Source organism: Caballeronia zhejiangensis (assembly GCF_000698575.1).
GTDB lineage: Bacteria > Pseudomonadota > Gammaproteobacteria > Burkholderiales > Burkholderiaceae > Caballeronia > Caballeronia zhejiangensis.
Genome location: NZ_JFHD01000015.1, coordinates 1 through 163,271, shown reverse-complemented (window position 1 = coordinate 163,271; position 163,271 = coordinate 1). Strand labels below are relative to the sequence as shown.

Here is a 163,271-nt window from a genome sequence, read left to right as displayed (position 1 = left end):
GATCGAGCGCCTTCGCGGGCCACGCGAGATCGCGCGATGCGAGCGCGATTTCCGCTTCCGCAACGATGCAGCGCGAACGCGCCAGCGCCTCTTTCGCGCCGAACGCGCGCGCCGCGCTTTTGACGAGCGCGCGCGCCCGAACGAAGTCGCCGAGCTGCGCCATTGCGATGCCGCGCAACGCGAGCGCATTCGCATCCTCGCGCAACGCGATGCGATTCAGCGCGCCGAGCGGATCACCCGCCGCGAGCGCGCGCGCCGCCGCCGTGATCAGCGAATCCATGCGAATCCCGACACACTTGTCACTCCTTTGCCGTGCACGGCCGCGACTAATCTAACACCGTACTCGACGCGCCTTGGCAGGAAGGACATCATGAACATCGAACGAGAGAGCAGCCGCTTCGTCGCGATAATCGCGCTCGTCGTCGTGGCGAGCGTGATCGCGTTTCATGCGATGCACATACCGATGTCATCGATGAGCGAGTGGCCGATGCCCGGCGGCTGGATGTCATCGCCCGCCTTCACGCCGATGTGCGGCCGCGCATGGTTGCGCGCGATGGCGGCGTTCATCGGCATGTGGCTCGCGATCGTGAAGGCGACGCTCTTCGTCTTCGATCCGCGGACATTCAACGCGACATGCGACGCGCCAGCACATGCGCGCCCAGCACGCACACGATGCCGATGACTCCGCCCGCGAGCACATGCGTGAGCCGCTCGAACGCATCGGCGGCGGACTGATTCGCCAGCATGATTGCAAGCGCAACGAACATGCAGCGAAAGAAGTATCCGACGATATAGCGCTGAAATGCGACGAGCGTGAGGAACGCGGCGAGCGTCGCGAGCGTGACGGCCATGCCCGAATGCGGCACGACGAAGCGCCCGAGCACGATGCCGATCGGCACGCCCGCGATCACGCCCCACGCGCGGTTCCGCAGCTTCGTGCGCGCCGTATCGACCGAACCGGTGACGATGCTCGCCGCGCCCCAGATCACCCAGTTCGCGTGATCCATGTGCGCGTACACGACCATCATCGCGGCAATGCCGACGCTTGCGAGCATCGCCGCGAGGTCTTCGCCGAAGGGCGCGCGTTCGCCGAAATCATCGAGATTGGACCAGCGTGACGCGGGCTTGCCACGCGAGCGCATATGCGCCGACAACATCGCTGGCACGAGCGCGGCAAGGAGATAAGGCAACCAGGCGGGCGCGGCGTGCAACAACGCATCGACGGTGCGTCCGCCGTGCAGTTCGTTCGCGAGAATGAGCACAGGAATGAAAGTCCAGTTGCCGACCGTGCGAAGTTTCGACCCGCGCGATGCCAGCAGAATCACGCACGCCGCGAGCGTCATGCACGCAACGACGAAGAACGCCGGCACGAGTTCGGCAAGCAGCAGCAGATACGTCCCGGCGATGACCGCGAGTCCGTGCGCGACGACGCCAGGCGGTCTCAACGCGAGCTGGTCTTGCGCGATGGTCGTGGCGATCGCGAGCAGCGACGCCTTCATCCATAGCGCGTTGCCGGTGGCGAGCGCAAGCGCGACGAAAGGCAGCAGCGCGATCGTCGCGTGCGCGAGCGGCCAGAACTTGATCTCGCTGGCGATACGAAGATGCGGTGCATCGGCGGACATGCGCTGTGGCCTCTTCGTGAGTTCGCATGAAGTTTAGTCGTCGATCCGGGCCGATGTGAACAATCGCTTGCAATGCGCCGTCGATTCCCGGTTCGCTCCGGCAAACCCTTGAAACAAGGCTTCTTCGCATGACCGTGCTAAAACATCATTTAAACGTTTTCTAAAGGACTTTGCGCTGCGGTCGTTATACAGATCAGCCGATGCACTCATCGGCGGCGCGGCAGACGAAGCATCGCCGTCACCGCTCGCGCACGCGCCCTTGCGATGCAGCCACCTTGAGAGAGCTATGTTTTCCACAATCAAAGGCCGACTGGCCTTGGCCATGATGCTTCTGAGCGCACTTCTGATCGCGGTCGGCATGGTCGGACTGATCGGCATGACTCAGTCCAACACAGTCACGCACGACCTCTTCACGAATGAAATGCCGAGCGCGGTATCGGTCGGCAATGCGGAAATGTTCGTGGCGCGCGAGCGTCTCTCCTTCGATCGGGCGGCGCTGAACGTGGGCACGCCCGCGGCGGAAGAAGCGATCGGACGCGGCGCGTTGATGCGCAAGTCTTCCGACGAAGCCTGGACGAAGTACTCCGGATTGCCGCAGGGCCCGGAAGAGAAAGTGCTCGCCGAGAAGTTCGGCGCGCAGCGTCTCGCAGTGCAGAAGCTGCTCGACGAAGGCTATGCCGATATACGCGCGCAGGATCAGGCGAAGATCGTCGCCGATGCGAACGCGATGCAGGTCTCGTTCAACGAGCTGGCGAAGACGGGCATCTCGCTGCGCAAGCTGCAATTCGATCAGGCGAAAGCCGCCTATGACAACGGCCAGCAAGTCTTCGGCATGTTCCGCATGGCGTCGATCATCGCGATCCTCGTGGGCATCGCCGCTTCGTTCTATTCGTGGGTGTCGCTGCGCCGTCGCATTTCGCGTCCGCTCGATGTGGCGCTTGCGCAGTTCGATGCGATCGCGAGCGGCGATTTGCGCAGCAACGTGAAAGTGACGTCGAACGACGAAATGGGCCAGTTGTTGCGCGGTCTCGCGACGATGCAATCGAGCCTCATCGATACGGTGCGCACTGTGCGCGGCGGCAGTGAGTCGATTGCGTCCGCAACCAAGCAGATCGCGGCGGGCAATGTGGATCTTTCGTCGCGCACCGAAGAACAGGCGTCGGCGCTTCAGGAAACCGCGTCGAGCATGGATCAGCTGACCGGCACGGTCAAGCAGAACGCCGACAACGCGCGCCAGGCGAGCGTGCTTGCTGCGAATGCGTCGGAGATCGCGGGCAAGGGCAGCCATGTCGTGTCGCAGGTCGTGACGACGATGGGCGAGATCAACCATAGCTCGTCGAAGATCGCGGACATCATCACGATCATCGAAGGCATTGCGTTCCAGACGAACATTCTCGCGTTGAACGCAGCCGTCGAAGCGGCGCGCGCCGGTGAAGAAGGCCGCGGCTTCGCGGTCGTCGCTGGGGAAGTGCGCTCGCTCGCACAGCGTTCGTCGGCGGCGGCGAAAGAGATCAAGGAGCTGATCGACAACTCCGTCGAGCGCGTGCAATCGGGCGCCGCGCTCGTCGATGAAGCCGGCCGCACGATGACGGAGATCAGCACGGCGGTGCAGCGTGTGACCGACATCATGGGCGAGATCGCGGCGGCGTCGGAAGAGCAAAGCAGCGGCATCGAGCAAGTGGCGCGCGCCGTCACGCAGATGGATGAAGTGACGCAACAGAACGCGGCGCTCGTCGAGGAAGCGGCGGCGGCTGCGCAATCGCTGGAAGATCAGGCGGGCGCATTGCGCACGGCGGTGGAGACCTTCCGTCTTCACGATGAAGGCATGCGCGCGACGGTCTGACGCCTTTTCGCGTCTCGATGATGCACGGCTCGCGATCCTTCGGGACGCGAGCCGTTTGTCTTTTGCCGAGCCATAACCGCCGGTAATCACCTCATGAGGCGAATTCAATAGACGGCTATCGCTGTTTTCGCGAGACTGCGGAGCGTCGGATCGACATGCGGTCCGTCCTCGATAAAAGAGCGCGCGCAACGAATCAGCCAGCGCGCAACAAGCCTCGGAGGAGACATAGAAGATGCTGCATCGACCCAGAGTCACCCGCTCCGTGCTCGCGCTGATGTGCGCGATGTCGTTCATCATGTATCTCGATCGCGTGAACCTGTCCGCTGCGGCGGGCCTCATACGCGACGATCTTCATCTCACCAATACCGACGTCGGCCTCGTGTTCGGCGCGTTCGCCTATACGTATGCGATCTGCCAGGTGATCGGCGGATGGTTCAGCGATCGATTCGGCGCGAAGACGACGCTCGTGCTGTGCGCGTCGATCTGGATCGTCGCGACGATCGCGACGGGTTTCGCGGGCGGCGTCGTGTCGCTGTTCTGCGCGCGCATGTTGCTCGGCGTCGGCGAAGGCGCGGCGCTGCCGGCGCAGGCGCGCGCGCTCGTCAACTGGTATCCGGCGAGCAAGCGCGGCTTCGTGAAGGGGTCACGCATTCGTTCTCGCGTCTTGGCAACGCGCTTACGCCGCCGTTGATCGCGTTGCTGGTCGCGTTCGCTTCGTGGCGTGCGTCCTTCGTGCTCGTCGGCGCGCTGACGGCCGTGTGGGTGATCGTTTATGCGTGGTACTTCGCGGACAATCCGCGCAAGCATCGGCATATGACGGCCGAGGAAGAAGCGGAGTTGCCGCCGGAGAACAAGGTCGCCGTCGACAAGACGCGCGAACCGACGCCGTGGGGACGCCTGCTCAAGCGCATCTCGCCGACGATGCTCGTCTACTTCTGCTATGGCTGGACCGGCTGGCTCTTCTTCACGTGGCTGCCGACGTTCTTCATGCATGGACGCGGGCTCGATCTGAAGAGTTCGGCGTTGTTTTCGGCGGGCGTGTTCTTGTCGGGCGTCGTCGGGAATACGGCGGGCGGCGTGATCTCCGATCGCATTCTGAAGCGCACGGGCAGCGTGGTTTCGGCGCGGCGCAACATGATCATCGTCGCGTTTCTCGGGGCGCTCGTGTTTCTCGCGCCGGTGATGTTCGTGAAGTCGCTGCCGGTCATGGCTGCTTCGATGAGCCTGTCGTTCTTCTTTCTCGAGATGACGATTGGACCGATCTGGGCCGTGCCGATGGACATCACGCCGAAACATGTCGGGATTGCCAGCGGGCTGGTGAATGCGGGGTCCGCTATCGCGGGGATTTTCTCGCCGATCGTGTTCGGGTTTGTCGTCGATCGGACCGGGAGTTGGACTTTGCCGTTCGCTGGATCGTTGGGGTTGCTCGCGGTTGGCATCGTGATGACGTTTTTTATGCGGCCGGATATTGCGTTGGATAGCGCTGGTGCGGCGGCTTCTGGGAGGGAGTTGGGGTTTGCGGAGTAGCGGGTTTTTGCGGTCATTCGGCTGTTCGGATTTCTTTCGCTGGATCCCGGTTTCGTCCCCGGTCGTCGCTAAACACAGCGGCCGGGGTGACGTCAAGCATCGCCACCACGTCCGTCGAAGGATGCTATTCCGATGTTGCAATCTCGGACGGCGCTCACCTATCGACTGCAAATTCACCATTGCGCAGTCACGTTGCATTCAAGCATACGCCCGGGTAGATCATCTCTTCTGACACGGCTTGTCCATCGTTTTCGAAAGTATCGTAGCTCGTCAACATAAAGTTACGCCAATCTATTCCGTCGGATACCTAAATCCGCTACGTTCGTTATCTCCGACAAAACAGATTGACGAACATGCAAGAACGCGACGTACTCGATGGCCGGGGCACGAGCAGTGAGCTTTCCATTGCTGGATCCGCCATGCGTAAAGCCGCAATACGAGAGGGCGATCCAACGACAACAGGTGGCTATGTCATCGCTGGTACATCAACAATTCGCGACGGCAAGAGAAAGGTTGCTCTCAGCGACGACCAAGCGACATGCGGGAACTGCGAAGGCACTTACAAAATACATGGGACCGGACAGGGCATAAAGGAGAAGGGCCGTCATGCGGTGGTTGATAACGATATCGTGCTCTGTCCATGCAAACAGAATCGAGTCGTAATCGGGAAGAGACCGGGCATTTTCCTCAAGAGCGGCGCGGGTAGTGGCAACACGCACGGCGCGAGCATGCCAACCATCGCTTCCGTTTTCGACGAACAATACGTCTTTCGCGACAGAACGAACGGTCGCCCCCTCGCTAACGTGTTCTATCGCCTGGTCAGCAGCAACGGCGTGACCGTGGAAGGTGTGACAGACCAAGCAGGACGGACGCAACGCATCAAAACCAGCTTAACCGAAAAAGTCGTGGTCGAGATTGAAGAAGCAGAATAATGGCAAAAGAGATATTTGAAGTTCATTCCTCGATGACTAACGCGGTCAAAGGCTCGTCCGTGGATGTGTATGTCAATACGCAGCGCATCTGCCCGAACATGACCAATGCGCAATTTAGGGAATTGGTCTTCTCTTGCAGAGACGAAGCGGTTCAGATGACTGATGCCCGTCTGAACGACCTTCGCCGATGGAATCAGGCGGACGAAGCGCGTGTCGACATATGGTTCGGGAGATGTGACGAAACGACTCGACAAACTCTGATCAGGGGCCTTTCTGCCATCTCGCGCGTTCTTAAGACTTTGAAGGCCGAAAACTTTGTGCGATGGGACCCCGATCACGCTACACATATTTCGTGCTCACCAAACTTGAGTAACGCCCTTGGCGCAGTGGCGGAAGTATGTGCCCCAGATACGGAGACGCACACCATCGCGATACGCGAGGCCTTCTGCGAAATGCGATCGGTGTCATATGCAAAGGACTCGATGGTTTCCACACTGATCCATGAGGCTAGTCACTTCAACGACACTATGGCGACCAAAGATTGGAGATACTTCATGAGAGAGTGCCTTCCGCTCGGCAAGACCAACCCAGAACAAGCCATCGAGAATGCAGACAGCATTGCCGGTTATGTCATCTACAGTATGTAAAGCAGTATCGAGTCTGCTTCTCGCCGCGTCGACAGGTGTGCTCGCCTGCGTTCCAAGCGAGAACTTCGACATCTACTTCAATCAGGACAGCGCGGAGGTCCCGACCGCGGAAGTGCTTCGGCTCGCAGGGTGGGTAGCAAAACAGCAGTTGGCGTATGCCCAACACGTCACGAAGGAGATAACGCAAATTAGCGGACATGCAGAAACGACTGAGCGCGATCCGCAAAGGCTCGCCGAGGCGCGTTTAGTTGCGGGAAAGCGGTTGCTCACACAACTTGGCTTCGTTAGAGGAGAAGTCGAAACGGATACTCATATCTATGAACATTCTCGCCTGACCAACGGCAAGCGGGTCGAAGTCTCATTCCTTCCCGAGTGCCCCAACGTGTGTTGTCCGACAAGTTCGGGTCTTCCAAGGAATTAGGCAATGTCGCGGTCCGCTGTGGCGCGTCTGCCGGCGCACGAGTACGCGCCGCCCGCTCACTTCTCGATGTTTGTCTTCTCGTCATGTGCAGCATTGTGTGCCAGCAATTGGATGTGAGCTTAGCAAGGACGCAGTAAATGCCGCCAACCCCGACGCACTGTCCCATAGGGCTCGCCGGCCGGCTCCCGCACAGGGGCAACGCCAATAGACCACTAAGAAAACGAGATCCGGCGAGAGCAAAAATAAAACCAAACCCTCAAGCCTTCCGAATAGCCTCAATCACCAACTGCGTGGCAGGACTAATCCGCCTGTTCTTCCTGAGAATCAACCCATAAGGCGCGAGACGCCCCCGCAACGGGGTGGGCAAAGAAGCGATGGTATCGAGCGCAGCATAATAATCCGCGACCGAGCTAGGCAACACAGCCAGCATGTCCGAATCCCGCAACAGCGACAACGTGGTCAGAATCGAAGAAGTCTCCACGGTACTCACCGGCGGCGCCACACGCGACTCACGAAACGTCTGGTCGATGATCTGCCGCATCGGACTCGGATGCGGCTGCACGATCCACGGATACTTCGCGAGATCGGCGAGCTTCGGCTTGCCCGCAATACCAACAGAAGGATGATCCGGCCGCGCAACGATCGCGAGCGCCTCTTCCGACAAGGTCTCGAACGTCAGATCCAGCGCTGAGAAGCCATAAGGAATGCGCCCGACGACAATATCCAACTGATCCTGCTGCAAGGCCTGCACGAGCACATCGCTCGTATCGATCTGCACGCTGATCTGCAAGCGCGGATGCGCTTCCTTCAACTCCACGATCACCTTCGTCAGCAAGTCAGGCGCAGGCGCCATCACCGCGCCGATCCGCACCTTGCCGATATCGCCCGCCTCGATCGCCGCGAGCTCATCGCGCAATTCATCGAGGTCCTCGAACACGACGCGCGCATAGCGCATCACCGCTTCGCCGTAGATCGTCGGCTCCATGCCTCGCGCATGACGCACGAACAGCGACGCGCCGATCGTGTCTTCCAGTTCCTTCAACGCCTTCGTCGCGGCAGGCTGCGTCATCGCGAGTTCGTCGGCGGCGCTTCTGAGCGATTCGGTTTCCGAAAGCGCCATCATCAATTGCAGATGACGTAAGCGCAGACGTTTGCGGATGGTCGAAGCGGGCGCGATCATGCGAGTGATAACTCCAGGAAATAGCCTGATTCAAATTATTCAATGGTCAGTTATCGCGGAGTTTCGCACACTAGCGCTACCCGAAACAGCCGCGCAAACCCTCGCATCATGCAGTGCGCGCGGCATCAATCGAACCACACGGAGACACCGAAGATGAAGATCAAGCATGTCCGCGCGCGCGTTTTCGAATGGAAAGGCAAGGTCGTTCCGCCGCAATCACATTTCTGTACGAACGCCGTCGATATCCTCTACGAGCGCGGCGATGCAATGGGCTCGTTCCGCTTTCACGGCTGGCTCGTCGTCGAGGTCGAATGCGACGACGGCACCGTCGGCATCGGCAATTGCGCGCTCGCGCCGCGCGTCGCGAAGCAGATCGTCGATGAATATCTCGCGCCTATCGCCATCGGCGAAGATCCGTTCGATCACGAATACATCTGGCAGAAGATGTATCGGCGCACGCTCGCCTGGGGCCGCAAGGGCATCGGCATGGCGGCGATCTCGGCGATGGATATCGCGCTGTGGGACATCATGGGCAAGGCCGTGAGGAAGCCCGTCTTCAAGCTGCTCGGCGGCCGAACGAAAGAGAAGATCTGGTGTTATGCATCGAAGCTCTATAACAACGACGATCGCGACGCGTTTCTCGCCGAAGCGCAAGGTTATCTCGATCAAGGTTTCACCGCGATGAAAATGCGCTTCGGCTACGGCCCGAAAGACGGTCCGAAAGGCATGGCGAAGAATCTCGAACAAGTGCGACTGTTGCGCGAGCTTGCGGGCGATGACGTCGACATCATGCTCGAATGCTATATGGGCTGGACGCTGGAATACGCGCGCCGCATGTTGCCGCGCCTTGCCGAATTCAATCCGCGCTGGCTCGAAGAACCGGTGATCGGCGACGACGTCGAAGGCTATCAGGAACTCAAGAAGATGAACATCGTGCCGATCTCCGGCGGCGAGCACGAGTTCACGAGTTATGGCTTCAAGGATCTGCTCGAACGCCGGGCCGTCGATGTCATTCAATACGACACGAATCGCGTCGGCGGCATCACGGCGGCGCGCAAGATCAACGCCATGGCCGAAGCGTGGTCCGTGCCGGTCATTCCGCACGCGGGCCAGATGCACAACTATCACCTGACGATGTCGAGCACCGCGAGCCCGATGTCCGAGTTCTTCCCGGTGTTCGATGTCGAAGTCGGCAACGAGCTTTTCTATTACATCTTCGACGGCGAACCGCAGCCGGAGAACGGCTATCTGCAACTCTCCGATGAAACGCCGGGCCTCGGCATCACGCTGTCCGACAAGCATCTGAGCGACTTCAACATCATCGAATGACGATGCGACCACGGGACCATGCAGCCCGAGGCGACAGGAGACGAACATGGAAAGCAGAATCGAAGCACACACGGCGCACGACGCCGCCTCGTCCACACACGTGACGAGCGTGCGCTGGCGCATCTTCGGCGTGGTGTTCCTCATCACGCTGATCAATCTCGTCGACCGCATCTCGCTTTCCATCGCGATGCCCACCATCGCCAAGGAGTTCGCGCTCTCGCCCGCGATGCAAGGGCTCGTGCTGTCGAGCTTCTTCTGGTCATACGCGCTGTTGCAGATTCCGGGCGGCTGGCTCATCGACAAACTCGGCCCGCGCAAAGTAGTTGCAGGTGCAACTGTCTTGTGGGGTCTCTTCCAGACGCTGATGGGCGCAGCCACCGGCGGCATGTCGATGTTGCTATTGCGCGTGGGTCTCGGCGGCGCGGAAGCACCGCTCTTTCCCGCCGGCAGCAAGCTCAACGCGCTGTGGCTGTCGCGCAAGGAACGCGCGCGCGGCGCGGTGCTGATGGATGCCGGATCGCCGCTCGGCGCCGCGATTGGCGGTCTCGCGATCTCGAACCTGATCCTCATGTTCGGCTCGTGGCGCACCGCGTTCGTCGTCGCGGGGCTTGCGACCATCGCATGCGGATGGCTCGCATGGCGCTATCTGCGCGACGATCCCGCGAAACATCCCGGCGTCAATGGCGCGGAACTGGCGCATATCCACGACGGCGCGCCGCCCGCATCGAAGGCGATGCACGCAAGCCAGGACGATGCGCCGCTGCCGCTGCGCTCGACCATCGCGATGTGCGTCGGCCGCATGAGCTGGGCGATGATCTTCTTCGGCTTGCTCACGTGGGGCCCGAGCTATCTGACGCAGGCGCGCGGTCTGAGCCTTTCGCAGATCGGCGCGGCGACCTTCTTCATCTTCCTCGCGGGCGCGCTCGGTTCGCTTTCCGGTGGCTTCCTGTGCGATGCCTTGTGCGGGATGAATCTGTCGCGCGGTAAAGTCGTGAAGACGATGATCGCGGTCTCGGGCATCGCAACGCTCGCCGTATTCGCCGCGCTCCCGACGATCACTTCGCCCGTCGTCGCGGTCGCCGTGCTGTGCGGCGCATCGTTCCTGCTGATGTGGGGCAGTCTCTACTGGAGCCTGCCTTCGCTGCTCGCAAGCCCGGGACGCGTGGGCCTGCTCGGTGCATGCGTGAACTGCGCGGGCAGCGTCGGCGGCATTTCGATTCCGCTCATCACCGGCTTCATTCTTCAGCGCACCGGCTCTTTCGATGCGGTGCTGCACTTTTACGGCGCGTGCGCGCTGGTGTATATCTTCGGTTCGATCGCAATCGATCTGCGCCGCACGCGTTAATAACCGACAACGGACCATACAGACATGAAACCTCGCATCGCAGTGCTTCTCGGCGATCCCGCCGGCATCGGTCCCGAACTGATCGCGCGTCTCATCGCGAAGCCCGAGAATCGCGCGCGCGCCGATCTGCTCATCATCGGCGACAAGCGTGAACTCGATCAAGGCATGGAGATCGCGCAGCAACGCTTCGAGTATGGAGTCATCGACAACGAAGCGGCCGCCGCGCGCGATACCGGCGTGCCCTCGCTCATCGATTTCCGCCTGCCCGACGATGCGCCTTACGAGCGCGCCGTATCGACGGAACGCGGCGGCCGTTATAGCCTCGAAGCCTTCAAACAAGCGCTTGCGATGACGCGCGCAAACCGCACGCAAGCGATGCTGTTCGCGCCCGTCAACAAGACTTCGCTGCACATGGCCGGCATGGAAACGAACGACGAGATGGAATGGTTCGCGCGTCAGCTCGACTATAGCGGCGCGTTCTGCGAGTTCAACGTGCTCGACGAATTGTGGACCTCGCGCGTGACCTCGCATATCGCGCTGAAGGACGTGAGCGCGAAGCTCACGCCCGAGCGCATCGTCGGCGCGGTGCAACTGATTCACGATGGTCTGAAGCGCGCGGGCGTGGACAAGCCGCGCATCGCGGTGTGCGGCTTCAATCCGCATAACGGCGACAACGGCGCGTTCGGCCGCGAGGAAATCGACGTGATCGCGCCGGCCGTCGAAGAAGCGCGTGCGCGAGGCTATGACGCCCAAGGCCCCTTCCCCGCCGACACCATCTTCGTGCGCGCGCGCGATCAGAAGGTCTTCGATGGCGTGGTCACGATGTATCACGATCAAGGCCAGATCGCGATGAAACTCATGGGCTTCTGGCGCGGTGTCACGGTGCACGGCGGCCTGCCCGTTCCGATCACGACGCCCGCGCACGGCACCGCGTTCGATATCCACGGCCAGGGCCGCGCCGATGCCGGCGCCACGCAAAAGGCCTTCGACATCGCCGTGCGCATGGCGCAAGACCGCGTGAGCTGACGCCATGATGCAAGAACGCATCGAAGCATTGCGCGAACGCTTTCTGCAAAGCGGCGACGACGCCGATCTGCCCATCGTCGACGCGCATCATCACTTCTGGGACGTGTCGCGCAACTATCATCCGTGGCTGCGCGATCTGCCGCGCATCGCGTTTCGTTACGGCGATTACGCGTCGATCTGCAAGAACTTTCTGCCCGACGACTACTTCGCGCAGGCGGGCAATCATCGCATCGTGAAGACGGTGATGATGGAAGGCGAATGGGATCCGCGCGACGTGCTCGGCGAAGCGCGCTGGGCGACGGCGCTGCACGAACGCACCGGCTTGCCGAACGCGATGGCCGCGCAGATCTGGCTCGATCGCGACGATGTCGCCGATGTCATCGACGCCTATCGCGAGATGCCGCTCGTGCGCAGCGTGCGTCATAAACCGAAGACCGTGCCCCGCGCGGAACATCGCGCGGATTTCGCCGCGCCCGGCTCGATGCGTTGCGAACGCTGGCGGCGCGGTTATGCGTTGCTCGCGCAAAGTGGCCTGATGTTCGAACTGCAGGCGCCGTGGTGGCACTTCGAGGAAGCCGCAGAACTCGCGCGCGACTTTCCGCAGATGAAAATCATCGTGAACCATGCCGGCCTGCCCGCCGATCGTAGCGAGGAAGCGCTAACGGCTTGGCGCGCCGCGCTCGATGCGCTCGCGCGATCGCCGAACGTATGGCTCAAGATATCGGGGATCGGCGAACCTGGCGTAAGCTGGCGTGTCGAGCGCAACGGACGCATCGTGCGCAATGCGATCGAAAGCTTCGGCGTCGCGCGATGCCTCTTCGCGAGTAACTTTCCGGTCGATAGCCTCGTCGTCACGCTCGATGATCTTTTTACCGGCTTCAAGACGATCGTCGCAGCGCGCTCGCGCGAAGAACGTCTCGCGCTATTCTTCGACAACGCGTGCGCGCTGTACCGGATCTAGACCAACCAAAGGAGACTTACTTCAATGGCTGCACCTGTTTATCGCGGCGTCTTTCCCGTCGCTCCGACCATCTTCGACGATCAGGGCCGCCTCGATCTCGAGGGCCAGAAGCGCGCGATCGATTTCATGATCGATGCCGGCTCGCACGGCGTATGCATACTCGCGAACTTTTCCGAGCAGTTCGCGCTATCCGATGCGGAACGCGACACCGTTCAGCGCACCGTGCTCGAACATGTGGCGGGCCGCGTGCCGGTGATCGTCACGACGACGCATTTCAGCTCGCGCATCTGTGCGGAGCGCAGCCACGCCGCGCAGGACGCGGGCGCCGCAATGGTCATGATCATGCCGCCTTATCACGGCGCGACGATTCGCGTGGGCGAGCGCGGCATCCACGAGTTCTATCGCGAAGTATCGAACGCGATCGACATTCCGATCATGATTCAGGACGCGCCTGTCGCTGGCACGCCGCTCTCCGCGTCGTTTCTCGCGAAGCTCGCGCGCGACGTCGAGCATGTGTCGTACTTCAAGATCGAAACGGCGCAGGCTGCATCGAAGCTGCGCGAGCTGATCGAACTCGGCGGCGATGCGATCGTCGGTCCGTGGGACGGCGAAGAGGCGATCACGCTGATGCCCGACTTCGACGCGGGCGCGACCGGCGCGATGACGGGCGGCGGCTACCCCGACGGCATCCGCAAGATCGTCGATGCCTACTTCGCGGGCGATTCCGACAAAGCCGCCGAGCTGTATCAGCAATGGCTTCCGCTCATCAACTACGAGAACCGTCAGTGCGGTCTCGCGGCGTGCAAGACGCTGATGAAGGAAGGCGGCGTGATTCGCTCGGATGCAGTGCGTCACCCGCTCGCGCCGATGCATCCTGCCGTGCGCGAAGGCTTGCTGAAAGTCGCGCGCAAGCTCGATCCGCTCGTGCTGCGCTGGGGACATTGACTAGCGCCGACGCTTCTTCTTCGAATCGGCCTTGATTGTGGGAACGCCCACACGTTCCCGCAAATACTCCACGGTCCGCGCGCAACGCGCGGGCAGCGGCCATTCCGCGCGGCGGATGAGCCACAGCGTATCGATCACCGGCGCGCCGCATTCGACCACGCCGATCGCTTCCGGCTGGCCGAACGCGATGCGCGCATAACGCGGTATCACCGTGAAGCCGAGTCCGCGCGCGACGAACTCCAGTATGAGGCTGATCTGATTGCTGAAGCCTTGCCGGCGCAAGCTCGCGACGCCTGGATTGCCCGGGAAGCGGCGGCTCAGCAGACGGCTCGCTGTCATGTGCGCTTCCGGATAGTCGATGAAGCCGAGCCGTTCGAGATCGCTCCATTCGTGTACGTCTTCGTTCGCGGGCACGACGAGTTCGAGCGGCTCCTCGATGAACCTGCTCGCCGCGAGACGCGGATCGTCGGGCTTCAACGCGACGATGCCGAGGTCGTAGCGGCTCTCCAGCACGGCTTCGAGCACTTCCGAATCGGGCGCGAAGCGATGACGCATCTTCCATTCCGGACGCTGCTGCTGCAAATCGAGCAGCAGCGGAAACAGCACGAGCCCGATGCTGCCCGGCGTGATGAGGCCGATTTCGCCAGCTTCGTCTTCGCTATCCGACAGCCGGGACGCGAGACGCTTGCCCGCCAGTTCCATCTCGTTGCAATAGTCGATCAACGCCCTGCCCGCCGGCGTGAGTTCGATGCCGCGCGGACGGCGAACCACGAGCAGGCCCAGTTCGTCTTCCAGATGACGAAGATGCTGGCTCACGGCGGCCTGCGTCAGATCGAGCCGCTCGGCGGCGCGCGTGAAGTTGCCGAGGTCGACGAGCGCGAGAAAGGTGCGCAGCCATTGCGGATTGAGCATCACGAAATTTTATCGAACCGATAATCTGCGGATAGTTTTCATTATGACACTGAACGGTTAATCTGAACGCCTTCATTGATACAGAGAACCACAGATGTCAGCACTCTTCACTCCTTTCAAATTGAAGGACGTTACGCTGCGCAACCGCATCGCCATTCCGCCAATGTGCCAGTACAGCGCCATCGACGGCTTCGTCAACGACTGGCACCTGAGCCATTACGCGAGCCTTGCGCGCGGCGGCGCGGGCCTCGTGATCGTCGAGGCGACGGGTGTATCGCCGGAAGGCCGCATCACGCCGGGATGCACGGGTCTTTGGGACGACGCGCACATTGAAGGCATGAAGAACATCGCGGCGGCGATCAAGGCGGCGGGCGCGGTGCCCGGCATCCAGATCGCGCATGCGGGCCGCAAGGCGAGCGCGAATCGTCCGTGGGAAGGCGACGATCACATCCCGTCCGACGATGCACGCGGCTGGGACACGCTCGCGCCATCGGCGGTCGCATTCGGCGGCGGGCTGCCGAAAGTGCCCAAGGCGATGACGCTCGACGACATCGCGCGCGTGAAGGCCGACTTCGCGGCGGCCGCGCGTCGCGCACGCGAAGCGGGTTTCGAATGGCTGGAACTGCACTTCGCGCACGGCTATCTCGCCCAAAGCTTCTTCTCCGTCGATGCCAACCAGCGCGACGATCAATACGGCGGCGATCTCGCGGGACGCAGCCGCTTCATCGTCGAGACCTTCGACGCGGTGCGCGAAGTGTGGCCCGAGAACCTGCCGCTGACGGCGCGTTTCGGCGTCATCGAATACGACGGCCGCGATGAAGCCACGCTGAACGAATCCATCGAACTGACGAAGACGCTGCGTCGCAAAGGACTCGATCTGATGAGCGTGAGCGTCGGCTTCTCGACGCCCGATGCGCGCATTCCATGGGGACCGGCGTTCCTCGGCCCGATCGCGGAACGCGTGCGCCGAGAAGCGGAGATACCGGTTGCGTCGGCGTGGGGCTTCGATTCGCCGCCGAACGCGGAACACGCGGTCGAATCCGGTCAACTCGATCTCGTGATGATCGGCCGCGCGCATCTGTCGAATCCGCATTGGCCGTATCAGGCAGCCAAGCAGTTGAAGGTCGAGAAGCCGTCGTGGGCATTGCCCGCGCCTTATGCGCATTGGCTCGAACGTTACGCCGTCGCTGAATGACGTCGTGAAATGAAAAAAGCGCGCAATGGTTGCGCGCTTTTTTTAGTTGACCGGCTCCATGCCGTGTTCGATTTTGGTCGCGTCGGTATCGCTCGAACCGAGAAACGCCAGGAACGCGCGAGCATCTTTCGATGCGCTTGCGTTCGCACCGATCGCGCCTTCGAATACCGTCTGCGTTTGAATCGCCGGCGGCAACATACCGAGCACGTCGATGCCTTCGACGCCGATCATCTCGCTCAACTGCTGGAAGCCGAGTTCGACTTCGCCACGCGCGATGAGCGCGCCGACAGCGACACCCGGCGGCGCCTGCACGATGCGCGATGCGATGCGTTGAGCGAGGCCCCAACGCTCGAACAGACGCGTCAGATAGACACCGCTCGGCCCCGTCGAATAACCGATGGTGCGCGCCGCGAGCACGGCTTCGCGCACGGCGGCTTCATCGTCGATGGCAGGACGCCGCGCGCCCGCTTTCACCGCGATCGCAACGCCCGAACGCGCGATCCGCACGCGACTCGCTGCGTCGACGTGTCCTGATGCCGCGAGCCGATCGATCGCATCCGAAGCGAGCACGACAATATCGAACGCTTCGCCCGCTTCGATACGCCTGACCGCCGCGACGCCGCCCACCGATACGATCGCAACGCGCTGGCCCGACTGCGCTTCATACGCGCAAGCGAGATCGTTCAGCACTTGGCGCGTGCCCATCGAAGAGATACCGGTGATGCTCATGCGCGTCAGTCGATATAGCGCAGGCCCGCTTTTTCCAGCGGTCCGCGCATCTTGTACATGTCGAGACCGAGCACGCCGCTTGCGAGCTTCGCGCGTTTTTCTTCCTCGAGCGCCTCGCGCGCAGTGGCTTTATCGAGCACCTGTTGCGCCGATGCGGACGGCACGACCACGACGCCATCGTCATCCGCGACGATCACATCGCCCGGCGTGACCCATGCGCCCGCGCACACGACCGGAATGTTCACCGAGCCGAGCGTCGCCTTCACCGTACCCTTCGAGGAAATCGCGCGGCTCCATACGGGGAAGTTCATCTCCGTCAGCACGCGCACATCGCGCACGCCGCCGTCGATGATGAGCGCACGCGCGCCGCGCGCCTTGAAGCTCGTCGCGAGCAGATCGCCGAAGAAGCCGTCGGTATTGTCCGTCGTGCATGCGGCCACGACGATATCGCCAGGCTGAATCTGCTCGGCCGCGACGTGCATCATCCAGTTGTCGCCCGGTTGCAGCAACACGGTCACGGCCGTGCCGCTCACTTGCGCGCCCGCATAGATCGGCCGCATGTAGGTCTTCATCAGGCCGACACGGCCCATCGCTTCGTGCACGGTCGCCGAGCCGAGTGCGCCGAGCCTGGCGGCCGCATCCGCATTCGCGCGATTGATGTTGCGATACACCACACCCAGTTCGTACATATCAACGTCCCTTTGCTTTGAGCGCCGCATCGAGGCGCGGATACACGCGGCGCGCGTTGCCTTCGTAAATCTTGTAGCGCGCTTCCGGCTCGATCTGCGCGGCTTCGACGTAGCGCTTCGTATCGTCGAAATAGTGTCCCGTTTCAGGATCGATGCCGCGCACCGCGCCGATCATTTCGCTTGCAAACAAAATGTTGTCGACGGGAATCACGCGCGTCAGCAGATCGATGCCCGGCTGATGATAGACGCAGGTATCGAAGAACACGTTGTTGAGCAAATGATCCTTCAACAAAGGCTTTTTCAGCTCCTGCGCGAGTCCGCGGAAACGCCCCCAGTGATACGGCACCGCGCCGCCGCCATGCGGAATCACGAACTTGAGCGTCGGAAAATCGCGGAACAGATCGGACGTGAGGCACTGCATGAACGCGGTCGTGTCGGCGTTCAGGTAATGCGCGCCCGTCGTGTGAAAGCACGCGTTGCAGCTCGTGCTCACATGAATCATCGCAGGGATGTCGTACTCGACCATCTTCTCGTAGATCGGATACCACGAGCGATCCGAAAGCGGCGGGCTCGTCCAGTGCCCGCCCGACGGATCCGGATTCAGGTTGATCGCGACATTGCCGTATTGCTCGACGCACTTCACGAGCTCGGGAATGCACGTCGATACGTCGACGCCCGGGCTCTGCGGCAACATCGCCGCCGGAATAAAGCTATCGGGAAACAGTTCGCTCACGCGATAGCACAGCTCGTTGCAGATCGCGGCCCACGTGCTCGACACTTCGAAGTCGCCGATGTGATGCGCCATGAAACTCGCGCGCGGACTGAACACGGTGAGATCGAGGCCGCGTTCGCGCATCAGGCGCAATTGATTGCTTTCGATCGATTCGCGCAGTTCGTCGTCGCTGATATGCAACTCCGAAGCAGCCGGCATCTCCGATGGATTACTGATGCCGGCGATCTGCCGGTTGCGCCACCCTTCGAGCGCTTTTGGCGCGGTCGTGTAGTGGCCGTGAATGTCGATGATCATCCCTTACTCCAGGTACTAGTGTGCTGCAGTCGTTTGTGCGTGTGCTTCGTCGGCACGCGTGCGTTGTGCGACGAGAATCGATATTGCCGCGAGCGTCGCGGGCACGGCGAGCATCGCGAGGATCGCGCCGAACTCCCAGCCGAGGCCGAGCAACGCGCCGCCGAATGCGGAACCGAAGATGCTGCCGAAGCGGCCCATGCCGAGCATCCAGCTCACGCCGGTTGCACGCGCGACGGTCGGATAACGTCCCGGCGCGAAGGCGTTGAGACCGGTTTGCGCGCCGCTCATGCAAAAGCCCGCTGCGAACACGAGCACCGCGAGCGACGACGACAGCGCGCCGATCCACGCCAGTCCGAGCACGCACACCGCGCCGCCGAGATACGCCGCGCTGATGACGGGCGCCGGACGCGCCTTGTCCATGATCCATCCGACGATGATCGCGCCGATCGTGCCGCCGATCTGGAACATCGCCGTGACGTTCGCCGCTGCGGAAACGGTGAGGCCCGCGTCCTTCATGAGCGTCGGCAGCCAGCCGGTCAGCAGGTAGATCACGAGCAGGCCCATGAAATACGTGACCCACAGCGCTGCCGTCATCAAACCGTAGCCGTGCGAGAACAACACGCCGATCGGCTTCTTCGTCGGCAGCGGAGGCTCGTTCGATACGAACGTTTCGCTACCATCGAAACGCGCGCCGCACACGCGGCCGAGCACCTTGCCGATGCGTTGCGAGGTCGCGCCGCGCACCGCGAGCAGACGCGCGGATTCAGGCAGCAGCCAGATTTGCAGCGGGATCAGCAAGAGCGGCAGCGCGCCGCCGAAGATCAGCACCGAGCGCCAGCCGTGCACCGGAATCAGCCAGCCCGCGACGAAGCCGATCAGCGCGGAGCCGAGATTGAAGCCGGTGAACATGATCGTGATGAGCAGCGCGCGCTTGCGTTGCGGCGCGTATTCGGAGAGCAGCGTCGTCGTGTTGGGCATCGCCGCGCCGAGACCGATGCCGGTCAGTACGCGCAAAAGCGCCATGCTGGAAGGCGAATTCGTGAACGCGGTCGCGATCGTGAAGACGCCGAAGAGGAATACCGAGGTAATCAGAACCCACTTGCGCCCGATGCGATCCGATGCCGGTCCCGCCGCCAGTGCGCCGATCACGAGACCGATGGGCGCCGCGCTCATCACGAGGCCGAACGCGGGCCGCGAGATATGCCAGTCCGCGATGATCGATGGCGCGACGAAGCCCATGATCGCCACGTCCATGCCGTCGGCCGTCACGATGAGAAAGCACAGCGCCACCAGCAGCCACTGGTAGGCGGAAATCGGGCGTTCGTCGATGAAGCCCTTGATGTCGATGGTTTTACCGCTAGTCATGTTTGTCTCCTGTCCCCTGTTGGCCGGAGTCGGTGCTTCTGCGCTTACTCCGGTCCCATGCAACGCGTTCGTGTTTAGCTTCTGGCCTTTTCCGCTTTGTCCCAGTCGAGCTTCTCCGAGCCTTTGCCCGCGACCGAATACAACGCGCCCGGTGCGTTGCGCGTCTTTTGAAACGCTTCGAGCGTTTCGCCGCGCATCGCGGCGTAGATATGCAGATTCGATATGCCCGTCACCGCGCCGAGCTTTTCGAGCATGAAGAAGATCACGCCGTAATGAAGCAGGCCGCGCCAATCGCGCCGGCGAATGAGATCGCGTTCCTGCTCGGAAAGGCCCGCTGCTTCGAAGCTCGCTTCTTCATCGGCCTTGAATGCCTCGCGATGCGCGGGCTCGACCATGCGATGCAGATAATCGTTGATGCGATACGCGCGCACCGCCGTTTCGATCGAGAACGGATACGTGCCTTCGAGCTTCTCGACATCGGTGAGCTGAACGGCCATCTTCTGACGATGACGCTCGACGATCGCGGGCTTGGTCTCGCTGTCCTCGCCTTCGTAGATCGCGGTGGCGATGCCTGCCATCGACGGAAGGTAATAGCTGCGATGCTTGCACACGACGTTCGACGAAAGCGCACCGCGCATCGTCAGCCACATGATGACTTCGGCGCCTTCGTAGCCGCCGAGCGCCGCATATTCCGCGATGGTCATGTTCGCGAGCTGCTCGGGATCGCGCTCGAAGAGATCGAGGAAGCGCGCGTCCCATTCGGTGTTGTTGAAGCCCGAGCGCTCGCCGTGAACCTGATGCGAAAGACCGCCCGTCGCGAGAATCGCGACCTTGATGTCTTCCGGATAACTTTCGATCGCGCGGCGCAGCGCCTGCCCGAGCTTGTAGAAGCGGCGCGCGCTCGGCACGGGCAATTGCAGCACGCCCATCTGCAGCGGCACGAGCTTGACCGGCCATTCGGGCTTGTGCGGGCACAGCATCGAAAGCGGCGAGAAGCAGCCGTGATCGAGCGCCTTGTTCTGGAAGAACGACATGTCGAATTCATCGGTCATCAGCGAAGTGCCGATGTGCGCGGCGAGTGCGGGATGACCTTTGATCGGCGGCAGATCGCGCGCGCCGCCGCCTTCGTCCGCGACGCGCCATTCGGGACCGACGCCCAGCGCGAAGGCCGAATAGTGATCGAAAAAGAACGACGTGACGTGGTCGTTGTAGATCGTGACGATGACGTCGGGCTGCTTTTCCGCGAGCCAGTTCGCGAGCGGCGCGAAGTTCTCGAAGATCGGCGCCCAGACGGGATCGTCGCGCTTGTTCTTGTCGAACGCGAAACCGATGGTCGGCGTGTGCGAGGCGGCGATGCCTCCGATGATCCGTGCCATGTGCGCTACTCCTTCAGAATGCGTGGCCGAGCGGGCTTGCTTTAGGGAAACTGAAGCCGAAGGGTAGCGAGGAAGGAGGCAGGCCGGGTACTACGCGTAAACCAGAACTTTGCCTTTACGCATGGGGTTTTATAGGCGCGGAAGGCCGCTGGGACGCGGCGCGCGGCGAAGCGCGCAAGGGCCGCGTCGCCGATATGCCGATAAACAAAACTGATGGCTCGTGAAAGAGGACGCAATTCCGGCCGAGCGACCGGACGATTGCAAACGTTCCAGCGAATCTACATTCCCCACCTGAGCGATGGCGTATGCACGGGGCTGTCCCAATGCCGCTTCATTTCATCGTCCAGCACGCACAAGGTGATCGACGCACCGGCCATTTCCAGCGACGTCGTGAGCGATCCGACCTGCACGCGCGTGACCGCGAGACCGCGCTGCTGCAGCCACGAGCGTGTGGAATTGAACAGCAGATACAGTTCGCCGAGCGGCGTGCCGCCCAGCCCATTGATCAAGACCAGCAGCTCCGAGCCGTTCCCCGGTTTCAGATCGGCGACGATCGCCGTCAGCAGTTCTGCCGCGATCGCGTCGGCGGCGGCAAAGCGCGTTCGCCGCCGCCCTGGCTCGCCATGAATGCCGACGCCGACCTCCATTTCATCGTCGCCGATCTTGAACGTCAGCGTGCCCGCTGCGGGCACGGTGCAACTCGAAAACGCGACGCCCATCGACGCCGTATGCTTGTTGATCCGGTCGCCGAACGCCTTGCATTGTTCGAGATCGGCGCCGCTCTCGGCGAGACTGCCCACCAGCTTCTCGACGATCACCGCACCCGCCACGCCCCGCCGGCCCGTCGTATAACTGGAGTTTTCGACCGCGACATCGTCGTTGATCAGCACCATCGCATTCGGCAACTCCGACATTTCGGATGCCATTTCGAAGTTCATCAGATCGCCGGAATAGTTCTTCACGATGAAGAGCGTGCCCGCGCCCGTATCGACGGCCTTGGCGGCTGCCATCATCTGATCGGGCGTCGGCGAAGTAAACACCTGGCCAGGGCACGCGGCGTCCAGCATTCCGTACCCGACGAAGCCGCTATGCAAGGGCTCGTGTCCCGATCCGCCGCCCGAGACCAGCGCGACCTTGCCCGGCTTCAACGTCTTGCGCCGCACGAACACAGGTTCGTGATTGAGCACGACGAGATCGTCATGCGCGGCGGCGAATCCGGCAAGGCTCTCAGTCAGAAAGTCGTCGACATGGTTGATGAACTTTTTCATGGCCTGCGCTCCTTTCACTCTCTGTATTGCGCGAGCCGCGCGCATACCGCACCGATCATCAACTGGCTCGACCGTGCGCCGGGATCGATATGCCCGCGCGCGCGCTCGCCGAGAAACGACGCGCGCCCCTTGGTCGCGAGCATGTCGCGCGTCGCGAGCATGCCTTCTTCAGCCGTCCGCGGCAGCGCATCGAGCACGGCTTCGCGCGGCGCACTGCGCTCGGCCAGTTCCATGAAGCGCGACGCGACAGGGATGAGCACGTCCATCATCGTCTTGCTGCCGGTGCCGGCCTTGCCTCGCTGGGCAACGGCATCGACGCCCGCGGCGAAGATCCGCGCCGCGTCCGCCACACTCAAGGTGTCCGCGTTCTGCGCCGCCTTCGCCATGCCATGCAGCAACGAAAAGAACAGCGGCCCCGACGAACCGCCCACCGTCGACAGCAATTTGGAGGCGGCCTGGTCCAGCGCGGGCGCAAACGCCTCGGCCTCGATAGCGGCGCGCATCGCAAACAGCGCATCCATGCCCCGCAACAGGTTGAAGATATGATCGCCGTCGCCAATCTGCTGATCGAGCGCGGCGATCTCGTCCGTATGTTCCTTGAGCGTCGCGTGCGCGGCTTCAATGCACGCCATGACCGTTTTCCCGTTCATGCCGGAATCCTCCTGCCGTCGGAGCGGAAATAGAGAAGACTGCGCAGAGGTAGCGACACGCCGACTGTCTGCCCCGGCGTGAAATTGCGCTCGGTCATGGTTGTCGCGACGATGGCGGTGCCGTCGCGCTCCATGATCAGCAGATGCCGCAGCGGAGAATATTCGAGCACGCGAAGATTGAGCACGTCGCGCGTATCGTGCGCGTGCAGCACGATGTCTTCAGGACGGATCGCGACCGTCGAGGTGCCTGCGGGCATCGTGGCAGGATCGAACAACACGGGCGGCAGCAAGTTGATGGGCGGTGAGCCGAGACGTTGCGCGGCGCCTAGCGAAGCCGGGTTGCCATATACGTCGCGCGGCGCGCCCACCTGCACGATGCGCCCGTGTTCGAGAATGCCGATGCGGTCCGCGAGCGTGGTCGCTTCGACCTGATCGTGCGTCACGTAGATGATCGTGGCGCCGATCGTGCGATGCAGCCGCTTCGGTTCTATCCGCAGTTCCTCGCGCAACTTCGCGTCGAGCGACGACAGCGGCTCGTCCATCAGAAACACCTTGGGCTGACGCACGAGCGCGCGTCCGATGGCCACGCGCTGCATCTCGCCGCCCGACAGACGCGTCGCCAGATTGCCGAGCTTCGACTCGATATGCAACATCTGCACGACCGACTGCACGCGCGCGGCGACTTCCGCCTCGCTCACGCGCCGCCGCGGGGAGCGCAGCGGAAACGCCAGGTTGCCGAACACCGTCAGATGCGGATACAGCGAATACTGCTGAAAGATGAAGGCGACGTCGCGGTCCGCCGGATGCATGTCCGTCGCGGCGGCGCCGTCGATGAATATCTCGCCATCGTCGGGCCGCTCGAGACCTGCGATGAGCCGCAACGTAGTAGTCTTGCCCGCGCCGCTCGGACCGAGCAACACGACGAACTCGCCCTCCTTCACGTCGAGCGACACATCATCTACCGCGACGATATCGCCGAATCGCTTCGTCACGCCACGCAAGCGAATTTCAGACATAAGCGCCTCCGTTGCCGCTTCCGTTGACGGCCATCTGCCGCGCGGCGCCGGGCAGCAGCTTGCCGCTCGATGCGTCGTAGAGGAGCGTGCGCTCCTTGGCGAACGACATCCCGACCTGCGACCCTGCCACCAGTCCTTCGTCCTTGCCGACCCGCACGCGCATCACGCCGAGTGCCGTTTCGACGACGAGAATCTGATGCGAGCCGAGATATTCATCCGCGATCACGCGTCCACGCAACGCACCGCGCTCGTCGATCACGACATGCTCTGGCCGCACGCCGAGCAGCGCTTTCGCCGCGGACGTAGCCGTGCGCGGCACGGACACGGCGACGCCGGAGAGCGAGACCGATTCCGCGCCCGCTTCGACGCCGCCATCCACCGCCAGGAAATTCATCGGCGGGCTGCCGATGAAGCTGCCGACAAACACGGTCGCTGGAAAGTGATAGACCTCATGCGGCGACGCCGATTGCAGCACCTCGCCGCCGCTCATCACGACGATGTCGTCGGCCATCGCCATCGCTTCGCGCTGGTCGTGCGTCACGTAGACCGTCGTCGCGTTGAGCGCGTTATGCAGCTTGCGCAACTCGAGGCACATCAGTTCGCGGAAATCCGCATCGAGCGTGCCGAGCGGCTCGTCCATCAGGAAAGCCTTCGGGTGCCGGACGATCGCGCGGCCCAGGGCGACGCGTTGCCGATCGCCGCCCGACAGCCCCCCCGTCTTTCGGTCGAGCAGGCTTTCGATGCGAAGCATATGCGCGGCCGCATCGACGCGCGCGGCAATCTCGCGGCGCGCAATACCCTCGTTCTTCAGCGGAAAAGCGATGTTGTTACGTACCGTCATATGCGGATACAGCGCGAACATCTGGAACACGAATGCAATATCGCGCTGACGCGCACGCAGCCCCGTGACATCTTCGCCGTCGATCAGAATCTGGCCCGAAGTCGGCAGTTCGAGCCCGGCGATCATGCGCAACGTCGTCGTCTTGCCGCAACCGGAGGGTCCGAGCAGCACCACGAAGCGGCCGTTGCTCACGGTGAGATTCGTATCGTGTACGGCGGTGAAGTCACCGAAGCGCTTATGAAGGTTGGATAGAACGATCGTCGACATGGCTCACTCCGGGAAGTGACTCGTCACGACGAATGCCAGCGCACCCGCCAGAATCACAGGGAACGACCAGGTGTAGAGATCGACCGTGAACGGCTGGACGAGCATCGCAATGCCGAGGCCGATCAGCACGGTCGATGCGCCCTCGCCGTAGCGCCTGCGGAACAGACGGCGGCGCGGCATGACGGGCTGGGCTTTCATTTGCGTACCGCTCCGAAGGTGATCCCGCGCAACAGATGCTTGCGCAGCACAACGGTGAAGATCAGGATGGGCAGCACGAACAGCGTCGTCGCGGCCGCGACCGCTGGCCAGTCCTGCCCGCCCTCGCCGATGATGAACGGAATGAACGGCGGCATCGTCTGCGCGTCGCCGCTCGTCAGCAGCAATGCGAACGCGTACTCGTTCCACGCAAAGATCAGACAGAAGATCGCCGTCGCAGCAATGCCGGTGATCGCCTGCGGCAGCACGACCTTCACGAAGGCCTGCAACCGCGTGTATCCGTCGACAAGCGCCGCTTCCTCATATTCGCGAGGGATTTCGTCGATGAATCCTTTGAGTAGCCACACCGCCAGCGACACGTTCACGGCCGTATAGAGCACGATCATGCCGAGGTAGCTGTCGGCGAGGCCGAGCGTGCGATACATGAGATAGATGGGAATCGCCACCGCGATGGGCGGCATCATTCGCGTGGACAGTATGAAGAACAGCAGATCGTCGGCGAGCGGCACCTTGAAGCGCGAAAACGCATAGGCGGCCAACGTGCCGAGAAACACCGCAAGAAAGGTCGAGCCGAACCCGATCACGAGCGAATTGACGAAGCGCGGCAGGACCTTCGACGGCCCTGCAATCACCATGTTGCGCTTTCGGACATCGCGGTCGTACCAGGTCTCTGCGGGCGGCAAACTCGCGATGAACTCCGGCGTCTGCCGCGAGCGGATCGTGAAAAGATTCACGTAACCTTCCATCGACGGATGAAACACGACGACGGGCGGATACGCGATCGCATCCTCCTGCGTCTTGAAGCTCGTCATGATGATCCAGACGATCGGCAGCGTCGCGATGAGCGCATACGCGATCACGACGACTGCGGCAAACGTCTTGCTGCGCGGCGATGCAGCCACCACCGACTGTTGAAGGGCGAGGTCTGTCATCGCTGTTTCACCCGGTTGAGCGCCTTCACATAGATGTTCGCCGCACCGAACACGACAACGAACAGAATGATCGCGAGCGCGGACGAATAACCCGTCCTCCACTTCTCGAAGGCTGCGCGCTTGAGCGTGATCGACACGGTTTCCGTCACGGAGCCCGGCCCGCCCGATGTCAGCAGATTCACCATGTCGAACATCTTGAAGTTCTCGATCCCGCGAAAAAGGATCGCGAGCATCAGGAACGGCAGCGTCATCGGCAGTGTGATCGACCAGAACTGACGCCATGGCGAAGCGCGATCGACTTCGGCCGCTTCATAGATGTAGTCCGGAATCGAACGCAATCCCGCCAGGCAGATCAGCATCACGTAGGGCGTCCACATCCATGCATCGACCATGACGATCGTCCACGGTGCGAGCGGCACATCGCCGATCATCTGGAACGAGTTCGGCGGAATGCCCGTGAAAAAGCCGACGATGTCGTTGAAAAGACCCGTTTGCGGTTGCAGCAAAAAGGTCCAGAAGTTGCCGACGACAGCGGGCGAAAGCATCATCGGCAGCAGAATCAGCGTGGTCCAGAAACTATGGCCGCGAAACTGCCGGTTGATCAGCAGTGCGAGCCCGAAGCCGAGCAGCACTTCGAGTCCGACCGACCAGAAAACGAAGCGCGCCGTCACCTGCATCGCGTACCAGATGTCTTCGTCGGTGAGTATGTCCGTGTAATTGTCGATGCCGACATTGCGCGCGGGCACGCTCGGCATATTCGACTTGAAGTTCGTGAATGAGAGCCGCAATGCCCAGATCAACGGAAAGATGTTGATGGCGAGCAGCAGCACGATAGTCGGAAGAATGAACAGCCACGCGATGGTTCGGTCAGACAGTCCGCGCAAGCGCGCGGCCGCGCGCGTCTGCGCTTTGGTCTGCAACCCTTCCGGAGGAAAAGGCTTGTTTGCCAACATGCCTGACTCCTTGTTGTCGCGGACCGGCGAGATCGATCGGCTCGCCGGTCCGCGCGTTCATGTGCGGTAACGCTAGTTCTTCCCTTCCGCCTTGAATACTTTGTTCCAGTCCTTGACGAGCAGATCGAGCGCTTCTTTCGCCGTGCCCTTATCCGCAACCACATAGTCGTGCACGCGCTTTTGCATGTCGAGCAACAACTCGGCATAAGTAGGCTCGGCCCAGAAGTCTTTCACTATCGACATCGACTTCAGGAATGCAGGCGCAAATGGCGCGCTCTTCGGAAAGTCCGGCGCGTCCACCACCGACTTCGCCGCCGAGTAGCCGCCGAGTTGCCACCATTTCTTCTGCACATCGGCTTGCGCGAACCACTTGATGTATTCGAGCGCGTCGGCCTTGTGATCCGAGTACGACACGACGGATATGCCTTGACCGCCAAGCTGCGTGAACTGTTTCGTTTCCTTCGGATTGACGAAGAAGCCGATCTTGTCGCCGCCGACATTCGGATCCTTGTACAGGCCGGGGAAGAAGGCGAACCAGTTCATCTGCATCGCGACCTGCCCCGACTTGAACGCATCGAGCCCTTCCTGCATGTAGGCGTTCGTCATGCCGGGCGCCGTGCAGCACTTGTAAAGCGCCTTATAGAATTCGAGTCCCTTTATCGCGCCTGGCGAATTCACGAAGCCCTCCAGGTGATACGGCTTCTTCGGGTCCTGGTATTCGAAGCCGAAGTTATAGAGCATGTTGGTCACGCCCATTGTGATCCCTTCCGAGCCGCGCTCCGTGAAGATATACACGCCATACACGGTTTTGCCGTCGATCTTTCGTCCTTGAAAGAACTCGGCTGTCTGCTTGAGTTCGTCCATCGTCGTGGGCGGCTCGAGTTCGCGCTTGTACTTCTGCTTGAACTCCGCGCGCAGTTCGGGCCTCGCAAACCAGTCTTTGCGGTAGGTCCAGCCCACGGCGTCCGCCATCGCGGGCAGCGCCCAGTAATTCGGCGTGTTCTTCGGCCACTCTGCGTAGCCGACGACGGTCGCCGGCACGAAGTCGTTCATCGAGATTTTGTTCTTGTCGAAGAAATCATTGAGCTTGACGTAGTGTCCATTGACCGCGGCACCGCCAATCCACTGACTATCTCCGATGATGAGATCGCACAGCTTTCCATGCGAATTCAGTTCGTTGAGGAAGCGGTCCGCATAACTCGTCCACGGCACGAACTCGAACTTCATTGCAATGCCGGTTTTCGCCGTGAAGTCTTTCGATAATTCGACGAGCGCATTGGCGGGGTCCCATGCGGCCCAACATAGCGTCAACTGCTTGCCCTGCGCATGCGCCGCCGATCCGAAGCTCAGTCCCAGCGACGCGACGAGCGCCGCTAATACCCTTGATGACGTAAGACGTAACATGTGTCTTCTCCTTGTCTCTGTCGGGTCTCAAACTGATGACAGACAGCGCCCATGCGCCGGACGCTGCATATGAGCTCTGGCGGACCGAAGCGAACTGTCCGCGTGTCGCGAGCTTCAGGCATGCGCATTCTCACGAAGATAGATACGGGTTTCGGGCGTCGGGATGGAAGGCACGCCGCGCACGTCGTTCAGGAAGTTGAGAGCGGCGAGACCGGCCCAATGGACAATGCCGCGCACGTCCTGATCGAGGATCACGTCGATCGCCCGCTCCGACAGCAGCGCCCGCGTATCGGCCGTGCACTCGTGGCCGATCAGTACGACGCGCGCCTTGTCGCCCGATTCCTGCAGCGTCGACGCGATGCCGGAAATGCCGCCGCACGTCACATACACGCCGACCAGATCCGGATGTCCCGCCGTCAGTCCTTGCACGGCGAGTCCGGCGCTGTCGTCGTCTTCGGCGAAATCGGGCTCCGTGAGCCAGCGCAGGTTGCGAAAGTCCTCTTCGAGCACCTGGGAAAAACCCGTCCGGCGCTCGAGCTGATCGTGCAGACGCGACGACGCCGACAGCACGGCGACCGTGCCGATGCGCGAACCGACGAAGCGGCCCATCAGCAGACCCGCCGTTCGTCCGGCCATGCGGTTATCGACACCCACGTACGTGGCGCGCGCACTCGACGGCAAATCTGAAAAGACCGTAACGACGGGCACGTTGGCATCCATCATGTCCTGAATCATCCGCTCGACCCATGGGTAATCGAGCGGCACGAGCACGAGCGCGTCGTAGTCGATCAATTGCTGTGCGAGTGAGATCGCGTCGCGCTGGCTGGACAGGTCGCAACGGTAAAACGACGAGACAAGACGATGCTCGCGAAAGAAGCTGGCGGACAGCGCGATATCGCGTTCGACTTGATCGAGAAAGCGGGAATTGATTTGCGGTAAGACGAAGGCGACCCGGAACGATGTGGTTTTCGCAGGCCTGCCGCGGCTTGCGCGTTCGTCGCGCAGCGTGGCCAACGCGAGATGTACACGTTCGGCCGTTTCGGGGCGCACCCGCTGGTCTTCGCGCAGCACACGATCGACCGTTGCCACGCTCACCCCGGCGCGGCGCGCAATCATCATACGTGTAGCTGGCATGGGTCTCCTCCGGTGCCAGGCGAAGAATCGTTTTATGAACTCAAGATAGTTTTCTGCGCGGAGAATGCAAGCTTTTTTTCACGCGTTAAATGCATCATTGCCAGCATGCACCGTTGGATTTTTTCTCTATGTGCTTAATGTCGGCGCTTGTCTCGGCGTTGGGTTCGCATCTGTGTGCCGATCAGAACGGATCTGTCATTAGTCATCCTTATAACGTCAAGAAAAGGGTGAACCGATGGCTGCCCCCTCCGCTACAAAGGCCGCCGAGCGACACAACTCCGATTGACTTCCATTATCGAACTGGACCCGATGAGGGCGAGGGTCCGGTCGATTTCCTCTTTGATCATCGCGATGACATCGGACACACCGGCCTCGCCTTTCGCGGAGAGTCCGTACAAAGTGGCGCGCCCAAGCATCACGGCCGTCGCGCCCAATGCGACCGCCTTCACCACATCGGCCCCTCTTCGGATACCACTGTCCAGAATGAGATCGGTGGTCGGCGTCGCATCGGAGATGCCCGGCAATGCGTCGATCGGCGCAGGAAGATCCGCGAGCTGTCGTCCGCCATGATTCGAGACTATGACACCGTCGGCGCCGATTTCCACGCATCGCGCGGCATCTTCAGCCGTCACGACGCCCTTGACGAGCAGCTTTCCGGGCCAGTCGTCGCGCAAGCGACGGAGGTCGTCCCAGCTAAAGCTCGCGTCCATTTCCCGCCGCAGCACCGCAGCCTGGGAGGCGGTATCAGAGGCGTCATCGGTCGCGAAGTTCTTCAACTGCGGCATACCATTCGTCAGGTAGGACCACAGCCAACGGGGATGCGAAATGCCATCGAGAGCGCCTCGTGGAGTGACTTTGAATGGCATAGCAAACCCGTTTCGCAGATCGCGCTGCCGGAATCCATTTACCGCGACGTCCGTGGTCAGGATCAACGTCGAATAACGAGCCTCTCGCGCTCTCGTGACCAAGCTCTTCGCCACATTCCGGTGTACTACGTATAACTGGAACCACAAGTCTCCGTCCGCTCCCCTTGCTACCGCCTCGATCGACATGTTCGACGCGGTAGAGAGTGCGAACGGGATTCCAGCCTTGCTTGCAGCGCGTGCAAGCGCAAGATCTCCGTCGGGCCAGAACGCACTATTCAGACCTGTCGGCGCGATCACGAGCGGCGACGAAATTTGTCTCCCCAGAAGCTCGGTAGACTGCACACGCTCGCTCACATCGACAAGACGCCGCGGACGCAATTCCCACTTGTCAAAGGCGGCACGATTGTGCGTCAGGCCGGACTCGTCGTCGGCCCCGCCTTCGAGATAGTCGAATACCATCCTCGGCAACCGACGCCGAGCCGCGGAACGATAGTCACCGACGGAGAAGATATGGGGAAACGCTCTTGCCATGATTGTGTCTTGCTTGACCGAACTGGAAACGTGGGGAAGAAAGCAATTTCTTGGCGTGTGTCACGGGCCGTCGAGCGACGACAGAGGAAGACCAACCGCAGTTGCGACTGGCAGACGGAGCGAGAATGCGCCGCTCATGCCAGTCGCCGACCTCGCGCTACTCAGTGACGACTTGCGTGACCAGCCGCTTCTGACGAAGCGCCGGGATATGGTTTCTGACCTGCGACAGCGAGATCAGTACCAACAGCATGGCGACCCCGAGCATCGCGAGATAAAGGGACGCTCCGCCCACGGTGATGACGACGGCGCCAGCGAATGCGCTGAGGATCGCACCGAGTCGTCCAAACGCGAGCGCCGAAGCGAGGCCGGTTGCTCTCACGCGAGTCGGATAGACATACGCACACAAGGCGTACATCGTCGACTGAACTGCATTGACGAAGAGACCGTGGACGCCCAGACCGATAACCAAGAGGCTCGTGTGACTTGCCACATCAACGCCTCGCAGGAAAAAGGCGCTCGCACATCCTCCGGCGCAGCACACCAGGAGCGGCCAACGCGAACCAAAGCGCGTGATGGCCAAGGCGCAGATGAGTGCCCCGAAGACGCCGCCGAGGTTATATGCGGTCAGGCCCGAACCGGCAAGTGCCACGGGAAGCCCTTCGGATGCGAGCATGGTCGGCAGCCAGCTAAAGGCGGCGTAGACCGCGAGCAGGCACATGAAAAACGCACTCCAGATAGCAATCGTGTTACGTCGCTGAGCCGGCTCGAAGAGCGACCCGAAGCCGTCGCGTTGTTCGAGCCTTTGCTCGGCGGCGTCGACGAAAGTCGTCTGCGCACTAATCGGCCGCGACATTCTCGCAAGGAGCGCACGCAACTCGGTCCAGCGCTGTTCCTTGCGAGCGAGAAAGCGGGGAGACTCCGGGAACACGAAAAACAGCAGAATGCCAAGGGCCAAGGGGATCGTGCCACCGATGAAGAACAAGCCACGCCAACCGAAGGTCGGCAAGACGGCACCGGCGAAGAACCCGGCAAGCATGCCCCCGAGCGGCACGCAAACGATGGTAGACGTGACGGCGAGCGTGCGGCGACGTGCCGGGGTGAACTCTGCGGTCATCGTCGTGGCACTGGGAAGCGCTCCGCCGATGCCCAGGCCCGCGATAAAGCGAAGCGCGGCGATCATCGGTATGTCTTGCGCAAGCCCGATGGCGCAGGTTGCCGCGCCGAACACCACGACGCTACCGATGAGCGCCCAGCGCCGGCCAAACCTGTCGGCGAACAAGCCAGCGCACGCGCTCCCGACGCCCATGCCAACCAGACCCGCCGCCACGGCCGGCGCGAACGCATTGCGCGTTATGCCCCATTCTTTGATGATGGTGGGAATGGCGTAACCGATGAGCTGGCCATCGAAGCCGTCCATGATGATCGACAGTGCGGCCAGGCAAACGACGAACTTCTGAATGAGCGTAAAGGGGCCGTCGTCGAGAAGACTGCCAATGTCAGCAGTGTTCGAAGCGCTGAAGGTCTGCGGATTCATTGCTCGACCTCCGCGCACACATTCGATGGTCTGTCGATTGCAACAAGGTCCGCGACGTCGCGCGGGAGCATGGCAAAACATATCTTCATGGCGATGTCTCCTGGGTACGCTGCGCCGGGTCGATCGGCGCGTCTTTTGATGCATGATCGCGGACGTTTGTTGTTCTCTGTCGACGTGCCCGCGGCTACCTACTTCGCAACGGCTGATGCGTTTCGCGCGTCGATAAGCCTGACGAGCTTTGCCAATGTCTCCGTGTGCGGAACGGACACGTTGATGCTGCGGGCCACTTCAACGACTGCGCCGTTGATGCCTTCGATCTCTGTCTTTCGCCGGGCCAGAACGTCTTGCAGCATCGACGGCTTGTGCCCCTTGTGCTGTTCGATCGCATGAACGATGTTTGTCGAGCACACGCTCAGATCCGCGGAAACGCCGCTGGCGTTCGCCACTGCGATGACCTCGGCGGCCACGGTCAGTGCCAGGCTCTTGCTGTCCTCCAGCAGTCCAAGCTGGTCCACCGTCGTCCCAGTGACCGCACAGATGCTGTTGAGCGCAGCGTTGAACGCCACCTTTTCCCAGATAGCTGCCCAGACGTTGTCGTCGATCTGACAATTCAATCCGGCGGAATTCAGAGCCTCGGCGACGGCATTGACTTGGGAAGTGCGTTCACCGTCGGCGCTCATCATGCGAATTTTCCCTTCGCCGTGACTGCTCACCGAGCCAGGACCGACAAGGTCCGCTGGCCACGTGGTAACGCCAACAAGCACGTTGGAGAGCGGCACGAAGTCTCGAATCGCTTCGACGTTCCCGAGTCCGTTTTGCAGCGTGAGCACGGCGGTTGTCTCGCCGAGCAGATGCTCGATGCCGGACAAGGCCGCGCGCGTGTGCATCGACTTCGTGAAGAGCAACAGCAAGTCAGGCCGTTTATCCGTAGCTTCGGGTCGTATCGCGTTGATGTTCGTGATTGCGCGAGTATCGTCATCCATCTCCAAGCGGAGGCCCTTCGCACCGATAGCGTCCAGATGCGGTTGATTGATGTCGATCAGCGTGACTGAGTGACCGGCTTCCGCCAGGCGGCCGCCGAACAACGACCCCATCGCTCCTGCACCGAGTACGGCGATTTCCATAGTTGACATGTCGACCGCGGCTGCGGTCTTACCTGAGTTGTCGAACGAGTTGACGAGGGTGACAGGGACGTAACTCAGAACGGATAGTGTCGCGGCGACGTTTGCACAGTGACCCAGCGCAAGTCGGTAAAAGCGGCAATGCCTGCCTGTCCGCCGAAGTGGCCAAAGCCACTACCTTTGACGCCTCCAAAGGGCATCTGCGCTTCGTCGTGGACGGTTGGCCCGTTGACGTGGCAAATCCCGGATTGGATGCGGCTGGCCACCCGCATCGCGCGCGCGACATCGCGACTGAACACGGCCGCAGCGAGACCGTATTCGTTATCGTTAGCGCATCGGATCGCTTCTTCTTCGCCGTCGACGCGCACGATTGCCTTGACAGGGCCAAACGTCTCTTCGTTGTAGATCCGCATGTTCGGTCCAACGTTATCGACGAGCGTTGCAGGCATAAGCGTGTTCTCTGCTTTTCCCCCGCAGACCATCGTCGCGCCTTTGTGCAAGGCGTCATCGATCAAGGCGTTGCATCGTTGTACCGTCGCCATATCGACAACGGAGCCCAACACGACCGGCCCCTTTCGAGGGTCGCCGAGCGGCAGCGTCTTAGCCTTTTCACCGAGCTGAAGAACAAACTCGTCGGCGATCGCGCGATCGACGATGATGCGCTCGGTGGACATGCAGATTTGTCCTGAATTCGCGAAGGCGCCGAAAGCGGCAGCATCGACCGCTGCCGCTATGTCGGCGTCGTCGAGCACGATCAGCGGGGCCTTTCCGCCCAGTTCGAGAACAGACGGTTTGAGATGCCGTGCGCAGCTTTCCGCGATGATTTTCCCGACCTTTGTCGAGCCCGTGAAATTGACACGTCGGATAGCCGGATGTGAAATCAGCGCTTCGACAACCGGACCTGCATCGGCAGGCGCGTTCGTGACGAAGTTGACGACGCCTGCGGGCAATCCAGCATCCATGAAGGCTTCCGCAATGAGTGCGTGCGTCGCCGGGCAGATTTCCGAGCCCTTCAGTACCACCGTGTTACCGCAAGCGAGTGGAAGCGCAACCGCACGGACGCCAAGGATGACAGGCGCATTCCACGGCGCAATCCCGAGGCATACGCCGGCGGGTTGCCGAACCGCCATCGCCACGCTGCCGGGGACGTCGGACGGAATGACTTCGCCTGAAATTTGCGTGGTCAGTGACGCTGCCTCCCGCAGGCCGTCAGCGGCCAATCGCACATTGAAGTCGGCCCAGATGCGCGAAGCGCCCGTTTCGGCCGCCATCGCGGAAGCAAACGCCTCCGCCTTCGCTTCGAGCGCTTGCGCCGCGCTAAGGAGATAGGAACGACGCTGGGTCGGGCCCTGCTGAGACCAATGAGCAAACGCGACGGCAGCTGAATCCACTGCATCACGAACGTCGTCCAGCGTACACGCGGGGGCCACGCTTGCGACGTCCTGATCCAAGGGGTTAGAACGTTGGAATGTCGCGCCATTGCTCGCGCCGACATGCGCTCCGTTGATAAGCATCGAAATCGTCTTCATAGTCTCCGCCTTATGTTTCTCTTTTCCTGTAGGCCCTTCAGGCAATCACGACCTCGACAAGACGCGGCTCGCCCGCCTCGAGGGCTTCCTTCAACTTGTCCGCGAGCTCCGCGGCGTTCGCGACACGGAGACCTTTACAACCCATGCCCTGGGCAAGCGACACGAAATCCAAGCCGGGAAGATCAGTGCCCTGAACAGCGTCGTCGGAAGCGAATCCAAACACCGGCGCAAACTCTTGAAGCGCGGCATAGCGCTGGTTGTTCAGAATGACGAACGTGATCGGCAGACGCATCTGCACCGCGCTATAGATCGCCTGGATCGAGTACATGCTCGAGCCATCTCCGATCAATCCAATCACTTTGCGATCGGGGAGAGCGAGCGCGACGCCGACCGCTGCAGGCATGCCGTAGCCCAAGCCGCCGCTAGCCATCGTGAAAAACGTATTGCTCTTTGTGAACGGCAGATACCGTTGCATGACCGGGCGAGAACTCGGTGCCTCTTCAACGACAACGTCGTTCGGATCGCGAACCTCCGCGAGGGTTTGCAGCGCGAAGGCGACCGACATCACGGGCGACGGCTCGGCACGAGGTGCTCTTGGCCGAGGGTCAGGCAAAGGACGCGTGTCTGGCGCCGCACGCGCAAGCAAGTCAAGCAAGCCGAGGCGGACGTTGCCGACCACCGCAGCCCCTCCGGGCGTCCACGCCGCGACGTTGGGGTCGTCGATGAGTTGATAAAGCGCCGCGCCCGCCGGCACGTGCGGACCTGTACCTTCGACGTGATACGAAAAGGCAGGCGCGCCAAGGACGCAAACGACGTCATGCCCATCGAGCAGCGAGACGATCTTTTCACGCATCGCGGGGAGAAATCCCGCGAAAAGTCGATGGTCCTCGGGGAACGAACAACGCGCGCTCATCGGCGCGACAAAGACGCGTGCGTTATGTCTCTCGGCCAGCTGAACGACTTCCTTCCATGCGCCCGCCCGGTCGACTCCCGCACCTACCACGAGAGCCGGCGTTCTCGATGCGTCCAACGCTGCGCCGAGTTTCGCCAATGCCTCCGGGTCGGGACGAACCGAGTTGCTGACAGTCGCGCGCTCATGAAACTCCGCAGGCTGGTCCCAGTCATCCACGGGAATTGAAACGAAGACAGGCCCACGCGGCTCCTGCATTGCGATGTGATACGCGCGCTCCAGCGCGCGCGGCACGTCTTGCGCACGCGCGGGTTCGATCGCCCACTTCACGTATGGCTTGGGCAACTCGACTGCCTGTGCGGCGGAAAGGAACGGGTCGAACGGCAAGATCGAACGGGCTTGTTGACCCGCCGTGATAACGAGCGGCGTCTGATTCTTGAATGCCGTGAAGATATTGCCCATCGCGTTGCCGACGCCGGCCGCAGAATGAAGGTTCACTAACGCTGCGTTTCCAGTTGCTTGCGCATAGCCATCGGCCATCCCGACGACTGCCGCTTCTTGTAAGCCCAGGACGTATCGGAAGTCGGCAGGGAAGTCCCGAAACATTGGAAGCTCCGTCGATCCAGGGTTAGCAAAGATCGACGTCATCCCCAGTTCGCGCACGAGCTTAATGACGACATCCCTGACGGTGGCGTGTGTCGACGGACTGCTTCCTTCGCCTTGTTTGTCGCTGCCTGTCATTGCGATTCCTCTTTGGTTCAAGAGCGTTTCTGCTCTTCGGTGAAACGAGTATGGGTTTCCAAGACATGCTTGAATATTGCTTTTTTTCGCGAAACCCTTTACCTTCAGGTAAAGGCTCGGAGCTTTTGCGAAATGTCATATGCTGAAGTAAGTGGCTGTTTTTGATGCTCTTTTCCAAGCCCAATTTGAGTTGATGGCCAATGCCCTAGGCCAGTGTCCCTAGGGAACACCCCAACGAACTCATGAGCTACAACCTCCATCAATTGCATGCTTTTACGACCATCGTGTCGTCCGGCAGCCTCGGAAGGGCCGCAGCATCGCTCAATGTGACTCAGCCAGCACTCAGTCGAACCATCAAGCGTCTGGAGGAAGATGTGGGCGCGCCGCTCTTTGAGCGGCACGTCAAAGGCATGCAGTTGACGGATATTGGCGCTGCTTTGCTGCCGCATGCTCAACTTCTATTGCGCGAGGCAGAAAATGCGCGCGAAGAGATCGACGCGATGCGCGGACTCGCCAAAGGAACGATCAAGGTGGGAGCGGTTGGCAGTCTCGCTGCCCACTTCCTTCCTTTGGCGGTCGATCGTGTCTTGGAGAAATGGGGCAACTTGCACGTCGAAATCATCGAAGGCGTGTGGGACCGCCTTGCCGAGGGGCTCATCAATTACGAGATCGACCTCGCTCTAAGCACGGCCACTAATGACAGCGACGAGATCGTGGCCGTACCTGACTGCCGATGGGAGGACAACAGCTTCGTCGTAGCAGCTTTCAGCCATCCATTGCGCAAGAAACCGAAGCTCGCTCTCGCCGACACATTGACCGCGCGGTGGGCCATCCCGCCCAAAGGTACAGCCCCTTATGAACACATGCGAGAGACGTTTCTCTCTCGCAACCTCGACATGCCGGATATTGCCGTCCGGACGCGCTCGGTGACCGTGCTTAAAAGTCTGGTAGCCGAATGCTCGTTTCTGAGCTGGATGCCGGAACCGATGTACGACTCCGAAAGCAAGGCAGGGATCATGGGGACTCTGCCTATTCCGGGCGTTCGCGCCGCCAGAACATTGACAGCGTTTCAGCGCCGCGACGGGATACTGCCGCGTCCAGCCGCGCGTCTGCTCGACGAACTCAGAAGCCTGACCGAGGGCGGCATGGCGTTGCGGACCACCCGATAAGCCAAAGATTGCCATCGAGTTCGGAATCTCGGGAACTGCGTTAGGAAATAATCTAAATCCTCCGCCTGATTCGATTTAGTCTGCGCAAGCGCCCAGCGGCCGGGCCAAAATCAGTTTCAAATACCAAGTTAGAAATAGTTCTAAATGCGGCTTTAGAATTATTTCTAACTACTGCTTTAAGGCATTTATTAACGGATAATTATTTAGGATTTCCAGACTTTCTATTTTCATTTGGAACCCTTAATATCCGTTTCCAGCATTTGGCCTGGGATCGCAGGATTCGAGAAGGCACGTTATCCCCAGATACCGTCAAATTAACAAACAACGGAAAGCTCCCGGGGTTGACCAAGGTATGGATCGACCGGGGCGATCCGAACGCGAAGCCCGACAGCATCGAGGTGCCTTTTACCATCATGCCGCCCATCATGCGGATCGATCCGGGTAAATCGCAAACCTTGCGGATCATGAGTACCGGTGAGGAGCTTCCTGCCGACAAGGAATCCCTCTTCTATCTGAATGTGCTCGAAGTGCCGCCGAAGCCAACCGGGGATGAAGCAAGCCCCAATCAACTGCAACTGGCTTTCCGTACGCGCATTAAGTTCTTCTTCCGGCCTAACGGGCTCAAAGGACAAGTCACGGATGCGCCTGCTCAGGTGATCTGGCATTTGAAACACGATGGCGATCAAAACATGATCGAGGCGACTAACCCTACGCCTTATCACATCTCATTCGATCGAATCCAGTTCGGTCGAGGCAGTAATGTGGCCGCCTTCGATCAAGGTGGAATGGTGGGGCCAGGCGAAACAAAGAAGTTTCCCTTGAAAGGGACGTTTCCCAGTCAGGGATCGAAGGTGAACTATACCGCCATCAATGACTATGGCGGGCCGCAAAACGGCGAAGCCGACGTTGCGCCCTGAGCCACTTAAGTTCGTATGGTTCTGCTTCAACAGATCAAGACGCATTCCTAAGTCTTTATACGTTTCATCCCGGAAAGTATCTCCGCGTGCGTAGTGCGATGACGTGTGTGAGACACGCTGTCATACGTTTGGCTGATCGAATCGAAAATGAAAGACCGCCGCAATTTCCCGTCGGTTCACAAGTTGAATCCGATGTACTTCGTCACTCTGCAAGCTCTCGCAGCCATGAGTGCCAGTTCGCATGCGTACGCCGACGCCGCAACGAAGTATTCTGCCGTCGAATTCAACGAACAGTTTCTCGAATCGGGAAGCGGCGAAAAGGTGGATATATCCCGCTTCAACAAAGGGCAGGAAATCCTGCCCGGCACCTATCGTGCCGACACTTATGTGAACAACGAGTGGAAAGGCAAACTCGGCATCGAGATTCGTGGACCCCAAAACGGTGACGGCGTCGTGCACCCCTGCATGACGTCCGATCTTTTGACGCAATTCGGCGTCGACATCCGGAAATTGACTCCCGAAGCATTGGCCGCACTCGATGACGCGGATAAAACGTGTCCGTCGCTCGCTGATCTGATAACCGATGCCACGGCATCATTCGATAGCGGCGAGCAGCGTCTCGAAGTCAGTATTCCGCAAATCGTGTTGAATACGAGAGCGCGCGGTTACGTTGATCCGAAATTCTGGGACGAAGGCGTGCCTGCAGCTTCGCTCCAGTACAACGCGAATACCTACCACAGCTCATCCGGCGGGTTCAATAACGACTCACAGTATCTCGGCCTGATCGGCGGGATCAATGCCGGCCCGTGGCGATTCCGCTACCAAGGCAATCTGACGCATGACAATGTCAGCGGGCAGCATTATCAGACGATTCAAACCTACCTGCAGCGTGACTTCAAGGACATCAAGAGCCAGTTGACGGGTGGCGATACCTTCACCGATGGCGCATTGTTCGACAGTTATGGCGTGCTCGGCGTAACGCTCGGCACCGACGACCGGATGTATCCGGAGTCGCAACGCGGCTATGCTCCTATCGTGCGCGGCATCGCAAACAGCAACGCAAGAGTTCAGATTCGGCAGAACGGAAACATCATCTATGAAACGAATGTTCCGCCGGGGCCGTTCGAAATCAACGACCTTTATCCGACCGGTTACGGCGGCAATCTCGATGTAATCGTGACCGAGGCCGACGGTTCCCAGCGTATTTCCACGGTGCCCTATGCGGCGGCCGTCAATTCGTTGCGCGCCGGCATGACTCGCTACAGTGCCACGATCGGCGAATATCGCGATCCGAACATCGACATTCACCCGTTCGTTTCACAGTTTACGATTCAGCGCGGTCTCAGCAATTTCCTCACGGTCTATGGCGGATTCATTGGCGCGGACATGTATGTCTCCGGCATGTTGGGGGCCGCGCTCAATACGAAAATAGGCGCCGTCGCCCTCGATGTCACGCAGGCGAGCGCCAGTTTCAAAGGCTATGGCTCGCGCAACGGTACCAGTGTACGGTTGAGCTACAGTCGTCTGCTTGAAGCGACGAGCACCAATATTGCCATTGCTGCTTATCGGTATTCGACTAGCGGTTTCTTTTCGCTGCCGGATGCCGTGCAGCAACGTCAGCTCTATCAGGACGGCCACCCCGATGCAATGACGGGAATGCAGAAGTCCCGTCTTCAGTTCGTGCTGAATCAGAGTCTCGGAGAAGGCGGCCGATTCGGTAATCTCTATGCGATGGGTTCGCTCACGAGCTATTGGAATCGCGCAAACCACGATACGCAATACCAGATTGGCTATAGCAATAGCTGGAAGCGCATGACTTATGGCGCATCGGTCGTCCGACAGTACGAGGTCGGAACGAATAAGTGGGACAACCGCATCATGCTGACGCTATCAGTGCCTCTGGGATTGGGCTCGCGCGCGCCTCAATCTAGCACCTATGTCCAGCACGATACGAGTAATAAGAGCACCAGTGTCCAGCAGTCCATTTCGGGCACGCTCGGCAACGACAATGCGTTCAGTTACGGCGTCAACGGTACGTATTCCGACGGTGGCACATACGGTGGCAGCGCGCTCAACGGCGGCGCGAATATGGGCTATTCGTCGCCGTTCGCGCTATTGACGGCCAACGCAAGCACCGGACGCCACTACAACCAGGTTGGAGCAGGTATTTCCGGCGGGATCGTGGCGTGGCGTGGCGGTGTCGCTTTTACACCCAACATGAGCGACACCGTGGCTGTCGTCGAAGCGAAGGATGCGGCAGGCGCGCGCGTCGCGAATGCTGCAGGGCTTCGTATCGATCCCTGGGGGCATGCAATCGTACCTTCGCAAGCATTTTCGTTTTTGGCGCGTTGAGCGAATACGTGCAGAAGTACCTCACCGAATTGATCTTCAATCTGGTCCAAATCAACTCGACGGAAGGACTCATCGGGCATCTTCTGCGCAATCCGATGCCATGGTTCGAGAAGCGGCACGTCGGCGATGTATTCGCGCGCGTGAAGGCGCAGGACGAGATCACCGGCTACGCGACGCGCTCCATCGTCTCGTTGTGCATCGACGTGGCGGTAGGAACGCTCGCGCTCATACTCATGCTTATCCAAAGCCGGCAACTGACGCTCATTGCACTCGTGGTATTCGCCGCGTACGTGGCGCTGGCGTTGAGCATGTATCCCGCGATGCGCGACAATCACGCGCTGGTCACGGAAACGTCGGCCCGTTGCGATGACGCGCTGATCGAGACCATCCGCGCGGCGTCGTTGCTCAAGCTTGCACAGGGCGAGACTCGACGCACGTCGATCTACATGACGATCTTCAAGGCGTATGCCGTGGCAGCGCTCGCGAAGAGCCGATTGAACTGCACGCGCGACAGCCTGCTCAAACTCGTCAACTACGCGGACACCGTGGTTATCACATACATGGCGGCACGGCTCATGCTCGGCGGCGTCGTTTCGGTCGGCGTGTTCTATTCGTTCCTGATCTACAAGTCGTTGATGTCGGAGCGTTTTGCCAACGCCATCAACGCGATGTTTCAGTACTTCATGTTGAGCGTGCCGGTCGCGCGGGTCGACGACATCGTCGAAGCACAGACCGAAACTTACACGCCATTGAGCGCGAGCGAACGGGCGACGGAGATACGCGATTTCTCGAGTATCGAAATGCGTAACGTGACGTTCAGCTACGGCGTATCCGATAAACCCGTGCTGGCCGATCTCAATCTTTCGATTCGCAAAGGCGACAAGATCGTCATCACCGGTCCTTCGGGGAGCGGCAAGTCCACGGTATTCAAGCTCTTATCGGCGGCCGAGCCTCTGCGGGAAGGGCATATCGAACTCAACGGAATCGCGTGGCCGAATCTTGCCGTCGATGAAATTCGGCGCCACATGGCTCATATGCGCCAGGGCGACATCATCCTTCACGGCTCGATTGCCGACAATATCACCTTGTTTGCGGCGAATCCCGACGACGACCGCATACACAGGCTGCTTTCCGACGTGGGCCTTCTCGACGATGTCATGCGTCTGCCGATGCGCACGCGAACCGTCATCAGCGACACGATTGCCAACATCTCTGCGGGGCAGCGTCAACGTCTTTTGCTGGCGCGCGCGCTCTATCAACAACGCGAGATACTGATGCTCGATGAGCCTACTTCGAATCTTGATCCCGCATCTGTGAAGCACATTGCGCAACTGCTTCGCAGTCTGAAGCAAACGGTGGTGGTCATCACCCACGATATGGCTTTGGCATCGGCATTCGACATGCGCTATGCATTCGCCAATGGCGGGCTCGTGCCTGAACACGTCGTGCAAGCATCTGATCCGGTGCTGGTGGACGCATGAAGAAGCCGGGATTCTCAGCAGTCTTGGTTGCGGTCTGCATGACGCTGGCTAATCAGACATGCGCGAGCGATCTGCTCGATATGGTGAATGCGTCGCTCTCACAGGATGCCGATCTCGCGCAGGCACGCGCCGCCTATGAGGCGTCGAAGCAGGCCATTCCCATTGCGCGAGCTGCCTTGCTGCCGCAGATAAGCGGAGGATGGGGCCGTGCGTATAACGAAATCAAAACGGACGGTTTTCCGCGTCAGAGCTATTGGCAAAACGGATGGACTTTTCAGGCCGCGCAGCCCCTCTTCGACTGGGCCAAATGGACGACCTATCAGCAGGCCGATCTGGTCGTCGCTCAAGGCGCGGTGCAATTCGCGGCCGCGCAGCAAGCGGCGATGCTCAAGGCGGTTCGCGCCTATTTCGATGCGCTCGCGGCGGAGGACGAACTCGAACGTACGAGCGAATATCTCGCCGCCATCGATGAACAGCACAGGCAAACGCGCCGTAAGCGCGCCGCCGGCGAAGCGACTGTCATAGACGAGCGCGATATCGATGTCGCTCTCGCCCAGGCGCGGATTCAAAACGCCGACGCGCGTCAGGACATGGAGGTGAAGCGTCGCGTTCTACAGCAGATGAGCGGCAAGCCATTCTCGCCGCTTGCGGGTCTTGCAGCGGGCACGAAGCTGCCGCGTATCGAGCCGGAAGATCCGGATGTCTGGGCCGGTCAGGCGAGTTCGAGCGGCTACGATGTGCAATCGAAACAGCTCGACCTCGAAATCGCGAAGATGGATTCGAAAAAGGCGCGTGCGGCGCACTATCCGGTCGTCTCGCTTACCGGCACCTACACGCCGGCTGGCGCAGCGTCGGGCTATGCGCGCCCGACCACCACGACCACAGCCATGCTCCAAGTGATGATGCCGCTCTTCTCCGGCGGAGAGATACAGGCGCGATTGAAGCAAAGCCTGGCGCAGCAAGACAAAGCGCAGGACGCGATCGAATCCGCGTCCTTCACGGCCGAGAAGGATGCGCGCGAAAACTACGCTGCATATCTAAAGGCGCGCGTTCGGAGTATCTCACTCGAACAGCTATTGCAGACATCAAAGGAAGCATTGGCCGCAACCGAAACGGGCTTCAAGGTCGGCAGCCGGACGCAGGTCGACGTTCTGCGTGCGCTCGACTCGTACTTTACGGTTCGCCGCGATCTCATGCGTTCTCGATACGAGGTTATCGTTTCCTCGTTGCAATTGAAGGCGAACGTTGCGTCCCTGACCATCGACGATATTTCCTACGCAAACACGCTGTTGTGCTGCGCGAAAACATCGGACAACGGACCATCCTTACGCTGACTGTGCAAGAGTGCATTGACGTGCCGAATACCTTGAGTTCGTTCACGTAACCCTTCTGGCTTTGCCAGAGCAGTTCGCTCTAATACGCTTGAAACGCGCATCGGGAATTTCCCATTGCGCGTTTTTTGTTGCCTAAAAGGATCGACATGAGTTATTTGCATGCCGTCTCGCAGGCATCTATCAAATCTCAAAAAAGATTTGCTCCAAAAATAGGATACGTCTTATTATGTTCTTAAGCTGATTATGTTCCCGCAGCGCGCAGATAAGGAATCCCGAGCACAAGAAGTTTCATTACAGGGGCCGAGATGAGAAAAGCGAAGTGGTTGACTATTGCCCGGCACGCGCTGCGCTGCGCCGTCGTGAGTTCCCTTGCCGGGCTTTGCGTGCCGGCTTTCGCGACACTCGTTCCGGGCGGCACGATCACGTTCAGAGGTGCATTGGTTGCGCCGCCGTTTGACATCGTTTCCGGATCTGCTTCCATGCTCGGAACCAGTGGATTCCAGAACGATTCCGCTGATGTGAAAGGCGTACGTTCCTCCGCCGTTGTCACCTATTACGCGCCACCGCACAATGCGCCGAGCGCGGAGGTTTCGTTGGTCGTAGTGGGCGATCGTGCCGCTGCGGTGAGCTCGCATTTCATCGACGGCGCGGGACAGCGCGTCGGGCCGTCCCTGGGCCGCTCATATCACGTAGGCCCGGCAGGCGGCGCGCTTCTGATACGGCGATCCGAAAACGCGCGCGCCGAATCGACGACGCTCGTGACCGTCGTCACCCAATACAACTAGCGCATTCAACGCGATGCATATCGCTGCAATCCCGCGATGCTTTCCCGCAGTTCGTCTTGCAGCCGCGCCATCAATTCGGCGGCGGGCAACTCGCGCGCGAGCGCGGCGGCTTGCCCTGCCCATTGCGCGCCGTAGCCGAATTCGCTCTTTGCTTTCGCCACTGCGTGCAATGCCTTGCCTGCATCGTAGGTAATCGGATACGCGGGAATGGCAGGCGCTCCTTCGGCGCGCCCGAGTTCGGTGAACTTGTTGACGAGGCCGCGCGCCTTGCGCCCCGAAATCGCCGATGTGAACGTCGTGCGTTCGGCCGCATCGGTCAAGATCGCGCGACGGTAGCCCGCATCGATCGACGTCTCCGTGCAAGGCACGAACGCCGTGCCCAATTGCGCGGCCTGTGCGCCCAGCGCAAGCGCCGCCGCAATCCCCGCGCCGTCCATGATGCCGCCCGCCGCGATCACGGGCACATCGAACTTGCTGGCGAGAAGACGCGTCAGCGCGAACGTGCCGAGGTTGTCGTCGTCGGCTTGCGGATCGAAGATGCCGCGATGTCCGCCCGCTTCGATGCCCTGCGCGACGATCGCATCCATGCCCGCCGCGACGACCTGCTCCGCCTCACGCAAATTGGTTGCGGACGCAATCAGTTTGATGCCCGCGTTGCGCAACGCATCGATGTATTCCTTCGACGGCAAGCCGAAGTGAAAACTCACGATCGCGGGCTTCTCTTCGACGAAGACCCGGAGCATGGCATCATCGACGACGAAGCTCGTATAAATCTCGCTCAGCTTCGCGGGCGGCGTCGCGCCGTATTGCGCGAACACCGGCGCGAGCCAGTTCGTCCATGCCTGCTCGATAGCGGCGTCGGCGCGGGCCGGCTCATGACAGAACACGTTGATGTTGAACGGCTTGCTCGTCAGCTCGCGCGTCTCGCGAATCACCTTGCGCGCGCCTTCCGCGTTCATCGCGCCGACGCCGAGCGAGCCGAGCCCGCCCCCATTCGATACGGCCGCCGCGAGCGCGGGCGTGCTGACGCCGGCCATCGGCGCCTGAATGATCGGCACGTCGATGCCGAGTAGCGATGTCAATGCGTTCTTGCTCATGAATGTGCATCCTCTGAACGTTGATTCAACGCGTGCCGAGCTTCTCGACGACGAAGTCGACAAAAGCCCGCACGCGCGACGACAAATGTCTGCCGTGCGGATACAGCAGGATGAACGGCCTGCTGCATCCGCCGTAATCGCGCAGCACCTCGACAAGCGTGCCCGCGCGCAATTCTTCCTCGACGGTGAAGCGATAAATCTGGAACAGACCCGCGCCGTGACGCGCGAGCGGAATGCCCGCGAGCGCATCGCCGGACGTGCCGTAGCCGCCTTGCGTCGTGATTTCCACGAGTTCGCCGTTCTGCATGAAGAGCCACGGCACGGGCCGTCCGGTGCTTGGCATCTCGAACTGGATGCATTCGTGCGCGAGCAGATCTTCGATTGTTTTCGGCACGCCCGCGCGCTTCAGATAAGCCGGCGACGCCACCGTGACCAACTCCGCATCTTCGAGCTTGCGCGCGATCAGACCGGAATCGCGGGGTGCGCGTCCGCGTATCGCGAGGTCGAAACCTTCATCGGCGAAGTCGATGTTGCGGTTGCTCAGATGCGCTTCGACCGTGACATCGGGATAACGCTCTCTGAACTCCGCAAGCAACGGCAGCATGCGGTAATGCCCGTAAGGCGTCGGCATGCTGATGCGCAACACGCCCTTCGGCGTCGTCTGCTGGCCGGTGGCTTCGCGCTCCGCTTCCGCGAGACGATTGAGCGCATCGCGACATTGCTCGAAGTAGCGACGTCCTGCATCGGTCAGTCGAATCTGGCGCGTCGTACGCACGAAAAGCCGCACGGCGAGGCGCTTTTCGAGTCGCGCGACCGAGCGGCTCACGGCCGCCGGCGTGACGCTCGCAGCGGTCGCCGCGAGCGTGAAGCTGCCGAGTTCGGCTGCAAGGCAGAAGAGTTCGATGCTGCCGAGAAGAAGGTCGTCGAATTGCCGCTGCATGTCGATTGGCTTCGCGTCGCTGTCGTTCTTGCTGAATCTTCGCCGCTTGCACATGAACGGTCAACCGACGGCGTTTCATACGGTTCGGCGCGCCGGGGCACAAAAACGAACGCCCGCTTCTTCCACACGGAAAAAGCGGGCGATTAGTTGCACGCGTAACGATCGATTACTTCGCGGTCGGCATCACGAATTCCGCGCCCTTCTCCGTGCTCTCGGGCCAGCGCTGCATGATCGACTTCTGCTTCGTGTAGAAGCGCACGCCTTCTTCGCCATACGCGTGCATGTCGCCGAAAAGGCTGCGCTTCCAGCCGCCGAATCCGTGCCACGCCATCGGCACCGGAATCGGCACGTTGATGCCGACCATGCCCACTTCGATGCGACGGCCGAATTCGCGCGCGATATGACCATCGCTCGTATAGCAGGCGACGCCGTTGCCGAATTCGTGCTCGTTGACGAGATCGACCGCTTCGCTGAAGTCCTTCACGCGCACGCACGCGAGTACCGGGCCGAAGATTTCTTCCTTGTAGATGCGCATGTCCGGCGTGACATGATCGAACAGCGTGCCGCCCGTGAAGAAGCCGTCTTCGTGGCCCGGCACCTTGAAGCCGCGGCCATCGACGACGAGTTTCGCGCCTTCTTCCACGCCCAGCGCGATATAACCTTCGATGCGTTCGAGTGCCTGGCGGGTGACGATCGGACCCATTTCCGCGTCGTCTTCCATGCCGTTCTTGATCTTGAGTTGCTGCGCGCGCTCTGCGAGACGCGGCACGATCTTGTCGGCGACATCGCCCACGAGCACCGCGACCGAGATCGCCATGCAGCGCTCGCCGGCCGAGCCGTAGCCCGCGCCGATCAACGCATCGACGGCCTGATCGATGTTCGCATCGGGCATCACGACCATGTGATTCTTCGCGCCGCCGAGCGCTTGCACGCGCTTGCCGTGCTTCGCGCCGGTCTCGTAGATGTAGTTCGCGATCGGCGTGGAGCCGACGAAGCTGATCGCCTTCACTTGCGGATGCGCGAGCAGCGCATCGACGACGACCTTGTCGCCCTGCACGACGTTGAAGATGCCATCGGGCAAACCGGCTTCCTTGAGCAGATCGGCCATGAACAGCGACGCCGACGGATCGCGCTCGCTCGGCTTCAAAATGAACGCGTTGCCCGCCGCGATCGCGACCGGGAACATCCAGCACGGCACCATGCACGGAAAGTTGAACGGCGTGATGCCCGCGACGATGCCGAGCGGCTGGCGCGTCGTCCAGTTGTCCATGCCCGTCGAGACCTGTTCGGTGTAGTCGCCCTTCAGCAGTTGCGGAATGCCGCATGCGAATTCGATCACGTCGATGCCGCGCGACACTTCACCCTGCGCATCCGAGAACACCTTGCCGTGCTCGGCAGTGATGATCGCGGCGAGTTCGTCGCGATGCTTGTTCATCAGTTCGAGGAACTTCAGCATGACGCGCGCGCGGCGGATCGGCGGCGTGTCGCGCCAGGCCGGGAACGCGGCTTTCGCGCTCGCGACGGCTGCATCGACATCGGCGGCTTCACCGAGCACGAGCTTGCGCGGACGCTCGCCCGTCGCGGGATTGAACACCGGCTGCGTGCGCGTGGCCGAGCCATGCGTGCGCTCGCCGTGAATGTAATGAACGACGTCGGCGGTATCGTTGAACGCTTGCATGCTGTCTCCTCTCACGGGACTGGTTTGGCAATTGACACAGTGTAGGAAGCGATGCGCCCCTTGCAAAGACGCTATGATTGAACTCATTGTTTATATTGGCAAACAATCGGTTGATGGACGAGCAAAAGATCGAAGGTCTGTGGACCCATTTGCACTGGCTCACCGTGCTTGCGGAACAAGGCAGCTACACGGCCGCCGCCGCGCGGCTGAACGTATCGAAAGCGGCGATGAGCCAGCGCATCGCCGAACTGGAGCGCGCGGCGGGCGTGCCGCTCGTCACGCGCACGACGCGCAGCGTGCGTTTCACCGAAGCGGGCCGCAGGCTCGTCGACGATACGCGCGAGCAGTACGAGCGCATCGCATCGAGCTTCATGAGCGTCAAGGAGATGGCGGGCGTCGCGCGCGGGCTCATCCGCGTAACCGCGCCGATGGCCTTTTCGCGGCAGCAGCTCGTGCCGCGCATGGCCGGATTTCTGCACGCGCACCCCGATGTGCGGGTGCAACTGGAGGCATCGGACCGGTTGAGTTCGATCGCGACCGAAGGCTTCGATCTCGCGCTGCGGCACAGCGCGCAGGTGCCGGATACGCACGTCGCGTGGAAGCTGTGCGATACCCGTTCGGTGATCGTCGCGACACGCGCCTATCTGAAGCGGCGCGGCACGCCGGCGACGCCCAACGATCTCGTCACGCACGATTGCCTCGTCTATCCGCGGCCGCAGGCATCGAGCATCTGGTCGTTCGAAAGGAAAGGCGGGCGCAAGACTTCGACCGGGCCTCATACGCTCGCGGTGAGCGGTCCTTTCGCGGCGAACAACAGCGAAGTGCTGCGCGATGCAGCGCTCGACGATCTCGGCATCGCGCTCTTGCCGGATTTCACCGCGCAGGCCGCCGTGCAAGCGGGAAAGCTCGTCGTGCTGTTGCCGGAGTGGCATCCGGTCGGCGCGTTCGCGGATCAGCTATTCGTGGTGCGGCCTTATGCGCCGCATGTGCCACGCGCGGTCGCGCTTTTCATCGGATATTTGCGCGAGACGTTCGCAGGCGGCTTTCCGCTCTAGAACGAAAAAACGCGCCGGTCCGAGACCAGCGCGTTTCGTGATGCGGCTTGCGGCTTGCTGCTTGCTGCTCAGTGATGCGCGAACGTCGGGAAAACGTCGGCTTGAACCGCGTTGACGCGAGCGCCCGATTGCGCTGAACCATCCGCCACACCGCCATATCCGTTTTGCGCGGCGACGCGCGCTTCGGCAGCTTGAACGTCGGCGGGATACTTCGAATCGCTGATGACGTTCGGGTTATAACCGGCCTTTTCCAATTGCACGATTTGCTCGCGGACTTCGGCGCGCGTCAAGGGCTGATTCGACTGCGCGAACGATGCGACCGGCGCGGCAAAAGCAAGAGCGACCGCTGCGATACCGATGAACTTGTTCATGATGCTTTCCTCCATCCATAAGTTTTGAGTTGCCGCTCACGCTGCCTTGTTTGCTTCGTGCGCGACCGTTGAACAGAGTTTAGGTATCGCACGCCCTAGGGTAAATACCTAAACGGCGAAATCACTTTTGGCGAAAACCCGACTAATACGGGCACGCGCGATGAGAACCAACGCCTTGCGAATCGCCTATAACCAAGAACGGAGCGCCGCTCTACGCGACGCATAGCACGAACGATCGTTTAATCAGGGGAATGGCCTTGAAACGAATCCTTGTGATTGGCGCGGGTTTCGCCGGTCTGTGGAGCGCGCTGTCGGCGGCGCGCAAGCTGGACGAACTCGGGCACGCCGACGAAGCGGAAGTCGCCATCGTCAATCCGGTGCCTTTTCATAGCGTGCGGGTGCGCAACTACGAACAGCCGCTCGACCCGACGCTCGTGCAACTCGATACCGTGCTCGGGCCCGCGGGCGTGCAACTGATTCAGGCGAAGGCGACGAGCCTCGACAGCGCGAATCGCCGTGTGACGATCGAACGCGACGGAGCATCGGAGACGCTCGACTACGACCGGATGATCCTCGCGGCAGGCAGCGTGCTCGTGCGTCCGCCGATTCCGGGCCTCGATCGCTATTCATTCGATGTCGACACCTACGCGGGCGCGTGCAAGCTGCAGGCGCATCTGCTGACCTTGCCCGCGCTGCCCGACACGCCCGGCCGCTATACGGCGGTCGTGGTCGGCGCGGGACTGACGGGCATCGAGTTGGCGGCGGAATTGCCCGCGCGCCTGCGCGAGATCGTCGCGGAAAAGGATCGCGGCAAGGTGCGCGTCGTGCTCGCGGATCGTTCGGCGCGGATCGCGCAATCGATGGGCGGCGCGCAGCATGTCATCGAAGGCGCGTTGCAGACGCTCGAAGTCGAGATGCGGCCAGGCGTGACGCTCGAATCGGTCGATGGCCAAGGTCTCACGCTCCACGATGGCGCGGCGAGCGAGCGCATCGAAGCGGCGACGGTCGTCTGGTGCGGCGGCATGCACGCGAACGCGCTCGCGGCACAATTGCCGGTCACGCTGGACCCGCTCGGACGCGTGCCCGTCGATACGTTTCTGCGCGCGGAAGGCGTGCCGGGCGTGTTCGCGGCGGGCGATTGCGCGCGCATATTGATCGACGGCACGCGGCCATCGGTGATGTCGTGCCAGCATGGCCGGCCGATGGGACGTTACGCGGGCAACAACGCCGTCTGCGATCTATTCGGGCTGGAGATGCTGCCGCTGTCGATCGACTGGTACACGACCATCTGCGATCTCGGGCCGTGGGGCGCGGTGTATACGGAAGGATGGGACAGAAAGCTCGTCTCGGAAGGAGAGACGGCGAAGGCGACGAAGCGCACGATCAACGGCGAGCGCATCTATCCGCCGAAAAGCGGCACGCGCGAGGACATTTTTCGGGCGGCGGCGCCCGTCGTGCAAACGCCGCCGCCTACCGAACGCGCCAACAAGTAACGAAGCGTCAGACCTTCTTCACGGACGCTTCGTAGATCTCGTCGATCGACTGCTCGAGCGTCTTGTCGAACTCGCTGTCGCTCATGTCCTTCTTCAGCTCGTTGATGAGCGCGCGCGAGAAGCTCGCGATCATGCCGTGGTTCTGCGCGAGCTTCTTGCACGCGTCGCTGCGCGTATAGCCGCCCGACAGCGCGACGACACGCACGACACGCGGATGCTCGATCAGCGGACGATAGAAATCCGCCTCGTCGGGGATGGTCAGCTTGATCATCACGTTGCTCGATTCCGGCAGCGCGTCGAGGCCCTTCAGCAATTCGTCGCGCAGAATCTTTTCCGCGCCTTTCTTGTCCGGGCTCTTGATCGAGACTTCGGGTTCGAGAATCGGCACGAGACCGTGCTTGATGATCTGCGCGCCCACTTCGAACTGCTGCTTCGCCACGGCGGCGATGCCCTTTTCGTCGGCTTGATGGATCACCGAGCGCATCTTCGTGCCGAAGATGCCGAGCTTCACGGCGCGCGCCAGAAGATCGTCGAGACCGGGGATCGGCTTCATGATCTGCACGCCGTCGGCTTCGGCTTCGAGACCCTTGTCGACCTTCAGGAACGGCACGACGCCGCGGTCTTCCCACAGGAACGTGGGAACGGGCTTGCCTTCCGCTTCGCCGTCCATCGTGCGCTCGAACAGAATCGCGCCGATCACCTTCTTGCCCGTGAACGAAGGCGCCGTGATGATACGCACGCGCATTTCATGCATCAGCTTGAACATTTCGGCGTCGCCGTTGTAGGCGTCGTCCGGAATTCCGTATTGCCGCAGCGCGCCGGGCGTCGATCCGCCGCTCTGATCCAGAGCAGCGATGAAACCATCCTTCTCAGCCATTTGCGCGAGCATCTTTTCGTTAGCCACGAACATTTCCTCCTCGAAGTTCAAACACCGGACTTGTGCGCGCACAGTCCGGGCTTATGGTTCAGCTTCTGCAAGTGTAAAGGTTTTGACGGGCGCTCAAGTCGTGCAAATCCGCCATTTGCGCGCAAATGGAGTGATGTCGTGCGCTGGCGCACGGCCCGCGACAAGAAAACTTCAGGAAGGAGCGGAATTGAGGCCGCCCGCGTTGCCGGATCGCCAGACGATGCCGAGGGCGCGCTTGAAGAGCGATGGCGCGCCCGTGAAGTCGCCGGCTTGCGGCAGTTGCGCATGATCGTTCGATGCTTCCGATGCAGCTTCGATCGCCTCCGGTTCGGGAACGGGCTCCGGAACCGGCGCGAGCTTTTCGCGCGCGTCGCCGCAACGCTGGTTCAGCACGCGGCGCATGTCGGGGTCGTCGATCAGCGCTTGCGCGGTCGCCATGCCGCGCTCGAATTGCAGCGCATAGGCGATATCGGTGAAATCTTCGTAGCGGCCGCTATCGGCCAGCTCGTACGCCAGTTCGAGCGTGCGCCGGCGTTTCCATGCATCGAGATCGTCGTGGGCCGTGCTCAAGGTGTCCTCTTCTTCGCGATGAGGTGCCGAAGATGTTAGCCCGCGCCAAACTTTTTTCCGTTGTCGCGTCACAACAAGCAGACGAAAAGCATTCACGATTTCAAACAAAAACCGCTTGCCTGAAGCACTGGATTCGCGATAGTCCTCGCTTGACAAGGCTCGTGTAAGGTATTTAATTCACTCACCCGCCTCGCTGCGAAATGATGGGCGGCCGCCGACATGTCCTGTCTGCGCTGTGAAGCAGTCCCGACGTATGGATGTTCGCTCCGGTGCGGAGCGCGATGTGCCTTTATCGGAGCCGCGTCATGAACCCGCTTTCAGGAAGTCCGGCACGCGTGGCCGCTCTCGCTCTCGGCTGCGCGCTCGTCACGTCTTTAACCGGATGCGGCGGCTCCGATTCCACCGATACGTCCGCCCCCGACGCCATCACGCAGATCATGAAAAAGCCCATGTATCAGGGCGCGACGTGGGCATTGCGCGTCGTCGATCTGAACTCGGGCGATCTCGTCTACGACATGAATTCGAACGCGCAGGTGTATGTGGCGTCGGTGCGCAAGGTGTTTTCGCTCGGCGCGGCGCTCGATCAATACGGGGCGCAGCATCAGTTTCAGACGCCGGTGTATCGCACGGGAACCGTCGATGCGGCCGGCACGCTCAACGGCAATCTCGTGCTCGTCGCGAGCGGCGATCTCTCGATGGGCGGCCGCACGAACGCCGACGGCACGCTCGCCTGGACCAACTTCGACCACAACGAAGCGAACAATCTCGGCAACGCGCAGATCACCGCGCCCGATCCGCTCGCGGGCTACGACGCGCTCGCGGCGCAGGTGGCGGCAGCGGGCATCAAGAAGGTCAACGGCGAAGTCGTCATCGACGATCGGCTTTTCGAACCCTTCGACTTTCGCGGCGAATTTCAATTGCGGTCGATCTTCGTGAATGACGATGTCGTCGATACGATCATCTCGCAGGGCAGCGCCGGCTCGGCGACGCCGGTGGACTATCGGCCGAAATCATCGGCGTTCACGGTGCAATCCACGTTGATGACAGCGGCGGCGGGCACCGAGGCGAAAATCACCGTCACGCCGACGGACCCGACCTGCTTCGGCTCGCTTGCCTGCACCGGCACGATCGGCGGTTCGATTCCGGCGAATTACGTGCCGCCGATCGTGCCGAATTTCCCGGTCATCCGCACGTTCCGCATCACCGCGCCGCAGAACTATGCGCGCACGGTGCTCATCGAGGCGCTCGCGCGCGCCGGCGTGAGGGTCACGGCGCCGGCTGTCGAAAACAACCCGACGCAACTTCTGCCCGCGAAGAATTCATATTCCGCCGATACGCGCGTCGCGCAGCTCACATCGCAGCCGTACAGCGAATATTCGAAGTGGATTCTGAAGGTCAGCTACAACATCGGCGCGGACACGAGCCTCATGCTCTTCGGCGTCGCGAACAACGGTTCGACCACGCTTCAGTCGGCGCTCGCGGCGGAGAACGCGAAGCTATCCGCCGCGCCGTTCAACGTGCCGATGAGCCAGACGCATTTCATCGACGGCAGCGGTGGCGGCGAAACGACGGCGACGCCGGTCGCGGTCATCGCGATGTTGCGCGCGATGAACGGCCGTCCGGCGTTCCCGGCGTATCTGGATTCGATGCCCTTTCTCGGCGTCGACGGCTCGCTCGCGAGCACGACCGACTTCGAAGCCGATCCGACGCTCGCGGGCGCGAAAGGCAAGGTGTACGCGAAGACGGGAACGTACGTGACCGGCACCGAAAACCCCGACGGCACCGCGACGACCACGCTCAAAGGTCAGGCGCTCGCGGGTTATATCGACGCGAAAAGCGGACGAAGGCTCGCGTTCGCGCTGATCGTGAACAACGTGCCGATCAGCGACGTGCCCGACATCATCAACGTGTTCAACGACGAAGGCACGATCGCGGCGAACATCTGGAAGCTGCAGTGAGCCGCTTTCGGCTCACCATGCGCCGGCGAACGCCAGCACCGCGCGATTGAACGCGCCGGGACTCGCGACGTTCATGCCGTGCGATGCGCGCGCGATCGTCTGACGCTCCGCGAACTCGATCCACTCTTCGAGCTTCTCGACGTTGTTGCGGAACATGCGCGGGCTTTTCTCGCCGTCGATCAGCAGCGTGCGGCACTTGATGTCGCGCGCCGCTTCGCGCGTGTATGCGGGCAGCGGATCGCGGAATTGCTTCGGCAGCGTGAGCGCGTTATCCAGCGCCATGCGACGGAAGCTCTCCGTGCTCTTCTTCCAAAAGCCCGGCATGCTGACCGAATCCACGAACATTTCGAGGCCGCGGTCGAATTCGCCCTGTTCGATCAGCTCGGCCACGCGCGTGCGCAGCGCGTTGGTCGCGGGCGGCAGCGTGGCGGGCGTGGCCTGCGGCGAGGTTTGCAGCGGACCGCCCGGATCGGCGAGCGTGAGCGTCTTCACGAGCCGTGGATACTCGCGCGCCAGATGAAACGCGACGCAGCCGCCGCGCGAATGCCCGACGAGATGCACAGGCGCGAGATCGAGCGCCTCGATGAACTCCGCCATTTCCGCGACATGCGCTTCCCAGCCGAATTCGCCTTGCACGAAAGCATCGACGGCGGGCCAGTAATGCGACAGGCTCGGCGCGATCACGCGGAAATGCTTCGCGAGCGGCAAAATCTGCGCGTCCCAGTAGCGGTAATCGCACAGCGAGCCATGCACGAGAACGAGCGGCTCGCCCTCGCCGCACTCGATATACGGCACGGAAATGCCCGATTTCGTCGTGGCAAACGACGGTTCAGGCAGACCTTGCACGGCAGTGAGGACGGAGAGATCGGTTCGCGCGTTCATGAGTTAGCTCCTTGGATGCGACTATGCGCCGCGGCGAAGCAAAAGAAAAACGCATAATTTTGATAGGATCGTTCAGAATTTCTGATAGCAACCGGTCGCTCACCATGAAAGCGCTCGATCTGGACGTCCTTTCGATGATCATCGCCGTCGCGGATACCGGCAACATCAGCCGCGCGGCGGAGCTCGTGCATCGCTCGCAGTCGGCGGTCAGCATGCAGATCAAGACGCTGGAAACCGCGCTGGGCAAGGCGCTGTTCGTGCGCAAGCCGCGCAGCGTGGTGCCGACGCAGGACGGCGAAGTGCTCCTCACCTACGCGCGGCGCATGATCGCGCTGCGCGACGAGGCATGGGCGGCGGTCGTACGGCCGGACGTGACGGGACGCGTGGTGATCGGCGTGCCGGACGATTACGCGTCGTCGCTTTTTCCGCCGATCCTCAAGAAATTCTCGGCGACGTATCCGAAAGTCGAGATTCAGGTGGTCGGCCTGCCGAGCGTCGCGCTCGCGCCGATGGTGAAAGACGGCTCGGTCGATCTTGTCTGCGCGACGCGCGTGAAGGGTTTGTCGGGCGAATTTCTCCGCCACGAGCCGATGGTCTGGGCCGCCGCGCCCGGCACCGAGATCTGGAAGGAGCGGCCCTTGCCCATCGCCGTGTTTTTGCCGGGCAGCGTCGCGCGCGAAAACGCGATCCGCAGCCTGGAGCGCGCGCGCATCGGCTATCGCACGTCGTATGAAAGTCCGAGCCTGCTCGGTCTGCTGACGATGGCCGAAGCCGGTCTCGCCGTGACGCCGCTCGCGAAATGCGCGGTGCCGGCGCATTTCACGCTGCTCGGGCCGGCGCAAGGCCTGCCCGATATTGGCACGCTCGAAGTGGTTCTGGCGCGCAGCGCGGCGTCGAAACGGCCGCCGTGCGACTTTCTCGCCGAACGCATCATGGCCGAGTTGCGGCGCTGATCTCGGCTTGGATTGCCTGAACACGGCGCGCGGTCCACGCGCGCAACATGCCGTTCGATACGACCATCGGCAACGACGCCGCCATGATCCGGTACACGTCGTTGCGGCGCACCTTCGAGACCTTCCGCGGATCGAGCCACGCTTCGTTGCGCGCGAGCAGGACGAGCGTATCGAGGCCGATCATGATCGGCCAGAGACACGCGAGACGCAGACGGATCGCGCTCGCCGGAATCGCGAGCGTGTAATCGACGGCGTCTTCAAACAGCGCGAGCGACGTGCGCAGCAATTCGAAAAGCACGGGCCGCGCGCGCGCCGACGTTTCGGGCCGCAACACATCTTGCGGCGTGAGGCCATGCCGCGCGAGCATCGATTCGGGCAGATAGCATCGGCCGATGCGCAAATCCTTCGCGCAGTCGCGCAGCACGTTGGTCATCTGCAGCGCCTTGCCGAAGCGCACGCCGAGCGCGAGCATCGTGTCGGGCGCGGCTTTCAGCGTGCCGGGCATATGCGCGTACGTCATCTTCGTCCAGAATTCGCCGACGCAACCCGCGACGAGATACGTATAGCGATCCAGTTCGCCGAATTCCCGCAACGCGACGATCTCGCCCGATGTTTCGTCGGGAAACGTGCGCAGATCGAACTCCATGCCGGTGGAAAGCGTCGTGACGATGTCGCGCACGGCGGCCCGGTCGTCGGCGTTCAATTGCGGCAGGATCGCGAGCGCCGCATCGAGCGATTCGAGCAGCGCGCGTTCGTCCGGCTGCGCCTGCTGCCCCGCGACCTCACCCGCGATGCGCGCGAGCGCGCCGTCGTCGGGCGCACCGTTGATTTGCGCGCGCAGCGAGAGCAGCAATTCCAGCCGACGCTGCGGCGAAATCAGCGATGTATCCGCGATCGTATCGGCGGCGCGCGCAAGCAGATACGCGAGCCCGATGGGGTCGCGCATGCCCGCCGGCAAAATGCGCAGCGTGAGATAAAACGACCGCGACACGCTCTTGAGAAGCGGGCCCAGCAGGAAGGCCCGGGGCGAATTGTTCATGACTTGGATCGGATGACTCGGCCGGAAGCGCGTTGGAAAGCGCGCCGCGGCATTGTATCCGTCCTCGTCGATTTCCTCCGGCAGCGACCGGCTCAGTCACGCGGCCCGTAATCCAGCTTCGGATACCAGTTCGTCCCGCGTCCCTCGGGCGTCATGTCGAACACGGTCCAGAGCGGCATCAGATCGGGCGCGCCGCGCGGATCCTCGTTCGGATCGGCGGTCGAAAAATCCATCTCGCCGCTCCAGAAATGACGGATCACGCCGTCACGCCGCGTGAAGACGTTGAGCGCGGGATCGTCGCCGCCTTCCTTCGATATCGCGTGATAGTCGCGGCTGAAATTGCCGTTCGTATCGGAGAAAAGCCGCAGGTCGCGCCAGCCGCGCTCCTTCTTGAACGCGACGAGTTTCGCGAGCGGCGAACGCGCGATCACCGCGAGCGCCACGCGCTGCTCGATATCGCGCGCCTCGCCGTCCCACGCCGACAAGAGCGACGTGCACATCGGACACGGCCGCTCGCGCTGCGGCCCGAACATGTAGCTATACGTGACGAGCGTGTCCTTGTCGCCGAAGAGCCCGGCGAAATCAACCGCGCCACGCTCGCCGTCGAATCGATAATCGCCCGTCACTTCGCCGCCGGGCGGCAACGCGCGACGCATCTGCGCGACGCGCTCGATATGCCGGCGCAAGTCGATTTCCTCGGCCAGCAACGCGGTGCGCGCCCGGCGATATTCGGCGCTTTCGTTGGGAAATCTCATCGTCGCGCGCTGCGCGAGTTCATCGGCGGGAATGTAGTTCGTGGTCGTGCTCATATCCGATCTCCTTTCAGAATGGGCGATTCAGTCGCGGTCCGGCGCGCCGAGCGGAAACAGCGACCGGTAAGGCCGCGCTTCGTCGACGGCGCGCGCGAACGACGGCCGCGCGAGCAGCCGCTTGCGATACGCGATCACGTTCGAATACCGCTCCGCGATGCGATGACACCAGTCCGCATAGAACAGGAACGGCGCGGCGCCGCAATCCGCGAGGCTGAACGCGTCGCCCGCCGCCCATTCGCGCGCGGACATCTTGCGATCGAGAAACGCGTACGACGTGTCGAGCATCGCGCGGGCATCGGCGACGCCGCGCGCGTCGCGCTCGTGCGGATCGCGCATCGCGTCGAAAACGATCTTCTGCTGCGGCGTGGACACGTAGTTGTCGAAGAAACGATCCATCCAGCGCGTTTCGAGCGCGGCGCGCGGATCGTCGGGAACGAGGCGCACCGGGCCGGCGTGATACAGCCCGAGATATTCGATGATGACCGTCGATTCGATCACCGGGCTGCCGTCGTCGACGAGCACGGGAAAGCGCTTCATCGGCCAGATTTCGGCGAGTTCGGCCATCGAATGCGGCGTTTCGGGTGTCAGCGCGCGCCATTCGAACGGCGTGCCGTTCTCATACAGCGCCACCAGAACTTTCTGACAGTAAGACGAAAAGGGATGTGCATAGAGTTGCAGGCTCATCGGGCTGTCTCCAGATAGTCGAGCGGATTGCGGACGCGGCGCAGCGATCGCGACATTTGCAGCGCCGGCTACTTCCACGACGAACGGCAGCGCTACGGATCGACCATGAATCGAGAAATTTTGTTGTGCGCCGCAGCGTGAACGCTGCCGATTTGCTAACGTGCGCGCTCGAAGAAATTCCAACCCGGACATCGTGTGCATTGTCCGTCGAGGCCGGTCTAAAAGAATGAAGCGCAAAAGCAAAATCGAGATCGTCTTTGCCGACGATCGCCCCGTCGTTTTATATGGGCTGCAAAGCTGGTTCGAGTCGAGTGACCGGTTTCGGGTGTCGGCGTGCGTCAGGAACGCCGATAAATTGCTCGCGAGGCTGAAGACGACGAGCTACGACGTAATCGTGCTGAGTTGCGGCATGGAAGGCTCGCCGGCTGACGACTTCGCGTTTTTGCGGGAGATGCGCGCGGCGTGTCCGGCTACGCCGGTCGTCGTTTTCACCGACGGAACCAACGCCCACGCGCTCGCCGAGACGCAGCGCGCAGGCGCGGCGGGCCTCGTGAGCTTGCGCGAGGGCGCGGGCGAGTTCGAACGCGTATGCGAGCGCGTGCTTTCCGGCGCGACAGGGATCGTCTCGGCGCGCATCGCCGCTTATCGCGACGCCGCCGTTTCTTCCGATGCCGCGCCCGACTATTGCGGCGAAAGCATGAGCGTCACGCAGTTGACCGTGCGGGTCTGACTGCGGCGACGTTATCCGCCGGTACTTTGGCGATTTCGTGCGGATTCTTGCTCTTCGGGAATCCGACGTCTCGCCCGTCTTCGAATCCCTTTTCGTATGCGCGCTGATCGAGCGACTTGAATAGCGGCTCGATTTCGTCGACGTGCACGCGGATCAGTTCCATGAGCGGCTTGACGAGCGCGGCGCTGTCCTCGGTTTCTTTTGCATGGCTGACGACTTGCACCATTGCGCGCAGCGTTTTTGCTCGTTGAGCGCAGTAGTCGCTCAGCGGCATCGAATACGTGATGACTGCATGACCGTGGTCATTGACCGAGACGTTCATTCTGGATTCCATGGTCACTCTCCATCGGACGTTGTGGGAAGCCACACTGTAGAAGCCTCCCCCCGCCACGGACCACTAGACAATTCCGATCATGCGCGCAGATACGTGGCTACCACCGCGCTCTTGAGCCGATCGAGTGCTTGCTGCCGCCGTTTCAATACCAGAAGAAATTCGACCATCATCAGATCGTGTTTCAGGCGATCGTCCATTATCGAGGCGGCTTCGATCTGTTTAATCAGCGTGTAAATCCGAACCGCGCACTGTTTGTCGCTCAAAAGCGACGTGTCGAGCTCTTGTTGCAGACATTGAATGGCGCTGACGAGGTCATATTGATTCATGCGGCGGGCATAAGCGAAAGAGGTTTGCAAGCGCGTCTCTCGTAGTAAGCAATGCGTATGCCCTAACGCGGTGAAGCGTGAAAAGCAAAGCACAATAAAACGTTTGTTGCGTGCATTCCGAAGCTTTCTAATTACAGGCTCGAATTCACGACGAGCCGACAAGATGGCTGACCTGACATCCACGCGCGACACCTATCGCTCGGGACACGCGTCTCGCGCGCTGATTTCCAAAGACGTGCTCTACCGATGGCTCTCCTGGACCATCCCCGCAATCGTGGTGCTGCTATGGGAAATCGCGGCGCGCCTCGGACTGATCGCGCCGCAGGTCCTCCCGGCACCGAGCAGCGTCTTCGAAACGGCCGTCCACATGGCGCAAAACGGCGAACTCTTCGTGCACCTGGGCGTGTCGCTGCTGCGCGCCGCGGGAGGCTTCGTCATCGGCGGAACGATCGGGCTCGCGCTCGGCATCGCCGTCGGATTCTCGCCGCTCGCGCAAGCGCTCCTCGACCGCTCGATCCAGATGGTGCGCGCCATTCCTTTCCTGGCGATGCTGCCGCTCGTCATCGTCTGGTTCGGCGTCGGCGAAATCGCCAAGATCTTTATGGTCGCGCTCGCGGTGCTCTTCCCGATCTACATCAACACGATGCTCGGCATTCGCCAGATCGATTCGAAACTGATGGAACTCGCCCGCGTGATCGGCCTGAACCGAACGGCGATCGTGCGACGAATCATCCTTCCCGGCGCAATGCCGTCGATCCTCACCGGCGTGCGTTACGCGCTCGCCCACGCGTGGCTCGCGCTCGTCATCGCCGAGACGCTGGCCACGACGAAAGGCATCGGGTTCCTCGCGATGGACGCCCGCGAATTCCTGAACACCAACGTCATTCTGCTCACCATCATCATCTACGCGATCATCGGCGTCGTCGCGGATGCGCTCGTGCGCCTGCTCGAAGCCCGCTATCTCTCGTGGCACGCGAACTACGCGAAAGGGGCGCGCACATGACGGCCATCGTTACGCGCCGCGACGCGCGCGTCGGTTCGCCGGCGCTGGCGGTGTCCGTGCGCGGACTGCAAAGACGCTATGGCAGCCGCGTCGTCATCGATGCACTGGACCTCGATATTCGCAAAGGCGAATTCGTCGCGCTGCTCGGCGAAAGCGGATGCGGCAAGACAACGCTGCTACGCGCGCTCGCGGGGCTCGATTCCCCCGACGCCGGGTCGATCCGCGCGCCGGAACGTCCGTCCGTCGTGTTTCAGGAGCATCGCCTGCTGCCCTGGTCGACGTTATGGCAGAACGTCGCGCTCGGCTACGAGAATACGATTGGCCGGACGGGCGCGGCGCGCGCGCTGGCCGAAGTCGGACTCGCCGGCCGCGAGGACGACTGGCCGCGCAATCTGTCAGGCGGTCAGGCGCAGCGCGTGGCGCTGGCGCGGGCGCTCATCCACGATCCCGCGCTGCTGCTGCTCGACGAGCCGTTCGCCGCGCTGGATGCGCTCACGCGCATCCGCATGCACGGTCTCGTCAAGGAACTCGTCGCGCTGCATCGGCCAGGCGTGCTGATCGTCACGCATGACGTCGACGAAGCGCTCACGCTCGCCGACAGGATTCTCGTCATGCGCGCCGGACGCATCGCGGCGTCATTCGAACCCGGCGAACACGCGCCGCAGGCACTGCGCCCCGCCCTGCTCGCGGAACTCGGCGTCCGGTCTCACTGATCACTTTTCCATAAGACAAGAAGGACGAGCATGAACGACTCATCGCTGAGCCGCCGCCGGTTGCTGCGCGCGGCGGGAGGCCTCCTGGCCGGCGCCGCGACCGGCGGATTGTTCCCGGCACGCGCGGCCGAGCCGCGCAAGCTGACGCGCAACACCGATACGGTCCGCATCGGCTGGGGTTACGGCAGCCTGCCCGACATCGCGAAGCAGCGCGGCGTGTTCGAGAAGACGCTCGCCGCGAAAGGCATCAAGGTCGAATGGGTCGGCCCTTTCCCGAACCATGCGCCTTCGATACAGGCCGTGGTCGGCGGCAGCGCCGACTTCGGATTCTGGGGATCGACGACTCCCGCACTCGCCGCGATGCTCGCCGGCTCGCCGATCGTCTTCACCGCGTTCGACATCTATTCGCCGCGCTCGACGGCCATCATCGCGAAGAAGTCGAGCGGCATCGAATCCGTCGCCGATCTCGCGGGCCGCAAGGTCGCCGTCAACCGGTCGGGGCTTGGCGAATTCCTGTTGATCGCCGCGCTGGAGAAGCATCGCGTCGATCGCGACAAGGTCCAGTTCGTCTATCTGAATCCGCCCGACGCGGCGCCCGCCTTCGCGCAAGGCAAAGTCGACGCTTGGTCGATGTGGTCGCCCGGCGTCGACATCTCGCGCTTCTCGAACGACGCGAAAGACATCTTCAACGAAGGCCGCGATCTGGATTTTCTGATCGATTACAGCTCGCTCGTCACGCGCCGCAAGTTCACCGAGGAGAATTCCGAGCTGATCCGCGCGGTGATCGATGCGTATTACGTGGAAGGCGCGTGGCAGTCGGCGCATTCCGCCGAAGCCGAATTGCTCGTGCAGCGCGAGGGCAAATATCCGGATCAGGTGCGCGACTATCTCGCAAGCCTCAAGCGCGTCAATCAGTTTCACGAGCCCGACGATGCCGCTTTCATCGCGCAATTTCAGCGCGCCGCCGACTGGCTGGCCGAGCGCAAGATCATCAACTCGCGCATCAAGGTCGCGGATTACAGCATCAAGGTGTGAATCGAGGAGCGCACGAATGTCTGACGTCAACTATCCGACGAGCGCCGGACCGACGCTCGTCTCCCCGCTGTCCGCCGCGCTCGGCTTTTCGGAGATCATCGGTGACATCGCCGCGACTGCCGCCGAGCGCGAACGCGGGCACCGGCTGCCGCACGAAGAGATTGCAAAGCTCAAGGCGCTCGGCTTCGGCGCGCTGCGTCTTCCCGTCGATGCAGGCGGAAGCGGCGTTTCGCTGAACGGGCTTTTCATCGTCGCACGCGATCTCGCCGCGGCGGATTCGAACATCGCCCACGCGTTTCGCAATCATCTGTGGCAAGTGGAAGCCGCGCTCCGGAGACGCGAGCAACCGTTCCATACGCGCGTGCTGGAGCTGACCGCGCAGAAGAAGACCATCGGCCTGAGCTTCGTCGACAGCGACGTGGTCGCCGCCGGCGCGCGTCCGACCAAAGTCCTCAGTCGGCTCGAATGGGATGCGTCGCGCGACGTGTACGTCGGCTCCGGCGACAAGATCTACGCGACGGGCAATCTGTATAACGACGCGTTCACCGGCCTCGCCGTGGAAAGCCGCGCGGGCCGCACCGTGCAGTACGTGCTGGAACGCGGCGCGGGCGTCGACGACGACGATGACTGGCAAGGCTTCGGCCAGCGCCTCACAGGTTCGGGAACGGCGCGGTTTCGCGATGTGACGGTTCCAGCCGCGCAGCTTTATCCGCCCGATCCGCCGAAGTCCGATGAAGCCGCGCCCTGGGGCTTTACGTTTCATCAGGTTTATCTCACCAACTGCATCGCGGGCATCGTGCGGCGCGTGGCGCTGGACGCCGTCGACGTGCTGCGCGCGCGGGGACGCAACTTCTATCACGGTGAAGCCGCGCATCCCGTCGATGAACCCGTGCTGCAATCGCTGCTCGGCCGTATCCGCGCGTATTCGGCGAGCGTCGAAGCGATCGCGGATCGCGCGGCCGGCGCGTTGCAGCGCGCATGGGATCGACACGGCACACGCGACGAATACGAGGCGACGCTCGCGGCCACGCTCGCGGCATCGGAAGCCAAGGTCGTGATCGACGATCTCGCCCCGCAGATCGCAAGTTGGCTGATCGATCTCGGCTCGGGCTCCGTCGTGTCGCGCGTCGGCGCGCTGGACCGGCACTGGCGCAACATCAAGGTGATCGCGTCGCACAATCCGCGCGTCTACAAGGAACGCTTTCTCGGACAGAACCTGCTGACCGGGCAATTGCCGCCCACGGGCGCGTTCTTCTGATCGCGCGCGCCGTCCCTTGTCGAAGGCGGACGGGACGGCGCGCTTTCTTAGTCGAGCAGACGTCGCACGCGCGGCACGACTTCGTGCGCGAAGCGGGCCATGTCGGCCTCGAAGGGCTGGAATTGCAGCATGAAGAGTTCGATGCCCGCGCGATGAAAGTCGACGATGCGCCGCGCGACCGTGTCGTAATCGCCGACGAGGTCCGCGGCCGTGCCGCCGTTCGACCCGACGCGCGCCGATCGCGCGAAGGTCTGGTGCATCACCGCGTTCGGATCGGTATTGGCCTTTTGCCGTTCGCGCAGCGGCTTGTCGAGTTCCGCCAGCGCGAACAGATGTTCGAGATGAGCCTGCGCTTCGTCCTGCGTCTCGCGCGCGATCACGAACGCCGACAGGCCGAAGCGCAAAGGCTCGTGCCCCGCCGGGCGCGCGCGGGCGGAGACATCGGCGATCAGGGCCGCAACGTCGTCGTGCGGCTGGCCGTTGATGAACCACACATCGCCATGCGCCGCGACGAGCGAGCGCGCCGGCTCCGACTCGCCGCCGACATAGATGCGCGGACGCGCGCGAAACGGATCGGCGGGCCGTAACTGATAGTCGTCGATCCGGAAGTTGTCGCCGCGATGCTTCACGGCTTCTCCGCGCAGCAACGCATCGACGACCGAGATCCACTCGCGTCCGTACGCATAGCGCTCGTCATGCTCCGCGAAGCCGATGCCCGCGCGCTCCAGCTCCGGACGATTCCACGCATTGACGAGGTTGATCGCGAAGCGTCCGCCGCTGATGTGCTCGATCTGCTGCGCCATCTTCGCGAGCACGACCGGATGATAGAGATAAGGCTTGATCGCCGCGATGATCTCGATGCGCGACGTAAGCGCAGCCAATGCCGCCGATGCCGTCCACGCTTCGAGCTGATCGAGCGAAGGATCGTGCGGATTGATCGTGTGCTGGGCGACGAGCACGGAGTCGTAACCGAGGCGCTCGGCCTCTAGCACGAGCGCCTTGTTGCGCGCCCACGAGGCATCGTAGGGCTCGGCGGGATCCTGCAACGCCGCGCGACTGCCATGCACGAGCGCCCAGACGCCGAAGCGGGGAAGATTGGACATCGCTTGAATGAACCGAAGGACAGGTTGGAGAGGATGCTCATGCTAACGCCGGGGCCGCCCGCGGCGATCCAATTTCTATCGATAAGGAATTATCCATTTGGCATTTGAAGACTCGGGAAACTGTCTTCCTGAGCGCAGTTCTTCCGATAACCATATGACGGCGCACGGCGAATATGCGAAGCACGCGCCGCGTCATTTGCTACGCACGATTGCTTCGTAGCCGCGGCACGCAAAGTGCCTATAGTCGAAGGCTTCACCACATCATTTCGTCCGTTCCATGAAACCTTCGATCCATCGCCGCGCGCTGATCGCCGGCATCGCATCCATCGTTCTCGCTGCTATGGCGCCCGTTCAAGCACACGCCGAAACGCGCGAAGTGGTCATCGGCTATCAGGACATGGTCGTGCCCTGGCGTTATGCGCAGGCGAGCGGCGCCGTCGAGAAAGCCACCGGATACAAGGTCACGTATCGCAAGCTCGGCAGCGGCGCGGATGTCATTCGCGCGCTCGCATCGGGCTCCATTCAGTTGGGCGAAGCCGGCTCCAGCCCGATCGCGGCGGGCTTGTCGCAAGGCGTCGACCTTTCGCTGTTCTGGATTCTCGACAACATCAACGACGCCGAGGCGCTCGTCGCGCGCAACGGCTCGGGCGTAAGCAAGCTCGCGGATCTGAAAGGCAAGACGCTCGGCGTGCCGTATGTGTCGACGTCGCATTTTCATGCGCTCGTCGCCTTGCAACAGGCAGGCGTCGATCCGTCGACGGTGAAGATCGTCAATCTGCGTCCGCCGGAGGTCGCGGCGGCGTGGGAACGCGGCAATATCGACGCGACGTATATCTGGGACCCGGTGCTCGCCAAAGCCAAGCAGAACGGCAAAGTGCTGATCACGTCGGGCGAAGTGGCGAAGGAATCGGGCAAGGCGACCTTCGACGGCTTCGTCGCGTCGCGCAAGTTCGCGCAGGACAATTCGGCGTTCCTGAACGGTTTCGTCAAAGTGCTCGCCGATACCGACGCGCAATACCGCGATCACAAAGCCGACTGGACCGCCGCGTCGAAACAGGTGCAGGCCGTCGCGCAGGAATCCGGCGCGAATCCCGCCGACGTGCCCGCGAGTCTCGCGCTCTACGCCTTCCCGAGCGCGGGCGAGCAGGCGTCGCCGACCTGGCTCGGCGGCGGAGCGCAATCCGGGGCGGCAAAGTCGCTCGCGGCAACCGCTCAGTTCCTCAAACAGCAGGGCACGATTCAGAACGTGCTCGCGGATTACTCCACGGGCGTCGATCCGCGCTTCGTGCAGCAGGCCGCGAAATGACATCGCTTTCCATCCGCAACCTCGGCGTCACGTATGAAGGCGCGAGCACGCCCGCGTTGCAAGGCGTCGACTTGCAGATCGGCAGCGGCGAGTTCGTCGTGGCGCTGGGTGCATCGGGATGCGGCAAGACCACGCTGCTGAATTGTCTCGCGGGTTTCCTGGAGCCGACCGAAGGCGAAGCGTCGCTGAATGGCGAACCGATCGACGGGCCCGGCGCCGAGCGTGGCGTCGTGTTCCAGAAGCATGCGCTGATGCCGTGGCTGAACGTCATCGACAACGTCGCGCTTGGCTTGCGTTTTCGCGGCGTGAAGCGCGACGAGCGCCGCGAGATCGCGCGTCGCACGCTCGCGCTCGTCGGCCTCGCGCAACATGAACACGCGAAGGTCTACGCGCTGTCGGGCGGGATGCAGCAGCGCGTCGGAATTGCGCGCGCGCTCGCGAGCGATCCCGAAGTATTGCTGATGGACGAACCGATGGGCGCGCTCGACGCCCTCACGCGCGAAACCGTGCAGGAACTCGTGCTCGACGTTTGGGCGCGCACCGGAAAGACGGTGTTCTTCATCACGCACAGCGTGGAAGAGGCACTCTTTCTGGCGACGCGCCTCGTGCTGATGACGCCAGGTCCGGGCCGCATCGAAGAGGTGCACGAACTGCCCTTCTCGCGGGACTACGTTCGCAGCCGCGATGCGCGCGCCGTCAAATCGTCGCCCGCGTTCATCGAATGGCGGGAGCGGCTGACGCGCCGCCTGCATCGCACCGAGACGGAGGCGGCGTGAACCGGCCCGCTCACGATGTCCCGCTGCCGAACGCCCCAAGCGCATCGCCAGCCACGCGACGCGTCACCCGCACGAAGCATCGCGCGCGCTATCGCGGGATGCCGGGCGCGGGGCCGACCGCACTGCCCAGCGCGCTGTGCGTCGCGACGCTCGCGGCATTGTGGTGGGCGGCCACGCATTTCCACTGGCTGCCGCCGCTCTTTCTGCCTTCGCCCGAGGCGGTCTGGCAGGCGTTCATCGACGCGTTGCACGGACGGCTTCAGGGCGGATTGCCGCTCTCGGAGCATCTCTTGTGGAGCGCGATCCGCGTGTTCGGCGCGTTCGCGCTCGCGGTTGTCACGGCGGTGCCGGTCGGAGTTCTGATGGGCGTGAGCCGCATCGCGCGCGGCGTGCTCGATCCGCCGCTCGAGTTCTATCGGCCGCTGCCGCCGCTCGCGTATCTACCGCTCGTCGTCATCTACTTTGGTATCGATGAAACCGCGAAGATCGTCGTCATCTGGCTCGCCTGCTTCGCGCCGATCGCGATGGCCGCGCGCGCCGGCGTCAGGAGCGCGACTGCCGAGCAGGTGAACGCCGCGTGGTCGCTCGGCGCGAACTTCGGGCAAGTCGTGCGGTTCGTCGTGCTGCCCGCCGCGCTGCCCGAAATACTGACGGGCCTGCGCATCGCCGTGGGCTTCGGCTGGACCACGCTCGTCGCCGCCGAAATGGTCGCCGCGACCGCCGGCCTGGGCCAGATGGTGCTCAACGCGTCGAGCTTTCTGCGCACCGACGTGGTGGTGATGGGCATCGTGCTGATCGGCGCGATCGCGTGGATTTTCGACTTCGGCATGCGCGCGCTGGAGCAGCGGCTCGTGCCGTGGAAAGGACGCTGAGCCGCAAGGGCCTGGCGTCGCGGCGAACTTGGAATCGGCTGGACTCCTGATCCAGTAAGGGTTCCCTATCCGGCAATAAGGAAAATTAATTATTGACGTACTGCTGCTGAAAGGCAGAATCTCTCGGAAACAATCCTAATAAGTATTTCAGCGACGCGACACGCTGAGAACAGATTTCCTTCCGCCATGCGTTGACGTGGTCTCTATACATGGAGAACAAAATGAGAAGGATACGAGGGATGGTCCTGGCTATTTCATCAGGAGTATTGATCAGTGCATGCGGCGGCGACGCCGGCTCCGATGTCTCAGGCCAGAGCACGAAAAGCATCGCAGGACAGCCGGCTTCACAGACCGAATCGACGACCAAGGGCTACGCGTTGTCGACCGTCATCTGGAGCCGCGTTCCCATCGGCGTGTGCTGGGACATGAACAACGCGGATTTCGCGCGCTTCGCGTCGGCACGAAACTGGAGCCGCCTCGCAGTTCAGGAAACCTGGGAACAGCATTCGGGCGTGCGTTTCACAGGCTGGCAGCAATGCACGAATGACCCCAATTACTTCGGGATCCGAATCAGCGTCGATGACAGCGCGCAGAGCGGGCCGCATACTTTCGGCCTCGGCGCGATGCTGAACAACGCGGTCGGCGGAATGGCGCTCAACTTCACGTTCAGGAACTGGAGTCAAAGTTGCCAGGGACGCGAAGAATACTGCATACGCCGCATCGCCGCGCACGAATTCGGTCACGCGCTGGGCTTCGCGCACGAGCAGAACCGGCCCGACACGCCTTCGACCTGCAACGAGCCCGCGCAGGGCACGAACGGCGACACGACGATCGGCGCGTGGGATGTCGCTTCGATCATGAATTACTGCAATCCCGAATGGAACGGTGACGGCAAGCTGAGCGCCACCGACATCGACATGGTGCAGAAATACTATGGGCCGCCGCCTTCCACTCAGACGGTGTACACGCTGACGCGTGCGCAGGCGCCGGCGCGGATTACCGCCTACGAGTTTCCTTCGCGCGCTGTGAAGGCGTCGATCGATCTTTCGCTGGGCGGCGACTATCAGCGCGTCGATCAGATGTTCGCAAGCGCCGACGGCAAGCGGCTGCACGTGCTGATGGAGCGAAATTCGACGTCCGTCGATCTCGCCACCATCGACACCGCGAGCAACAAGGTCGTGCGCATCACGCCCATCGGTCCGATGTTGACGACGTTCACCGGCTATGGTTTTCAGCCCGCGTTGACCGGAAATCAGGTCTATCTGTGGAACAAAAATATCATCCACGTCGTCGATACGGATTCGGGAACGCTCGTCAGAATGCTCGTGCTGCCGAAAGAATTCAGCGTCATCAAGATCGCGACGGCCGCCAATGACAGCGAGCACATCTTCGCGCTCGCGAACGAGCGGGGAACGAGGCTGGAGGTGCTGCGCATCGAATCGGCGAGCGGCTTCATCAGGGGCGGCTATCCGGCCGGTTCGGCGCCGGCGGCGCCGCGCGATGAGTTCACCGTCACGCCGGATGCGAAGAAAGCGTATTTCGTCGGATTCGCGTCGCCGAATGCACAGGGCAATCTCACGGAGATGGACCTGGAGAGCGGCTTCACGCGCGTGCTGACCGATCTGCCGGAGAAGAATCCGAAGTTCATCGCGGCGATCAACAATCAGCAAATTCTCTTCGCCGATGACAATGCCAACAGCCCGAGCTCGGTCATCCTCTACGACGTGACGAGCAGAAGCAAGACGACCGCGCTGAGTTCGTCGAAGTCGATGGCGTATCTCCAGTACGAGCCGAAAACGAAATCCATTCTTCTGGAGCAGGACGGCGTCTGGTCCGTCAATCAGTTGAGGCAGCGCGCGGACGGAAAATACAGAGACGTCGATCTCGGCCTGCGATCGTTCAGCAGCGGTTCGGCGTATGGCGGCGTCGCTCCGTTCGTGCTCGTGACGCGTTGATGTTCAAGGCGGCGCGCCAGTGGCATGATTGTCGGGTCGACCCGATCGTGCAGCGCTGGCCCGGAGGTGGCACATGTCCGTCTTTCTCGAAGTCGAGCACGTCACGACCTATCGCTACAACACGCCGGTGGAATTCTCGCCGCATCGCGTGATGTTCCGGCCGCGCGCCGCGCACGATATCCGCGTGCTGTCGGCGACGCTCGCGGCCGCTCCGCACAGCACGCAGTACTGGATGCACGACGTGTTTTCCAATTCGGTCGCGGTCGTCGAGCCGCGCGTGCCCGCCGACACGCTCGAACTGCGCGCGCGTTTCGTCATCGAGCATTTCGGCATCAGGAATCTGGAGTTGCCGGTCGCGCCCGAAGCCGAGAATTATCCGTTTCAGTACGCCGATGAGGACCGGCTCGATCTGGCGTCTTTCCTGCCGCCGCAGTATCCCGACGATCAGCCGATGCTGCGCGACTGGGTCGCGCAGTTTCTGCCCCGGCGCGGCGTCACGCACACGCGCGACATTCTGGGGAACATCAACGCCGCCATTCGCAGCGACTTTCAGTATCAGTCGCGCGACGCGATGGGCACGCAGCGTCCGTCGGAGACACTGAATCGGCGCAGCGGCACCTGTCGCGATTTCGCGCTGCTGATGATGGAAGTCGTGCGCGGACTCGGACTGGCCGCGCGCTTCGTGTCCGGGTATTTGTACGATCAGGCGCTCGACACGCCCGCTGCGCCGGCCGTCCGCAACACGGGGCTGCAGCAGGGCGCGCGACAGATCGAGAGCCGCGACGAGCCGCTCGTCGTCGGCGCGGGCGCGACGCACGCATGGCTGCACGTCTTTTTGCCGGGCGCGGGCTGGGTGCCCTACGATCCGACGAACTCGCTCGTCGGCGGCACCGATCTGATCCGCGTCGCGTACACGCGCAAGCCCGAACAGGCGGCGCCGGTGTCCGGATCGTGGTTCGGCGCCGCGGAGGACTTCGCCGGGATGGACGTCAGCGTCAGCGTGCGGCGCATCGAGCCGCCGAGCGAGCCGTTGGCGTCGGCGGCGATCAAAACGGACTGATCCCCGACATGCCGCCATCGACGGCTAGATCGGCGCCGGTCATGTATTGCGATGCATCCGTCGCAAGGAAAAGGACCGCCGATGCGATCTCGGCGGGGTCGGCCGGGCGCTTCATCGGGATGACTTTCGCCCACTCCAGCAATTGCGTCTCCGACATGCCCAAGCTGTCGAAGATCGGCGTGTTCGCGACGCCCGGCGAAATGCTGTTGACGCGTATGCCGAGCTCGACGAATTCGGCGGCGAAGCTTTTGGCCAGAGAAACGACAGCCGCCTTCGACGCGCAATATGCCGAGAAATTTTTCGTGCCCTGATTGGCCGCGAGCGATGCCACGAGAACGATCGATGCCGGCCGCGCGAGCGAAGGCAGCGCTTCGCGCACCGTCGCATACACGCCGCCGACGTTGATGTTCAAGACATCGGTGAATTGTTCCAGCGAGGTTTCGCGCACGGGCGTCTGCCGGGAAATGCCGGCGTTGGCGACCAGAACGTCGATCTCGCGCTGAAAATGCTCGACTGCGGCTTTATAGAGACGCTGCATGTCGGCCGGACTGGCGGCGTCGGCCACGACGCACAGCGCATTCTCGCCGAGCGTTTGCGCGGCCTGACGCAGTCTCTCTTGGTTGCGTCCGCTGATCACGACGCGGGCGCCCTCCGACACGAACCGTTGCGCGGTGGCGAATCCGATGCCCGAGCTTGCGCCGGTCACGACCGCCAGTTTTTTATCGAGCAGCATCGTTTCATCCTTGCAGGTTGATGACGAGGGCGCGACCCGAGCGAAGCGCGCGCGTCGAATGCCCCGAGCCTTTCAGATCGCCTGCGACGAACACCGAGCCTTCCGCGAAGCGCCGTGCGATGTCCCCGTCCTGCACCGCGATTTCAAGCTCGCCTTCGAGGACGACGACATACTGCCGCGACGGCGGATTATGACGATCGAGAAAATAGCCTTCGTCGAACTCATGCACCAGCACGCTCTCGCACGGCTGCGGCGGCGATAGCGTCACCGAAATGCCGTTGAACGGCACGGCGACGGTTTCGAACACGCGAATGGTCCTGAATGCCGAGTGCCCGTCGGCGTCGGTGTAGATCTCAGCGCAGTCCATGACGTCTCCTTGTCGACGATCCGCTTCGAAAATGTCACGCCACCGCTCCCTGGCCCATGCGTTCGCGCACCGCGCCGCAATGTTCGACGAGCTTGCCGCGCGTGGCGACGAATCGTTTGAGCGGCGTATCGATGTCGTAGAACCAGATGTTCGCGACGAACCCGTACAGCGCGGCATCGATGCTCGCGGGCGCGTCGCCGAACATGAACGGACCGTCGCCGAGCAGATTCGCTATTGCCTGGAGACTCGCGATGCCGCGCGCATACACGGCGTCCGGCTCGTATCTGCCGATGCCCTGATATCGATAGCGTTCGAAGTTGTATTTGCGCGCGCCTTCGAGCGCGTCGGCGCCGATGTCCGGATGCTGCGTCAAGAGCGCATCGCGAAACTGCGGCCAGTAGCGGTCGTCGCGCCAGCGCGAGTACGACATCACCCAGTAAAGATCGTCGAGCGTGCGGCGGACCAGCAGATCGAGATCGCGCTGCGCGGCGCCCAGCGCGTCGTCCAGTTCGATTGCGTGCTTGCTCTTCAGATGCGCGATGATCGCATCGCTGTCGCCGACGGTTTCATCGCCGTCGACGAGATACGGCAACTGCCCGCGCGGCGCGGCGCTCGTGTCCAGCACGTGACGATGCTCGAATGGCAGGGCCGCGAGCTTCAGGAACGCGAACACCTTCAGTCCGAACGGATTGTTGTCTTCGAGGCCGAACAACTGAGGATACGAATAGAGCGTGATCATCGACGTCTCCGTGCGTCCTCCAGCAAGGACGCGCCAAGTTCGTTACGATTCCCGGTTGGCCTTGCATCTTCCCGTCACGCGTCGCGCCGCTTCCGCGCGCCGCCACACACGAAAAATACTATGCCCACGCCGCCTCATGCCATCGGTTTTACACTCGATCCGCTCGATCGCGTATCGGAGAAGCGCGACGATGAAACCTTCGTCGCCGGCCTGCGCGACGATCCCGCCACGCGCTTTCTGCTGTTCGTGAACAACGTGCCGCTGTTCAAGCGCGCGGACGGTCACGATCCCCTTTTCGTCGCGCAGGAAATCGCGACGCTCGGCGCGCCCGCGCAGACGGTTCTTCTCGGCCGCGACGCCGACCGCCGCGCGCTGTTCGCCCATTCCTTCGATGCAGAAACGCCGAGCCTCGCCGATGTCGAAGCGGTCGAACTGCGCCCCATCGCGATGCAGGGTCTCGTGTCGCCGCCGCTCGTCAGCGCGCTCGGCGAAGCGCGATCGATGCTCGACTGGCATCGCCGGCATCGCTTCTGCGCGAACTGCGGCCATCCGACCGATTCGGCGGGCGCGGGCTGGCGGCGCATCTGTCCGAACTGCAAGGCGCAGCATTTTCCGCGTGTCGACCCTGTGGTCATCATGCTCGTCACGGATGGCGAACGCTGCCTGCTCGGCCGTCAGCCGCAATTTCTGCCGGGGATGTATTCGTCGCTTGCGGGCTTCGTCGAGCCGGGCGAGACTTTCGAGCACGCGGTGTATCGCGAAGTGGTGGAGGAAGCGGGCATCCGCTGCACGGACGTGCGCTATTTCGCGTCGCAGCCGTGGCCGTTTCCTTCATCGTTGATGATCGGATGCTTCGCGCGCGCCGTCACGACCGATATCACCATCGACAGGAACGAGCTCGAAGATGCGCGCTGGTTCACGCGCGAGGAGATCCGCGCGATGCTCGACGGCACGCACGAACAGGGACTTTCCGCGCCGAAGCCCTTCGCGATCGCGCATCATCTGCTGAAGGCGTTCGCGACGCGCGAGGTGGACTGAGTGGGCAGCTTCGCGGCGCGGCTTCGGCGATCGGTGCAGAATCCGAACCTGTGTTGCGCGGGGCGCGGCGAGAGCATTCATCAGACATCGGGTGAACGACATGAACATGAAAGGCGGCATGCATATCTGGCTGATCCGGCATGGTGAGACCGAGTGGAGCAAGTCGGGCCAGCACACCGGCACGACCGACATTCCGCTCACCGACGAAGGACGCAGACAGGCGCGGGCGCTCGCGCCGGTGCTCGCGTCGCAGTCTTTCGACTTAGTTTTGACGAGCCCGATGGGCCGCGCGATCGAAACCTGCCGGCTCGCGGGTCTGGGCGATCGCGCGACGGTGGAGTCCGAGCTTCACGAGTGGAATTACGGCATCTACGAAGGCCGCACCACGCCGGAAATCCGTGAAGAGGCGCCGGACTGGTCGGTGTGGTCATCGCCGATTCCGGAGGGCGAAAATCTCGCGGATGTCGGCAGGCGCGCGCAGGCGCTCATCGACAAGCTGCTCGCGACGAATGCGATGAACATCGCACTTTTTTCGCACGCGCATTTTTCGCGCGTGTTCGGGGCGCAGTGGGCGACGGGATCGCCGGCTCTTGGGGCGCATCTCGCGATGGATACCGCCGCGATGAGTGTGCTCGGGTTTGAGCGCGACGTCCGCGCTATTGTTAAGTGGAATCTCTTGCCTTTTTGATGTTTTTTGCGATAGGTCCCGTGATCGTGTCGGCCTTTTTTTTCGCCGGATCGCGTTTTCGTGTCGGTGCATTAGGACAGGGGCAACGCCAATAGACCGACACCAACACGGGATCCGGCGAAGAACCATAAAAACCATCATCAGCAAAAAGCCCATACCAACGGTGCCTGCGAAGTTCCTGCGATCCGCCATCAAAACCCCGTCTCCCGCTCTACTTGACGTTGAGCTGAACCGATGCGATCAGTTCCGACAAACCGAGCCAGAGAATTTGCACGCCGATACAAAAGATGATGAACGCGAAAAGGCGCATGGCAATCTGCGTTCCGACGGCGCCAAGCAGGCGCTCCAAATGCCCCGCGAATCGCACGCACACATAGATGCTCGCGCACAGAACGACAAGCCCGACGCCCACGCCGGCGAGATGCACCGGCTGCAGCCCATGACGCGGCGAGCCCGTGCCGAGCGCGATGGCGACCGCGATCGCACCCGGCCCGACGGTGATCGGCAGCGTCAGCGGATAGAACGCCTTCGCACGCAGCGACGCGCCGCCGCGCGGCGTGGGCGCGGGTTCGGCGCCGTCGTCGTCATCGGGCGTCTGAAGCAGGCTCCAGCCCGCCATCGCGACGACGAAACCGCCCGCCACGCGCAACACCGGAATCGAGATCCCGAAAAACGTCAGCACATAAGCGCCGATCAAAAGCGACGCGAGCAAGATCACGAAACTGTTGATGCAGATGCGCCGCGCGAGCTCGGCGCGATCGGCGTCGCCGATATGCGGCAGCATGCTCAGCACGACGAGCGCCGTCGCGGGAGGATTGATGATCGGGAACAATCCGGCGACGATCACAAGGACCGTCTTGGCGAATTCGTTGAGCATGCGCGTCGTTGTCCGTCGTTCGTTGGCGTGCTGCAAGCCCGGACATTGTGCACGCTAAGCCGGCGCGCGTGCGCGCAATGACGGTCCGATCAGACGAACGGTGCGGTGAGAATCAGCGTGCATTCGGTGAGAAACGAGCCGATCCCGACGCCGATCAGCACGCGCGCGACGATCGTCCATACGCGCCGATCGACATTGCCCGCGCAGCGCCACGCGAGCGTGCACCACAGCAGATACAGCGCCGAGCACACGGCGAATACGCCGAGCATGCCGGGCCAGAACCAGACGGTGATCAGCAGAAATGTTTCGGGAGTGACGCCGCTCGTCCAGAGGTCGAGATAGACGAACCACCACGCGAGGTGGATCGGCACGCCCAACAGCCACCAGACTTTCCAGAAGCGTTCTTCTCCGCGCCAGGCCTTGCGCAACATGCGTCGTCGTGAGTGGAAAGAGGCACGCATTTTACTCCACGCGTTGCGCGCCCTTTCCGCGCCTTCAGGCCGACAGGCTGCGGCGTTTCGCTTCCATGCGCGTGATGAGCCGCTGCAGCACGTTCTCCGCGGCGGCCGAAAGCCGCACGAAGCGAAAGCCGACGACGTAACGCACATCGCCGCGCGGCGTCGTCACGGAGCGCGGCGACACGAGTTCGAGATCGACGGGCAAGGCCGCGCCCGGACCGAGATGAAGCACGACATCGCGGAACAAGGTGCCGCGCTCCGTTTCCGCGAGACGCGGCGTGTCCATGCGCAGCGCGATGCCACCGAGCGACAGGTCGTGCACTTCGTGGCGGAACGCTTCGCCGTCGGCGAATGCGCCTTTCGCGTAGAAGGGTTCGAGAACCGGCGTCGGCACGCGGAAGTATTCGCGACGCTGGAACTGATAGAGCTTCTCGGGGAACGGCACTTCGAACGCCTGACGTCCTTCGTAGGTCACGGCGCGCGCGGCGAGCGTCGTGAATTCGACGCGCACGCCGTCCGGCGCACCCTTGAAATACAACTGCCGCGCTTCGAGCAGCACACGATTGTCCGCCTCGACGCCGCCCCAGTCGAACACGATGCACGCTTCGCGCGCGTCGGTTTTCAGCAGTTGCGTAACGATCTGTCCGCGCCCGCTCGTCACGGTGAGCATGTCGCCCCGCTGCACGAGCGTTCGCAGAACGATCGATATTTCGGATGGCGTGTGTCGCGCGAAGCGCTCATGATCTTCCGCGAATTTTTCGATGTCTGTCGTTTGCGGCAACGGTTCGGCGAGCATGATGGTCCAATCTAGTTATCAGTTTGGGACAGCGAGCGACGACTACCTGCTTTGCCTTATGTTGCCCGAAAAAAACGGCTTCAGTACATCGGTAACGACTAGATTTTCACGGCAATTCAGCGTTTTGCAGAGCAGCAAACCATTTGTCTTACGGATAACTTTCTAAAAATGAGAAGGCCGGGCGCGAACACCCGGCCTTCTCGCGCTTCATGCGACACGCGTCACGCGTCACGCGAGCGTATCGAGTTCGCTTGCGAGCGCGCGGCGTCGGATCGGCGCGAGCGCAGCGCCCATGCGTTCGCCCTGCGCCTCGCTGATGAGGCTCATCAGGATTTCGCCGAAGCGCGGTTCGTCCACGCCCGAGATGATGTACTGCCACCGATACGCATCGACCAGTCCCGCATGCACGCGCGCCTCTTCGTCGGCGGAAAGCGCGCGGTCGAGTTGCGATACGAAGTAATGCGCGTCGGCGGCGGCTTGCGCCTGCATCATCCCGTCGATGGCCGCGACTAGCTCGATCAGATCGCCGATCGCGGCATCGCGCGCGTCGTCCTCGAGCCGCGCGTCTTCGCGCATCCACTCGAGTTCGTCGATGATCGCGTGCTGCGACTCCTCCTTCCAGTGGAACAGGAAGATGTCCTTGAATAGCGGCGACAAGCTCGCGTCGCTTTCCATGCTCTGCCGGTAATGCACCTGCGTGACGATTTCGACGCAACACGTCAGTGCGAGAATCGACCACGTCGATTTGCCGAGCACGAACGCGGCAACCTCGTCGGCCTGCGCGATGAAGCGATAGCCCGGCGGCAGCGTTTGCGCGGCGAGCGCTTCCACGCGGCGAAACAATTCCTGATGCTTCAGCTCTTCGTCGGTGAACCGCACGATCGCTTCGAGCGCGGTCTGATCGCCGAGCGCATGATCGCGGCCGACCTCCAGCATCTTCGCGCCGACGAAACGCTCGATCATGCCGAACATGTTGGCGTACGTGCGGCCCTGAACCTGAGACATCAGACGGCGTTCGCGCGCGTCGAGGAACGGCAGACGATGCACTTCGGATAGTCCGTCGGGCATGAACTTGTGCGCGGGATCGAAATGACGGCCGCGCAATACGTCGCGATCGATATCCCAGCGGATGCGGCGGGACACTTCGATGCACTTCGCATAACGTTGCTGCGGGGTGATTTTCCTGGATTGAGACTCGTGCTGAACGGCTTCCATGTGCGAACTCCGGAACGACTCTGCGTCGATGACTCTGATGAATGCGCGCCCTGCAATCCGCGCGCTGCGTCGAACAGGTCTGCGTAGGGTCGTGCGCCGCGTCACCGTTCTGCGAATCATTCTCTGCAACGGCCCGCTCTCGCACATGAGGCGCATGTCCCGGCTGCGCACCGGGACACGGCATTTGGCGGCAATGAAGGGGGACGCAGGTCCCGAAGCGCTCAGGCGGCGGGCGCGTCGAAGCCCGCGCGGCGCGCGAGCACGATGGCCTGCGCGCGGTTTTCGACTTCGAGCTTCGCGAAAATGCTGGTGATGTGATTGCGCACGGTCTTCTCGCTCAACGCGAGTCGCGCGGCGATCTGCGCGTTGTCGCGCCCGCCCGCGAGCAATTCGACGATATCGCGCTCACGCGGCGTCAGCGCGGAGAACGCCGGATCGCTCACGTTCGATGACGGCAGAAACCCCCGCACTTCCTCGCGCCAGCGTTGCCACGCAGGCTCGGATTCGAGCGTGATGTGATTTTCGCTATCGAGCGGCACGAATCGCGCGCCGGCAATTTGCCCGGCGAGCAGGCGGCTTTCGTCGAACGGCACGCGCGCATCGCCGCTCGCGTGCAGCACGAGCGTCGGACATTGCACGCGCGGCAGCAGCGCCACCACGTCGATCTCGTTGAACACGCGCATGATGCGCGCGGCGTTGCGCGGCGTGGTCGTCAGACGTTCGAGTTCGTTGAACCAGTGATGCTGCTCCGGCGTGCCGCCGGGAATGAACTGCGTCGTGAAGAACTGGCGAAACGCCGGATTCTGCTTGCCCCAACCGAGTTCGGCGAGCTTCACGAGCATTTCGGCTTCCTCGTGCAACGCCGGATCGCACGAGCGTTTCAAACGGCCGCGCGCGTAGCCGCCATGCAGCACGAGATGCGTGACCCGCTCCGGATGCGCGACCGCATACGCGATGGCAATCGACGCGCCCTGCGAAATTCCCAGCAGCGGAAAGCGTTCGAGGCCGCTCGCATCGGCGACGGTTTCGAGATCGCGCAGCCAGGCGTCGAAGGAAATTTCGCCGACGTCGCGATCGGAGAGACCGCAGCCGCGCTGATCGTAGCGAATCAGCGTGTGACGGCCGCACAGTTCGAGCATCAGATGGTTCCAGACCGGGCTCGTGAAATCGAGCTCCAGATGACTGAGCCAGTTCGCCGCCTTGATGAGCGGCGGGCCAGAGCCGCACGTCGCGTACGCGATGCGCACGCCGTCGCTCGCCGTGCAAAGGCGGATATGCTGCCGAGGCGTGGACGGGCGCGGCATCATCGGAACGATGTGTAAGTAGGGACTACCTAAAAAATCGATGCACGCGCGGCGGCTCGCGCGATCGCTCATGCTTGCGCGTAAAGCTTTGGAAAGTCAAGGAATAGACAGTCAGGGACGGCGCGCGCCGCGCATCTGGCTCGTCAGGTCGCCGTGATGCATGATGAGCGCGCGCAGCGACGGCCACATATGCATGTAATGCACCATGAAGCTGTCGCGCGACTGAAGCTGATACGGCGTGTTGATGGTCGCGCAATCGAGCAGATGGCGCGAGTCGGCAAGGCCATGCCGTGCGAGCACCTTGATGAACACGTCCTGGTCGCCGCCGCTTGCATAGGTCGACGATTTATCCGCGATCGCGCCGATGCACTGCTCGATTTCCGTCAGCACGTCGAGATTTTGCGGCGTGTTGCGAAAACCCATGATGCCCGAGTTGAACTGCCAGCTTACGTCCGTCGCGAGCACGCGATCCCGCTTCTCGCATAGCGGTTCGAGCCGCCGGCTCTGATCGGCGACGAGCACGTCGGCATCGATCCAGAAGACCCATTCGTGTTCCGGCAAATGGCGCAGCAACACCCAGGGCTTGATCCAGTTGCCGCTCGCGCCCGCGCCCGCTTCGGCCGGCACGTCGCGATAGAGATGCAGCGCGTAGCCGTGACGCTCGCAATAGCGGCGCACGTTGCGCTCGGCGATCGCGCCGTATTCGCGGATATTCGGCGTATGAAGCATCGCGAGCGCGATGGACGCGCTTCGGTTCGACGCTTCGTAGCGTGTTTCATCGGCTTCCGGCTGCGGCAAGGCGAGATACGGCAGGCCGCGCGCCTGACACTCGTTGATGTGCTCCGCGAACAGATCGCGCAAGTCGGCGAAGACCGGCTGATTCTTCGGCGCATCGGGCATATCGGCGAGCGCAAGAGAGAACGCGGGCCATTCCGCCCATATCGGCGACACGTTCAGCGCCGCGAGCACAACGGGATGATGGCCTTCGATCGCCTCAGTGAACGGCCGAGGTCCTAGCGCACTCAGCAACTGCGCTTCGCTCGCGAGCGCCCTGCCGAACCTGGCGCCCTCGCAGATGCGTTGAACCTGCTCGCGCGCGGCCGCCGTGTTGCGCCAAAGCTGAAACGCCGCCATGACGTCGCCGGGGTCGTCGTCACGATACGAGACGATCCAATCGCGGTTTTCCCCGCGCATGAGCGTCTCGCACGGAATGTCGCGTAACAGCAGGCAATCCTGCGTGATCAGCAACACGAGATCGCCCTCGGCACACGCGCGCAGCTTGCGCAACAACACCTGATACTTCAACAGCATTCGCAGATGTGCCCAGCCGATCGCGGCCGTATCGACATACTCGTGCGGATAAGCAAGACGCGCGCAATAGCGGCGATGATTTTCGAACGACGCGCGCGCGGTGTCGTCGGCAAAAAAACTGATGACGTGAGTCGTCATGGCGATGCTCCAAAATGCCGGGTGTCGGGGATTTTGGTCCCGTCATCGGCGCGCGGGCAAGCGCAAGGACACTTTGTTTCGTCGTCGATTGTGACGGCTGCGAACGTTTCGCTCAGCGCTTCGCGCGCAGCGGCAGCGTCGCGATGAACTGATCGACCGCCGCGAAAAGCGCCGCACGCCGCACGCCGTCCTGCGCCTGAATCGACAGACCCGCGAACAATGTCATGCACAGCGCGGCGAGCGCCTGAACATCGGTGCGAGCGTCGAGCTCGCCATTTTCGACGCCCTGCGCGAGCCGCGCCGCGACGATCGACGCGACCTTGCGCCGGCGCTTCTGCATCTCGGCGCGCAATTGCGCGTGCTCGCCGCCGACGGACATCGCGCCCAGAAAGATCATGCAGCCACGCGGAGTCTTCCTGCCGGTGAACAATTCGACGCTCGCGCGGAACATCGCGCGCAGGCCGTCGCGCACGGATTCGTGCGCCTGCAACTGCCTGAGCGCCGCGCCGCCTTCGGCTTCCGTGTACAACTCGACCGCCTCCCGATACAGATCCTCCTTGCTGCCGAACGCGGCATAGAGGCTCGGCGAATTGATGCCCATGGCTTCAACGAGATCGGCCATCGAACAGGTGTCGTAGCCTTTCGCCCAGAACACTTCCATCGCGTTTCGCAACGCCGCTTCGCGGTCGAATGCGCGCGGCCGGCCGCGCGCCCTGTGCTGCGTCTCGTGCATTTCCGACGACATGTCTCACTCCTTTTCGATGCCGGCGATTAGTGCGTCCATCGAAATTCTGAATTATGTGTCGATCGTAACAAAATAACTGGACGCTGTCGCGCGCCGATGCTTAAATATCTGTATCGATCGTCACATAAACATCGGAACCATCTCAGGAGTGTCGCCATGAAATCGACTTTGTCCGCGCTCGCAGCCGCTTTGCTGCTGGCAAGCCCGCTGGTGTCGTTTGCGCAAGCCACGGAAACGGCTGCATCGCCTGCGCCGTATTCGGTGTTCGTCGATCAACCCACCGGCTTCACGTTCGTGAAAATGCCGTCGGGCTGGAAGTTCGTCGGCGCGGTCTCGCAGGAAGAGGCGCAGCATGTGCCGGCGAACGTGTTGACGTCGGTGTTGCCCGCGGATTCCGCGCGCAAGATCGACACGGTATCGGTCAGATAGGCGTTGGGCTGGAAACCGCATCGATTTCGATATCGAGCAAAGCCGAGCTCATCGACTTGCCGTGCGCGTCGAGCGCGAGCGAACGCGTGACGCCGCCGCCGAGCGCATCGCGCAAAACGAAATTGAACGCGTGCAAGAGCGGCAGTTCGTAACGCACGACATCGCCCTTCACGACATCGGCGAGATGCGCTTTCACGCGCTCGGGCGTCAGTTGCGCGCGCAGATGCGCGTAGTGCTTCGCGTCGAAGCAGATCACCGACACGTTCAACGTGTTGCCTTTGTCGCCGGTGCGGCCATGCGCGAGTTCACGCAGTTTCATCGCTTGCCTCCACGAATTCGAAAACGGGCTTCACGTGTTCGCGCGCGAGCAGCACGGACTGCACCGCGATGACTTCCCGCGTCGCCTTCGTCACGCCGCCGCCGCCCGCCGGGCCGTTGGTATAGAGCGTTTCGATCTCGTTGCCGATGCGCGCCGCCTCCTTCGCGCTCGACGTGCGTCCCGCGACGCGCACGCGCACTTCATACGGCTCTTCGGCGTTCGATGCGAGCGCGTCGCCGTAAAGCGAATTGACGCCGATGAGGTCGAAGCGCAGTTCGCTCGTATCGATGCACATGATCGACAGCCGTTCGCGCGCGATATCGAGCGCGAGCCGCGCGCGTGCGACCGCGCCCGGACCGCCGTAGGAAATCTGACCTTCGCCGATATAGCCATCGACATAAGCGACCGATGTCTTCAGCGTATCCGTGCGCGCGTGGCCGCGTCCGCCGGTCACGCGCACGCGGTCGCGCGCTTCCTGCGCGACGCGAACTTGCGTGAAATCCGCGACGACGTCCGGCTGAAAATAACGCGCCGGATCGTGAATCTCATAGAGCAGTTGTTCCTTGCACGTCGCTTCGGTCACGCAGCCGCCTGCGTGCGGCACCTTCGTCACGATGACAGAACCATCCGCGCTCACTTCGCCGATCGGGAAGCCGAGACGCGCGAGATCGTTCACGTCCTTGTAACCGGGGTCGGCGAAATAACCGCCCGTCACCTGACCCGCGCATTCGAGCAAATGGCCGACGACGGTCGCCTGTCCGAGCGTCGTCCAGTCGTCCATCTTCCAGCCGAATTCGTGGATGAGCGGCGCGGTGAATAGCGACGGATCCGCCACGCGGCCGGTCAGCACGATGTCCGCGCCCGCCGCGAGCGCAGCGACGATCGGCGCCGCGCCGAGATACGCATTCGCCGACACGATGCGGTCCGCGTACGCGCTCACATCGTCGCCGGATTCCTCGAAGCGCAGACGCGAACGCAAAACGACATCGAGCACGTCGTCGCCGGTGACGGCTGCGATTTTCAATCCGTCAAGGCCGAGCTCGCGCGCGATCCTCGCGGTCTTCTTCGCCGCCGCACGCGGATTCGCCGCGCCCATGTTCGAGATGATCCGCACGCCATTTTTCGCCGCGACGGGCAGCACGGCGCGCATGCGCGTTTCGAGCAACGGGTCGTAACCGAGTTCGGGATCGTTGCGGCGCGACTGCTGCGCGATCGCGATCGTGCGTTCGGCAAGGCATTCGAACACGAGATAGTCGAGCGCGCCGTGCTCCGCGAGTTCGACGGCAGGCTCGATGCGATCGCCCGAATAACCCGCGCCCGCGCCGATTCTGATGATGTCTTTCATGGCGCTTTTCCTTTACAGCGGCAACACGCCCAGCACGACGCACGCGATCGTCATGACGACCGACGCGCCGAACAGCAGCGGGAACGTGAACTTCTGATGATCCGCGAGATCGATGCCGCACAAGCCGACGACGAGAAACGTCGCGGGCGTGAGCGGGCTCACGGGAAAGCCGGTCGTCATCTGACCGAGGAGCGCCGCCTGGCCGACATGCACCGCCGGCACGCCGAGTTGCGACGCCACTTCGGCGATCACCGGCAACACGCCGAAATAGAACGAATCGGGATCGAAAAGCATCGAGAGCGGCATGGACAGCAGGCCGAGCACGACCGGAATGTGGCCGGCAAAAGCGGGCGGCACGAAACCGACCGCCGCCTGCGCCATCGCCTTCAACATGCCGCTGCCCTGCATGATGCCGGTGAACACGCCCGCCGCGAGCAGAATGCCGGCCATCATCAACGCGGCGCGAGCGTGCGCGTCGATGCGCTTTCGCTGCATGTCGACGTTCGGGTAATTCACCATCAGCGCAATGCACAGCCCGACCATGAACATGATGGCGGGCGGAATCTTTTCGCCCATCGCGACCATCGTGCCGAGCACGACGACCGTCAGCACGATGTTGAACCAGAAATTCTTCGGGCGGCGCAGCGACTGTTCTTCGGGCGTCAGTTCGCGCTTCGGAAGCGGAATCGCGCCGTTCGCGCTCGAATAGCCGAGACGCTTTTCCTCGCGGCGGCCGAGCCACCACGCCATGCCGAACACGAACACGAGCCCGACGGCCTGCACCGGAATCAGCGGATTGAACAGCGATGAAATCGGCAGATGCAGCGAAGCCGATGCGCGGATCATCGGCCCGGTCCACGGCAGAAAGTTGATGCCCGCCGCCATCGAAACGGCCGCGGCGAGCACGCGCTTGTCCATGTTCAGGCGATCGTAGAGCGGCAGCATCGCGGGAATCGTGACGAGAAAGCAGACGGCGCCCGAGCCGTCCAGATGAATCAGCAGCGCGAGCAGCGTCGTGCCCATCACGATGCGCGTCGGTTTCGTGCCGACCGCGCGCAGGATGCGATCGATGATCGGATCGAGCGTGCCCGCGTCCGTGATCGTGCCGAAGTAAAGGATCGCGAACACGAACATACCGACGACCGGCGCGAGGCTCTTCAATCCGTCGATGACGAACCTGCTCGTCGAAAGCCCGAAGCCGCCGATCAGCGACGCCACGATCGGCACGATGATGAGCGCGACGAGCGGCGACATCCGTTTGGAAAGGATCGCCCCGAGCAGGACGACGATGGTGGCGAGGCCGAGCATCGGCAGCATGAACGTGTCTCCGAATATTGTCTTTTGGTGCGGTCCAGAGTAAGTTCGGAGCGGCGATTACACAATTGAAATGATTTGATCGCAGCTATCACGGACCATAATGGATCTGAATCTTCGCGATATACGCGCGCTCGTCGCCGTGGCCGAGGCGGGCAGTTTCACGCGCGCCGCCGAACGCCTGCATTTGTCGCAACCCGCGCTGACCGTGCAGATACGCCGCCTGGAGGAAGCCGTCGGCGCGCGGCTTTTCGACCGCAACAGCCGCAACGTCGCGCTGACGCCGACCGGACGCGAACTGCTGCCGCTCCTGCGCAAGTCGTTGCGCGACATGGAGAACGTGCTGCGCGATGCCCGCGCGATGGGCATCGGCGAAAGCGGCACGATCCGCATCGCGTGCCTGCCGACGTTCGCGGCGAGCGTGTTGCCTGAGTTGATCATCGGCATGAAGCGCGAGGTGCCGCGCGTCGCATTTCAGATTCGCGACGTCGTGGCGAGCACCGTGAATGCGCTCGTGCGCAGCGAGGAAGCCGATATCGGGCTGACCGGCGGCGATGTGGCCGATCCGTTGCTTGAAGTGCTGCATGCGGGCGTGGACCGGCTCGTCGCGGTGTGTCCGAAGGCGCATGCGCTCGCGAAGAAACGCCGCATCTCGGTCGACGATCTCGCGCGTTCGCCGCTCGTGCTCACCGCGCCAGGCACGAGCGTGCGCGCGGTCGTCGACGCCGCGCTCAGCGAGACGCGCGAAACGCTCGAGATAGCGTGCGAGCCGACTTACATGATGACCGCCGTCGCGATGGTGCGCGGCGGCCTCGGCGTGACGATCCTGCCGGAAACCGCGCGCGAGGTGCGCGCGGAACCGGGGCTCGTCGCGAAACCGATCGACCATCCGGCGTTCGTGCGGCCGATCGCCATCGTGAAGAAGCGCGGCAGGACGCTGCCGGCAGTGACGGAACGCTTCGTCGAAAGCATGCGCGAGGCGATGACATCGCCCCGCTGATACACAGGCTTACTTTTCCATCGTCGCCATGTCGATCACGAAGCGATACTTCACGTCGCTCTTCAACATGCGTTCGTAAGCCTTGTTGACTTCGTCCATGCGAATCATCTCGATGTCGGACGTGATGCCGTGCTTGCCGCAGAAATCGAGCATTTCCTGCGTTTCCGCGATGCCGCCGATCAGCGAGCCCGCGAGCGAGCGGCGCTTGAAGATCATGTTCATCACCGAAGGCGACGGATGCGGATGCTCCGGCGCGCCGACGAGCGTCATCGTGCCGTCACGCTTGAGCAGCGACATGAACTGATCGAGATCGTGCGACGCGGCGACCGTGTTCAAGATGAAATCGAAGCTGTTCGCGTGCGCGGCCATCTGATCCGGATCTTTCGACACGACGACTTCATGCGCGCCCAGACGCTTCGCATCCTCGATCTTGCCCGGCGACGTGGTGAAGAGCACGACATGCGCGCCCATTGCGGCGGCGATCTTCACGCCCATGTGACCGAGACCGCCGAGACCGACGATGCCCACCTTGTGCCCCTTCTGCACGTTCCAGTGGCGCAGCGGCGAGTACGTGGTGATGCCCGCGCACAGCAACGGTGCAACGGCCGCGAGTTCGAGGTTCTCGGGGATGCTCAGCACGAACGCCTCGTCGACGACGATGTTCGTCGAATAGCCGCCGAAGGTCACGCCGCCCGACTTCTTATCCGGCGAGTTGTAGGTTTGCGTAAAGCTTTCCGGGCTCTCGCAATATTGTTCGAGTCCTTCCTTGCACGCATTGCAGACGCGGCATGAATCGACCATGCAGCCGACGCCCGCCAGTTGCCCGACCTTGAACTTCGACACGTCGGAACCGACTGCCGCGACGCGACCGACGATCTCATGGCCCGGCACGACCGGATAGTTCGTGCCGCCCCATTCGTTGCGCGCCATATGCAGGTCGGAATGACAGACGCCGCAGAACAGAATGTCGATGCGGACATCGTTCGGACCGACATCGCGGCGTTGAATTTCGAGCGGACCGAGCGGCTTGTCGGCTGCGGATGCTGCATAGGAATACGCTTTCAGCATGGTTTGCTTCCCTCTTTGATTTGCATCTGTGAACAGGACCGGCGCTTGCTCCTGCCGGAGAAGCGCGGCTATTGAATCAGACGTGCTGGATGGTCTTTGTGTGCGGCAGCGAACGTTCGCCATCATGCTCCGCCACGCGTTGCGAGCGACTTGCCGATCGCGCCGGTAGTTAGGCGGAGACGCGCAACGTCAGTACTGTATGCCTATCGGGGATTATCTGCCGAAACGACCGCGCGCCAGGCGCGTCGCCGGAGAATTTGACAATCGGCGCCGTGAGGATCGACCTCGCGGCGGAAGCATTTCGAGAGACCAGAACGATGAAAGCGAAAGCCATTACGGCCAGCATCGGCATGCCGGGCGGCGCGGTCAGCGCCGAGTTTCATATCGATACGGGGCGGCTCAGGATCTTCGAGCGCGGCATGCTGCGCGTCGAATTGTTTCCGCCGCAATCGTGGTTCACGGTGGCGTCGGTGGCGGGAAACAGCCGCTGGGGCACGCGGCCGCTGGAAGCGGATATGCGTCTCGTCGTCGAGAGCTTTATCCTGCAGCGCTTCGGCATGAAGGCGTATCGGGGCGAGACTTCCAGCGCGCAACGCGTATTCGATTCGCGATCCGAATCTTTAGCGGATCATCTCTGACTGCGCGCGGGCGGCTGATAGCCCGGAACCTGATGCAGCGCGCAATCGCACGCCGCGGAGAGCGCCGCCAGCCGCTCGATGTTCTCGCGCAAGTCGGCCTGCGTGCGCGCAATCGTTTCACGCAGCGCTTCGACCCGCGGCATGATCTGTTCCGCGATCACGCTGCTTTCTTCCTTCTTGCCGAGCCACGCTTCGGCGTCTTCGCGCGCTTCGCGCAGTTCCATCACCGAGACTTCGGTCTGTGCCTGAAGACGCGCATAGGTTTGCGCGAGTTCGCCGAGCCCCATCGATTCCATGCGTTCGACGAAATCGCGCGTCGAATGCATTGCGAGTTCACCGGCGTCGTAAGCCATGAACTGGGCATCGTCGATTGAAAGCGAGATGCGGCCTTCGGGCGTGGCGAATTCGAGCTTGATCGGCATGATGCGTGGATGTCCGTAATCGAAGAAGTGACCGGATTCTAGAAAGCCGCGCATGAAGCGACATTCAGAACAAGATGAAAGCCATATCGCGCGCGTGAAAAGGAGCATTAACGTCATTGCGATTCGTTCGAGCGCGTGAAACGATGCACGGCGATTAATTCGAATTGCGCCACATTTGGCGCGATGGAAATTTATCGACAGTTGCAAAACCCGCCCTCGACGCCGTGCGATTTTCAACTTGAAAAGATGCATTTCTTAAACCAACAATGGATCCATCTTTCGCGCTGGCCACCCCACTTCGCCAACCGAGATCTGACGCGCCCCATGGATGAGAAAGACGAAATACGCAAATCCGAAGAGTTGCGCAGCTTTCTGTTTCTGACCGTCGTCATGGTTCCCGTGCTCACGGTCATGATCATCGCCACTTACGGATTCGCGGTCTGGTTCTATCAGATGCTGATCGGCGGACCGCCACATCATTAACGAGCGTCGCGACTATTTGAATTAAATGGAGCTCAAACCCGTCGATATCAACGATCGTTACGCCGACAAGACCGATGAGTCTTGCGAGTTTCACATAGCCGGCGTCGTTGTATTCGGCCGTATAGAAGCGCTGCAACGAATTACGCGCGCGCTCGCGGCTTTGCCTGGCGCGCAAGTTCACGGATCGAGCGCCGACGGCAAGATCGTCCTCACGCTCGAAAGCGATCGCTCCGCTTGCGTCGCCGAACAATTGCAGGCGGTGCAATCCATTCCCGATGTCATCAGCACCGCGCTCGTCTATCAGCATCACGAAGCCGCCGATCCGCTCACCGAGGACATCGACGATGAAACTGACTCGTCGCGCGTTCATTAAGCAGACGGCCGCCACCACGGCGGCCGCATCCGCGGGCATCACGCTGCCCGACATGCACGCCGTCGCGCAGAGCGACGACATCGCCTGGTCGAAAGCGCCCTGCCGCTTCTGCGGAACGGGATGCGGCGTGCTCGTCGGCGTGAAGGGCAATCAGGTCGTCGCGACACAGGCCGACCCGCAGGCGGAAGTCAACCGCGGACTCAACTGCGTGAAGGGCTACTTCCTCTCGAAGATCATGTACGGCCAGGACCGTCTGACGACGCCGCTCATGCGGATGAAAGACGGCAAATACGACAAGAACGGCGAATTCCTGCCCGTGTCGTGGGATGTCGCGTTCAACGTGATGGCCGAGCAGTTCAAGCGCGTGCTGAAGGAGAAAGGGCCGACGGCCGTCGGCATGTTCGGTTCGGGGCAATGGACCGTCTGGGAAGGCTACGCAGGCGTCAAGCTGATGAAGGCGGGATTTCGCAGCAACAATATCGATCCGAACGCGCGGCATTGCATGGCATCGGCCGTGACGGGCTTCATGCGGACCTTCGGCATGGACGAGCCGATGGGCTGCTACGACGACATCGAAGCCACCGACGCCTTCGTGCTGTGGGGCTCCAATATGGCCGAGATGCATCCGGTGCTGTGGTCGCGCGTGACGGCGCGGCGGCTTTCGAATCAGGACGTGCGCGTCGTCACGCTGTCGACGTTCGAGCATCGTTCGTTCGATCTCGCCGATCAAACCATCGTCTTCACGCCGCAATCCGATCTCGCGATCATGAATTACATCGCGAACTACATCATCAAGAACGGCAAGGTGAACCGCGATTTCGTCGACAAGCACACGAACTTCAAGAAGGGCAACGCGGACATCGGTTACGGGCTGCGGCCCGACCATCCGCTGCAAAAGGCGGCGAAGAACGCGGGCGATCCGAACGGCTCGCAGCCGATCACCTTCGACGAATTCGCGCAGTTCGTCTCGCGCTACGACGCTGCCTACGTGACGAAAATTTCCGGCGTGCCGAAGAACAAGCTCGACCAGCTCGCGCAGCTGTACGCGGACCCGAAGACGAAAGTCGTGTCCTTCTGGACGATGGGCTTCAATCAGCACACGCGCGGAACCTGGGCCAACAACATGGTCTACAACCTGCATCTGCTGACGGGAAAGATATCGACGCCGGGCAACAGCCCGTTCTCGCTGACGGGCCAGCCGTCCGCGTGCGGCACGGCGCGCGAAGTCGGCACGTTTTCGCATCGGCTGCCCGCCGATATGGTCGTGACCAACCCGAAGCATCGCGAGGAAGCGGAGCATATCTGGAAGCTGCCCGCGGGCACCATCCCCGACAAGCCGGGCTTTCATGCCGTGCTGCAAAACCGCATGCTCAAGGACGGCAAGATCAACGCATATTGGGTGATGGTCAACAACAACATGCAGGCTGCCGCGAATATCAACAACGAAGCGCTGCCGGGGTATCGCAAGGATTCGAATTTCGTCGTCGTGTCGGATGTGTATCCGACGGTCACGGCCGTCGCCGCCGATCTGATCCTGCCATCCGCGATGTGGGTCGAGAAGGAAGGCGCCTACGGCAACGCGGAACGGCGCACGCAGTTCTGGCATCAGCTCGTACAGGCGCCAGGCGGCGCGCATTCGGATCTCTGGCAGATCGTGGAATTCTCCAAGCGCTTCAAGGTCGAGGAAGTCTGGCCCGCCGAACTGCTCGCGAAAAAGCCCGAATACAAGGGCAAGACGCTCTACGACATCCTGTATCGCAACGGCCAGGTCGACAAGTTTCCCGCTTCGCAAGTCGATCCGAAATATCGCAACAACGAGGCTGCGGCGTTCGGCTTCTATATCCAGAAAGGATTGTTCGAGGAATACGCGAGCTTCGGACGCGGCCACGGCCACGATCTCGCGCCGTTCGACATGTATCACCAGGCGCGCGGCATCCGCTGGCCGGTCGTCGATGGCAAGGAAACACGCTGGCGTTACAAGGAGGGTTCCGATCCGTATGTGAAGGCCGGCGCCGACTGGCAGTTCTACGGCAATCCGGACGGCCGCGCGGTGATCTACGCGCTGCCTTACGAGCCGCCCGCCGAATCGCCGGACAAGGACTATCCGTTCTGGCTCGCGACGGGCCGCGTGCTGGAGCACTGGCATTCGGGATCGATGACGCGCCGCGTGCCCGAACTGTATCGCGCGTTTCCGAACGCGGTGTGCTTCATGCATCCCGACGACGCGAAAGCGCTTGGCCTGCGACGCGGCGTCGAGGTGCGCGTGATATCGCGGCGCGGCGAGATGCGTACGCGCGTCGAGACGCGCGGCCGCGACAAGCCGCCGCGCGGGCTCGTCTTCGTGCCGTGGTTCGATTCGAGCCAGCTCATCAACAAGGTGACGCTCGACGCCACCGATCCGATCTCGTTTCAGACCGACTACAAGAAGTGCGCGGTCAAGATCGTGCGGGTCTAGGGTCCGGGAGCCGACGCCATGCGTACGTTGACAGCCATCGTCATTGCATCGCTTCTTGCGCTGGCCGTGCTCGCGATCGCGCAGCCCACGGTGCCCAGTCTGCCGTTCCACGATTCGCTGCGCGGCACGGCGCCGCTCGATGAGGAACCGAAAGCCCCGCTCATCGCGCCGACCGAAAACAAGGACGTGATACGCGGACTCAACTACGCACAGCAGCCGCCGACGATCCCGCACAAGATCGACAACTATCAGCTCGACAAGAACGCCAACCGCTGTCTCGGGTGTCACGCGCGCAGCCGCGCCGAGGAAAGCGGCGCGGTGCCGGTGGCGGTGTCGCATTACATGGATCGCGAGGGCGGCGTGTCCGGGCATTTGTCGCCGCGACGCTACTTCTGCACGCAATGCCACGTCCCGCAGGCCGATACGAAACCGCTCGTCGGCAATACGTTCGTCGCCGTCGAAGACGTCAGGCAGCAGCCGGACAAAACCAAGAAGCGATAGACGATAAACAAGCGACCATCATGTGGGCACTGATCAAGCGCTACTGGATCACCATTCGCCGGCCGAGCCTCTATTACAGCCTCGGCTTTCTGACGCTGGGCGGCTTCGTCGCCGGCGTGGTGTTCTGGGGCGCCTTCAACACGGCGATGGAGCTGACCAACACCGAAGTCTTCTGCACCGGCTGTCACGAGATGCGCGACAACACCTACGCCGAACTGAAGAACACGATCCACTTCAGTAACCGCACGGGCGTGCACGCGAAGTGCTCGGACTGCCATGTTCCCCACAACTGGACCGACAAGATCGCCCGAAAGATGCAGGCGTCGAAGGAAGTGTGGGCGAAGATTTTCGGCGCGGTGAACACGCGCGAAAAGTTCCTCGACAAGCGGCTCGAACTGGCCGAGCACGAATGGGCGCGCTTCAAGGCGAACGACTCGCTCGAATGCCGCAATTGCCACTCGTTCCAGTACATGGACTTCACGCGGCAAAGCCCGCGCGCGCAGCAGGCGCATCAGCGCTTTCTGGAGACTGGCGAGAAGACGTGCATCGATTGCCACAAGGGCATCGCGCATGAACTGCCGAACATGGCGAAGGCGCAGGAAATCGACGACAGAAAGAAGCAGTAAACAACGCCAAGAGAGGAAACATTCATGCTCAGCGCCCGGCAACTCGACGTGATGCGCGGCAGCCGCACGATCGTCGCCGGCGTGAATCTGTGCGTCGATGGCGGCGCGGCGTTGCTCATCCACGGCGCGAACGGCAGCGGCAAGAGCTCGTTGATCGCCGCGCTCGCGGGTCTGTTGCCGCCCGCCGCGGGGAAGGTGTCATGGCGCGGCGTGAACGTGCGCGACGATCCGGCGCGCTTCAGACGCGACCTCGCGTATCTCGGCCACGCCGACGGCTTCAACGGCGAACTGACGGTCGCGGAAAACCTGCGCTTCGCGGCGTTGCTCGGCGCGAACGCCTTGCACGCGAACGAGCGCGACGTGCTCGAGCGCGCCGGTTTGCAGCCGCTGATGCACGCGCGCCTGAACCGGCTGTCGGAAGGTCAGCGGCGGCGCGTGGCGCTCGCGCGGCTCGTGCTCGCGGCCAAGCCGCTGTGGCTGCTCGACGAACCCACCGAAGCCGTCGATGACGCGGGCGCGCTCTGGTTCGCCGCATGCATCGACGATCATCTGCGCGAAGGCGGCGCGCTCGTCGCGACGACGCATCGCCCGCTTGCCGTCGATGCCGCGCGCGCACGTCATCTGCATCTCGAACGGAGCGCGGCATGATCGCGCTGACGCTTCGGGTGATCCGGCGCGAGCTGCTCTTGAACTGGCGCTCGCGCACCGTGACGCTTTCCGTGCTGCTCTTCTTCGTGCTGGCGTCGAGTCTGTTTCCGCTCGGCGTCGGTCCCGATCCGAAGCTGCTGCACGCAATCGCGCCGGGCGTGCTGTGGGTCACGGCGCTGTTCGCGGCGCTGCTTTCGGCTGGCCAGCTCTTCAGCAACGATTTCGCGAGCGGCGCGCTCGAACAGATGCTGCTTTCGCCGCAGCCGCTCGCGGGCATCGTGCTCGGCAAGATCGCCGCGCACTGGATCACGACCGGTCTCGCGCTCGTCGTGCTCGCGCCCGTCGTCGCGCTCGAATACGGGCTCGATGCGCGCACGATCCTCATGCTGATGGCGTCGCTCCTGATCGGCACGCCGCTGCTTTCGCTGATCGGTTCGATGGGCGCGGCGCTCACGCTCGGCGTGCGCGGCGGCAGCGTCGTGCTCGCATTGCTGATTCTGCCGCTCTACGTGCCGGTGCTCGTATTCGGCGTCGGCGCGGCCGATCCCGCCGCGAGCGCCGCATGGGCGAACGCGAATTTCTCGCTGCTCGCGGCGGCGTTGTGCATCGCGCTATGGCTGTGTCCGTTCGCGAGCGCGGCGGCCCTGCGCATATCGATGGAATAGCGCCTATGAACTGGTTCCGCTACGCGTCCGCCCGCAACTTCGAACGCTTCGCCGCGCGCGCGACGCCGTGGTTCGCGTTCGCGTCGGTCGTGTTCATCGCGATGGGACTCGTGATCGGCCTCGGCGTCGCGCCCGCCGATGCGCTGCAACGCGACATCTACCGCATCATGTTCGTGCATGTGCCCGCCGCGTGGATGTCGATGCTCATCTACCTCGTGATGGCCGCGTACAGCGCGCTGCATCTCGCGATGAACGCGCGCCTTTGCGCGATGATGGCCCGCGCGCTCGCCCCGACCGGCGCGTCGTTCACGGCGATCGCGCTGATTTCGGGCGCGTTGTGGGGCAAGCCGACGTGGGGCACATGGTGGGTCTGGGACGCGCGGCTCACGTCGGAGTTGATCCTGTTCTTCCTGTACGTCGGCTATCTCGCGCTGCACGCGGCCATCGACGGCACCCGCCGCGCCGATCGCGCGTGCTCGGTGCTCGCGCTGATCGGCGTCGTGAATGTCCCGATCATCTATTTTTCCGTGCAATGGTGGTACACGCTGCATCAAGGACCGTCGCTCGGATTCGGCAGCGGCGTCGCGATGGAAACGTCGATGGCTTGGGGCATCGTCGTGATGACGGCGGGATTCTGGTCGTATGCGATCGCCGTGGCGTTGGCGCGCGCGCGCGTCATCCTGCGCGCGGCCGAACGCGTGCGCGCGAGCGACGAGCGTCCGTCGCGAATCGAGGAGCGTGCCGCATGAACACGCTCGCATCCGTCCCGACGATGCTCGCCGCGAATCCGCTGCTTTGCGCCGCGTTCGCGATCACTTTTCTGCTGATGGGCGCGGAAGCGTGGCTCGTCCACCGCGCGCTGCGCCGATGAAAGCGCGCCATCGCCGCTTCGCGGTCATCGCGCTCGGCCTCGCGAGCGCCGCGCTCGCGTGCGCGTTCGTGCTCAACGCGTTCCGCGCCAACGTGATGTTCTTCGTCAGCCCGAGCGAGATCGCGTCGCACGAGGAAACGCGCACGCAGCGCTTCCGGCTCGGCGGACTCGTCGAACGCGGATCGCTCTTGAAGCACGCCGACAGCCGCACGGTGAGCTTCGTCGTCACGGACGGGCGCGCGTCGATTCCTGTCGTCTACACGGGCGCGCTGCCCGATCTCTTTCGCGAAGGCAGCGGCGTCGTCGCGCAAGGCACGCTCGGCGCCGACGGACGTTTTCACGCCGACGAAGTCCTGGCCAAGCACGACGAAAAGTACACGCCGCCGCCACTCGAACGCGCGCTGCGTGAAGCGCGCGCATCGGCGGACGGGAACGCGGGAGCGCGCCGATGATCCCCGAGATCGGCCATTTCGCGCTCATCCTCGCGATGCTGCTCGCGCTCGTCGCGGGCATCGTGCCGATGCTCGGCGCGCGACTTGCCATCGAAGGATGGATGCGCGTCGCCGCGCCCGCCGCGTGCGGGCAATTCGGCTTCGTCGCGATCGCGTTCGGCTGTCTCGCGACGTCGTTTCTCGACGACGATTTTTCCGTGATCTACGTCGTCGGCAATTCGAACTCGGCGCTGCCGGCCATTTACCGGTTCACCGCGGTCTGGGGCGGTCACGAAGGCTCGCTGCTGCTGTGGGCGCTGCTGCTCACGCTCTGGATGAGCGCGGTCGTGTGCTTCGGCAAGCGCCTGCCGTTGCCGTTCGCGGCGCGCGTGCTCGGCGTGATGAGCTGGATCGACGCGGGCTTTCTGCTTTTCATGCTGCTGACGTCGAATCCGTTCACGCGCATCATGCCGCCCGCGATGAACGGCCGCGATCTCAATCCGCTGTTGCAGGATCCCGGCATGGTGATTCATCCGCCGCTGCTGTACATGGGCTATGTCGGCTTTTCGGTGGCGTTCGCGTTCGCCATCGCCGCGTTGCTCGATGGCAAGCTCGACTCCGCCTGGGCGCGCGCCTCGCGCGCGTGGACGCTCGCCGCGTGGATGTTCCTGACGCTCGGCATCATGCTCGGCAGCGCGTGGGCGTACTACGAACTCGGCTGGGGCGGATGGTGGTTCTGGGATCCGGTCGAAAACGCGTCGTTCATGCCGTGGCTCGTCGGCACCGCGCTGATCCATTCGCTCGCCGCGACCGCCAAGCGCGGCGCGTTCCGCGCGTGGAGCGCCCTGCTCGCGATCTGCGCGTTCTCGCTCTCGTTGCTCGGCACGTTTCTCGTGCGCTCGGGCGTTGTGACATCGGTGCACGGCTTCGCGTCCGATCCGGCGCGCGGCGTGTTCATCCTCGCGCTGCTCGCGCTGTTTTCGGGCGGCGGTCTCGCGCTGTTCGCGTGGCGCGCGCCGCGAGCCGTGTCGGCGGTCGGTTTCGAGCCCGTATCCCGCGAGGCGTTGCTGCTGTCGAACAATCTGCTGATGCTCGTCGCCGCTGCATCGGTGATGCTCGGCACGCTCTATCCGATGGTCCTCGACGCGCTCGATCTCGACAAGATTTCCGTCGGCGCACCGTACTTCGACAGCGTGTTCGTCCCGCTGATGACACCCGCGATCTTTCTGATGGGCGTCGGGCCGCTCGCGCGCTGGAAGGCCGTGCGTCTGCCGCAGCTTGCCGTGCGGCTGCGCTGGGCCGCGCTCGTGAGCGTGGCGAGCGCGTTCGTGCCCGGCGTGTCGCGTCCGTTCGTGAGCCTCGGCTTGCTGCTCGCCGCGTGGACGTTCGCGACGATCGCGACGAGCGTGATCGAGCGCATCATCAAGGGACGGCAGCGCGCGCGGCTCGCGACCGTCGGCATGTGGCTCGCACACGCGGGCGTCGGCGTGTTCGTCGTCGGCGTGACGATGGTGAAGGGCTTTCCCGTCGAACGCGACGCGCGGCTCGCGCCCGGCGAGAGCGTCGATGCGGGCGGATATCGCTTCCGGCTCGACAACGTGCGCGCGATCGACGGACCGAACTATCGCGCGACGCGTGCGACGATCGCGGTGACGCGCGACGGCAAAGCTATCGCGACACTGCATCCGGAGAAACGCGAATTCCTCGCCTCCAACACGCCGGCGACCGAAGCCGCCATCGATCGCGGCGTGCTGCGCGATCTGTACGTCGCGCTCGATCAGCCGGCGGGCGGCGGCGCGTGGACCGTGCGCATCCAGATCAAGCCGTTCGTGCGCTGGATCTGGGGCGGCTGCGTGTTGATGGCGCTCGGCGGCCTGCTCGCGGCGGCGGATCGGCGTTACGCGAAGCTGCGCGCGCCGCAACGGGCCGCCGCCGTTGCGATTGCCGTGGAACCGCCGCGAAGCATCGGCGAGACAGGACGATGAAGCGCTTTCTGATTCCGCTCGCCGTGTTCGGTCTGCTCGTCGCGGTGCTCGCGGCCGGTTTGCGCCACGATCCGCGTCGCCTGCCTTCCGCGCTCATCGGCAAACCCGCGCCGGAGTTCGATCTGCCGCGTCTCGATGCCGCGAACCGGACGATGTCGTCGCACGCGCTGCGCGGACAGGTGTGGATTCTGAACGTGTGGGCGTCGTGGTGCGAAGCGTGCCGCGATGAGCATGCCGTCCTGACGGATTTCGCGGCGAGCGGCGCGGCGCCGGTGTACGGCCTGAACTACCGCGACGAACGTGCGCCCGCGCTGCAATGGCTGAAGGCGGCGGGCAATCCGTACGTGACGTCGTTCGTCGATCGCGACGGGCGCACCGGCATCGACTATGGCGTGTACGGCGTGCCGGAGACGTTCGTGATCGATCGCGCGGGCGTCGTGCGCTATCGGCAGGCGGGACCGCTCACGCGCGCGTCGATCGATGGCGTGATTGGTCCGCTCGTCGGCAAGCTGCAAAAGGAGAACGCGCGTGATTAGGCGGCTCGCGTGGATGATCGCTGCGTGCATCGGGTGCGCTCAGGCGCAACAATCGCCCGATGACGAACGCGCGCGCCATCTCGCGGAGCATTTCCGCTGCGTCGTGTGCCAGAACCAGAGCCTCGCCGATTCGACCGCCGATCTCGCCGCCGATCTGCGCGCGCGCATTCGCGAGCAAGTCGGGCAAGGCGCGAGCGACGAGCAGATTCAGGCGTACATGGTGCGCCGATACGGCGACTTCGTGCTGTATCGGCCGCCCGTGAAGCCCGTCACGTGGGCGCTGTGGTTCGGGCCGTTCGCCGTGCTCGCGGCGGGCGCGGTTGCGATGGCGCTGCATATCCGGCGCGCGCATCAGACCCGAAGAAAAAGGAGCATGAGCCGATGATCCCGTTCTGGCTGATCGTTGCCGCGATGCTCTTCGCCGCGCTCGCATGCGTCGTGCCGCCGCTGTTGCGCGCGCGCGTCGCGAATCAACGAACGACGCACGCCGCGCTCGCCGGCTTGCTGATCGCGCTCGTGCCGGCGTCCGCGCTGACGCTTTACATGCGTGTCGGCGATCCGGCGGCGCTCGCGATTCAAGCGGCGGCGGCTTCATCGGTGAGCGAACACGCGGACACGCCCCGGTCGATGGAAGCGGCCGTCAGTCTTCTGGCCGCGCGGTTGCGGCGCAATCCCGACGACGCCCAAGGCTGGACGATGCTCGCGCGTTCGTACATGGTGCTGACGCGCGCCGACGATGCCGCGCAGGCGTATCGGCGGGCGGTTGCGCTGAATCCGCGCGATGCCGAATTGCTTGCCGATTACGCCGATGCCATCGCGAGCGCGAACGGCGGCGATCTCAACGACGCGGCGCTGAAGGTCATCCCCACTCGGCGCTCGCGCTCGACGCGACGCAGCCGAAGGCGCTGGCGCTGGCTGCATCGGCGGCATTCGACCGGCGCGAATACACGCAAGCCATCGGATACTGGGAGCGTTTGAGGCAGGTGCCGGATCTCGCGCCGCAGATCGCGCAGCAGGCGCAGAAGAATATCGACGAAGTGCGGGCGATCGCGGACGGCACCGGTTCGGCGTCGGTCGAAGTCCGCGTGCAGTTGAGCCCTGAGTTCGCGTCGCGCGTCCGTCCAACGGATACGGTCTTCGTCTACGCGCTCGCCGACGATGGCTCACGCATGCCGATCGCGGTCCAGCGCCTGAGCGCGAACCAGCTTCCTGCGACGGTTTATCTCAACGATTCAATGTCGATGACGCCGAACCGCCGCCTCTCGGATTTCGAGCGCATCGACATCGCTGCGCGCGTGTCGGCGTCCGGGAAAGCGCGGCCATCGCCCGGCGATCTGAGCGGATCGAGCGGACGGGTATCGACGAAAGATGCGGGCGTGATTGAACTGACGATCGGCGAAATCGTGCGCTGAAGTCGCGATTCAGCGCGCTTTGGCGACGGACGGTTGAATCGACTTGGCGTTGTCGGCGATTTCGAGGCCCCAATCGCCTTGCTCGTACCAGTCTTCGCCAAGCAACTCGGCCGGATGCTGCGTCCGGCTCGAACCGTTTCCGCAACGCATGGCGTCCGTCGCGCAATAGTGATCGCAACCCCAGCAATTGCGCTCGGGATGCTTTGGGTTCAGGGGAAAGCGCTTCGACATCGTGCGGTACTCCGTGGATTGCGGCGTGCGAGCCAATCGGCATCAAGCCTAAGATCGGCCCCGTTCCGAGCCAATAGGAACGGGACGATCGGTCACGGCTCGCAGCGAAACACGATGTTTCCGCTTCTCAGCACGCCGCCGGGGACGATTTCGTCGCGCCCGTCAACAGGAGTTCGATCAGATCGCGCACGTTGCGGATCGCTGCGCCGAACGGCAGTTTTTCGCGCCCGCGGAAGAACAGTCCATTGCCGACGTCGCCCCGCAATGCCGCGGCAAGCCGCGTATCGATGCAGAAATGCCCGAATTTCTCGATGCCATCGCGCAAGCCGCACGCGCTCAGGCATTCGAGCGCCGACGGACACGTCTGTTTGCGCGCGCCGATTTTCGTTCGAATGCGTTCTTCGTTACGCAGATAGCGCATGAGCCACGGCGTCTTGACGGCGCGCGCGGGCAGGCCGGTCACGCTGATGAACTCGACGATATCGTCGGGCTCCGCCTCGACCAGCACGCGCTTGAACTCCGGATGCGCGTCGCCTTCCTCGGTGACGGCGAACGGCGTGCCGACCTGCACGCCGTTGGCGCCGGCCGTGAGCCACTTGCGCACGGCTTCATGGCTGTTGATGCCGCCCGCGACGATCACCGGCACGTCTTCGCGCTTGAGTCCGAGCGCCGCAAACGATGCATCGAGTTCCTTCAGAACGCGCTCGAAGCCGAAGCGCTCGTCGTTCATATCGGCGACGTCCGCGACGCCGAGATGGCCACCCGCGTGTCCGGGATGCTCGATCACGATGGCGTCGGGCAAGCGGCCTTTCTTCATCCATTTCTTGAGGACGAGCGTGACGCCGCGGCTATCGGAGAGAATCGGAATGAGCGCGATATCGCAACCTTGCGTGAGATCGGGCAAGTCGAGCGGCAGGCCCGCGCCCATCACGATGGCATCGGCGCCCTCTTCGCACGCCACGCGCACGTAATCGGCGTGCGCGCTCACGGCTTTCATCACGTTCACGGCGATCATGCCGCGTCCTTGCGACAACTCGCGCGCCGACTTGATCTCGCGCGCGAGCGCGATGAGGTTGGCGCGCTCGAGCGTCGGCCGCGAGTGGTCTTCGCGGCACATGGCGAGCAAGTCTTCGTGATGATGACGCAAGTCGATGCTCGCGATGGTGCCGACCGCGCCTTCTCGCGCGACGCTGCCCGCGAGCCGATGCGCGGAAATGCCGACGCCCATGCCGCCCTGCACGATCGGCAGCAGATTGCGGCCGCGAATCGTGAGCGGCGCGAAAGAATGATCGTGAGAGGTCATGGGCAAATCAGTTTGATGTGAATTCATGGTGTACAGCTTGATGTGATCCGAGCTTCGATGCAGCGCGACGACCGTTCAAACGGCTTCCGTTGCCTGCACCGCATCGTGCCCGACCGCGTATATCGCGACCTGCACGCGGCTCGTGAGATTGAGCTTGCGCAAAATGTTGCGCACGTGGATCTTCACCGTGCTTTCCGCGAGCATCAGCGAGCGCGCGATTTCCTTGTTGCTTGCACCGTGCGACAGTTCGCGCATGATGTCGCGCTCGCGCGTAGTGAGTGGATCGGCGGCGACCGCTGGAGCGGGAACCGGCGCTGCCTTCGGTGCACGCATGCTTGCGATGAGCTTCGCCGTCATGTCGTCCGCGATGACGGGCTGGCCCCCCGCCGCCTTGCGGATCGCGCTTGCGAGCGTCTCCGTTTCGATGCTCTTGAGCAGATAGCCGCACGCGCCATCGCGCAATGCCAATGAAAGTTCGTCGAGATCTTCGGATACGGTCAGCATGACGACCGCCGTTTCCGGTACGTCCTGCACGAGCAACTTGAGCGTTTCGAGGCCGGATAGTCCGGGCATGTTGAGATCGAGCAAAATCACGTCCGGGCGAAATTGCTTGGCGCGCTTGAGACCTTCGAGCCCGTCGGACGCTTCGCCGACGACTTCGAAGTCTGACTGCCGGTGCAGGAGCGCGTGAACGCCTGAGCGAAATAACGCGTGGTCGTCGATCAACAGAATGCGGATGGTCATGACACAACTCGAAGCAGCTCTCGAAGCGAGCGCGCGTGACCATATTTAGACAGCCTGACGCGCCGGGGCGGGCAAGACGAGTTCGACGCGCGCCCCGCATGCTGGCGCTCCGGTCAGCCGCAGAATTGCGCCGAGCCTTTGCGCGCGCTCGCGCATGATATGAAAGCCGACATGCGTCTCGCCAAGGACGGCCATCTCCTTTGGATCGTAGCCCTGACCATCATCTTCGACAAGGAGGCTAAAGTCACGACCATTGACGATCGTCACGAAAACGCGCTGAGCTTCCGCGTGTTTGCGAATGTTCGACAGCGCCTCCTGCAAAATGAAAAGCACTTGCAACTGCTGATCCGGCGGCAAAGGCAAGCCGCCTTCCTCCCGATAATCGAGCGATGGCGCAATGCCCGTTTGCATGCCAAAGCGTTCGACGGATTCGTTTACCGCCCGCCTCAGATCGCCGGTGCCGAGCCTAGTGCGGAAGTTCATCAGGAGTTCGCGCACGTCGTCGTAGCTTTCCGCCAATCCGCCCGTAAGCATAGGCACGATTTCGCGGATTTCGTCCATGCGTTCTTCGCGCGTGGCCGCATCCAGAAGATGTACCTGCATCTTCATGAAGTTCAGGCTTTGCGCGATGCTGTCATGCAAGCCCTGCGCAACGAGATTTCGCTCCTCCGACACCGCAAGCTGCCGCGCCAATGCCGCAAGCCGTCGGTTCTTGAGCGCTGTGCCGAAGTGCGTGCCGAGTGTTTCGAGCAAGTGCGCTTCGGTTGCGGGAATAGTCCGCTCGCCGCCGAAGTGCAGCGAGAAGGCGCCGAGCTTCTCGCCTTGCGAAACGATGCTGAACGCGGCGACGCTCGCGAAACCCGCGCGTTGGCATGAACGCTGCGCGCATGCGCAGGCGTCTGCGGCGAAGCAACTTTCGTCCTGAAGCAGCGCGGCCGGCAATCCTTCCGAGCCGATCAGACGCACTTGACCATCTTCGGTGAAGAGACGAACCGCCGCGCCGTCGGCGTCGAATTGACGCATGAGGCGTGCAAGAAAGCCTCGGCACAGCGCATCGACGTCATTCGGCTGATTCACGAAAGCCGCCATTTCATAAAGGGCCGTCAGTTCGCGGTTCTGCGCGGCCAGCTCGGCGGTCTTCGCTTCGACCCGGCCCGCAAGGTCGCGATAGAGCGTCTGCAATTCCGCGGCCATGCGATTGAAGCCCGCGGCAAGATGTCCGAACTCGTCCTGCGTTTCGACGGGCAGACGCGCATCGAACTCGCGTGCCTCGATGCGCGCAAGCCCGTCCTGCAAGCGCTGAACGGGCACGACGATCCACAAGAAGAGCAAATAGACGATCGCCGCGGTGCCGATACACGCCATCGCCGCAAGCGCCATCTGCGACGTGCGCAGCCATGCGGTCTTGCGTGCGTTCTCCCGCTCGATCAAGCCGACGAGGTCGTCGGCGCCAGTGACGAAAGTGCGCAATTGCAGCAGATAGCGCGCCACCGCCTGTGGGTCTGCGCTCGCCATGCCCTCGCGAACATCGGGTTCGAGTCGCGAATGCCACGCGTTCGCGACGTGATCGAACTGTCGGCGCACATCGACATCGTCTGGAAGGAAGAGCGGGCGCGCTGGATCGCCTTTACGCAGGCGGTCGAGCGTTGCGTTCATCTGCTCGATCTGCAGTTGCAGCAACGGCGATGGCGCCTTTTCACCCTTCAATAGCGCAATTGCGACTGCGTTCGCGCGCATGCGCAGGCTGCCTGCGTCGTTGATCGCGGCGCCTGCACCCTGCAGTTGCCATGAGAGCCAGAGTGTCCCGCCGATCATCGCGAGCACGAGAACCAGCGACACCATCGACAGCGTGACGATGCGTGTGGTCAGACGTTCGCGAAACGACGACAGGAACATGCTTCTCGATCAAGGGAATCAGCGGCTGCGGACCAATTGCCAGGCCCGCCCAAGATAGCCGAGCGAAGCGAAGCCGCTCCACACATGCACGAGACGCGTGAACGGGAATATCACGAAGAGACTCATGCCCATGAACAAATGTATACGGAAGAGCAGCGGCGCATCTGCGACATAGTGCGCGGCATCGGCTCTGAACGTGAAGATGTGCTGGGCCCAGGTCATGAGCCGCACCATCATCGAGCCGTCCATGTGACCGGCCGATACGCCAATCGTCGATAGACCCAGGAGCAGCGTGATCAAGATCCACAGCAACAACACGCGGTCGCCGACTTTCGTCACGGCGGACAGGCGCGCGCTCGTCAAGCGTCGATGCAGCAGGATCAGCAAGCCTGCGAGGCATAACGTGCCCATTACACCCCCAGCGATCATTGCGAATACCTGCTTGACGCTATGCTCGACGCCGAGCGCGTCCCATACGGCGACCGGCGTGAGCAGGCCGACGAGATGCCCGAAGAACAGCCCGAGAATCCCGACGTGAAACAAGATGTTGCCAAGTCTGAGATTGCCGCGATCGACGAGTTGGGTGCTATCCGCCTTCCACGAATATTGCTCGCGTTCGAAACGCACGAAGCTGCCGAAGAGAAAGATGCTGGCGGCGATATACGGATAGATACCGAAAAAGAAGGAGTTGAGCATGTTCATCGTGCGTCCTTTGCGGCAAGAGCGGCCGCGCCGGCAGTCATTGCGCCGCGCGGATGAAAGCGAATGGTCTGCGTATCCTGGCGCATGTGCGGTGCGAGCAGCGGCTCGACGCCGTCCGCGCCGGGACCGAAGGTTTCGAGCATTTCGTCCATGTCGCGCACGGGCGGCTGCGTGAGCGGACGCGGCTCGACCGTCGCGAGCTCGCGCAACACCGCGAAAACCGTCGAATACGGGCTCTCATTGCGCGCGAGACGTTCACCGATGGCATCGAGCACATGAATGGCGTCATTGAGCAGCGACTGCGCGCGGGCCGGCTCGATCGCGCCCAGCGCTTCGAGAAAAAGCGGCACGTAGTCGGGCAGTTCGTTCGATTCGATATCGAGGCCGAGACCGCGATACTCGTCGAGCAGATCGACCATCGCCTGACCGCGATCGCGGCTTTCGCCATGAACGTGTTCGAACAGATGCAGCGAATGCGACGGATTGCGGTCGAACGTGGCCACGTATGTAAGTTGCACTTCGATCAGCGGACGCTTCAGCGACGCGATGAGCGGTGCAAGGCGCGTTTGGGCCTGCGGCCAGTCGTGCAACGCGGCTTCGATTTCTGGCAGCGCGTCAAGAAGCGCGGGCTCGGGATAATCGAGCAGCGCGGAAAGTATGGAATAGAGCGACATGTGTGATCCTCGGTCAGCCTTCCTGCAGTGCCTTCTTGCGCGACTTCGGCAACGCCGCGTAACTTACTTCGCCGTGCGTTCGCGATCCGAAAAGCGATCCGTCCGATACCCCCGATGATCCGCAATTGCCGAACGAGAAACCGCAACTGCCCTTTTCGTCAAAGCTGTCCTGCGCCATTTCCTTGTGCGACGACGGCACGACGAAACGGTCTTCGTAGTTGGCGATCGCCATCAATTGATACATCTCTTCCACTTGCGACGCGGTGAGGCCGACATCGTTCAGCACGGCGTCATCGTTCACGTTGTTCACGTTCTGCGCACGCTTGAACGCGCGCATCGCGAGCATGCGGTTCAGCGCGGAGACGATCGGCGCCTCGTCGCCGGCGGTGAGCAGGTTCGCGAGATAGCGCATGGGAATGCGCAAGCTCTTCACGTCCGGAATCACGCCGTTCATGCCCATGTGACCGGCATCCGCGGCCGACTGGATCGGCGAGAGCGGCGGCACGTACCAGACCATAGGCAGCGTGCGGTATTCCGGATGCAACGGGAACGCGACCTTCCACTCGCACGCCATGCGATACACCGGCGAGCGCTTCGCCGCGTCGAGCCAGCTTTGCGCGATGCCTTGACGGAGCGCTTCGGCCTGAACTTGCGGGTCGTGCGGATCGAGGAACAGATCGAGTTGCGACTGATAGAGATCCGTCGTCGCTTCGACCGACGCAGCCTCGGCAATGCGGTCCGCGTCGTACAGCATCACGCCGAGATAGCGGATACGGCCTACGCAGGTTTCCGAGCACACCGTCGGCTCACCCGCTTCGATACGCGGATAACAGAACACGCACTTCTCGGCCTTGCCCGACTTCCAGTTGAAATACATCTTCTTGTACGGGCAACCGGACACGCACATGCGCCAGCCGCGGCACTTGTCCTGATCGACGAGCACGATGCCATCGTCTTCGCGCTTGTACACCGAACCCGACGGGCACGACGCCACGCATGCCGGATTCAGGCAGTGCTCGCACAGTCGCGGCAGATACATCATGAAGGTGTTCTCGAATGTCGAGTACATCTCCTTCTGCACGTTTTCGAAGAGCGCGTCGCGTCCGCGCGAATCGAATTCGCCGCCGAGATCGTCTTCCCAGTTCGGGCCCCAATGGATCTTGTCCATCTTCTTGCCCGTGATCGCGGACACCGGGCGCGCCGTGGGCGGCGTTTCCGAAAGCGGCGCGTTCTGCAGGCGCTCGTAGTCGTATGTGAACGGCTCGTAGTAGTCGTCGATGGCAGGCAGATTCGGATTCGCGAAAAGGTTCGCGAGCACTTTCAGCTTGGGCCCTTGGCGCGGCTCGATGCGTCCGTCGCATTTGCGAATCCAGCCGCCGTTCCACTTCTCCTGGTTCTCCCACTGCTTCGGATAGCCGATGCCCGGCTTCGTCTCGACGTTGTTGAACCACGCGTACTCGACGCCATCGCGCGATGTCCACACGTTCTTGCACGTCACCGAACACGTATGGCAGCCGATGCACTTGTCCAGATTCAGGACCATCGCCACCTGGGCGCGGATCTTCATGATGCTGCTCCTTCCTTCAGCGGGCCTTCGAGCCAGTCGACTTTCTTCATCTTGCGCACGATCACGTATTCGTCGCGGTTGCTGCCCACGGTGCCGTAATAGTTGAAACCGTAAGCCTGTTGCGCATATCCGCCGATCATGTGCGTCGGCTTGAGCACTGTGCGCGTGACCGAGTTATGGATACCGCCGCGCATGCCGCTCGTCTCCGCGCCCGGTACATTGATGATCTTTTCCTGCGCGTGATACATGAGGCACATTCCGCGCGGCACCCGCTGACTGACGACGACGCGCGCCGTCAGCGTGCCGTTCACGTTGAACACTTCGACCCAGTCGTTGTCCCTGAGACCGGCTTCCTTTGCTTCCGCTTCCGAGACCCACACATGCGGGCCACCGCGCGACAGCGTGAGCATGCGCAGGTTGTCCGTGTACGTCGAGTGAATGCCCCATTTCTGGTGCGGCGTGATCCAGTTCAGCACCAGTTCGTGCTCGCCGTTAGGCTTTGCACCGAGCATCGGCGCAATGGTTTTCGTGTCGATCGCGGGCTTGTAGACGCACGAGCCCTCGCCGAAATCGAGCATCCAGCGGTGATCCTGATAGAACTGCTGACGCCCCGTGAGCGTGCGCCATGGAATCAGTTCGTGAACGTTCGTGTAGCCCGCGTTGTAGCTGACTTCTTCCGACTCGAGCCCGGACCATGTGGGCGCGGAAATGATCTTGCGCGGTTGCGCCTGAACGTCGCGGAAACGGATCTTGTCGTGCTCGCGGCCGAGCGCGAGGTGCGAATGATCGCGTCCCGTGATCTTCGAGAGCGCTTCCCACGCCTTCACCGCGACGTGGCCGTTCGTTTCAGGCGCAAACGTGAGAATCATCTCGGCGGCGTCGATGGCCGTCTCGAGACGCGGACGTCCCTTGCTCTGACCGGATAGATTCCCGAGCTCTTCGACTTCGTACGCCGTATTCCAGTTGATGCCCTTGCCGCCGTTCCCTAGTTTCTCCAGCAGCGGACCGACCGACGTGAACTTCTCGTAGATCGCGGTGTAGTCGCGCTCGACGACCGTCATCGAGGGCGCCGTCTTGCCGGGGATCAGGTCACATTCGCCGCGACGCCAGTCCTTCGGCTCGAACGCCTGGCCGAGTTCGCCCGGCGTGTCGTGCATGAGCGGCGTGCAGACGAGGTCCGTGCGCGTGCCGAGATGCTTTCCGCCGATTTCCGCAAACTTCTTCGCGATGGTCTTATAAATTTCCCAGTCGCTCTTGCTTTCCCATAACGGTTGCACCGCTTCTGACAGCGGATGGATGAACGGATGCATGTCCGACGTGTTGAGGTCGTTCTTCTCATAGAACGTCGCGCTCGGCAGCACGATGTCGCCATAGAGGCAAGTCGTGCTCATACGGAAATCGAGCACGGTCAGCAGATCGAGTTTGCCTTCCGCCGCGTCGCGCACGTTCACTTCGCCGGGTTTGATCGCGTCGGCCTCATCGCCGAAGAGCGCGTTCTGCGTGCCGAGAAGATACTTCAGGAAGTATTCGTGTCCCTTGCCGGAGCTGCCCAGAATATTCGACCGCCACACGAACATGTTGCGCGGGAAGTTCGCCGGATTGTCGGGGTCGTCGCATGCGAAATCGAGCTTGCCCGACTTGAGTTGCTCCACCGTGTATTCAATCGGATCGCGACCCGCGCGCTTCGCGGCGTCGACGATATCGAGCGGATTCGCACCGAGTTGCGGCGCCGAGGGCAACCAGCCCATGCGCTCGGACTTCGCGTTCATGTCAAGCATCGAGAGATTCTCGTAACGCGACTTGTCGGCGGTCGGCCCGAGAATTTCGTCGACGGCGACTTTCTCGTGACGCCATTGGCTCGTATGGTTATAGAAGAACGACGTGCCGTTCATCTGGCGCGGCGGACGCGACCAGTCGAGTGCGAACGCGAGCGGCGCCCAGCCGAATTGCGGACGGAGCTTTTCCTGGCCGACGTAATGCGCCCAGCCGCCACCGCTCTTGCCGACACAGCCGCACATCATCAGAAGGTTGATGATGCCGCGATAAATCATGTCGTTGTGATACCAGTGATTCAGCGCTGCGCCGACGATCACCATGCTCTTGCCTTGCGTACGGTCCGCATTGTCGGCGAACTCACGCGCCACCTGGATCACGAGATGGCGTGGCACGGTCGTGTGCTTCTCCTGCCATGCGGGCGTGTACGGGGTGTCGTCGTCATAGGACGTCGCGACGTTCGCGCCACCGAGGCCCTGATCCACGCCGTAGTTCGCCATCTGCAAGTCGTACACGGTCGCAACGCCCGCGCTCCTGCCGTCTGCGAGCGTGATGCGCTTCACCGGCACGCGACGCGCGAGCAGTGCGTCATGCTCCGCGCCGAAGTATGGGAAGCTCACCTCTGCAATTTCGTCATGAGCGTCGATCAGCGACAGGCACGGATCGATGTCGCGACCCGAACCGCCGTCCTTCTGTTCGAGGTTCCAGCGGCCGACTTTCGCGCCGTCGTTGTGATTCGCCTCGCCCCAGCGGAACCCGATCGTGCCGTTCGGCGCGACGATCTTGCCGCTCGTCTCGTCGATGACGAGCGTCTTCCATTGCGGATTGTTCGCTTCGTCGAGATCGTTCTGCAGTTGCGATGCGCGCAGGAAATGATCGGGCACGAGCGTGCCTTCGTGTTCGCGCAGCACGACGAGCATCGGCATGTCGGTATAGCGCTTCACGTAGTCACGGAAGTACGCTGACTTGCCGCTCGCGTGGAATTCCTTCAGCACGACGTGGCCCATCGCCATGGCGAGCGCGGCGTCCGTGCCCTGCTTCGGCGCGAGCCAGATGTCGCCGAACTTCACCATTTCGCCGTAATCCGACGACACCGCGACCGTCTTCGTGCCCTTGTAGCGCGCTTCGGTGTAGAAGTGCGCGTCGGGCGTGCGCGTCTGCGGCACGTTCGAGCCCCAAACCATCAGGTACGTGGAGTTGTACCAGTCGGCGGATTCGGGCACGTCGGTCTGCTCGCCCCAGATTTGCGGCGATGCGGGCGGCAGATCACAGTACCAGTCGTAGAACGACAGGCATGCGCCGCCGATCAGGCTCAGATAGCGCGCGCCGGCCGCATAGGAAACCATCGACATCGCTGGAATCGGCGAGAAACCGATCACGCGGTCAGGCCCGTACTTGCCAATGGTGTACGCATTCGCCGCCGCGATGATCTCGCTCGCGGTGTCCCAGTCGGCGCGCACGAAACCGCCGAGGCCGCGCACGCTCTTGTAGCGCTTTGCCTTCACGGGGTCTTCGCAAATGGACGCCCACGCCGCGACCGGATCGAGCGTCTTGCGCGCTTCGCGCCACATTTCGATGAGACGGCCGCGAACCATCGGATGCTTCACGCGCTGCGCGGAATACACGTACCAGCTATACGACGCGCCGCGCGGACACCCGCGCGGTTCGTGATTCGGCAAATCGGGGCGCGTGCGCGGATAATCCGTCTGCTGCGTTTCCCACGTGATCAGGCCGTTCTTCACGTAGACCTTCCACGAGCACGAGCCCGTGCAGTTCACGCCATGCGTGGAGCGCACGATCTTGTCGTGCTGCCAGCGGCTGCGATAGCCGTTTTCCCATTTGCGGTCTTCGTTCACGACCGCGCCATGTCCATTCGAGAACGTGGACTTGATGCGCGACATGAACTTCAGCCGATCCAGAAAGTGACTCATCCGTTTCTCCGGGCGTGGCGGCCATGCGCCGCCATGAATACGTTGATTCGAGTGTAGGGACGCGATCGCCGCGCGCCCATTCCCCGAAAGGAGGCGTCGACGCGCATCAGACGGACTAGTGCGCGTACTCCTTTCGGACTAGGTCTATCTCCGCGCACGCGGACGAACTTGAGGCCCGACTACGCGCCCCGCGTGCCGGAGGGTTCAGCAAGGCATGTCCGCATTGCGGCGTGCGTAGCAGAACCACGTCACCGCCGCGCACAGCGCATAGAAGGCGATGAAGCACCAGAGCGCGGTGTCGGGCGAGCCGGTCATGCTCATCGACGTGCCAAAGCTGCGCGGAATGAAGAAGCCGCCGTACGCGCCGATTGCACCGGCAAAGCCGAGCACCGCCGCCGATTCTTTTCCCGCTTCGTGCAGCGCCTGCTTTTTCGCCGAGTCGGATTCGCCTTCGGCTTCGCGCTGCTTCTGCGTCAGGAAGATCACGGGGATCATGCGGAAGGTCGAGCCGTTGCCGATGCCCGTCAGCGCGAACAGTGCGATGAACATCGCGAGGAAGCCGGCGAAGTTGCCGCTCGCGCCGTCGTGCGGCAGAAACGCCATCACGCCGAACACCGCCGCGATCATCGCGATGAAGGTCCACAGCGTCACGCGCGCGCCGCCGAGGCGATCCGAGATCCAGCCGCCGACCGGCCGCGTGAGCGCGCCAGCGAGCGGCCCGAGGAACGCGTAAGCAGTGGGATTGACCGATGGGAACTCAGCCTTCGTCAGCAACGCGAGGCCCGCCGAAAAGCCGATGAACGAACCGAACGTGCCGATGTACAACAGGCACATGAGCCAGTTGTGCTTGCGCCGGAATATGACGGCCTGTTCGGCGAACGAGGCTTTTGCATCGGCGATGTCGTTCATCCCGAACCAGGCCGCGAGCGCCGAGATGACGATGAACGGCACCCAGATGAAGCCCGCATTCTGCAGCCAGATGCTGTGCTCGACGCCGTTCACGTCGTAGGACTGGCCTGCGCCCGCGAATGCGCCGAACACGCTCGCCGAGATCACGAGCGGCGTCACGAACTGAACGATCGACACGCCCAGATTGCCGATGCCCGCGTTCATGCCCGTCGCGAAACCCTTCTTCGCCTTCGGGAAAAAGAAGCTGATGTTCGCCATCGACGAACTGAAATTCGCGCCGCCGAGGCCGCACAGCAACGCCAGAACGAGCAGCGTCGGATAGCCCGTCGACGGATCGCGCAGCGCCAAGCCCATGCCGAGCGCTGGAATCAGAAGACTCGCGGTGGAGAACGCTGTAAAGCGGCGTCCGCCGAATATCGGCACGAGAAACGAGTAGAAGATGCGCAGCGTCGCGCCAGAAAGCGGAGGCAACGCGGTGAGCCAGAACAACTGGTCCTTCGTGAAGTGAAAACCACCCTTATCGAGATTGACGACGACGACGCTCCATAGCGACCACACGGCGAACGCCAGCGCGAGCGCGGGAATCGAGATCCAGAGGTTGCGGCGGGCGACCGATTCGCCCGTTGCGCGCCAGAAGGCGGCGTTCTCGGGATCCCAGCGAGTGAGCAGATAGCGTGAAGACATGGTTAGTGCTTGGGTTGAAACGTGAAGTGCATGCAGATGAGACTGACCGCGGTCGCGCCGAACATCAGCATGAAACAGGTGGTACGCACGCCGGTGAGGTCGACGAGCAAGCCAAAAAGAATCGGCAACAGGAAGCCGGCAAGTCCGCCGGCGAGGCCGACGATGCCCGACACGGCGCCGATGTTCGTCGAGAACTCGTCCGACACGAACTTGAACACCGACGCCTTGCCGACCGCCATCGCAACGCCGACGACAAACATGAGCACCGTATAGGCGACCGGTCCCATTTCGATGTGGAACGTGCGCGGGCCGTCTTTCGCGTGGACGACGAAATCCGTCACCGGATAGCTCAGCAGGAAGAAGCACGCGAGCGCGACCCACATGACGATCCAGGTCGTGCGATGCGCGCCGAAGCGGTCCGACATCCAGCCGCCGAGCGCGCGCAGCACGCCGCCCGGCAACGAGAAGCAAGCGGCGAGAAACGCGGCCTGTTCGATGCCGAAGCCGTACTGATTCACGTAGTACTGCGGCATCCACAATGCGAGGCCGACGTAGCCGCCGAACACGACCGAGTAGTACTGCGCGTAACGGAGCACGCGCCGGTCTTTCAGCACGGTCATCTGCGCGGCGAAACTCTGCGTGCTGGCGCTGCGATGCGCGGGATTGGATGCCGACACGAACCAGAAGACGATCGCGGTGAAGAGCATCGCGACGGAATAGACCTTCGGCACGATCGTCCATGTGCCCGCCGCGAGAATCAGCACGGGCGCGACGAACTTGGTCAGCGCCGCACCCGAATTGCCCGCGCCGAAGATGCCCATCGCGAGGCCTTGACGCGACTTCGGGAACCAGCGCGCGACATACGGCGTGCCGACTGAAAACGACGCGCCCGCGACGCCGACGAACAAGCCGAGCACGAGGAATTGCCACAGTTCCGTGGCATAGCCGATCAGCCAGATTGGCGCGATAGTGACTGCCATCGTGCAGAAAAAGACGATACGGCCGCCGAAACGGTCGGTCCAGATGCCGAGCGGCACGCGCAGCAACGAACCCGTGAGCACCGGCGTCGCGGCGATGAGGCCGAACTCGGTATCGGTGAGATGAAGCTGCTTTTTGAGAGGGATGCCGAGAATGGCGAAGACCATCCAGATGGCGAAGCAGATCGTGAATGCGAAGGTGCTTGCGCCGAGCACGCGCCAGGCGCGCGTGTCGGTCGATGCTTTTGTAGCGAGGGTTGAGTCGACGACGCTCATCGTCCTTTCCTTGTCGTTGTAACTTTCCCGACAAGGGTAAGGTGCGTCGCGCGAGACGCCTATCCGCCGTGCGGATGCGGCGGCGCTGTGCCGCTAGCTCATGCGGCGTAGTCCGGACGGAGTAGTGCCTGTCGCGTCACGCGTTCTGCGATGCCAGCGCGATGCAACTCGCCGGATCGATCGAAAAATGGATGGTCTCCCGGACCGGCGTTTTGTGCGATGGATGCACACGCGCGAGCACGATCTCTCCGCCGATCATGAAATCGGTCGTGCCGAAGCTCGAAACGCATCCTGTCGCGTAGCTTTGCGTCGAGGTTCGAGAGCGGTTCGAACACCATGCCGGACTTGCGGCGATTCGGCGGTACGAAGGTCTCGTCGCGCGCCGAGAAAACGGTCACGCCGTTCACCGAAATCGATCCGCCGACCGGACGTTCCAGCCCGGCAATGGAGCGCAGCGTCGTCTTGCCGCAACCGCTCGGGCCGAGCCGCGTGGAACGCGATATGGCTGCTTTCATCGCGTCGAATGTCAGTTCCAAGCGTGGCGCCCGGCGAGCGCGCCTTTTTTTAACCACCGCATCGTCAAAGAGTGTCAACCGACGGTGTAACGGTCAACGCCGGACGCAAAACACCGTTATCCGCAATGACGAATTGCCGCTTCGCCTCGTGCAATTTGAGATAGAGCGATATTCAGCAGATTCGAACTCGCTGTTCCGCCGCCGCTGGCTTTTGCCGGCGTCGCATCCGCCAAACACTCCGATCAACACCACAAGCGCGGCATGGCAAAAGTGCGCCACTTCGCCTTTTTGCCGGCACCGAAGCTCAAAGAAGTCCAAATGATTAGCTCTGTCCAATCGCGCCGCCTGTCGTGCGCAGCATGTCTTGCCGTCGTCTTCAGCTTCGTTCTTGGCGGATGCGCCAGTCGAACGCTCGAGCAGACCGCGACCAAGCCAGCTTCGCAAACCGACGCTGCCGCTGCCCCGGCGGCACCTGCCGGCTTCTACCGCGTCACAGGCGCGGACACCCTCGCTTCGATCGCAGCCGCCTACGGTCGCGACCCGAACGCGATTGCCGCCTGGAACGGGCTTTCCGCCAGCACTCCACTGACGAACGGCCAACTGCTGCGGGTCGGTCCGCCATCGGCATCGGTTGCCGGCTCGGACGATTCCACGCAGCGGACTGTGAACGCAACACGCTGCCGATCCGATTCCTTGTCCTGGCCGATAAAGGGCCCAATCCTGAAGCGCTTCGGCGTGGACGGGGTCCGGGGCGTTGTCATCGGTGGCGCAGCGGGAGACACGATCCGTGCGGCGAAAGGAGGACGCGTGGTGTATGCGGGTAACGAGATCGCGGGCTACGGCAGCCTCGTAATACTGAAACATGACAGTCGCTACCTGACTGCCTATGGCCATATCCAAAACGTTCTGACCAAGGAAGGGGCCGACGTAACGAAGGGGCAAGCCATCGCGACGATGGGCGCTCAAACGAATGGTCAGCCATCGCTGCTTTTCGAGGTGAGACGGGATCGTCAGCCAGTCGATCCCCTGCCCTACCTTTCCGACTGCGCTTCGTGATCCGTCGAACGTCAGGTCAGGTTACTTGCTCTCGAACAAAGCGATATGCACCGAATGAACATGCTTCAGCCGCGCATCCTCAGCGCCTTCGCCTGCATCCTGTTGATCGCCGGATGTGCAGCCTCTCTGTCGGAGCAAGGCAATGAGGGCGCTTCGACAAACCAACCGGCGAGCGCGTCGAGCCTTCCGGTTCAATCCGCAAACGACGATTCCGTTTCGACCGAAATCACTTCATCCGACCGGCCGGACGAGACACCGACCGCGCGCGCGTACCATCAAGCCGGGATTGCATCCTGGTACGGGCGAACGTTTCACGGTCGACGCACCGCCAGCGGCGAGCGCTTCGACATGTATGCCATGACAGCGGCACATCGCACGCTACCGCTCGGATCGTGGATCCGCGTCACGCTTCCGGGAGGGAGCCCGTCCGTCCTCGTCCGAATCAACGATCGCGGTCCGGTTTCACGCAACAGAATCATTGATCTGTCATACGGGGCAGCCGCTGCGCTGGGCATTGTCAGGCGTGGTTCGGCCCAAGTCGAATTATCGACCGATTCTGTTTTCCATACTCCGTCGTAGACTGCCGCTCCCATGTCTCGACTCTCACACAAGCGGGCAGCGTCCCCCCGCCTCCCGCTCACCAAGGCAATGCTCCTGCCACTGCCGCCTATGCACCGCAACTCATGACGCGCCGGTCCTGCATCTTCCTGTTCGTGCTGACCTACCTTCTGGGTTGCGTCCTGGCTGCGATGGACACCAAGGGGAGTCCGATCGACGTGATGCAGGCGACCATGTCCGCATGGAGCGCTTCGAACCGCGAAGCCGTTGCCGATGCGAGCCAGCGACGGCGCGATGAAATCGAGCGATCGAATGCCATTCGGGAATCCCGGCCTCTCGCCGGGCTTTAGCGAGAAGAACCGGAGAAGGCTCCTGAGCCGTGGCTTCACCTAGGCACGCGGCTCGGCTCCACCACGTGAGACGATCGAACCCGGCGAAGTTATCGCGGCGATCCATCGCGCGGCTCGAACACGCTTTGACGTCGCTTTATCACACTCGCAATTCCATCCCTTCGTTGTAGACTCGCCTGCTCCTTTCGGAGTAGGCAAAAAGTTCCGCCTTCGCGCGACACTCCGTCGCATCAACTTGATCTGAAACAAAATTTCAACCATTCGCGTCATCGCGAAAAATCGCGCGTGGCATGATCTTGACGCGGCGCAAAGCCGTGCAACGGCGTTCTTCCCGGGACGCTTCGATCATCGAAACCAGCGAATGCAATGAATGAAAATACCCAACGTTTAGCAGTGCCATTGTTATCGGGGTTGATAGCCAGTCTTTGTCTTTCGGGATGCAAGCTGGAGGTGTTGGACTCGAAAGGCGTGATTGGCGCAGCGGAATCGTCGCTGATCGCCACCGCGACTTACGCCATGCTTCTCGTCGTAGTCCCGGTGATCCTGCTCACCCTGTTCATCGCATGGCGCTATCGCGCGTCCAACACGAAGGCCACGTATGCGCCGAAATGGGCGCATTCCACGGCCATCGAAGTCGTGGTCTGGGCGATTCCCGCAGCCATCATCCTGTACCTCGGCATCCTCACGTGGAAAACCACGCACGAGCTCGATCCGTACAAGCCGCTGCAATCCGAAGTCAAGCCGATCAACGTCGAAGTCGTGGCGCTCGACTGGAAGTGGCTGTTCATCTATCCGGATCTTGGCGTCGCGTCGGTGAACCAGCTCGCGTTCCCGGTCGGCACGCCGGTGAACTTCCGCATCACGTCCGATTCGGTGATGAATTCGTTCTTCATCCCGCAACTCGGCAGCCAGATCTACGCGATGGCGGGCATGCAGACGAAGCTGCACCTGATGGCCGATCACGCAGGCGACTACGCAGGCATCTCGGCGAACTACAGCGGCAAGGGCTTCTCCGACATGAAGTTCCGTGCACTGGCCATGTCCAACGAAGACTTCGACGCGTGGCTGAAGCAGGTCAAGAACGCGCCCGAGAATCTGAGCATGGACGTCTACGCCGGCGTCGCGCGTCCGAGCGAAAAGGTCGCGGTGCGCTACTTCTCGACCGTCGATCCGAAGCTCTTCAACAACATCGTCGCGAAGTACAACTACGGCAACTCGGTCGTAGGCGCAAATTGTGTAACCAAGGGGTAAGCCATGTTCGGCAAACTAACGCTTGAGGCGATCCCGTACCACGAGCCAATCATCATGGGGGCGACCGTCTTCATGGCGGTCCTCGCGCTCGGTACGGTCGGCCTTATCACTAAACTCGGCAAATGGGGCTGGCTCTGGCGCGAGTATCTGACTTCGGTCGATCACAAGCGCATCGGCGTCATGTATCTGGTCGTCGCCGGGCTGATGCTCGTGCGCGGCTTCGCCGACGCCGTCATGATGCGCGTGCAACAGGCCATCGCGCTCGATGGGCCTGGCTATCTGCCGCCGCATCACTTCGACCAGATCTTCACGGCCCACGGCACGATCATGATCTTCTTCATGGCCATGGCGCTGCTGGTCGCGTTCTTCAACCTCGTCGTGCCCTTGCAGATCGGCGCGCGTGACGTGGCGTTCCCGTTCATCAACTCGCTGTCGTTCTGGATGACGGCCGTCGCCGCCATTCTGATCAACCTGTCGCTGTTCATCGGCGAGTTCTCGACGACGGGCTGGCTCGCGTATCCGCCGCTCTCCGAGACGCAGTTCAATCCGGGCGTCGGGGTCGACTACTACATCTGGGCGTTGCAGTTGTCCGGCGTCGGCACGCTGCTCACCGCCGTGAACTTCTTCGTGACGATCGTGAAGATGCGCGCGCCCGGCATGAGGTGGATGAAGATGCCGGTCTTCACGTGGACGGCGTTCTGCTCGAACGTGCTGATCATGGCGACGTTCCCGATCCTGACCGTCGCGCTCGCGCTGCTGGCGCTGGACCGTTACCTCGGCATGCACTTCTTCACGAACGACGGCGGCGGCAACCCGATGGTCTACCTGAACCTGATCTGGGCCTGGGGTCATCCTGAGGTCTACATCCTGGTTCTGCCCGCCTTCGGCATTTACTCGGAAGTGGTCGCGACGTTCTCGAAGAAGCCGTTGTTCGGCTACAAGACGATGGTCTGGGCCACGTGCTGCATCATGGTGCTGTCGTTCCTCGTGTGGCTGCACCACTTCTTCACGATGGGCTCGGGCGCTAACGTCAATGCCTTCTTCGGCATTATGACGATGGTCATTTCCATCCCGACCGGCGTGAAGATCTTCAACTGGCTCTTCACGATGTACCGAGGCCGCGTGCAGATGACTTCGCAAATCCTCTGGACCATCGGCTTCGTCATCACCTTCACGCTAGGCGGCATGACGGGCGTGATGCTCGCGATTCCCGGCGCGGACTTCGTGCTTCACAACAGCCTGTTCCTGATCGCGCACTTCCATAACGCGATCATCGGCGGCGTGGTGTTCGGTTACTTCGCCGGCATTTCGTACTGGTGGCCGAAGGTGTTCGGCTTCAAGCTCGACGAAAAGCTCGGCAAGAGTGCGTTCGTGTGCTGGTTCGTCGGCTTCTTCGTCGCGTTCGTGCCGATCTACATCCTCGGCTTCATGGGTGCGACGCGCCGCCTGAATCACTACGACGACCCGTCGTGGCAGCCGTTCTTCATCGCCGCTGCCGTGGGCGTGGGCATCATCGCGCTGGGTGTCGTGTTCCAGGTCGCGCAGATCGTGGTCAGTATCATCCGCCGCAATCAGCCTGCGTATCGCGATGTCACCGGCGATCCGTGGGGTGCGCGCACGCTCGAGTGGTCCATCAGCTCGCCGCCGCCGGTCTATAACTTCGCGAATATTCCCGCTGTGCGCGAACTCGACGACTTCGCCGATGCCAAGGAACACGGCCGCATCGATACGCGTCCGTACCGCGACATCCACATGCCGTCGAATACGAGCGCGGGTCTGGTCATCGGCCTGTTCGCGCTGGCCTTCGGTTTCGCGGCTATCTGGCACATCTGGTGGCTCGCGGCTGCAAGCATGGTCGGCATCTTCGCGACGGCTATCGGTTACAGCTTCCGCGATAACGCCGGCTTCATCATCCCGGCCGCGACCGTGAAGTCGACCGAAGAGCGCAATCGTCCGCCGAAGACGCCTGCGAAGGCCGGCTCGGCTCGCGAACTCGAACTGGAGGCAATGTAATGTCGCAATCGACGCTATCCGCGCAACACGCGCATGGCCATGAGCACGAGCACCAGTCGCATTCGGTGTTCGGCTTCTGGGCCTATCTGATGACCGACTGCGTGCTGTTCGCGTCGCTCTTTGCAACCTTCGCGATGTTCGCGATGCAGACCGCAGGCGGCCCGACGCCCAAGGATCTCTTCAACCTGAAGGACGTCGCGTACGAAACGGGCCTGCTTCTCACGAGCAGCCTGACCTTCGGTCTCGCGATGATCTCGGCGACGCGCCGCAAGTCGGGCGCGGTGCTCGCGTGGCTGTTCGTCACGTTCCTGCTGGGTGCGGGCTTCCTCTTTCTGGAAATGCAGGAGTTCGCGCATCTGATCGCTGAAGGCGCGGGTCCGCAACGCAGCGCATTCTGGTCGGCGTTCTTCACGCTCGTCGGCACGCACGGTTTGCACGTGTCCATCGGCATGATCTGGCTGGTCGTGTTGGCCGTGCAGATCGCACGCAATCCGCAAATGAACGAACGCGAATTGCGCCGTCTCGCTTGCCTGAGCCTTTTCTGGCACTTCCTCGACATCGTCTGGATTTGCGTGTTTTCCTTCGTCTACCTTGGGAGCGTCGTCTGATGGCACATGCTCATACCGAAACAAGCGATTTCCCGCACGTCACCGTGCGCGGTTATCTCATCGGCTTCGTGCTGGCTGTCGTGCTAACTGTGGCGTCGTTCTGGGCCGCGACCTCGGGCGCGTTCAAGGGCGAAAGCGCGATCGTCGCGCTCGCCGTGCTGGCCGCGGTGCAGGTGATCGTGCATGTGGTGTTCTTCCTGCACGTCAACTCGTCGAAGGGACAGCGCTGGCATGCGATCTCGTTTGCCTACACCATTCTCATGTCGCTGATTCTTATCGTCGGCACGGTTTGGGTGATGCATAACGTGCACATGCTAATGATGGCGCGCTAATCGCTCGGCTTCATCGCGTGATCTAAGGCGGACCTGCCGGTCCGCCTTTTTTTTCGTCCGTCGAAAAGGCGGTATCTGCACGAATTCATCATCCGTTGAAGAATCTTGACAATTCGCGGAACGAGGAAGAATATCTGTCCATAATTTGATTCACGAATCCACAATATGGACAAGGAGACGCGATGACCGCGCCGAAACCCGCGGCGGATGCCATGACGCCGTATCAACTTCCCTTCCCTAAAGAAGCGCAAAAGGAAATCGTCGTGCCGAGCGCGATTCCCGCCGACGAGCGCGAATGGGTGCCGCAGGCCGAAAACGTCTGGTTCCGTCCGCTGTGTCTGAACGTGTCGACCGGCTACTGGATGAACCTCCTGCGCGTGCGCAAATCCGGCGTGCTGTCGCGTCATCGTCATCCGCAGGCGGTCCACGGCATGGTGCTCAAAGGCCGCTGGCGCTATCTCGAACATGACTGGGAAGCGACCGAAGGCAGCTATGTCTTCGAGCCGCCCGGCGAAACGCACACGCTCTATGTTCCCGAAGACGTCGAGGAAATGATCACGTACTTCCAGGTGAACGGCGTGATGTTCTATTGCGACCCGTACGGCAACTACACCGGCTACGAAGACGTCTTCACCAAAGTCGACATGTGCCGCAAGCATTACGAATCGGTCGGACTCGGTGCCGACTTCGTCGATCAATTCATTCGCTAGCATCCACCCAAACTCAACCCTCTAACAGACTCGACAGAGCATTCGGAGGAGACAACATGCTGGAAAAATCACCGCGCCTGAAGCGCATTCAGTGGGTCGCGCTCACTTTTCTGACGCTCGCGGGCATCGTGAATTATCTCGATCGCAGCACGCTCTCGATCGCGAATCACTCCGTCACGCAGGAGCTCGGCCTCTCCGCCTCGCAGATGGGCCTGCTGCTCTCCGCGTTCTCGTTCGCGTACGCGTTCTCGCAGTTGCCCATCGGCGTGATGCTCGACCGCTTTGGCGCGCGCATCATGCTCGGCCTCGGCATGTTCGTGTGGTCGGTCGCGCAGTTGTTCGGCGGGCTCGTCACGAATCTGCATCAGTTTCTCGCGGCGCGCATCGCGCTCGGCATCGGCGAGGCGCCGCAATTTCCGGCGGGCGCAAAGGTCGTGTCCGAATGGTTCGCGCAACGCGAACGCGGCAAGCCGACGGGCATCTTCGTCACGTCATCGACCATCGGACCCGCGCTCGCGCCGCCCATCCTCACCGTGCTCCTGCTGTCCTTCGGCTGGCGCAACATGTTCATCATCATGGGCGCGCTCGGGATTGCGGTGTCGATCGGCTGGTACATCGTCTATCGCAACCGGAAGGACGTGAAGCTCGAATCGCAAGAACTCGCGCATCTGACCGAGGGCGAACCGGCGCAGCGCAAGGAACGCAACATGACGTTCGCGGAATGGCGCGGCCTTTTCGGCAAGGCGACGACGTGGGGCATGATCTTCGGCTTCATGGGCGTGATCTACATGGTGTGGCTGTATCTCACGTGGCTGCCCGCGTATCTCGAACACGAGCGTCATCTGACGATCGCGAAGACCGGCTGGGTCGTGACGATTCCGTATCTCGCGGGCACGCTCGGCATGCTCTCGTCGGGCTTCATCGCCGATGGTTTGATGGCGCGCGGCGTCGCCCCGATCCGCAGCCGCAAGTGGCCGATCTGCTCGGGACTCATCGGCGCGGCGCTGTTCACCGTGCCCGCCGCGTTCACGCCGAACCTGACGCTCGCGATCGCCTATCTGTCGGCGGCGATGTTCTTCGTCAACATGGCGAGCGGCGCCGCGTGGGCGCTCGTTTCCGTTGCCGCGCCGCGCCACATGGTCGCGTCGCTCGGCAGTATCCAGAACTTCGGCGGCTACTTCGGCGGCTCGTTTGCGCCGTTCATCACGGGCCTCGTCGTCGACAAGACGCATTCGTTCGTGAACGCGTTCCTGATCAGCGCGGGCGTCGCGTTCGCTGCTGCGCTCGTCTACATGTTCGTCGTGCGCGCGCCGATCGAGGACGCGGAGCGCCAGACGGAACCCGTTCCCGCCGTATGAATCGCACCGATATGACTTTTCAAGCTGATCTCTTCAAGGGCAAGACCGTCGTCGTGACCGGCGGCACGCAGGGCATCGGCGCGGGCATCGCGCAGCAATTCGCGGCGCTCGGCGCGCGCGTGATCGCCGCCGGCCTAGCGCCGACCGACGCGCCCGGCATCGAAGTCGTCGAACTCGATGTCGCCGATGCCGCCAGCGTCGCCGCGCTCTTTGCGCGTATCGATTCGCTCGACGTGCTCGTCAACTGCGCGGGCATGATCCGGCGCGGCGACGAGCACGACATCGAAACATTCGAGCGCGTGATCGCGGTGAATCTCAACGGCACGATGCGCATGTGCGCCGCCGCGCGTCCACTGCTCGCGCGCAGCAAGGGTTCGATCATCAACACGGCGTCGATGCTGACGTTCTTCGGCGGCGGACTCGTGCCCGCGTACAGCGCGAGCAAGGGCGGCGTCGCGCAACTGACGAAATCGCTGGCGATCGCCTATGCCGCCGAGGGCATCCGCGTGAACGCCGTTGCGCCCGGCTGGATCGCGACGCCGCTCACGCAAGCGCTGCAGAACGACGACGGCCGCTCGCAGGCGATCCTCGACCGCACGCCGATGAAGCGCTGGGGCTTGCCGGAAGACGTCGCGCGCGTGACGGCGTTTCTCGCGTCACCGGCGGCGTCGTTCATGACGGGCGCGATCGTACCCGTCGATGGCGGCTATCTCGTGGCATGATTCCCGCATCATGCCCTCAGACACCGCTTCCCTCGACGCCGCCAAGGCCACCGGCACCGCCGCCTTCTCGAAGTTCATGGCGGTGCTGCAACTCATTGCCGATGCCGGCGAACCGCCGACCATCGCGCGTCTCACCACGGCGAGCGGTTATCCGCGTCCGACGGTCTATCGCATCGTCGGCGCGCTAATCGCGGAAGGCCTGGTCGTCGAAAGCGTGCGCGGCGGATGTTACGCGCCCGGCCCGCGGCTGATGTCGCTCGCGAGCCGCAGCTGGGAGCGCTCCGATTTGCGCATCGCGGCCACCGACGCGTTGCAGGCACTGCGCGACGCGACGCAGGAGACGGTGCATCTGGCAGTGCGCAGCGGCTCGGAGATGGTGTACATCGAGAAGCTCGAAAGCCCGCATGCGGTTCGCATGGCGTCGCGCATCGGCACGCGCGTGACGCTGTATTCGAGTTCCGTCGGCAAGGCGTTTCTGTCGACGCAATCGCCCGCCGAACGCGATGCATTGCTGCATGGCCTGAAGTTCGAACGCTTCACACCGAACACGATCACCGATCGCGCCGCGCTCGACGCCGAACTCGATGCAACTCACGCGCGCGGCTATTCGGAAGACCGCGAGGAAAACGAGGCGCAGATTTTCTGCTACGGCAGCGCGATCGTCGGCGCGAATGGCGTGACGCTCGGCTGCGTGAGCATCAGCATTCCGCTGTTCAGAAAGAGCGCGACGCCGCTCGAAACCTACGTCGAGCCGCTGAAGGACGCGTCGCGCGCGATCGCGGAGCGTATGTCGCCGGGTACGCGTTGACGCGCTAATGCCCGCGCCTTGGCTCGGAACCAGCGCCCCTCAGTCCCGCCGAAACGCGCCCGTCGCATCCGCCCGCTGTGCGATGAGCCGCGGCAGACGCGGCAGTGTGTGCGGCCAGTGCGTCGCTTCGTGCGCAAAGCGCGCCGCCATGCTTCTGAAGCCGATCTGATCCGCCGCGAGCCGCACGATGACCCTGCGCGCGATCTTCCATACGTCGACGTCCGGCGCGATGTCCTCCGCAAGGCGCTCGATGCGTTCCGCCGAACGCGCGAGCAGCACCGCGCGCGACGCGATGCGCCCGTGCGACGCGCTGAACATATGTTCGGCGGGCGCCTTGCCGATCGCGCCGAACAGATGCGCGACACCGACCTTGCTGCGTGCGTGCGGCGAAGCAAAGCGCTCGGCTTCGCGCCGATACGTCGCTTCGACGCGCACTTCGTGATGCGTCGCATGCGTCTCGGGCCGGCCGTGCTCGAGATGTGCGCGCGCGGCCGCCTTGTGATCGCCCTCCATCAGCGCATGCGATACGCCGACGATGAAGTCGCGCTCGTGCGCCGCGAAGAACATCATCGGATTGTCGGCTTCCAGCACGATCTGGCCGCGCGTCTCGCCTTCGATGCCCACGCGCGCGCCCGCCGCGTCCAGTCCCGCGTGATACAGCCCGACGCCCAGCGCCATTTCGAAGAACGCTTCGATGAGCGTCGCGAGGACATCGGCCTGATCGAGCCCGCATGACGCGAGCGCTTGCGCATCCGACAGTGCGGCCGTTTCGATCGCGCGTGTCGTCAGCACCGAATCGTTGCAATAGTCCCAGAGCACTTCGGGCACGGCGAGACGCGCGTCGTCGCGCAGGCGAAAGCGCAAGTAGCTCTGATCGGCGGCGCGCTGGCGCAAGTCGATCATCGCATCGACGCTCTCGCGTGAACGGCGCACCCATTCCACCGGATGCATCTCGCGCGCCTTCGCCGAACGGCGTTCCGCGAAACGCGCAGCCGCGAGCGCGAGGTCGAGATCGTCAGCGAGTTCGGCATGCGCGTCGGCGCGCAATAGCGTGACGCGCACCGCCATATCGCGGAGGCGAGCACGATGCGTCTGCTCCGCGATGCCCGAGCGCAACGGCACCGCGCTCAACTCGGTGAGTTCGAAGGAAAGCGCGGGCGGGAATGCGGCTCTGCAAGCGTCGCGAAAGCGCGTTGCGTCGTACGGCGTGAAGAGCCCGTCGAGTTCGGACAGCGCGACGCGCACCGCCGTTTCGGCAAGCGCCGGATGACTCGCGAGCGCGCCGGACGCGTTCTCCAGCACGCGCGAAAGTTGCGAGAGCGCGGGCACGCCGGCTGCCAGCGGCGCGGCGCGCGCGCCATGCGTGGCGAAGAAGCGCGCGACGCGCGTCATCGCTGCGCCGTCGCCGGTCAGATGGCTTTCGCGGACGAACGCCCGGCCAAGACGCCAGAGCGTCGCGAGTCGTCGGACTGACAAATTCGGGCTCGCTGAAAGTGAGTTGAAACCGCTGAAAGGCTGCGATGCCGCCGTGTGTGGCATCCGGATTGCTGACTGTGTAACACGATTCGTTCCTGCATGCACGCGCACGAAACGAAGCCTTCCTCATTTACTTCGTGATCCTTTTTAAATGACGACTTCTTCCTTACGCGAAGCGCTGACGAACGAATCCGGCGTGCGAAGCTTCATCGTCGCGCACGACGATGCGATCGCGTTCGAACATTATCGTGAGGACGTGACGCCGGAATCGCTCGAAAACATCAACTCGGTCACGAAGACCATCGTCGCGCTTGCCGTCGGCGCGGCGCTTCGCGAAGGCGCGCTTCCGCCACTCGATACCCCCGCCGCGCGCCTTGTGCCGCCCATGTGCGACACGGCGCTCGATCATCGCGTGCAGCGCATCACGCTCAGGCATCTGCTCACGATGACATCGGGATTCGAATGGGACCAGCGCACCATCGACGACTGCGTGCTCGGCAGTTGCGAGCGCTTCTCGGACGATGAAAGCCGGCTGCGCTTCATTCTCTCGCGGCCCTTCGCGAGCGAGCCGGGCACGCGCTTTCAATACGATTCGCACGCGGTCCAGTTGCTGTCGCTGGCGCTCGAATCCGCGACGGGGCGCACGCTCGCCGATTACGCGCGCGACACGCTGTTCGCGCCGCTCGGCATCGAAGCGAGCGAATGGATCAGCGACGAGGACGGTCACACGTTCGGCGGGCGCGGTCTCCTGCTGCGCGCACGCGACATGATTTCGCTCGGCCTTCTGATGATGCATCGCGGCGCATGGCGTGGCGCGCGCATCGTCGACGAAGCGTTCATCGACGATGCCATGTCGGTGCAAAGCGACGGCGGCCCGCCGATGGACGCGCACTACGGCTATCTCTGCTGGATCGATCCGCGTTATGTCTTCGCGGCGGGACACGGCGGCCAGTTCATCTTCATCGCGCAACGAGAGCGGATCGTCGCGGCCACGACGTGCGACAGCGGCGATGCACATCGCAACATGCGCGACCTGTTCGAGCGCCATGTGCTCGACATGGCGTGAAAGAGACGGCGCGACTGTATCTTTTTGTCGATGCACATTTCGGATTAATCTCAATACGGTATCTTATAAATGCGTCGCCTGGACGCATTCACATTAAGATCGAGAAAACTTCGAGCGCCGTGCACGAAGACTCATAACGATAAAAAGAGAGGCGCCATGCAACACCATTCCGAACCGCCGATGGCGAAAGCGATGTACATCCTTGGGCAGATCGGCGCGATCATCTGTCACGAACGCGGGCCGCGCCCGCAGACCGCGGTGCTGACGAAAATGGCATCGCGCCCCGCCGAGGGTTTCTCGATAGCTGTTGCGAGCATGAACGAAATGTGCCCGCCGCGGCGCGGAGAGCGCCGCGCGCTGCTGCAATGGAAGCACAAGGAGATCGGACGCCTGCGCCGCATGCTGCCCGATCCGCTGCCGACGGCTGCATCCGCGCATACGCAGATGCCGTTCTGGGCCGGCTATTGTCAGTACTGGGAAGACATGTTGAAAGCGGACGCAGAGCGCGATGTCGAACCATTCGCGCCGAAGCTCGAACTCGTTCAGCGCAAGCGCACCGATGCATGATCGCCCTCGCCTTGACGCGCCGAGAAATAATCGCGCAGCACCGCGATCATGCCGTCGAGTTCGGTCGGCTTGACAAAGTAGCCGTTGAAGCCGGTGCGCTGCGCGCGCGACAGATCCTGCGGATCCGTGCAACTCGTATGCGCGAGCAGCAACATCGACAGATCGATGGCGCGGATCGCTTCGGCCGCTTCCCAGCCATCGCCGAGCGGCATCATCAGATCGAGCAGTACGACGCCCGGCCGCCACTTGCGCGCGAGCGACACGGCGTCGAGGCCCGTGTGCACCGCGCGCACGGTGAAGTCGGCGTCTTCGAGCGCGAGACAGATCGCGCGCGTCGCGTCCATGTCGTCATCGGCGATGAGCACGCGCGGCTCGTCGCAGCACTTCGCGCGCGGCGGAATCTGCCACAGCGCTCGCGTGGAAACACGTTCGTGTCGTTGCATCGTTCGGGCCTCGGAATGAACGGAGATGAGAGCAACGATCATTCCCTCGCGGGCCCGCAAAAGCGTGGCGTCAGGCGGCATGCGGCGCGCCGACGTTACACTTCGGGATTACCCGGTGGCTGTCGCGGCGCGTCGATGCACGCGCGCCGTGCAGGATTTGCATCGTCGTCGCATGAGCGTCGACGATGGTGCATTCATCTCCAAACGAGAGGCTAATCGATGTTCGTCGTGTATTGGCTTGGCGACAACCCTGACGCCGAAGGCGCGGCACGCTACAAGCGCTTCGATGCGAACGCGCTCGCCGATGCGCTGCGCTTCGCCGAAGACCTGCGCCGCCGTCAAGCCGCTGGCGAGAACATCGGCTTCGTCACGCTATGCAGTGAAAACCCGCATTCGGTCGGCAAGCCCGGCGTCGCCGATCCGCCCGCCGACTACGACTGGAAAAAGCGCAGATGTTAGTTTTGCGCGGTCGCGGATGCGTCGTCCTGCCATCCGCCGCCGAGCGACTTGTACACGGCGATGAGATCGGTCGTCACGTTGACGGTCGATTGCGCGAGCTGCTCGCGCGTCTGCGCAAGCTGACGTTCGGCATCGAGCACGGTCACGAAAGGCGCGAGCCCTTTGCGATAACTGTCCGTCGCGAGTTGCAGGCTGACGCGATTCGCCTCGACCGTGCGCGTGAGCGCCGCGCGCCGGTCCTGTTCGGTCCGATACGAAACCAGCGCGTTATCTACTTCCTGCAACGCGTTGAGCACCGTCTGCCGATACTGCAACGCCGCTTGCCCCGCCTGCGCCTTCGCCACGCGCACGTTCGCGCGCAACGCGCCGCCTTCGAAAATCGGCAGCGAAATGCTCGGCCCGACCGACCAGAACAGGCTCGACCAATGCGCGAGATAGCGCGCCTTCGTTGCACGCGTGCCGACCTGCCCAGTTAGTGAGATATCCGGATACATCTGCGCCACCGCGACGCCGACTTCAGCGGTCGCGGAATGCAGTTGCGCCTCCGCGCGGCGAATGTCTGGACGACGGCGCGCGAGCGTCGACGGCAAGCCGATCGGCACGACCGGCGGCACCGGCGGCAACGCGCGCGCATCGGACAGTTCCGCGTCGAGCGTGCCCGGCGCGTTGCCGGTCAGCACGGCGAGACCGTTCATCGCCTGCGCGATTTGCGCATCGAGCGTCGGCAGTTGCGCCTGCAACGATCCGACTTGCGCGCTCGCGCTCTGCACGTCCTGCTGGCTCGTCAGGCCGACGCGTGCCTGTTCGCGCGTGAGATCGAGAATCTGCTCTTCGGCGTCGATCTCGGCGAGTGTGATCTGCTTGATCGCCTGCGCGCCGCGCAATTGCGCATACGTGCGTGCGACTTCCGATTCGAGCGAAACGAGCGCGTCGTTGCGACTTTCGATTTCAGCCTGCGTCTGCGCATTCGCCGATTCCACCGAACGCCGCACGCGGCCAAAAAGATCGAGTTCCCACGATGCGTCGAAGCCGTCCTGAAACAGCGTGACCGGACCGGTCGCGGAATCGAGTCCCTGACGGATCTGCGCGCCGTTCGCGCCGAGACCGTCGAGCTTGTCGTACACGCCTTGCGATTCGAGCAGGCCTTTCAAGCCGAGTTGCTGACGCTTCACGCTCGCATTCGCGCTCAACTGCGGCAAGCCCTGCGCCGCCGCCGACACGCTCTCTTCCCGCGCCGCCGCGATGCGCAGCACCGCGCTCTGCAAATCGAGATTGCCCGCGATGGCGCGTTCGATCAGCGCATCGAGCGTCGCATCGTTGAACTGCTTCCACCAGCGCGGATCGGGATCGGCGGAAGTCTGCGCCGTCGATGGCGCGTCGGCATGGGGCACGCGCGGATCGTCCGGCGCGTTCTGCGCGCGCTGCGTGTCGCTCCAGTTATCGGGAACATCGGCCTTCGGCGGCGTGAAATCCGGGCCGACCGCGCACGCGCTCAATGCGAGCGCGAACATCGGAATGAACGGAATGATTGGACGCAGCTTCATCTCAATGCCCTCCCGCCTGGCCCGAAGCCTTCACGGGCGAAAAGAAAAACGTGAGCGGTATGAACATGAACGCGAAGATCGCGCACGCGGCGAACACGTCGAGATACGCGAGGATGGTCGCCTGCGATACGAGCGTCTTGTACATCTGCCCGGTCGCGGCGGACATCGCTTGCGACATCGTCTGGCCACTGTCCATCAGCGTGCGCGCGATGCGTTGCACCGACTCGTTGTACGGCTGATTGAGCGGCGTCAGATGCTCGACCATATGCGCCATGTTCGCCTGCGTGCGCTCGCGGATCATCGCGGTCGCAAGCGAGATGCCGATCGATCCCGCGACGTTGCGAAACATCGTGAAGAGCGCGGAGGCATCGTTGTTGAGCGACTTCGGCAGTGACAGATACGCGAGCGTCGTGACCGGCACGAACAGAAAGCCGATGCCGATGGATTGGGCGCTGCGCATCTTCGTCAGCGTCACGTAATCGACGTTCGGCACGAGATGATGCGAATACAAGAGCGCGCATCCCATCAGAAAGAAGCCGAACGCGACGAGAAAGCGCGTCTGAATCACGTTCATCAGCTTGCTGACGACGGGAATCAGGAACACGATGCAGATCGCGCCCGGCGAGAGCACGAGGCCCGCGAGCGTCGCCGTGTAGCCGAGCTGCTGTTGCGCGAGCTGCGGTATCAGCACGGCGCTGCCGTACAGCACCGATGCGAATCCGACGATAGCCGCCGAACCGAGCGCGAAGTTGCGATCTTTCATCACGCGAAGATCGACGACGGGCCGCTTCGCGTACAGCAGCCAGAATGTCGCGCCGACGATGCCTACCGCCGCGAGCACCGCGAACGTCACGATGAAGTTCGACGCGAACCAGTCGTCGTCCTCGCCGCGATCGAGAAATACTTGCAGACAGCCGAGCCCGAGCGCGATGAGACTGATGCCGACCACATCGATGCCGATCTTCTTCGGATCTTGCCGTTTTTCCCACGGCGGATCTTCGACGAACTGCATCACCGCGATGGTCGTCAGCACGCCCACCGGCACGTTGATGAGAAAGACCCAGCGCCAGGTGAAGTTATCGGTGATCCAGCCGCCGAGCGTCGGTCCGAGCACCGGCGCGACGACGATCGCGACCGCCGAGATCGAGAACGCGCGGCCGCGCTGCTCGGGCGGAAAGGTATCGAGAATGATCGATTGCTGGCTCGGTTGCAGGCCGCCGCCGAAGAAGCCCTGCAGAATCCGGAAGACGATCAGTTCACCGAGATTCGACGCGATGCCGCACATGAACGAGCAGACCGTGAACGCCCCGATGCAGATGAGAAAGTAGCGCTTGCGCCCGAGTATCTTCGAGAAGTACGCCGAAAGCGGCAGCACGATGCCGTTCGCGACGAGATAGGACGTGAGTGTCCACGTCGCTTCGTCGTAGCTCGCGGACATCGTGCCGGAAATGTGCGGCAGCGCGACGTTCACGATGGTCGTGTCGAGCACTTCCATGAACGCCGCGAGCGTGACGACCACGGCGATGAGCCACGGATTCGCGCTCGGCTTCCAGCCGCTGTGGTCGTGTTCCGCGGTGCTGTCGCTCATGATGTCAATGGCGCAGCATGACGGTCGGCACGACCGAAAGCCCGAGCGGCAGCGATGTGCCCGGCTTCAATCCATCGTCGATGACGATCTTCACCGGCACGCGCTGCACGATCTTCACGAAGTTGCCCGTCGCGTTTTCGGCGGGGAACGCGGAGAAGCGCGAGCCGCTGCCGAGCTGCACGCTGTCGACGTGGCCGTGCAGCTTCATGTCGGGATACGCATCGACGTCGATATCGACCTTGTCGCCCGGCTGCATCCGATCCAGTTGCGACTCCTTGAAGTTCGCGCTGATCCAGACGCGCGTCGTGACGAGCGAAAGTATCGACGTGCCCGCCTGCAGGAACGTGCCGTATTGCACGTTGCGCTTCGTGATCCAGCCATCGGCGGGCGCGCGCAGTTCCGTGTACGAGAGATTCAGTTGCGCCGATTCGACTTGCGCCTGCGCCTGCCGCACTTGCTGACGCCGCTCCTCGACGGTCGCCACGACTTGCGCGATCTGCTGCGGCACGAGGCTCGCGGTGCGGACCTGCGCACGCGCCTGCGCGACGTTCGCCTGCGCGCTCTTTTGCTGCGCGTCCGCGGTGTCGATGTTTTGTTGCGACGTCGCGCGGATATCGACGGAATGCTGCCGCTCGTACGCCGCGCTCGCCTGCGCGAGATTGGCGCGCGCGTTGAGCTCCTGCGCCTGGGCCTCTGCGAGCTGCGCTGGATACTGCACGCGCGCCACTTCGAGCTGCGTTTGCGCCGCGTGCAGTTGCGCCTGCGCGAGACCGAGCTGCGCGTTGGCCTGATCGAGTTGCGCCTGATAATCGCGCGGATCGATCCTGATGAGCAGATCGCCTTTGTGCACGAAGCGGTTGTCGTCGATGTTCATCGTCACGACATAGCCCGATACCTTCGGCGCGATCGTGACGGCATCGCCGTCGGTGTAGGCGTCGTCGGTGCTGACCTGATTGCGCGTCAGGAACCACCAGACGAACGCGCCGATCGCCAGCACCACGACGACGACGCCCAGAATGATCAGCGGCTTTTTGCCGGGCTTCTTGCGCGCTTTGTCTTTCGCTTTGTCGCCGTCGTCTTTCGCGTCCTTGCGCTCATTCTCGCGCGCTTCGTCTTGAGTATCGGAGTCGTCTCGGTCTGACATCGCCGCTCGCTATCGGGTAATCGGGTGAGACCCGGACGAACGCCGGGCGAAGTTGCGCGAATGCCGGAGCGCTCGGACGCTCGATGGAGGCATTCGGAAGGCACACCATCAGCAAACGGTATTCCCTTACGGTTTCGATACGCGAAGGCGCAGCGGCGCGGGCGCAATGGCCAGCGATTCAAGCCGCTTTGTAAAAGATGCAATTGCGCGCTCATTTCCCGCTAACTTTGCGAGCCGATCATCCGCTCTGAACCAAACAGACGGAGACTCATCATGTACAAGCACATTCTCGTCGCGGTCGGCACGAGCCTCAGCGAAAGCGCCCTGACCACCGCCATCACGCGCGCCCGCGACTGCAACGCGCGGCTGACCGCGCTGCACATCGTCGATCAGGCGCCGTGGTGGGCCATCGTCACCGCCGACAGCAATCCGGGCGAAACGCTCGATGTCATCGAGGATCACGCGCGTGCCGTCACGCGCTATGCGGCGCGATTGATCGATAGCGCGGGCATCGACGGCATTGCGCGCAGCGTCACGCAGCCGCTCGACGGCACGAGCGTCGGCGAACTGATCGCGCGCGAGGCGAAGGCGGCGGGCGCGGATCTGATCGTGCTCGGCGGCGAGGCGGAAGCCGGCTGGCGGCACGGCGAAGCGCGTCTGCGCGATGTGGTGTGCTCGCACGCAACATGCGACGTGCTGATCGCGGCGCACGCGAGCGCACCGCTTTCCGCAGGAACCGATAACGCGCGCGTCGCCGCTTCGTCGGCCTGCGCTGGCACGCGCGTATCACATCGTCAGAGCGCGCCGCGCAAGTGAGCTGCAAGCTGCACGATACCGATCGAAATCTGCTTCTCACGTTTCGGATCGAGCCGGCCGACCGGCACGCTCGTCGATACCGCGACGCGCTTGCCCGCCGGCGTCATCCCGACGTAAGCCGCGAAACACGCGAGGCCTTCCGCGACTTCCTCGCGCTCGACCGCGAGACCGCTCGCGCGAATCGACGCGAGTTCGCGCAGTAGCGCCGCGCGCCGCGTGATGGTGCGCGGCGTCACCGCTTCGAGACGGTCGGGCAGGCGCTCGATCACGGCTTCATCGGTCATTCCGGACAGCAGCGCCTTGCCGAGCGCGCAGCAATGCGCGGGCAGACGCGAGCCGAGATCCGACACGAGCCGCACCGGACGATGCGCGTCCTCGCGCGCGATGTAGACAACCTGCACGCCGTCGAGCACGGCGAGCTGCACGACCTCGTTGTGCTTGTTGATGAACGCGCCGGCGCCTTCGCGAAACGCGGCTTGCAGCTTGTCGTGCCGCACATAGGCGTTGCCGAGCTCGAAGAGACCGACGCCGATCATGTAGCCGTCGTCGCGCTTTTCGATCCATTGCATGCGCGCGAGCGTTTCCAGCATCAGATAAAGCGTGCTGCGCGAGAGGCCGGTTTGTTCCGCGAGCGCGGCCGCACGCACCGGTTTCGCGGCGGCGGCGAGCGCTTCGAGAATGTCGCTGGCGCGGCGCAGCGCGGGAACGTCGTAAGTTTTTTCCATGACCGCATTATTCCAACGGGTTGGACATTTAATCAACCCAATGGACACTCTTCGACACGCGGGCTACGATCGGCATTCCTTTCCCGCCTGTCATCGCATTCATGCAAACCGTCAACGTCTCCTCCTGTCTGCCCGAAGATTTCGCCGACGCCGTGCTGATCGGCCGTGTCTGGCGCCCTGCGCCCGTGAACGGTCCCGCCGTCGTCGCGGTGCGCAAGGGCGAAGTGTTCGACATCACGCGCGCCGCGCCGACCACCGCCGACCTCTTCGATCACGCCGATGCGCTCGACATCGCCCGCAACGCCGAAGGCGAGCATCTCGGCAACGTTCAGGATCTGCTGCAAGCGACGCTCGATGCATCCGCCGGCGGCCTGCGCCTGCTCGCACCCTGCGACGTGCAGGCGGTGAAGGCGTGCGGCGTCACGTTCGCGGTGAGTTTGCTGGAGCGCGTCATCGAAGAGCAGGCGGGCGGCGACGCAAGCCGCGCGCAGGAAGTGCGCGACACGATCAACAAGCTGATCGGCGCGGATCTGTCGAAGATCGAGCCCGGCTCGGACGCCGCGATGAAGCTGAAGGCCGAACTGGAGCGTCGCGGCGCGTGGTCGCAATACATGGAAGTGGGAATCGGGCCGGACGCGGAAGTGTTTTCGAAGTCGCAGCCGATGTCGTCGGTCGGGTTCGGCGCGGATGTCGGCCTGTATCCGACGTCGAAATGGAACAACCCGGAGCCGGAGATCGTGCTGGCGGTGAATGCGCGTGGCGAGATCGTCGGCGCGACGCTCGGCAACGACGTGAATCTGCGCGATATCGAAGGCCGCAGCGCGCTGTTGCTGGGCAAGGCGAAGGACAACAACGCGTCGTGCGCGATCGGCCCGTTCGTGCGTCTTTTCGACGAGCGCTTCACGCTGGATTCGGTGCGCGCGACGAGCGTGTCGCTGCGCATCGAAGGCGCGGACGATGGCTTCGTGCTCGAAGGCGTGAGCCACATGAGCGAGATCAGCCGCGATCCGGCGGATCTCGTCACGCAGACGCACGGCGCGCATCATCAGTATCCGGATGGATTCATGCTGTTCCTCGGCACGATGTTCTCGCCGATCAAGGACCGCGACACCGAAGGCGGCGGCTTCACGCATCATCTCGGCGATGTCGTGACGATCTCGACGCCCAGTCTCGGCGCGCTCGTCAATACGGTGAAGCTGTCGACGGAAATCGAGCCGTGGACGTTCGGGGTGCGGGCGCTGTATCGGAGTCTTGCGGCGCGGGGGCTGGTTTAACGCGCTCTAAGAAGCCCCGAACCGAAACCCCTTCGCTGCCCCTCTCGTCACCAGTTGCACCGGCGTTTCCATATACGGCGACAAGTCTCTCTGCCGCCGCTTCTCCACGAGCGCCTTCACCGCGACATCCAGACCGAACACCGCCTGCCGCGCGCCGAATTGCTCGACGGTCGCAAGCAGGCGGCCGTCGTCGAGCATCGGCTGCACGGTTTCGATGTTGTTGTATCCCGTCACCAGCACGCGGCCCCTTTTTCCGGCGATGCGGATCGCGTCGATCGCGCCCATCGCGATGTTGTCGTTCGCGCAGAGCAAGCCGCGCAAGTCCGGATGCGCATAGAGCATCTCCAGCGCACTCGCCTTGCCGCTCACGAGGGTCCAGTCGCCGCTGTCCACGGCGGCGATACGCATGCCCGCCGCGTTCATCGCGTCCGTGAAGCCGACCGTGCGCTGCTGCGCGTTGCGATCGTTCGCCGGCCCGCCGATGATCCCGACTTCATCGCCCGCCTTCAGCTTCGAGCCGAGATACCCACCGACGAGCCTCGCCCCGCGCCGGCTGTCCGGTCCGACGAACGGAATCGTGACGCGCGCCGCGTCCTGAGCGGCTTCGTCGAAAGGATTGTCGATGGCGATCACGATGATGCCCGCCGCGATCGCCTTCGCCGCCACCGGCAGCAGCGCCTTCGAATCCGCTGGCGCGATGACGATCGCGTTGACCTTCGCTTCGATGAGCGACTCGACGATGTGAATCTGCCCGGCGACGTCGTTGTCGGTGAGCGTGCCGTTCGTCGTGAGATCGAGCTGCGATGCGTAATGGCGCTGATAGTTGCGCGCGCCTTCGATCATCGACACGACGAACGGATCGCCGAGCGACTTCATCACGAGCGCGACGGTCGCCTTGTCCGATGCCGCGCGCACGTCGCGCACGCGCGCGAACGCACACGCGCTCATGGCGCATGCGGCAAGCAGGCGGCGACGGACGAGGCTCGTCATGAAATTTTGAGACGGATGAAAACGTCCCATTGTAGACGCACGCGACCAGTCGTCCGATCAGGACAAATTCTCAGCGCGATGCCGCTTCCACGAGCGCGGCCGCGCCGTTATCCGCTGCTTCGACGTTCATTTTTTCCACGCGAGCGCGATGAACTCGGCGCACAGCGCTTCCATGCCGAGCGCGTCTTCATCGTCGAAGCGGTTCGGCACGGGGCTATCGACGTCCCACACGCCGATCAGCGCGCCGTCGCTTCCGACGAGCGGCACGACGATCTCCGAGCGCGACGCCGAATCGCAGGCGATGTGGCCCGGAAACGCGTGCACGTCCGGCACGACCTGCGTGCGCCGTTCGCGCGCCGCCGTGCCGCAGACGCCGCGTCCAAGCGCGATCCGCACGCACGCCGGCTTGCCCTGAAACGGCCCGACGACGAGTTCGGTGCCGTCGAACAGATAGAAGCCGGCCCAGTTCAGATCCGGCAGCGTGTGATAGACGAGGGACGAAAAATTCGCCGCGTTGGCGATGAAGTCGGTTTCATCGGCGAGGAGCGCGCGGGCTTGCTGCAGCAGATCGTCGTATTGCGCGGCCTTGGTCGCGTGCGTGGCTTCGGAAATCGAGAACATGAAACGGCGGCCAATGTGTCGAAAAGTGTCGCCGACGATAGCACATCGATCCGCACGACGCTGCGCGCGCCGCGCGTCGAAAGCTGGCTGCAAAGCCGTGTCGCAAAGCTTGGAACTGACGATTGCATCGCCTAGTGTGAAAGCGCACCGGGTCCGCGGTTTGCAATGGTCGCGCAGCGCGTTTCGCATTCCGCTGAACAAAATGCTTCGGGATTTCCCTGCTTTACTTCGCCGCGCCGTCGGTCTTAAATAAATCAACTTGATTTAATTAATGGCCACGACTCGATGGCCGGCTACTTCGGAGACAGCGCGTGAAATCCCCAAGCGGCAGAGGCAGCAATTCCGCGAGCGTGCGCCGGTACAACGAACGTCTGCTGTTGCAGGCGCTGCGGCGCACCGAGCCGGCATCGAAGGCCGATCTCGCGCGTCACGCGAATCTCACGAGCACGGCGGTCGGCAGCATCGTCGAATCGTTGGAAAATGCGGGCCTGATCGAATACACCGGTCGTCGTCTCGAAGGCCAGCGCGGTCAGCCCGCGTCGCTGATCCGGCTCGATCCGCGCGGCGCGTTCGGTATCGGCGTGCGGCTGGATCGCACGGGCATCGAAACGGTACTCGTGAATTTCGCCGGCGACGTGCTCGCCCGCAGCGCGCTGGACGCCATCCTGCCGCATCCGTCCGAAGTGCTCAAAATCGTGCAACGCGATGTCAAAAGCATGCTTCGCCTGCTTTCCGAGCCGGAGCGCGAGCGGCTGGCGGGCATCGGCATCGCGCAGCCCTTCAATCTCGGCAGCTGGCTGCGCGAACTCGGCCTGCCCGCCGAACGCTTCCGCGCGTGGGACGAAACCGATTTCGCCGATGAACTGGCGCGCACGCTCTCGCTGCCGGTTTTCAGCGAAAACGACGGCAACGCCGCCGCGACGGCCGAGCTTTTCTACGGCCACGGCCGCAGTTGCGACGACTTCGTCTATCTCTTTCTCGGCTCCGCGATTGGCGGCGGCATCGCGATCAACGGCGACTGCCTGCGCGGCGCGTCGGGCAATGCGGGCGACATCGGCGTGATTCCGGTGCCGCCGAGCCGCCTGCCGTCCGCGCCGCAACCGGCCGGCCAGTGGGACATCCTGCTGTCGCGCGCATCGCTGAACGCGCTCGTGCGGCATCTCAACTACTGTGGCGCCGCGGCGGATAACCGCGTCGATCTGCAGGCTTGCATCGAGCGCAGTCTTCCCGCCGTCGACGAATGGATCGACGACTGCATCGAAGCGCTCGCGCCCGCCCTGCGCGCGACGCTCTGCGTGCTCGACGTGCCGATGGTCGTGATCGATTCCGACATCGACGGCGGCCTCCTCGACAAGCTCGTCGCACGTCTGTCGACGACGCTCGCCGCCAACGCGCCCGAAGCGCGCGGCACCCCGACGCTCGTGCGCGGCTCCTTCGGCCCGGATGCGGGCGCGATCGGCGCGGCCACGTTGCCGATGTTCTTCAACTTCTCACCGCGCGCGGCGATCCGCCACGCGGGCATCAAACCGCAGGAGATGAACCATGCCGCATGATGCTTCCAGCCGACCGCCGCTGCTCGAAATGCGCGGCATCAGCAAAACCTTTCCCGGCGTGCGCGCGTTGAACGACGTGCGTCTGTCGGTCTATCCCGGCGAAGTGCATTCGCTGATGGGCGAAAACGGCGCGGGCAAATCCACGCTGATGAAAATCCTCTCGGGCGCGTGTCAGGCCGATGCGGGCGGAGAAATCCTGATCGACGGCAAGACCGTCACCATCGACGGGCCGCTCGCCGCGCGCGCGCTCGGCGTCGCGGTGATCTATCAGGAACTGAGCCTCGCGCCGAATCTTTCCGTCGCGGAGAACATTTACGCGGGGCGCGAATTGCGGCGCGGCAGGCTCGTCGATCGCGCGGGCATGGAGCGCGGGTGCACCGACGTGCTCAAGCGTCTCGGTGCGAACTTCAAGCCGCATACGCTCGTCGGCGACCTGTCGATCGCGGAGCGGCAACTCGTCGAAATCGCGCGCGCCGTGCATGCTCACGCGCGCATCCTCGTGATGGACGAGCCGACCACGCCGCTCTCCTCGCGCGAAACCGATCGCCTGTTCGAGCTCGTGCGGCAACTGCGCGAGGAAGGCATCGCGATCATCTACATCAGTCATCGGATGGCGGAGATTTATGAACTGAGCGACCGCGTTTCGGTGCTGCGCGACGGCGCGTACGTCGGCACGCTGATGCGCGACGAACTCTCCGCCGACAGCCTCGTCAAGATGATGGTCGGCCGCGACATCTCCGGCTTCTACAAGAAGCAGCACGCGCCTTACGATCCGGGCAACGTCGTGCTGTCCGTGCGCGATATGGCGGACGGCAATCGCGTGAAAGGATGCAGCCTCGATCTGCACAAGGGCGAAGTGCTGGGCATCGCGGGACTCGTCGGCGCGGGACGCACGGAGTTCGCGCGTCTGATCTTCGGCGCGGAACCGGCGATACGCGGCGAAGTGTCGATGCACGGGAAGCCGCTCAAGCTGCGCACGCCGCGCGACGCGATCGATGCCGGTCTCGTCTATCTGACGGAAGACCGCAAGGGCCAGGGCCTCTTCCTCGACATGAGCGTGCGCGACAACATCAATATCACCGTCGCCGGACGCGATGCGAAAGCCGGCGTGATGGACCTGCCGCGCGGCAACGCGCGCGCGAAGGACGCGATCGCCGCGCTGACCATCCGCGTGCCGAACATGCGCGTGAACGTGGGCGCGCTGTCGGGCGGCAATCAGCAGAAGGTGCTGCTGTCGCGCCTGCTCGAAACCAAGCCCGAAGTGCTGATTCTCGACGAGCCGACACGTGGCGTCGATATCGGCGCGAAGTCGGAGATTTATCGAATCATCAACGATCTCGCGCGGTCGGGCGTCGGCGTGATCGTCATCTCGAGCGAGCTGCCGGAAGTGATCGGCGTGGCGGACCGCGTGCTCGTGATGCGCGAAGGCGAAATCGCGGGCGAACTCGGCGGCCATTCCGGCAAGCCGATTTCGCAGGAAGGGATCATCGAACTGGCGACGGGCTCGAAGGTCGCGCTCGATCAGGCGGCTTAAAGGATATCTGGAGAGAGACATGGCTAACACGACGAAACACCACGACAGCGCGCCGGTTGCGAAGGCGGAGAGCGTATCGCAGCGGCAGAACCGCATCGAGCATCGCGAACGCATGCAGGTGCTGATGCGAACCGCGGGCATGCTGCCCGTGCTGATCCTGCTGTGCATCGGCTTCGGCATCGTCACCGACGGCTTCTTCAGCTTCCAGAATCTGTCGATCGTCACGCAGCAGGCATCGATCAACATCGTGCTCGCGGCGGGCATGACCTTCGTGATTCTGACGGGCGGCATCGACTTGTCGGTCGGCTCGATTCTCTCGGCGGGCGCGGTCGCCGCACTGCTCGCATCGAACATTCCGGGATGGGGATGGCTCGGCATTCCCGCCGCGCTCGCCGTCGGTCTCGGCTTCGGCGTCATCAACGGATTGCTGATCGCGCTGCTCAAGCTGCCGCCGTTCATCGTGACGCTCGGTTCGCTGACCGCCGTGCGCGGTATCGCGCGGCTCATCGGTCACGATACGACGATCTTCAATCCGCAATTGCCGTTCGCGTTCATCGGCAACGACACGCTCTTCGGCGTGCCCTGGCTCGTCATCATCGCGCTGCTCGTCGTGCTGGTGTCGTGGTTCATCCTGCGACGCACGGTGCTCGGACTGCGCATCTATTCGGTCGGCGGCAATCCGGAAGCGGCGCGTCTTTCCGGCATCAAGGTGTGGGGCATCCAGCTTTTCGTCTACGCGATCTCGGGCCTGCTCGCCGGTCTCGGCGCCGTGATGTCGGCCGCGCGTCTCTACGCCGCGAACGGTTTGCAACTCGGCCAGTCGTATGAACTCGACGCCATCGCCGCGGTCATTCTCGGCGGCACGAGCTTCGTCGGCGGCGTGGGTTCGATCGTCGGCACGCTGGTCGGCGCACTCATCATCGCGGTGCTCTCCAACGGCCTCGTGCTGCTCGGCGTGTCGGATATCTGGCAGTACATCATCAAGGGCCTCGTGATCATCGGCGCGGTGGCGCTCGATCGTTACCGTCAGCGCGGCTCGGCTCGCACCTGATCTGGCTAAACCGGGCGCATTCGGGTCCGCTTGCGCCCGCCCTCAAAAATATGGACCACCCCGGAGACAACAACATGCGCAAACACAACAAGCTTTTCGCCAGCGTCGCACTCGCTCTCGGTTTCACGATGTCGCTATCCGCGCACGCCGCCGACAAGCAGTTGAAGTCCATCGGCATCACGGTCGGCTCGCTCGGCAATCCGTACTTCGTGACGATCTCGAAGGGCGCGGAAGCGAAGGCCAAGACGCTCAATCCGAACGTGAAGGTGACGGCTGTTTCGTCGGATTACGACATGAACAAGCAGTTCACGCAGATCGACAATTTCATTTCGGCGAAGGTCGACATGATCCTGCTGAACGCCGTCGATCCGAAGGCGATCGAGCCGGCGGTGAAGAAGGCGCAGAAGGCGGGCATCGTCGTGGTCGCGGTGGACGTCGCGGCGGCCGGCGCGGACGCGACCGTGCAGACCAACAATGTGCAGGCCGGCGAGATTGCCTGCGATTATCTGGCGAAGAAGCTCAACGGCAAGGGCAACGTGGTGATCGAGAACGGGCCGCAAGTGTCGGCGGTGATCGATCGCGTGAACGGTTGCAAGAGCGTGCTCGCGAAGAACCCGGGCATCAAGGTACTTTCCGACGATCAGGACGCGAAAGGCTCGCGCGAAGGCGGCATGAACGCGATGCAGGGTTATCTGACGCGTTTCCCGAAGCTCGACGGCGTGTTCGCGATCAACGATCCGCAAGCGATCGGCACCGACCTCGCGGCGAAGCAACTGCATCGGAACAACATCGTGATTACGTCGGTGGATGGCGCGCCCGATATCGAAACCGCGCTCAAGACCGACACGATGGTTCAGGCGTCGGCGAGCCAGGATCCGTGGGCGATGGCGCAGCAGGCGGTGAGCGTCGGCTACGATCTGATGAACGGCAAGAAGCCCGCCAACTCGACGATCCTGCTGCCGTCGACGCTCGTCACGCGCGACAACGTCGGCAGCTATAAGGGATGGTCGTCGCCGCGATGAGCGACACCGTCGCTATTTGATCGGCACCACGCGCAGCGCGCTCGGCTTGTCCGGCGCGCTCGACCGATCCACGACGACGAGCCGTTTGCGCGCGACGTCCACCGCCACGCCGCGCGGCGATTGCAGATCGTCGGCGATGACCGTCGCGCGGCCGCGCTTCGAGATGCTGCATACGGCGTGCGCGCCGCATTTCGTGAAGAGCCGGCCGTCGGGAGTCGCGGCCATCAGGTCGGGCGCTTCGACCGTCGCGAAGACATCGCTCGCCGGCACGGGCGCGCTCGCCGCCCGCGCCGACTGCAAGTCCACCTGATAGATGCGGTTCGCGGCCTGATCGCTGATGTAGAGCGTGTCGCCGACCGTAGCCAAGCCGACCGGCTTGCCCAATCCGGTGACGATGTCGCGCTCGATCACCTGCCGCGGCGCCGTGCCACGCGTAATCACGCTGACGCCGCCTTCTGCCGGCGCGCCACCCTCCTCCATGAACCAGCTCGACAGAAACGTGCCGCCATCGAGCACGAGCAGGCCGACACGCCGCCGCGCGGAATTCGTGTCCGATGCGAGCGCGACCTGACCGCTCGGCGCGACATCGTAGATCGCGGCCGACGTGCCGAAGCCGAATTGCTCGACGAGCAGATGACCGTTCGGCGCGAACGCGATCTGGCTCAGGCTCGTGCGTTCGCCCTCGGCTGCCGGAATGCGCGCGTAGAGCGAAAACGCGGGCGCGTCCTCTTCGCCGATATGCGACGTCATCACGACGCCGTTGGTCCGGTCGTCGGTGACGAACACGGCGCCGTCCGAATCGCGCACTGCGACGCCGTTTGGCGTGCCCGCGAGCGGGACGGTTTGCACGGCCGCGTCCGGCGCGACGGAGCCGCACGCCGCGAGGAACATCGTCATTGCGATTGCCGCCATCAGCCGACGCTTCATGCGCTTCTCCCGTCGATGAGCCCGGCGCAAGGGCGTCGGACCGAACGACCAATATAGCGCGGCTTGCGACAGGTCAATCCGGCGAAGCGTCGTATCCGCGCTTGAATGCGGACGCCCGGGCCGGCCGTTCCCATGCCGCCAGCCGTTGCAGCGCGACGAGTCCGAGCAGCGCGAGCGCGAGTCCCAACGTGAAATCAGCGTGTACGCCCGCACGGTCGACGATCGTGCCGCCGACCGCCGATCCCACCGCAATCGCCACCTGGATGATGCTCACGAACATTGCGGAGCCCGCTTCGGGCAAGTCCGCCGTGCCGCGCTGAATCCACACGCTGAAGCACAGCGGCAAGGCGCCGAACGCAATGCCCCACAGCAGCATCCCCGCCGTTTCGCCGATGATCGAGTGCTCCAGCAGCAGCATCGACGAAATCGCGCCGAGCAGCAGCAACACCATCGCGGCGACCGACTTCTTGAGATGACCGGAGACGACCATCGACATCAGCGCATTCGAGAAGAAGCCGACGAGGCCGAAGCCGAAGAGCAGCAGCGTGATCGTGCTCAACGAGAAGTCCTGTTCGAGCAGCGGCGCGATGTACGTGTAGGTCGAGAAATGCGCGCCGAAAACGAGCGCGACCATCAGCATGCTCAATCGCGTGTGAGGACGCGCGAGCAGCTTTCTGAAATCGGCGATGCGCAACGCCGATGCCGACGGCAACGAAGGCACGAGCAGCGCCTGTGCAATCAGCGCCACGGCGACGAGTCCCGCCGTCGCCGCGAACGAGAAACGCCACGACGCGAACGACGCGATGAACGTGCCGAGCGGCACGCCGACGACCGTCGCGAGCGTCACGCCGGTCAGAATGGTCGCGGTGGCCTTCGCTGCATCTTTCGGCTGCACGAGTCGCGGCGCGGCGGCGGTCGCAAGGGTCCAGAAGCCGCCCAACGCGGCGCCGAGCATGGCGCGGCCCGCGAGCATGACCGGCAGATTGTTCGCGACGGCGCTGACGAGGTTCGCGATCAGAAGGACGGCGGTGAGGAGCAGGAAGACATATCGCCGATCCATTCGGCCCGCGCTGACGATGAGCGTCGGGGCGAATATCGCGGCCATGACGCCGGGCGTCGTCACCATGAGACCCGCGACGCCGGGCGACACGCCGAGATCGTGCGCGATCTGCGGCAGCAAGCCGACGGGCAGGAATTCGGCCGTCACGAACGCGAACGCGCTCACGGCCACGGCGATGACGGCGAGCCATTGGCGCATCGACGTCGAACGTCCTTCCGGCGATGCTGCAATTGCTGGTGTATCGATTTGCATGATGGCACTGAGGCTAGATTGGAGTTGGCCACTTTAAGCGCGCTTCCAATCGGGAAAAAGCCGTGTGCCTTGAACAGAGATGCCGGCGCGGACGAACAATGTCCGCGCCGGCTGCGTGAATCAGCCCTGCACGAATGCGAGCAGGTCTGCGTTGAGGACGTCCGCGTTGACGGTCAGCATGCCGTGCGAGAAGCCCGGATACGTCTTCAGCGTGCCGTTCTTCAGCAGCTTGATGGACTTCAGCGCGGCATCGGCGATCGGCACGATCTGGTCATCCTCGCCATGCAGAACGAGCGTGGGGACGGAGATCGACTTGAGATCTTCGGTCTGATCCGTTTCCGAGAACGCCTTGATGCCCTCGTAGTGCGCCTTGGCGCTGCCCATCATGCCCTGACGCCACCAGTTCTGGATGACGCCCTGATGCACCGTCGCGCCCGGGCGGTTGAAGCCGTAGAACGGACCTGCGGGCACATCGACGAAGAACTGCGCGCGGTTGTCCGCGAGCCCTTTGCGCAAACCGTCGAAGACGTCGATAGGCAGGCCTTCCGGGTTGGCTTCCGTCTTCAGCATGAGCGGCGGCACAGCGCTGACGAGGACCGCCTTCGCGACGCGTCCCGCCGGTTCGCCGTGCTTCGCGACATAGCGGGCGACTTCACCGCCGCCCGTCGAATGTCCGATATGGATTGCGTTGCGCAGATCGAGCGCCTCGACGACCGCGAAGGCGTCGGCGGCGTAGTGATCCATGTCGTGACCGTCCGAGACTTGCGACGAGCGGCCGTGTCCGCGCCGGTCGTGCGCGATCACGCGATATCCCTTCTGGACGAAAAACAGCAATTGCGCGTCCCAATCGTCGGAAGAAAGCGGCCAGCCGTGATGGAAAACGATGGGCTGCGCGTCCTTCGGGCCCCAATCCTTGTAGAAAATTTCGACGTTATCTTTGGTCGTGACGAACGGCATGACAATCCTCTCTCGTTGATGGGATGGAGCGGGATGCCGGCTGGGCGGATCGCTCAGCCGGCTGCGACGTTCTCGCGGGTAGAACAGTACACGTTTGCCCATTTTGTTGCCCAATCGTGCGCCGGGCATGCCGATTATGTGCGGACAGAAATGTCATCGGTGCGACATCGTAATATATTCCCGGATATAGCCCATTTCGCGCGACCCCATGTTTCGAGGAATCATGTCGTCATCGAGCCAGAGCAATTCGAGTAGCCCATATATCGAGATCGGCGGCGCGGTGCAAAGGCCGCTGACGCTCGATGTCGCCGCAATGCGCGAATTCGGGCGCGTGAGCATCGAACCGTTCGATCTCGTGTGCTTTTCGACGGGCCGCTACATTCGACCGATGGGAAGCTATCGCGGCGTGCCATTGCCCGTGCTGCTCGACGCCGCGGGCGTGCGCCGGCCGGACAACACCGATTTCAAGCGCACCGTGTTCCTCGCGCACGCGCACGATGGCTATGCGGTGACGTTCTCCTGGCACGAGCTTTTCAATACGCCGATCGGCGCGCAGGTGATTGTCGCGTATGAGTGCGAGGATCGCGAACTTGGCATCGAGGACGGATTGCCGGTGCTCGTTTCCGGCGCGGACACGGTGCGCGCGCCGCGCCATCTGAAGCGCCTCGCGCGCGTCGATGCCCACGTTCTGGGTGCGTCGCATCGATGAACGGATCGGCCGATAGCATGCTGTTCGCGCGGGAAATCGGCGCGACGATCACTTCGGCGAAGGAAGTCGCGCTTGCGCGAGGCGTTGAGACGACGTGTGCGCCGGGTTGTCCGCGATGTGAGGATTTTGTGATCCGGTATCCGGACACGCCCTAGATCGCCGCGCACAGACCGGGACTCGCGCTCGTTCGTTCCAAACTCAGAATTTCCCCACTCGAATAGGCGCCTCGCATCTCGCGAGGCGTTTCTTCTTTCAGAGTTATCCGTATGAATTTTCAGTTAAGGATGGCTGAAAATTCGGAGTTCTCTGCCGCTAAGCAGTGGCGCGCAGACGCTGACCCCGCCGACTCAATCCCGAAAAGAATCATGAATAAGGGTTTTTACAAACTCGTCTATAGCCGCGTGCGGCACATGCTCGTCGCCGTCGCGGACTTCGCCAGCGCTCATCGCACCGCGCCCGGCGCGCGTCGTCCCGCGACGCGCTCTCATCACGCCGGGTCCGTGCCCGCATTGCGCGCGCTCGTTCTCGCCGCGATGGTCCTTATCGGCAATGTCATCCTGAGCGCGCCGTCAATTGCACAGATAGTCGCGGTGCCCGGCTCGGGCGCTCAAGTCATACAGACGCAAAACGGGTTGCCGCAAGTCAATATCTCGCGACCCAGTTCGGCGGGCGTGTCGGTCAACAATTATTCACAATTCGACGTCCAGCGCCAGGGCGCGATCCTGAATAACGCTGCAACCATCACGCAGACGCAACAGGCCGGATACGTGAATGGCAATCCGAATCTGACGCCCGGTCGTGAGGCGCGGATCATCGTCAATCAGGTGCAGAGTAATTCGCCGTCGCAATTGCGCGGGTATCTCGAAGTGGCGGGATCGCGCGCAGAGGTGGTCGTCGCGAATCCGCAAGGGATTCTGGTCGACGGCGCGGGTTTCATTAATACGTCCCGAGCCGTGTTGACGACCGGAACGCCGAATTTCGGGCCATCGGGGAATCTGACGGGCTTCAACGTCACAGGCGGGACGATCACGGTACAAGGCGCCGGTCTCAATGTGACGAACGTCGATCAGGTCGATCTGTTGAGTCGCGCTATTCAAGCCAACGCGGCGATTTATGCGAACAACCTTAACGTGGTCGCGGGCGCGAATCAGATCGATCACGACACGCTCAACGCTACGCCGATCGCGGGCGCTGGTCCGGCGCCGTCGGTGGCGATCGACGTCGGCGCGCTCGGTGGCATGTATTCGAATCGCATCTATCTGACATCCAACGAATACGGTGCGGTCACGCTGCGAGGCGGAAGCATCGCCAATCACGGCACGGTGAACGCGCAGACGGACTTGCAAGTCACGGGCGCCTCGCTCGATAACAACGGCGGAACGCTTCACGCGGCGAACAACGTGACCGTCGATGCCGGCGCGCAGTTGACGAACAACGGCGGGACGATCTCGGCGGGCCAGCGCGCCAAGCTCAACGCGCGCACGCTCGATAACAGCGGCGGCACCACGCAAGCCGCGCAACTGGCCATCACGGCCACGAATCTGGCCAATCGGGCGGGCGTCATCACGCAGACGGGCGCGGGGCCGATGTCTGTCGCGGTGTCGGGCACGCTCGACAATTCGAACGGCGGCAGGCTGGAGAGCAACAGCACCGACCTTACGCTCGCTCCCGCCACGCTCATCAACGACGGCGGCACGATCACGCATGCCGGCAACGGCACGCTGATCGTCGATGCGGGCAAGCAAGCTGCCGGACCTGCAGAATCTGCTGAATCAGCAGGCGAGCACACAGCAGGCGGCGGCGATCGTCGCGCAGACGGTGGCGACACAGATCGGCAATTATGCGGATGGCAAGAAGCGAGAGGCAGAAGCTTCGGGCGATCAGGCCACGGCGGATAAGTGGAAGGAAGGTGGCGAGTATCGGGTTGCGATGCATGTAGCCGGTGGGGCTGCGGTGGCGGGACTCGGTGGTGGCAGTGTTGCGGGTGGAGCGGCGGGAGCGGGGATATCGGCGGCGTTGGCGGGCAATCTGAACGATGTGAGCAACGCGATCACGGGCGCGAGTCCGACCGGCAATGCTGATGCGGATCGAGCGTTGGGTAATATCATCGCGAATGCGCTGGCTACGGGTGCGGGCGCGGCGGTGGGCGGTAACAGCGGTGCATCGATCGGTTCAGCTGTCGACATGTACAACGCTGAGCCGCATTGCACGAACCAGAAGTGTGAAGGCAGTACTCCCGGTTCGGTTTCGGCGGGGATACGCAATGGTATGGTTTCGTTAGCCGAGATGGCCGTGAACCTGCCCAATGGCGGGCCATTTGCAACGCCCGACGATCCGGGGTATATCTCGCTGGATGGGCTTCGCGTGCCCTATGCAGCGGGCGATCAAGTCGGGCCGAACGTGGAGTTCTGGGCTGCGGTGCTGGCGACCAGAGGCGCGGGAAAGGGCGCGGCGGCTGAAGCCAAAGCACTTACAGAAGCGGAAGCGTTCGAAAGATCGCTTGTAACTCTGCCGGCAGGGGAGCGAGTTGCTCAGGTGAAACAGACCGCGCAGACCGTAGCTGCTGATAACAACTGGACCAAGGATTCACAACTCAGCCGTCTTAACGGACGGGATGTATATCGAGCGGACGACGGGACGCTTTATGCCGTTGATTCGCAGCATGGACGCTTCGAGCAAGTCAACGGAAAGACCGGCGCGCATATGGGCGAAGTTAGTATGCGTGGCTTGACGCCAACAAAGCCTGCGGATATGTCAGGGCGACACGACCTCAAATTGAAATGACGACTTGGAAAAAACTAATCGAGAGCGCTGATTCCGAACTGACGCGAGGCATGTTGCTTCGGTTTGCGGCAGGAGAGTCATTCGAAAGCCACGTAGTTATGATGGTTTGTGAAGCCCCCGACAAGTCAGATCGACTTGGCCTGATAACGATCAGCGGCTATAAGGCTGGGATCAACTGCTATGTTGTGTTTCCGAACGGAACTGCTCCATATCAGGTTTCGATTCGATGGCTTATCGATAACTGGCAGCTTTGGGTCTGGCCTAATGGTGACGTCAATGAAGTTGAAATTCATCAGCCATTGAATGCTTTCGAGATCGAGTAAAAACAAACCCAGCCTAGCGCGGAAGCTTCGCGCCGGGTTTGTTGTTTGTAGCGTCGCCAACGCGGCGCCAGTCGGGCGTTAGCAACTGGAAGGAAGGTGGCGAGTATCGGGTTGCGATGCATATCGCCGGTGGCGCTGCGGTGGCCGGACTCGGTGGTGGCAGTGTCGCGGGTGGAGCGGCGGGAGCGGGGATATCGGCGGCGTTGGCGGGCAATCTGAACGATGTGAGCAACGCGATCACGGGCGCGAGTCCGACCGGCAATGCAGACGCGGATCGAGCGTTGGGTAATATCATTGCGAACGCGCTGGCTACGGGTGCGGGCGCGGTGGTGGGCGGTATCAACGTGAAGGGGAACACGGAGCTGGCGGGTGCGTACATCTCGAGCGATGCGGATTCCACGAAAAACAGCCTCACGACGGGCACGCTGACGTTCAGCGATATCACGAACACGTCGAACTACGACGCGAGCAGCAGCGGTTTCAGCGCGGGCGGCTCGATGGGGGCGTCGTCAAGCGGCAAGGCCAACGGCGTGAGTTCGTTGTCCAATGGCGGGGGCGTCTCTCCGATGATCTCGCAGAACGACAGCGGCAATGAGACGGCGAGGACCAAGAGCGCGATCAGCGCGGGGACGATCACGATTACGGACAGCGCGCATCAGACGCAGGATATCGCGAGCCTGAATCGTGATACCACGGATCTGAACGGCACGGTCAGCAAGCTGCCGGATCTGGCGAATCTGCTGAATCAGCAGGCAAGCACGCCGCAGGCGGCGGCGATCGTCGCGCAGACCGTGGCGACACAGATCGGCAATTATGCGGATCGCAAGAAGCGAGAGGCAGAAGCTTCGGGCGATCAGGCCACGGCGGATAAGTGGAAGGAAGGTGGCGAGTATCGGGTTGCGATGCATATCGCGGGCGGGGCGGCGGTCGCGGGACTGGGTGAAGCATCACCAGCGCGGCGCAAGGTGCCGCGGGCGTGGGAATATCGGCGGCGGCTGCGGGTAAGCTCAATGAGTTGAGTCACGACATCGCGGCATCGAGTCCGACCGGTAACGCAGACGCGGATCGAGCGCTCGGCAACATTATTGCGAACGTGCTCGCCACGAGTGCGGGCGCCGTCGCGGGTGGCGCTACCGGGGCGGCGACTGCATCTAGTACTGACATGTTGAATCGGGAGTTGCATCCGAATGAATATGCGCGAGCGAAGAAGGACGCGAAGATCGTTGCACAGCAGCTTGGTATCAGCGAGCAGGAAGCCGAAGGTCGGATCGTGGCGGAGATGTTACGCAACTCGGATCAGCAGACGGCTGCTGCGTCGGGCGGCGTTCACGACTATGAAGTGCGCAGTATCATTGGTTGCCAGAATCTGAACTGCAACGGTTACAAGAACGATCCGCAGTACAGCAACCACGACTACAACAGTCAGTACATCGCGGGCAATCAGAGCGCCTATAACGCGGGGCAGAGCCAGCTTGGCCATGGACAGACGTATAACGATCTGGCCCAGAGTAATGTCAAGAACAACCCGATCAGTACGACGATTGCCGGAGCTGGCATGATCGGCTTGGGGATTGTTACAGGTGGTGGTGCACTTGCATCATTGGGAATGATGGCGGCGGGTTCTGCTATTGGAATGGGGGCTAATGCGGCTGTTCAACTATATCGCGGCCAACCCTTTGACTGGGCGGGTATTCACCGGGCACACTCTTCCGCGTCGATGACATCGCGATCGGCAACGCTGGAACGCGCGCGGCTTCGACGGCAAGCAGATGCTAACGGGCGAGCGCGACTTCCACTGGCGTAACGAAATGCAAGCGCCGCTCGGGCAGTCGCGCCAATCTCTCTACCCGATCATCGACCGTCCGCGATGACCACCTCGCGCCTCCCGTCAGCCGGAGCCACATGCATGTCGCAAACACGGCCTTGCATATTCCCCGATGCCGTCCTATCCGGACAACCGATAACGCCCGCAAGCCCCTCATCAAACGCCCCTCCGATTTCCTTCGTGTATCCTCTCGGGCATGGCGACGACCCTGAAAACACCGGAAAACGCATCAGACACCGACGCGGCGAACCAGCCGATCGAAGTGCGCTTTCGCATGCGCATCACGAAAGGCGAGACCATCGCCATCGGTCCGGGCAAGGTGTCGCTGCTCGAAGCGGTGCGCAAGCACGGCTCGATATCGGCGGCGGCGCGCAGCCTCGACATGTCGTACCGGCGCGCGTGGCTGCTCATCGACGAGCTCAATCGCTCGCTCAAATCGCCCGCGACCATCTCCGAACAAGGCGGGCAAAGCGGCGGCGGCTGCGTGCTGACGCCCGTCGGCGAAAGCATCGTGCGGCTTTATCGCGATGTCGAAACACAGGCGCAAGCCGCGTGCGCCGAGCAGATCGAATCGCTCACGCAGTTGCTCAAGCCCTAACCGTGTCGTAAGCAGAACGCCGACGGCGGCGGCGCGCTCGCCTGACCGCCACGCGCGCCAATCATGAGCCGTCCGACGAACTCCACGAAACTCGCGACGCTCGCGGTGCGCAACGGCGAATACTCGACGCCATGCCGGTCGCAGACGCGCTTGAGCATGCTCATCGAATCGTGATCGATGCAATCGACGGGAAACAGCACGACATCCGCGTTCGGCAGCGCGGCCGCGAGCAAGCCCTTGCGATCTTCGATGCCGCCGTCATGGCCGATCAGCTCGCCGCCCGCAGCCTCCACCAGCGCCTTCAGCACCGCATTCGAATTCGGCCTTCCGCCGACATAGACGATGCGCCTGCCGCTCACCCATTCCATCGCGCGTCGGCGCACGTCGGGGCGATCGCAGGCACCGAGCGTCGCGCGTTCCAGCGCCGCGCACTCGGCCTGTACGACCTTCAGCAGCGCCTGAACTTCGCCCAGCTTGTTGCGCAATGCGCGTGTCTCGTCCTCGTCCCGGAGCGCGCGCTGCTCGGCGGCTTCGCGGCGGCTCGTGTGCAGCGCGAGCCTGCGTTCACCGTCCTCGATTTTTTCGCGCAGGCGCTCGACTTCGGCTTCGAGCTGCGCCGTCGGCATATCCGCCTTGCGTTGCCCGAACGCTGCGAGTTGCAGCGCGTGCTCGCTCGCCTGTCTGACGGACGCATCGCGTTCCGCGCTCAGTTCGAAAAGACGCGCCTGCTGCCGATCGATCTTTTCCCTAAGCTCCTGATTCTCCGCTTCGAGCGCGACGAGCCGCCGGATATCCGCGCGATTCGCCGCGCCGACGAGATGCGACAGCATATGAAGTTCGCCGAACGCGGACTGGCGCACTGCGATCGTCGCGTGCGGATGCGACATCACCGCCCAGTACGCGGGCGGAATATCGCCGGACTTCAGCGCCTCGTTCCACAGATCGAGCAGCGCCTGCGTATCGCGCGCGGCGTCAAAACGGCGGATCGCGCCTGAATAGCGTTCGTCGAGCGCCTTGTTCAGCGCCTTCGCGCCCGCGCCGCCCGCGATCGCGAGTTCGACAGCGGCGTGATGAATCTCCAGATCGCTCGCGTGATGGCGGTCCAAATCGGTGAATCTGGGCACGAGCTTGCGTAGCTCGCCCGTCGAAAGACAAGTGCCGATTACCGAGCAATGCAGATGCGAATCCAGTTCGGCAAGACGCGCGCGACGACGCGAGGCGCGAAGATCGGATTCGGTCGGCTGACAGCACGCATCGCATAGGCCGGGCGCGCTCGAGCGTGCAAGTTGAAACGGAGGGGTCCGCATGATCACCTCGTGCTTTCGTGTTCCGCAATATACCATCGAATATAACGATGACTCAAAGCCGAGGCGATGCGCGAGTCGAGGGCCGTATCCCGCGCGCGCGGTCCGGACACGGCGTATCCTTGTGTCCTTCGGCGCGTCAGGCCGGCCGGACAAGGCCGCGTCCGCAAGGCACGCAGCCGGACATTTCCCATCGCGACGAATTGCTCAACAGGAGAATCTGAATGGCCAGGGTTGAAGTCAAGGTTCCGCAGCTTTCCGAATCCGTCACCGAAGCGACGATGTTGCCGTGGAAGAAAAATGCGGGCGACGCCGTGGCGCAGGACGAAATTCTCATCGAGCTGGAAACGGACAAGGTCGTGCTCGAAGTGCCCGCGCCATCGGCCGGCGCGATCGTGGAAGTGCTGAAGAAAGCAGGCGACATCGTTCACGCGGACGAAGTCATTGCGGTCATCGATACGGACGCGAAGGCATCGGCATCGGCATCGGCGCCCGCGTCTGCTCCCGCTCCCGCGTCTGCCCCGGCGCCTGCGCCTGAAAAGCCCGCCGCCGCGTCAGGTCAGAAGGCCGATTTCGACGTGATCGTCATCGGCTCCGGGCCCGGCGGCTATATCGCCGCGATCCGCGCCGCGCAGCTCGGCCGCAAGGTGGCGTGCGTCGAGGAATGGATCAACCACGCCGGCAAGCCGAAACTCGGCGGCACCTGTCTGAACGTCGGCTGCATTCCGTCGAAGGCGCTGCTCGCGTCATCGGAGCAATTCGAGAAGGCGCAACTCCATTTCGACGAGCTCGGCATCAACCTGGACAACCTTTCCGTCGATGTCGGCAAGATGGTCGGCCGCAAGGAAGCGATCGTCGAGAAGATCACGGGCGGCGTCGAGTTCCTCTTCCGCAAGAACAAGATCACTTGGATCAAAGGTCACGGCAAGCTCGCGGGCAAGGACGGCGCGAGCTTCAGGATCGACGTCGGCGGTGAAACGCATACCGCGCAGCATGTGATCATCGCGACGGGCTCGAAGGCGCGGCATCTGCCGAACGTGCCGGTCGACAACAAGATCGTCTCCGACAACGAAGGCGCGCTCGCCTTCACGTCCGTGCCGAAGAAGCTCGCCGTGATCGGCGCGGGCGTGATCGGGCTGGAGCTCGGCTCCGTGTGGCGCAGGCTGGGCGCGGAAGTGACGATTCTCGAAGCGCTGCCCGAATTCCTCGGCACGACCGACTCCGCGCTGCAAAAGGAGGCCGCGAAGCTCTTCAAGAAGCAAGGTCTCACGATTCATCTCGGCGTGAAAATCGACGGCGTGAAGACGACGGATTCGAGCGTCTCGATCTCCTACAAGGACAAGGACGGCAACGCGCAGACGCTCGACGCGGATCGTCTGATCGTGTCGATCGGCCGCGTGCCGAACACGGACGATCTCGGTCTCGATTCCATCGGCTTGTCGGTCGATGAACGCGGCTTCATTCCGGTCGACGGCCATTGCGCGACGAAAGTCCCGAACGTCTACGCGATCGGCGATGTCGTGCGTGGCCCGATGCTCGCGCACAAGGCGGAGGACGAAGGCGTGCTGGTCGCGGAGATCATCGACGGGCAGAAGCCGCACATCGACTACAACTGCATTCCGTGGGTGATCTACACGCATCCGGAAATCGCGTGGGTCGGGCAGACGGAGCAGGCGCTGAAGGCGGAAGGCCGCGCATTCAAGGCCGGCCAGTTTCCGATGCTCGCCAACGGCCGCGCGATGGGCATCGGCGAAACGGACGGCTTCATCAAGATCCTCGCCGATGCGAAAACCGACGAGATTCTCGGCGTACACATCATCTCGGCAAACGCGTCGGATCTGATCGCGGAAGCCGTCGTCGCGATGGAGTTCAAGGCGGCGAGCGAGGATATCGGGCGCATTTGCCACCCGCATCCGTCGCTGTCGGAAGTGATGCGCGAAGCGGCGCTCGCCGTCGACAAGCGCGCGCTGAATATCTAAACGCGCCGCGCCATCCACACGCGCAACAGCGAGTAAAGCCGGTCGATGTCGATCGGCTTCGCCAGATAATCGCTCGCGCCCGCCGCGAGGCATTGCTCCTGATCGTCCTTCATCGCCTTCGCGGTGATCGCGATCACCGGCAGCTTCTTGAAGCGCGCGTCCTCGCGGATACGCCGCGTCGCTTCGAGTCCGTCCATGCCGGGCATCATCACGTCCATCAACACGACGTCGATGTCCGGATTCTTGTCGAGCGCCTCGATTGCCTCGAAACCGTTGCGGCCGATATCCACCTTCAATCCCTGATGCTCCAGCGCGCTCGATAGCGAGAAGATGTTGCGAATGTCGTCGTCGACGAGCAAAACGCGGCGGCCATCCAGCACGCGGTCGCGCGAGCGCGAAACATGCAGCATCGCCTGACGATCCGCGGAAAGATCCGTCTCGACCTTGTGCAGGAACAGCGTGACTTCATCGAGCAGACGCTCGGGCGAACGCGCGCCCTTGATGATGATCGACTGCGAGTAGCGCATCAGTTCCGCTTCCTCGTCGTGCGTCAGATTGCGGCCCGTGTAGACGATCACCGGCGGGAACGAATACGCGTCGATCGCGGCCATCTGGCGCAAGAGGTCGCCGCCCTGCATATCGGGCAGCTTCAGGTCGATGATCATGCAATCGAAGATCGTCGTCTTCAGCAGTTCGAGCGCGTCGCGGCCGAACTCGACCGGCGTGATCTCCACGTCCGTATCGCTGATGAGTTCGACGATGCTCTGACGCTGACGCGCATCGTCCTCGACGAGCAGCACGCGCTTGATCTTCTGGCTGCTCTTCTCTTCGAGGCGCTGGAAAATCGCCGTCAGTTGCTCGCGCGTCGTCGGCTTCACCGCGTAACCGATCGCGCCGAGATGCAGCGCGGCCTCACTTCTGTCCGACGCCGACACGACATGCACCGGAACGTGCCGCGTCTTCGGATTCGCCTTGAGTTCCTGCAGCAGCACGAGCCCCGAGCGGTCGGGCAAGGCGATGTCGAGCAGGATCGCGTTGGGCGCGCTGTCCTGCGCGAGCTTGAGCGCCTCGCGCGCCGTGCCGCTCACGATGCATCGATAACCCAGTTCGTGCGCCAGATCGAGCAGCACTTGCGCGAAGCCCGGCTCGTCTTCGACCACGAGCACGAGACGTCGCCCGGGCGTGACATCGAAGCGATCGTCGTCGATGACGTGGAGCGCTTCGATCGGCGCCTCTTCTTCGACGACCACGGGCGCGGGCGCTTCCGCTACGGCGCTCGGCAACGCGTCGGACGCGCCGTAGACGAGCGGCATCGTCAGCGTGAACGTGCTGCCGGCGCCCTGCGCGCTGCGCACCGCGATATCGCCGCCGAGCAGATGCGCGAGACTGCGCGAAATCGACAAGCCGAGACCCGTGCCGCCGTAGTGACGGCTCGTGGTGCCGTCGGCTTGCTGGAACGCTTCGAAGATCGCTTCGAGCTGATCCGGCGCAATGCCGATGCCGGTATCCGTCACGACGAACTGCACCGCGCCCTCGCCTGCGCGCTTGAGCGTGAGCGAGACCGCGCCCGCATCCGTGAACTTGACCGCGTTCGACAGCAGGTTCTTCAGAATCTGTTCGAGACGGCGGAAATCGGTCGTGAGCGTCGGATAGTCGTCGATATCGTTGCGCAGTTCGAGCCGGAGCTTCTTCTGCCGCGCGAGCGGATCGAAGGTGCGCGCAAGCGAATCCATGATGCGCTGCAAGGGCACGTCCTCGATATGCAGATCGAGCTTGCCCGCCTCGACCTTCGAGAGATCGAGAATGTCGTTGATGAGATTGAGCAGATCGTTGCCCGCGGAATAAATCGTCTGCGCGTACTTGACCTGGTCTTTCGTCAGATTGCCGGGCTTGTTCTCCGACAGCAGCTTCGCGAGAATCAGCGAACTGTTCAGCGGCGTGCGCAGTTCGTGCGACATGTTCGCGAGAAACTCCGACTTGTAGCGGCTCGCGCGCTGCAGCGCTTCGGCGCGCGTTTCGAGTTCGCCCTGCGCGGCATTGAGCGCGACGTTGCGTTCGTCGAGCACGCGCGCCTGTTCCGCGAGCCGATCGTTGGTCTGTTCGAGTTCGGCCTTCTGATTCGCCAGATAAACGTGCGCCTGCGAAAGCGCGGTCGTCTGCTGTTCGAGTTCCTCGTTGGTCGTGCGCAGTTCTTCCTGCTGCATCTGCAGCTCTTCGTTCAACTGCTGCGTTTCTTCGAGCACGCGTTGCAGGCGCTCGCGATACTGCGCCGCCTCGACGAAATCGCCGATATTCCCCGCAATCGACTTCAGGAACTGCTCGTCGCGTTCGGTCAGCTTGTGCATCGCGCCCAGTTCGATGGCGCCGTTCGCCTGGCCTTCGTTCTCTATCGGCACGATCGCGAGACTCGCGGGCGCGCTCGCGCCGAGCGCCGATGTCACCTTCCAGTAACCAGCGGGCACGTCGTTCATGCTCGTCAGCTTGCGCGCGTGCACCGCCTGCCCGACGAGGCTTTTCACGCCCGCGAGCGATTCGGGAACCGGCGCGCTGTCGGGATCGAAGCCGAAGCTCGCGGTGCGCTTCAACGCGCCGTCGGCTTCGAGCACATAGAACGCGCCCATCGAAATCTTCAGGTAATCCGCGAGAAAATCGAGGATCGTCTGACAAAGCTGATCGAGCGATTGCCGGCCGATGACTCTCTCTGCAAGCCGCGTCTGCCCTTCGCGCAGCCAGGCCTGTTCCTGAAGCGCGCGCGTCTGCCGTTCCTGCTCGCCGATCGCCGCGCCGAACGCGCTGGAAAGCTGCATCAATTCGCGTCTGCCGAAGATTGCGAGAATCACGGACAGCGCGAGACTCAGGATCAGGAAGACGACGACGGTGATCGTCGTGAGCTGTTTCGCCGATTCCACGCGCTGCAGCCGCAAGGCCTGCTCGATGTTGAGAAACGCGAAAAGCTCGCGCTCGGTCTCCGCGCGTTCGGCCGATCCGCGCCCCGCGCGCACCAGCGGAACGGAATCCTGCGCGCGGCGGCGGGCATCGATGAGCTCGTCGGCGACCTTGTCCCACTGCGTCTGCAAGGCGCGAATGCGAATCAGGCGATCGACTTGCGGCGCGTTGTCGGAGACGAGATCGGCGAGCGTGTCGATATCGGCGCTGAGCTTCGGCTTCGCGGTGTCATACGGCGCGAGAAAGCTCTCGTCGCCGGTAATCAGATAGCCGCGAATCGCGCTTTCCTTCTCGCTGACGAGCCGGCCGATTTCCTGCGCATTGCCGATCACGCGCTCCGAATGCTCGACCCAGTTGATGCCCGACAGCAGATACAGCACGAGCGCGACGAACGCGACGGCCGTCACGACGCCCGTTCCGAGCGGCAGCGCGATGTTGCGAAAGAGGATGCGACGAAAGCTGGCCTCGTCGACGCCGGACCGCAATGGCATAAACAGCTCCGATGTGGCGTGAAGGTCGCGTGCCGGGCAGATGTCTGGAAGCGGCCCGCACGACGGCGACGATCGCGAAAGTTGTAGTTCTTGTTTCAGCCGCTGCGCATGATACCCGGTTCGCCCGCGCCGCGTAGCGGGCCTCCGGCACGCTCGCGAAGCGTCGCATCGCTTCCTTTCAGCACATTCGTTCGAATGCTTTCATCGCGCTGAACGCCTGTGCGGAGCGCCCGCTCAGCGCGCGTCGAGAACTATTTTTTTCCGCATTGCGTTTATTAATTATAGGTACATATAATAAACCAGCGTCGAAACCGGTGGGCCCCCGCTTCGCGTGAACACCGGCATGTCGCCGGCCTGGTGACAATGGACGGCGAAGCGCCGTCGACAACGAGGAGTTGGTCATGTCGCAAGCAGAGCTTCACACCGGCCCGGCATTCCCGCCGCGCGCCGGGCATTCGACGGCGTCCGATCGGGGCGATGCGTGGAGCGGGAGCGTGCCTGTCGAGGAGTTCATCGACGCGCACCGCTTCTCGCGCTTTCAATGGACGCTGATGGGCGTGTGCTTTCTGATCGTGCTGATCGACGGCATGGACACGGCGGCCATCGGCTATATCGCGCCGGCGCTCGTCAAGGGCTGGGGCATCACGAAGGGCGCGCTCGCGCCCGTTCTAAGCGCCGCGCTCTTCGGGCTCGCGGCGGGCGCGGTCGTTTCCGGGCCGGCGGCGGATCGCTTCGGACGGCGCGCGGTGCTCATCGCCGCGACCGCCTTCTTCGGCGCGATGAGTCTCGCGACCGCGTTCTGCGGCTCGGTCGAATCGCTCGTCACGCTGCGCTTTCTGACCGGCATCGGTCTGGGCGCGGCGATTCCGAACGCGATCACGCTCGTCTCCGAATACGCGCCGGCAAAGAGCCGCTCGATCATCGTCAACACGACGTATTGCGGCTTCACGGTCGGCGCGGCGCTCGGCGGCTTCATTTCATCGTGGCTGATTCCCGCATTCGGATGGCATAGCCTTTTCGTCGTCGGCGGCGTGGTGCCGCTCGTGCTCGCGCTGTTCGTCGCGATGCTCGTTCCGGAATCGGTGCGCTATCTCGTCAAGCGCGGCGCGTCCAAAGAGAAAATCTGGGCGCCGCTTTCGAGGATCGCGCCGCTCGATCTCGCGCGCATCGATTCGTTTCGTCTGTCCGAGCGCACGCAAACGCACGCGAAATCGTCGGTCGGCGCGATTCTCTCGCGCAATTTCGTCGTCGGCACGCTGATGCTGTGGCTCGTGTACTTCATGGGCCTCGTCATCTTCTATCTGCTGATGAGCTGGATGCCGCTGCTCATGAACGAAGCCGGCTTCACGCCCGAGCGCGCCGCGCTGCTCACCGCGCTCTTTCCGCTCGGCGGCGGCATCGGCACGATCGCATCGGGGTGGCTGATGGATCGCTGGAACGCGAACGTCGTCGTGATGCTCGGTTATCTGCTGACCGCCGTGCTGATCTTCGTGGTCGGGCAGGCGATCGGCAGCATCGGGCTCGTGAGCGCGCTGATCTTTCTCGCCGGCACGACGATGAACGGCGCACAATCGTCGATGCCCTCGCTCGCCGCGATGTTCTATCCGACGCAAAGCCGCGCAACCGGCGTTTCGTGGATGTATGGCGTCGGGCGCTTCGGCGGCATCGCGGGCGTCGCGCTCGGCGGATTGTTCGCGCAGTGGAAGCTCGGCCTGCCGGCGGTGTTCGCGCTGCTCGCCGTGCCCTCGGTGATCGCGGGCATCGCGCTGTTCGTCAAGCTGAAGGCGCACCCGGAGACGGAACGCGCGTGATTCTCGCGGGCCGCGCACGACGCGCGGTCCGCATCATCTCTTTGAAACGACAGGAAGCAAAGATGAGTCAGGAACTGGAAGTGTTGACCGGCAAGCTGCATGGCCTCACCGCCGCGCTCAGCGTGATCGCGGCGGCGTTGCCGCAACAGGCATCGGCGGATGTGCAGGAAACATTGCGCGACATGATCGGCGAAACGGCATCGTCGGACTTGCCCGGCGCGACGCTCGCATCGATGCATTCGACCATCGCGCAAGTGATCGAGTCGATGGAAATCGGTTTGCGGCGCTGAACCTTGCTTTTATGCGGCGCGTGCGGGGCGCGTCGTCTTCGGCTTCGCGACCTTCTTCGCGCTGGCCGGAGATGACGCGCTCGCCTGCGCCTCCAGACCGCCGACGATGAAGTTCGTCAACTGCTCCAGCGTTTCGTTCGCGTCCCACGGATCGCACGCGCCCTTGGCGAGCACGTCGAGACGATGCGTGTCGGAGAACGCGTAGAGATACGCGCCGATCATCATGGTCACACGCCAGTAGAGATCTTTCGCGGGCAGGCCGGGCAGCGCGGCGCGCAGCGCTTCGACGTAGGCATCGGTCGAATCGCCGTAAGCGGTGCTGCGCAGGCTGTACGAGATTTCGGGCGGCTCCGTGTGCAGGCGCGCCTGCAGACGAATGAACGCGCGGCCGCCGTCCGTCTTGCGCAGCGCGACGAGCGGCAGCAGAAACGCGCGCACGATATCGCGCACGTTCGCCTCTTTTCCATCGATCAGTTCATTGAGCAGCGTCACGCGCTCTTCGGAGATCAGCATCGCGCGGCGCAGGAACACCTGCTCGAAAAGCTGCTGCTTGGTGCCGAAGTAATACGTGATGAGCGCCTGCGTGACGCCGCACGACGCGGCCACTTCCTTGAGCGATGTGCCCGCGTAACCGCGCTGCGAGAAATCGACCTCGGCTGCGTCGAGGATGTTCTCACGTTGATTGATATTGCCCGCCGGGCGGCCGAGCCGCTTGCGCTTGCTCGATGCGCCGTGTGCGCGGACGTGAGTGGTGTCGTCTTTCGTCATGCCTGAGCGATGCTGCCGATGAAGTGAGAAGCCGGTTCGCTTCGTATTCTACGGGCGTTTGAGGCATGCTCCAGCGAATTCGTCGGAAAAGGCGAAGTGGCCCGCGCGCCGTTCGAAGCGAACGGGCCACCGCGACCGGCCTAGTTGCAATATCCCTGCGATGCGTACGTGCCGCCGCCCGGCGCGGCGGTCGAACACAGCGTGTTCAGCAGCGACGCGATGTTGCCTGCTCCGTAATTGCCATAAGTCGCGTTCGGATACTGCGTGTTCTGACGGAACTGCGACGCGTAGTTGTCCTTGATCGCGTTCGGATCGGACGAGCCCCAGGACGTCACGCCGATGATCGACAGATTCGACGCATTGCCGATGACCGCGCCCCCGGAAAGCACGGCATCGCGCGGCCTGAAGTTGACGATCCACGGTCCGCCGCTTGCGCCGCTCGTGAGATTGCTGCCCTGCCAGAGTTGCGATGCGCCGCTCACGGTCGTCGTATAGGCCGGGCCATCGGTGCGCTGCATGATCGCGCCGCCGTCGAGCAAGGTCGGATAGCCGAAGGTCGTGACGGCGGCTGTCTGAAGATTCCCGGTCTTCGGCGACGATATGAAGGAATAGTTGTTCCAGCCATAGCTCAAATAGCCGGTGATATCGCCGATAAACTGATTCGACGCGTTCTTCGCGATCGCGATGACGGCGATGTCGTTGTTGCGCGCCGAGCCCGAGCCGGTATCGGTGCCGTTCGCCCACGCCGATGGCCGCACGAGCGCCGCCCAGTTCCACGTTCCATAAGGCGCGATCTGAGCAGACGTGGCGCCGGACGCGCCGTAGTGTCCGGGGCGGAATTGCCAGTTCGAGAACAGCGAACTTCCGCTGCCGAAGCTCTGGATGCAGTGCGCCGCCGTGACGATCACACTTCTGCGAATCAGGCTCGCGGTGCAGTAGCCGGCGCTGAAGGTCAGCTTGCCGATCGCCCGATACGGATACGTCGTGCTGAGATAGTTCGCGCTCGTGGTGCCCGCCGCGCTCTGGTTGCCGTCCTGCACGCGGCCGGTCGAATAGGGTATGCCGAAGGTGCCATACGCTCTCGTCTGCGCATTGCTCACGATGCCGGCCGGCGTGTTGACGCCCGGCGTATAAGGCCCGGCGCTGGTTTCCGGCATGATCGCGGATGTGTCCGGCGGCGCGAGCACATTGACGACCGGCTTAAGATTCGACAGATCCGCCGGCGCCTCGCGCGATGCCGTCTGATTCGGATTCACCACGGCTTCGTCGTCTGCATGAGCGACGCCTGCGCTCGCCATCGACAGAGCGACAAGCGCCGTCGCCTCCACGCACGCGACTCGTTTCGATCTCTTCATGACACCCTCCGGTTGAAAGATACGATGTGTCGGCTGACGCATCGATCCGCCGTTCTTTGGTATTCCTAAGTCTTATGAACAACACTGGGCCGGCTTGTCGATCTTGCGTTCGTGTTCTGATTCGTCGGATGCTTGGCTGCGCACTTTGCTTCGACGAATGCGCGCGCGTCTATGCAATAGATCAGGAAAGCGAACGATAAATAACTCTAGTTCAAATTTGCGCCAATCTCGATCCCGGTCTTTGATCAGCGGATAGAGACGATATCCCCGTCCGATTGACCGGTCGTGCGCTCGGAGTGCGGTCTACGGCACAGAGCGCGTTTGACGCTTCGCATCCATACAGATAGCCTACATTCACCTTTCTACGGAAGCCAGCAACGGGTGCGCGATACGCGTGACATTCGGCATCGCGAAGATTCATCGACATGCGATGCATCTGCTGGCTGGCCGCCGCGCCTGCGCGCGATTCTGACGTGCAAGACCGGGACGAGCGTATGAACTTACGACGCTTCCGGCCGTCCGCAAACGTTCTCTGAGCGCTCGCGCACTGCGCGAAATGACGACGCCCTCGCGTCCGGTTAATTACCGCACAGAACGCACCGTACAGCCTGTCATTCTTGCCCCACATCGCGTTCGACTCTGCATCCGACGCGTGGCGAAGAAACACTACAAGGGGCACAAATGAGCAATCCTAAAAAATTCAAATTGAATACTGCGATCAAACTCAGCGTCATCGTGATCGCGGCGGCCATGTCGAATTTCGCGTCCGCGCAAACGACGGGGAATCCTTGCAACCAGACTTCCGAGGGATGCGTGCCGCTCGGCACGAGCGCCGTGATGATGGTTGCGGCGGCGGACTCGCAGACGCGTGTATCGCCGACGACGGATCCGACCGTCGAAACGGTGTCGGCGGTCGTGCCGTTGCTCGAGGGCGGTCGCGGTGGCGAGGGATCGCCTGGAGCGGCTTCGGGCGGCGGAAATTCGAGTGGCTCGGGATCGGGTGCGGGTGCGGGTGCGGGCGCGGGCGGCGGTCAAGGCTCGTCCAGCAGCGGTCCGGGCGCGACGGCGGGGGCTGGCGGAAGCACGAGCGGCGGAGGCACCGGAACCGGCACAGGATCGGGTGGAACAGGTAACGGCAGTCAGGGCGCTGGAGATTCCGGTGGCGACTCCGGCGGGGACTCGGGCGGCGATTCGAGTGGACATGGGCAC

The 163,271-nt window shown here is 62.7% G+C and carries 155 protein-coding genes and 6 pseudogenes; 82 read left to right on the top strand and 79 right to left on the bottom strand.

Annotated elements, in window-relative coordinates:
* Nucleotides 1–280 (bottom strand): annotated as a pseudogene (locus BG60_RS19995) (helix-turn-helix domain-containing protein); the annotation flags it as partial.
* 90 nt (nt 281–370) lie between these two features.
* Between BG60_RS19995 and BG60_RS38275 the strand changes: the two are divergent.
* Nucleotides 371–682 (top strand): hypothetical protein, encoded by a 312-nt coding sequence (locus tag BG60_RS38275; protein WP_033536235.1) that lies wholly within the window; start codon nt 371–373, stop codon nt 680–682.
* Here the strand turns inward: BG60_RS38275 and BG60_RS19985 are convergent.
* Together BG60_RS19985 and BG60_RS39060 are read right to left on the bottom strand one after the other, a co-directional pair.
* Complete coding sequence (locus tag BG60_RS19985; protein ID WP_008348589.1) at nt 624–1,622, bottom strand: FUSC family protein; 999 nt, start codon at nt 1,620–1,622, stop codon at nt 624–626. The two genes, BG60_RS38275 and BG60_RS19985, sit on opposite strands and share 59 nt — an antisense overlap.
* 33 nt (nt 1,623–1,655) lie before the next feature.
* On the bottom strand, nt 1,656–1,946 hold the full coding sequence (locus BG60_RS39060; RefSeq protein ID WP_162483412.1) for a hypothetical protein: 291 nt from the start codon (nt 1,944–1,946) through the stop codon (nt 1,656–1,658).
* Between BG60_RS39060 and BG60_RS19980 the strand changes: the two genes are divergently transcribed.
* The 4 genes and pseudogenes from BG60_RS19980 (at nt 1,945) to BG60_RS19965 (ending at nt 6,571) form a co-directional block, all read left to right on the top strand.
* A complete protein-coding gene (locus BG60_RS19980) occupies nt 1,945–3,465 on the top strand; it encodes a methyl-accepting chemotaxis protein (RefSeq protein WP_008348591.1) in 1,521 nt (506 codons plus the stop codon). The genes BG60_RS39060 and BG60_RS19980 overlap by 2 nt on opposite strands.
* 232 nt (nt 3,466–3,697) lie before the next feature.
* A pseudogene (locus BG60_RS19975) lies at nt 3,698–4,992 on the top strand (MFS transporter).
* Nucleotides 4,993–5,345: 353 nt separating this feature from the next.
* On the top strand, nt 5,346–5,924 hold the full coding sequence (locus tag BG60_RS19970; RefSeq protein ID WP_051996552.1) for a PAAR domain-containing protein: 579 nt from the start codon (nt 5,346–5,348) through the stop codon (nt 5,922–5,924).
* Nucleotides 5,924–6,571, top strand: a complete 648-nt coding sequence (locus BG60_RS19965; RefSeq protein WP_008348594.1) for a M35 family metalloendopeptidase — start codon at nt 5,924–5,926, stop codon at nt 6,569–6,571. Before BG60_RS19970 ends, BG60_RS19965 begins: the two co-directional genes overlap by 1 nt.
* 677 nt (nt 6,572–7,248) lie before the next feature.
* On the opposite strand, the gene BG60_RS19960 is transcribed toward BG60_RS19965, so the two are convergent.
* Nucleotides 7,249–8,172: a LysR family transcriptional regulator gene (locus BG60_RS19960; protein WP_008348596.1), complete on the bottom strand. Its 924-nt coding sequence runs from the start codon at nt 8,170–8,172 to the stop codon at nt 7,249–7,251.
* 153 nt (nt 8,173–8,325) lie between these two features.
* Between BG60_RS19960 and BG60_RS19955 the strand changes: the two genes are divergently transcribed.
* The 5 genes from BG60_RS19955 to BG60_RS19935 are packed head-to-tail and all read left to right on the top strand — an operon-like array spanning nt 8,326 to nt 13,778.
* Nucleotides 8,326–9,501, top strand: a complete 1,176-nt coding sequence (locus BG60_RS19955) for an L-rhamnonate dehydratase (RefSeq protein ID WP_008348598.1) — start codon at nt 8,326–8,328, stop codon at nt 9,499–9,501.
* A 46-nt stretch (nt 9,502–9,547) separates the two neighbouring features.
* Nucleotides 9,548–10,846 (top strand): MFS transporter, encoded by a 1,299-nt coding sequence (locus BG60_RS19950; protein ID WP_034472435.1) that lies wholly within the window; start codon nt 9,548–9,550, stop codon nt 10,844–10,846.
* Nucleotides 10,847–10,870: 24 nt separating this feature from the next.
* Nucleotides 10,871–11,872 carry a 4-hydroxythreonine-4-phosphate dehydrogenase PdxA gene (locus tag BG60_RS19945; protein ID WP_008348602.1) on the top strand — a complete coding sequence of 334 codons (1,002 nt, stop codon included), beginning with the start codon at nt 10,871–10,873 and terminating at the stop codon, nt 11,870–11,872.
* A 4-nt stretch (nt 11,873–11,876) separates the two neighbouring features.
* Nucleotides 11,877–12,833, top strand: a complete 957-nt coding sequence (locus BG60_RS19940; RefSeq protein WP_008348604.1) for an amidohydrolase family protein — start codon at nt 11,877–11,879, stop codon at nt 12,831–12,833.
* A gap of 24 nt (nt 12,834–12,857) precedes the next feature.
* Nucleotides 12,858–13,778: a dihydrodipicolinate synthase family protein gene (locus tag BG60_RS19935; protein ID WP_008348606.1), complete on the top strand. Its 921-nt coding sequence runs from the start codon at nt 12,858–12,860 to the stop codon at nt 13,776–13,778.
* Here the strand turns inward: BG60_RS19935 and BG60_RS19930 are convergent, their stop codons facing one another.
* Nucleotides 13,779–14,690: a LysR family transcriptional regulator gene (locus tag BG60_RS19930; protein WP_008348608.1), complete on the bottom strand. Its 912-nt coding sequence runs from the start codon at nt 14,688–14,690 to the stop codon at nt 13,779–13,781. It abuts the gene before it with no gap.
* A gap of 94 nt (nt 14,691–14,784) precedes the next feature.
* On the opposite strand from BG60_RS19930, the gene BG60_RS19925 reads away from it, so the two are divergent.
* The gene (locus tag BG60_RS19925) at nt 14,785–15,885 is read left to right on the top strand and encodes an NADH:flavin oxidoreductase/NADH oxidase (RefSeq protein WP_008348610.1); all 1,101 of its coding nucleotides are present in this window, start codon (nt 14,785–14,787) and stop codon (nt 15,883–15,885) included.
* A gap of 42 nt (nt 15,886–15,927) precedes the next feature.
* On the opposite strand, the gene BG60_RS19920 is transcribed toward BG60_RS19925, so the two are convergent.
* The 19 genes from BG60_RS19920 to mdlC all read right to left on the bottom strand — a co-directional run bounded on the left by BG60_RS19920 (nt 15,928) and on the right by mdlC (nt 36,984).
* Nucleotides 15,928–16,614, bottom strand: coding sequence for a substrate-binding domain-containing protein (locus BG60_RS19920; RefSeq protein ID WP_152563221.1), 687 nt, complete (start codon nt 16,612–16,614; stop codon nt 15,928–15,930).
* A 5-nt stretch (nt 16,615–16,619) separates the two neighbouring features.
* A complete protein-coding gene (ligK, locus tag BG60_RS19915) occupies nt 16,620–17,303 on the bottom strand; it encodes a 4-carboxy-4-hydroxy-2-oxoadipate aldolase/oxaloacetate decarboxylase (protein ID WP_008348612.1) in 684 nt (227 codons plus the stop codon).
* A 1-nt stretch (nt 17,304) separates the two neighbouring features.
* Nucleotides 17,305–18,330, bottom strand: a complete 1,026-nt coding sequence (locus BG60_RS19910) for an amidohydrolase family protein (protein WP_008348613.1) — start codon at nt 18,328–18,330, stop codon at nt 17,305–17,307.
* A gap of 15 nt (nt 18,331–18,345) precedes the next feature.
* Nucleotides 18,346–19,695, bottom strand: a complete 1,350-nt coding sequence (locus BG60_RS19905) for an MFS transporter (RefSeq protein ID WP_034472432.1) — start codon at nt 19,693–19,695, stop codon at nt 18,346–18,348.
* 74 nt (nt 19,696–19,769) lie between these two features.
* Nucleotides 19,770–21,071 (bottom strand): gallate dioxygenase, encoded by a 1,302-nt coding sequence (locus BG60_RS19900; RefSeq protein WP_008348615.1) that lies wholly within the window; start codon nt 21,069–21,071, stop codon nt 19,770–19,772.
* A 278-nt stretch (nt 21,072–21,349) separates the two neighbouring features.
* Nucleotides 21,350–22,339 (bottom strand): dihydroxyacetone kinase subunit DhaK, encoded by a 990-nt coding sequence (dhaK, locus tag BG60_RS19895; protein ID WP_008348926.1) that lies wholly within the window; start codon nt 22,337–22,339, stop codon nt 21,350–21,352.
* A 14-nt stretch (nt 22,340–22,353) separates the two neighbouring features.
* Nucleotides 22,354–22,989, bottom strand: coding sequence for a dihydroxyacetone kinase subunit DhaL (gene dhaL / locus BG60_RS19890; RefSeq protein ID WP_008348928.1), 636 nt, complete (start codon nt 22,987–22,989; stop codon nt 22,354–22,356).
* Nucleotides 22,986–24,005: an ABC transporter ATP-binding protein gene (locus BG60_RS19885; protein WP_034472429.1), complete on the bottom strand. Its 1,020-nt coding sequence runs from the start codon at nt 24,003–24,005 to the stop codon at nt 22,986–22,988. The genes dhaL and BG60_RS19885 overlap by 4 nt, the downstream gene beginning before the upstream one ends.
* Nucleotides 23,998–25,113 (bottom strand): ABC transporter ATP-binding protein, encoded by a 1,116-nt coding sequence (locus tag BG60_RS19880; protein ID WP_034472427.1) that lies wholly within the window; start codon nt 25,111–25,113, stop codon nt 23,998–24,000. Before BG60_RS19880 ends, BG60_RS19885 begins: the two co-directional genes overlap by 8 nt.
* Before the next feature lie 3 nt (nt 25,114–25,116).
* Complete coding sequence (locus BG60_RS19875) at nt 25,117–25,311, bottom strand: hypothetical protein (protein WP_008348936.1); 195 nt, start codon at nt 25,309–25,311, stop codon at nt 25,117–25,119.
* Nucleotides 25,308–26,261, bottom strand: a complete 954-nt coding sequence (locus BG60_RS19870; protein WP_008348938.1) for a carbohydrate ABC transporter permease — start codon at nt 26,259–26,261, stop codon at nt 25,308–25,310. Before BG60_RS19870 ends, BG60_RS19875 begins: the two co-directional genes overlap by 4 nt.
* Nucleotides 26,258–27,214 carry a carbohydrate ABC transporter permease gene (locus BG60_RS19865; protein WP_008348939.1) on the bottom strand — a complete coding sequence of 319 codons (957 nt, stop codon included), beginning with the start codon at nt 27,212–27,214 and terminating at the stop codon, nt 26,258–26,260. Before BG60_RS19865 ends, BG60_RS19870 begins: the two co-directional genes overlap by 4 nt.
* A gap of 72 nt (nt 27,215–27,286) precedes the next feature.
* Nucleotides 27,287–28,618 carry an ABC transporter substrate-binding protein gene (locus tag BG60_RS19860; RefSeq protein ID WP_008348942.1) on the bottom strand — a complete coding sequence of 444 codons (1,332 nt, stop codon included), beginning with the start codon at nt 28,616–28,618 and terminating at the stop codon, nt 27,287–27,289.
* Nucleotides 28,619–28,732: 114 nt separating this feature from the next.
* Complete coding sequence (locus tag BG60_RS19855) at nt 28,733–29,752, bottom strand: LacI family DNA-binding transcriptional regulator (RefSeq protein WP_174447738.1); 1,020 nt, start codon at nt 29,750–29,752, stop codon at nt 28,733–28,735.
* A 251-nt stretch (nt 29,753–30,003) separates the two neighbouring features.
* Nucleotides 30,004–31,149, bottom strand: coding sequence for an alpha-hydroxy-acid oxidizing protein (locus BG60_RS19850; RefSeq protein WP_008348947.1), 1,146 nt, complete (start codon nt 31,147–31,149; stop codon nt 30,004–30,006).
* A gap of 157 nt (nt 31,150–31,306) precedes the next feature.
* Nucleotides 31,307–32,683, bottom strand: coding sequence for an MFS transporter (locus BG60_RS19845; RefSeq protein ID WP_008348949.1), 1,377 nt, complete (start codon nt 32,681–32,683; stop codon nt 31,307–31,309).
* A gap of 188 nt (nt 32,684–32,871) precedes the next feature.
* Nucleotides 32,872–33,807 carry a ketopantoate reductase family protein gene (locus BG60_RS19840; protein ID WP_280519344.1) on the bottom strand — a complete coding sequence of 312 codons (936 nt, stop codon included), beginning with the start codon at nt 33,805–33,807 and terminating at the stop codon, nt 32,872–32,874.
* Between the two features lie 74 nt (nt 33,808–33,881).
* The gene (locus BG60_RS19835; RefSeq protein ID WP_008348953.1) at nt 33,882–35,333 is read right to left on the bottom strand and encodes an aldehyde dehydrogenase; all 1,452 of its coding nucleotides are present in this window, start codon (nt 35,331–35,333) and stop codon (nt 33,882–33,884) included.
* A gap of 37 nt (nt 35,334–35,370) precedes the next feature.
* Nucleotides 35,371–36,984, bottom strand: coding sequence for a benzoylformate decarboxylase (gene mdlC / locus BG60_RS19830; RefSeq protein WP_034472421.1), 1,614 nt, complete (start codon nt 36,982–36,984; stop codon nt 35,371–35,373).
* A 242-nt stretch (nt 36,985–37,226) separates the two neighbouring features.
* Here mdlC and BG60_RS19825 point away from each other — a divergent pair, with 242 nt between their 5' ends.
* The 5 genes and pseudogenes from BG60_RS19825 to BG60_RS19805 all read left to right on the top strand — a co-directional run bounded on the left by BG60_RS19825 (nt 37,227) and on the right by BG60_RS19805 (nt 44,237).
* Entirely contained in the window at nt 37,227–38,153 is a 927-nt protein-coding gene (locus BG60_RS19825) for a LysR family transcriptional regulator (RefSeq protein ID WP_008348956.1), read from the top strand.
* Between the two features lie 260 nt (nt 38,154–38,413).
* The gene (locus BG60_RS19820; RefSeq protein ID WP_277621794.1) at nt 38,414–39,070 is read left to right on the top strand and encodes a fimbria/pilus periplasmic chaperone; all 657 of its coding nucleotides are present in this window, start codon (nt 38,414–38,416) and stop codon (nt 39,068–39,070) included.
* 147 nt (nt 39,071–39,217) lie between these two features.
* Nucleotides 39,218–41,422: a fimbria/pilus outer membrane usher protein gene (locus tag BG60_RS39580; RefSeq protein ID WP_051996548.1), complete on the top strand. Its 2,205-nt coding sequence runs from the start codon at nt 39,218–39,220 to the stop codon at nt 41,420–41,422.
* Nucleotides 41,389–42,903: pseudogene (locus tag BG60_RS19810) on the top strand (peptidase domain-containing ABC transporter); the annotation flags it as partial. The gene BG60_RS39580 and the pseudogene BG60_RS19810, both read left to right, overlap by 34 nt.
* 38 nt (nt 42,904–42,941) lie before the next feature.
* A complete protein-coding gene (locus tag BG60_RS19805) occupies nt 42,942–44,237 on the top strand; it encodes a TolC family outer membrane protein (RefSeq protein ID WP_081851866.1) in 1,296 nt (431 codons plus the stop codon).
* A 241-nt stretch (nt 44,238–44,478) separates the two neighbouring features.
* Here BG60_RS19805 and BG60_RS38270 read toward each other — a convergent pair whose 3' ends face one another.
* Complete coding sequence (locus BG60_RS38270) at nt 44,479–44,718, bottom strand: hypothetical protein (RefSeq protein WP_051079002.1); 240 nt, start codon at nt 44,716–44,718, stop codon at nt 44,479–44,481.
* Here BG60_RS38270 and BG60_RS38780 point away from each other — a divergent pair.
* A complete protein-coding gene (locus BG60_RS38780; protein WP_008348961.1) occupies nt 44,717–45,022 on the top strand; it encodes a hypothetical protein in 306 nt (101 codons plus the stop codon). The two genes, BG60_RS38270 and BG60_RS38780, sit on opposite strands and share 2 nt — an antisense overlap.
* Before the next feature lie 5 nt (nt 45,023–45,027).
* Here BG60_RS38780 and BG60_RS19795 read toward each other — a convergent pair whose 3' ends face one another.
* The 3 genes from BG60_RS19795 to BG60_RS19785 form a co-directional block, all read right to left on the bottom strand.
* Complete coding sequence (locus BG60_RS19795) at nt 45,028–46,119, bottom strand: NAD(P)H-dependent flavin oxidoreductase (RefSeq protein WP_034472418.1); 1,092 nt, start codon at nt 46,117–46,119, stop codon at nt 45,028–45,030.
* A 25-nt stretch (nt 46,120–46,144) separates the two neighbouring features.
* Nucleotides 46,145–47,059, bottom strand: coding sequence for a LysR family transcriptional regulator (locus BG60_RS19790; protein ID WP_008348964.1), 915 nt, complete (start codon nt 47,057–47,059; stop codon nt 46,145–46,147).
* Nucleotides 47,060–47,225: 166 nt separating this feature from the next.
* Entirely contained in the window at nt 47,226–48,737 is a 1,512-nt protein-coding gene (locus tag BG60_RS19785; protein ID WP_008348966.1) for a CoA-acylating methylmalonate-semialdehyde dehydrogenase, read from the bottom strand.
* A gap of 113 nt (nt 48,738–48,850) precedes the next feature.
* Here BG60_RS19785 and BG60_RS19780 point away from each other — a divergent pair, with 113 nt between their 5' ends.
* Complete coding sequence (locus BG60_RS19780; protein WP_008348968.1) at nt 48,851–49,792, top strand: LysR family transcriptional regulator; 942 nt, start codon at nt 48,851–48,853, stop codon at nt 49,790–49,792.
* A gap of 68 nt (nt 49,793–49,860) precedes the next feature.
* On the opposite strand, the gene BG60_RS19775 is transcribed toward BG60_RS19780, so the two are convergent.
* Nucleotides 49,861–50,163, bottom strand: coding sequence for a DUF4148 domain-containing protein (locus BG60_RS19775; RefSeq protein ID WP_033536520.1), 303 nt, complete (start codon nt 50,161–50,163; stop codon nt 49,861–49,863).
* A 257-nt stretch (nt 50,164–50,420) separates the two neighbouring features.
* On the opposite strand from BG60_RS19775, the gene BG60_RS19770 reads away from it, so the two are divergent.
* On the top strand, nt 50,421–51,656 hold the full coding sequence (locus BG60_RS19770) for an NAD(P)/FAD-dependent oxidoreductase (protein ID WP_174447737.1): 1,236 nt from the start codon (nt 50,421–50,423) through the stop codon (nt 51,654–51,656).
* A gap of 7 nt (nt 51,657–51,663) precedes the next feature.
* Here BG60_RS19770 and BG60_RS19765 read toward each other — a convergent pair whose 3' ends face one another.
* Nucleotides 51,664–52,560: a fructose bisphosphate aldolase gene (locus tag BG60_RS19765; RefSeq protein ID WP_008348976.1), complete on the bottom strand. Its 897-nt coding sequence runs from the start codon at nt 52,558–52,560 to the stop codon at nt 51,664–51,666.
* 174 nt (nt 52,561–52,734) lie between these two features.
* On the bottom strand, nt 52,735–53,133 hold the full coding sequence (locus BG60_RS19760) for a hypothetical protein (RefSeq protein WP_008348978.1): 399 nt from the start codon (nt 53,131–53,133) through the stop codon (nt 52,735–52,737).
* Between the two features lie 305 nt (nt 53,134–53,438).
* On the opposite strand from BG60_RS19760, the gene dacB reads away from it, so the two are divergent.
* Entirely contained in the window at nt 53,439–55,091 is a 1,653-nt protein-coding gene (dacB, locus tag BG60_RS19755) for a D-alanyl-D-alanine carboxypeptidase/D-alanyl-D-alanine endopeptidase (RefSeq protein WP_051079021.1), read from the top strand.
* Nucleotides 55,092–55,103: 12 nt separating this feature from the next.
* Here the strand turns inward: dacB and BG60_RS19750 are convergent, their stop codons facing one another.
* Nucleotides 55,104–55,973, bottom strand: coding sequence for an alpha/beta fold hydrolase (locus tag BG60_RS19750; protein WP_008348981.1), 870 nt, complete (start codon nt 55,971–55,973; stop codon nt 55,104–55,106).
* A 104-nt stretch (nt 55,974–56,077) separates the two neighbouring features.
* Between BG60_RS19750 and BG60_RS19745 the strand changes: the two genes are divergently transcribed.
* Complete coding sequence (locus tag BG60_RS19745; protein WP_008348983.1) at nt 56,078–56,926, top strand: LysR substrate-binding domain-containing protein; 849 nt, start codon at nt 56,078–56,080, stop codon at nt 56,924–56,926.
* Here the strand turns inward: BG60_RS19745 and BG60_RS19740 are convergent.
* The 3 genes from BG60_RS19740 to BG60_RS19730 all read right to left on the bottom strand — a co-directional run bounded on the left by BG60_RS19740 (nt 56,904) and on the right by BG60_RS19730 (nt 59,461).
* A complete protein-coding gene (locus BG60_RS19740; protein WP_008348985.1) occupies nt 56,904–57,965 on the bottom strand; it encodes a phytoene/squalene synthase family protein in 1,062 nt (353 codons plus the stop codon). The genes BG60_RS19745 and BG60_RS19740 overlap by 23 nt on opposite strands.
* Nucleotides 57,966–58,057: 92 nt before the next feature.
* Nucleotides 58,058–58,774, bottom strand: coding sequence for a DUF899 family protein (locus tag BG60_RS19735; protein WP_008348988.1), 717 nt, complete (start codon nt 58,772–58,774; stop codon nt 58,058–58,060).
* A 27-nt stretch (nt 58,775–58,801) separates the two neighbouring features.
* Entirely contained in the window at nt 58,802–59,461 is a 660-nt protein-coding gene (locus tag BG60_RS19730) for a glutathione S-transferase family protein (protein WP_008348990.1), read from the bottom strand.
* A 226-nt stretch (nt 59,462–59,687) separates the two neighbouring features.
* Here BG60_RS19730 and BG60_RS19725 point away from each other — a divergent pair, with 226 nt between their 5' ends.
* Nucleotides 59,688–60,191, top strand: a complete 504-nt coding sequence (locus tag BG60_RS19725) for a response regulator (protein ID WP_008348992.1) — start codon at nt 59,688–59,690, stop codon at nt 60,189–60,191.
* Here the strand turns inward: BG60_RS19725 and BG60_RS19720 are convergent.
* On the bottom strand, nt 60,166–60,525 hold the full coding sequence (locus tag BG60_RS19720) for a hypothetical protein (protein ID WP_144403726.1): 360 nt from the start codon (nt 60,523–60,525) through the stop codon (nt 60,166–60,168). The genes BG60_RS19725 and BG60_RS19720 overlap by 26 nt on opposite strands.
* Before the next feature lie 77 nt (nt 60,526–60,602).
* Nucleotides 60,603–60,881 carry a hypothetical protein gene (locus BG60_RS19715; RefSeq protein ID WP_008348996.1) on the bottom strand — a complete coding sequence of 93 codons (279 nt, stop codon included), beginning with the start codon at nt 60,879–60,881 and terminating at the stop codon, nt 60,603–60,605.
* Nucleotides 60,882–61,014: 133 nt separating this feature from the next.
* Between BG60_RS19715 and BG60_RS19710 the strand changes: the two genes are divergently transcribed.
* Genes BG60_RS19710 through BG60_RS19695 form a run of 4 tightly spaced genes read left to right on the top strand, consistent with a single transcriptional unit; the run spans nt 61,015 to nt 64,860 of the window.
* Nucleotides 61,015–61,854 carry an ABC transporter permease subunit gene (locus BG60_RS19710; RefSeq protein WP_008348998.1) on the top strand — a complete coding sequence of 280 codons (840 nt, stop codon included), beginning with the start codon at nt 61,015–61,017 and terminating at the stop codon, nt 61,852–61,854.
* Complete coding sequence (locus tag BG60_RS19705; RefSeq protein ID WP_008349001.1) at nt 61,851–62,567, top strand: ABC transporter ATP-binding protein; 717 nt, start codon at nt 61,851–61,853, stop codon at nt 62,565–62,567. Before BG60_RS19710 ends, BG60_RS19705 begins: the two co-directional genes overlap by 4 nt.
* 30 nt (nt 62,568–62,597) lie before the next feature.
* Nucleotides 62,598–63,602, top strand: a complete 1,005-nt coding sequence (locus BG60_RS19700; protein WP_033536495.1) for an NrtA/SsuA/CpmA family ABC transporter substrate-binding protein — start codon at nt 62,598–62,600, stop codon at nt 63,600–63,602.
* A 16-nt stretch (nt 63,603–63,618) separates the two neighbouring features.
* Complete coding sequence (locus BG60_RS19695; protein WP_008349004.1) at nt 63,619–64,860, top strand: acyl-CoA dehydrogenase family protein; 1,242 nt, start codon at nt 63,619–63,621, stop codon at nt 64,858–64,860.
* 47 nt (nt 64,861–64,907) lie between these two features.
* Here BG60_RS19695 and BG60_RS19690 read toward each other — a convergent pair whose 3' ends face one another.
* Nucleotides 64,908–65,963 (bottom strand): LLM class flavin-dependent oxidoreductase, encoded by a 1,056-nt coding sequence (locus BG60_RS19690; RefSeq protein WP_008349006.1) that lies wholly within the window; start codon nt 65,961–65,963, stop codon nt 64,908–64,910.
* Between the two features lie 277 nt (nt 65,964–66,240).
* Between BG60_RS19690 and tauA the strand changes: the two genes are divergently transcribed.
* The 5 genes from tauA (at nt 66,241) to BG60_RS19665 (ending at nt 71,932) form a co-directional block, all read left to right on the top strand.
* Nucleotides 66,241–67,269, top strand: coding sequence for a taurine ABC transporter substrate-binding protein (gene tauA, locus BG60_RS19685; RefSeq protein WP_008349008.1), 1,029 nt, complete (start codon nt 66,241–66,243; stop codon nt 67,267–67,269).
* Entirely contained in the window at nt 67,266–68,045 is a 780-nt protein-coding gene (locus BG60_RS19680; protein ID WP_008349010.1) for a taurine ABC transporter ATP-binding protein, read from the top strand. Before tauA ends, BG60_RS19680 begins: the two co-directional genes overlap by 4 nt.
* Nucleotides 68,042–68,917 carry an ABC transporter permease subunit gene (locus BG60_RS19675; RefSeq protein ID WP_008349012.1) on the top strand — a complete coding sequence of 292 codons (876 nt, stop codon included), beginning with the start codon at nt 68,042–68,044 and terminating at the stop codon, nt 68,915–68,917. The genes BG60_RS19680 and BG60_RS19675 overlap by 4 nt, the downstream gene beginning before the upstream one ends.
* Nucleotides 68,918–69,183: 266 nt before the next feature.
* Nucleotides 69,184–70,872, top strand: coding sequence for an ATPase (locus BG60_RS19670; RefSeq protein WP_008349013.1), 1,689 nt, complete (start codon nt 69,184–69,186; stop codon nt 70,870–70,872).
* Nucleotides 70,873–70,945: 73 nt separating this feature from the next.
* Nucleotides 70,946–71,932, top strand: a complete 987-nt coding sequence (locus BG60_RS19665) for a transglutaminase family protein (protein ID WP_008349015.1) — start codon at nt 70,946–70,948, stop codon at nt 71,930–71,932.
* Here BG60_RS19665 and BG60_RS19660 read toward each other — a convergent pair.
* From BG60_RS19660 to BG60_RS19650, 3 genes are read right to left on the bottom strand one after another with little or no spacing between them, the layout of a single operon-like run.
* Nucleotides 71,919–72,665, bottom strand: a complete 747-nt coding sequence (locus BG60_RS19660; RefSeq protein WP_034472414.1) for an SDR family NAD(P)-dependent oxidoreductase — start codon at nt 72,663–72,665, stop codon at nt 71,919–71,921. The genes BG60_RS19665 and BG60_RS19660 overlap by 14 nt on opposite strands.
* 4 nt (nt 72,666–72,669) lie before the next feature.
* Complete coding sequence (locus BG60_RS19655; RefSeq protein WP_008349017.1) at nt 72,670–73,032, bottom strand: cupin domain-containing protein; 363 nt, start codon at nt 73,030–73,032, stop codon at nt 72,670–72,672.
* A 34-nt stretch (nt 73,033–73,066) separates the two neighbouring features.
* Entirely contained in the window at nt 73,067–73,771 is a 705-nt protein-coding gene (locus tag BG60_RS19650; protein ID WP_008349018.1) for a glutathione S-transferase family protein, read from the bottom strand.
* A gap of 120 nt (nt 73,772–73,891) precedes the next feature.
* Between BG60_RS19650 and nudC the strand changes: the two genes are divergently transcribed.
* Nucleotides 73,892–74,809, top strand: coding sequence for an NAD(+) diphosphatase (gene nudC / locus BG60_RS19645; protein ID WP_008349019.1), 918 nt, complete (start codon nt 73,892–73,894; stop codon nt 74,807–74,809).
* A gap of 100 nt (nt 74,810–74,909) precedes the next feature.
* On the top strand, nt 74,910–75,497 hold the full coding sequence (locus tag BG60_RS19640) for a histidine phosphatase family protein (protein ID WP_033536518.1): 588 nt from the start codon (nt 74,910–74,912) through the stop codon (nt 75,495–75,497).
* 211 nt (nt 75,498–75,708) lie between these two features.
* On the opposite strand, the gene BG60_RS19635 is transcribed toward BG60_RS19640, so the two are convergent.
* From BG60_RS19635 to BG60_RS19605, 7 genes are all read right to left on the bottom strand, one after another.
* Nucleotides 75,709–76,374: a MarC family protein gene (locus tag BG60_RS19635; protein ID WP_008349021.1), complete on the bottom strand. Its 666-nt coding sequence runs from the start codon at nt 76,372–76,374 to the stop codon at nt 75,709–75,711.
* Nucleotides 76,375–76,463: 89 nt separating this feature from the next.
* Nucleotides 76,464–76,805, bottom strand: coding sequence for a hypothetical protein (locus BG60_RS19630; RefSeq protein ID WP_008349022.1), 342 nt, complete (start codon nt 76,803–76,805; stop codon nt 76,464–76,466).
* 64 nt (nt 76,806–76,869) lie between these two features.
* The gene (locus tag BG60_RS19625; RefSeq protein WP_008349023.1) at nt 76,870–77,628 is read right to left on the bottom strand and encodes a flagellar brake protein; all 759 of its coding nucleotides are present in this window, start codon (nt 77,626–77,628) and stop codon (nt 76,870–76,872) included.
* 228 nt (nt 77,629–77,856) lie between these two features.
* Nucleotides 77,857–78,843, bottom strand: coding sequence for a hypothetical protein (locus BG60_RS19620; RefSeq protein WP_008349024.1), 987 nt, complete (start codon nt 78,841–78,843; stop codon nt 77,857–77,859).
* Between the two features lie 221 nt (nt 78,844–79,064).
* The gene (locus tag BG60_RS19615) at nt 79,065–80,150 is read right to left on the bottom strand and encodes an alpha/beta fold hydrolase (RefSeq protein WP_033536494.1); all 1,086 of its coding nucleotides are present in this window, start codon (nt 80,148–80,150) and stop codon (nt 79,065–79,067) included.
* A 108-nt stretch (nt 80,151–80,258) separates the two neighbouring features.
* Nucleotides 80,259–81,596, bottom strand: a complete 1,338-nt coding sequence (locus BG60_RS19610; protein WP_008349027.1) for a glycosyltransferase family protein — start codon at nt 81,594–81,596, stop codon at nt 80,259–80,261.
* Between the two features lie 112 nt (nt 81,597–81,708).
* Nucleotides 81,709–82,341 carry a TetR/AcrR family transcriptional regulator gene (locus tag BG60_RS19605; RefSeq protein ID WP_008349029.1) on the bottom strand — a complete coding sequence of 211 codons (633 nt, stop codon included), beginning with the start codon at nt 82,339–82,341 and terminating at the stop codon, nt 81,709–81,711.
* 156 nt (nt 82,342–82,497) lie between these two features.
* Between BG60_RS19605 and BG60_RS19600 the strand changes: the two genes are divergently transcribed.
* Complete coding sequence (locus BG60_RS19600; protein ID WP_008349031.1) at nt 82,498–82,770, top strand: hypothetical protein; 273 nt, start codon at nt 82,498–82,500, stop codon at nt 82,768–82,770.
* On the opposite strand, the gene BG60_RS19595 is transcribed toward BG60_RS19600, so the two are convergent.
* The 3 genes from BG60_RS19595 to BG60_RS19585 are packed head-to-tail and all read right to left on the bottom strand — an operon-like array spanning nt 82,763 to nt 85,751.
* Nucleotides 82,763–83,089, bottom strand: coding sequence for an AtuA-related protein (locus BG60_RS19595; protein WP_008349032.1), 327 nt, complete (start codon nt 83,087–83,089; stop codon nt 82,763–82,765). The genes BG60_RS19600 and BG60_RS19595 overlap by 8 nt on opposite strands.
* Nucleotides 83,076–84,434, bottom strand: a complete 1,359-nt coding sequence (locus BG60_RS19590) for an acyclic terpene utilization AtuA family protein (protein ID WP_008349035.1) — start codon at nt 84,432–84,434, stop codon at nt 83,076–83,078. The genes BG60_RS19595 and BG60_RS19590 overlap by 14 nt, the downstream gene beginning before the upstream one ends.
* 12 nt (nt 84,435–84,446) lie before the next feature.
* On the bottom strand, nt 84,447–85,751 hold the full coding sequence (locus BG60_RS19585) for a CitMHS family transporter (RefSeq protein WP_008349037.1): 1,305 nt from the start codon (nt 85,749–85,751) through the stop codon (nt 84,447–84,449).
* Nucleotides 85,752–85,851: 100 nt separating this feature from the next.
* Between BG60_RS19585 and BG60_RS19580 the strand changes: the two genes are divergently transcribed.
* Nucleotides 85,852–86,748, top strand: a complete 897-nt coding sequence (locus tag BG60_RS19580) for a LysR family transcriptional regulator (RefSeq protein WP_008349040.1) — start codon at nt 85,852–85,854, stop codon at nt 86,746–86,748.
* A 9-nt stretch (nt 86,749–86,757) separates the two neighbouring features.
* Here BG60_RS19580 and BG60_RS19575 read toward each other — a convergent pair whose 3' ends face one another.
* Nucleotides 86,758–87,816 carry an NAD(P)-dependent alcohol dehydrogenase gene (locus BG60_RS19575; protein ID WP_008349042.1) on the bottom strand — a complete coding sequence of 353 codons (1,059 nt, stop codon included), beginning with the start codon at nt 87,814–87,816 and terminating at the stop codon, nt 86,758–86,760.
* A gap of 317 nt (nt 87,817–88,133) precedes the next feature.
* On the opposite strand from BG60_RS19575, the gene BG60_RS19570 reads away from it, so the two are divergent.
* On the top strand, nt 88,134–88,454 hold the full coding sequence (locus tag BG60_RS19570) for a hypothetical protein (protein ID WP_008349044.1): 321 nt from the start codon (nt 88,134–88,136) through the stop codon (nt 88,452–88,454).
* Here BG60_RS19570 and BG60_RS19565 read toward each other — a convergent pair.
* Nucleotides 88,445–88,930 carry a hypothetical protein gene (locus BG60_RS19565; RefSeq protein WP_235366259.1) on the bottom strand — a complete coding sequence of 162 codons (486 nt, stop codon included), beginning with the start codon at nt 88,928–88,930 and terminating at the stop codon, nt 88,445–88,447. The two genes, BG60_RS19570 and BG60_RS19565, sit on opposite strands and share 10 nt — an antisense overlap.
* A 270-nt stretch (nt 88,931–89,200) precedes the next feature.
* Between BG60_RS19565 and napE the strand changes: the two genes are divergently transcribed.
* From napE to BG60_RS39570, 15 genes are read left to right on the top strand one after another with little or no spacing between them, the layout of a single operon-like run.
* The gene (gene napE, locus BG60_RS19560) at nt 89,201–89,359 is read left to right on the top strand and encodes a periplasmic nitrate reductase, NapE protein (protein ID WP_008349047.1); all 159 of its coding nucleotides are present in this window, start codon (nt 89,201–89,203) and stop codon (nt 89,357–89,359) included.
* A gap of 25 nt (nt 89,360–89,384) precedes the next feature.
* Entirely contained in the window at nt 89,385–89,732 is a 348-nt protein-coding gene (locus tag BG60_RS19555) for a chaperone NapD (protein ID WP_008349049.1), read from the top strand.
* Nucleotides 89,704–92,187 (top strand): periplasmic nitrate reductase subunit alpha, encoded by a 2,484-nt coding sequence (gene napA / locus BG60_RS19550; protein WP_008349051.1) that lies wholly within the window; start codon nt 89,704–89,706, stop codon nt 92,185–92,187. Before BG60_RS19555 ends, napA begins: the two co-directional genes overlap by 29 nt.
* An 18-nt stretch (nt 92,188–92,205) precedes the next feature.
* Nucleotides 92,206–92,688, top strand: coding sequence for a nitrate reductase cytochrome c-type subunit (locus BG60_RS19545; protein WP_008349053.1), 483 nt, complete (start codon nt 92,206–92,208; stop codon nt 92,686–92,688).
* A 20-nt stretch (nt 92,689–92,708) separates the two neighbouring features.
* The gene (locus BG60_RS19540; RefSeq protein WP_008349056.1) at nt 92,709–93,314 is read left to right on the top strand and encodes a NapC/NirT family cytochrome c; all 606 of its coding nucleotides are present in this window, start codon (nt 92,709–92,711) and stop codon (nt 93,312–93,314) included.
* A gap of 24 nt (nt 93,315–93,338) precedes the next feature.
* Complete coding sequence (gene ccmA, locus BG60_RS19535; RefSeq protein ID WP_008349058.1) at nt 93,339–93,962, top strand: cytochrome c biogenesis heme-transporting ATPase CcmA; 624 nt, start codon at nt 93,339–93,341, stop codon at nt 93,960–93,962.
* Nucleotides 93,959–94,627 (top strand): heme exporter protein CcmB, encoded by a 669-nt coding sequence (gene ccmB, locus BG60_RS19530; protein ID WP_008349060.1) that lies wholly within the window; start codon nt 93,959–93,961, stop codon nt 94,625–94,627. Before ccmA ends, ccmB begins: the two co-directional genes overlap by 4 nt.
* A 5-nt stretch (nt 94,628–94,632) precedes the next feature.
* Nucleotides 94,633–95,376: a heme ABC transporter permease CcmC gene (gene ccmC, locus BG60_RS19525; protein WP_008349063.1), complete on the top strand. Its 744-nt coding sequence runs from the start codon at nt 94,633–94,635 to the stop codon at nt 95,374–95,376.
* The gene (locus BG60_RS39970; RefSeq protein WP_268811663.1) at nt 95,373–95,498 is read left to right on the top strand and encodes a hypothetical protein; all 126 of its coding nucleotides are present in this window, start codon (nt 95,373–95,375) and stop codon (nt 95,496–95,498) included. The genes ccmC and BG60_RS39970 overlap by 4 nt, the downstream gene beginning before the upstream one ends.
* Nucleotides 95,495–95,950: a cytochrome c maturation protein CcmE gene (gene ccmE / locus BG60_RS19520; RefSeq protein ID WP_008349065.1), complete on the top strand. Its 456-nt coding sequence runs from the start codon at nt 95,495–95,497 to the stop codon at nt 95,948–95,950. Before BG60_RS39970 ends, ccmE begins: the two co-directional genes overlap by 4 nt.
* On the top strand, nt 95,947–97,914 hold the full coding sequence (locus tag BG60_RS19515) for a heme lyase CcmF/NrfE family subunit (RefSeq protein WP_034472408.1): 1,968 nt from the start codon (nt 95,947–95,949) through the stop codon (nt 97,912–97,914). The genes ccmE and BG60_RS19515 overlap by 4 nt, the downstream gene beginning before the upstream one ends.
* Entirely contained in the window at nt 97,911–98,450 is a 540-nt protein-coding gene (locus tag BG60_RS19510) for a DsbE family thiol:disulfide interchange protein (protein ID WP_008349069.1), read from the top strand. The genes BG60_RS19515 and BG60_RS19510 overlap by 4 nt, the downstream gene beginning before the upstream one ends.
* Nucleotides 98,443–98,835, top strand: coding sequence for a cytochrome c-type biogenesis protein (locus BG60_RS19505; RefSeq protein ID WP_008349071.1), 393 nt, complete (start codon nt 98,443–98,445; stop codon nt 98,833–98,835). The genes BG60_RS19510 and BG60_RS19505 overlap by 8 nt, the downstream gene beginning before the upstream one ends.
* Complete coding sequence (locus BG60_RS39575; protein ID WP_241484869.1) at nt 98,832–99,428, top strand: tetratricopeptide repeat protein; 597 nt, start codon at nt 98,832–98,834, stop codon at nt 99,426–99,428. The genes BG60_RS19505 and BG60_RS39575 overlap by 4 nt, the downstream gene beginning before the upstream one ends.
* A 5-nt stretch (nt 99,429–99,433) precedes the next feature.
* Nucleotides 99,434–99,862 (top strand): c-type cytochrome biogenesis protein CcmI/CycH, encoded by a 429-nt coding sequence (locus tag BG60_RS39570; protein ID WP_420912054.1) that lies wholly within the window; start codon nt 99,434–99,436, stop codon nt 99,860–99,862.
* A gap of 9 nt (nt 99,863–99,871) precedes the next feature.
* Here the strand turns inward: BG60_RS39570 and BG60_RS19495 are convergent, their stop codons facing one another.
* The 11 genes and pseudogenes from BG60_RS19495 to BG60_RS40155 all read right to left on the bottom strand — a co-directional run.
* The gene (locus BG60_RS19495; RefSeq protein WP_008349074.1) at nt 99,872–100,093 is read right to left on the bottom strand and encodes a DUF3079 domain-containing protein; all 222 of its coding nucleotides are present in this window, start codon (nt 100,091–100,093) and stop codon (nt 99,872–99,874) included.
* A gap of 127 nt (nt 100,094–100,220) precedes the next feature.
* Nucleotides 100,221–101,396: an NAD(P)H-dependent flavin oxidoreductase gene (locus BG60_RS19490; RefSeq protein ID WP_008349076.1), complete on the bottom strand. Its 1,176-nt coding sequence runs from the start codon at nt 101,394–101,396 to the stop codon at nt 100,221–100,223.
* A gap of 75 nt (nt 101,397–101,471) precedes the next feature.
* Nucleotides 101,472–102,140, bottom strand: coding sequence for a response regulator (locus tag BG60_RS19485; RefSeq protein WP_034472406.1), 669 nt, complete (start codon nt 102,138–102,140; stop codon nt 101,472–101,474).
* Between the two features lie 45 nt (nt 102,141–102,185).
* Nucleotides 102,186–104,036 carry a type IV pili methyl-accepting chemotaxis transducer N-terminal domain-containing protein gene (locus BG60_RS19480; protein ID WP_008349083.1) on the bottom strand — a complete coding sequence of 617 codons (1,851 nt, stop codon included), beginning with the start codon at nt 104,034–104,036 and terminating at the stop codon, nt 102,186–102,188.
* Between the two features lie 18 nt (nt 104,037–104,054).
* Nucleotides 104,055–104,738: a respiratory nitrate reductase subunit gamma gene (gene narI, locus BG60_RS19475; protein ID WP_008349085.1), complete on the bottom strand. Its 684-nt coding sequence runs from the start codon at nt 104,736–104,738 to the stop codon at nt 104,055–104,057.
* On the bottom strand, nt 104,735–105,412 hold the full coding sequence (gene narJ, locus BG60_RS19470; RefSeq protein WP_008349088.1) for a nitrate reductase molybdenum cofactor assembly chaperone: 678 nt from the start codon (nt 105,410–105,412) through the stop codon (nt 104,735–104,737). The genes narI and narJ overlap by 4 nt, the downstream gene beginning before the upstream one ends.
* A 13-nt stretch (nt 105,413–105,425) precedes the next feature.
* Entirely contained in the window at nt 105,426–106,979 is a 1,554-nt protein-coding gene (gene narH, locus BG60_RS19465; protein WP_034472404.1) for a nitrate reductase subunit beta, read from the bottom strand.
* The gene (locus BG60_RS19460) at nt 106,976–110,683 is read right to left on the bottom strand and encodes a nitrate reductase subunit alpha (RefSeq protein WP_034472402.1); all 3,708 of its coding nucleotides are present in this window, start codon (nt 110,681–110,683) and stop codon (nt 106,976–106,978) included. The genes narH and BG60_RS19460 overlap by 4 nt, the downstream gene beginning before the upstream one ends.
* Nucleotides 110,684–110,887: 204 nt before the next feature.
* Nucleotides 110,888–112,276 (bottom strand): NarK family nitrate/nitrite MFS transporter, encoded by a 1,389-nt coding sequence (locus tag BG60_RS19455; protein WP_034472401.1) that lies wholly within the window; start codon nt 112,274–112,276, stop codon nt 110,888–110,890.
* Nucleotides 112,277–112,278: 2 nt separating this feature from the next.
* Nucleotides 112,279–113,529 (bottom strand): MFS transporter, encoded by a 1,251-nt coding sequence (locus BG60_RS19450; RefSeq protein ID WP_034472398.1) that lies wholly within the window; start codon nt 113,527–113,529, stop codon nt 112,279–112,281.
* Between the two features lie 98 nt (nt 113,530–113,627).
* A pseudogene (locus BG60_RS40155) lies at nt 113,628–114,014 on the bottom strand (ATP-binding cassette domain-containing protein); the annotation flags it as partial.
* A 291-nt stretch (nt 114,015–114,305) separates the two neighbouring features.
* Between BG60_RS40155 and BG60_RS19440 the strand changes: the two are divergent.
* The 11 genes from BG60_RS19440 (at nt 114,306) to BG60_RS19390 (ending at nt 123,810) form a co-directional block, all read left to right on the top strand.
* A complete protein-coding gene (locus BG60_RS19440) occupies nt 114,306–115,100 on the top strand; it encodes a peptidoglycan DD-metalloendopeptidase family protein (protein WP_008349093.1) in 795 nt (264 codons plus the stop codon).
* A 54-nt stretch (nt 115,101–115,154) separates the two neighbouring features.
* On the top strand, nt 115,155–115,679 hold the full coding sequence (locus tag BG60_RS36960; protein WP_144403723.1) for a septal ring lytic transglycosylase RlpA family protein: 525 nt from the start codon (nt 115,155–115,157) through the stop codon (nt 115,677–115,679).
* Between the two features lie 104 nt (nt 115,680–115,783).
* Nucleotides 115,784–116,008 (top strand): hypothetical protein, encoded by a 225-nt coding sequence (locus BG60_RS19430; RefSeq protein ID WP_008349097.1) that lies wholly within the window; start codon nt 115,784–115,786, stop codon nt 116,006–116,008.
* Nucleotides 116,009–116,374: 366 nt separating this feature from the next.
* Nucleotides 116,375–117,259 carry a ubiquinol oxidase subunit II gene (gene cyoA, locus BG60_RS19425; RefSeq protein ID WP_008349099.1) on the top strand — a complete coding sequence of 295 codons (885 nt, stop codon included), beginning with the start codon at nt 116,375–116,377 and terminating at the stop codon, nt 117,257–117,259.
* Nucleotides 117,260–117,262: 3 nt separating this feature from the next.
* Nucleotides 117,263–119,272 carry a cytochrome o ubiquinol oxidase subunit I gene (gene cyoB, locus BG60_RS19420; RefSeq protein ID WP_034472394.1) on the top strand — a complete coding sequence of 670 codons (2,010 nt, stop codon included), beginning with the start codon at nt 117,263–117,265 and terminating at the stop codon, nt 119,270–119,272.
* On the top strand, nt 119,272–119,880 hold the full coding sequence (gene cyoC, locus BG60_RS19415) for a cytochrome o ubiquinol oxidase subunit III (RefSeq protein ID WP_008349103.1): 609 nt from the start codon (nt 119,272–119,274) through the stop codon (nt 119,878–119,880). The genes cyoB and cyoC overlap by 1 nt, the downstream gene beginning before the upstream one ends.
* Nucleotides 119,880–120,212, top strand: a complete 333-nt coding sequence (gene cyoD, locus BG60_RS19410) for a cytochrome o ubiquinol oxidase subunit IV (RefSeq protein WP_008349105.1) — start codon at nt 119,880–119,882, stop codon at nt 120,210–120,212. The genes cyoC and cyoD overlap by 1 nt, the downstream gene beginning before the upstream one ends.
* A 182-nt stretch (nt 120,213–120,394) precedes the next feature.
* The gene (locus BG60_RS19405; RefSeq protein ID WP_008349107.1) at nt 120,395–120,922 is read left to right on the top strand and encodes a 2,4'-dihydroxyacetophenone dioxygenase family protein; all 528 of its coding nucleotides are present in this window, start codon (nt 120,395–120,397) and stop codon (nt 120,920–120,922) included.
* 56 nt (nt 120,923–120,978) lie between these two features.
* Nucleotides 120,979–122,280: an MFS transporter gene (locus BG60_RS19400; protein WP_008349109.1), complete on the top strand. Its 1,302-nt coding sequence runs from the start codon at nt 120,979–120,981 to the stop codon at nt 122,278–122,280.
* 11 nt (nt 122,281–122,291) lie between these two features.
* Complete coding sequence (locus BG60_RS19395; protein WP_033536512.1) at nt 122,292–123,002, top strand: SDR family NAD(P)-dependent oxidoreductase; 711 nt, start codon at nt 122,292–122,294, stop codon at nt 123,000–123,002.
* 10 nt (nt 123,003–123,012) lie between these two features.
* Nucleotides 123,013–123,810, top strand: coding sequence for an IclR family transcriptional regulator (locus tag BG60_RS19390; protein WP_033536511.1), 798 nt, complete (start codon nt 123,013–123,015; stop codon nt 123,808–123,810).
* 39 nt (nt 123,811–123,849) lie between these two features.
* Here BG60_RS19390 and BG60_RS19385 read toward each other — a convergent pair whose 3' ends face one another.
* Nucleotides 123,850–125,286 (bottom strand): AarF/UbiB family protein, encoded by a 1,437-nt coding sequence (locus BG60_RS19385; RefSeq protein WP_008349113.1) that lies wholly within the window; start codon nt 125,284–125,286, stop codon nt 123,850–123,852.
* Between the two features lie 151 nt (nt 125,287–125,437).
* Between BG60_RS19385 and BG60_RS19380 the strand changes: the two genes are divergently transcribed.
* Nucleotides 125,438–126,352 (top strand): serine hydrolase domain-containing protein, encoded by a 915-nt coding sequence (locus BG60_RS19380; protein ID WP_008349115.1) that lies wholly within the window; start codon nt 125,438–125,440, stop codon nt 126,350–126,352.
* Nucleotides 126,353–126,508: 156 nt separating this feature from the next.
* Complete coding sequence (locus BG60_RS19375; protein ID WP_008349118.1) at nt 126,509–126,919, top strand: hypothetical protein; 411 nt, start codon at nt 126,509–126,511, stop codon at nt 126,917–126,919.
* On the opposite strand, the gene BG60_RS19370 is transcribed toward BG60_RS19375, so the two are convergent.
* Entirely contained in the window at nt 126,895–127,362 is a 468-nt protein-coding gene (locus BG60_RS19370) for a response regulator (protein WP_008349120.1), read from the bottom strand. The two genes, BG60_RS19375 and BG60_RS19370, sit on opposite strands and share 25 nt — an antisense overlap.
* A 219-nt stretch (nt 127,363–127,581) precedes the next feature.
* On the opposite strand from BG60_RS19370, the gene BG60_RS19365 reads away from it, so the two are divergent.
* Entirely contained in the window at nt 127,582–127,821 is a 240-nt protein-coding gene (locus tag BG60_RS19365; RefSeq protein WP_008349122.1) for a hypothetical protein, read from the top strand.
* On the opposite strand, the gene BG60_RS19360 is transcribed toward BG60_RS19365, so the two are convergent.
* From BG60_RS19360 to BG60_RS19350, 3 genes are read right to left on the bottom strand one after another with little or no spacing between them, the layout of a single operon-like run.
* Entirely contained in the window at nt 127,818–129,365 is a 1,548-nt protein-coding gene (locus BG60_RS19360) for an efflux transporter outer membrane subunit (protein WP_008349123.1), read from the bottom strand. The two genes, BG60_RS19365 and BG60_RS19360, sit on opposite strands and share 4 nt — an antisense overlap.
* A 1-nt stretch (nt 129,366) precedes the next feature.
* Nucleotides 129,367–130,953: a DHA2 family efflux MFS transporter permease subunit gene (locus BG60_RS19355; protein ID WP_008349125.1), complete on the bottom strand. Its 1,587-nt coding sequence runs from the start codon at nt 130,951–130,953 to the stop codon at nt 129,367–129,369.
* A gap of 4 nt (nt 130,954–130,957) precedes the next feature.
* Entirely contained in the window at nt 130,958–132,097 is a 1,140-nt protein-coding gene (locus BG60_RS19350) for an HlyD family secretion protein (protein WP_008349127.1), read from the bottom strand.
* 273 nt (nt 132,098–132,370) lie between these two features.
* On the opposite strand from BG60_RS19350, the gene BG60_RS19345 reads away from it, so the two are divergent.
* Nucleotides 132,371–132,913 carry a universal stress protein gene (locus BG60_RS19345; protein WP_034472391.1) on the top strand — a complete coding sequence of 181 codons (543 nt, stop codon included), beginning with the start codon at nt 132,371–132,373 and terminating at the stop codon, nt 132,911–132,913.
* Here the strand turns inward: BG60_RS19345 and BG60_RS19340 are convergent.
* Entirely contained in the window at nt 132,892–133,638 is a 747-nt protein-coding gene (locus tag BG60_RS19340) for an IclR family transcriptional regulator (RefSeq protein ID WP_008349131.1), read from the bottom strand. The two genes, BG60_RS19345 and BG60_RS19340, sit on opposite strands and share 22 nt — an antisense overlap.
* 101 nt (nt 133,639–133,739) lie before the next feature.
* Here BG60_RS19340 and BG60_RS19335 point away from each other — a divergent pair, with 101 nt between their 5' ends.
* On the top strand, nt 133,740–134,912 hold the full coding sequence (locus tag BG60_RS19335; protein WP_008349133.1) for a fumarylacetoacetate hydrolase family protein: 1,173 nt from the start codon (nt 133,740–133,742) through the stop codon (nt 134,910–134,912).
* Between the two features lie 6 nt (nt 134,913–134,918).
* On the opposite strand, the gene BG60_RS19330 is transcribed toward BG60_RS19335, so the two are convergent.
* Both BG60_RS19330 and BG60_RS19325 read right to left on the bottom strand, forming a co-directional pair.
* A complete protein-coding gene (locus BG60_RS19330) occupies nt 134,919–135,902 on the bottom strand; it encodes a substrate-binding domain-containing protein (RefSeq protein ID WP_033536490.1) in 984 nt (327 codons plus the stop codon).
* Nucleotides 135,903–136,028: 126 nt separating this feature from the next.
* Entirely contained in the window at nt 136,029–136,523 is a 495-nt protein-coding gene (locus BG60_RS19325; protein WP_008349135.1) for a GAF domain-containing protein, read from the bottom strand.
* Nucleotides 136,524–136,834: 311 nt separating this feature from the next.
* Here BG60_RS19325 and BG60_RS19320 point away from each other — a divergent pair, with 311 nt between their 5' ends.
* The 4 genes and pseudogenes from BG60_RS19320 (at nt 136,835) to BG60_RS19305 (ending at nt 141,683) form a co-directional block, all read left to right on the top strand.
* Nucleotides 136,835–138,076 carry an ROK family transcriptional regulator gene (locus BG60_RS19320; protein ID WP_033536489.1) on the top strand — a complete coding sequence of 414 codons (1,242 nt, stop codon included), beginning with the start codon at nt 136,835–136,837 and terminating at the stop codon, nt 138,074–138,076.
* The gene (locus BG60_RS19315) at nt 138,066–139,610 is read left to right on the top strand and encodes a sugar ABC transporter ATP-binding protein (protein WP_008349137.1); all 1,545 of its coding nucleotides are present in this window, start codon (nt 138,066–138,068) and stop codon (nt 139,608–139,610) included. The genes BG60_RS19320 and BG60_RS19315 overlap by 11 nt, the downstream gene beginning before the upstream one ends.
* A 100-nt stretch (nt 139,611–139,710) precedes the next feature.
* Nucleotides 139,711–140,661: pseudogene (locus tag BG60_RS19310) on the top strand (ABC transporter permease subunit); the annotation flags it as partial.
* A 128-nt stretch (nt 140,662–140,789) separates the two neighbouring features.
* Nucleotides 140,790–141,683 (top strand): ABC transporter substrate-binding protein, encoded by an 894-nt coding sequence (locus BG60_RS19305; protein ID WP_404989962.1) that lies wholly within the window; start codon nt 140,790–140,792, stop codon nt 141,681–141,683.
* A gap of 12 nt (nt 141,684–141,695) precedes the next feature.
* On the opposite strand, the gene BG60_RS19300 is transcribed toward BG60_RS19305, so the two are convergent.
* The 3 genes from BG60_RS19300 to BG60_RS19290 form a co-directional block, all read right to left on the bottom strand.
* The gene (locus tag BG60_RS19300) at nt 141,696–142,610 is read right to left on the bottom strand and encodes an NHL repeat-containing protein (protein ID WP_008349140.1); all 915 of its coding nucleotides are present in this window, start codon (nt 142,608–142,610) and stop codon (nt 141,696–141,698) included.
* Nucleotides 142,611–142,683: 73 nt separating this feature from the next.
* Nucleotides 142,684–143,922, bottom strand: a complete 1,239-nt coding sequence (locus BG60_RS19295; protein WP_033536488.1) for an MFS transporter — start codon at nt 143,920–143,922, stop codon at nt 142,684–142,686.
* A gap of 120 nt (nt 143,923–144,042) precedes the next feature.
* On the bottom strand, nt 144,043–144,879 hold the full coding sequence (locus tag BG60_RS19290) for an alpha/beta fold hydrolase (RefSeq protein WP_008349142.1): 837 nt from the start codon (nt 144,877–144,879) through the stop codon (nt 144,043–144,045).
* Nucleotides 144,880–145,102: 223 nt separating this feature from the next.
* Between BG60_RS19290 and BG60_RS19285 the strand changes: the two genes are divergently transcribed.
* From BG60_RS19285 to BG60_RS19260, 7 genes and pseudogenes are all read left to right on the top strand, one after another.
* Nucleotides 145,103–145,588 (top strand): molybdopterin-dependent oxidoreductase, encoded by a 486-nt coding sequence (locus tag BG60_RS19285; RefSeq protein WP_034472389.1) that lies wholly within the window; start codon nt 145,103–145,105, stop codon nt 145,586–145,588.
* Between the two features lie 365 nt (nt 145,589–145,953).
* Nucleotides 145,954–147,327: pseudogene (locus BG60_RS19280) on the top strand (two-partner secretion domain-containing protein); the annotation flags it as partial.
* Nucleotides 147,328–147,406: 79 nt separating this feature from the next.
* A complete protein-coding gene (locus tag BG60_RS38775) occupies nt 147,407–148,372 on the top strand; it encodes a hypothetical protein (protein ID WP_160172902.1) in 966 nt (321 codons plus the stop codon).
* Nucleotides 148,369–148,695 (top strand): Imm45 family immunity protein, encoded by a 327-nt coding sequence (gene imm45 / locus BG60_RS19275; protein WP_034472387.1) that lies wholly within the window; start codon nt 148,369–148,371, stop codon nt 148,693–148,695. Before BG60_RS38775 ends, imm45 begins: the two co-directional genes overlap by 4 nt.
* 116 nt (nt 148,696–148,811) lie before the next feature.
* A complete protein-coding gene (locus BG60_RS19270; protein ID WP_152563219.1) occupies nt 148,812–149,714 on the top strand; it encodes a hypothetical protein in 903 nt (300 codons plus the stop codon).
* Nucleotides 149,672–150,499, top strand: a complete 828-nt coding sequence (locus BG60_RS19265; protein ID WP_152563218.1) for a hypothetical protein — start codon at nt 149,672–149,674, stop codon at nt 150,497–150,499. The genes BG60_RS19270 and BG60_RS19265 overlap by 43 nt, the downstream gene beginning before the upstream one ends.
* Nucleotides 150,500–150,716: 217 nt before the next feature.
* Complete coding sequence (locus tag BG60_RS19260) at nt 150,717–151,118, top strand: winged helix-turn-helix domain-containing protein (protein WP_008349149.1); 402 nt, start codon at nt 150,717–150,719, stop codon at nt 151,116–151,118.
* On the opposite strand, the gene BG60_RS19255 is transcribed toward BG60_RS19260, so the two are convergent.
* A complete protein-coding gene (locus BG60_RS19255) occupies nt 151,115–152,425 on the bottom strand; it encodes a DUF2325 domain-containing protein (RefSeq protein ID WP_008349150.1) in 1,311 nt (436 codons plus the stop codon). The two genes, BG60_RS19260 and BG60_RS19255, sit on opposite strands and share 4 nt — an antisense overlap.
* A 221-nt stretch (nt 152,426–152,646) precedes the next feature.
* Between BG60_RS19255 and lpdA the strand changes: the two genes are divergently transcribed.
* On the top strand, nt 152,647–154,401 hold the full coding sequence (gene lpdA, locus BG60_RS19250) for a dihydrolipoyl dehydrogenase (RefSeq protein WP_008349151.1): 1,755 nt from the start codon (nt 152,647–152,649) through the stop codon (nt 154,399–154,401).
* Here the strand turns inward: lpdA and BG60_RS19245 are convergent.
* Nucleotides 154,398–157,838, bottom strand: coding sequence for a response regulator (locus BG60_RS19245; RefSeq protein WP_008349152.1), 3,441 nt, complete (start codon nt 157,836–157,838; stop codon nt 154,398–154,400). The genes lpdA and BG60_RS19245 overlap by 4 nt on opposite strands.
* A gap of 401 nt (nt 157,839–158,239) precedes the next feature.
* Here BG60_RS19245 and BG60_RS19240 point away from each other — a divergent pair, with 401 nt between their 5' ends.
* Together BG60_RS19240 and BG60_RS19235 are read left to right on the top strand one after the other, a co-directional pair.
* Nucleotides 158,240–159,649 (top strand): aromatic acid/H+ symport family MFS transporter, encoded by a 1,410-nt coding sequence (locus BG60_RS19240; RefSeq protein ID WP_008349153.1) that lies wholly within the window; start codon nt 158,240–158,242, stop codon nt 159,647–159,649.
* Between the two features lie 62 nt (nt 159,650–159,711).
* Nucleotides 159,712–159,939: a hypothetical protein gene (locus BG60_RS19235; protein ID WP_033536506.1), complete on the top strand. Its 228-nt coding sequence runs from the start codon at nt 159,712–159,714 to the stop codon at nt 159,937–159,939.
* A gap of 9 nt (nt 159,940–159,948) precedes the next feature.
* Here BG60_RS19235 and BG60_RS19230 read toward each other — a convergent pair whose 3' ends face one another.
* Nucleotides 159,949–160,707, bottom strand: a complete 759-nt coding sequence (locus tag BG60_RS19230; RefSeq protein ID WP_008349155.1) for a TetR/AcrR family transcriptional regulator — start codon at nt 160,705–160,707, stop codon at nt 159,949–159,951.
* Nucleotides 160,708–160,847: 140 nt separating this feature from the next.
* The gene (locus BG60_RS19225) at nt 160,848–162,062 is read right to left on the bottom strand and encodes a trypsin-like serine peptidase (protein ID WP_063828781.1); all 1,215 of its coding nucleotides are present in this window, start codon (nt 162,060–162,062) and stop codon (nt 160,848–160,850) included.
* A gap of 681 nt (nt 162,063–162,743) precedes the next feature.
* On the opposite strand from BG60_RS19225, the gene BG60_RS37865 reads away from it, so the two are divergent.
* Nucleotides 162,744–163,271, top strand: a 528-nt coding sequence (locus BG60_RS37865) for a hypothetical protein (protein ID WP_176569432.1), incomplete at its 3' end; no start/stop codon positions are given.

What these genes read in the sequence shown, in the direction of transcription:
- BG60_RS19235 (WP_033536506.1), top strand. Translation starts at nt 159,712, where the DNA reads ATGAGTCAGGAACTGGAAGTGTTGACCGGCAAGCTGCATGGCCTCACC.
- BG60_RS19375 (WP_008349118.1), top strand. Translation starts at nt 126,509, where the DNA reads ATGCAACACCATTCCGAACCGCCGATGGCGAAAGCGATGTACATCCTT.
- BG60_RS38780 (WP_008348961.1), top strand. Translation starts at nt 44,717, where the DNA reads ATGCTCGGAACCAGTGGATTCCAGAACGATTCCGCTGATGTGAAAGGC.
- BG60_RS19565 (WP_235366259.1), bottom strand. Translation starts at nt 88,930, where the DNA reads ATGCGCGGCTTTCTAGAATCCGGTCACTTCTTCGATTACGGACATCCA.
- BG60_RS19585 (WP_008349037.1), bottom strand. Translation starts at nt 85,751, where the DNA reads ATGCTGCCGATGCTCGGCCTCGCCACCATCGTCGTCCTGCTCGGGGCG.
- BG60_RS19960 (WP_008348596.1), bottom strand. Translation starts at nt 8,172, where the DNA reads ATGATCGCGCCCGCTTCGACCATCCGCAAACGTCTGCGCTTACGTCAT.
- BG60_RS19575 (WP_008349042.1), bottom strand. Translation starts at nt 87,816, where the DNA reads ATGCTGAAAGCGTATTCCTATGCAGCATCCGCAGCCGACAAGCCGCTC.
- BG60_RS19455 (WP_034472401.1), bottom strand. Translation starts at nt 112,276, where the DNA reads ATGTCTTCACGCTATCTGCTCACTCGCTGGGATCCCGAGAACGCCGCC.
- BG60_RS19650 (WP_008349018.1), bottom strand. Translation starts at nt 73,771, where the DNA reads ATGATCACGCTCTATTCGTATCCTCAGTTGTTCGGCCTCGAAGACAAC.
- ccmC (WP_008349063.1), top strand. Translation starts at nt 94,633, where the DNA reads ATGAACTGGTTCCGCTACGCGTCCGCCCGCAACTTCGAACGCTTCGCC.
- BG60_RS19360 (WP_008349123.1), bottom strand. Translation starts at nt 129,365, where the DNA reads ATGAAGCTGCGTCCAATCATTCCGTTCATTCCGATGTTCGCGCTCGCA.
- BG60_RS19545 (WP_008349053.1), top strand. Translation starts at nt 92,206, where the DNA reads ATGCGTACGTTGACAGCCATCGTCATTGCATCGCTTCTTGCGCTGGCC.
- BG60_RS19780 (WP_008348968.1), top strand. Translation starts at nt 48,851, where the DNA reads ATGGACGAGCAAAAGATCGAAGGTCTGTGGACCCATTTGCACTGGCTC.
- BG60_RS19370 (WP_008349120.1), bottom strand. Translation starts at nt 127,362, where the DNA reads ATGCAACGACACGAACGTGTTTCCACGCGAGCGCTGTGGCAGATTCCG.
- BG60_RS19875 (WP_008348936.1), bottom strand. Translation starts at nt 25,311, where the DNA reads ATGAAAGCCCAGCCCGTCATGCCGCGCCGCCGTCTGTTCCGCAGGCGC.
- BG60_RS19695 (WP_008349004.1), top strand. Translation starts at nt 63,619, where the DNA reads ATGTCTGACGTCAACTATCCGACGAGCGCCGGACCGACGCTCGTCTCC.
- BG60_RS19740 (WP_008348985.1), bottom strand. Translation starts at nt 57,965, where the DNA reads ATGAACAATTCGCCCCGGGCCTTCCTGCTGGGCCCGCTTCTCAAGAGC.
- BG60_RS19440 (WP_008349093.1), top strand. Translation starts at nt 114,306, where the DNA reads ATGGCAAAAGTGCGCCACTTCGCCTTTTTGCCGGCACCGAAGCTCAAA.
- BG60_RS19240 (WP_008349153.1), top strand. Translation starts at nt 158,240, where the DNA reads ATGTCGCAAGCAGAGCTTCACACCGGCCCGGCATTCCCGCCGCGCGCC.
- narJ (WP_008349088.1), bottom strand. Translation starts at nt 105,412, where the DNA reads ATGTCGCTCTATTCCATACTTTCCGCGCTGCTCGATTATCCCGAGCCC.
- BG60_RS19805 (WP_081851866.1), top strand. Translation starts at nt 42,942, where the DNA reads ATGACGCTGGCTAATCAGACATGCGCGAGCGATCTGCTCGATATGGTG.
- BG60_RS19925 (WP_008348610.1), top strand. Translation starts at nt 14,785, where the DNA reads ATGTCAGCACTCTTCACTCCTTTCAAATTGAAGGACGTTACGCTGCGC.
- BG60_RS19615 (WP_033536494.1), bottom strand. Translation starts at nt 80,150, where the DNA reads ATGATGCCGCGCCCGTCCACGCCTCGGCAGCATATCCGCCTTTGCACG.
- BG60_RS19540 (WP_008349056.1), top strand. Translation starts at nt 92,709, where the DNA reads ATGTGGGCACTGATCAAGCGCTACTGGATCACCATTCGCCGGCCGAGC.
- BG60_RS19365 (WP_008349122.1), top strand. Translation starts at nt 127,582, where the DNA reads ATGTTCGTCGTGTATTGGCTTGGCGACAACCCTGACGCCGAAGGCGCG.
- BG60_RS19350 (WP_008349127.1), bottom strand. Translation starts at nt 132,097, where the DNA reads ATGTCAGACCGAGACGACTCCGATACTCAAGACGAAGCGCGCGAGAAT.
- BG60_RS19580 (WP_008349040.1), top strand. Translation starts at nt 85,852, where the DNA reads ATGGATCTGAATCTTCGCGATATACGCGCGCTCGTCGCCGTGGCCGAG.
- BG60_RS19285 (WP_034472389.1), top strand. Translation starts at nt 145,103, where the DNA reads ATGTCGTCATCGAGCCAGAGCAATTCGAGTAGCCCATATATCGAGATC.
- BG60_RS19845 (WP_008348949.1), bottom strand. Translation starts at nt 32,683, where the DNA reads ATGAATCCGCAGACCTTCAGCGCTTCGAACACTGCTGACATTGGCAGT.
- narH (WP_034472404.1), bottom strand. Translation starts at nt 106,979, where the DNA reads ATGAAGATCCGCGCCCAGGTGGCGATGGTCCTGAATCTGGACAAGTGC.
- ccmE (WP_008349065.1), top strand. Translation starts at nt 95,495, where the DNA reads ATGAAAGCGCGCCATCGCCGCTTCGCGGTCATCGCGCTCGGCCTCGCG.
- BG60_RS19700 (WP_033536495.1), top strand. Translation starts at nt 62,598, where the DNA reads ATGAACGACTCATCGCTGAGCCGCCGCCGGTTGCTGCGCGCGGCGGGA.
- BG60_RS19290 (WP_008349142.1), bottom strand. Translation starts at nt 144,879, where the DNA reads ATGCCGTTCGTCACGACCAAAGATAACGTCGAAATTTTCTACAAGGAT.
- BG60_RS39575 (WP_241484869.1), top strand. Translation starts at nt 98,832, where the DNA reads ATGATCCCGTTCTGGCTGATCGTTGCCGCGATGCTCTTCGCCGCGCTC.
- ccmA (WP_008349058.1), top strand. Translation starts at nt 93,339, where the DNA reads ATGCTCAGCGCCCGGCAACTCGACGTGATGCGCGGCAGCCGCACGATC.
- BG60_RS19335 (WP_008349133.1), top strand. Translation starts at nt 133,740, where the DNA reads ATGCAAACCGTCAACGTCTCCTCCTGTCTGCCCGAAGATTTCGCCGAC.
- BG60_RS19730 (WP_008348990.1), bottom strand. Translation starts at nt 59,461, where the DNA reads ATGAGCCTGCAACTCTATGCACATCCCTTTTCGTCTTACTGTCAGAAA.
- BG60_RS19600 (WP_008349031.1), top strand. Translation starts at nt 82,498, where the DNA reads ATGAAATCGACTTTGTCCGCGCTCGCAGCCGCTTTGCTGCTGGCAAGC.
- BG60_RS19595 (WP_008349032.1), bottom strand. Translation starts at nt 83,089, where the DNA reads ATGAAACTGCGTGAACTCGCGCATGGCCGCACCGGCGACAAAGGCAAC.
- BG60_RS19345 (WP_034472391.1), top strand. Translation starts at nt 132,371, where the DNA reads ATGTACAAGCACATTCTCGTCGCGGTCGGCACGAGCCTCAGCGAAAGC.
- BG60_RS19680 (WP_008349010.1), top strand. Translation starts at nt 67,266, where the DNA reads ATGACATCGCTTTCCATCCGCAACCTCGGCGTCACGTATGAAGGCGCG.
- BG60_RS19920 (WP_152563221.1), bottom strand. Translation starts at nt 16,614, where the DNA reads ATGAGCATCACCGGTATCTCTTCGATGGGCACGCGCCAAGTGCTGAAC.
- BG60_RS19510 (WP_008349069.1), top strand. Translation starts at nt 97,911, where the DNA reads ATGAAGCGCTTTCTGATTCCGCTCGCCGTGTTCGGTCTGCTCGTCGCG.
- BG60_RS19405 (WP_008349107.1), top strand. Translation starts at nt 120,395, where the DNA reads ATGACCGCGCCGAAACCCGCGGCGGATGCCATGACGCCGTATCAACTT.
- BG60_RS19785 (WP_008348966.1), bottom strand. Translation starts at nt 48,737, where the DNA reads ATGCAAGCGTTCAACGATACCGCCGACGTCGTTCATTACATTCACGGC.
- BG60_RS19885 (WP_034472429.1), bottom strand. Translation starts at nt 24,005, where the DNA reads ATGTCTGAAATTCGCTTGCGTGGCGTGACGAAGCGATTCGGCGATATC.
- BG60_RS19390 (WP_033536511.1), top strand. Translation starts at nt 123,013, where the DNA reads ATGCCCTCAGACACCGCTTCCCTCGACGCCGCCAAGGCCACCGGCACC.
- BG60_RS19860 (WP_008348942.1), bottom strand. Translation starts at nt 28,618, where the DNA reads ATGTTACGTCTTACGTCATCAAGGGTATTAGCGGCGCTCGTCGCGTCG.
- BG60_RS19965 (WP_008348594.1), top strand. Translation starts at nt 5,924, where the DNA reads ATGGCAAAAGAGATATTTGAAGTTCATTCCTCGATGACTAACGCGGTC.
- BG60_RS38275 (WP_033536235.1), top strand. Translation starts at nt 371, where the DNA reads ATGAACATCGAACGAGAGAGCAGCCGCTTCGTCGCGATAATCGCGCTC.
- cyoD (WP_008349105.1), top strand. Translation starts at nt 119,880, where the DNA reads ATGGCACATGCTCATACCGAAACAAGCGATTTCCCGCACGTCACCGTG.
- BG60_RS19395 (WP_033536512.1), top strand. Translation starts at nt 122,292, where the DNA reads ATGACTTTTCAAGCTGATCTCTTCAAGGGCAAGACCGTCGTCGTGACC.
- BG60_RS19225 (WP_063828781.1), bottom strand. Translation starts at nt 162,062, where the DNA reads ATGAAGAGATCGAAACGAGTCGCGTGCGTGGAGGCGACGGCGCTTGTC.
- BG60_RS19355 (WP_008349125.1), bottom strand. Translation starts at nt 130,953, where the DNA reads ATGAGCGACAGCACCGCGGAACACGACCACAGCGGCTGGAAGCCGAGC.
- BG60_RS19630 (WP_008349022.1), bottom strand. Translation starts at nt 76,805, where the DNA reads ATGTTGCGCAAGGCCTGGCGCGGAGAAGAACGCTTCTGGAAAGTCTGG.
- BG60_RS19735 (WP_008348988.1), bottom strand. Translation starts at nt 58,774, where the DNA reads ATGAGCACGACCACGAACTACATTCCCGCCGATGAACTCGCGCAGCGC.
- BG60_RS19270 (WP_152563219.1), top strand. Translation starts at nt 148,812, where the DNA reads ATGCATATCGCCGGTGGCGCTGCGGTGGCCGGACTCGGTGGTGGCAGT.
- BG60_RS19725 (WP_008348992.1), top strand. Translation starts at nt 59,688, where the DNA reads ATGAAGCGCAAAAGCAAAATCGAGATCGTCTTTGCCGACGATCGCCCC.
- BG60_RS19910 (WP_008348613.1), bottom strand. Translation starts at nt 18,330, where the DNA reads ATGATCATCGACATTCACGGCCACTACACGACCGCGCCAAAAGCGCTC.
- BG60_RS19570 (WP_008349044.1), top strand. Translation starts at nt 88,134, where the DNA reads ATGAAAGCGAAAGCCATTACGGCCAGCATCGGCATGCCGGGCGGCGCG.
- cyoA (WP_008349099.1), top strand. Translation starts at nt 116,375, where the DNA reads ATGAATGAAAATACCCAACGTTTAGCAGTGCCATTGTTATCGGGGTTG.
- napA (WP_008349051.1), top strand. Translation starts at nt 89,704, where the DNA reads ATGAAACTGACTCGTCGCGCGTTCATTAAGCAGACGGCCGCCACCACG.
- BG60_RS19605 (WP_008349029.1), bottom strand. Translation starts at nt 82,341, where the DNA reads ATGTCGTCGGAAATGCACGAGACGCAGCACAGGGCGCGCGGCCGGCCG.
- BG60_RS19775 (WP_033536520.1), bottom strand. Translation starts at nt 50,163, where the DNA reads ATGAACAAGTTCATCGGTATCGCAGCGGTCGCTCTTGCTTTTGCCGCG.
- dhaL (WP_008348928.1), bottom strand. Translation starts at nt 22,989, where the DNA reads ATGAACGGGAAAACGGTCATGGCGTGCATTGAAGCCGCGCACGCGACG.
- BG60_RS19590 (WP_008349035.1), bottom strand. Translation starts at nt 84,434, where the DNA reads ATGAAAGACATCATCAGAATCGGCGCGGGCGCGGGTTATTCGGGCGAT.
- BG60_RS19660 (WP_034472414.1), bottom strand. Translation starts at nt 72,665, where the DNA reads ATGCTGCTCGATAAAAAACTGGCGGTCGTGACCGGCGCAAGCTCGGGC.
- BG60_RS19865 (WP_008348939.1), bottom strand. Translation starts at nt 27,214, where the DNA reads ATGTTGGCAAACAAGCCTTTTCCTCCGGAAGGGTTGCAGACCAAAGCG.
- BG60_RS39580 (WP_051996548.1), top strand. Translation starts at nt 39,218, where the DNA reads ATGAAAGACCGCCGCAATTTCCCGTCGGTTCACAAGTTGAATCCGATG.
- BG60_RS19400 (WP_008349109.1), top strand. Translation starts at nt 120,979, where the DNA reads ATGCTGGAAAAATCACCGCGCCTGAAGCGCATTCAGTGGGTCGCGCTC.
- BG60_RS19515 (WP_034472408.1), top strand. Translation starts at nt 95,947, where the DNA reads ATGATCCCCGAGATCGGCCATTTCGCGCTCATCCTCGCGATGCTGCTC.
- BG60_RS39060 (WP_162483412.1), bottom strand. Translation starts at nt 1,946, where the DNA reads ATGGCCAAGGCCAGTCGGCCTTTGATTGTGGAAAACATAGCTCTCTCA.
- dacB (WP_051079021.1), top strand. Translation starts at nt 53,439, where the DNA reads ATGAACCCGCTTTCAGGAAGTCCGGCACGCGTGGCCGCTCTCGCTCTC.
- BG60_RS19950 (WP_034472435.1), top strand. Translation starts at nt 9,548, where the DNA reads ATGGAAAGCAGAATCGAAGCACACACGGCGCACGACGCCGCCTCGTCC.
- BG60_RS19305 (WP_404989962.1), top strand. Translation starts at nt 140,790, where the DNA reads ATGTCGCTATCCGCGCACGCCGCCGACAAGCAGTTGAAGTCCATCGGC.
- BG60_RS19710 (WP_008348998.1), top strand. Translation starts at nt 61,015, where the DNA reads ATGGCTGACCTGACATCCACGCGCGACACCTATCGCTCGGGACACGCG.
- BG60_RS19705 (WP_008349001.1), top strand. Translation starts at nt 61,851, where the DNA reads ATGACGGCCATCGTTACGCGCCGCGACGCGCGCGTCGGTTCGCCGGCG.
- BG60_RS19665 (WP_008349015.1), top strand. Translation starts at nt 70,946, where the DNA reads ATGTCCGTCTTTCTCGAAGTCGAGCACGTCACGACCTATCGCTACAAC.
- BG60_RS19340 (WP_008349131.1), bottom strand. Translation starts at nt 133,638, where the DNA reads ATGGAAAAAACTTACGACGTTCCCGCGCTGCGCCGCGCCAGCGACATT.
- dhaK (WP_008348926.1), bottom strand. Translation starts at nt 22,339, where the DNA reads ATGAAAAAGTTCATCAACCATGTCGACGACTTTCTGACTGAGAGCCTT.
- BG60_RS19980 (WP_008348591.1), top strand. Translation starts at nt 1,945, where the DNA reads ATGATGCTTCTGAGCGCACTTCTGATCGCGGTCGGCATGGTCGGACTG.
- BG60_RS39970 (WP_268811663.1), top strand. Translation starts at nt 95,373, where the DNA reads ATGAACACGCTCGCATCCGTCCCGACGATGCTCGCCGCGAATCCGCTG.
- BG60_RS19690 (WP_008349006.1), bottom strand. Translation starts at nt 65,963, where the DNA reads ATGTCCAATCTTCCCCGCTTCGGCGTCTGGGCGCTCGTGCATGGCAGT.
- BG60_RS19300 (WP_008349140.1), bottom strand. Translation starts at nt 142,610, where the DNA reads ATGAAGCGTCGGCTGATGGCGGCAATCGCAATGACGATGTTCCTCGCG.
- ccmB (WP_008349060.1), top strand. Translation starts at nt 93,959, where the DNA reads ATGATCGCGCTGACGCTTCGGGTGATCCGGCGCGAGCTGCTCTTGAAC.
- napE (WP_008349047.1), top strand. Translation starts at nt 89,201, where the DNA reads ATGGATGAGAAAGACGAAATACGCAAATCCGAAGAGTTGCGCAGCTTT.
- BG60_RS19655 (WP_008349017.1), bottom strand. Translation starts at nt 73,032, where the DNA reads ATGGACTGCGCTGAGATCTACACCGACGCCGACGGGCACTCGGCATTC.
- BG60_RS19610 (WP_008349027.1), bottom strand. Translation starts at nt 81,596, where the DNA reads ATGACGACTCACGTCATCAGTTTTTTTGCCGACGACACCGCGCGCGCG.
- BG60_RS19855 (WP_174447738.1), bottom strand. Translation starts at nt 29,752, where the DNA reads ATGCCAGCTACACGTATGATGATTGCGCGCCGCGCCGGGGTGAGCGTG.
- cyoC (WP_008349103.1), top strand. Translation starts at nt 119,272, where the DNA reads ATGTCGCAATCGACGCTATCCGCGCAACACGCGCATGGCCATGAGCAC.
- BG60_RS19330 (WP_033536490.1), bottom strand. Translation starts at nt 135,902, where the DNA reads ATGACGAGCCTCGTCCGTCGCCGCCTGCTTGCCGCATGCGCCATGAGC.
- BG60_RS19495 (WP_008349074.1), bottom strand. Translation starts at nt 100,093, where the DNA reads ATGTCGAAGCGCTTTCCCCTGAACCCAAAGCATCCCGAGCGCAATTGC.
- BG60_RS19460 (WP_034472402.1), bottom strand. Translation starts at nt 110,683, where the DNA reads ATGAGTCACTTTCTGGATCGGCTGAAGTTCATGTCGCGCATCAAGTCC.
- ligK (WP_008348612.1), bottom strand. Translation starts at nt 17,303, where the DNA reads ATGTACGAACTGGGTGTGGTGTATCGCAACATCAATCGCGCGAATGCG.
- BG60_RS19840 (WP_280519344.1), bottom strand. Translation starts at nt 33,807, where the DNA reads ATGGAAATCGCCGTACTCGGTGCAGGAGCGATGGGGTCGTTGTTCGGC.
- BG60_RS19900 (WP_008348615.1), bottom strand. Translation starts at nt 21,071, where the DNA reads ATGGCACGGATCATCGGAGGCATCGCCGCCTCGCACACGCCGACCATC.
- BG60_RS19795 (WP_034472418.1), bottom strand. Translation starts at nt 46,119, where the DNA reads ATGAGCAAGAACGCATTGACATCGCTACTCGGCATCGACGTGCCGATC.
- BG60_RS19750 (WP_008348981.1), bottom strand. Translation starts at nt 55,973, where the DNA reads ATGAACGCGCGAACCGATCTCTCCGTCCTCACTGCCGTGCAAGGTCTG.
- BG60_RS19245 (WP_008349152.1), bottom strand. Translation starts at nt 157,838, where the DNA reads ATGCCATTGCGGTCCGGCGTCGACGAGGCCAGCTTTCGTCGCATCCTC.
- BG60_RS19880 (WP_034472427.1), bottom strand. Translation starts at nt 25,113, where the DNA reads ATGTCGACGATCGTTCTATCCAACCTTCATAAGCGCTTCGGTGACTTC.
- BG60_RS19315 (WP_008349137.1), top strand. Translation starts at nt 138,066, where the DNA reads ATGCCGCATGATGCTTCCAGCCGACCGCCGCTGCTCGAAATGCGCGGC.
- BG60_RS19835 (WP_008348953.1), bottom strand. Translation starts at nt 35,333, where the DNA reads ATGAAGACGATTTCGATGCTTATCAACGGAGCGCATGTCGGCGCGAGC.
- narI (WP_008349085.1), bottom strand. Translation starts at nt 104,738, where the DNA reads ATGAACATGCTCAACTCCTTCTTTTTCGGTATCTATCCGTATATCGCC.
- BG60_RS19230 (WP_008349155.1), bottom strand. Translation starts at nt 160,707, where the DNA reads ATGACGAAAGACGACACCACTCACGTCCGCGCACACGGCGCATCGAGC.
- BG60_RS19635 (WP_008349021.1), bottom strand. Translation starts at nt 76,374, where the DNA reads ATGCTCAACGAATTCGCCAAGACGGTCCTTGTGATCGTCGCCGGATTG.
- BG60_RS19905 (WP_034472432.1), bottom strand. Translation starts at nt 19,695, where the DNA reads ATGACTAGCGGTAAAACCATCGACATCAAGGGCTTCATCGACGAACGC.
- BG60_RS19640 (WP_033536518.1), top strand. Translation starts at nt 74,910, where the DNA reads ATGAACATGAAAGGCGGCATGCATATCTGGCTGATCCGGCATGGTGAG.
- BG60_RS19850 (WP_008348947.1), bottom strand. Translation starts at nt 31,149, where the DNA reads ATGGCAAGAGCGTTTCCCCATATCTTCTCCGTCGGTGACTATCGTTCC.
- BG60_RS38270 (WP_051079002.1), bottom strand. Translation starts at nt 44,718, where the DNA reads ATGGAAGCAGATCCGGAAACGATGTCAAACGGCGGCGCAACCAATGCA.
- BG60_RS19970 (WP_051996552.1), top strand. Translation starts at nt 5,346, where the DNA reads ATGCAAGAACGCGACGTACTCGATGGCCGGGGCACGAGCAGTGAGCTT.
- BG60_RS19745 (WP_008348983.1), top strand. Translation starts at nt 56,078, where the DNA reads ATGAAAGCGCTCGATCTGGACGTCCTTTCGATGATCATCGCCGTCGCG.
- BG60_RS19485 (WP_034472406.1), bottom strand. Translation starts at nt 102,140, where the DNA reads ATGACCATCCGCATTCTGTTGATCGACGACCACGCGTTATTTCGCTCA.
- tauA (WP_008349008.1), top strand. Translation starts at nt 66,241, where the DNA reads ATGAAACCTTCGATCCATCGCCGCGCGCTGATCGCCGGCATCGCATCC.
- BG60_RS19260 (WP_008349149.1), top strand. Translation starts at nt 150,717, where the DNA reads ATGGCGACGACCCTGAAAACACCGGAAAACGCATCAGACACCGACGCG.
- BG60_RS36960 (WP_144403723.1), top strand. Translation starts at nt 115,155, where the DNA reads ATGAACATGCTTCAGCCGCGCATCCTCAGCGCCTTCGCCTGCATCCTG.
- mdlC (WP_034472421.1), bottom strand. Translation starts at nt 36,984, where the DNA reads ATGACAGGCAGCGACAAACAAGGCGAAGGAAGCAGTCCGTCGACACAC.
- BG60_RS19955 (WP_008348598.1), top strand. Translation starts at nt 8,326, where the DNA reads ATGAAGATCAAGCATGTCCGCGCGCGCGTTTTCGAATGGAAAGGCAAG.
- BG60_RS19940 (WP_008348604.1), top strand. Translation starts at nt 11,877, where the DNA reads ATGATGCAAGAACGCATCGAAGCATTGCGCGAACGCTTTCTGCAAAGC.
- BG60_RS19620 (WP_008349024.1), bottom strand. Translation starts at nt 78,843, where the DNA reads ATGGAAGCCGTTCAGCACGAGTCTCAATCCAGGAAAATCACCCCGCAG.
- BG60_RS19555 (WP_008349049.1), top strand. Translation starts at nt 89,385, where the DNA reads ATGGAGCTCAAACCCGTCGATATCAACGATCGTTACGCCGACAAGACC.
- BG60_RS19430 (WP_008349097.1), top strand. Translation starts at nt 115,784, where the DNA reads ATGACGCGCCGGTCCTGCATCTTCCTGTTCGTGCTGACCTACCTTCTG.
- BG60_RS19870 (WP_008348938.1), bottom strand. Translation starts at nt 26,261, where the DNA reads ATGACAGACCTCGCCCTTCAACAGTCGGTGGTGGCTGCATCGCCGCGC.
- BG60_RS19255 (WP_008349150.1), bottom strand. Translation starts at nt 152,425, where the DNA reads ATGCGGACCCCTCCGTTTCAACTTGCACGCTCGAGCGCGCCCGGCCTA.
- BG60_RS19985 (WP_008348589.1), bottom strand. Translation starts at nt 1,622, where the DNA reads ATGTCCGCCGATGCACCGCATCTTCGTATCGCCAGCGAGATCAAGTTC.
- BG60_RS19480 (WP_008349083.1), bottom strand. Translation starts at nt 104,036, where the DNA reads ATGTTCCTGTCGTCGTTTCGCGAACGTCTGACCACACGCATCGTCACG.
- BG60_RS19490 (WP_008349076.1), bottom strand. Translation starts at nt 101,396, where the DNA reads ATGACCTCTCACGATCATTCTTTCGCGCCGCTCACGATTCGCGGCCGC.
- imm45 (WP_034472387.1), top strand. Translation starts at nt 148,369, where the DNA reads ATGACGACTTGGAAAAAACTAATCGAGAGCGCTGATTCCGAACTGACG.
- BG60_RS19935 (WP_008348606.1), top strand. Translation starts at nt 12,858, where the DNA reads ATGGCTGCACCTGTTTATCGCGGCGTCTTTCCCGTCGCTCCGACCATC.
- BG60_RS19295 (WP_033536488.1), bottom strand. Translation starts at nt 143,922, where the DNA reads ATGCAAATCGATACACCAGCAATTGCAGCATCGCCGGAAGGACGTTCG.
- BG60_RS19945 (WP_008348602.1), top strand. Translation starts at nt 10,871, where the DNA reads ATGAAACCTCGCATCGCAGTGCTTCTCGGCGATCCCGCCGGCATCGGT.
- BG60_RS19930 (WP_008348608.1), bottom strand. Translation starts at nt 14,690, where the DNA reads ATGCTCAATCCGCAATGGCTGCGCACCTTTCTCGCGCTCGTCGACCTC.
- BG60_RS19790 (WP_008348964.1), bottom strand. Translation starts at nt 47,059, where the DNA reads ATGCAGCGGCAATTCGACGACCTTCTTCTCGGCAGCATCGAACTCTTC.
- BG60_RS19450 (WP_034472398.1), bottom strand. Translation starts at nt 113,529, where the DNA reads ATGAGCGTCGTCGACTCAACCCTCGCTACAAAAGCATCGACCGACACG.
- lpdA (WP_008349151.1), top strand. Translation starts at nt 152,647, where the DNA reads ATGGCCAGGGTTGAAGTCAAGGTTCCGCAGCTTTCCGAATCCGTCACC.
- BG60_RS19325 (WP_008349135.1), bottom strand. Translation starts at nt 136,523, where the DNA reads ATGTTCTCGATTTCCGAAGCCACGCACGCGACCAAGGCCGCGCAATAC.
- BG60_RS19720 (WP_144403726.1), bottom strand. Translation starts at nt 60,525, where the DNA reads ATGGAATCCAGAATGAACGTCTCGGTCAATGACCACGGTCATGCAGTC.
- BG60_RS19625 (WP_008349023.1), bottom strand. Translation starts at nt 77,628, where the DNA reads ATGCTCGCCGAACCGTTGCCGCAAACGACAGACATCGAAAAATTCGCG.
- nudC (WP_008349019.1), top strand. Translation starts at nt 73,892, where the DNA reads ATGCCCACGCCGCCTCATGCCATCGGTTTTACACTCGATCCGCTCGAT.
- BG60_RS19380 (WP_008349115.1), top strand. Translation starts at nt 125,438, where the DNA reads ATGACGACTTCTTCCTTACGCGAAGCGCTGACGAACGAATCCGGCGTG.
- cyoB (WP_034472394.1), top strand. Translation starts at nt 117,263, where the DNA reads ATGTTCGGCAAACTAACGCTTGAGGCGATCCCGTACCACGAGCCAATC.
- BG60_RS19825 (WP_008348956.1), top strand. Translation starts at nt 37,227, where the DNA reads ATGAGCTACAACCTCCATCAATTGCATGCTTTTACGACCATCGTGTCG.